General features: G+C 68.2%; 145 protein-coding genes. 87 read left to right on the top strand and 58 right to left on the bottom strand.

All coding sequences use genetic code 11. From position 1 onward, the window contains the following. Together HV701_RS09030 and HV701_RS09025 are read left to right on the top strand one after the other, a co-directional pair. The coding region (locus HV701_RS09030) for an ABC transporter permease (protein WP_175132727.1) at window positions 1-968 on the top strand (968 nt) is incomplete at its 5' end. 8 nt (window positions 969-976) lie between these two features. Beyond that, complete coding sequence (locus HV701_RS09025) at window positions 977-2662, top strand: ABC transporter ATP-binding protein (protein ID WP_175132738.1); 1686 nt, start codon at window positions 977-979, stop codon at window positions 2660-2662. A 116-nt stretch (window positions 2663-2778) separates the two neighbouring features. On the opposite strand, the gene HV701_RS09020 is transcribed toward HV701_RS09025, so the two are convergent. From HV701_RS09020 to HV701_RS09010, 3 genes are all read right to left on the bottom strand, one after another. After that, the gene (locus HV701_RS09020; protein ID WP_175132726.1) at window positions 2779-3318 is read right to left on the bottom strand and encodes a MarR family winged helix-turn-helix transcriptional regulator; all 540 of its coding nucleotides are present in this window, start codon (window positions 3316-3318) and stop codon (window positions 2779-2781) included. Window positions 3319-3345: 27 nt separating this feature from the next. Further along, window positions 3346-4932 carry a collagen-like triple helix repeat-containing protein gene (locus tag HV701_RS09015; protein ID WP_175132725.1) on the bottom strand — a complete coding sequence of 529 codons (1587 nt, stop codon included), beginning with the start codon at window positions 4930-4932 and terminating at the stop codon, window positions 3346-3348. Between the two features lie 336 nt (window positions 4933-5268). After that, the gene (locus HV701_RS09010) at window positions 5269-6930 is read right to left on the bottom strand and encodes a ShlB/FhaC/HecB family hemolysin secretion/activation protein (protein WP_419761605.1); all 1662 of its coding nucleotides are present in this window, start codon (window positions 6928-6930) and stop codon (window positions 5269-5271) included. Window positions 6931-7467: 537 nt separating this feature from the next. Here HV701_RS09010 and HV701_RS09005 point away from each other — a divergent pair. The 17 genes from HV701_RS09005 to HV701_RS08925 all read left to right on the top strand — a co-directional run bounded on the left by HV701_RS09005 (window position 7468) and on the right by HV701_RS08925 (window position 23832). After that, a complete protein-coding gene (locus HV701_RS09005) occupies window positions 7468-8298 on the top strand; it encodes an MHYT domain-containing protein (RefSeq protein ID WP_175132723.1) in 831 nt (276 codons plus the stop codon). Window positions 8299-8438: 140 nt separating this feature from the next. Further along, a complete protein-coding gene (locus tag HV701_RS09000; RefSeq protein ID WP_175132722.1) occupies window positions 8439-8615 on the top strand; it encodes a Flp family type IVb pilin in 177 nt (58 codons plus the stop codon). Between the two features lie 267 nt (window positions 8616-8882). Continuing rightward, complete coding sequence (locus tag HV701_RS08995) at window positions 8883-9404, top strand: A24 family peptidase (protein ID WP_254595146.1); 522 nt, start codon at window positions 8883-8885, stop codon at window positions 9402-9404. Beyond that, window positions 9371-9811 carry a TadE family protein gene (locus HV701_RS08990; protein ID WP_236756132.1) on the top strand — a complete coding sequence of 147 codons (441 nt, stop codon included), beginning with the start codon at window positions 9371-9373 and terminating at the stop codon, window positions 9809-9811. The genes HV701_RS08995 and HV701_RS08990 overlap by 34 nt, the downstream gene beginning before the upstream one ends. Next, window positions 9811-10302: a TadE/TadG family type IV pilus assembly protein gene (locus HV701_RS08985; protein WP_175132721.1), complete on the top strand. Its 492-nt coding sequence runs from the start codon at window positions 9811-9813 to the stop codon at window positions 10300-10302. Before HV701_RS08990 ends, HV701_RS08985 begins: the two co-directional genes overlap by 1 nt. Further along, window positions 10299-11267: a Flp pilus assembly protein CpaB gene (cpaB, locus tag HV701_RS08980; protein WP_175132720.1), complete on the top strand. Its 969-nt coding sequence runs from the start codon at window positions 10299-10301 to the stop codon at window positions 11265-11267. Before HV701_RS08985 ends, cpaB begins: the two co-directional genes overlap by 4 nt. A gap of 65 nt (window positions 11268-11332) precedes the next feature. Beyond that, window positions 11333-12715 carry a type II and III secretion system protein family protein gene (locus HV701_RS08975; RefSeq protein WP_175132719.1) on the top strand — a complete coding sequence of 461 codons (1383 nt, stop codon included), beginning with the start codon at window positions 11333-11335 and terminating at the stop codon, window positions 12713-12715. Beyond that, window positions 12712-14052: a pilus assembly protein CpaE gene (locus tag HV701_RS08970; protein ID WP_175132718.1), complete on the top strand. Its 1341-nt coding sequence runs from the start codon at window positions 12712-12714 to the stop codon at window positions 14050-14052. Before HV701_RS08975 ends, HV701_RS08970 begins: the two co-directional genes overlap by 4 nt. Before the next feature lie 20 nt (window positions 14053-14072). Beyond that, complete coding sequence (locus tag HV701_RS08965; protein WP_175132717.1) at window positions 14073-15428, top strand: TadA family conjugal transfer-associated ATPase; 1356 nt, start codon at window positions 14073-14075, stop codon at window positions 15426-15428. Continuing rightward, the gene (locus HV701_RS08960) at window positions 15428-16357 is read left to right on the top strand and encodes a type II secretion system F family protein (RefSeq protein ID WP_175132716.1); all 930 of its coding nucleotides are present in this window, start codon (window positions 15428-15430) and stop codon (window positions 16355-16357) included. The genes HV701_RS08965 and HV701_RS08960 overlap by 1 nt, the downstream gene beginning before the upstream one ends. 11 nt (window positions 16358-16368) lie before the next feature. Then, the gene (locus HV701_RS08955; RefSeq protein WP_175132715.1) at window positions 16369-17373 is read left to right on the top strand and encodes a type II secretion system F family protein; all 1005 of its coding nucleotides are present in this window, start codon (window positions 16369-16371) and stop codon (window positions 17371-17373) included. Window positions 17374-17384: 11 nt separating this feature from the next. Beyond that, window positions 17385-18296: a tetratricopeptide repeat protein gene (locus HV701_RS08950; RefSeq protein ID WP_236756135.1), complete on the top strand. Its 912-nt coding sequence runs from the start codon at window positions 17385-17387 to the stop codon at window positions 18294-18296. 15 nt (window positions 18297-18311) lie between these two features. After that, window positions 18312-18740 (top strand): DUF3613 domain-containing protein, encoded by a 429-nt coding sequence (locus HV701_RS08945; protein ID WP_175132713.1) that lies wholly within the window; start codon window positions 18312-18314, stop codon window positions 18738-18740. A 99-nt stretch (window positions 18741-18839) separates the two neighbouring features. Beyond that, window positions 18840-20888, top strand: a complete 2049-nt coding sequence (locus HV701_RS08940; RefSeq protein WP_175132712.1) for a pilus assembly protein TadG-related protein — start codon at window positions 18840-18842, stop codon at window positions 20886-20888. A 49-nt stretch (window positions 20889-20937) separates the two neighbouring features. Continuing rightward, window positions 20938-22344 carry a sigma 54-interacting transcriptional regulator gene (locus HV701_RS08935; protein ID WP_175132711.1) on the top strand — a complete coding sequence of 469 codons (1407 nt, stop codon included), beginning with the start codon at window positions 20938-20940 and terminating at the stop codon, window positions 22342-22344. A gap of 139 nt (window positions 22345-22483) precedes the next feature. After that, the gene (locus HV701_RS08930) at window positions 22484-23191 is read left to right on the top strand and encodes a DUF2968 domain-containing protein (protein ID WP_175132710.1); all 708 of its coding nucleotides are present in this window, start codon (window positions 22484-22486) and stop codon (window positions 23189-23191) included. A gap of 182 nt (window positions 23192-23373) precedes the next feature. Further along, window positions 23374-23832 (top strand): DUF1178 family protein, encoded by a 459-nt coding sequence (locus tag HV701_RS08925; RefSeq protein ID WP_175132709.1) that lies wholly within the window; start codon window positions 23374-23376, stop codon window positions 23830-23832. Between the two features lie 92 nt (window positions 23833-23924). Here HV701_RS08925 and efp read toward each other — a convergent pair whose 3' ends face one another. From efp to HV701_RS08910, 3 genes are all read right to left on the bottom strand, one after another. Further along, the gene (gene efp, locus HV701_RS08920) at window positions 23925-24485 is read right to left on the bottom strand and encodes an elongation factor P (RefSeq protein ID WP_175132708.1); all 561 of its coding nucleotides are present in this window, start codon (window positions 24483-24485) and stop codon (window positions 23925-23927) included. A 211-nt stretch (window positions 24486-24696) separates the two neighbouring features. Further along, on the bottom strand, window positions 24697-25812 hold the full coding sequence (gene earP, locus HV701_RS08915; protein ID WP_175132707.1) for an elongation factor P maturation arginine rhamnosyltransferase EarP: 1116 nt from the start codon (window positions 25810-25812) through the stop codon (window positions 24697-24699). A 9-nt stretch (window positions 25813-25821) separates the two neighbouring features. Continuing rightward, window positions 25822-27024, bottom strand: coding sequence for a DUF2863 family protein (locus HV701_RS08910; RefSeq protein WP_175132706.1), 1203 nt, complete (start codon window positions 27022-27024; stop codon window positions 25822-25824). Window positions 27025-27260: 236 nt separating this feature from the next. Here HV701_RS08910 and HV701_RS08905 point away from each other — a divergent pair, with 236 nt between their 5' ends. Next, the gene (locus tag HV701_RS08905) at window positions 27261-28034 is read left to right on the top strand and encodes a DODA-type extradiol aromatic ring-opening family dioxygenase (RefSeq protein WP_175132735.1); all 774 of its coding nucleotides are present in this window, start codon (window positions 27261-27263) and stop codon (window positions 28032-28034) included. A 170-nt stretch (window positions 28035-28204) separates the two neighbouring features. After that, the gene (locus HV701_RS08900) at window positions 28205-29170 is read left to right on the top strand and encodes an OmpA family protein (protein WP_254595145.1); all 966 of its coding nucleotides are present in this window, start codon (window positions 28205-28207) and stop codon (window positions 29168-29170) included. A gap of 92 nt (window positions 29171-29262) precedes the next feature. Here the strand turns inward: HV701_RS08900 and acnA are convergent, their stop codons facing one another. Beyond that, a complete protein-coding gene (gene acnA, locus HV701_RS08895) occupies window positions 29263-31968 on the bottom strand; it encodes an aconitate hydratase AcnA (protein ID WP_175132705.1) in 2706 nt (901 codons plus the stop codon). A 268-nt stretch (window positions 31969-32236) separates the two neighbouring features. Further along, window positions 32237-33145 (bottom strand): LysR substrate-binding domain-containing protein, encoded by a 909-nt coding sequence (locus HV701_RS08890; RefSeq protein ID WP_175132704.1) that lies wholly within the window; start codon window positions 33143-33145, stop codon window positions 32237-32239. 218 nt (window positions 33146-33363) lie between these two features. Between HV701_RS08890 and HV701_RS08885 the strand changes: the two genes are divergently transcribed. After that, the gene (locus HV701_RS08885) at window positions 33364-34230 is read left to right on the top strand and encodes a pirin family protein (protein ID WP_236756141.1); all 867 of its coding nucleotides are present in this window, start codon (window positions 33364-33366) and stop codon (window positions 34228-34230) included. 315 nt (window positions 34231-34545) lie between these two features. Then, window positions 34546-36741 (top strand): TonB-dependent receptor, encoded by a 2196-nt coding sequence (locus HV701_RS08880; RefSeq protein WP_175132703.1) that lies wholly within the window; start codon window positions 34546-34548, stop codon window positions 36739-36741. Between the two features lie 110 nt (window positions 36742-36851). On the opposite strand, the gene HV701_RS08875 is transcribed toward HV701_RS08880, so the two are convergent. The 6 genes from HV701_RS08875 to HV701_RS08850 form a co-directional block, all read right to left on the bottom strand. Continuing rightward, on the bottom strand, window positions 36852-37619 hold the full coding sequence (locus tag HV701_RS08875; RefSeq protein WP_175132702.1) for an SDR family oxidoreductase: 768 nt from the start codon (window positions 37617-37619) through the stop codon (window positions 36852-36854). Next, window positions 37616-38611 (bottom strand): NAD(P)H-quinone oxidoreductase, encoded by a 996-nt coding sequence (locus HV701_RS08870; protein ID WP_175132701.1) that lies wholly within the window; start codon window positions 38609-38611, stop codon window positions 37616-37618. Before HV701_RS08870 ends, HV701_RS08875 begins: the two co-directional genes overlap by 4 nt. Window positions 38612-38630: 19 nt before the next feature. After that, complete coding sequence (locus HV701_RS08865) at window positions 38631-39335, bottom strand: ABC transporter ATP-binding protein (RefSeq protein WP_175132700.1); 705 nt, start codon at window positions 39333-39335, stop codon at window positions 38631-38633. Beyond that, window positions 39328-41109, bottom strand: a complete 1782-nt coding sequence (locus tag HV701_RS08860) for a branched-chain amino acid ABC transporter ATP-binding protein/permease (protein ID WP_175132699.1) — start codon at window positions 41107-41109, stop codon at window positions 39328-39330. The genes HV701_RS08865 and HV701_RS08860 overlap by 8 nt, the downstream gene beginning before the upstream one ends. Window positions 41110-41131: 22 nt before the next feature. After that, complete coding sequence (locus HV701_RS08855; RefSeq protein ID WP_175132698.1) at window positions 41132-41998, bottom strand: branched-chain amino acid ABC transporter permease; 867 nt, start codon at window positions 41996-41998, stop codon at window positions 41132-41134. Window positions 41999-42156: 158 nt separating this feature from the next. Then, window positions 42157-43356 carry an ABC transporter substrate-binding protein gene (locus tag HV701_RS08850; protein ID WP_175132697.1) on the bottom strand — a complete coding sequence of 400 codons (1200 nt, stop codon included), beginning with the start codon at window positions 43354-43356 and terminating at the stop codon, window positions 42157-42159. A 332-nt stretch (window positions 43357-43688) separates the two neighbouring features. Here HV701_RS08850 and HV701_RS08845 point away from each other — a divergent pair, with 332 nt between their 5' ends. The 3 genes from HV701_RS08845 to kce are packed head-to-tail and all read left to right on the top strand — an operon-like array spanning window position 43689 to window position 46361. Continuing rightward, a complete protein-coding gene (locus HV701_RS08845) occupies window positions 43689-44471 on the top strand; it encodes an SDR family oxidoreductase (protein WP_175132696.1) in 783 nt (260 codons plus the stop codon). After that, complete coding sequence (locus HV701_RS08840) at window positions 44471-45433, top strand: 3-hydroxyacyl-CoA dehydrogenase (RefSeq protein WP_175132695.1); 963 nt, start codon at window positions 44471-44473, stop codon at window positions 45431-45433. Before HV701_RS08845 ends, HV701_RS08840 begins: the two co-directional genes overlap by 1 nt. After that, window positions 45426-46361 (top strand): 3,5-dioxohexanoate:acetyl-CoA acetone transferase, encoded by a 936-nt coding sequence (gene kce, locus HV701_RS08835; RefSeq protein WP_175132694.1) that lies wholly within the window; start codon window positions 45426-45428, stop codon window positions 46359-46361. The genes HV701_RS08840 and kce overlap by 8 nt, the downstream gene beginning before the upstream one ends. Window positions 46362-46457: 96 nt before the next feature. Here the strand turns inward: kce and HV701_RS08830 are convergent, their stop codons facing one another. Together HV701_RS08830 and HV701_RS08825 are read right to left on the bottom strand one after the other, a co-directional pair. Further along, the gene (locus HV701_RS08830; protein WP_175132693.1) at window positions 46458-47525 is read right to left on the bottom strand and encodes an iron-containing alcohol dehydrogenase; all 1068 of its coding nucleotides are present in this window, start codon (window positions 47523-47525) and stop codon (window positions 46458-46460) included. A gap of 9 nt (window positions 47526-47534) precedes the next feature. After that, the gene (locus tag HV701_RS08825) at window positions 47535-48239 is read right to left on the bottom strand and encodes a GntR family transcriptional regulator (protein WP_175132692.1); all 705 of its coding nucleotides are present in this window, start codon (window positions 48237-48239) and stop codon (window positions 47535-47537) included. A 138-nt stretch (window positions 48240-48377) separates the two neighbouring features. Between HV701_RS08825 and HV701_RS08820 the strand changes: the two genes are divergently transcribed. The 7 genes from HV701_RS08820 to HV701_RS08790 all read left to right on the top strand — a co-directional run bounded on the left by HV701_RS08820 (window position 48378) and on the right by HV701_RS08790 (window position 55482). Then, on the top strand, window positions 48378-49235 hold the full coding sequence (locus HV701_RS08820; protein WP_175132691.1) for a transketolase: 858 nt from the start codon (window positions 48378-48380) through the stop codon (window positions 49233-49235). Further along, complete coding sequence (locus HV701_RS08815; protein ID WP_175132690.1) at window positions 49236-50222, top strand: transketolase family protein; 987 nt, start codon at window positions 49236-49238, stop codon at window positions 50220-50222. A gap of 54 nt (window positions 50223-50276) precedes the next feature. After that, a complete protein-coding gene (locus HV701_RS08810; protein ID WP_175132689.1) occupies window positions 50277-51086 on the top strand; it encodes a shikimate dehydrogenase family protein in 810 nt (269 codons plus the stop codon). A gap of 19 nt (window positions 51087-51105) precedes the next feature. Further along, window positions 51106-52704, top strand: a complete 1599-nt coding sequence (locus HV701_RS08805; protein WP_175132688.1) for a GMC family oxidoreductase — start codon at window positions 51106-51108, stop codon at window positions 52702-52704. Between the two features lie 238 nt (window positions 52705-52942). Continuing rightward, window positions 52943-53713, top strand: a complete 771-nt coding sequence (locus HV701_RS08800; protein ID WP_175132687.1) for an SDR family oxidoreductase — start codon at window positions 52943-52945, stop codon at window positions 53711-53713. 37 nt (window positions 53714-53750) lie between these two features. Further along, window positions 53751-54605 (top strand): fumarylacetoacetate hydrolase family protein, encoded by an 855-nt coding sequence (locus HV701_RS08795; protein WP_175132686.1) that lies wholly within the window; start codon window positions 53751-53753, stop codon window positions 54603-54605. A gap of 28 nt (window positions 54606-54633) precedes the next feature. After that, window positions 54634-55482 (top strand): IclR family transcriptional regulator, encoded by an 849-nt coding sequence (locus HV701_RS08790; RefSeq protein ID WP_175132685.1) that lies wholly within the window; start codon window positions 54634-54636, stop codon window positions 55480-55482. 1 nt (window position 55483) lies between these two features. Here the strand turns inward: HV701_RS08790 and HV701_RS08785 are convergent, their stop codons facing one another. Then, complete coding sequence (locus HV701_RS08785) at window positions 55484-56206, bottom strand: Crp/Fnr family transcriptional regulator (protein ID WP_175132684.1); 723 nt, start codon at window positions 56204-56206, stop codon at window positions 55484-55486. Between the two features lie 122 nt (window positions 56207-56328). Between HV701_RS08785 and HV701_RS08780 the strand changes: the two genes are divergently transcribed. From HV701_RS08780 to HV701_RS08750, 7 genes are all read left to right on the top strand, one after another. Then, window positions 56329-57387, top strand: a complete 1059-nt coding sequence (locus HV701_RS08780; RefSeq protein WP_236756147.1) for an ABC transporter substrate-binding protein — start codon at window positions 56329-56331, stop codon at window positions 57385-57387. Continuing rightward, window positions 57371-58441, top strand: a complete 1071-nt coding sequence (locus HV701_RS08775; RefSeq protein WP_236756148.1) for a FecCD family ABC transporter permease — start codon at window positions 57371-57373, stop codon at window positions 58439-58441. Before HV701_RS08780 ends, HV701_RS08775 begins: the two co-directional genes overlap by 17 nt. Continuing rightward, window positions 58434-59168: an ABC transporter ATP-binding protein gene (locus HV701_RS08770; RefSeq protein ID WP_175132683.1), complete on the top strand. Its 735-nt coding sequence runs from the start codon at window positions 58434-58436 to the stop codon at window positions 59166-59168. The genes HV701_RS08775 and HV701_RS08770 overlap by 8 nt, the downstream gene beginning before the upstream one ends. Window positions 59169-59173: 5 nt before the next feature. Then, window positions 59174-59776 carry a hypothetical protein gene (locus HV701_RS08765; protein ID WP_175132682.1) on the top strand — a complete coding sequence of 201 codons (603 nt, stop codon included), beginning with the start codon at window positions 59174-59176 and terminating at the stop codon, window positions 59774-59776. Further along, entirely contained in the window at window positions 59773-60423 is a 651-nt protein-coding gene (locus tag HV701_RS08760; protein ID WP_175132681.1) for a hypothetical protein, read from the top strand. The genes HV701_RS08765 and HV701_RS08760 overlap by 4 nt, the downstream gene beginning before the upstream one ends. 44 nt (window positions 60424-60467) lie before the next feature. Next, entirely contained in the window at window positions 60468-62636 is a 2169-nt protein-coding gene (locus tag HV701_RS08755) for a TonB-dependent receptor (protein ID WP_175132680.1), read from the top strand. A 100-nt stretch (window positions 62637-62736) separates the two neighbouring features. Continuing rightward, complete coding sequence (locus tag HV701_RS08750) at window positions 62737-64905, top strand: TonB-dependent receptor (protein WP_175132679.1); 2169 nt, start codon at window positions 62737-62739, stop codon at window positions 64903-64905. A 61-nt stretch (window positions 64906-64966) separates the two neighbouring features. Here HV701_RS08750 and HV701_RS08745 read toward each other — a convergent pair whose 3' ends face one another. Next, complete coding sequence (locus HV701_RS08745) at window positions 64967-66298, bottom strand: MFS transporter (RefSeq protein WP_175132678.1); 1332 nt, start codon at window positions 66296-66298, stop codon at window positions 64967-64969. A gap of 123 nt (window positions 66299-66421) precedes the next feature. On the opposite strand from HV701_RS08745, the gene pdxR reads away from it, so the two are divergent. Then, complete coding sequence (pdxR, locus tag HV701_RS08740) at window positions 66422-67924, top strand: MocR-like pyridoxine biosynthesis transcription factor PdxR (protein WP_175132677.1); 1503 nt, start codon at window positions 66422-66424, stop codon at window positions 67922-67924. Window positions 67925-68031: 107 nt separating this feature from the next. Here the strand turns inward: pdxR and HV701_RS08735 are convergent, their stop codons facing one another. The 7 genes from HV701_RS08735 to HV701_RS08705 form a co-directional block, all read right to left on the bottom strand. Next, window positions 68032-69360, bottom strand: a complete 1329-nt coding sequence (locus tag HV701_RS08735) for an aspartate aminotransferase family protein (RefSeq protein WP_175132676.1) — start codon at window positions 69358-69360, stop codon at window positions 68032-68034. After that, on the bottom strand, window positions 69357-70436 hold the full coding sequence (locus HV701_RS08730) for a phosphotransferase (RefSeq protein ID WP_175132675.1): 1080 nt from the start codon (window positions 70434-70436) through the stop codon (window positions 69357-69359). The genes HV701_RS08735 and HV701_RS08730 overlap by 4 nt, the downstream gene beginning before the upstream one ends. Continuing rightward, window positions 70433-71731 (bottom strand): ArgE/DapE family deacylase, encoded by a 1299-nt coding sequence (locus HV701_RS08725; RefSeq protein WP_175132674.1) that lies wholly within the window; start codon window positions 71729-71731, stop codon window positions 70433-70435. Before HV701_RS08725 ends, HV701_RS08730 begins: the two co-directional genes overlap by 4 nt. A 177-nt stretch (window positions 71732-71908) precedes the next feature. Then, window positions 71909-73168 carry a putative Na+/H+ antiporter gene (locus tag HV701_RS08720; protein ID WP_175132673.1) on the bottom strand — a complete coding sequence of 420 codons (1260 nt, stop codon included), beginning with the start codon at window positions 73166-73168 and terminating at the stop codon, window positions 71909-71911. 24 nt (window positions 73169-73192) lie between these two features. Further along, a complete protein-coding gene (locus tag HV701_RS08715) occupies window positions 73193-73663 on the bottom strand; it encodes a hypothetical protein (RefSeq protein WP_175132672.1) in 471 nt (156 codons plus the stop codon). A gap of 68 nt (window positions 73664-73731) precedes the next feature. Next, a complete protein-coding gene (locus tag HV701_RS08710; protein ID WP_175132671.1) occupies window positions 73732-75246 on the bottom strand; it encodes a tripartite tricarboxylate transporter permease in 1515 nt (504 codons plus the stop codon). A gap of 3 nt (window positions 75247-75249) precedes the next feature. Continuing rightward, window positions 75250-75735 (bottom strand): tripartite tricarboxylate transporter TctB family protein, encoded by a 486-nt coding sequence (locus tag HV701_RS08705; protein ID WP_175132670.1) that lies wholly within the window; start codon window positions 75733-75735, stop codon window positions 75250-75252. A gap of 344 nt (window positions 75736-76079) precedes the next feature. Between HV701_RS08705 and HV701_RS08700 the strand changes: the two genes are divergently transcribed. The 4 genes from HV701_RS08700 (at window position 76080) to ligD (ending at window position 82446) form a co-directional block, all read left to right on the top strand. Further along, window positions 76080-77465 carry a sensor histidine kinase gene (locus HV701_RS08700; RefSeq protein ID WP_175132669.1) on the top strand — a complete coding sequence of 462 codons (1386 nt, stop codon included), beginning with the start codon at window positions 76080-76082 and terminating at the stop codon, window positions 77463-77465. Continuing rightward, window positions 77462-78778, top strand: a complete 1317-nt coding sequence (locus HV701_RS08695; protein ID WP_175132668.1) for a sigma-54-dependent transcriptional regulator — start codon at window positions 77462-77464, stop codon at window positions 78776-78778. The genes HV701_RS08700 and HV701_RS08695 overlap by 4 nt, the downstream gene beginning before the upstream one ends. A 168-nt stretch (window positions 78779-78946) precedes the next feature. Further along, complete coding sequence (gene ku, locus HV701_RS08690; protein ID WP_175132667.1) at window positions 78947-79873, top strand: non-homologous end joining protein Ku; 927 nt, start codon at window positions 78947-78949, stop codon at window positions 79871-79873. A gap of 2 nt (window positions 79874-79875) precedes the next feature. After that, window positions 79876-82446, top strand: a complete 2571-nt coding sequence (gene ligD, locus HV701_RS08685; RefSeq protein ID WP_175132666.1) for a DNA ligase D — start codon at window positions 79876-79878, stop codon at window positions 82444-82446. Here the strand turns inward: ligD and HV701_RS08680 are convergent. From HV701_RS08680 to HV701_RS08660, 5 genes are read right to left on the bottom strand one after another with little or no spacing between them, the layout of a single operon-like run. Continuing rightward, window positions 82443-83102 (bottom strand): tetratricopeptide repeat protein, encoded by a 660-nt coding sequence (locus HV701_RS08680; RefSeq protein ID WP_175132665.1) that lies wholly within the window; start codon window positions 83100-83102, stop codon window positions 82443-82445. The two genes, ligD and HV701_RS08680, sit on opposite strands and share 4 nt — an antisense overlap. Beyond that, window positions 83099-83914, bottom strand: coding sequence for an SDR family oxidoreductase (locus tag HV701_RS08675; RefSeq protein ID WP_175132664.1), 816 nt, complete (start codon window positions 83912-83914; stop codon window positions 83099-83101). Before HV701_RS08675 ends, HV701_RS08680 begins: the two co-directional genes overlap by 4 nt. Continuing rightward, a complete protein-coding gene (locus HV701_RS08670) occupies window positions 83911-84582 on the bottom strand; it encodes an iron-containing redox enzyme family protein (RefSeq protein WP_175132663.1) in 672 nt (223 codons plus the stop codon). The genes HV701_RS08675 and HV701_RS08670 overlap by 4 nt, the downstream gene beginning before the upstream one ends. 6 nt (window positions 84583-84588) lie before the next feature. Then, window positions 84589-86067, bottom strand: a complete 1479-nt coding sequence (locus HV701_RS08665) for an AMP-binding protein (protein WP_175132662.1) — start codon at window positions 86065-86067, stop codon at window positions 84589-84591. Beyond that, window positions 86064-86690, bottom strand: coding sequence for a thermostable hemolysin (locus HV701_RS08660; protein ID WP_175132661.1), 627 nt, complete (start codon window positions 86688-86690; stop codon window positions 86064-86066). The genes HV701_RS08665 and HV701_RS08660 overlap by 4 nt, the downstream gene beginning before the upstream one ends. A gap of 128 nt (window positions 86691-86818) precedes the next feature. Here HV701_RS08660 and HV701_RS08655 point away from each other — a divergent pair, with 128 nt between their 5' ends. Together HV701_RS08655 and HV701_RS08650 are read left to right on the top strand one after the other, a co-directional pair. Then, window positions 86819-87493 (top strand): response regulator, encoded by a 675-nt coding sequence (locus tag HV701_RS08655; RefSeq protein WP_175132660.1) that lies wholly within the window; start codon window positions 86819-86821, stop codon window positions 87491-87493. Further along, window positions 87490-88854 carry an ATP-binding protein gene (locus HV701_RS08650; protein WP_175132659.1) on the top strand — a complete coding sequence of 455 codons (1365 nt, stop codon included), beginning with the start codon at window positions 87490-87492 and terminating at the stop codon, window positions 88852-88854. Before HV701_RS08655 ends, HV701_RS08650 begins: the two co-directional genes overlap by 4 nt. A 21-nt stretch (window positions 88855-88875) precedes the next feature. Here HV701_RS08650 and HV701_RS08645 read toward each other — a convergent pair whose 3' ends face one another. The 3 genes from HV701_RS08645 to HV701_RS08635 all read right to left on the bottom strand — a co-directional run bounded on the left by HV701_RS08645 (window position 88876) and on the right by HV701_RS08635 (window position 92606). Next, entirely contained in the window at window positions 88876-90231 is a 1356-nt protein-coding gene (locus HV701_RS08645; RefSeq protein ID WP_338075799.1) for an amino acid permease, read from the bottom strand. A 431-nt stretch (window positions 90232-90662) separates the two neighbouring features. Continuing rightward, the gene (locus tag HV701_RS08640) at window positions 90663-92168 is read right to left on the bottom strand and encodes a tripartite tricarboxylate transporter permease (protein ID WP_175132657.1); all 1506 of its coding nucleotides are present in this window, start codon (window positions 92166-92168) and stop codon (window positions 90663-90665) included. Window positions 92169-92183: 15 nt separating this feature from the next. Beyond that, entirely contained in the window at window positions 92184-92606 is a 423-nt protein-coding gene (locus HV701_RS08635; RefSeq protein WP_175132656.1) for a tripartite tricarboxylate transporter TctB family protein, read from the bottom strand. 420 nt (window positions 92607-93026) lie between these two features. On the opposite strand from HV701_RS08635, the gene HV701_RS08630 reads away from it, so the two are divergent. After that, the gene (locus tag HV701_RS08630) at window positions 93027-94712 is read left to right on the top strand and encodes a GGDEF domain-containing protein (protein ID WP_175132655.1); all 1686 of its coding nucleotides are present in this window, start codon (window positions 93027-93029) and stop codon (window positions 94710-94712) included. Window positions 94713-94903: 191 nt separating this feature from the next. Continuing rightward, the gene (locus HV701_RS08625) at window positions 94904-95665 is read left to right on the top strand and encodes a class I SAM-dependent methyltransferase (protein WP_175132654.1); all 762 of its coding nucleotides are present in this window, start codon (window positions 94904-94906) and stop codon (window positions 95663-95665) included. A 203-nt stretch (window positions 95666-95868) separates the two neighbouring features. Here HV701_RS08625 and HV701_RS08620 read toward each other — a convergent pair whose 3' ends face one another. The 3 genes from HV701_RS08620 to HV701_RS08610 all read right to left on the bottom strand — a co-directional run bounded on the left by HV701_RS08620 (window position 95869) and on the right by HV701_RS08610 (window position 99025). Continuing rightward, complete coding sequence (locus HV701_RS08620; protein WP_175132653.1) at window positions 95869-96585, bottom strand: IclR family transcriptional regulator; 717 nt, start codon at window positions 96583-96585, stop codon at window positions 95869-95871. 17 nt (window positions 96586-96602) lie between these two features. After that, window positions 96603-97499: an NAD(P)-dependent oxidoreductase gene (locus tag HV701_RS08615; protein ID WP_175132652.1), complete on the bottom strand. Its 897-nt coding sequence runs from the start codon at window positions 97497-97499 to the stop codon at window positions 96603-96605. A gap of 71 nt (window positions 97500-97570) precedes the next feature. Then, window positions 97571-99025 (bottom strand): aldehyde dehydrogenase, encoded by a 1455-nt coding sequence (locus tag HV701_RS08610; RefSeq protein ID WP_175132651.1) that lies wholly within the window; start codon window positions 99023-99025, stop codon window positions 97571-97573. 170 nt (window positions 99026-99195) lie between these two features. Between HV701_RS08610 and HV701_RS08605 the strand changes: the two genes are divergently transcribed. The 9 genes from HV701_RS08605 to HV701_RS08565 all read left to right on the top strand — a co-directional run bounded on the left by HV701_RS08605 (window position 99196) and on the right by HV701_RS08565 (window position 107033). Next, window positions 99196-100164 (top strand): tripartite tricarboxylate transporter substrate binding protein, encoded by a 969-nt coding sequence (locus tag HV701_RS08605; RefSeq protein ID WP_175132650.1) that lies wholly within the window; start codon window positions 99196-99198, stop codon window positions 100162-100164. Window positions 100165-100417: 253 nt separating this feature from the next. Further along, window positions 100418-100813, top strand: coding sequence for a hypothetical protein (locus tag HV701_RS08600; RefSeq protein WP_175132649.1), 396 nt, complete (start codon window positions 100418-100420; stop codon window positions 100811-100813). Continuing rightward, window positions 100810-101658 (top strand): alpha/beta fold hydrolase, encoded by an 849-nt coding sequence (locus HV701_RS08595; RefSeq protein WP_175132648.1) that lies wholly within the window; start codon window positions 100810-100812, stop codon window positions 101656-101658. Before HV701_RS08600 ends, HV701_RS08595 begins: the two co-directional genes overlap by 4 nt. Before the next feature lie 49 nt (window positions 101659-101707). Then, on the top strand, window positions 101708-102871 hold the full coding sequence (locus HV701_RS08590; RefSeq protein WP_175132647.1) for an ABC transporter substrate-binding protein: 1164 nt from the start codon (window positions 101708-101710) through the stop codon (window positions 102869-102871). A gap of 18 nt (window positions 102872-102889) precedes the next feature. Further along, entirely contained in the window at window positions 102890-103759 is an 870-nt protein-coding gene (locus HV701_RS08585; RefSeq protein ID WP_175132646.1) for a branched-chain amino acid ABC transporter permease, read from the top strand. 3 nt (window positions 103760-103762) lie between these two features. Continuing rightward, a complete protein-coding gene (locus tag HV701_RS08580) occupies window positions 103763-104737 on the top strand; it encodes a branched-chain amino acid ABC transporter permease (RefSeq protein WP_175132645.1) in 975 nt (324 codons plus the stop codon). After that, window positions 104734-105516, top strand: a complete 783-nt coding sequence (locus HV701_RS08575; protein WP_175132644.1) for an ABC transporter ATP-binding protein — start codon at window positions 104734-104736, stop codon at window positions 105514-105516. The genes HV701_RS08580 and HV701_RS08575 overlap by 4 nt, the downstream gene beginning before the upstream one ends. Further along, window positions 105503-106216 carry an ABC transporter ATP-binding protein gene (locus HV701_RS08570; RefSeq protein WP_175132643.1) on the top strand — a complete coding sequence of 238 codons (714 nt, stop codon included), beginning with the start codon at window positions 105503-105505 and terminating at the stop codon, window positions 106214-106216. The genes HV701_RS08575 and HV701_RS08570 overlap by 14 nt, the downstream gene beginning before the upstream one ends. Before the next feature lie 13 nt (window positions 106217-106229). Beyond that, window positions 106230-107033, top strand: a complete 804-nt coding sequence (locus HV701_RS08565) for an N-acyl homoserine lactonase family protein (RefSeq protein WP_236756169.1) — start codon at window positions 106230-106232, stop codon at window positions 107031-107033. A gap of 82 nt (window positions 107034-107115) precedes the next feature. On the opposite strand, the gene HV701_RS08560 is transcribed toward HV701_RS08565, so the two are convergent. The 3 genes from HV701_RS08560 to gstA all read right to left on the bottom strand — a co-directional run bounded on the left by HV701_RS08560 (window position 107116) and on the right by gstA (window position 111092). Next, on the bottom strand, window positions 107116-109233 hold the full coding sequence (locus HV701_RS08560; RefSeq protein WP_175132641.1) for a TonB-dependent siderophore receptor: 2118 nt from the start codon (window positions 109231-109233) through the stop codon (window positions 107116-107118). Window positions 109234-109435: 202 nt separating this feature from the next. Then, window positions 109436-110404 (bottom strand): Bug family tripartite tricarboxylate transporter substrate binding protein, encoded by a 969-nt coding sequence (locus HV701_RS08555; RefSeq protein WP_236756171.1) that lies wholly within the window; start codon window positions 110402-110404, stop codon window positions 109436-109438. 52 nt (window positions 110405-110456) lie between these two features. Next, the gene (gene gstA / locus HV701_RS08550; RefSeq protein WP_175132640.1) at window positions 110457-111092 is read right to left on the bottom strand and encodes a glutathione transferase GstA; all 636 of its coding nucleotides are present in this window, start codon (window positions 111090-111092) and stop codon (window positions 110457-110459) included. 301 nt (window positions 111093-111393) lie between these two features. On the opposite strand from gstA, the gene HV701_RS08545 reads away from it, so the two are divergent. From HV701_RS08545 to HV701_RS08535, 3 genes are all read left to right on the top strand, one after another. Continuing rightward, the gene (locus HV701_RS08545; protein WP_175132639.1) at window positions 111394-112446 is read left to right on the top strand and encodes a WD40/YVTN/BNR-like repeat-containing protein; all 1053 of its coding nucleotides are present in this window, start codon (window positions 111394-111396) and stop codon (window positions 112444-112446) included. 87 nt (window positions 112447-112533) lie between these two features. Further along, entirely contained in the window at window positions 112534-113136 is a 603-nt protein-coding gene (locus tag HV701_RS08540; protein WP_175132638.1) for an amino acid synthesis family protein, read from the top strand. 25 nt (window positions 113137-113161) lie between these two features. Then, window positions 113162-114049 carry an alpha/beta fold hydrolase gene (locus HV701_RS08535; RefSeq protein ID WP_175132637.1) on the top strand — a complete coding sequence of 296 codons (888 nt, stop codon included), beginning with the start codon at window positions 113162-113164 and terminating at the stop codon, window positions 114047-114049. Here HV701_RS08535 and HV701_RS08530 read toward each other — a convergent pair. The 3 genes from HV701_RS08530 to HV701_RS08520 form a co-directional block, all read right to left on the bottom strand. Further along, entirely contained in the window at window positions 114007-114993 is a 987-nt protein-coding gene (locus tag HV701_RS08530) for a Bug family tripartite tricarboxylate transporter substrate binding protein (RefSeq protein ID WP_175132636.1), read from the bottom strand. The two genes, HV701_RS08535 and HV701_RS08530, sit on opposite strands and share 43 nt — an antisense overlap. 134 nt (window positions 114994-115127) lie before the next feature. Beyond that, entirely contained in the window at window positions 115128-115823 is a 696-nt protein-coding gene (locus tag HV701_RS08525) for a GntR family transcriptional regulator (RefSeq protein WP_175132635.1), read from the bottom strand. Window positions 115824-115963: 140 nt separating this feature from the next. Next, window positions 115964-116905 (bottom strand): LysR family transcriptional regulator, encoded by a 942-nt coding sequence (locus tag HV701_RS08520; protein WP_175132634.1) that lies wholly within the window; start codon window positions 116903-116905, stop codon window positions 115964-115966. Between the two features lie 139 nt (window positions 116906-117044). Here HV701_RS08520 and HV701_RS08515 point away from each other — a divergent pair, with 139 nt between their 5' ends. The 6 genes from HV701_RS08515 to HV701_RS08490 all read left to right on the top strand — a co-directional run bounded on the left by HV701_RS08515 (window position 117045) and on the right by HV701_RS08490 (window position 121936). After that, the gene (locus HV701_RS08515) at window positions 117045-118271 is read left to right on the top strand and encodes an FAD-dependent monooxygenase (RefSeq protein WP_175132633.1); all 1227 of its coding nucleotides are present in this window, start codon (window positions 117045-117047) and stop codon (window positions 118269-118271) included. Window positions 118272-118486: 215 nt separating this feature from the next. After that, window positions 118487-119443, top strand: a complete 957-nt coding sequence (locus HV701_RS08510; protein WP_175132632.1) for a Bug family tripartite tricarboxylate transporter substrate binding protein — start codon at window positions 118487-118489, stop codon at window positions 119441-119443. 2 nt (window positions 119444-119445) lie between these two features. Beyond that, a complete protein-coding gene (locus HV701_RS08505) occupies window positions 119446-120081 on the top strand; it encodes a glutathione S-transferase family protein (RefSeq protein WP_175132631.1) in 636 nt (211 codons plus the stop codon). A gap of 13 nt (window positions 120082-120094) precedes the next feature. Next, window positions 120095-120880: an aldolase gene (locus HV701_RS08500; RefSeq protein ID WP_175132630.1), complete on the top strand. Its 786-nt coding sequence runs from the start codon at window positions 120095-120097 to the stop codon at window positions 120878-120880. A gap of 119 nt (window positions 120881-120999) precedes the next feature. After that, window positions 121000-121554 (top strand): helix-turn-helix domain-containing protein, encoded by a 555-nt coding sequence (locus HV701_RS08495; RefSeq protein WP_175132629.1) that lies wholly within the window; start codon window positions 121000-121002, stop codon window positions 121552-121554. A gap of 16 nt (window positions 121555-121570) precedes the next feature. After that, entirely contained in the window at window positions 121571-121936 is a 366-nt protein-coding gene (locus HV701_RS08490; protein ID WP_175132628.1) for a cupin domain-containing protein, read from the top strand. 42 nt (window positions 121937-121978) lie between these two features. Here HV701_RS08490 and HV701_RS08485 read toward each other — a convergent pair whose 3' ends face one another. Then, window positions 121979-122350, bottom strand: a complete 372-nt coding sequence (locus HV701_RS08485) for a hypothetical protein (RefSeq protein WP_175132627.1) — start codon at window positions 122348-122350, stop codon at window positions 121979-121981. A 130-nt stretch (window positions 122351-122480) separates the two neighbouring features. Here HV701_RS08485 and HV701_RS08480 point away from each other — a divergent pair, with 130 nt between their 5' ends. The 16 genes from HV701_RS08480 to pdxK all read left to right on the top strand — a co-directional run bounded on the left by HV701_RS08480 (window position 122481) and on the right by pdxK (window position 148985). Beyond that, a complete protein-coding gene (locus HV701_RS08480) occupies window positions 122481-122699 on the top strand; it encodes a hypothetical protein (RefSeq protein WP_175132626.1) in 219 nt (72 codons plus the stop codon). Between the two features lie 152 nt (window positions 122700-122851). Further along, window positions 122852-123538 (top strand): STN domain-containing protein, encoded by a 687-nt coding sequence (locus HV701_RS08475; RefSeq protein WP_175132625.1) that lies wholly within the window; start codon window positions 122852-122854, stop codon window positions 123536-123538. Between the two features lie 11 nt (window positions 123539-123549). Further along, window positions 123550-124086 (top strand): RNA polymerase sigma factor, encoded by a 537-nt coding sequence (locus HV701_RS08470; RefSeq protein ID WP_236756221.1) that lies wholly within the window; start codon window positions 123550-123552, stop codon window positions 124084-124086. A 4-nt stretch (window positions 124087-124090) separates the two neighbouring features. Beyond that, window positions 124091-125056: a FecR family protein gene (locus tag HV701_RS08465; protein ID WP_175132623.1), complete on the top strand. Its 966-nt coding sequence runs from the start codon at window positions 124091-124093 to the stop codon at window positions 125054-125056. A gap of 199 nt (window positions 125057-125255) precedes the next feature. After that, complete coding sequence (locus HV701_RS08460) at window positions 125256-137939, top strand: filamentous haemagglutinin family protein (protein WP_175132622.1); 12684 nt, start codon at window positions 125256-125258, stop codon at window positions 137937-137939. A 322-nt stretch (window positions 137940-138261) separates the two neighbouring features. Further along, entirely contained in the window at window positions 138262-139878 is a 1617-nt protein-coding gene (locus tag HV701_RS08455; RefSeq protein WP_175132621.1) for a ShlB/FhaC/HecB family hemolysin secretion/activation protein, read from the top strand. A gap of 37 nt (window positions 139879-139915) precedes the next feature. Then, window positions 139916-141838, top strand: coding sequence for a DUF2341 domain-containing protein (locus HV701_RS08450; RefSeq protein WP_175132620.1), 1923 nt, complete (start codon window positions 139916-139918; stop codon window positions 141836-141838). A 12-nt stretch (window positions 141839-141850) separates the two neighbouring features. Beyond that, window positions 141851-142270 carry an ExbD/TolR family protein gene (locus tag HV701_RS08445; RefSeq protein ID WP_175132619.1) on the top strand — a complete coding sequence of 140 codons (420 nt, stop codon included), beginning with the start codon at window positions 141851-141853 and terminating at the stop codon, window positions 142268-142270. Window positions 142271-142287: 17 nt separating this feature from the next. Continuing rightward, window positions 142288-143001 (top strand): TonB C-terminal domain-containing protein, encoded by a 714-nt coding sequence (locus HV701_RS08440; protein WP_175132618.1) that lies wholly within the window; start codon window positions 142288-142290, stop codon window positions 142999-143001. A gap of 37 nt (window positions 143002-143038) precedes the next feature. Further along, window positions 143039-144739 (top strand): putative porin, encoded by a 1701-nt coding sequence (locus HV701_RS08435; protein ID WP_175132617.1) that lies wholly within the window; start codon window positions 143039-143041, stop codon window positions 144737-144739. Between the two features lie 10 nt (window positions 144740-144749). Continuing rightward, window positions 144750-145433 carry a DNA repair protein gene (locus HV701_RS08430; RefSeq protein WP_254595144.1) on the top strand — a complete coding sequence of 228 codons (684 nt, stop codon included), beginning with the start codon at window positions 144750-144752 and terminating at the stop codon, window positions 145431-145433. An 83-nt stretch (window positions 145434-145516) separates the two neighbouring features. Continuing rightward, window positions 145517-145987 (top strand): YbjN domain-containing protein, encoded by a 471-nt coding sequence (locus HV701_RS08425; protein WP_175132615.1) that lies wholly within the window; start codon window positions 145517-145519, stop codon window positions 145985-145987. 91 nt (window positions 145988-146078) lie between these two features. Beyond that, window positions 146079-147146, top strand: a complete 1068-nt coding sequence (locus tag HV701_RS08420) for a peptidylprolyl isomerase (RefSeq protein ID WP_175132614.1) — start codon at window positions 146079-146081, stop codon at window positions 147144-147146. Between the two features lie 94 nt (window positions 147147-147240). Then, window positions 147241-147561: an MbcA/ParS/Xre antitoxin family protein gene (locus HV701_RS08415; protein WP_254595143.1), complete on the top strand. Its 321-nt coding sequence runs from the start codon at window positions 147241-147243 to the stop codon at window positions 147559-147561. After that, window positions 147558-148040 carry an RES family NAD+ phosphorylase gene (locus HV701_RS08410; RefSeq protein WP_175132612.1) on the top strand — a complete coding sequence of 161 codons (483 nt, stop codon included), beginning with the start codon at window positions 147558-147560 and terminating at the stop codon, window positions 148038-148040. Before HV701_RS08415 ends, HV701_RS08410 begins: the two co-directional genes overlap by 4 nt. An 81-nt stretch (window positions 148041-148121) precedes the next feature. Then, window positions 148122-148985, top strand: a complete 864-nt coding sequence (pdxK, locus tag HV701_RS08405; RefSeq protein ID WP_175132611.1) for a pyridoxine/pyridoxal/pyridoxamine kinase — start codon at window positions 148122-148124, stop codon at window positions 148983-148985. Between the two features lie 33 nt (window positions 148986-149018). Here pdxK and cynS read toward each other — a convergent pair whose 3' ends face one another. From cynS to HV701_RS08375, 6 genes are all read right to left on the bottom strand, one after another. Further along, complete coding sequence (cynS, locus tag HV701_RS08400) at window positions 149019-149462, bottom strand: cyanase (protein ID WP_175132729.1); 444 nt, start codon at window positions 149460-149462, stop codon at window positions 149019-149021. A 9-nt stretch (window positions 149463-149471) separates the two neighbouring features. Next, entirely contained in the window at window positions 149472-150266 is a 795-nt protein-coding gene (locus tag HV701_RS08395) for an ABC transporter ATP-binding protein (protein ID WP_175132610.1), read from the bottom strand. 5 nt (window positions 150267-150271) lie between these two features. Continuing rightward, window positions 150272-151114, bottom strand: coding sequence for a nitrate ABC transporter permease (gene ntrB, locus HV701_RS08390; protein ID WP_175132609.1), 843 nt, complete (start codon window positions 151112-151114; stop codon window positions 150272-150274). Beyond that, window positions 151114-152487 (bottom strand): CmpA/NrtA family ABC transporter substrate-binding protein, encoded by a 1374-nt coding sequence (locus HV701_RS08385; protein WP_175132608.1) that lies wholly within the window; start codon window positions 152485-152487, stop codon window positions 151114-151116. The genes ntrB and HV701_RS08385 overlap by 1 nt, the downstream gene beginning before the upstream one ends. Window positions 152488-152618: 131 nt before the next feature. Continuing rightward, window positions 152619-153257: a response regulator gene (locus tag HV701_RS08380; RefSeq protein WP_175132607.1), complete on the bottom strand. Its 639-nt coding sequence runs from the start codon at window positions 153255-153257 to the stop codon at window positions 152619-152621. After that, the gene (locus HV701_RS08375; protein ID WP_175132606.1) at window positions 153248-154411 is read right to left on the bottom strand and encodes a PAS domain-containing sensor histidine kinase; all 1164 of its coding nucleotides are present in this window, start codon (window positions 154409-154411) and stop codon (window positions 153248-153250) included. The genes HV701_RS08380 and HV701_RS08375 overlap by 10 nt, the downstream gene beginning before the upstream one ends. Window positions 154412-154605: 194 nt before the next feature. On the opposite strand from HV701_RS08375, the gene HV701_RS08370 reads away from it, so the two are divergent. Together HV701_RS08370 and HV701_RS08365 are read left to right on the top strand one after the other, a co-directional pair. Further along, window positions 154606-155529, top strand: a complete 924-nt coding sequence (locus tag HV701_RS08370; RefSeq protein ID WP_175132605.1) for an ABC transporter ATP-binding protein — start codon at window positions 154606-154608, stop codon at window positions 155527-155529. Continuing rightward, entirely contained in the window at window positions 155526-156287 is a 762-nt protein-coding gene (locus HV701_RS08365; RefSeq protein WP_175132604.1) for an ABC transporter permease, read from the top strand. Before HV701_RS08370 ends, HV701_RS08365 begins: the two co-directional genes overlap by 4 nt. Window positions 156288-156362: 75 nt before the next feature. Here HV701_RS08365 and HV701_RS08360 read toward each other — a convergent pair whose 3' ends face one another. The 4 genes from HV701_RS08360 to HV701_RS08345 form a co-directional block, all read right to left on the bottom strand. After that, window positions 156363-157061 (bottom strand): glutathione S-transferase family protein, encoded by a 699-nt coding sequence (locus HV701_RS08360; protein ID WP_175132603.1) that lies wholly within the window; start codon window positions 157059-157061, stop codon window positions 156363-156365. A 122-nt stretch (window positions 157062-157183) separates the two neighbouring features. Then, the gene (locus HV701_RS08355; RefSeq protein ID WP_175132602.1) at window positions 157184-157591 is read right to left on the bottom strand and encodes a DUF4168 domain-containing protein; all 408 of its coding nucleotides are present in this window, start codon (window positions 157589-157591) and stop codon (window positions 157184-157186) included. Between the two features lie 224 nt (window positions 157592-157815). After that, window positions 157816-158997 carry an acetyl-CoA C-acyltransferase gene (locus tag HV701_RS08350; RefSeq protein ID WP_175132601.1) on the bottom strand — a complete coding sequence of 394 codons (1182 nt, stop codon included), beginning with the start codon at window positions 158995-158997 and terminating at the stop codon, window positions 157816-157818. A gap of 43 nt (window positions 158998-159040) precedes the next feature. Continuing rightward, window positions 159041-159700: a 4'-phosphopantetheinyl transferase family protein gene (locus tag HV701_RS08345; protein ID WP_175132600.1), complete on the bottom strand. Its 660-nt coding sequence runs from the start codon at window positions 159698-159700 to the stop codon at window positions 159041-159043. A 339-nt stretch (window positions 159701-160039) separates the two neighbouring features. Between HV701_RS08345 and HV701_RS08340 the strand changes: the two genes are divergently transcribed. Continuing rightward, window positions 160040-160600: a LuxR family transcriptional regulator gene (locus tag HV701_RS08340; protein ID WP_175132599.1), complete on the top strand. Its 561-nt coding sequence runs from the start codon at window positions 160040-160042 to the stop codon at window positions 160598-160600. Window positions 160601-160620: 20 nt separating this feature from the next. Here the strand turns inward: HV701_RS08340 and HV701_RS08335 are convergent, their stop codons facing one another. The 5 genes from HV701_RS08335 to HV701_RS08315 form a co-directional block, all read right to left on the bottom strand. Next, on the bottom strand, window positions 160621-161937 hold the full coding sequence (locus HV701_RS08335; RefSeq protein WP_175132598.1) for a TRAP transporter large permease: 1317 nt from the start codon (window positions 161935-161937) through the stop codon (window positions 160621-160623). A 21-nt stretch (window positions 161938-161958) separates the two neighbouring features. Continuing rightward, window positions 161959-162489, bottom strand: coding sequence for a TRAP transporter small permease subunit (locus tag HV701_RS08330; protein ID WP_175132597.1), 531 nt, complete (start codon window positions 162487-162489; stop codon window positions 161959-161961). A gap of 53 nt (window positions 162490-162542) precedes the next feature. Next, on the bottom strand, window positions 162543-163637 hold the full coding sequence (locus HV701_RS08325) for a TRAP transporter substrate-binding protein (protein WP_175132596.1): 1095 nt from the start codon (window positions 163635-163637) through the stop codon (window positions 162543-162545). A 64-nt stretch (window positions 163638-163701) separates the two neighbouring features. Continuing rightward, on the bottom strand, window positions 163702-165237 hold the full coding sequence (locus HV701_RS08320; RefSeq protein ID WP_175132595.1) for a class I adenylate-forming enzyme family protein: 1536 nt from the start codon (window positions 165235-165237) through the stop codon (window positions 163702-163704). 4 nt (window positions 165238-165241) lie between these two features. Next, on the bottom strand, window positions 165242-166423 hold the full coding sequence (locus tag HV701_RS08315; protein WP_175132594.1) for an acetyl-CoA acetyltransferase: 1182 nt from the start codon (window positions 166421-166423) through the stop codon (window positions 165242-165244). A gap of 478 nt (window positions 166424-166901) precedes the next feature. Here HV701_RS08315 and HV701_RS08310 point away from each other — a divergent pair. Then, window positions 166902-177485: polyketide synthase (locus HV701_RS08310; RefSeq protein WP_254595142.1), on the top strand; the 10584-nt coding region annotated here is incomplete at its 3' end.

Below are 177485 nucleotides of genomic sequence, written 5' to 3'. Positions count from 1 at the left end.
CGCGGCGCGGCGGCGCGGCGGCGGCGGCCGAGGCCCTGCTGGGCGGGCGCGCCGAGGTGCCGTGGCGCGCCATGGCCGTCACCTTCACTTTGCTATGCCTGGTGGCGGGGGCGCTGGCCGGCCTGTCCAGCGGCTATCACGCGCTGGGCACCGACCGCATCGGCAACGACGTGCTCTGGCAAGCGCTCAAGAGCGTGCGCACGGCGCTGGTCATCGGCAGCCTGACCACGCTGGCGATGCTGCCGCCGGCCATCGTGTTCGGCATCGCGGCCGGCTACTTCAAGGGCAAGGTCGACGACGCCATCCAATATCTCTACACCACCATCACCTCGATCCCGGGCGTGCTGCTGGTGGCCGCCTGCGCCTTGATGATGCAGGTCTACATCGACAACCACGCCGACCTGTTCGACACGTCGGCCGCGCGCGCAGACCTGCGCCTGTTCCTGCTGTGCATGATCCTCGGCTTCACCGGCTGGGCCGGCCTGTGCCGCCTGCTGCGCGCCGAGACCCTCAAGCTGCGCGAACTGGAGTACGTGCAGGCTGCGCGCGCGTTCGGCGTGTCGCACTGGCGCATCATGACGCGCCACCTGCTGCCCAACGTCGCGCATCTGGTGCTGATCACCGTGGTGCTGGAATTCTCTGGCCTGGTGCTGTACGAGGCGGTGCTGTCGTACCTGGGCATCGGCGTCGATCCCAGCATGAATTCCTTTGGCTCGATGATCGACGGCGCGCGGCTGGAAATGTCGCGCGACCCGATGATCTGGTGGAACCTGATGACCGCGTTTCTCTTCATGCTGGCGCTGGTGCTGGCCGCCAACCTGTTCGCCGACGCGGTGCGCGATGCCTTCGATCCGCGCACCCGCCGCTACAAGCCGGCCCGCCCGCCCAGCGTCGGCGGGTTCGGCCGCCGTCGGGGCGCGGTCCTCGCGGCCGATGCCCGCGCCGTCAAGCCGGGAGACACGCCATGAGCCAGGATATCCGCCAGGACGCGCCCTTGCTGGCGGTGCGCGGCCTGGACGTCGACATCGCCGGCGAGAGCGGCATGACGCACGCGGTCAAGCGGCTGGAGCTGGCGATTTCGCGGCGCGAGACGTTCGCGCTGGTGGGCGAGTCCGGTTGCGGCAAGAGCATGACCGCGCTGGCGCTGTTGCGCCTGCTGCCGGACGCCGGCCGCATCGTCGGCGGCCAGATCGACCTGGATGGCGAAGACCTCAACCGCCTGCCCGAAAGCGCGATGCGCGGCGTGCGCGGCGGTCGCATCGGCATCATCTTCCAGGAACCCGCCACCAGCCTCAACCCGGTCATGCGGGTCGGCGACCAGATCATCGAGACGCTGGTGGCGCACACGCCGCTGCGCGGCGCCGCGGCCCGCGCCCGCGCCATCGACTGGCTGCGGCGGGTCGGCATCGCGGAGCCGGAGCGGCGCATCGACGATTATCCGTTCCAGTTCTCCGGCGGCCAGAAGCAGCGCGTCATGATCGCCATCGCGTTGGCGGCCGAGCCGTTGCTGCTGATCGCCGATGAACCCACCACCGCGCTCGACGTTACCGTGCAGGCGCAGGTGCTGGCGCTGCTGGCCGACATCCAGCGCGAGATCGGTATGGCCGTGCTGCTCATCACCCATGACCTGGCGGTGGTGCGCAATGTCGCCCACCACGTGGCCCTGATGCGCGGCGGCGAGATCGTCGAGAGCGCCGACGCCGAGGAATTCTTTCGCGCGCCCAAGCACCCCTATGCGCGCCAGCTGTTCGACGCCATTCCCACCTTCGGCAAGCGTGGCCGGCCGCTCAGCGAGGCCGGCCGCGCGGCCGCGGCGGCAGAGACGGACACGCGCCGAGGCCGCGCGCGCGAACCGGGGGTGGTGCTGGACGTGCAGGACCTGAAAGTCCATTACCCGGTGCGCAAGGGGCCGCTGCGGCGCGTGGCGTCGTGGGTCAAGGCGGTCGATGGCGTGACCTTCACGCTGCGCGCCGGCGAAACCCTGGCGCTGCTGGGCGAATCGGGATGCGGCAAGACCACCACCGGCAAGGCGCTGCTGCGCCTGATCGATGGCGCCCATATCGCCGGCCGCGCCATGCTGCAGGGACAGGACCTGCTGACCGCCGACCGCGCCCGCTTGCAGCGCCTGCGTCAGGACATCCAGATCGTGTTCCAGGACCCCTATGCGTCGCTCGATCCGCGCATGCGGGTCGGCGACATCCTCGACGAAGGCCTGGCGTCCCTGCGCCGCGGCATGGCCGCGCGCGAACGCCGCGAGCGCGCCGCCCGGCTGATCGAGCGTGTCGGCCTGCCGGCCGACACGCTGGCCCGTTATCCGCACGAGTTCTCCGGGGGGCAGCGCCAGCGCATCGCTATCGCGCGCGCGCTGGCGGTGGAACCGAAGGTGCTGATCTGCGACGAGCCGACCTCGGCGCTGGACGTGTCGGTGCAGGCGCAGATCCTGGACCTGCTGCGCGAGCTGCAGGACGAGCTGGGCATCGCCTACCTGTTCATCACCCACAACTTCGGCGTGGTCGAATACCTGGCCGACCGCATCGCGGTGATGGACGGCGGCCGCATCGTCGAGCTGGGCGAGGCCGACGCGGTGCTGCACGCGCCGCGCCAGGACATGACGCGCCGATTGCTTCAGGCGGTGCCGCGCCTGCAATTCGGCTCGGCCTGAGGCGCGTCGGCGGGTTCCCGGCCCGATCCCTGGCCACGCCGCGCCCGCGGGGCCGGCCCCATGAAATACGCCCCGGTCCTTGCGAACCGGGGCGCGGCCTGCCTGCGCGGCGGCGTTCAGTCGTGGGCGTTGCGGGTTTCCAGCCAGACCAGCGTGTCGTGCCGCAGGGCGCGCACGCACTGCGCCAGGAAGGCATGCACCACCTCCAGCTCGCTGGCGTCGTAGCGCCGGGCCATCAACACCACTGCTTCGGCCACCCATTGGCGCTCCTGGGCCAATTGCTGACATTGCTCCTCGACCGGCCGGATCACGATCATGCGACGATCCAGCGGATGGCGGCCCCGCTGCACATAGCCGGCCGCTTCCAGACGGTTGATCAAGGCGGTGGCGCCGCCGGAGCTGATGCCCATCAACTGGGCCAGTTGCCCGGTGGGCAGGGCATCGAACTCCATGACCAATTCCAGCGCCTTCAGATCCGCCAGGGGGATACCCAGTTTCTCCGCCAGGGCCGACTGGCACGCCGCGTTGTACACGGCGAACTGCCGGCCCAGCATCAGGGCGATGTCGTCGAGCGTTCCCGGTCGCAGATCGTTATGGCGGGATTCAGGCATCACTGTGACATGCTCATGGTGGACGATGGTTTCTTGTTGCAGCATGGCGTCGCTCCCTCACGGACCGGTTGATCACTTGTTGGCCGTCAGGCCGCCCAGCAAGCCGCCCAGCAGGCCGCCGTTGGTCGAGCCGCTGCCGCTGCTGGTGCCGCCGTTGACGCCGGCCGTCACGCCGCCCAGCAGGCCGCCGAGCAGGCCGCCATTGCTGGCCGAACCCGCGGAGGAACCGCTGCCGCCGGCGCTGGCCGTGCCGCCGCCCGTCAGTCCGCCCAGCAGACCGCCCAGCAGGCCGCCGTTGGCGCCCGTGGTGCCGCCACCCGCGGTGCCGCCCGTGGCGCCCGTCACGCCACCCAGCAGGCCGCCGAGCAGGCCGCCGTTGGCCGCGCCGCCCGTGGCGCCGCCGAGGTTGCCAGTGACGCCGCCCAGCAGGCCGGTCACCGGGGCCAGCAGGCCGCCATTGGCGCCACCGGCGCCGCCGGTCACGCCGCCCAGGATGCCGGTGATGGGGCTGAGCAGGCCGCCATTGTTGCCGCCGACCGCGCCACCCAGGCCCAGGCCGCTGGTCAGGGACGCGACCGCGCCCGTGGCATTGGCCAGTGTGTTGCCGAGCGGGTTGGTGTTGCCCGGCGTGGCGTTCAGCAGGCCGCCGGCACTGCTGACCGCGCCGCCCAGGCCCTGCAGCACGCCGTTCAGGCCGGCGACATCACCGCCGGGCAACTGCGTGCCGAGATTGCTGACCGTGCCGCCCAGGGTGTTGAGCAGACCGGCCACCGGCGTGCCCAACTTGGTCGTGGCGCCGACTTGCTGCGTCAGGCCGACCACGGTCCCGGCCAGCGGGCTGGCGGTGGGGTCGAGGGCCGCGCCCAGGCCGCCCAGCGTCGGCTGCAGGCCCAGCGGCAGCACGTTGTCGACGGTCTTGCCGACATTGGCCAGGGCCGGTTCCAGCAAGGGCTTGGACGGGCCGTCGAGCACGCCGCCGGTGACGCCGCCGACCAACTGGTTGACCGGGTTCAGCAGGCCGCCCTGGCCCGACAGGCCGGCGGTCAGCGCGCCCACCGCGTTGGTGGCGTTGCCCAGGATAGTGGTCAGCGGTTGCGGATTCTGCGGGTCGGCATTGAGCAGGCCGCCGGTGCTGGCGACCGTCTTGCCCAGGCCTTCGACCAGGCCACCGACGCCGCTGCTCAGGCCGCCGGGCAGGCCGGTGCCCTTGACCGTGGTGCCCAGGTCCTGGACCAGGCCGCCCACTTGCTGGACGGTGCCGTCGACCGGCTGGCCCAGACCGGTGGTCGCGCCCACTTGCTGGGTCAGACCCACCACCGTGTCGACCACCGGCTTGACGGTCGGATCGAGCGCCTTGCCGACCCCACCCAGCGTGGTGTCCAGATTCAGGGGCAGGGCATTGTCGACAGCGCCGCCGGTATTACCCAGCGTGGTTTGCAGCAAACCCGTGGTGACGGGATCGGTCGGGTTATTCGGGTTGTTCGGATCGCTCGGGCCGCCCGGGTTGGTCGGCACATTCGTGCCGGGCAGGGAGGCCGAACTCTTGTCGCTACCACCACCACCACCGCCGCACGCGGCCAGGGCGCTCATCAGCGCGGCTGCCATAACGGTGGAAGTCAGAATACGTTGTACGCGTTGCGTTTCAATCTTGGCATTCATGGCGAGCTCCTGTGGGGGATGTGTCAGGCGGCGAAACTGCCCGATACATCCCTACACGCATAAACCATGCCAATATTTTCCGAATGCCGTTCGAGTCCTTTTTTGGGTTGATTTTTGTTTATAAAAAATCGTTTAAAATCAATTAGTTAAATATAAAACAGAGGGTTTGTACCAATATTGAGAATCCCCCATTTTTACGATCACGCGCAGCCTGCGAATGTTACGTTCGAGCCCGTATCAGCCGTTACGTTACGGGCGACGTTACGTAACGCGGTGTGTGCAACAGGCAAAAAAAAGCGCCTGTCGCAACAGGCGCGGGATCATCGGCGCGGCGCCTCAGAAGGCGTCGTAATACAGCGAGTAATTGGCGTTGAAACGCACGTCGCGATTGTTGTTGACGGTGGCCGAGCCAATCGGTTTGGCCACGTTGAAATCAAACAGATAGTACTTGTCGTCGGTAAAGCGCAGCCCCAGGGCCACCGAAGACAGATGGCGCTGATTCAATTGCTGCAGGCTCGAATTGTTGTACCAGGTGCGCGCATAGTCGATCAGCGCATACGGCTGCACATTGGTCAGATATTGCCAGCCGATACCGAAGCGGCGATTCACCTCGGCCGAAACCCCGACGCCCTTGTCGCCGCTCTGCTCGCCTTGCGGATAACCCATCGCGTAGCGCCAACTGCCGAAAGACACCTGTTCGGACGACGGCAGGATGTTGCTGGAGTACTGCGCGGCGCCGGACAGGGTCAGGCCGAACTGCGCCGGCAGCGCGAAAGTCTGCTTGGCATTCAGGTTGTAGCGGGTGAAATCCAGGTCGAGCACCGGCACCGCCGAATAGCCGTAGTTGGTGTTGATCTCCTTCTTGGCGCCGGCGGCGTCGAAGCCCTTGGCGACCGCCAGCGTCACGTCGGAAGTCATGGATTCCGACACCTGGATATAGCGCATTTCGAGGTTGGCCGCGCGCACTTGGGCATCCTGCTGCAACCAGCGGTCGGATGCCTTGGCCTCATAGCGGTCCTTCGAGTTGGCGGCGTACACCCCCAGCGTGCCGGTCAGCGAGCGGGTGTTGTTCAGCAGGAACGGGTAGCTGATGCCGATGCCGATGCGGTCGTTCTTGACCCGGCGATTGAAGCCCAGGTATTCGATCGCCTCGTCCTTGGGCCGCGCGTCATAGTGGTAGCCATCCACCTTGACCGCCAGGCCGTCGTTGCCCAGCGGCACGCGGATTTCGCCGGACACGTATTTGACGTCGTCGGTATTGAACGGCACCGACGCCGTCAGCTTGACCTGTTCGCCCAGCGGGGTGAGGCTGTTGGTGGCGACGTTGACCAGGGGCTGCATGCCGGTGCCCAGGTCCGCCACGCCGCCGGTCAGGCTGACCGGTTGGCGCGATGCCGCCAGCACCAGTTCGGTAGCGCCGTCGGCGCGGCGCGGCAGGTCCAGCGAGGGCGTGAATTTCACGCCGGGCACCGTGCGCATCAGATTCAGCACGCGCTCCAGCGTGGCCTGCTGCAGCGGCTTTTCCTGCTTGAGCGGCTCGGCCAGCGATTCCAGGCGGTCCTGCGCGTTGCCGATGTCGCCCTCGATGCGCACCGTGCCGATGTAGCCCTCGACCACGGTCACCACCACCAGGCCGTTGGCGAAGTTCTGGTTCTGTACCAGCGCGAACGACAGGGGATAGCCGCGCTCGCGGTACAGCTGCGTGATCTTGTCGACCTGCTGCACCAGCTCGCCCAGGCTGATCTCCTTGCCCGACAGCGGCGAAAGCAACGCGGCCACGTCCTCGAACGGTATCGCATGCACGCCGGTGACATCGAAATGCCGCGGCACGATGCGCTGCGCCAGGCGCGCCTGCAGCGCCCGTTGTTCCGGTGTCTGCGTCTGCACCACCGGCGGCGGCTGGGTGGCGCTGGGCGGGCGCTCGATCTGGGGCAGGGCATCCACCGGGTTGCCGCGCAATGGGCCGTCGGCGTGCGCCGCGCCCAGGGGGGCCAACATGCAGATCAAGGCGAGGGAAAGCGGACTTGCAGGAAGCGTGCGTCTCATGCCGTGGTGTCTCTTGTTTGCCGCAAGCGCCGTTTAAACAGGCTCCGGATAAATCGTCCGAATAAGACTTGGATATATGCGGCCGCCGTATAACTAAACCCGGTCGCGCGCCGCACAGGCGGTATGTTGCCAGCGCGGGGAGGCAATGACAAATTATTTCATTGTGACTGCCTGGGAACTGGATATAACAACAGAGCGCAATGAAATGCAATTGTGGCAACGCCGATCTCGCGTTTTCCTGCATACGGGAAAATGGTGTCGGTGAATTTCAGAATATTCGTTACAAGTAAGCCGTCGCAGTGTTGTGAATACTGGTACAAACCCTGATGTGTATTAATTGTTAATAGATAAGACTATATAAACGTTTCAAAACACATCAGGTTTACAGGCTCTCGGGAGTCCGCAGATGGACCAGGATGACCGCAACAGAATCGTCGAAAGCAGCGCGCCCGCAATGACTTGCCGGCGGCCTGTTCACGGGGGGCGCGCATGAATCCGGGCGACATCGTTCCGCTTTCGTTCAATGCCGGTCTGGTGGGGCTTTCGTTCCTGATCGCGGTGCTCGGCTCCTATGTGGCGCTGCTGGCCGCGGTCGGCATCCGTGCCGAAACGCAGGACGGCGAGATCCGCATCGGTTACATCATCATCGGCGCCCTGGCGATGGGCGGCGTCGGTATCTGGAGCATGCATTTCATCGGCATGCAGGCCCAGGAGCTGCCGTTCAGCGTGAGTTACCAGGTCGGTATGACGGTGCTCAGTTTCGTGGTGGCGGCAGGGTTTTCCGGCTGGGCCTTCTGGTATGTAGGCCGTGACCGCTTCACATTTATGCGTTGCCTGGTCGGTGGCGTGGCCGCCGGCCTTGGCGTGGCGGCGATGCATTATGTGGGCATCAGCGCCATGCGCATGCCGGCGATATTCATGTGGAACCTGCCGATGGTTGTTTTATCGGTATTGATAGCGGTAATTGCCGCGTCAGCCGCGCTGTGGCTGGCTTTCAATACGCAGAACGAGTTTCAGCGCGCCGCGGCGGCTGTTTTGATGGCGATCGCGGTGTGCGGCATGCATTACACCGGCGCCGCGGCCGGCACCGTGGTCTGTACCGCCCCGCGCGATTTTTCCAGCATGCAGATCGGCGGCGTGATGCTGCCGTACATCGCGTTCGGGTTGTCGGTGGTCATGTTGCTGGTGATGCGCTGGCATCTGCAGCGTGCCTCGCGCCGGTTCCGCGCGCGCCTGGCGCAACGCATCGATTCGATCATTGAATCGGTCCCCGCGGTGGAGCCGGGCAGGACGCCCGGCTCCACCCTGGGGCCGGGTTGAGGGCCTGTCCACAGGCTTTGCGGTACCCGGAAGGGGCGAGGGTGTGGAACACGCCAGCGCACCGGCAGTTCCGGGCTTAGGGGGCCAGTGCCGTCCCGGCGGCTTGGCTCGATCATCAAGCGAGACCTCAGGAGCTCGACATGAAAGCGAAACTTGCGCAGTTCTGGAACGACGAAGATGGCATTACCGCCCTGGAATACGGGCTGATCGCGGGCACCATCGCGGTGGCGCTGGTGGCGGCTTTGGCGACATTCACGGGCGCGCTCAGCGGCCTGTTCACGTCGCTGCAGGCCAAGCTCGCCGCTGCCTCCACGTGAGGCCGCGGGGCCCGGCCGGTTGCCGGCGGGCCTGGCCGTGGCCAGGCAACGCCGGGCGGCCGGGCCGGCCGCCGCGCCTGGCGCGGAATCGATGTTGACTGCGTTTGCCGCGCGGCGGATCGAGGCGGTTGCGGGTTGACGGCGTTGCGCCCGGCGGCGTGAGCGCCGGGCGCGGCCCGGCTTTGCCAGTCGGTCAGAGAAAGGAGACGGTGTTCGTCTGGACGGACACTCCCGTTGTTGAATCCGAAACCGTCGGAAGGTCCTGCCTTGTATCCAGGGGAAGTGCTGTGGTGGCTGTTGTTCGCATGCTGGAATCTGGTGTTGATATACACCGATCTGCGCTATCGCCGCGTACCCAACTCGCTCATCGTCGCGGGATTCGCGGGACAGGCGCTGTGGTTGCTGGCCGCATGGCTGGTGCCGGCCTGGAGCTACCCGCCGCGCTGGACCAGCTGGTCCATGGCGCTCGCCGGCTTTGCGCTGGCATTGCCCTTCTTTCCCCTTTGGACCCGGCGCCTGATGGGCGCGGGCGACGTCAAGGCGATCGCCATCCTCGGCCTCTTGATGGGCTTTGCTCCCTTGTCGATGACGCTAGTGGCCGCCAGCCTGCTGGCCGGCCTGCATGCCTTGCTCTACCGGTTCATCGCCCGCAGCCGGACGTTGCCGCTTCGGGCCCGTCAGATCCCCTACGGCGCCTACCTCGGCCTGGCCGCCCTCAGCGTGGCGTTTATTCCCTTGAATTCGGACTGGTATTCGTGGTGTTCTTCCTGGTGTTCTACGCCATCCTGACGTACGCACTGGTGTTCACCGCGCAGCACTCGGTCACCCTGGCCGCGCAGGACGGCGCGCGCAAAGTGCTGCAATGGCAGCCGGGCGCCACCTCGCTGGCCATGCGCGCCAACGCCGGCCGCGATATCGCGCTGGACCGCGCCGGCTGGATCACCACCATGTCCTCGGCCGCCGTCGCCGTGGCGGTGTGCGGGGCCGCGGGCACACTCAGCAGCGCCGCCGGCGGCGCCTGCAGCGGCCAGCCGCTCAGCGCCGACCAGATCGAAGTGACGGTCAGCTACCCCTACGGCGCCAATCCGCTGATTCCCAATTTCCCCTTTCTGGCCCAGGCCCTGATGCCGCCTTCCAGCGTGCTCAGCGCGCGCGCCACGGTCCATCTGGGCAATGCCCTGGACGGGAGCAACTGATGGCCGCGCGCGCCGCCGCTCCCGCCATGCGCGGCCACGGGCGCCGCCAGCGCGGCATCGCCACGCTCGAATTCTCGTTGATGGTGACCATGCTGCTGATGTTCGTCTGCGCCGTGGTCGGCTATGGCGTGCTGTTCTGGATGCAGCAGCAGCTGGCCGCGGCCGCCTCCGAGGGCGCGCGCGCCGCGGTCCACGCGCGCTTTGCCGGCGAGGCGGACGTGCCCGGCGCGGCCTGTTCGGCGGCGATGAGCGTGTTCGGCAGCGGCTCGGCGGTTGCCTGCCGCACCACCAGCGCGCCCTGCGCCTGGAGCGGGTCGGGCGGGCAGACGGCGCAATGCAGCACCGTTGCCATGACGTTCAACGTGCAGGCCTGGCCGGTGCTGTCGACCTTCCAGGCGTTCATCGCCATGTTGCCCGGCACCGACAAGAACTGGATTCCGACCCGGCTGTCGTCCAGGGCCATCGTGCAAATTTCCCAAGGGGCGCCATGAGCAGTCTGAGCAAAATCATCGCGGGTGTGCTGCTGGCCGCGGGGCTGGTGCTGGCGTTCGTGGCATGGCGGCTGGCCTCGGCGCCGCCGCCACCCGCGCCGGCGCCGGCCAGCCCGGTGGCGACCACGCCGCCGGCGCCGGCCGAGGCGCCGGTCAAGCGCTATCCCGTGGTGGTGGCGGCCGCGGCGATTCCCGCGGGCACGCGCCTCGAAGGCGACAAGCAGCTCAGGATCGATCAATGGCAGGTGGCGCTGTCGGGCAGCTACAGTTCGATCAAGCCGCTGCAGGGAGCCTATACGCGGGTCGACCTGGCCGCCGGCGATCCATTGCTGCCGAGCATGCTGGCGCAGGGGCTGGCGCGCCAGCTCAAGCCGGGCGAGCGCGCGCTGGCGATCGCCGTCGACGAGGTGGTGGGCGGCGCCAACCGCATTGCGCCGGGGGACCTGGTGGATGTGTTCTTCGTGGTGGAAAAGGGCCTGGAGATCCCTGGCGGCCAGGCGCGCTTGCTGCAATCGCAGGTGCGCGTGCTGGCATACGGCGCGGCCTCGGTGGACGGCCCCGAGGAAAAATCCCTGTTGCCCGGGCCGCCGGGGCAACCCGCCAGGACGGCGGTGCTGGCCGTGCCGGTCGAGCATGTCAACGAACTGATGCTGGCCAGCCGCGCCGGCCGCTTGCAATTGGCGCTGCGGCCGATCGGTGACGACGGCAAGCCCGACACCCGGCTGTTCGCGCAGCGCAGCGCCGTGCTGCCCGCGCGCGCCGACCTGACCGCCGAACAACTCGAACAATTGCAGAGCGGCCCGAACCGCGCCTACGCCGGCGACAGCCTGGCTCAACTGGACGCGCCTACGCCGGCCGCCAAGCCCGTGCCGGCCCCGGCTGCCAGGCCCGCGCCGGCCCGCGCCGGCAGCGGCCGGACCGTGGAAATACTGCGAGGAGAAAAATCCGAGCGCGTGCGCTATTGAAACGTGGCTGCGCGTGGCCTGGTGCCGCCCGCGGCTGGACCTTACCTGTTACTCAGATCCAGCAAATGAAGAGATTTCAGCGCACCACCCTGACTTGTGTCCTGTCGGCCGCGGCGGCGATGGCCGGCGGCAGCGCCGCGCTGGCGCAGACCGCGCTGCAAACCGCGCCGGGCGCCAGCGCGCCCGCGCGCGACATCGTGGTTGGCGTCAAAGGCCAGCAGACGCTCCTGCTGGACGGCGCGCCGGCGCGTATCGCCATCGGCGATCCCGATGTGGCCGACATCAAGGTGTTGCCGGCCTCCGGCAAGCGCCAGGCGGCGTTGCTGCTGTATGGCAGGAAGCCCGGAACCACGCAGTTACAGGTCTGGACCGGCGCCAACGCCGCGCCGCAGCGCTGGAACCTGCGGGTCGCCGGCGAGGTGCAGCAGGTCATGGCCGGGCGGGGCGTGTCCGGCGGCGCCAACGTCGACGTGGCGGGCGACCGGGCGGTGATCTCGGGCCAGGCCGACTCGCCACTGACGCACCAGGCCTCGGTGGCCGCCGCCAGCGCGACGGTGGGCGGCAAGAACGTGGTCGACGTGTCGACCGCCGGCACGGGCGGCGTGGTGCAGGTCGAGGTCAAGGTGGTCGAGGTCTCGCGCTCGGTCATGAAGCAGGCCGGCATCAGTTTCGCCGGCCGCAGCGGTCCGTGGGGCGGCACCAACTCGATCACCCCGGACGGCTTTTCCGCGCCGCTGGGCTTCAACAAGGGTGCGGCGCTGGCCTCGGGCTTCTCGCTGTTCTACGACTCCAATGATTTCAGCGCGCGCCTGCGGCTGCTGCAGAACAATGGCATGGCGCGCGTGCTGGCCGAGCCTACGCTGGTGGCGCTGACGGGCCAGAGCGCCAGCTTCCTGGCGGGCGGCGAACTGCCGATTCCCGAGGCTGGCGGCCTGGGCACCACCACGGTGACGTTCAAGCCGTTCGGCATCGGCCTGACCGTCACGCCCACGGTGCTGTCGCGCGAGCGCATTGCCCTGAAGGTGGCGCCGGAGGCCAGCGAACTGGACTACAGCAATGCCATCGCGGTTTCCAACGGCACCAATTCGACCACGCTGATCCCGGCGTTGCGCACGCGCCGCGCCGACACCACGGTGGAACTGGGCGATGGCGAGAGCTTCGTCATCAGCGGCCTGGTGTCGCGCCAGACCCGGGCGCTGGTCAATAAAGTGCCGATGCTGGGCGACCTGCCCATCATCGGTTCGTTTTTCCGCAGCGTCGATTACACCCAGGAGGACACCGAGCTGGTGATCGTGGTGACGCCGCGCCTGGTGCGGCCCATTGCGCGCGGTGTCACGCTGCCGCTGCCCGGGGCCAGGCAGGAGGCGGCCGATACCGCGTTCAACGCTTGGGGGTACTACCTCATGGGGCCTGCGGGCGGGCAGCAAATGCCGGGCTTTTCACGGTGAGCGATATGAAGACACATGCCAGGGAGTGGGTTGGCTTGCAGAACGGCAATCGGTTTCTGTTTTGTTCCAGGGGCGACAGCGTCGCCGCGCAGCTCGGCCAGGCGCTGGGCGACATGGGCATGTTGACCCAGGAAGTCCCGGGCGTCGAAGAATTCGGCAGGCGCCTGGCCGAGATCGAGCCGCAGGTGGTGTTCCTGGACTTCACCCTGAGCGAGGACGAACCCGGAAAGCTGTTCAAGTCGGCCGAGCTGGCGCGTCTGCTGGCGCGCATCGCGCCGGCGATCCCGCGTGTCGCGGTAGGCCTGCTGAGCCAGCCGGAAGGCGCCATCGCCGCGCTGCGCGCCGGGGTCAGCGACTTCGTCGATCCGACCGTGGCGCCGCAGGAAGTCAAGGACGTGGTGCAGCGCCTGCTGGACGGGCCGGCCGGCGATGGCCGCATGGATGGCTCGCGCCGCAGCGTGCTGCTGCTGGGCGCCCGCCCCGGCGTCGGCACCAGCACCCTGGCCGTGCACCTGGCGGGTATGGTGCAGGATCGTCTCAAGCAGCAATCCGCCGCGCGCGGCGCGGCTTCGGGCGTCAAGGGCGCCAAGCCGGCCAGCGACAACGGCAGCCACTTGCCCCTGGACAGCCGGGTGGCGCTGATGGACCTGGGCTGGCCGGTGGGCGATTGCCAGCTGTACCTGAACATCGGCGGCGATTTCGATTTCGCCGAGGCCGCGCGCAACCTGCGCCGCCTCGATTCGACCTTGCTCAGTTCGGCCATGTCGCATACCGCCAATGGCCTGAGCGTGCTGGCGCTGCCGCGCGACCTGAGCCAGATGCGCGAGGTGTCGCAATCCGATTCGCTGCTGGTGTTCGAACGCATGCGCCAGCATTTCGGCGTGGTGGTGGCCGATTCGGGCGGGTTCAGCAATCCCGAATTCGTCGCCGGCCTGGCGCGCGCCTCGCAGCATAACTGGATCGTCACCGACCAGAGCGTGGGCGCGCTGGTGTCGTTGGCCGGGCTGTTGCAGGAGCTGGAGCAGTTGCATGTGGACCGCCGCAGCCTGGGCCTGATCGTCAACCGCTACGACGAGCGCTATGGCATGACGGCGCAGCAGATCGCCGAGCGTTTCCAGCTCGATCTGATCGGCACGCTGCCGGACCGCACGCTGGCGCTGATGGTCTGTACCAACCAGGGCCACCTGTTGCACGAGGAGGCCGAGCGCGACATCTACGTGCGCGCGGTGCAGGCGCTGGCCGAGAAGCTGAGCGCGGAAGAAAACACGCCCGGCGGCCGGGCAAGCTGGCTGGCCACCTGGCTGCCCGGCGTGCACCGCCGCATGGTGGTCGAGTAACGCAGGCGGCGGGATCCCACATGATCATGACAGCGACCATAGAATTCGGCGGCGATGGCGACAAGGGCTTCGCGGCATCCAACCGCTTCCAGGAAGTCAAGACGGCGGCCTACGAACACCTGCTCTCGCGCATCGAGGAACTGGGCGCGGAGTTCGGCCGCTGGGCGCGTTCGGCGATCCAGGAGTTCGTCGACATCGAAGTGGCCAGCTTCGTGCGCCTGCGGCGGGTGCCGATCAACGAAGGCGAGATGCGTCAGATCGCCGAGGCCCTGACCAAGGAACTGGCCGGGCTGGGGCCGCTGGAGGACCTGCTGGCCGACCCGGCGGTCGAGGACATTCTCATCAACGGCTACGACAACGTATTCGTCTCGCGCCGCGGCGTGCTGGCGCGCGAGACGCTGCGTTTCACCGACAACCAGCATGTGCTGCGCATCGTGCGCCGCATCCTGGCGCCGATCGGACGCCGGCTGGACGAATCCAGCCCCATGGTGGACGCGCGCTTGCCCGATGGCGGACGCCTGAACGTGGTGATCGAACCGCTGGCCGTGGATGGCCCGATGGTCTCGATCCGGAAATTCCGCCAGGACCCGCTCAAGCCGGCCGACCTGCTGACGCTGGGCACCTTCGACGAGGACATTTACCGCCTTCTGAACGAGGCGGTAAAGAACCGCTGCAACATCCTGGTGTCCGGCGGCACCAGTTCGGGCAAGACCTCGCTGCTGAACGCGATGGCCTTTTTCATTCCCGAGACCGAACGCGTGGTGACGGTGGAGGACACGGCGGAACTGTCGCTCAACCACCCGCACGTGGTGCGGCTGGAATCGCGCCAGGGGGGCTTTGACGGCAGCGGCGCGGTCAGCATCCGCGAGCTGATCCGCAACAGCCTGCGGATGCGCCCTGATCGCGTGGTGGTGGGCGAAGTCCGCGGCGCCGAGGTCATGGACATGCTGCAGGCCATGAACACCGGCCACGAGGGCTCCATGGCCACCATCCACGCCAATTCGCCGCGCGAGTGCCTGTACCGGATCGAGATGCTGGCCGGCTTTGCTGGTTTCCAGGGCAGCGAAGACAGCCTGCGGCGCCAGATCGCCAGCGCGCTCGACTTCATTGTGCAGATCGGCCGCCTGTCCAACGGCAAGCGCCGGGTGCTGTCGGTCACGGAAGTCACCGGCATGGGCGATAGCGTGATCTCGACGCAGGAACTGTACCGCCACGAATCCTTCACCACGCCCGAGGGCGAGGAAAAGGACCGCTGGAACTGGCTCGGCATCCACCCGCATACCCCCAAGCTGGCCAAGCTGCGCAATGAACAGCGGCCGCCCGACAACGCGCCGCCCGAATCCGACGGCGGCGGCTTCTGGAGCAGGAGGCGCTGATGCTGCAAGCCGGCGTGATCGGTGGACTGGCGCTGGTGCTGGCCCTGGCGGCGGTGCTGCTGTGGCGGCACGCCAACAGCGGCCAGCGGCGCGCCGCCAGTTCGGCCTTTCTCGAAGATCAGTTGCGCCGCAGCCGCGGCGCGCCGGTCAGCGGCAAGATGCCGTTCGCGCAGGGCGCGCGCGCGCTGCGCAGCGGCTTTTCGCGCTGGGACATGCTGTTGCTGCAGGGCGGGGTGCGCCAGAGCCCGGGCTTCTACGCCAAGTTGATCCTGCCCATCGTGGTGGGGGCGCTGCTGGCCTGGGCTTTCCTGGGCTGGCTGTCGGCCCTGGTGGCGCTGGTGCTGCTGTCGGTGTTCGCCTATTTCCTGCTGTGGCTGCGCGCCGACCGGCGCCAGCGGCGGCGGGTGTCGCAGCTGCCGGCGTTCCTGGACAACATCGTGCGCCTGGTCACCATCGGCAACAGTATGGCGGCGGCCTTCCAGACAGCCGCGGCCGCCACCGACGAACCACTGCGCGAAGTGGTCGAGACCGCGGCCGCGCTGAGCCGCTCGGCCAAGGAACTGGATGCGGCGCTGGTGCAGGTCTCGCGCCAGTACGACATGAAGGAGCTCTACATGGTGGCGGCGGTGGTGTCGGTGGCGCTGCGCTTTGGCGGCCGCAGCGACCAGGTGCTGGAACGCATGGCGGCATTCATGCGCGACATCGGCCAGGCGCGCGCCGAGCTGTCGGCCAGTTCGGCCGAGATCCGGCTGTCGGCCTGGATCCTGGCGCTGCTGCCGCTGGGCATCGCCGGCTTCATCATGGTGGCCAACAACGACTTGTTCATGGGACTGTGGGTCGACCCGCTCGGCTTCAAGATGCTGATGACGGCGGTCTGTCTGCAACTGGGTGGCTCGTACATCCTGTACCGCATGGCCAAGGCCATTTGAGGACGCCGCGGATGCCAGCGATCGAATCCTGGAATGTCTCGACCGTGCTGGCGGTGGCGTTGATGCTGGTCGCCGCCGCGATGCTGATCGTGGGCCTGAGCATGACACGGCGCCTGCGCGGGCAGGACCGCAGCCGCCAGGTGGTGGACCAGGCCCTGGCCAAGCGGGAGGGCCGCGCCAGGGCGCCGGCCGAAGCGCCGGCGCCGGCCGAAGGCGGGCAGGGGCGGCTGGCGGCGGCCACGCGCGCGGCCGATTCGTTCGGCAAGCGCCTGAGCGAAGGCCGCTTCGCCGAGGCCCTGCTGGCCGGCGAGGACCGCAAGCTGGTCGACCTGGCGGGTTATGACAACCCGGTCACGGCGCGGCTGCGCTTCATCGTGGCGCGCTTCACCCTGGCGCTGCTGTTGCCGGCCGCAGCGGTGGCGTTCGACCTGGGGCGCACGGTCAGCGGTTCAGCGCTGGGCTTGTTCGTGGCCGCGTTCTTCGGCTTCGCCATCGGCTACATGCTGCCCAAATGGCTGGTGCGCCGCCGCGTGTCGCGCCGGCGCCGGCAGGCGGCCAACGAACTGCCGCTGCTGATCGACCTGCTGCGGCTGTTGCAGGGGGTGGGGCTGTCGATCGATCAGAGCCTGCAAGTGTTGACCAAGGAATTCAATCAGGTGCTGCCGGTGCTGACGCATGAACTGCGGCTGGCGTCCGAACTGTATGTGCGCGGCCGCACCCGCGAGCAGTCGCTGGCGCGGCTGGCGACGGGCTTCGACAACGACGATCTGTCGGCCATCTGCCGCCTGATCGCGCAGGTCGACCAGCACGGCGGCGCGGTGCAGGAGCCGCTCAACCGCTTCGGCGAGCGCTTGCGCGAGAAGCGCCGCCTGGAATTGAAGGAAAAAGTGGGCAAGACCACCGTCAAGATGACGGCGGTCATGATTGTGACCTTGCTGCCGGCGCTGTTGATCGTGACCGGCGGCGCGGGCTTCGTGGCGGTATTGCGCGGTTTGTCGCGCATGGGGGGCATGTGATGGCGGGCGCAATGGGAAGGGCGCGGTGTGCGTGGCGTTGGACCTTGCTGGCGGCGGTAGTCGCGGGCGCCGGGGCGTTGGCCGGCTGCCAGAGCAACAACGCCGAGACCGCCTGGCAATTGATCCAGCAACAACAGCAGGAACAGGCGCTGATGCGGCAGCGCGAGGACGAGGCCGAGAACCGGCGCAAGCCGGCCGAGCCGGACATGATGCTGTCGATGATCGCCGAGGCGCAGCGCCAGCAGCGGTATTTCGCCTCCCTGGCCTACATCGACGCGTTCCAGCAGAAGTTCGGCAATGATCCGCGCATCGCGGTGCTGCGCGCCGAGGCGCTGCGCCAGACCGGCCAGACCGCGTCCAGCGAGCAGGCCTACCGCGCCCTGATCGGCACCGCGCAGGCGGCCGAGGGCTGGCACGGACTGGGCCTGATCGCCGGCTCGCGCGGCCAGTTCGAGCAGGCCGCCGACGATTTCGCCCGCGCCGCCAAGCTTGCGCCGATGGACCCGGGCATCCTGGGCGACCTGGGGTTTGCGCGCTTGCGGGCTGGCGATCCGGCCGGCGCGCGCGTGCCGCTGGGCCAGGCCGCCGAGCTGGCGCCGGAGAACGCCAAGGTGCTGGCCAATCTGGCCCTGCTGCTGCTGGTCGAGGGCGAGCCGGTGCGGGCCCAGAACGTGATGGACCGTGCCAGGCTCAGCGAGGAAGCGCGCGGCCAGGTGTTGCGCCTGGCGACCGAAATCCGCAGCCAGGCCGCCGCGCCGCTGGCCGTGGCGCCGGGGACGCCGGCAGGCGCCACGGCCACGGTGACGCAGATCCCGTCGGCCACCGAAGCGGCCGCCACCCGGGTATCGCGCGGGGAGGGCATCGTGCTGCCGGTCATGAGCCCCTTGATGGACAGACTGGGCAATGGCCCGATCGTGCGCTAACCAGGAACCGCCACCATGTCTCGAACCGCTACCTTCTTTTCTCTCACCCTGGCGCTGGGCGGGGCCGTGCCCTGGGCCTGCCAGGCGCAATCGAACGCGCCTCTGACCGGCGCCATGAGCGGCGGCGCGGCCCAGGCCACGCCGGTGCCGGCAGCGCCTGCGGCCGCCGCGCCGATGCCGGCCCGGCCCGTGGTGCAACAGGTGCAGACGCCGCTGCCGCAGGCCGCGGCGCCGGCGGCCCAGCCGGCCGCGCCGGCCTCCGAGGCATTCGGCGACATCACCCGCGGCCTGCTGGCGGCGCAGGCCGACGGCCGCCGTGCCGGCGCCGCGCTGCCGGTGCTGGGGGCGACGTCCACGGCGGCCTGGAATCGCTACCTCGAAAGCTTCAGCCACCCGATCCCCGAATGGTTCACCAAGCGGGTCCAGACCAATAACACCAACTAGGCGCACCAAGGAGCCTCGCCCGCCTCATCGAGCCACGGAGCCACGATCATGCCAGCCATCCCGCTTCATTCTGCGATCTGCCCGCGGCAGCGTGGCAGCATGACCGTGGCCATCATTTTCGTGGTCATCGTCGGCGTGGTGCTATTGGGCGTGGCGCAACTGGGCTACGCCTACTACATGAAGCGGGAAATGCAGAAGGCGTCGGACCTGGCCGCCTTGTCGGCGGTACAGGTACTGGGCCTGGGCGCGCCCGCCGATTGCGCCCGGGCCCAGGCCGCGGGGCAGGCGGCGGTGCTGGCCAATGTGCCCAACATCCTCGAAACCTTCTCCGCCACCGACGTGACCGTCGAGTGCAAGGTGTGGGACACCAGCCGCGCCGATGCCAACGGCATGTACGTGTTCGACCCCGCCGGCGGCCAGGCGCCGAATGCGCTGCGCATCACGCTGAGCAAGTCCCTGCGGAGCCTGTTGCCGGGGATTGCCGACGGCGCGCCGGTCCGGGTAGTTTCCGTGGCCACCAACACCCAGCCGGTCGCGGTCTTCACGGTTGGCTCGCGCCTGTTGCGCCTGCAGCGGGGCGGCCTGCTGTCGCAGTTGCTGACCACGGTCGGCGCCACCCCGGCGCAGTTGGACGTGCTTGACGCCGCCGGCCTGGCGAGTGTCAACATCACGCCTTCCGGCCTGCTGGAGGCGCTCGGGCTGCCGGTGTCGGTGGCCACTGGCGTGGGCACCCCGGAGCAACTGGCCGCGCTCAGCAACCTGACGCTGGGGCAACTGCTGCAGGCCACGCTCACGGTGATGAACAAGGCCGGCGGCACCGCCGGGGCCAGCGTCGGGCTGCTGACCGATGCCATCAACGTGGTGCTCAACGTGATGCCGCTGAATCTGCCGGTGAAGCTGTTCGGCGACGGCGGCGTGCTCGACCTCAATGTCATCGGCGGCGACGTCAGTTCGGCGCTGCAGGCCAACGTCAATGCGCTCAATGTGCTGGAGACCGCGCTGGTCGTCGCCAACGGCCAGAACCTGGTGGACCTGGGGTTGAGCGTGCCGCTGCTGGGCTTGCAGTCGCAGGTGCGCATCGTCGAGCCGCCCACCATCGGCGTCGGCGGCGTCGGCGCCCAGGCCACCAGCGCCGGCATCCGCGTCTACCTGCGGGCCAACACCAGCAATATCCCGTTGGTCGGGCCGCTGCTGGCCAACACCCTGGGCTCGTACATCGACCTGCCGGTCATCATCGACGTGGCGCAGTCCACCGGCACCGTATCCAAGCTGTGCCAGGCGCCCTTGACCGAATCGCAGGCCACCATTGACGTGACCTCGTCGGTGGCCAATATCTGCCTGGGGCGCTTCCCGGGCATGGCGTCCGCCGTCGACCCCGTGCAGGCCAATTTCCTGTCCCTCACCAACAGCTGCCAGCCGGGCTCGTTCGCGGCGATCCAGCGCTACCAGGTGCTGAAGGTGCTCGGCATCCTGCCGCTCACCAGCAAGGTGACACTGCCGATCTTCAATTCGACCGCGCCGGTGTCGGTGACGCTGACCGAGCCGCCATCGCCCGATTCCACCGCCACCGTCAACGCCACCTCGGTCGATCTGGGCGCGTTGGCGGGCAATCTGGCCGACGCCGTGGTCGGCGGCATCCTGGGCGATCTGATCGGCACCGGCACGCCGTTGACCGCCGCGCAGCGCACCTCGCTCGCCACTACGCTGGTGGGCGGCGGCGGCAGCAATCCGGGAAAATCGATTTCGCAGGTGGTCAACGACATGCAGTGGTCCTCGACCGCGCTCAACCAATTGGGCCAGCGCATGGCCACGGGCGGCCTGACCGGGGTGCTGGGCGGCACGCTGCAACTGGTGGGCAATCTGCTCAATTCACTGTTGCTGGCGCCATTGAGCGACCTGACTTGCGCGCTGGCGATCACCCCCGATGCCATCCGCCAATGCCGTGTCAATGCGGTGTCCTCGCTGGCCCTGAGCGGCGGCAACCAGGTGGGCGGCGTGCTGTCCATCGTGGTCACGCTGTTGCAGCCGCTGCTGGGCATGCTGTCGAACCTGCTGCAGCAATTGCTGGACATGCTCGGCCTGAGCGTTGGCCAAACCGATGTATCGCTGCTGTCCGTGGACTGCGGCAAGCCCCGTCTGGTGTATTGATGATGAAGCCCGTGATTCCCCTTCCTTCCTGGCCGGCGCGGTGGTCGCCATGACCCAGAAATTCTCGCGCGAAGAGTTCGACGTCTACGTCTGGGAAGGCACATCCGACATCGCCAGCCGCGCCGAGCGCTGCCTGGCGGGCATGGACGTGTCGCTGGTTCGCGCCGACGCCGGCACCGCGTTCCCGCCGCCGCGCGACCCGTCGCGGCCGGCCGTGGCGCTGGTGTCGGTCTCGGTCATGGGCGACAACCGCTTCAGCGGCTACGACTGGTTGTCGGGGCAGGCCATGCCGGTGATCTGGGTGGCGTCCGAGGCGCGCGGCCGCGATCCGCGCTACTACCCGCCGGAGTACTCGTACACCTTGCCGCTGGCCTTCACCTCCTCGGATCTGCGCAAGTTTCTGTTCGAGCTGCTCGGCACGCTGGACCAGTTCAGCCGCAGCGCGCCGCGCCGCGAGCAGCCTTTGATCGCGGTGTCCGAGCCGATGCGGGCGTTGCTGGCCGAGGCCGACATGTTCGCCGACTGCCGCAGCAACGTGCTGATACACGGCGAGACCGGCGTGGGCAAGGAGCGTATCGCGCGCCTGCTGCACGACCGCGCGGCCTGGTCGGACGGACCCTTCGTCGCGGTCAATTGCGGCGCCATCCCGGAAGGCCTGTTCGAGGCGCATTTCTTCGGCCATGCCAAGGGCGCCTTCACCGGCGCCGTGGGCGCGCACAAAGGCTATTTCGAGCAGGCCAATGGCGGCACGCTGTTCCTGGACGAAATCGGCGACCTGCCGCTGTACCAGCAGGTCAAGCTGCTGCGGGTGCTGGAGCAGAGCGCGGTGACGCGGCTGGGCTCGACCGTGGAAGTGCCGGTGGATTTCCGCCTGGTGGCGGCCACCAACAAGGACTTGCGGGTGCTGGTGGGCCAGGACGAATTCCGCGCCGATCTCTATTACCGCCTGGCGGTGATCGAGCTGCGCATCCCCAATCTGGAGCAGCGCGGCGCCGAGGAAAAGGCGGCGATTTTCCGCGCCCTGCTGGAACGGCTCGGGGCCGAGGGCGAGCCGCCGGACTGGTTGCTTGAACGGGTGGCCCGCACGCGCTATGCCGGCAATGTGCGCGAGCTTTCCAACGTGGCCGAGCGCGTGGCCATCGTGCGGCGCCAGTTCCAGGCCTGGGACCAGCCGCGCATCGAACGCATCTTCGACCAGTTGGCCGAGCCGCTGCGGGTGCCTGGCGCGCTGGCCGCGGCGGCCGCCAGCACCCAGTGCGAGCCGCCGGTGTTCAGCGACGCCGAGCGCGCCGAGCGGGCCCGCATCCTGGCGGCGCTCGACGTCAATGGCTGGCGCCGCCAGGACACTGCCAACACCCTGGGGATCAGCCGCAAGGTGCTGTGGGAAAAAATGCGCAAGCTGCATCTGGGCGGCGGCCAGGGCGAGACCGCCGACGGCATCGTGGAGGCCTCGTGAGGGGCCACCGCGCGGGTCCGGCGTGGCGCAATAGGGAATGGCCCTTAGCGCGCGACACTATGGCCGTGTGCTATGTCAGCGTGTCAGCCGCGAGCGAAATAAATTGCTATAGTTCCGCAACGATTTTATTGGGGAAGGCATGAACGTCCACTTTATCCGTGCCACCGCGCGCATGGCGCTGCTGGGTGCGGCCCTGTCCGGCCTGGCTGCCTGCGCCAGCGCGCAATCCGAGCCCCCGCGTCCCACGGTGCAGCAGGTCGAGGACAAGCAGCCCGCGTCCACTCCGGTGACGCCGCCGGCGCCGGCGCCCGCGGCGCGCCCGGCCTCCACCGTGGCCGAACTGCAGGGGTTGATCCAGAACCGCCAGGTGTCCGAGCTGCGCACGAGCTACAACGGCACCTACGGCGCCAGCCTGCTGTTCAAGCCGGACGAGCTGACCTACTACGTGGCCCTGTTCCAGCAGAAGGATTTCTGGCGGGTGCTCAAGACCGAATCGGAAAAGCAGGCGGAAGCCACCTACCGCGCGTTCGCGGCCCAGTCGGCCGATCTGGCCGAAGTGGACATCAAGCGCATCAAGCTGCAGGCCGAATACACCCATGCCGAGAAACTGCTGGCCGCCCGCAATGCCGAGCTGAGCACGCTGCAGGCCGACCGCACCCTGCGCATGCAGCAGGAACAGCAGGTCGCCGCGCGCCAGGAGCAATCGCGCCAGGAAGCCACGGCGCTGGCTGATCAGCAGAAGGACGTGCGCCAGCAACTGCGCGACCTGCAACGCCAGATCGACGCGCTGCAGGCGCAGCAGGCGCAGATCGGCCGCATGCCGGCCGCGCCCAAGCGCGGCAAGTAAGCGCCGCGCACGCCAGCAAGCGGGCCCTCGGGCCCGCTTTTCATTGCCTGCCGGCCACCGCCACTGTGGCGAAAATGCCGCTGGAACCGCCTGGACCGGCCGAAATCCGCCCCGATGGCCGGCTGCCCGGGCCCATCCGGCCACTTTCTTGTATTCTGGCCGCCAGTCCCCATATTTCCACCATGGCTCTCAAAGTTTTCGACCTCCAGTGCGAACACGGCCACATCTTCGAAGGCTGGTTCGGTTCGCACGACGACTATGACGCGCAGCAGGCGCGTGGCCTGGTGTCGTGCCCGGTCTGTGGCTCGGCCAGCATCACCAAGCGGCTGTCCGCCCCGCGGCTGAACGTGGCGCATCTGCACGCGCCCGAGGCCCGGCCGGCGGCGCCGGCCGGCGCCACCGACGCCGAGAAGATGTCGGCGCTGCAGGCGGTGGTCATGCGTCAGGTGCGGGCGCTGTTGCGCAACACCGAAAACGTCGGCGCGCGCTTTGCCGAGGAAGCGCGCCGCATCCATGACGGCGACGCCGACGACCGTCCCATCCGCGGCACCGCCACGCGCGAAGAGCGCGAGGCCCTGGCCGATGACGGCATCGAAGTGATGGCGGTGCCCGACTTCCTGGACGACGAGCGCCTGCAATAAGCGCGCCGGAAGGCGCCGCCCGCCGGCCCCGCCAGGCGAAAAAAAAGCGCCAGACCCCGAAGGGCTGGCGCTTTTTGGTACCTGCGGCCGGATCAGTTGTTGACGCGGCTGCGGTATTCGTTGGTGCGCGTGTCGATTTCGATCTTGTCGCCGATGGCGCAGAACAGCGGCACGTTCAGTTCGTAGCCGGTGTTGATCTTGGCGGGCTTGGTCACCTTGCCCGACGTGTCGCCACGGACGGCCGGTTCGGTGTAGGTGATTTCGCGCACGATGGTCGTGGGCAGTTCCACCGAGATGGCGCGGCCGTCGTAGAAGACCACTTCCACGGGCATCGCTTCTTCCAGGTAGTTCAGCGCGTCGCCCATGCTTTCGGCTTCGATTTCGTACTGGTTGTAGTCTTCGTCCATGAAGACGTACATAGGGTCGCCGAAGTACGAGTAGGTGCATTCCTTGCGATCGAGCTGGACGACTTCGAACTTTTCGTCGGCCTTGTAGACCGATTCGCTGGCCGAGGCGGTCAAGAGGTTCTTGAACTTCAGCTTGACGACGGCGGCGTTACGGCCGGACTTGTTGTATTCGGCCTTCTGGACCACGAGGGGATCCTTGCCGACCATGACCACGTTGCCGACTCGCAATTCCTGAGCGGTTTTCATCGATAAAACTCCGGGGGGAAAGGGTGCACTCGCCGTGCTTGCAGAAAGCCGCCGCAGGCGCCTGGCAGCGGGCCGCAAGGCCCATCGCCATCAGCCTGGAGATTCTGCGGAACCCATGAAAACGAGCCCGCCTATCTGGCTTCATGCACACCCCGGGAGGCGTCATAGTTGAGGCGCCGACAATCCAGGGCGACTCAGAAAACTCTCTATTCTAGCGTTTCTTGGCCAACTCTGCGCAAAAAACAGCCAGACTCTCAGCCAGATCGGGCCGGGCCGCCTGCGCCGCGTCCCAGTCGCGGGCTGCCTGGTTCCAGGCTTGCCAGGGGCCGGGTTCCAGGGCCGCTGCCAGCGCGGCTTCGGCGGCGGTGGCCGCGTCCGCCTGGTTCCAGGCGCGGATGAGGTCGGCGGCGGGGGCCGGGGCCGGATAGCGCGCCAGCCAGGCGTCGAGCTTTTCCAGATGGATGTTCCCCGCCTGGGGGTAGATCTGCCAGACCAGCGGTCGCGCCGCCCATGCCGCGCGCACGAAAGAGTCCTCGCCGCGCACGAAATTCAGGTCGGCGCACCACAACACGCGGTCGAAGTCGGGCTGGGCCACGAACGGCAGGCGCGCCACGGCCGGGCCGCCGGGCAGGGCGCAAGCCGCCTCCAGGCCGGGGGCGACGCCGACGGGCGCCAGCAGCAGGGTCGGACGCGTGTCAGCCGCCAGCGCCCGCGCCAGGGCATCGACCGGGGCGCCCGGGTAGCAAAACAGGGACATCGTGCGTGCGCCGTTGCGGCGAAGCGACAGCAGGCCGTCGGCCACGCCCAGGCCGCGCAAGAACGCCTCCTGGGCGGCGGGATCGGCCTGGAACGCGTCGCGCTCGGCCGACAGCCCCGGCTCGCGCAGCAGGCCGCCGGTGGCCGGCGTGAAGCCGGGGAAGAAGAAATGCTTCACCAGACCGTCGGGCCGCTGCGACGGCAGGCCGTGGCAGCTTTCCACCCAGGCCTCGGCGCTCAGATATTCCAGATTGACCCAGGCCGGATGGCGCTGGCGCATGCTGTCCAGGAAAGTGTCGGGCGGATCGCAGGCGAAAGTCTCGATCACCACGTCGCGCGCGGCCAGTCCCGGGCCGGGCGTGGCCGACCAGCGCACCACATCCACGCCCTGGCAGGCCTGGCGCGCCGCGCCGGGGTCGATGCCGGGCTGGATGCGGACGAAGCTGGCCAGGTCGTCGACCCACAGGCGCACGTCCCAGCCATGGCCGTGCGCCAGCCGCCGCGCCAGGCGCCAGCAGACGCCGATGTCGCCGTAGTTGTCGACCACGCGGCAGAAGATGTCCGCTTGCATCGACGCGGCTCAGTGGAACTTGGCGGGCGCGGCCTCGGCGTCCTCGGGCAACTCGGCGTGCACCAGTTCGCCCAGCGGATTGGGGAAGTAGGGCGCGCCGCAATCCTCGCAGTATTCCGGCGGCAGCACGCCGGGAATGCGGCGCACGTCGGTCACGCCGTATTCCTTGAGCAGGGCCGCGATCTCGTCGACCACGTCGGGCAGGCCCTCGTCGGCCGGCACGTCATCCTCGCGGCCGTACAGCGGCCAGACGCAGCCGTAGTAGACGTCGTTGCTGTTGCGCGCGGTGAAACCGATGCGGTATTCGTCGATGCGGCTTTCTCCGCAGCCGGCCACCACGGCCCGCAGTTGCGAAGCCTCGAGGTTGACCGCGCCTTCGAGCCAGCTCACGGCGGCGCGCAGCGACAGCGGCCGCACGCGGCGGTCGGCCTCGCGGTTGCTGACGTAATAGGCGTCGGGCAGCAGCGCCTCGAAACCGCAGCCCGGCAGCAGGCCGGCCAGCGTCGGCTGGGCCTGGGCGGCCCATTGCGCCAGGCAGGCGTCGCGGCTGGCCTCGGCGTCGCCGATCTGCTCCTGCCAGCGGAATACCGGCGCGAACTCGGGCACCGCCACGGCCGCCACGATATAGCGCGTATCGGCCAGCATGTTGGCGGTTTCGGCCTCGGTGTTCAGCGCCGGCTTGGTGGTCTCGGCGCCCAGCGCCTGCGTGCCCAGCCGTTGCAGCCATTGCCAGGTTTCCGAGAACGTGCGCGGCATCTGGTCGACGCTGACCAGGTACGGCATCAGGGCGCTGCGCGCCTGGCTCGACAGCACGTGGCCATGCAGTTGCGCCAGCAGGGCCTGCTGGACGCTGGCCGAAACCGGCCCGGTGGGAATCGCGTAGCGGGTCCAGGCAACGATGGGCGCGACGATCAGCAGGACGTCATGGCGCACGCCATTCTTGTCGATCTTCATCGACTCGGACGGGGTTTCGGCTTGCTCGATCAGGACTTCATAGGCGCCCACATCGTTCTGGGCCAGATGGTCCAGTGCGGCTTCCAGCGGGGCATCCTGGCCTGCCTTGAGCAGCTTCGGAATCGCTTCGCCAAGCTGATTCTCCCAGTACACGTCTTCGACGCGGCTGCCCGAGCGGTTGAGCGACTGGGCGAGCGTGATCAGGCGAGTGGCATCGCGGGTCAAGCGGGGAGCGGATTGGCTGCGGGATCGGGCCATAACTTCGGAGGACGTCCAGTAAGTGTGCAACGGCGTAGTTTAACGCCCGCCACGATCGCGGGCGCCGGCGTGCCCTGGCGCCCGCGGTTCGCGCTGGTCGCAGGGGGGGCCGGCGGCGCCGCGTCGCTCCGCGATTGGTGCTGATCTGGCAACAGATCATCCCTTTGGGATGGGTTTATTGCCGATCAGAATCGGACGAAAATGATTCCATCGTCATGCTTTCCGGAGTCATCGCCATGCGCTGGCCTACGCTTTTCGTTTCCCACGGTTCTCCCATGCTGGCCGTCGAGCCCGGTTCGACCGGTCCCGCTCTGGCCGCCTGGAGCCGGTCGTTCGGCCGCAAGCCGCGCGCCATCCTGGTGGTGTCGCCGCACTGGATGGGCCACGGCCTGGCCCTGTCCACCCGCGAGCAGCAGGTGGCCTGGCACGACTTCGGCGGCTTTCCGCCCGAGCTCTACGCGTTGCAGTACGCCGCGCCCGGCTCACCCGAACTGGCCGAACGCACCCAGGCGCTGTTGGCCGGCGCCGGCATCGCCGCCGAGCGCGATCCGCGCCGGCCGCTGGACCATGGCGCCTGGGTGCCGTTGCGCTACCTGTATCCCGAGGTCGACGTGCCGGTGGTGCAGCTGTCGCTGGACATGGGCCGCGACGCCGCCGGGCAGCTCGAACTGGGCCGCGCCCTGGCGCCGCTGCGCGACGAGGACGTGCTGATCATTGGTTCGGGCTCGCTGACGCACAATCTGCGCGACGTGCGCATGCCGCAGGACGCGCCGCCGGCGCCCTACGTGCCGGCGTTCCAGGACTGGTATGCGCGGCATCTCGCGGCCAACGACGTGCCGGCCCTGCTCGACTGGCAAGCGCGGGCGCCGGGCGCGGCGCAGGCCCATCCGCACGACGACCACCTGATGCCGCTATACGTGGCGCTGGGCGCGGGCGGCGGCCAGGCCAGGCGCCTGAACGACGAAGTGTCGTACGGCGCGTTGGCGATGGATGCCTATGCGTTCGACTAGCGCCCGTTGACGCCGCCCGCCGCGCGCCGGGGTGGGCGGCAGTCTACGTTTGGTTACCCGGCGCGGTTTCAATCCGCGCACCGTCTATGCATAATGGCTGCCGCCCGCGCCGCGGGCGTTTCCTTGTTCTGGACGCATGCCGGCGCCCGCCGGCCGGGAGTGTAGAGATCGTGAAAGCGCACATCGTGAAATCCGCCTGTCTGGCTCTCGCCGCCGCCATGCTGGGGACGGCGGCGTCCGCCTGGGCCGAGGACGTCAAGGGTTCCCGCGACCATCCGGCCCTGACCCGTTTCGAGGGCGCCGAGATCCGCGCCTACGAGCACAAGGACTACGATGAGGCCGTCATGCCCGACCGGCCGGTCGCGCGGCAAGCCGAGCCCAAGGGCCTGGAACTGGAAGGCAAGCTGACGCGCATCGCCTATCGCATCGACGGCAGCAAATCGGCGCTGGAGGTCTATCGCAACTACCAGGCGGCGCTCCAGGCCGGCGGCTTCAAGACCCTGTTCGAATGCAAGGGCGACGGGCAATGCGGCGAGGATTTCCAGTCGTTCGTGATCAACAGCGGCAAGGTCAGTCAGCCCGGGCAGGGCGACGCGGCGTTCGGCGGCAAGTACTACGCCGTGCTGGCCAAGAAGGAGGCGCCCACGGGCGATCTCTACGTGTTCCTGGATGTGATGGAAGACAGCGCCAACCACATCACGCCGGTGTTCCAGCAAGTGGTCGAGACCAAGCCGATGCAGACCGGCCAGGTCAAGGTGCTGGACATGGCCGCCATGCAGAAGTCACTGGCCGAGTCGGGCCGTGTCGCCGTCTATGGCGTGTATTTCGACACCGACAAGGCCGACATCAAGCCAGAGTCCAAGGCCGCGCTGGACGAGATGGGCAAGCTGCTCGATGCCAATCCCGGCCTGAAAGTCTATGTGGTGGGCCACACCGACAACCAGGGCACGCTGGCCGGCAACCTGGAGTTGTCGCAAAAACGTGCCGACGCCGTGGTCAAGGCGCTGGAGACGGGCTACAAGATCCCCGCCGCGCGCCTGTCGCCGCGCGGCGTGGCATCGCTGGCGCCGGTGGCCGCCAACGACGCCGAGGCCGGCCGCGCCAGGAACCGCCGGGTCGAACTGGTCGCCCAATGACGCGGCGCGCCTGACGCGGCGCACGTGCGGCGCCATGAGAAAAGCCCCTGGAACCCGACGGTTCCAGGGGCTTTGTCTTGGCGGGCGGCGGGTTACGCGGCCAGCAGCTGGCGCAGCACGAAGGGCAGGATGCCGCCATGCTGGTAGTAGTCGACCTCGATCGGGGTGTCGATGCGCAGCAGCACCGTCACGTCCTGCTTCGAACCATCCTTGCGGGTGATCGTCAGCGTTACGTCCTGCATCGGCTTGATGCCGTTTTCCAGGCCCGAGATGTCGTAGGTCTCTTCGCCGGTGATGCCCAGCGACTGCACGCTGTCGGTGCCCTTGAACTGCAGCGGCAGCACGCCCATGCCCACCAGGTTGCTGCGGTGGATGCGCTCGAAGCTGCGCGCGATGACGGCCTTCACGCCCAGCAGCTGGGTGCCCTTGGCGGCCCAGTCGCGCGACGAGCCGGTGCCGTACTCTTCGCCGCCGAACACGATGGTGGGCGTGCCGGCCGCCACGTACTTCATGGCCGCGTCGTAGATCGACATCTGTTCGCCGGTCGGCTGGAACAGGGTTTCGCCGCCTTCGAAGCGGCTGCCGTCCGCAAGCGCCGGAATCATCAGGTTCTTGATGCGCACGTTGGCGAAGGTGCCGCGCATCATGATTTCATGGTTGCCGCGGCGCGACCCGTAGCTGTTGAAATCGGCCTTCATGACGCCGTGTTCCTTGAGCCACTTGCCCGCCGGCGAGGTTTCCTTGATGGAGCCGGCCGGGGAGATGTGGTCGGTGGTGACGGAGTCGCCGAACACGCCCAGCGCGCGCGCGTTCTTGACGGTCGGCATCGCGCCCGGCGTCATGCCGAAGCCCTCGAAGAACGGCGGCTCGGCGATGTAGGTGGAGTCGGGCCAGTTATAGGTATCGCCCTTGACGCCCTTGATGTTCTCCCACAGCTTGCCCGGGTTGCTCTTGACCTGGCCGTAGTTGGCCTCGAAGGCCTTGGGGTCCAGCGCGTACTTGAGCAGCGACTCGACTTCCTCGGTGGTCGGCCAGATGTCGCCGAGCCAGATGTCGCCGTTCTTGCCGCGGCCGACCGGTTCGGTCATCAGGTCGCGCGTCACGGTGCCGGCCAGGGCGTAGGCCACCACCAGCGGCGGCGAGGCCAGGAAGTTGGCCTTGATGTTCGGGTGGATGCGCGCCTCGAAGTTGCGGTTGCCGGACAACACCGCCGAGCACACCAGGTCGTTGCTGGTGATGACGTCGTTCAGGTCGGGCGTCAGGTCGCCGGCGTTGCCGATGCAGGTGGTGCAGCCGTAGGCGGCCACGTCGAAGCCCAGCTTTTCCAGGTAGGGCAGCAGGCCGGTCTTGGTCAGGTATTCGGTGACCACGCGCGAGCCGGGGGCCAGCGAGGTCTTGATGTGCTTGGGCACCTTCAGGCCGGCTTCCACCGCCTTCTTGGCCAGCAGGCCCGCGGCCAGCAGCACGCTGGGGTTGGAGGTGTTGGTGCACGAGGTGATGGCGGCGATCAGGATGTCGCCGTTCTTGACCTTGGTGCCGGTGCTGGTGGTGAAGGTCTGCTGCAGCTTCTCGGCCGGCTGGTTGAAGCCGTTTTCGGAGACCGGCTTGGAGAACAGGTCGATGAAGGTGCTCTTGACGTTGCCGATCTCGATGCGGTCCTGCGGACGCTTGGGGCCGGCCAGCGACGGCGCCACGGTGGACAGGTCCAGCGTCAGCAGCTTGGTGTAGTTGATGTCCTTGGCGGCGGGCACGCCGAACATGTCCTGGGCCTTGAAGTAGGCCTCGAACGCGGCGATTTCGGCTTCGGTGCGGCCGGTGCCGCGGAAGTAGTCGATGGTGCGATCATCGACCGGGAAGAAGCCCATGGTGGCGCCGTATTCGGGCGCCATGTTGCCGATGGTGGCGCGCTCGGCCACCGACAGGCTGGCCGTGCCCTCGCCACAGAACTCGACGAACTTGCCGACCACCTTCTCGCGGCGCAGCATTTCGGTGATGGTCAGCACCAGGTCGGTGGCGGTGACGCCGCCGCGCAGCTTGCCCTTGAGTTCCACGCCGACCACGTCGGGGGTCAGGAAGTACACCGGCTGGCCCAGCATGCCGGCCTCGGCCTCGATGCCGCCCACGCCCCAGCCAACCACGCCGATCCCGTTGATCATGGTGGTGTGGCTGTCGGTGCCCACCAGCGAGTCAGGGTAGTAGACGTTGTTCTTCTTGTCCTGGTGCACGCCGCGCGCCAGGTATTCCAGGTTCACCTGGTGGACGATGCCGAAGCCCGGGGGCACCACGCCGAAGGTGTCGAAGGCCTGCATGCCCCACTTCATGAACTGGTAGCGCTCCTGGTTGCGCTTGAATTCCAGCTTCATGTTCAGGTCGAGGGCGTTCTTGGTGCCGAAGTAGTCGATCATGACCGAGTGGTCCACCACCAGGTCCACCGGCACCAGCGGCTCGATGCTCTTGGGGCTCTTGCCCATCTTGTCGGCCACCGAGCGCATCGCGGCGATGTCGGCCAGCAGGGGCACGCCGGTGAAGTCCTGCAGCACCACGCGGGCCACGACGAACGGGATTTCATCCTCGCGCCTGGCGTTGGCCTGCCAGCTGGCGAGCTGGCGCACGTGTTCCTCGGTGACCTTCTTGCCGTCGCAGTTGCGCAGCACGGATTCCAGCACGATGCGGATGGAGACCGGCAGCCGCTGTACGTCCACGCCCAGCGCCTTGCCCAGCGCCGGCAGCGAGTAGTACTGACAGGACTTGTTGCCGATCTTGAAATTCTTCAGTGTGTCGAGGGTGTTGTGCGGCATGATGGACTCCGTGGTTTTGCCCGCGTAAAGCCGGCATTTTCAGGCGTTTCGGCGCGTTTGTCATTCCGGGGGACAGCGGCGCGGGCGCGATACATGTCTTATATCTTATATAAGACTCAAGGGGCGCGTCAAAGTTCCGCCCCGCGCCCGGTGGCGATTGCACGGCGAGCGCGCAACACCTTACTGTGGCGCACGCGCGGTCTCCCTGCAAGTCCCCCGGTTTTTACCAAAGAAGTCCTACCGCCGCATGGCGGGGCAGGGCGCCGGATCAGGCCAGCAACGCCGGCAGTTCCGCCGCGGCGAAATCCAGAAAACGCCGCAGCGCCAGCGGCGCGCCGCGGCGGGCGGGGATGACGGCATAGATGCGGGCCGGCGTGGCCTGCCAGGCGGGCAACAACTGGACCAGGTCGCCCTTGGCCAATGTGCCGGCGCATAGATAGTGCGGCAGCAACGCCACGCCTAGGCCGGCGCGCGCCATTTCGCGCAGCACCGCCAGGTTGCTGCTGAGGCAGCGCGGGCGGTATTCGACCGACTCGGCATTGCCCGCCGGGCCGGTGAAGTGCCAGCTTTGCGGGCTGTCATGAGTGGCATGGGCCAGTAGCGGCAGGGCGTTCAGGTCGCGTGGCCGGCGCGGGGCCGGTCGCGCCAGGGCGGGCGCCGCCACCAGGATCTGCGGTACCGGGGCGAGTTCGCGCGCCACCAGTCGCGAATCGGTCAGCGAGGCGCCCTGGGCGCGGAAGGCCAGGTCGTAGCCTTCGCCCACCAGGTCGATGATCTGGTCGCGGGTATCCAGCAGCACCCGCACGCCCGGATGCTGCAGGCAGAAGCGGGCCACCAGTTCGCCCAGTAGCGTCACCGCCAGTGCCGAGGGCGCCGTCATGCGCAGCAGGCCGCTGGGGGTGTCCCCCATCGTCGCCGCCAGGTCGAACGCGCTGCGGGCCTCGCGCGCCATCGCCAGCGCATGCACATAGATCTGCTCGCCCATCGGCGTCAGCGAGACCCGGCGGGTGTTGCGCTGGAGCAGCCGCAGGCCCAGGCGCGCCTCCAGTTCGGCCACCCGGCGGCTGAGCTTGGAGCGCTGCAGATTGAGGACTCGGGCGGCGGCGGAAAAGCCGCCTTTTTCGACCACCTCGGTGAAAAGCAACAGGTCGTCGAGGTGGTGGATATAGGAATGCATGGGTCCGCGGGTGGAATTGTCCTGTGAGGCAGGACAATTATTCCTGAAATTACCCTCTACTGTGTCGAACGCGGAACCCATAAGCTTTGCGCCTCCGCAACTTCCTGGCAGCACATCCTTGACGATCCGCCTCAGCCCCCCCCGTGGCCAAGCCCTTCGAGCCTGCGGGCAATGCCCGTTCCTTCCGGCAATTCCGCTCCCCGGATTTCCCGGGAGGCATGTCGCCCCTGGTGCTGGCGGAGCACTTTGTCTTGACGGGACCGAGTTTCGCGCCCCATCCCCACGCCGGCATGTCGTCGGTGACACTGTTGCTGGAAGACAGCCGCGGCGCGCTGCGCAGCCGCGACAGCCTGGACAATGACCACGAGGTACGGCCCGGCGACCTGTACTGGACCGTTGCCGGGCGCGGCATTGTCCACGACCAGCAACCGGTGGACGCATCGCGGTTGAACGGCCTGCGCCTGTACGTCAATCTGCCGTTGCGGCTCAAGGACGTGGCGCCGTCGGTCGCGCTGCTGCGGGCCTGGGAAATGCCGGTGATACAGAGCGATGCCGGCCGGGTGCGGCTGGTCTCGGGGCGCTACGAAGGATGGCAGTCGCCGCTGGCGACGCCCGCGCCCTTGTTGATCCTGGATGGGTGGCTGCGCCCCGGCGCATCGCGTCTGGTGCCGTTGCCGCAGGGCTGGAATGCCTGGCTGTACACGGCGCAGGGAGAACTGGGGGTGCGCGCCTGGCATACCGCCACGCCAACGGCGCCGCCGCCCGCGGCGGCCGCGCCGTTGGCGCCGTACCGTCCGGCCAGGCGGATGCCAGCGCCCGCCAGGCGAGCCGTCGATCCCGATTTCGCCGTCCTGCCGCCCGGCGCCGCGCTGACGGCCGCGGCGGATGCCGAGGGGCTGCTGCAGCTGCTGGCGGCCGGCGCGCCGGCCCATTTCATCCTGGTGGCGGGGCCGGCCATCGACGAGCCGGTGATTCAGCGCGGCCCCTTCGTGATGGCGGACGCGCGGGCCCTGGCCCAGGCCATGGCGGCCTATGAGGCCGGTGCGTTCGGCCAGGTGCGCGAGGAGGCCGGGCTGTCCGTCTGAATGGCCGCAGGCGGGCCGCCGGGGTCCGGGCCGGCGCGGCCGCCCGGCCCGGACAGGCTCCCGTCAGGAATGGGGACAGTGTCGTTGTGTGATGGCAACAAAGTGATTTTCTATATAAGGGACGCAATGAGAATGATTTCCTTTTATATAGAATCAAGCCCGCACGATCTCGATACCCCTTGGTGAACGGGCTCGACAAGGCCGGGCAGACCGGTTCCGCGGCAGTTCGAGTGGCAGGCCGTTACCGAGCGTGACCCATCGGGATTTTTGCGATTCCCTGCTTCTCGCGAAGCGCCTGCCTACAGACATCCCGACATGAACATTCGAATGCTCGCCTATGTGGTTGCGGCCCTGCCGTACGCCGTCCATGCCCAATCCGCCAAGCCCGCCTCCGACGCCGGGGTCGTGTCGCTGGACGCGATCAAGGTCGAGGCCAGCGCCGACGCCTCGGCGGGCGGCCTGGCCCAGCCCTACGCCGGTGGCCAGGTGGCCCGCGGCGGCCGGGTGGGGGTGCTGGGCACGCAGGACATCATGAGCACGCCGTTCAGCATCACCAGCTATACCAACGAACTGATCCAGGACAAACAGGCGCGCAGCGTCGGCGACGTGCTGCAGAACGATGCGGGCGTGCGCGTGGCGCGCGGCTTCGGCAACTTCCAGGAGTCGTACTTCATCCGCGGCTTCATCCTGAGTTCCGACGACGTGGCCTACAACGGGCTGTACAGCCTGCTGCCGCGCCAGTACATCGCCACCGAGCTGTTCGAGCGGGTCGAGGTGCTGCGCGGGGCCTCGGCTTTCCTGACGGGCGCCTCGCCAGGCGGCGACGGCATTGGCGGCGCCATCAACCTGGTACCCAAGCGCGCGCCCAACGAGCCGCTCACCCGCTTCACCACCGGCATTTCCAGCGGCGGCCAGTTCTCGGTCTCGACCGACATCGCGCGCCGCTTCGGCCCGGGCGACAGCACCGGCATCCGCCTGAACGTGGCCAATCGCAGTGGCGACACGGCCATCGACGATGAGCACTCGCGCACCAGCCTGGTGTCATTGGGGCTGGATTGGCGCTCGGCCGACACGCGCCTGTCGGCCGATATCGGCTGGCAGGAAAACAAGCTCAAGCGCGCCCGCCCCAACGTCACGCTGCGCGGCGTGACCAGCGTGCCGGACGCGCCGCACGCCAGTTCCAACTATGCGCAGCCCTGGTCATACTCGAACGAACGCGACGTGTTCGGCACCGTGCGCGCCGAGCACGACTTCAGCGACAAGCTGACCGGCTGGGCGGCATTCGGCATGCGCCGCAGCGACGAGGCCAACTCGCTGGCCAATGTCACTGTGACCAATGGCAGCACTGGCGACGGCAACTTCTATCGCTTCGACAATACGCGCAAGGACAGCGTCAACACTGGCGAAATGGGCCTGCGCGCCAAGGTGCGCACCGGCCCGGTCGGCCACGAGTTCGTCGCCTCCGCGTCCTTCTTCGACTTGAAAAAGAAGAACGCGTACGTGATGGACTATCTGAATACCTTCGCCACCAACATCTACGACCCGGTGCGCAATGACCGTCCGGCCTACAGTTCCAAGGCGCTGTTCGGCAACGACCTGGACGATCCGGCGCTGCAGGGCCGTACCCGCCTGAGCAGTTACGCGTTCGGCGACACCATGTCATTCCTGGACGACAAGGTGCTGCTGACGCTGGGCATCCGCCACCAGCGCCTGTCGCAGAGGGACTACTTCTATAACACCGGCAAGGAACAAGGCGCCTACGACGCCAGCCGCAACTCGCCCGCCGCTGGCATCGTCTTCAAGGTGACGCCGAGCGTGTCGCTGTACGCCAACTATATCGAGGCCCTGGTGGCCGGCGAGACCGCGCCGCAGACCGCCAACGGCAAGCCCGTGGCCAACGCCGGCCAGAGCCTGCAGCCGTACGTCTCCAAGCAGAAGGAAATCGGCGTCAAGTACGACGGCGGCGGCCTGGGCGCGGGCCTGGCGCTGTTCTCCACCGACAAGCCGCGCGCGGCCTACAACGCCAGCAACGCGTTCACCGCCTCCGGCAAGGACCGCCACCAGGGCGTCGAACTGACCGTGTTCGGCGAACCGGTCAGGAGCGTGCGCGTGCTGGGCGGCCTGACCTTCCTGGATGCCAAGCAGCGGTCCACCGGCAATGCCAGCATCGACGGCAACCGCGTCATCGGCGTGCCGCGCTTTCAGGCCAACCTGGGCGCGGAATGGGACATTCCCGGCGTGCGGGGCCTGGCGGTGGACGGCCGCGTGGTCTACACCGGCGCGTCCTACGCGGATGACGCCAACACCCTCAAAGTGCCGGGCTGGACCCGCTTCGATGCCGGCGTGCGCTACATGATGGACGTTGACGGCCACGTGGTGACGTTGCGCGCCCGCGTCGAGAACATCGCCAACCGCAACTACTGGTCGTCGGTGGGGGGCTACCCGGGCAACGGCTACCTGGTGCTGGGCGGCCCGCGCACCTTCCTGCTGAGCGCCAGCATGGACTTCTGAGCGCCCGAAGCGCCCGCCGCGAGGCGGGCGCCGCGCAGGCAAACGCACAACGCCCCGCCGGTTTCGCCGGCGGGGCGTTGTCTTGGCGCGGCGGGGTTGGCGGCGCGGCGCTAGGTCATCAGCCAGCCGCCCGCCACGTCCAGCACCTGCCCGGTCACGAAGCGCGCCTGGTCGGAGGCGAAGAACAGGCAGGCGTCGGCCACTTCCTCGGGCGTGCCGAGCCGGCGCAGCGCGGTGACGCCGGCCACGGCGTCGTTGATTTCCTTGGGCACGCTTTTCAGCAGCGGCGTGCTGATGCGGCCGGGCGCCAGGCCATTGACGGTGATGCCGTGCTCGCCCAGTTCTGCGGCCCAGTGGCGCGTCAGGCCCAGCAGCGCCGCCTTGGTGGCGGCGTAGTGCGCGGCGACGATATCGCAATAGGCCTTGCCGGCCACGGACGACATGTTGATCACGCGCCCCTGGCGCTGGCGCACCATGTGCGGCGTGGCCAGGCGGGTCATGTAGAACACGCTGTTCAGGTTGACCGCCACCACCTTGTCCCATTCGCCCGGCGTCATTTCCCACACTTTCAGCGCGCGGCCGTCGGTCTTGGGCGAGATGCCGACATTGTTGACCAGGATGGTGGCCGGGCCGAGGTCGCGGGTGATGCGGTCATACGCGGCCTGGCATTGGTCGAAGTGCGCCACGTCGGCCTGCGCGAAGCTCACCGCGTGGCCGCGCTGCTTCAGCGCCTTTTCATAGTCCTGGCCGCCCTGCGAATTGAAGTCGATCAGCCCCACCTTGCCGCCTTCGGCCAGGAAGCCCTCGACGATGGCCGAGCCGATGCCGCCGACCGCGCCGGTGACAACGATGACCTGATCCTGGAAGCGCGCGCTCATGGCTTGACCTGCAGCATGATCTTGCCGATGTGCCTGCTGCTTTCCATCAGCGCGTGGGCCTGGGCCGCCTGCGCCAGCGGGAACACCTGGTGGATCAGCGGCAGGCAGCGGCCCTGTTCCATCAGCGGCAGCACCTTGTCTGCCAGCGCCCGGGCGATGGCGCCCTTGTCCTCGTCCGAGCGCGGCCGCAGGGTGGAGCCGGTGAACGACAGCCGGCGGGTCATGATGGGCAGCGCGTCGATCTCGGCCTTGCTGCCCTCCAGGAAGGCGATCTGCACCAGCCGGCCGTTGACCGCCAGCAAGCGGATGTTCTTGTTGATATAGGCGCCCCCGACCATGTCGAGGATCACGTCCACACCCTGGCCGCCAGTGGCCTGGCGGATCTCGGCCTCGTAGTCGGTGTCGCGGTAGACCACGGCATGGTGGGCGCCGGCCTTCAGGCAGGCCTCGGCTTTTTCCGGGTTGCCCACGGTGGTCCAGACCTCGGCCCCAAAGGCGCGCGCCAGTTGGATGGCGGTCAGGCCGATGCCGCTGGAGCCGCCGTGCACCAGGAACTTCTCGCCGGCCGCGAGGCGGGCGCGCTCGAACACGTTGGTCCAGACGGTGAAGTAGTTCTCCGGTATGGCGGCGGCCGACAGCAGGTCCAGCCCGCGCGGCACCGGCAGGCAATGGTGTTCGTCGGCCAGGCAGTACTGCGCATAGCCGCCGCCGGGCGTCAGCGCGCAGACCGGGTCCCCCACGCGCCACTGCGTGACGTCGGGGCCGACGGCGGCGATGGTGCCCGCCACCTCCAGCCCCAGGTAGGGCGAGGCGCCGGGCGGCGGCGGATACGAGCCCGAGCGTTGCAGCACGTCGGGGCGGTTGACGCCGGCGTAGGCGACCTCGATCAGCACCTGGCGGCCGCTGGGCGCGGCCATCTCGCGTTCGGCCAGGCGCAGGCAATCGGGCGCGCCGCCGGCGCCGTGGTCGATGAATGTGCAGCGTAAAGACATGAATGCGGTCCTTCGGGTTTCAATGGCCCAGATAGGCCTTCTTGACATGGGGATCGGCCAGCAGCTCGGCGCCGGTGCCGGTGCGCACGATGGCGCCGTTCTCCAGCACGTAGCCGCGATCGGCCAGGCGCAGGGTGCGGAACACATTCTGCTCGACCAGCAGCACCGTGACGCCGTGGGACGTGACGTCGCGGATGATGTCGAACATCTGCTGCACCAGCAGCGGCGACAGGCCCAGCGAGGGTTCGTCGAACACCAGCAGCTTGGGGTCGGCCATCATGCCGCGCGCGATCGCCACCATCTGCTGTTCGCCGCCGGACAGCGAGCCGGCGTATTGCCCCAGGCGTTCGCGCACCCGCGGGAAGATCTGCAGCACTTCCTCCAGCTTGCGCTGCACGATGGGGCGGGCGGCGCGCTTGTACGAGCCCATCAGCAGGTTGTCGCGCACCGTGAAATGGGGGAACAGCTGGCGCCCTTCGGGAATCATGGTGATCCCGGCGTCGACGATGTCGTAGGGCGTGCGGTTGGTCAGGTCCTGGCCCTCGAACTCGACCCGGCCGGCGGTGGCGGCGACCACGCCGCACAGCGTTTTCAGGGTGGTGGTCTTGCCGGCGCCGTTGGCGCCGATCAGCGTCACGATTTCGCCGGCCCGCACTTCGAAGTTCAGGCCGTTGAGCACCTGGCTCTTGCCATAGCCCGACGAAAGATCCGAAACCTTAAGCATCCTGGTACTCCTTGCCCAAATAGGCTTCGATGACGGCGGGGTTCTCGACCACGTCGCGGGGCGCGCCGCTCACCAGCACCGCGCCTTCGTTCAGCACGATGATGCGGTCCGACAGCGCCATGGTGGCCTGCATCATGTGCTCGATCAGCAGCACTGACACGCCCGAATCGCGGATGCGGCGGATCATCTGGATCGACTTTTCGATGTCGGTCGGGTTCAGCCCCGCCATGACCTCGTCCAGCAGCAGGATGCGCGGCCGGATCGCCAGGGCGCGGGCGATCTCCAGCCGCTTCATGCCGCCCACCGTGAGACTGCGCGCCTCGGTGTTCAGGTACTTGAGCAGGTCGGTTTCCTCGGCCACCTTCAAGGCGATCTGCTCGGCCTCTTCGCGGTCGGCGGTATGGATGAACGCGCCCAGCATGATGTTCTCCAGAACCGTCAACCCGGTGAAGGGCTTGGCGATCTGGAACGTGCGGCCCAGCCCGTGGTGGGCGAATTCGTCGGGCGTGCTGCACGAGACCCAGTTGCCCTTGGCATCCACCATCGACACCGCGCCCTTGTCCGGCGACAGGAAGCCGGACAGCAGGTTGAACACGGTGGTCTTGCCGGCGCCATTGGGGCCGATCATGCCGAGGATTTCGTACTGGTTCAGCGTCAGCGACACGTCATTGGTGGCGCGCAGGCCGCCGAAGCTCTTGAACAGGTTTTCGGCCTTGAGCACCGGTTGTTCGCGCCGCGTGGCATCGGTCGGACGGGCCTGCTCGGTCCGCTGGCGCCGGGCGCGCGGCGTGCCCAGGTAGGGCAGGCGCGCCAGCGCGCGCTCGATCGCCGGACCGAAGGCGCCGGCCAGGCCGCGCGGAATGGTCAGCACCACCGCCACCAGGATCAGGCCGTAGATCAGCCCATGCATGCCGTTGCCCACGCTCGACAGCCAGCCGCGCGCCAGCTCGGCGATCGGCAGCACCAGGAAGGTGCCGGCGATGGGGCCGGCCACCGTGCCCAGGCCGCCGATCAGCGCGAACATCGCCACCTGGATCGACAGCTCCAGCGAAAAAGCCGAGCTGGGGTCGACGAAGGTCAGGTAGGTGATATGGAAGGTGCCGATCACGCTGGTCAGCATGGCCGACACCACCGCCGCGATGATTTTGACGCGCACCGTGTGGATGCCGACCGCCAGCGCCGCGTCCTCGCGCTCGCGGATGGCGATCAGGTAGTGGCCGATGCGCGACTTGCGGATGTACCAGGATACCCAGGTCACCAGCAGGAACAGGCCGAAGGCGATGATCACGTAGTTGATCTTTTCGCGGAACACGATCCAGGTCCAGCCGATGTTCAACGGCAGGCTGATGCCGCTGGAGCCGCCGGTCCAGCTTTCTTCGTGGATCACCAGCAGCCGCACCACCTCCAGGATGGCGATGGTGGCCAGCGCGAAGAACGGGCCGCGCAGGCGCAGCGTGGGATAGCTGATCAGGATCGCCACGGCGCCGGAAATGACCGCGCCCGCCAGCATGCCGAACCACGGCGAGATGCCGAAGTTCTGCGTCAGCAGGGTGGCGGTGTAGCCGCCGATGCCGTAGAACACCGCGTGGCCCAGCGACAGCTGGCCGGCGTAGCCGCCGACGATGTTCCAGGCCACCGACAGCGCGGAAAAGACGAACAGCAGGACGAACAGGTTGGTCCAGAATGGCGTGCCGGCGACCACCGGCACGATGAACATGGCGGTCAGCAGAATCAGGCTGACGTAGGCTTTGGGGCTTCGAAAGTCGGGAAACACGTCTCGCTCCTTGTGGCTCTGATCACTCTGTGCCGACGCCGAACAGGCCGGTCGGACGCAGGACAAGGATCAAGAGGAAGATCCCGAAATAGACGACCTCTTTCAGGTCGGGGGCGATGTAGTAGCCGGCCAGGGTGTCGACGATGCCGATGATCATCGACCCGGCCACCGCGCCATACAGGCTGCCCAGGCCGCCCAGCACCACGATCACGAAGGCGGTCAGCACGAAGTACGTGCCCACCGTCGGGAACACCGGATACTGCGGCGCCAGCAGGCCGGCGGCGATGCCGACGAAGGCGGTGCCCAGGCCGAAGGCGATGGCATAGACGTTGTTGACGTTCACGCCCATCAGCGTGGCGGCGTACCGGTGCTGCGCCACCGCCCGCAGCGCGCGGCCCAGATAGGTGCGGTGCATGAACAGGTGCAGCAGCACGGCCAGGCCCAGGCCGACCACGAAGGTCACCAGCTGGCCGGTGACCATGGTGTAGTTGCCAATGTCGAGCGTGCTGGTGCCCAGTTGCACCGGGGCGCGGTACACGTTGGCGCCGAATATCACCAGCGCCAGGTTCAGCAGAATGGTGGAGACGCCCACCGTGGCGAAGATCTGGATGTGCTGGTCGGCATTGAGCAGCGGCTGGATGATGCCCTTCTGCGTCAGCGCGCCCAGCGCGAACAGGATGACCGCCACCGGCACCAGGCCGATGTACGGATGCACGCCGAACTGCGCCGCGATCAGGTAGACCGCGTACATGCCGATCATCAGGAATTCGCCGTGCGCGAAGTTGACGACGCGGACCACGCCGAAGATCAGCGTCAGCCCCAGGCTGATGATGGTGTAGGCGCCGCCCAGCAACAGGCCATTGATGACCAGTTGAATGAAGATATCCATGGTGCAACCTCTTAGAGCGGGGCTGGCCCCGGCGCCGCGCCGTCTTCGGCGGGGCCGGGGCCGCGGGCCCCAGTGAAACGCCGGACGCCCCCGAGCGTCCGGTTGCCGGCAAGTCGTCGCGGCCGGCGCGATGGCGTCATCGCGCCGGCCCTGGCGTTTTATTTCTTGAAGACGGGCTTGCCGAGCGCGAGGTTGTCAGGGGCGATGGTGACCAGCTTGCCGTCCTGCCACTGCATCACGTAGAACGTGGAGGCCTTGTTCTGGCCATCTTCGCCGAAATCGAAGCCCCAGCCGTTGGCGGTCTGGCCCGCCGGCTTCTTATAGGCCAGCACGGCCGCGCGGATCTTGTCCTTGTCGGTCGATTTGGCATTGGCGATGGCTGCGAAGAAGGCCTTGGCGCCGACATAGTTGGTCAGGCTGTGGCCCGATTGCGGGTCGCTCTTGTAGGTGGCCTTGTAGGCTTGCAGGAACTTTTCCAGGCCAGGCGCGCCGGCCGGGTTGATGGACGCCTGCGGGAAGTCCAGGTCGAACACGCCGTTCATGTCGGCGCCCACGGCCTTGGCGGTGTCGGCCAGCGAGTAGCCGCCGCCAGCGCCGATCACCACCTCGGGCTTGAAGCCGGCGGCGCGCGCCTGGCTGAAGTACAGGATGGCGTCGTTCTGGTACGCGGTCTGCAGCACCACATTGACCTTGGCGCCCTTCAGGCGCAGGATCAGCGAGGACAGGTCGACCGTCTTGGCCGAGTAGGGCAGCACTTCGGCCACGGTGTAGCCCAATTCCTGGGCGCGCTTTTTCTCGGTGGCGGCCACGTCGGTGCCGTAGGGGCCGTCCTCGTGGATGATGCCGATGCGGATGTCCTTGGGGTTCAGGCCCATGCCGGGCGCGATGATGTCATGCAGCGCATTGACCACCGCCACGCCGTACAGACCGGTGTTGGGGTTGCTGCGGAACAGGTACTTGTAGCCGCGCGTGGTGATCTTGTGGGCGGTGGCGCCCAGTTCGAAGTAGGGCACGCCGGCCAGTTCGGTCACGGGCGAGGCCGCGTACGAGATGCCCGAGGCGTAGCTGCCGAACACGCCCACCACGTTGGACGAGATCAGGCGCTTGGTTTCGGACACGGCCTGCGTCGGGTCCACCGCGTCGGCCTTGATGATCTGGATCTTCTCGCCGTTGATGCCGCCCGCGGCGTTGATCTCGTTGACGGCCAGTTCGAGGCCGCGGTAGCTCTCTTGTCCCAGCAGCGCCAGGGCGCCGCTGAACGGGAAGAGGGCGCCCACTTTCATGTCGGCCGCCGCGGTGCCGCTGGCCAGGACGCCGCACAGTCCCAGCGCGATGGCGAATTTATTGATCTTGAACACTGTCTACGCTCCTTTGTGGGTATGGGGTGCGGACTTTCTACTGTCTCGTCCGTCTGTTTTTAAATATATGATATATGGGCCGGAGGGGGTCAAAGACCTCGTCCTGGATTCTAGTGCCGGACTCGTCCGGCTGAATCGGGGATTTCCCTCAAGCCGCATGGATAAAGCGTTTCCAGGCGATTTTGTGGTGCCTTCCAGGCTGAATTCCGCTGTGCGGATGTTTATTTTCGGATACTTTCCGGGTTCCGCCGAAAGCAAGAAAACTCCCCTTCAAATCATATATCCTATATGATCAAAAGGCGTTTCAGCAGAAAAATCCAGGAGACAGGAGCATGTTCGAGGAAGTGGATTTCGCCGGCAAAAAGGTACTCATCACCGCCGGCGCCGATGGGTTGGGCCTGGAAATGGCGCAGGTGTTTCACCGGGCCGGGGCCGCCGTGCTGGTGTGCGACGTCAATCGCGAGCGCCTGGCGGCCTTGCCGGCCGAGTTGCCCGGCGTGCGGGCGGTATACGCGGACGTGTCGGATGAAGACAGCGTGGCTGCGCTGTTCGACGCCGTGCGCCAGCAGTTGGGCGGGCTGGACATCCTGGTCAACAACGCTGGCGTGGCCGGCCCCACCGGTTTCGTCGAGACCCTCTCCAAGACCGATTGGGACCGCACCCTGGCGGTCAACATCACCGGCCAGTTCCTGTGCGCGCGCCAGGCCATCCCGCTGCTCAAGCAGTCGCGCGCCGGCGTCATGATCAACCTGTCGTCGGCCGCCGGCCATCTGGGTTTTGCCGGACGCTCGGTCTACTCGGCCTCCAAATGGGCGGTGATCGGCTTCACCAAGTCGCTGGCGATCGAGCTGGGCGGCCACGGCATCCGCGTCAACGCCATCCTGCCGGGCGCGGTCGAGGGGCCGCGCATCCGCGCCGTGATCGACGCCAAGGCGCAAACGCTGGGCAAGCCGGTCGAGGAAATCGCCGCGCTCTACGAGAACCAGGCGGCGCTGGGGCGCATGGTGACGGCGCGCGACATCGCCAACATGGTGCTGTTCAACGCCAGCGAGGCCGCCCGCAGCGTGACCGGGCAGGCCATCGTGGTGGACGGCTTCACGCAGAAGCTCTATTGATGGCGGCCGATCCGCAGCGGCGCCGCGCCGCCATCATCGGCACCGGCCTGATCGGCCAGGCCTGGGCCATCGTGTTCGCGCGCCAGGGCTGGCAGGTGCGCCTGCATGACGTCAACGGCGCCATGCTGGCCGAGGCTGGTACGCTGATCCGGCGCCAGCTCGACCAACTGCAGGCGCACGGCCTGCTGCGCGACGCGGCGGCCGCCGCCGCCCGCATCGAGGTGGCGGCCAGCCTGCCCGAGGCGCTGGCCGGCGCCCGCTACATCCAGGAGAACTCGCCCGAGCGGCGCGACCTCAAGCGCGAGCTGTTCGCGCAGTTGGACGCGGCGGCCGAACCGGACGCGATCATCGGCAGTTCCACGTCCAGCATCCCCGCCAGCGAATTCACCGAAGACCTGCCCGGCCGCCACCGCTGCCTGGTGGCGCATCCGGTCAATCCGCCCTACCTGATCCCGGTGGTGGAGCTGTGCCCGGCGCCCTGGACCAGCGCGGCCGTCATGCAGGCGGCGCGCGACATCATGCTGGACATTGGTCAGAAGCCGGTGACGATGCGGCGCGAGATCGAGGGCTTCATCCTCAACCGCCTGCAGGGCGCGCTGCTGCACGAGGCCTTCCGCCTGGCCGCGGCCGGCATCGCCAGCGCCGAGGATATCGACACCACCGTCAAGGACGGCCTGGGCCTGCGCTGGTCGTTCATGGGACCGTTCGAGACCATCGACCTGAACGCGCCCGGCGGCATCGCCGACTATTGCGCGCGCTACGGCGGGCTGTACCAATCCATCGGCGCCACCCAGCGCGAAGCCGTGCCCTGGGACGGCGCGCGGGTCGAGGCCCTGGCGGCCGAACGGCGCGGCCTGCTGCCGGCCGATGAGCTGACGGCGCGCCGCTACTGGCGCGACGAACAACTGATGCGCCTGATGCGCCACAAGCAACAGCAAGACAACGGAGACGAAAATGGCTAAAGCCAAGCAGAAAGTCGTGATCACCTGCGCCGTGACGGGCGCCATCCACACGCCCAGCATGTCGCCGCACCTGCCGGTGACGGCCGACGAGATCGCCGAGGCCGCCATCGGCGCGGCCCGCGCCGGCGCCGCCGTGCTGCACCTGCACGCGCGCGACCCCGAGACCGGCAAGCCGTCGCAGGACCCGGCGCTGTTCGAGCCGTTCCTCAAGCGCATCAAGGCCGAGACCGACGCCATCATCAACATCACCACCGGCGGCAGTCCGCACATGACGGTGCAGGAGCGCATGCGCCCGGCCACCACCTTCAAGCCGGAACTGGCGTCGCTGAACATGGGTTCGATGAACTTCGGCCTGTTTCCGATGCTGGGCCGCTTCCAGGACTTCAAGCACGAGTGGGAGCGCGAGCACCTGGAGAACAGCCGCTCGCTGATCTTCCGCAACACCTACCAGGACATCGAATCGATCCTGGAACTGGGCAACGCCAACGGCACCCGCTTCGAGTTCGAGTGCTACGACATCAGCCACCTGTACAACCTGGCGCACTTCGTCGATCGCGGCCTGGTGAAGTCGCCGCCGTTCATCCAGTCGGTGTTCGGCATCCTGGGCGGCATCGGCCCGCATCCGGAAGACCTGATGCACATGAAGCGCACCGCCGATCGCCTGTTCGGCAATGAATACGAATGGTCGATTCTGGGCGCCGGCCGCAACCAGATGCCGCTGGCCACCATCGGCGCGGCGATGGGCTCGAACGTGCGGGTGGGGCTGGAGGATTCGCTGTGGATCGGACCGGGCCAGTTGGCCGAGTCGAATCGCTCGCAGGTCGAGCGCATCCGCACCATACTGGAAGCGCTCAACCTGGAGGTGGCCACGCCGGCCGAGACCCGCGCCAAGCTGGGTTTGAAAGGCGGCGACAACGTGGCGTTCTAGCACGCGCCGGCCGCGCCGGCGCCGCGTGTCGGGGTGACGCCTCGGCGCGGCGCCGGGTTCGCGGGCCATGGCGCCGGGCGGATGGCCCGGCGCGGGTCAGGCGTGGCGGCGCAAAGCGTCGACGAGGGTCTTGATGTCCAGCGGACGATCGAAATTGGCGGCATGGCGCGCGGCTAGCGTCAGTTCGGCGGCCTGCGCCAGTTCGGCCGCGGACGGCGCGGGCGCGCCCAGTGCCGCCAGCGTGGTCGGCAGCCCGACCTGTTCGTACCATTGCGTCAGGGTAGCCAGCATGCCGTCCTGGCGCGCCTCCAGGTCGAGCTGCACCAGCAGGCCGACGGCCACCAGCAGCCCGTGCGGCGCGCTGGCCAGGCCGTTGATCTGCGGCAGGCCGCGTGTCAGGGCGTGGGCGATCGACAGGCCGCCGCTCTCGAAACCCAGGCCGCTCATCAGGATCATGGCTTCCACCGCGCGTTCAAAGGCGGGCGTGGGCTGGCCGCTGCCGGCGGCCGCCAGCGCGTCGGCGCCGTCGGCCAGCAGCGTGCGCAGGCAGCCGTCGGCGATCAGTTGGGCCGTCAGCGGCGGGGCGCCGTCGTACATGTTGCGCCCGCCGTTGCGGGCGCATTGTTCGGCCTCGAATTTCTTGGAGATGGCATCGCCCAGGCCGGCGCGAAAGAACGCGGCGGGCGCGGTGGCGATGACGGCGGTGTCGACCAGCACGATGGTCGGGTTGAACAGCATGTGCTCGACCGCCAGGAGGTTGTGATGGGCGTCGTACAGCACGTAGTTCTTGCTGGTGGGCGCGTCGTTCGAGGCGACCGTGGGCACGGTGACGAGGTGGCAGTGTCCGGCCTTGGCCACCGCCTTGCCGGCGTCCAGCGCCTTGCCGCCGCCCACCGCGATCACCATGTCGATGCCGGCGGCCGCGGCCTGCGCGCGCAGCGCCGCGATCGACGCGGGCGTGATGTCGCCTTCAACCGGCAGGGCCGTCAGCGCCACGCCGTGGGCGCCGCACAATGCTTCGATTCTCGGGCCCAGCACGCCCTGCACGTAACGGTCGATGACCAGGGCGGCGCGGCGGCCGAACAGGGCGGCGTAACCGCCCAGTGCGTCGAGGGCGCCGGCTCCCTGGATGTAGCGGCCGGGAGCACCGAAAATCTTCAGCATCGAATCTTCCTATTTGCGAGGCCCGGGCGGGCGGTAGTCGAGTTCTTTTTCGCGTTCGACCAACCAGTCGATCATGATCTTGCCGCCCCACACCAGGTCGGCCTGGATCGCCTTGGTGGCGGCTTCGGGGTCGCGCGCCTCCAGCGCGGCCAGCACCGCTTCGTGGCGGTGCTCGTCCTGGGAATAGTCGAGCCCGGCGGTCTTGACGTGGAACACCTTGAGGATCGGGCCGGTGATGACCCAGAACGATTCCACGGTGTTGCGCAGGATGGGCTTGTTGCTGGCTTCCAGAATGCCGAAGTGGAACTTGCGGTTCAGGTAGCTGGCGCGCTTGGGGTCGGTCGAGGTGCAGGAGATGAAGTCCTTCTGCAGCGCGATCAGGTTGTCCAGTTGCTTGCGCGTGATGTTCCTGGCGGCCTCGGCCGCGCCCATGCCTTCGAGATGGAAGCGGATCTGCTGGATCTCGCGCAGCTTTTCCGAATTGACGTAGGGCACGTAGACCGCGGTGGCGGCCTGCATTTCCAGGCCCTGTTCGCTGATGAGGCGGAAGATGGCCTCGCGCACGGGCGTGATCGAGACGCCCATTTCCTGGGCCAGCTCGCCAATGATGAGGCGCTCTCCGGGTTCGTACTGCCCGTTGATCAGGGCACTGCGGATCTCGTTGTAGACCTTGACGGAGAGGTTCTCTTTTTTTACCGGTTTCAGGCTGGGCATGACGGTCGAGGCTTGCGGGTTCGATGGAATGGGGGCAAGCCGTGAAACGGCGCCCGGCTGAATTCTATCCCGCCCTGGCCAATTCAAGCGCGATGGGTATATTATATATCATATATTCTAATGCGCGGAGGAGACGCCATGCGCCAGGACCGGGGTGACCCCACAGAAGACGAGTTGCGGAGGCTGCGGGAAAAGGCCCGTCATATCCGTTTGGAAACCATCCGGCTGATCGAGATCGCCAAGGTCGGGCACTACAGCTCGGTGTTTTCATGCGCCGAGATCTTTGCCGCGCTGTACTACGACGTGATGCGGCTGCGGCCGGGCGAGCCGGCCTGGCCGGACCGCGACCGCTTCCTGATGGGCAAGGGCCACGCGGCGGTAGGGCTGTTCCCGGTGCTGGCCGACCACGGCTTTATCCCGCATGCGCTGCTGGACGGCTACACCCGCCTGGGCAGTCCGCTGGGCGACCATCCCGACATGACCAAGGTGCCGGGGGTGGATTTCAGTTCCGGCTCCATTGGCCACGCGCTGTCCAACGGCGCCGGCATGGCGCTGGGCGGCCGCATGAGCCAGCGCGACTTCAACGTGTTCGTGATGCTGGGCGACGGCGAGATGCAGGAAGGGCAGGTGTGGGAAGCGGCGCTGTTCGCCGCGCATCACAAACTGTCGCGCCTGGTCGCCATCATCGACCGCAACGGCTACCAGCTCGACGGCAAGGTTGACGACGTGATCGGCGTGGAATCGCTGCGCGACAAGTGGCAGGCCTTCGGTTGGGAGGTGCACGAGGTCGACGGCCACGACCTGGTGGCGCTGACCGCGCTGCTGCGCCGCCTGCGCGCCGACCAGGCGCGCGCGCGGCCCGCCTGCGTCATCGCCAAAACCATCAAGGGCAAGGGCGTTTCCCATATGGAAACCGAACCTGGCTGGCATCTGGGCTACTTGGCGCCGCAGGACGCGCAGGCCGCCATCGACGAAATCATGACCCGCGAGATCTGAATGGCACAGGCACAGACGCTTTCCCCCGATTCCTGGCAGTACCGCGCCCTGAACGCGGTGAACCCCGGGCTGTCGTATCTTTCCGACGCGCTGATCGAGCTGGCGCGGGCCGGGCATCCGGTGGTGGCCGGCTCGGCCGACCTGCAATATTCCAATGGCCTGAACCGCTTCGCCTCGGCCTACCCCGACCGCTACGTACAGTTCGGCATTTCCGAGCAGAACATGGTGTCGGCCGCGGCCGGCCTGGCCACCACCGGCGCGATGCCGTTCGTGGCCACCTTTGCCTCGTTCCTGGGCTTGCTGTGCTGCGAACAGATCCGCATGGACGTGGCCTATACCAAGCTGCCGGTGCGGCTGATCGGCCATCACACCGGCATCAGCCTGGGCTTCTACGGCACGTCGCACCACGCCACCGAAGACATCTCCACCATGCGCGCCATCGCCGGGCTGACCGTGGTGTCGCCGGCCGACGGGCCGCAACTGGCGGCGGCCATCAAGGCCTCGGCGGACTGGCCCGAGCCGATCTACTTCCGCATCGGCCGCGGCCGCGATCCGCAGGTCTATGACGACGGCACGTCGTTCACCTTCGGCCGCGCCATCGTCCATTCTCGCGGCAGCGACCTGAACATCATCGCCTGCGGCATCACGCTGCACGCGGCGCTGGAGGCCGCCGCGCGGCTGCGCGAAGATGGCCTGTCGGTAGGCGTGATCGACATGCCGACCCTCAAGCCGCTGGACCGCGAAGCGGTGCTGGATGCGGCCGGGCAGGCGCGCGCGCTGCTGACGGTGGAGGAACACAATGTCATGGGCGGCCTGGGCTCGGCGGTGGCCGAGGTGCTGGCGGACGCCGGCAGCGGCACGCGCCTGCGGCGCCATGGCATCTACGACGAATACAGCCTGATCGCGCCGCCTACCACGCTGTACGCCCATTACCGGCTCGACGGCGCCGGCATCGAGGCGGTGGCGCGCGAACTGCTGCAGCGATAGGGCATGGCGGCATTGAAAGGCGCCCGGCGCGGCGCCACGACACGGAGACAAGCAATGAAGGAAATCAGCGGCAATACCCGCCTGTTCGGCATCCTGGCCGACCCGATCTATCACGTCAAAACCCCGCAGCGCCTGAACGAGCATTTCGCCCGCATCGGCTTCGATGGGGTTTGCGTGCCGTTCCATGCGCGGCCGGATAACCTGGCCGAGGTGGTGGCCGGGTTGCGCCGGCTGGAGAACCTGGGCGGCCTGATCATCACCATGCCGCACAAGGCGGCGATCCTGGCGCTGGCCGACGACGCCACGCCGGTGGCGCGCAAGATCGGCGCGGCCAATGTGGTGCGGCGCGAGGCCGACGGCCGCCTGGTGGCGCACATGCTGGACGGCGAGGGCTTCGTGCGCGGCCTGCGCACGCACGGCGTGGCGCCCGAGGACAAGAGCGCCTATCTGGCCGGGGCCGGCGGCGCGGCCAATGCCATCGGCTTCGCCCTGGTGCAGGCGGGCGTGTCGCGGCTGACCATCGCCAACCGCACGCCGGCCAAGGCCGAGGACCTGAAGGCGCGCATCCTGTCGCTGCATCCCGGGGCCGACATCACGGTCGGCACGGCCGATCCGGCGGGCCATGACCTGGTGGTCAACGGCACTTCGCTGGGCATGAAGCCGGACGACGCGCTGCCGCTGGACACGGCGCGCCTGACGCCCGACCAATTGGTGTGCGAGGTCATCATGCAGCCGGCCGATACGCCGTTGCTGGTGGCGGCGCGGGCGCGCGGCTGCAAGGTGCACTACGGCGCGCCGATGCTGGCCGGGCAGATCGAGCTGATGGCGGAAATGATGGGCGTGGCGCCGGCCGCGCGGGCATGAGGCGGCGACGGACCAGACGATGGGCGATTACGACTTCATTATCGCGGGCGGCGGCACGGCCGGCTGCATCCTGGCCAACCGCTTGACGGCCGACGGGCGCCACCGGGTGCTGATGCTGGAGGCCGGGCACGAGGCGCGCAGCATGTGGATCTCGATCCCGGCGGGCTTTTCCAAGCTGCTGGTGAACCCCGACTACAACTGGCGCTTTGCCACCGAGCCGGAGGACAACGTCTACGGCCGCGCCATTGCCGTGCCGCGCGGCAAGGGCCTGGGCGGCTCGACGCTTATAAACGGCATGATCTACGTGCGCGGCCGGCCGCAGGACTACGACGGTTGGGAGGCCGCTGGCGCCACCGGCTGGGGCGCGCGCACCGCCGAGCGCGTGTTCCGCAAGATCGAGTGCTATGAGCCGGGCGGCCCGACCCGCGGCAAGTCCGGCCCGATGCACGTGGAGGAAGTGGCCGAGCGCTTTCCGCTGTCCGACGCCTTCCTGCGCGCGGCGCAGGAAGACGGCCTGCCGCTCAATCCCGACTACAACGCCGGCTGCCAGGACGGGGTCGGCTATTACCAGGTGGTGCAGCGCCACGGGCGCCGCTGGAGCGTGGTGGACGGTTACCTGAAACCCGCCGCCGGCCGCAAGAACCTGACGGTGGAATGCGGCGCCCACGTGACGCGGCTGCTGTTCGAGGGCAAGCGTTGCGTCGGCGTGGCGTACCGCAAGAACGGCCAGGAATTTACCGTGCGGGCGCGGCGCGAGACGCTGCTGTGCCTGGGCGCGGTGCAGTCGCCGCAATTGCTGGAGCTGTCGGGCGTGGGCAACCCCGCGCTGCTGCGATCCTTCGGCATCGCGGTGGTGCACGCCCAACCGCAGGTGGGCGAGAACTACATCGACCATTTCGCCACGCGCATGAACTGGCGGGTCAGGAACACCGTGACGCTTAACGAGATGTCGCGCGGCTGGCGTCTGGCGCAGCAGGTGGCGCGCTACTACACCCGCCGCAAGGGCATCCTGACGCTGGGAACGGGGCTGGTGCACGGTTTCGTCAAGAGCGCGCCGGACCTGCCGGCGGCCGACGTGCAGTATTTCTTCGTGCACGCCAGCTACGCCAACGCGGCCGAGCGCATCCTCGATCGCGCGCCGGGTATGACCATCGGCGTGGCGCAACTGCGGCCGGAGTCAGTGGGCTCGATCCACCTGAAGTCGGCCGACCCGCTGGCGGCGCCGTCGATCCGGCCGAACTTCCTGTCGGCGCAGGTCGACCGCGACAGTCTGGTGGGTGGCATGCGGGTGGCGCGGCGCATCGTGCAGCGGCCGGCCCTGCGGCACTATGTGGAAAGCGAGTTGAGCCCGGGGGCGGCGGTGGACAGTGATGACGCGTGGCTGGATTTCCTGCGCCGCAACGGCCAGACCATCTATCACCCGATCGGTACCTGCCGCATGGGCGTGGACGCCGATGCCGTCACCGACCCGCGCCTGCGCGTCAACGGCATCGCCGGCCTGCGGGTGGTGGACGCGTCGGTGATGCCGAGGATGGTGTCCGGCAATACCCAGGCGGCGGTGATGATGGTGGCCGAGCGCGGCGCCGAGATGATCCTGGAGGATGCCGCTGTCGCGTGACCCGGGGACGGCTCGTGACCGCGAGTTCTAAGTTTTTATCAATAAAAACTGATTTTGGATTGAAGCCGGGCCAATCGAAGCAAGAATCAGGAGTGATTGCTATAAACATAAGGGTAAATACTTAAGTCCCGTGTCTTGTGGGAAGGCTGGAATTCTCTTAATTTGTTTTATCAATAAAAAAGAATTTCATGAGACGCGGCGTTCGCGCCGTCCGACCTTCCCACCGACGAGAAGAGACATGACCCTACGTTTGCAAGACAAGCGGGCGCTGGTCACGGCAGCCGGCAACGGCATCGGCCGCGCCAGCGCCCTGGCCATGGCGCGCGAGGGCGCCCAGGTCTGGGCCACCGACATCAACGAGGCCGCGCTCGCCGACTTGGCGAATGAGGCCCGCGAAGCGGGTCTGGACGGGCTTCGCACCCGGGTGCTGAACGTGCGCGACGGCGCGGCCGTGGCGGCCTGCGCCCGCGAGACCGGCGCGGTGGACGTGCTGTTCAATTGCGCCGGCTTCGTCCACGCCGGCACCGTGCTGGACTGCGAGGAAGCCGACTGGGACTTCAGCATGGACCTGAACGTCAAGACCATGTACCGCACCATCCGCGCCTACCTGCCGGCGATGCTGGCGCGCGGCGGCTCGATCATCAACATGGCCTCGGCCGCCTCCAGCGTGAAGGGCGTGCCCAACCGCTTCGTCTATGGCGCCTCCAAGGCCGCCGTGATCGGCCTGACCAAGGCGGTGGCGGCCGACTTCGTGACGCGCGGCATCCGCTGCAACGCCATCTGCCCCGGCACCGTCGAATCGCCTTCGCTGCGCGAGCGCATTGCCGCCCAGGCGCGCCAGCAGGGCAGCGACGAGGCGGCCGTACGCGCCGCCTTCGTGGCGCGCCAGCCGATCGGCCGGGTCGGCCGGGTCGAAGAAGTCGCGGCGCTGGTGGTCTATCTGGCCAGCGACGAATCCGCCTTCACCACCGGCACCACCCACGTCATCGACGGCGGCTGGTCCAACTGACCCGCTCGCGCGCGCTTTTTTCTTTCAAGGACTCTGCATGAAACTCGTACGCTACGGCCAACCCGGCCAGGAAAAACCCGGCCTCATCGACGCCCAGGGCGCGCTGCGCGACCTGTCGGGCGCGGTGGCCGACATCGATAGCGCCGCCATCGCCCCGGCCGCCTTGGCCAGGCTGGCGAAACTCGACCCGGCCAGCCTGCCGCGCGTGGATGGCGCGGTGCGCTACGGCTGCCCCGTCAGCGGGGTCGGCAAGATCGTCTGCGTCGGCCTGAACTACGCCGACCACGCCGCCGAATCGGGCCTGCCGGTGCCGGCCGAGCCGGTGCTGTTCCTCAAGCCCAGCTCGTCGCTCAGCGGCCCCAACGATCCGGTGATCATCCCGCGCGGCTCGGTCAAGACCGACTGGGAAGTGGAGCTGGGCGTGGTCATCGGCAAGCAGGCGTCGTACGTGGAGGAAAGCGAGGCCATGGACTACGTGGCCGGCTACACCGTGGTCAACGATGTGTCCGAGCGCGAATACCAGATCGAGCGCGGCGGCCAGTGGGACAAGGGCAAGGGCTGCGACACCTTCGCGCCGGTCGGCCCGTGGCTGGTGACGCGAGACGAGATCGCCGATCCCCAGGACCTGGACATGTGGCTGGAGGTAAACGGCCACCGGTTCCAGAACGGCAGCACGCGCACCATGGTGTTCGGGGTCAAGACGCTGGTCAGCTACATCAGCCGCTTCATGTCGCTGATGCCGGGCGACATCATCAGCACCGGCACGCCGCCGGGAGTGGGCCTGGGCCAGAAGCCGCCGGTGTACCTGAAGGCGGGCGACGAGATGCGCCTGGGTATCGCCGGGCTGGGCGAACAGCGCCAGGCCCTGCGGGCCTGGCGCCGGGCCGAATAGAATCGGGCTTCAACCCCACGCCGACGCCATGACCGCTTCCAAGATTTCCGCCGCCGATTCCATGCCGACCGAGGCCGACGTCCCGGACGCGCCGGGCGCGCAGCGCTATGCCGCGCCCGCCCTGGAAAAGGGGCTGGACATCCTGGAGGCGCTGGCCGCCAGCCCGGCCGGCTACACGCTGGCCGAGCTGGCGCAGCAGATCGGCCGCAGCGTCAGCGAGATCTTCCGCATGGCGGTGACGCTGCAGCGGCGCGGCTACGTGCAGGTCGACGACAACGACCGCTACACGCTGACGCTGAAGATGTTCGAGCTGGCGCACCGCCAGCAGCCGCTCAAATCGCTGGTGAGCGTGGCGCTGCCGCTGCTGCGCGAACTGGCCAACCGTTCGCGCCAGTCATGCCACCTGGCGGTCTACCAGGCGGGCCGGGTGGTGGTGATCGCGCAGGTCGACAGCCCCGAGCGCTGGTCGTTCGGCCTGAAGGTGGGCGTGATGATGGGCCTGACCGACACCTCCTCGGGCCACGTGCTGCTGGCCTTCCGCGACGAGGTCGAGCGCACCCGCATGCTGGCCGCCCATATCAAGGTGGAAGGCGAGCTGGAATCGGACCCGGGCGAGTTGTTTCCGCTCCTGGCCGACGTGCGCAGGAACGGCTGCGCCTGCATGCCAAGCCGCCAGATCCGCGGCATCACCAATGTCGCCTTCCCGGTGATGGGCGCGGGCGACCAGGCCATCGCCGCCATCAATGTGCCGCACATCGAGCGCATCGACCGCAAGGAATCACCCAGCATCGCGCAGGTGCAGGAGATCGTCGGCAATATCGCGCAGCGGCTGTCGACCCTGATGGGGTACAGCGGCTACCTGCCCGAGCAGGCGTAGTTCAGCGGCCGGCCGATGCCGGCGCCGCGCCGCCGGCCGCGAGCTGTTCGAGCGGAGCGAGGCACAGCACGTAGAGTTTGCCCTGGCGGTTGGCGACGATGCCTTCGCGCCGCCACCTGGCGAAGATGCGGCTCAGGGTCTCGGCGCGCATGCCGAGCTTGACCGCGATCTGCGAATGGCTCAAGGGCAGGACGAGCGGCTGCCCAGCCCGCGGCTTGCCGGCGCGCAGCACGTATTCGGCCAGCCGCTGCTGCGCCGAACTGGACGTCAGCCAGTCGATGCGGTCGGTGTGGTGCCGCACCAGCCAGGCGCCATGCGAGGCCACGCGGCAGGCCAGGCGGCCATCGTCGCGGCACAGTTGCAGGAAGGCGCCGTGCGGCACCAGGCAACCGCTGCCGTCGCGGTGCGCGCGGATGTGATGAAGATGGCGCGGGGCGGATTCGAACAGGGTCAGCACCGACAGCCAGCCGCCCGGGCCGACTTCGCCGAATACCTTTTCGCCGCCGTCGGCGGTATAGCGCAGGCCTTGCACCCACCCCTCGCACACCAGCAGGCATGAAGTCGCCGACTGGCCCTCGGAGAACAGGGTGTCGCCCGCCGCGAACCGCAGCCAGCGGCCGTGCGCGGCCAGCGCCCCAAGCGCCGCCTCGGGGATGCCTTCGAACCAGGGATGGCGCCGCAACGCGGCGAGCACAAGCGACCGGGACGAATTGACAATAGTCATTTGAATGGCAGGGGGGGATACCTAGAATTCGAATCGAAAATGATTCTTGTTCAGATGCTATCACCGTGAAAAAATGCGAGGCCAGGACGCCGCCGAAATCGCGCCGCCTTATAAATCTCCCTATGGTGCCGGCGGCCTTGCTGGCGCTGGCAGCCGCGTCCGGCGCGCTGGCGGCGCCGCTGTCCTTCAACGACATGCTCGGCAATCCGGTCACGCAGGCCGCGCCCTCGACGCGCGCGGTCTCGCTGCCGATGCCGGGCGGCACGCTGCTGATGTCGCTGGACGGCGGTTCGTCGCGGCACCTGGCCGGCATGCATCCCGATTCCTATGCACGCATGGCGGATCCGCTGCCCTCGCGCCTGTTTCCCCACATGGAAAGCGTGCGCTCGGACATCACCCGCTCGGGCTTCGTGCCGAACGTGGAAACCCTGCTGCAGATCCAGCCCGACATGGTGTGGCAGTGGGGCCACATGGGCGACGATCTGCTCGCGCCGTTGCGCAATGCCGGCCTGCCGGTGGCCGCGTTGCTGTACGGCACCGATGTGCGCACCCGCGAGTGGATCCGGTTGATGGGGCATTCGCTCGGGCAGGACGCGCACGCCGCCCGGCAACTGGCGTGGCGCGATGAGGTGCGCGCGCGGATTCTCGATGTCACTGCCGGCCTGCGCGCCGACGAACGCCCCGGCGTGCTGTATCTGTCGCGATACCGGCCGCAGTTGCGCACCTCGGGCGCGGGCAGCAGTTTCGATGACGACATCCAATTGACCGGCGGGCGCAACGTGGCGGCCGCGGTGGTCGGCACCGGCCAGTCGGTCGGCATCGAGCAGATCATGGCCTGGGCGCCGGACGTGATCCTGCTGAACAATTTCGAGTCGGGCCTGACGCCGGCCATGATCTACGCCGATCCGCTGTTCGCGGACATCCCGGCCGTGCGCAGCCACCGCGTCTACCTGATTCCGGCGGGAGGCTACATCTGGGATCCCCCCAGCCAGGAATCGCCGTTGTACTGGCAGTGGCTGAGCCAGTTGCTGCATCCGGAGCGGTTCGATTGGCCGCTGCGCGAGCACATCACGCAGGCCTACGCCTGGTTGTACGGCTATGACATCGGCGCCGCCGATATCGACAGGGTGCTGCGCATGCGATTGAACCAAGGGGCCGCCGGCTATGACCGCCTGCATTGAACGCGCCCCCGGGCGCGGCGAAGGCCGGCGGTCCGCGTGGCCCTGGTGGTTGATGATCGCCGCGGTGCCGCTGTCGGCATTGGCCGCGTTGTGCGTGGGACGCTATGCCTTGCCGGTGTCGCACGTGGCCGCCGTGCTGGGAAAGGCGCTGTTGCCCGATGGCCTGGCCGCGTGGCTGCCGTCCATTGCCGATGCCGAGCGCCGCGTGGTGCTGCTGGTGCGCCTGCCGCGGGTGCTGCTGGCGCTGCTGGCCGGCTCCAGCCTGGCGCTGTGCGGCGCGGCCTTGCAGGGCGCTTTCCGCAATCCCCTGGTCGGGCCGCAGATACTCGGCATCTCCTCCGGCGCGGCATTCGGCGGCTGCGCCGCGATCCTGCTGTTCTCGTCGTTGTGGGCCACCCTGGGGCTGGCTTTCGCCGGCGGGTTGCTGGCGGTGGCTATCGTCTACCTGCTGGGCCGTTCGCAGGGCCGCACCACCATCCTGATGCTGGTGCTGGCGGGCGTGGTCACCAGCGCCTTCTTTTCCGCGCTGATCTCGCTGGCCACCTACTTCGCCGATCCCTACGACAGCCTGCCGGCGATCGTGTTCTGGCTGATGGGCAGTTTCGCCACGGCGTCGTATGTCAAGCTGGCGGCGGCGCTGGCGCCGATCATGGCCGGCATGGGCCTGTTGTTCGCGCTGCGGTTCCGCATCAACGTGCTGTCGCTGGGTGACGAGCAGGCCAGCGCTATGGGGCTGGCGGTCGAACCGCTGCGCTGGATGCTGCTGGGTTGCGCCACGCTGGTGGTGTCCGCCAGCGTGGCGGTATCGGGCACGGTGGGGTGGGTCGGACTGGTAGTGCCGCACATCGCGCGCATGCTGGTCGGCCCCGACCACCGCGTGCTGCTGCCCGCCAGCGCCTTGCTTGGCGGCACCTACATGGTGTGGGTCGATACCGTCGCCCGCAGCGCCACCAGCGCCGAGATTCCGCTGGGGGTGATCACCGCGTTGATCGGCGCGCCCTTGTTCGCATGGCTGCTGCGCCGCACGCAAGGCCGGGAGGCGGGCCATGCTTGAACTGGATCGCCTTGCCGTGCAGGCCGGCGGCCGCCTGCTGCTGTCGGACCTGTCGCTGCGCGTGCCGGCGGGCGGCGTTCTGGCTGTGCTGGGGCCGAATGGCCGGGGCAAGACCACCTTGCTCAAGACGCTGCTGGGCTTGCAGCCGCCGGCCGCCGGCACGGTTTCCCTGAACGGCCATGCCGCCTACGTGCCGCAGCGCACCGATTCGCTGTTCGCCTATGACGTGCTGGCCATGGTGACCATGGGCCGCGTGCGCCACCTGCGCTGGTGGGCCTCGCCGGGCCCGCGCGACCGCGAAATCGCCCGCGAATGCCTGCGCGCCGTGCGGCTGGAGCATCTGGCGGGGCGGCCGTTCCATGCGCTCAGCGGTGGCGAACAGCAACTGGCCTGCATCGCGCGGGCCATGGCCAGCGCCAGCCCCATCATCGTGCTGGACGAGCCCAGCGCGGCGCTGGACCTGCGCAACCAGGACGTGATCCTGTCGTTGCTGCGGCGGCTGGCGGGCGAGGGCATGGCGGTGGTGTTCTCCACCCATCAGCCGCAGCATGCCCAGCACATCGCCGACCAGACCCTGCTGATGCATCCCGACGCCTGCGAGGCCGGCCCCACTGGCCAGATGTGCACCGACGAGCGCCTGACCCGCCTTTACGGCCTGCCGCTGCGGGTGACCGCCATCGCCGCCGACGGCCGCGAGGTGCCGGGCGTGATTCCGCTTTTCCATTGAACCCGATGAACACGATCGTCTATCTGAACCACTGGACCGGCAGCGGTCCCGCCGCGCTGACCGGCGGCGAGGCGCCGCCGGCCATTGCCGAACCGCTGTACGCCCTGCATCGCCTGGAACTGGCGACGGTGCGCGCCTTGCTGGTGCCGGCCAATACCGATCAGCGCTACCTGCTGTCTCAGCAGGCCCGGCTCGAGGCCTGGCTGCTGGCCGGCGGCACCATGGTGTTCAACGGCCATGTGGCTTACCCCTTCCTGCGCTGGCTGGCGCCGTTCGTGCCCGGTCCGGCGCGCGGCATCGACGGCCTGCGGCTGCACCGCGCCGATGCCCACCCGGTGTTCGAGGGCGTCGATCCGGAACACCTGACCTTCCGCCGCGGCGTGGCCGGCTTCTATGCGCGCGGAGGCAACCCGCCGCCGGCCGGCGCAAGGGTGCTGCACACGCTGGGGCCGGACGCGGTGCCGGTGGATTGGGTGCTGGCGCTGCCCGGGGGCGGCCGCCTGCTGACGCATTCCGGCAACGATATGTGGATGTATGCCGGCAGCGCCGACAGCACCTGCCGCATCGTGCCGCAGCTGTTCGATTGGCTGCACGGGGAGGCGGCATGACTGGCGCCCGTCACCCCGACCCGGCCCGGCGCGAGCCGGTGATTGCCGCGCTGGACGCCGGCACTTACTACCACCACCGCACCTTTCGCACGCCCGAACTGGCGCCGTACATCGACCGGGGGATCTACCTGCCGGAGCTGGATGACGCCGCCCTGGACGGCTGTGACGCCCTGATCGTGTCGTGCCGCATCAACCCGGAGCTGCTGGTGGCGCAGCGCGACCGCTTCGCCCGTTTCCTGGCCGCCGGCAAGACGCTGGTGGCGATGGGCGAAACCGGGTCGCACCGCTGGCTGGACGGGGTGCGCTGGACCGACTGCGAAGTGAACTTCTGGTGGTGGAAGACGCCCGGCGCCGATCCCGGCCTGCGGCTGGCGGCGCCCGGCCATTCGTTGTTCCGCTATCTGACGCTGGCCGATGTCACCTGGCATCAGCACGGCACCTACGCGCCGCCGCCGGGCGCGGTATCGCTGGTCGACAAGGTCGGCGCCGGTTCGGTGCTGTACGAGGACTGCCGCAGCACGGCGGGCCGGCTGATCGTGACCTCGCTGGATCCGATGTATCACCACGGCAGCTATTTCATGCCGGCCACCAGCCGTTTCCTGCGCGGCTTTCTGCCGTGGCTGAAAGATTCCACCCCCGCCGCCTGAGGCGGCGTCCCTTCGGCCTCCGGGCTTTGCCATTGCATTCTCGTATGACTCATTCCTTCCCGCTATCGCCTTTCGCCCACGCCATCCTGCTGGCCGCCGCCAGTCTCGGCGCGCCCGCCATGGCCGCCGACTCCGCCGCGCAACTGCCCGCCATCCGGGTCACGGCCGATGATGCCGCCGCCGACGACGGCCGCCTGCATGCCAGCGGCGCCGTGCCGCCGGCGGCGACGCTCGACCATACGGTCACGCAATCGGTGTCGGTGGTCGACCGCCAGGATCTCGACCGGCTCAGCGCCATCAGCACGCTGGAGCTGCTGGGCCGGATTCCCAACGCCACCATCAATCTGGGCGGCGGCATTGGCGGCACGTTGTTCCTGCGCGGCATGGACACGCTCGATATGCGGGTGCCCGTGTTCATCGACGGCAATCGCTTCCGTGGCCGCAACAAGCTGCAGTTCATGCTCATCAGTCCGACCGAACTGGAGGCCGTCGAAGTGGTGCGCGGGCCGGATTCGGCGCGCTTCGGCAGCGATGGGCTGGGCGGCCTGATCAACTTCGTCACCAGGCGCGCCCACGGCAACCTGGCGCATGGCTTCGCGCTCGATGGCGGTGAGCTGTCGGCCACCTGGAACAGCAATGGCAACGGGATGCAGGCCAGCGCGGCGCTGGAGGCGGCCGGCGACGGCCTGGACCTGCGTGTCTATGCCACCGGGCGGCGCGCCGGCAACTTCCGCAGCGCCAGCGATGAAGTGCCCAATAGTGATTTTCGCAGCGCGGGCGGCGGCATCGTGCTGGGCTACATGCCGGACGCGCGCCAGCGCGTCGAGATCAGCGGCCGCATGGCACACGTGAACGAAGGGTGGGCCGGCACCGTGCCGCCGTATCCGCTGGCCACCACCCGCAGCGATCCCTTGAACGTCAAGCAGGGAAAGTTGGCCTATCAGGGAGCGTTCGACGGCGTGCTCAGCGAGTTGCGCGCCAGCCTCTACGTCAACGAGTTCGACACCACGCTGGTGGTGCACAACCAGGCCAACCCAAACCGGGTGCTGGATGTGCAGCGCCACGTGCCGGGGCCGCTGGCTTATGGCGGCAATCTGGCGGCGACCATTCCGTGGGCCAGCGTCGCCACCACGGTCGGCATGGATTTCATGCACGAGAACTGGCCTGGCCAGGCGCGGCGCACGCAGGTGACGCTGCGCCAACCGGATGGCGGCACGACGGTCAATCGCGGCGATTGGGTTCCCAGCGGCCCGTCCCGCTACCAGACCAATATCGGGGTCTTCCTGAGCAACGAGTGGACGCCGTCCCCGAAATGGACCTTGACCGCCGGCGGCCGTGTGGATTGGTACCGGTCCGACGTCGACCTTTCGCCTTTGCCATCGCCCGATCTGCTGCCGGCCTTCCGCGCGGCGCAGAACAACCAGCAGACCGCCACCACCGGCAGCCTGGGGCTGTCGTACCGCGCCACCAAGGTGGTCGAACTGTTGGGCAGCGTCGGCAACTCGTTCCGCATGCCGTGGATCTTCGACATGTTCGACGCCGGCTTTACCGGCGCCAGCTATGCCTTCCCCAATCCCGAACTCAAGCCCGAGCGTGGTGTCAACGTCGATGTGGGCACCCGGCTGCATTTCGATGATGCCACCGTCGGCCTGACGGCGTTCCGCAGCGACTTCCGCGATTTCATCGAGAACGTCAACACCCTGTACAACGGCCTGCCCGCGACGCAGAAAAGCAATGTCGGCAAGGTGCGCGTACAGGGGGTCGAAAGTGACTGGCGCTGGCAGGTGACGCGCGCGTTCAACCTGTATGGCAGCGCCGGCTACCTGCATGCCACCAACCGGATCACGAACCGGCCGTTGCCGTCGATCGCCACGCTCAGCGGCCTGATGGGATTGCAGTACGTCGGCCCGAACGAGGCCTACGCCTTGAGCGGCGAGTTGCAGTGGGCCAAGGGGCAGGGCCGCTACGATGACCACAAGGAATATCCGGCGGCCGGCTTTGGCGTGGTCAACCTGTTCGCGCAACTGCAATTGGACAAGCTGGGCCTGCCGCGGGTGGGTAACACCCAGGCGGTGTTCAGCATCAACAACCTGTTCGATCGCGCCTATCGCACCGCCGCCACGGCGTCGAATGTGAACTACCCGATGACGAACCTGAATCCGTTGCTGCAGCCCGGACGCAGTTTCAGCGTGACGCTGCGCACGCGCTTCTGAGCCTGCCGCGCGGGGCGATGTCGTCCCGGCTGCAAGATCCCATCGCCGCCGCCCGAGGCGGCGCGCCTCCCGCCTTCGGGCTTTGCTTTTGCGCTCCTGTATGACTCAATCCTTTCTGCCTTCGCCTCTGGTTCGCGCCTTCCTGCTCGCGGCCATCACCCTTGGCGCGCCCGCCACGGCCGCCGACACCGCCGCGCAACTGCCCGCCATCCGGGTCACGGCCGATGACGATGCCGTCGACGATGGCCGCCTGCATGCCATCGGCGCGGTGCCGCCGGCGGCGACGCTCGATCATGCGGTGACGCAATCGGTGTCGGTGGTCGACCGCCAGGACATCGACCGGCTCAGTCCCATCAGCACGCTGGAGCTGATCGGCCGGATTCCCAACGCCACCATCAACCACACGGGCGGCATCGCCGGCACGGTGTTCCTGCGCGGCATGAACACCAACGACATGCGGGTGCCTGTCTTCATCGACGGCAATCGCTTCCGCGGCCGCAATACCCTGCAATTCATGCTGATCAGCCCGACCGAGCTGGAGCAGGTCGAGGTGGTGCGGGGACCGGATTCGGCGCGCTTCGGCAGTGACGGGCTGGGTGGCCTGATCAACTTCGTCACCCGGCGCGCCCACGGCAATCTGGAGCATGCGTTCCAGCTCAATGGGGGCGAGGTGTCGGCCGCATGGCGCAGCAATGCCAATGCGATGCAGGCCAGCGCCGCGCTGGAGGCCGCCGGCGACGGCTTCGACCTGCGCGTCTACGCCACCGGACGGCGCGCCAGCAACTTCAGCAGCGCCGCCGAGGAGGTGCCCAACAGCGGTTTTCGCGGCGCGGGCGGCGGCATCGTGCTGGGCTACATGCCGGACGCGCGCCAACGCATCGAGATCAGCGGCCGCATGGCGCACGTCAATGACGATGCGGCCGGCGCGGTGCCGCCGTATCCCCTGGCCAGCAGCCATCGCGATCCGCTGGCCGTCAAGCAGGGCAAGCTTGCCTACGCGGGCGAATTCGACGGCCTGATCAGCCAGTTGCGGGCCAGCCTTTACGTCAACGAATTCGATACCACCCTGGCCGCCCACAATGAGGTCAACGCGGCGCGCGTGGTCGACGTGCGGCGTCACGTCATCGGACCGCTCGTCTATGGCGGCAATGTCGCGGCGACCATCCCGTGGGCCAGTGTCGCCACCACGGTGGGCATGGACTTCATGCACGAAACCTGGCCGGGCATGAAGCTGCTTACCCAGACCACAGTGCGCCAGCCCGACGGCAGCCGCGCCGTCAATCGCGGCGATTGGGTCCGGACCGGTCCGACCCGCTACCAGACCAACATCGGCCTGTTCCTGAGCAACGAATGGAACCCCGCGCCGAAATGGACGGTGAGCGCCGGCGGCCGCTTCGATTGGTACCGCTCCGACGTGGGGCTGAGTCCGTTGCCGTCGCCCGATCTGCTGCCGGCATTCCGCGCGGCACAGAACAATCAGCAGACCGCTCTCACTGGCAGCCTGGGCCTGTCGTACCGCGCCACCGAGCGGGTTGAACTGCTGGGCAGCGTGGGCAATTCGTTCCGCATGCCCTGGATTTTCGACATGTTCGACGCCGGCTTCACGGGCACCAGCTACACCTTTCCCAATCCCCAGCTCAAGCCCGAGCGCGGCACCAACGTGGACGTTGGCGCCCGCCTGCATTTCGACAATGCCACGGTCGGCCTGACGGCGTTCCGCAGCAATTTCCGCGATTTCATCGAGAGCGTCGACACGATGTACCTGGGCTTGCCCGCCACGCAGCGCCGCAACGTCGGCAGGGCGCGCGTGCAGGGACTCGAAAGCGATTGGCGCTGGCAGGTGACCCATGCGCTCAACCTGTATGGCAGCGCCAGTTACCTGCACGCCACCAATCAGGTCACCCACCGGCCGTTGCCGTCGATCGCCACGCTCAGCGGCCTGATGGGATTGCAGTACGTCGGCCCGAACGAGGCCTATGCCCTGAGCGGTGAATTGCAGTGGGCCAAGGGGCAGAATCGCTACGACGATCGCCGGGAATATCCGGCCGGCGGCTTCGGCGTGGTCAACCTGTACGCGCAATTGCAGCTGGACAAGCTCGGAATGCCGCAGTTGGGCAATACCCAGGCGGTGCTGGGCATCAGCAACCTGTTCGACCGCGCTTATCGCACCGCCGCTACGGCGTCGAACGTGAACTACGCCATGACCGGCCAGAATCCGCTGCTGCAGCCGGGGCGCAGTTTCAATCTGACGCTGCGCACCCGGTTCTGACGCGGCGCGGCGGCGGGGACCGGACGCGGCCGCCGCGGGTTCCAGGCCGATGGCTCGGCCGTTACGACGCCCGGCTGGGCTGGGCCGCGCCCGGCGCGGCGCCACGCCGGCGCGCCGCCTCGCGCTCCGGCGTCGGCAGGTAGACCGCGCACAGCAGGTTGGCGCCGGCGATGATGGCGAACATCAGCGCCAACGGCTGCCAGGTCAGGCCGAAGGTGTGCGCCACCCACAGGCCCACCAGGGGGGTGGTGCCGCCGAAGATCGCGCCGCATAGCTGGAAGCTGAGCGAAATGCCGGTGTAGCGCATCTCCACCGGGAAGGCCAGCGGCAGATAGGGCGCCAGCACCGCATAGTAGGCGCCGATCAGGAAGATGGCCGTGAGGATGCCGATGGCGATGTTCTGGATGTCGCCGGTCAGGATCAGCATCATCATCGGCACGGCCCACAGCGTCGACAGCGCGGTGACCCAGATCAGGAAACGGCGCTCGCCGATGCGGGTGGCGATGTAGGAGGCGATCGGAAAGCTGATCAGCTCGACCACGCCGGCCCAGGTCACCACGTCCAGGATCTGGCTGCGGGTGATCTTCAGGTAGGTGGTGGTGTAGGTGATCATCAGCGTGGTCACGAAGTAGAACCCCGAGATGCCCAGCAGGCACAGGCCGATGCCCAGCAGCAGCGCGCGCTTGCGTTCGCGCAGCACCATGCCGATGGGGGCGGTGGCTTCCTTTTGCTTTTCCTTCAGGCGCGCCTGCAGCTCGGGGCTTTCGTTGACGCCGCGACGGATGACGAAGGCCACCAGCACCAGCACGCCGCTGATGATGAAGGGCAGGCGCCAGCCCCATGCCAGGAAGTCTTCCTTGGGCAGGTCCGACACCAGGCGGAACACGCCGGTCGCCAGGATCAGGCCGATGGGGCTGCCGTACTGCGGCGCCGAGGCCAGGAAGGTGCGCCACTTGGGCGGCGCGTGTTCGGCCGCGATCAGCACCGCGCCGCCCCATTCGCCGCCCACCGCGATGCCCTGCACCAGCCGCAGCGCCACCAGCAGCACCACGGCGGTCAGGCCGATCGAATGATACGAAGGCAGCAGGCCGATCAGCGTGGTGGCCACGCCCATCAGCAGCAGCGTGATGACCAGGCTCTGCTTGCGGCCGACGCGGTCGCCGAGGTGACCGAACAGCACCGCGCCCACCGGCCGCGCGAAAAAGCCGATGGCGAAAGTGCCGAGCGAAGCCAGCGTGCCCATGTAGGGATCGTTGGTGGCGAAGAACACATCACCGAACACCAGGGCGGCCGCCGTGGCGTAGCAATAGAAGTCGTACCACTCGATCATGGTGCCGAAAAATGCCGCGGCCGCGGCCCTGACCGGCTGTCTGCGGCCATTGCTGTCGTGCATGGAATTCCCCTTGTTTGATGCGGTCGCCCAGGTGGCGCCGCGATGTCGAATACCGGCGTTGACGATAGCAACTACTGGCTATATCTTGTATAGCCACAATTGACTCTCATATATGGCCACTTCATGAAGGAAGTCCTGCTTGCCGATCTGCTGTCGGGCGCGCTGTCGCGCGAATCGGCCGACCCCTTGCAGAAGCAGATCTACGACATCGTGCGGCGCGGCGTGCTGGACCACACCCTGGTGGCGGGGCAGCGCCTGCCGTCCTCGCGCGTGCTGGCGCAGGAGCTGGGCATTTCACGCATCACGGTGACGCTGGCCTATGAGCGCCTGATCGCCGAGAACTACCTGAGCGCGCGCGGCGGCAGCGGCACCTTCGTCGAGAAGACGGTGGACCGGCCCCTGTTGCCGCCGGCTTCTCCCGAGCACGTGCAGCGTCACGTGCCGGGCCTGTCGACGCGCGGCGAGGGCATCGCCGGCGGCGCGGCCGGGCTGGGCCAGCACACCGGCGCCTTCGTGCCGGGCGTGGCCGACGCCAGCCTGTTTCCGTTCCACTTGTGGCGCCGGCTGGTGTCGCGCCACCTGGGCAAGTCGAACCTGGCGCTGGCGGGCTATGCCAAGGATGGCGCCGGCTTTCTGCCGCTGCGCGAGGCCATCGCCAGCTACCTGCGCCTGGCACGCGCGGTGGTGTGCGAGCCCGAGCAGGTCATCGTCACGGCGGGCACGCACCAATCGGTCGACCTGTGCGCGCGCATGCTGGCGGGCGCGGGCGATGCCGCCCTGGTCGAGAGCCCGTGCCATTGGGCCTTTCCGCCGGTGCTGGGGGCGGCGGGCGTGCGCGCCCATGCGGCGGCGGTCGACGAGCAGGGCCTGGACCTGGCGGCCAGCAAGTTGCCGCGCCGGGCGCGGCTGCTGATCACCAGCCCGTCGCACCAGTACCCCACTGGCGTGGTGATGCCGCTGGCGCGGCGGTTGGAGCTGCTGCAGGCGGCGCGGGCGCGCGGGCTGTGGGTGCTGGAGGACGACTACGACAGCGAATTCCGCTACGACGGCGCGCCGATTCCGTCGTTGCAGGGGCTGGATGCCGACGGCCGCGTCGTCTACCTGGGCACCTTCAGCAAGACCATGTTCGCCGGTCTGCGCATGAGCTACATGGTGGTGCCGCCGCAGGTGGCCGAGTCATTTTCGCGGGCCTGCGCCAGCATCTACCGGCCAGGCCAGTTGCACCTGCAGGCGGCGCTGGCCGATTTCATGGCGGACGGCCATTTCTCGCACAACATCAAGCGCATGCGCACCGAGTATGCCGGCCGCCAGATCGTGCTGCGCGAGGCGCTGGCGGCGCGGGTCGGTGAACAGGTGCGGCTGTCGCAGGCACGGGCCGGGCTGCATGTATATGCGCGGCTCGACCGCAAGGTATCGGTGCCGCGCCTGGCCGAGGCCGCCCGCGAAGAGGGCATCGTGGTGGGATTGCCGCATTACCTGCCTGATGCGGCGCGGGCGGCGGCGCCAGCGGTGGTGCTGGGGTATGGCGGCGTGCCCTGCGAGCGCATCGGCGATGGCGTGGCGCGCTTTGCGCGGGCGCTGGCGCGGGCCGGCGAGAGCGGGCCCGCGCGCCGGGCGCAGCGCTGAGCTTTGTGGCGGTGAGCGTTGGTCGGTCAGGGTGGCCGGCCATGACGCCGTGGTTCCGCTACCGCGGCGCATGGCCGGCCAGGGCCCGGGCCGCGCCGCGTTGCCGCCTACAGCGCCGCCAGCGTCTCATCCGCCGCCGCCAGCAGCAGGTCGGCGTGTTCCCGCGCGAACGGCAGTTGCGGGCGCAGCTTGAGCACGTTGCCGTGCAGGCCGGTGGCGCTGAGCAGCACGCGGCGCCGGCGCATCAGGTTGACGAAGCGATGCGTTTCTTCCTTGGCCGGTGCCTGGGTGGCGCGGTCGCGCACCAGTTCGACGCCGATGAACAGGCCGTCGCCGCGCACGTCGCCGATCAGCGCATGGCGCTCGGCCAGGGCGCGCCAGCCGTCGCGCAGGTACTGGCCGATGCGCGCGGCGTTGGCCTGCAGCCCTTCGTCCTCGATCACCGACAGCGTGGCCTGGGCCGCGGCGCAGGCCACCGGATTGCCGCCGAAGGTGTTGAAGTAGCGCGCTTCGCGGCCGAAGCGTTCCAGGATGTCGGGGCGCGAGACCATGGCGGCGATGGGATGGCCGTTGCCCATCGGCTTGCCCATGGTGACGATGTCCGGCACGAGATCGTGGCGCTGGAAGCCCCACATGCGCGAGCCGGTGCGGGCGAAGCCGGCCTGCACCTCGTCAGCGATGAACAGGCCGCCGGCGTCGCGGATGGCCTGTGCCGCCGGCGCCAGGAAGCCGGCCGGGTCGCTGTAGACGCCATCGCTGGACAGAATCGTGTCGACCAGCAGCGCGGCCGGCTTGATGCCGTGGCGCCGCAGGTCGTCGATGGCGGCCTGCACCTGCTGGCCGAACCACGCGCCCAGCGTGGCCGGATCGTGGCGGTAGCTGTCGGGCGCGGCTACGGCGCGCGTGTCCACGCCCAGCGGCACCGCCTGGCCGAGCGACGGCGATACGGCCGCCACCGCGGCGGTGACGCCGTGGTAGGCCAGCTGCGTGACGATGACGCCGGTGCCGCCGGTATGGCTGCGCGCCACACGCAGCGCCAGGTCATTGGCCTCGCTGCCGGTGCAGGTGAAGATGACCTGCGACAGCGGCTGCGGGAAGGTCGCCAACAGGCGCTCGGCGTAGTCCAGCACGCCGTCGTGCAGGTAGCGGGTATGGGTGTTCAGCAGCGCGGCCTGTTCGGCGATGGCGCGCACCACGCGCGGATGACTGTGGCCCACCGAGGCCACGTTGTTGTAGGCATCCAGGTAGCGTTCGCCGTCGGCGCCATACAGCCACACGCCTTCGCCGCGCACGATGTGCAGCGGCTGGTCGTAGAACAGGCGGTAGGCCGGCCCCAGCACGCGCTGGCGGCGGGCGATCAGGTCGCGTTCGGCCCGCGGCAGCGCGTCGGCGGCGGCGGGGTCGAAGGCGTTGAGCATGGCTTGGTCTCGGCTCATACAAGGGTCTCCATCGGGGTCTGGCTGGCGGCCAGCAGGGTTTCGCTGGCCTGCTGGCGCGGCAGGGCGTCCAGGCGCGCCAGGCCGGCCCAGGCCAGGGCGTTGTTGCGCAGGATGTATTGGCGGTTCTCGGGATGCTGCTGCGCGCGCCAGCCGGTGATGGCCACGGTGATCAAGAGGCGCGTGGCGATCAGGTCGGGCAGCAGCGCGATTTCGGTTTCGGTCAGGGGCAGCGTCTGATGGTAGCTGGCCAGGCATAGGCGCAGGCCCGCCGACAGCGGGTCGGGGGCGTCGTCCAGCAGGTAGGCGGCGGCCACGGCCAGGTCCTGCGCCAGCGGCGCGCGCACCATGTCGCCGAAGTCGAGCAGCGCCGCGACCTGGGCATGATCGTCGCGCGCGACCATCACGTTGTACGGATTGAGGTCGTTGTGGATGACCTGGCGCCGCAGCCCGCCCAGGCGCGGCCGCAGCCCGTTGGCGAAGCGCTCCAGCTGGCGCTCGGCCAGTCCCCGCCGCGCCACTTCAGGGATCTTCGGCAGCAGGTCGGCCACGCGCTCGGCGTGTTGCAGGTCCCACAGCAGTTCGTGGTCGGCCATGGCGTGGTCGAAGCCGGCCAGCGCCAGGTCGAACTGCGCCAGCGCGCGGCCCAGGGCGCGGTATTGCGCCGGGCTGCGCGCCACCTGGTGCAGCGGCACGCCGTGCACGAAGGTCATCAGCCGCAGGGCGCGGCGCGCGCCGTCGCCCGCGTCGTGCCAGTGCACATAGTCGCCTTGCAGGTCGGGGATCAGGCGCGGCACCGGCGGTTGGCCGCCAGCCAGCATCAGCCGCAACTGCGCCTGGGTGTGGAAGTCGGTGACCGCCGGGTCCTCGGCGGGGTGGGTGGCCTTGAGCACGTAGGCGCTGCCATCGGCTGCGCGCAGCAGGAAGTTCTGGTCGCGTTCGCTCGACAGCAGGGTGGCCCGTGTCGCCAGACCGTAGTGGCGTTGCGCCAGGGCCTCGGCCTGGGGCAGGGACAACTTGGGCGGCTCGGCCGCGAACAGCGCCTGGCCGGCGCTGGGAAGATGGCTGCGGCTCATGCGTGGCGCTCTTCCAGTCCGCACCATTCGGCGATAAACAGGGCGATGGTCTGGGTGACCTTGCGCACCGATTCCAGGTTGACCGCCTCGTCATAGCCGTGCGGCATGCGGCATTCCGGGCCGTAGACAATGGCGGGAGTATCGGCGTACAGGCCGTAGAAGCGGGCGTCGGTGGCGGCCGAGGTGGCGTATTCGCGCAGCGGCTCGCCGAACACCTGTTCGTGCGCGGCGCGCAGCGCGGCCTCGGCCTGGTCGGCATTCTGCAATTCGTAGCCCTCGGCCATGAAGCCGTGGTAGACCACTTTGGGCGGATGCGTGGCCAGGAACGGATCGCGCGCCGCGGCCTGGGCCACGAACGCCTCGATCTCGGCGCGCGCGGCCTCCAGGCTCTGGCCGGGGTAGACCGCCACGCGCATGTCGAAGGTGCACCAGGCCGGCACGCTGGACGGCCAGTCGCCGCCGGCGATCTTGCCGAGGTTGAAGCGGATCGGGTGGGGGTGGTCGCAGAAGTGGCGGTGGTCGCACTTGTTGGCGTTCCAGCGCGTTTCCAGCTCGTCCAGCGCCTGGATCAGGAAGATCGCCTTCTGGATGGCGTTGGCGCCGGCGCCGGTGAAGGCGGCCGAGGCGTGCTGGGGGTCGCCTTCGACCTGCACCTGGAACCACATCGGGCCGACCTGGGCGCGCATCAGCATGGGCAGCAGCGGCTCCGGGATGAAGGCGGCGTCGGCGCGGTAGCCGCGCGCCAGGCAGGCCAGGGCGCCGTTGCCGGTGCATTCCTCTTCCACCACCGATTGCAGGAATACGTCGCCGGCCGGCGCCAGGCCGATGGCGGCCAGCGCGTCCATGGCCGACAGGCAGGCGACCAGGCCGGATTTCATGTCGCCCGCGCCGCGGCCGTGCATCCAGCCGTCGACGATGGCCGGGTCATAGGGATCGCGGCTCCATTGCGCCAGCGGGCCGACCGGCACCACGTCGATGTGGCCGTTCAGGATCAGCGAGCGGCCCGTCAGGCTGCGCGCGCGGTGCGCGCCGACCACGTTGTAGGCGTTGTCATAGGACACCGCCACCGGCGAGAAGCCCGGCAGGTGGCGGATGGCGTCGACGTCGATGCGCCAGCGGTCCACCGCATAGCCGCGTTCGGCGTAGCGCGCCGCCATGAAGTCCTGCGCGGTGGCTTCCTCGCCGCGCTGCGATGGCAGGCGCACCAGTTGCGCCGTCAATTCGGTCTGGGCCGCGAAGCCCGCGTCCACGGCTTGGAGGATGCGCTGGCGCAGCGCCGGAGTCAGTTCTGGCATGGATGTGCTCGGGGTTGACTGTCAATCCGGCCATCCTAGGCAAAATTGGCTTGGCAAAAAATAGCCAATCCAGGTTATTTCATATAGCCACTTTCGGGCCGCCGCGCCGAGGGGAAACGGGCCCGCGCCGATGCCGGCCTCGCCCCGGGGGGCGGGCTTGGCAGCAGGCGCGGCCGGTCACAGCAGGAACAGGAGCGCCGCCGCCACCGCGGTGGGCGCCAGCGCGCCGCCCAGCAATCCCGCCATGCTGACCGAGCCATCGCTGAACCCGCCGCGCAGCAGGGCCACCCCGGCGGGGTTGGGCGCGTTGGCGATCACGGTCAGGCCGCCGCCGGCGACCGCGCCGGCGACCAGCATGTATTGCGCCTGCGCGGAGATGCCGTCGATCAGCGACCCCAGATAGGTCAGGGCGGCATTGTCGGTGACCGCGGTCAGGGCCAGCGCGCCAAAGAACAGGACGCGCGGTTCGAGCGCGCTGACGATCGGCTGCAGCCACCATTGCTGCAGGCCGCCCAGCACCACCAGTCCGGCCAGGAAGAAGCCGACCAGCAGCGCTTCCTTGATGATGAGGCGGCTCTGGTGCGCCTTGTAGGCCTGGGTGTAGCCCAGGAAGAACAGGAACAGCCCGAGGAAAATCACGGGGTGGTGGGCGCTCAGCACCACGGCGGCGAGGAACAGCAGGTGCACCACGATGACCGTGGACGATATCGGCGCGGATTGGTCGCCGCGCGCCATGACGTCGCCCGATTGCAGGTGCGGCCGCAGCAGCCAGGTGATGGCGGTGGCGTTGATCAGCACCGCCAGCGCGGCCTTCCAGCCGAACGCCTTGAGCATGAAAGCGCTGTCCCAGCCCCAGGTGGCGGCCACCATCAGCACCGGCGGCGCGGCGTACGAGGTCAGGGTGCCGCCGATCGAGATGTTCACGAACAGCACACCCAGCGCCAGGTATTTGAGCCGTTCCGGCATGTCGCGGTGAAACACCTGCGGCGCCAGCATCATCGCGGCGATGGTCATGGCGGCCGGTTCGGTGATCAACGAGCCGGCCAGCGGCACCAGGGCCAGGCACAGCCAGGCCTTCGCGGTCCGGTCGGCGACCGGGATCAGGCGGGCCAGCCGATTGACCAGCCGCATGACCGCGGTGAGCACCGGCAGCGACGCCGCGATCACCATCACGACGAAGACGAATGCCGGCTCGGTGTAGTTGCGCGACTCCGCGTAGGCGAGCGCGCTGTCGCCGGATGCGGCCAGGGCCATGAGCAGCAGCAGGATGGCGGCCCAGAAGCCGAACACCACCTCGACTTCGCCGAGCAGGTGCAACAGCCCTTCATGGCGCTTGCTGCGGTGCGCCAGGCGCAGGAAAAGGGGCGTGGAAAAAGTGTGCAGCAGGGCGATCGCGAAGACGATCGCGGCAATGATCTCAATCGGCTTGTCTGTCACGCGCGGGGTTCCTCGGTAGCTATTTCATATGCGCGCGACTTCGATCCAGAGTCGCGCCATCACGACATGTCGCACCAGATCATACAGGTGCGGCGGGGCCTCGGCCGGCACCAGAACGCGGCGCACCAGGGCTTGCAGGTCGACGCGCAGGCACGGCTGGGGAAGCGGCGTGACCTGCCGGCGCATCGTGGCCATCAGCCGGACCCGGCCGAGCGACGGCATGTCGATGTCGAGGCGGGCGTCGGCGGGGGGCAGCACGGCATCGCGCAGGGCGTCCAGCGTCGAGCAGATGTAGATGGCGGATGGCGCCAGGGCATTGCCATCGACGCCGCGGCGCCACTCCTGCGTGCCGATGAGCGTGGCGCAGGCATCCGTGCCGGGCGCCTCGAAGCGCAGCCGGCTGAATTCCAGCAATTCCATCAGCTCCACGAACGACAGTCCGCGTGCGATCGGCATGGCCGTTGCGGCATGACCGTCACCATCGTGCGATCTCATGGCGTACTCCCGGTGTTGCGCCCGGGGCCACCTGGCGGCGGCCCCGGGGTCTTGCTTGGTGTTGACGATCAGGATTGCGCCTGCGCCATCGCGCGCACCTTGTAGCGGTTGCGAACGGTGGAGAAGGCCAGCCACAGGGCCAGCGCGAAAATCGCGTAGACGAAGCCGGCGCTGATCGGGCGGTCAATGAAAATGCTCAGTTGGCCACGCGACAGCAGCAGGGCGCGGCGGAAGTTCTCTTCGACCATCGGTCCCAGCACGAAGCCGAGCAGCAGCGGCGCGGGCGAGAAATGCAATTTCAGGAACAGGTAGCCGACCATGCCCAGCACCAGCACCATGCCAACGTCGAACAGGTTGTTGTTGGTGCTGTAGACCCCGACGCAGACGAAGAACAGCGCCGACGGGAACAGGTACTTGTAGGGCACCTTGAGCAGCTTGGCCCACACGCCGATCAGGGGCAGGTTCATGACCACCAGCATGACGTTGCCGATCCAGAAGCTGGCGATCAGCCCCCAGAACAGGTCGGCATGCTCGGTCACCATCTGCGGGCCGGGCTGGATGCCATGGATGATCAGCGCGCCCAGCATCAGCGCCATCACCGAATCCCCGGGGATGCCCAGGCTCATGGTGGGGATGAAGCTGGTCTGCGCCGCCGAGTTGTTGGCCGCCTCGGGGCCGGCGATGCCTTCGATGGCGCCATTGCCGAAGCGGTTCGGCGTCTTCGATACGCGCTTTTCCACGGCGTAGGACATGAACGACGCGATGGTCGCGCCGGTGCCCGGCAGGATGCCCAGGACCGCGCCGATGACGCTGCCGCGCGCGATCGGCATGACCGATTGCTTGACGTCGCCCGGCTCGGGGCGCACCGACATCTTGGTGGCGTTGCCGACGGTGGCGGCCCGGCCGATGCGGTTGACGTTGGCGAAGAAGTCCGCCAGGCCGAACAGGCCCATGGCCAGCGCCACCAGTTGCACGCCGTCGCTCAGTTCGATCACGCCGAAGGCGTAGCGGATGGTGCCGGTATTGACGTCGGTGCCGACCACGCCAAGCAGCAAGCCCAGGAACACCATAGCCACGCCCTTGATGGCCGACCCTTTGGCCAGGGTCGCGCCGGCGAACAGCCCCAGCATCATCATCGAGAAATACTCGGCCGGACCGAACTGGAAGGCGACTTCCACCAGCAGCGGCGAGAACAGGATCATGATGATGATGCCGACGCTGGCGCCGATGAACGAGGCCAGCACCAGCATGAACAGGGCCGAGCCGGATTTGCCGCGCCGTGCCAGGGGGTTGCCGTCCAGGCAGGTGACGGCGTGCGACGGCGTGCCGGGCAGGTTCAGCAGGATGCAGGTGATGCCGCCGCCGTATTGCGCGCCGTAATAGATGCCGGCCAGCATCATCAGGGCGGCCACCGGCGTCATGGCGTAGGTGAGCGGCAGCAGGATGGATATCGCGGCCAGCACGCCCATGCCGGGCAGCACGCCGATCATGTTGCCCATGAAGACGCCAAAGAGCGACCAGAGCAGGTTTTCCCACTGGAAGGCGACGGAGAAGCCGTGCAGAACGTTATCGAGCAATTCCATGGCTTAACCCCAGCGCAGCATCGGGAACTGCAATTGCAGCGCCCACGAGAAGACGATCGCGCCGAACAGCGTCATGGCAGCGGCCAGGATGGCGGCGGATTTGTATGTGTTGGACGTATCCCCCAACGCGGAAACGAACACCAGGGCGAAGGTGGCCGGCAGGAATCCGAGGGTCTGGCCGAGCACGATGAACAGCCCGATACCGGCGGCGATGCAGGCCATGCCACGCAGACGCTCGCGCCGCGTCGGCTGCGGCAGCTGTTCTTCGAGCTGCTCTTCCTGCACTTCATCGGGGTCGGGGCAGAGGGGGATCAGCACGCCCAGGGCGACCAAAAAGCACCCCACCAGCATCGGGAAATATCCCGGCCCCATGCGCGCCAGTTCGCCGATGTTGTATGAGGTGGCCTCGAAGAGGGTCAGCGCGCCGCAGAGGGCGATGAATGCGCCTCCCCACAGATCGCGCTTTCTAGAGAATATGGTGCTGCCCATGGCGTGCTCCCCGTTTTTTGTTGATGACAAGACCGCGGGCCGTGCGGCGCACGACCCAGGGAGCCGGGACTTTAAGGAGGGCGGCTTGCATTCTGCTTTCGTTCGTTTGCGCCCGGCTTGCGGGATAACCATGAGGCCGAGGGTAGGGGCGCGCGCGGGAGTAACGAAGGGTGAACAAGCTGTAATCGCCATGTTCACAAAAGTGAACATTTCAAGATGAAAAGCGCCCGAAACCGGGGTCGGCACGCTTCTTGCCCGCTGCGGGCGCGCTTGCGAAATCTTGCAAATTGGGGGGAGGCAGTGGCCACGGCATAATCACGTTTTTGCTGTCATGCGCGCCGATCATGTTTCGCTTGCCGCTTACCGCGCGGATTCCGCTCGCGGTTTCCCTGTTGTTCCTGGTGATTTCCGCCGCGCTGATATCGCTGGCGCTGCACGGGCTGTCGCGCCAGTTCGACAGCCAGGTCGCCAATCTGGGGCAGGTCTACCTGGACGGACTGTCGGCGGCGATCCTGCCGGCGGTGCGCGCCAACGATGGCGCCCAAATGACCGAAGTGCTCAATCGCGCGCTCGATACCCATCTGGGCGTGGTGGACCGTACCCTGGCGGTGGTCACGGCCGATCACCGTCTGCTGGCGCATGTGGCGCGCTATCCGGAAGTGGAGCCGGTGCCCCTGGCGGCCTTGCACGGCGGGTCCGGCAGCCTGATCAGCCTGCGTTCCGAAGGGGTCTGGACCTGGCGGCTGCTCGACAGCGCGCAGCCGCGGCTGGGGACCCTGATCGCCAACCTGGACGTCAGCGAATTCCTGCAGCAGCGGCGCGAACTGGCGCTCGAACTGGGACTGGTGGGGCTGGCCGTCAGCCTGCTGGGCGCGGGGCTGTGCTACGGCATGGCGCGGCGGCTGCAGCGCCCCATCATCTCGCTGACCCAGGCGTTGCGCGCCGGACGCGAGGATCAGCCGCGCGAGATGGCGGTGCGCACCGGCGATCCGGAATTGCAGGAACTGCTGGCCGCCTACAACTGGATGGTGGCCAGCGTGCGCGAGCGCGAGGCCTTCGCCCAGCGCCACGCGCACATCGAGCGCGAAGCGATGCTCGGCCGCATGTCGGCGGCGCTGGCGCATGAAGTGCGCAATCCGCTGGGCGGGCTGCGCACCGCCGTACAGACATTGCGGCAGTTCGGCGATCGCGCTGAAGTGCGGCAGGAGTCGCTCGGCTTCATCGACCGCGGGGTCGAGGCGCTGCAGGCCGTGGTCGACGCCAGCCTGCGTACGTTCCGGCCGGGCACGGCGTTGCTGCGGCGTGCGGACATCGAGGATATCCGCCTGATGGTCAGGTCGCAGGCGGCCAAGGACGCGGTGCGGGTGGCGCTGGCGTGCCGGGGGATGGGCGAGCAGGCCTTGCCTTTGCCCGCCGGGCCGGTGCGCCAGGTGCTGCTCAATCTGGTATTGAATGCGGTGCAGGCGTCGCCGCCGGGCGGCGCGGTCTGCGTCGCGGCGCGGGCCGGGCGGCATTGGCTCAGCCTGCACGTGACGGACAGCGGCGCCGGACTGCCGCCGGATGCGCGCTCGGCGCTGGCGGGCGGCTCGCCCGGCGGCGACGGCATGGGCCTGGGCATCGTCGCCGACCTGGTGCGCGCCATGCAGGGGCGCTTGCGTGTGCGCGCGGCGGGGCCGGGCACGCGGATTTCAGTGCGCATTCCATTGCCGCAAGGGGGGCAACCGCGATGAACGATACCCAGATCCTGCTGATCGAGGACGATCCGGTGCTGGGCGGGGCCTTGTTGCAGCGCCTGCGGCTGGAAGGCCTGTCGGCGCAGTGGGTGCAGAGCTGCGCGCAGGCGGTGGAGTGGTTCCGCCGCTCGCGCCAGCGTCCCGCCTTCGTGCTGGCCGATATCCGCCTGCCGGATGGTTCCGGCGAGGACCTGTACCGGCGCCTGATTCCCTATCTGGCGCAGGCCACCGTGGTGTTCGCCACCGCCTATGGCGAGATCGCGCAGGCGGTCAGGCTGGTGGCGGCCGGCGCCAGCGATTATCTGACCAAGCCTTATGACACCGACGCGCTGGTGGCGCGCATGCGCGCGGTGATCGCGGCCCAGCCCGCCGGCGTGGCTGGCGAGGTGCGCGACAACCCATTCCGTTTCGACGATCCCGCGAGCCCGCTGGCGCGCGAGCTCGAACGCCTGGCGGCCAGTTCCCTGCCGCTGCTGCTGGAAGGCGAAACCGGGACGGGCAAGGATCGGGCGGCCCGCTATGCGCATGCCCGCTCGCCGTTCGCGGCGGGGCCGTTCGTGGCTGTCAATTGCGCCTCGATCGCGCCCGAGCTGGCCGAGAGCCTGTTGTTCGGTCATGCCAAGGGGGCATTCAGCGGCGCCAACGCCGCGCGAGAGGGCTTTTTCTCCGAGGCCCAGGCCGGGACGCTCTATCTCGACGAGGTGGCAGAACTGGCCCCCAAGACCCAGTCCGCGCTGTTGCGGGTGCTGGAGAACGGCGAGTACCGGCCGTTGGGCGAAATCCAGAGCCGCCAGACCCGCTGCCGCATCATTGCCAGCACCTGCGGTCCGCTGGACGCGGCGGTGGCCGAGGGGCGCATGCGGGCCGACCTGTATTACCGGCTGGCAGTGGCGCGACTGGGGTTGCCGCCGCTGCGCGAGCGGCCGGCGGCGCTGGAGCCGTTGGCGTCAGCCCTGCTGGCGGAGTCGCCGCAGGCCATGGGCAAGCGATTTTCGGCCGCGGCGCTGCGGGCATTGGGCGACCATGACTGGCCGGGCAACATTCGCGAGATGCGAAACCGGATCGCGCGGGCGGTGGTATTGGCCGACAGCCCCGAGTTGGACGCCAGCGACGTCTTTCCCGAACTCAAGCTGGAAGGCGCGTCGGATCTGGCGACCCGCCGCACCCATGCTGAACAGCGCGCCATCCAGCAGGCCATCGCCGAATCCGGGGGGCACCTGGGCAGCGCCGCGAAGCGGCTGGGTATTTCCCGCACGACCCTGTGGAAGAAACTGCGCGCCACGCGCGAGGACGACGGCGGGACGCCATAGGGGCCTGGGCCGTGCCGGGGGGCTGGGGGCGCGGCGGGCACGCCGCTTGCTGGCGCGACACCCTCATGCCGGCGTTGGCGCGCGCGCCCGGCGCTGCGACAATGCAGGCAGGCGGTCAACCCAAACAGTGGACGGGGCGGCAACGGCGCCCCTGAGGAGAGCGGCATCATGGCGACGCGAACCATCTGGAAAGGCGCGATTTCGTTCGGGCTGGTGCACATCCCGGTGGGCCTGCATACGGCCACCAGCGAATCGGGCGTGGACTTCGACTGGCTCGACAAACGCTCGATGGACCCGGTCGGCTACAAGCGTATCAACAAGCGCACCGGCAAGGAGATCGACAAGGACAACATCGTCAAGGGGGTGGAATACGAGGACGGCCAGTACGTCATCATTTCCCCCGAAGAGATCGCCGACGCCTATCCGCGCACCACCCAGACCATCGAGATCCAGCAATTCGTCGAGGCCGGCGAGGTGCCGTTCGTGTACCTGGAGCGGCCCTACTACCTGGCGCCGATCGGCAAGGGCCAGAAGGTCTATGCCTTGCTGCGCGATACGCTGGCCAAAACCGGCAAGATCGGCATCGCGCGGGTGGTGATCCAGACCAGGCAGCACCTGGCGGCGCTGATCCCGGCGGGCGACGCGCTGGTGCTGAACCTGATGCGCTGGGGCGACGAGGTCAAGGGCACCGACGAGCTGGACCTGCCCAAGGCCGGCGCCAAGGATTCCGCGCCCAGCGCCAGCGAATTGAAGATGGCGCGGAAGCTGGTCGACGACATGTCCGGCCACTGGGACCCGGAACAATACAAGGACGAGTTCAAGGCCGCCGTCATGGATCTGGTGGCGCGCAAGGTCAAGGCGGGCAAGACCGAGACGGTGATCGAACCGCGGGAGGAATCGCCGGCCTACGCCGATAACGTCATCGACCTGACCGAACTGCTGCAACGCAGCCTGAAGGGCCGGGCCGCGGACGGGACCGGGCCGCGGACGGCGGCAAAAAAGACCGCGAAGAAGACCGCGAAGAAAGCCCCCAGGAAAGCGGTCGGCAAAGCGGCGAGCAAGACGGCGGCTCGGAAAGCCACGAAGGCGGCGTGACCATGGCCGATACCCTGGCGAAATACCGCGCCAAGCGCGACTTCACGCTGACTCCGGAGCCGGCCGGCGGCGGTCAGCCCAACCAGGCCGCGCGCGCTTTCGTGATCCAGAAGCACTGGGCCAGCCGGCTGCACTACGACTTTCGGCTGGAATTGGACGGCGCCATGAAGAGCTGGGCCGTGCCCAAGGGGCCCAGCTACGACCCATCGGTCAAGCGCATGGCGGTGCAGGTGGAGGACCATCCCATCGCCTACAACCGCTTCGAGGGCGAGATCCCGCAGGGCCAGTATGGCGCCGGCAAGGTCATCATCTGGGACCGCGGCACCTGGACGCCCGTGGGCGATGCGGCCGAGGGCTATCGGCGCGGGCACCTGAAGTTCGACCTGCATGGCGAGAAGATGCGCGGGCGCTGGGCGTTGATCCGCATGAAAGGCCGTGAGTCCGAAAAGCAGCCGCCCTGGCTGCTGGTCAAGGACCGCGACGACTTCGCCCGCGCCGAAAGCGAGTTCAGCGTGGTCGACGAACAGCCCGACAGCGTGGTCGCGCCGTCCGCCATGGCGGCGCCCGGCGACCCGCCCGACGATCCGCCCGTGGCGGGCCCGTTGCCGGGCAAGGCGGCCGACCTGCCTGGGCGACTCAAGCCGCAACTGGCCACGCTGGTGGCGGGCGTGCCGGCCCAGGCGGGCGACGACTGGCTCTACGAGATGAAATTCGACGGCTACCGGCTGCTGGCGCGGCTGGATCATGGCGAGGTGCGCCTGTACACGCGCAATGGCCACGACTGGGCTCCCAGGCTGCCGCACCTGGTGGCGGCGCTGCGGCGCATGCCGCTGGAGACGGCGTGGCTGGACGGCGAGATCGTGATGCTGGCCGATAACGGCGCGCCCAGCTTCCAGGCGCTGCAGAACGCCTTCGATGGCGAACGCACCGACGCCATCCTGTTCTATGTGTTCGACCTGCCTTACGTCACCGGCCGCGACCTGCGCGGCGAGCCGTTGCAGGTACGCCGCGCGGTGCTGGCGCGGGTGATGGCGGCCGCCGGCGGCGACCCGCTGCGCTTTAGCGATGCCTTCGACGCGGCGCCGGCCGACCTGCTGGCGTCGGCCTGCAAGATGGGGCTGGAGGGCATCATCGCCAAGCGCCTGTCCTCGCCCTACGTCGCGCGCCGCAGCGACAGCTGGCTCAAGCTCAAGTGCGCGCGGCGGCAGGAATTCGTCGTCGTCGGCTATACCGATCCCAAGGGCACGCGCGTAGGGCTGGGCGCCTTGCTGCTGGCGTATCACGACGCGGCCGGCCGGCTGGTGTACGCCGGCAAGGTCGGCTCCGGGTTCGACGACGCCGGGCTGGCCGCGCTGCGCCAGCGGCTGCAGGCATTGCGGACGCGCCAGGCCAGCGTCAAGGCGGGGGGCGCCGGCCGTGACACGCACTGGGTGCGGCCCGAACTGGTGGCCGAAGTGTCGTTTGGCGAATGGACGGAATCGGGGCATGTGCGCCATCCCGTGTTCCGTGGACTGCGCACCGATAAACCGGTGCGCGCGATCACGCGGGAGGTGGCGATGGGTGCGGATACGATACGGGACGCCAAGGCCGGAGGCACGGCGCGGCAAGGCCGCGAGGCGAGCGCCAGGACAAGCACGAGGACGACCACCATGGCGGCGGGCAAGCACACGGAGAAGGCCGCCACCACCGTCGGCAAGCTTACGCATCCGGACCGCATCATCGATCCGTCGACCGGCCTGACCAAACTGGACCTGGCCCGCTACTACGGCCTGGTGGCGCCGATGCTGCTGCGCCACCTGAAGGACCGCCCGGTATCGTTCCTGCGCGCCCCGGCCGGCATCAAGGGCGAGCTCTTCTTCCAGAAGCACCTGGAAGCGCCGATGCCGGGCGTGAGGTCATTGCCGCAGGCCCTGGACCCGGACCATCCGCCGCTGATGGAAGTGCCGACGCCGCAAGCGATCCTGTCGGCCGCGCAGATGAACGTGGTGGAGTTCCATACCTGGAATGCGGTCAAGCGCGCCATTGGCAAGCCCGACCGCATGGTGTTCGACCTGGACCCCGGCGAGGGCGTGACCTGGGACGCGGTGCGGCAGGGCGCACAGTTGCTGCGCACGTTGCTGAACGAGATCGGATTGCAGAGCTGGCTCAAGACCAGTGGTGGCAAGGGCCTGCACGTGGTGGTGCCGCTGCGCCGCCAGTATGGCTGGGACACGGTCAAGGCGTTTTCGCAGGCCATCGTGGCGCATCTGGCCCGCACCCTGCCGCAGCGGTTCGTGGCCAAGAGCGGCCCGAAGAACCGCGTCGGCAGGATCTTCGCCGACTACCTGCGCAACGGCTTCGGCGCCACCACGGTGGCGGCGTGGTCGGCGCGCGCGCGGCCGGGGATGGCGGTGTCGGTGCCGCTGGCGTGGGACGAACTGGACCAGGTCCGGTCCAGCGCCCAGTGGACCATCTCCAACATCCATGAACGCCTGGATGTTGGCGATGCGCCGTGGGACGGCTATGCGCCGCAGGCGCTGGCGGCGGCCATGAAGGCGCTGGATTTCAAGCCGGACGGCGGCGGCCGCGCCTAGTTTTCCTGACGCAGCAGCGCCTGGACTTCGGCCCGGCGACCCTGGTCAGCCACTTCCCGGCCAGGACGCGGCGGCGCCTTGAGGGCCTTTTGCAGGTAGGGCAGGGCTTCCACTTTCCGGTTGCGGTAGATCAGGTAGTCGGCATAGAAGTAGTTCGGATCGATGCCGTTGGGATTGAGCGCCAGCGCCTGCTGCAGTAGCGCCTCGGCCTTCTTGTTGTCGCCGAAACCCACCGGCCAGCCGGGCACCTTGTAGTACAGCACGCCCAGGCTGTTGAGCGCCGAGCCATCCAGGGCCTTGCGATCGATCTTGATGGCCGATTCGTATTCCGCCTTGGCCTGCTTGGCGAGACTGAGCGCGCCCAGCCCGCCTTTGGCGCCGGCCCAGGAACTGAGCACGATGCCTTCCCAGATATGCGGCTCGGCGCGGTCCGGGTAGCGCGCGGTAAGCGCATGCGCCTGGTGCGACAGGCTTTCGAAACGCGCTTCGCGCTCGCGTTCCGGCGTCTGGTATTGGATCACGGCCCATTCCGATTGCAGGGCATGTATGCCTTGATCGAGTTCGGCCGGTTCGGCCCTGGCCAGGCCCGGCCCGGCCAGGGACAGGCAGGTGATGGCCGCGACGGCGGCGGCGCGCAACAGATGACGTCGATTCATGAGGAGACTCCTGATTTGGGAAATACCGCGCCAAGCGCGCGCCGGTGCTTGGCAAAGACGCCGTCCAGCAGGCGCGGGCAAAGGGTGTTGAGACGCACGGCCAGGGCTTCGACCAGGCCGGCAAAGCGCTGCGGCGACTCGTTTTCGAGCATGCGCTGCACCGCCAGGGCCACTTTGTCGGGCGAGTCGCTGGGCGAGCCGGTGGCCTGGTTGAAGGCGATGACCTCGGGCGAATTGAATGGCGTGTCAATGGCGCGCGGCGCGTAGTACTGGAGCTTGACACCGCTGCCGGCCAGTTCCCGCCGCAGCGCCTCGGTGTAGACGCGCAGGGCCGCCTTGGAGGCGCCGTACGCCGCAAACCCCGGCACGCCCAGGCTGCCGAGCACCGAGCCGATGTTCAGCACCTGCGCGCGCGGCAGGGCGCGCAGGTGCGGCAGCATTTCGCCGGTCAGCAGCATCGGCGCCAGCACGTTGGTCGCGAACAGTTGCTGCGCCTGGTCGGCCCGCAGGTCCTGCGCCGGGGCGAAGGCCGCGAGCGCGGCATTGTTGATGAGGACGTTGGCGCCGCGCGCCGCGGCGGCATCGACAATGGCGGCGCGGCCGCCGCTGGTGGTGACGTCCACCACCAGCGCGTCGACCGCGTTGCGGTCGGTGCCGCCCGCGTTCAGTGATTGCGCCAGCGCCAGCAGGGGGTCGGCGCTGCGGCCGATCAGCAGCACGCGGGCGCCCTGGGCGCGCAGCCGGCGAGCGATGGCGCTGCCGAGACCGCCGGCCGCGCCGGTCAGGACGACGGAGGCTTCGCGGATATTCATCGGCTGACCTCATCTGCGGCGGCGCGCGGCAGGCCCTGGAAGATGCCGCCGTACAGGCCATAGAACATGCGCGCGGCATGCACTACCGCGGCCTGGTCGGCGGGGTCGTCCAGGTCGTTCACCAGTTCGGCGAAATGCGCCGTGTGTTCCTGGTCCAGCGTGCCGTGCGAGCGCAGGTAGCTGAAGGCCGCGGGCGGAAGCCCCAGGCCCTGCTGGATGCGGTCGGCGGCGTTGAGCGCGAGCGCGACGCTGGTGCCTTCGAGCACATGCACCATGCCGAAGAAGCCGACCGGATTGTTGCGGTTGATGGTGTCGTAGGCATAGGCCACCATGATCTCGGTGGCCGGACCGGGTCCGGCCCGCTTCACCGCGTCCGCGTCCTCGCCCAGCGCCCGCAGGTCATTCAGGATCCATTCGTCGTGGCCGGTCTCTTCCTCGATGTACTCGTCCAGCGCTTCGTCTAGCCAGTCCAGGCGCGCGGGAATGCGCGCGCGGCAGCTGTGCATCAGCGGCACGGTGTGGCGGACGTGGTGGTAGGCCTCGCGCAGGAAGGCGACATAGCCGGGCAGAGTGACCTCGCCGCGCAGGCATTCCTGGATGATAGGGGTCTGTATCAGGCGGTCGCGGTGTTGCCGCGTCTCGCTCAGCAGGGTGTCATAGAAGGGCATGGTGGGTCAGGGCTGTAAGGGTTGCTCGGAGGGGGGGAACAGGTCGGCGTGGCACTGGTGGATAGCATCGCGGCGGGGCCGGCCATTGGCCGTCGCCAGGCCGGCGGCGGCGGAAAAATCGGCGCGGCCGCGGGTCCATGGACCGATGCGCGCGTAGTCGGGCAGGTGCTGGTTGGCGCGGGCGATGGCGCGCGCCAAGGCGGCGTCATCCTGCGCGCCCTGCGGCCAGATCACGGCGCCCAGCGCCGATTGGCCCTCGCCCAGCACCACGGCGTGGCGGATCTCGGGCTGGCTGGTGAGCGCCACTTCCACCCATTCGGGCGAGACGTTGCGGCCGAAGCCGGTGATCAGCACATTCTTCGCGCGTCCCTGGATATGCAGGAAGCCGGCCGCGTCGATCCGGCCCAGGTCGCCGGTGGGCCACCATGCACGCCGCGCAGCCGGTTCGCCCAGATAGCCGAGCGCCAGGCTGCCGGCGACCTCGATCTCGCCCGCATCGTTGATGCGCACGCGCGCATGGGGCAGCGGCCGGCCCGCCGAGCCGGGGAGGTCGGCGCCGGGCAGGTTGAGCGTCTGCACCGACGCCGCTTCGGACAGGCCGTAGCCTTCATAGGCGGGCAGGCCGGCGGCGCGCGCCTGTCCCAGCAGTGTCGTGCCGACTGCGGCGCCGCCGACCGCCACCAGGCGCAATCCCGCGGGCGCGGGGTGACGGGTGGCGTGCAGCCAGCCGGCGTAGGCGCGCAACATCTGCGGCAGGACGATGACGCTGTCGGCGCGCGCCTCGGTGAGCGCGGCGTGCAGCTTTGCGGGCTCGAACTGCGAGGAGCCGGACAGCCCGACCTGCGCGAGCGGGCGTACGTCGACCATCGCGCCGTGCAGCAGCGGCGCATAGACGCCGGCGATGTTCTCCAGCAGCACTGGCAAGGGCAGGGCCACGAGGTGGCGGGCGATGCCAAGCGGCGCGGTGGCTTGCGCCAGGCCGGCGGCCACCGCCAGCATGGCGGCGCCGCCCAGGCAGACGCCCTTGGGCAGGCCGGTGGAGCCGGAGGTGAAGGTGATCTTGTCGGTGCCCGCCGGCAATTGCGCCGGCTGTGCCTGGCGCCGCAACAGGGCCAGTTCGCCCGCGACCGAGCTGGGGCTGAAGCCGAAGCCGGCCAGGCGGCCGGCATCGCTGGCCGCGCAGGCCAGGGCTTGCGCGCCGCTGGCCCGCAGGGTTGCGGCGATCTGCTCGGGCGTGAAGAACAAGGGCAGGGGCAGATGCACCGCGCCGCTCGCCAGGCACGCCAGATCGAGCACGATCCAATCGACGCCATTGTCCAGCAGCGAGGCCACGATGCTGGCGCCGCTGCGCGACAGCTGTTCGCTGCAATCACGCACGCGATCGACCAGGGCCGCATAGGTCAGCGTGTCCGCGGGCGAGCGCAGCGCCAGGTGCTGGGCGCGGGCGGGGTCGCGCAGCGCGGCGAAGAAGGCATTGACACTCATGCTTCGCGCTCCGGGATGTGGGCCAGGATGGCGTCCAGGCGGCCGGCGAACACTTTCGGTTCATGCTCGTAGTAGGTGCCCCAGTCCTTGCGGTCGGCGGCGTCCAGGCCGCGGGCGGTGGCGATGGCCAGCGGCTGGTGCGCCAGGCCCATGCGCGAGAACAGATGGTGCAGTTCCTTGGTCAGTGTGCCCACCGCCCATTCGAAGCCGCCGCGGTGCAGGTGATCCGCCAGCAATGGCACCAGCAGACGGCCGGCGCCCGGCCGCGCGGCGGCGAACTGGCCGGTTTCGACGATGTGCGCGCGCGCCACCGGCAACCCGCGCTCGCCCAGGTAACGCTCGATCGGCGCGGCCAGATAACGCTCCAGGAACAGCGGCTCGCGCGCATCGCGGTAGCCGGCCGCGGCCAGGATCTCCTCGCCGATGCGCAGGCTTACCAGGCTGGGCATCCAGTGCTTGAGCTGGGCGCCGAAGCGTTGCCGGTAGCGTTCGTGGATATAGGCTTCGACCCGGGCGCGGGCGGGATCTCCCTCGGGATGGACGTGCAGCACCGGCCGTTCGGGGCGGGCCGTGGTGTGCGGGGCCATGGCGGCAAGGAGCGAGGAGGATTTGAACTGCGGCATGAAAGATTCCGGTCGGCGCATCGTCGAGTTCCTTTAACGATGGCCCGCAGCGTAGAGGCCGGACCTTAATCGCAAATTAAGCGTGCGGCGGTGGTAATCTCGGAGTCATCGGACTGCTGGGGGATAAAATGCGTATCCTTATCGTCGAGGACGATCCGCTGATCGGCGATGGCATCAAGAAGGGCCTACGCCTTTTGGGCTACGCCGTCGATTGGTTCGGCAGCGCCGCCGAAGCCGATCAGGCGCTGCGGGTGGTGCAGTACGACGCGGTGGTGCTGGACCTTGGCTTGCCCGGCGAGGACGGCGCCGCCTTGTTGCTGCGCTGGCGCCGGGCCGGACACGACCTGCCGGTGCTCATCCTGACCGCCCGCGACGCCGTCGACAGCCGCATCGCGGGCCTGGATGCGGGCGCCGACGATTACCTGATCAAACCCATCACCCTGGACGAACTGGCCGCCCGCCTGCGCGCGGTCACCCGGCGGGTGGCCGGCAAGCCGGAACCGGTGTGGCGCCATGGCGACCTGGAATACCAGCCCTCGGCCCACGAGGCGCGTTGGAAGGGCCAGCCGGTCGACCTGACTTTTCGCGAGGCGCAATTGCTGGAGCTGTTCCTGTCGCACCCGAGCCGGGTGCTGACGCGTGATTTTCTGCGCGACAAGCTGTATGACTGGGACACCGACAACGAAGGCAGCAACACGCTGGAGGTGCATGTGCACCACCTGCGGCGCAAGATCCATCCCAAGATCGTGCGGACCCTGCGGGGCTCCGGCTATGCGCTGGGTCAGCCGGACGCCGAATCATGACCTTGCAGCGCCGGTTGATCATCGCGGTGCTGCTGGCCGTGCCGCTGGGCTGGCTGCTGACCATCGCCGCCACCTACTGGCGGGCGCAGCACGAGATCAACGAACTGTACGACACCGACATGCTGCGGCTGGCCGAACAGACGCTGGCCGTGGCGTCGCTGCTGCCGCCTGTGGGCTCGCTGAACGCGCCATTGCCGCTGCGGGCCCCCGATTCCGGCGATGCCAGCCACGGCGACCTGTCGGTGGCGATCTGGCGGGGCGCGGGCGAGCCGCTGGTGATGGACGCCGAGGCGGCGCAGTTTCCCCGAGGCGACGGCGTGCAGGGGTTTGCCGACAGCATGGTCAATGGCCGGCCCTGGCGGCTCTATTACCTGAGCGACGCCACGGGCCAGACACGCGTCGCGGTGGGGCAGCGCGTCGGCGAACGCGAGGATCTGGTGGTCGCCTACCTGATGAGCCAGCTTGCGCCCCTGCTGGTCGGCCTGCCGGCGCTGATCATCGCCTTGATGATCGCGGTGCGCCGCGCGATCCAACCCGTGCGGGCTTTGTCCGGCGCCCTGGAACACCGGCGCCCCGACGATGCCACGCCATTGTCCGAAGACGCGCCAGGCGAACTCAAGCCGCTGGTGACCGCGATGAACGGCCTGCTGGCGCGGGCCGGTCGTCTGATCGAACAGGAGCGGCGCCTGACCGCGGACGCGGCGCACGAGTTGCGCACGCCCTTGGCGGCGTTGCGGGTGCAATGGGAAGTGGTGCAGCGCGCCCAGGATCCGGCCCTGCGCGCCGAGGCGCAGGCGCGCGTGACGCGCGGGCTGGACCGCATGGACCGGCTGGTGACGCAGCTGTTGACCATGGCGCGCCTGGACAGTGTTGGCGAAATCGCCTTCGCTTCCGAAGTGGATTGGCGCGCCGTGGCGGAACAGGCGATCGGCGACTGCCTCTTCATCGCCAACCGGCGCGACATCGATATCGAGGTGGATTGGCCTGCCGCCGGCCAGGTGGCGCTGCCGGTGGCCGGCGATGCCGAGGCGCTGGCCATCCTGTTGAAGAACCTGCTCGACAACGCCATCCGCTACGGGCCCCGCCATGCCCGGGTCCGCATCCGTTTCGAGCCAACCCGCATCCTGGTCGATGACGAAGGCACGGGCCTGGCGCCCGAGGTCGCGGCGCGCCTGGGCGACCGCTTCCTGCGGGCGGCCGGCAACGAGGAATCGGGCAGCGGCCTGGGGGTGTCGATCGCGCAGCGGATCGCCCGCAATCATGGCCTTGCCCTGCGCTATGAAACGCGCGCGCCGGCGCCGGGACGGCCGGGGGGCTTGCGCGCCATCCTGTCCCGGGCCACGGGCCGCGCGGGCGAGTGACCGGCGTTGCCGTGGCGCGCTTCAGTCCGCGCCGGCGGCTGCCGGCCCGGCGCGGGTCCGGCCGCGCGTGCCGATGCCGAACACCTGCGCGCCGATGCCCATGGCGACGATGACCGCCGCGAGCACCGAGGTGTAGAGCACCTCGTTGCGATAGGTGCCTTCGACCACCATGGTGATCAGCGCGGCGATGATGCAGACGATCACCGCATACGTGAGCCAGGGAAACAACCACATCTTGAATTGCAGCGCAACGCCGCGCGCCTGCAGACGCTGGCGCATGCGCAGCTGCGAGCACGCGATCGCCAGATAGACGAACAGCGCGATGGTGCCGGTGGCCTGCATCAGCACGTCGTAGACATCCATTTTCGAGGTGGCCATCATCCAGACCGCGGCAAAGGCGAACAGGCTGGAAATAAGGACGCCGACGTAGGGCGTGCCGGTCTTGCGCCCGGTGATCTGCATGATACGGTGCGCATCGCCGCGCCTGGCAAGCGAGTAGAGCATGCGCGAGGCGGTATACAGCGCCGAGTTGAAGCAGCTGCACACCGAGGTCAGCACGATGAAATTGACGATGAACTGCGCATGCGGAATACCAAGGGCGTCGAGCGCGACGTTGTAGGTGCCCTGGGTCGGTTGCGTCAATCCAGGCGCGTTGTACGGCACCAGGCACACCACGATGAAGATCGAGCCCACATAGAACAGGCAGATGCGCCACACCACCGAGCGCGTGGTCTTGATGATTTCGCGGCCCGGATCGGCCGATTCGGCGGCGGCGACGGTGACGATCTCGGCGCCGATGAAGGCGAACATCACGCCCAGCAGCGCCACCACCACGGCCTTGGGGCCGTTGGGCATGAAGCCTTGGCTGGTCAGGTGGCTCCAGCCGTTGGCGCCGCCCCACGGCCACAGGTGCGCCAGCGCCAGGCTGCCCATCACCAGGAAGAGGACGATGGCCACGACCTTGATGAGGGCGAACCAGAATTCGAATTCGCCATAATTGCGCACGTTCAGGAAGTTGACGATCAGCAGGGAGACCGTTACCAGCAATGCGTAGCCCCAGGCCGGCAGCATCGGAAACCAGCCGTGCAGGATCTGCCCGGCGACGTAGGCTTCCCAACCCATCAGCAGGGCCCAGAAATACCAATAGAGCCAGCCGATGGTGAAGCCGGCCCAGCGCCCGATAGCGCGGTCCGCATAGGTCGAGAACGAGCCGGTGTCCGGCTGCGCCACCGCCATTTCGCCCAGCATGCGCATGGCCAGGATGACCAGGATGCCGCCGCCGATATACGCCAGGATCACGGCGGGCCCGGCCAGCGCAATCTGTTTGCCGGAACCCACGAAGAGCGCCGCGCCGATCACGCCGGCGATGGACATCATCGTGAGGTGGCGGGATTTGAGACCGCCCTTGAGTTCGGTATTCGGGGTGTTCGCCAACTGTCTGCTCCTCTTCAGATACGCGGGGGCATGGCATATCCGCCGTCGTAATGGAAAGGCGGCATGTCCCCTGCCGGTGATTGCGCCGGGGTCTGGGCGGAATGAGTGTTGGAGTGGGCCGGCCCCGGGCGTCTCGAGATACAGAGCATACGCGCGCCGCTGCCGGTATTGCCGGACCTGCCATTCCCTGTTGCAAGTGCCAGATTTTGTCGCGCTTCTCGGGCTTTGCGCGGGGACCGGCCCTGGGGGAGATCGCGGCAATCCGCTGATCCTGACGCGGCCGGCGGCAAGGTAGGGCAGGGGGCGCGGGCAAAAAAAGGCCTGGGCATCGGTTCCGATCCCAGGCCAAGAGCCAACTGTTGATACTGCTTCTTTCAGTCGGCCTCGACAAACGCTTCTTCACGTTTCTTGCGCAGGGCGGGCAGCGCCACCAGCACCAGCAGCACGCCGGCGGCCGCCAGCAACGAAGCCGACAATGGCCGCGTCACGAAGGTGCTGAAGTCGCCGCGCGACAGCAATAGCGCGCGCCGGAAGTTCTCTTCCATCATGGGGCCCAGCACCAGGCCGAGCAGCAGCGGCGCGCCTTCGCAGCCGAGCTTGCTCCAGATGTAGCCGATGATGCCGAAGATGGCGAACATGAAGATGTCGAAGGTGTTGTAGTTCAGTGAATACACCCCGATCGTGCAGAACACCAGGATCGCCGGGAACAGCATGCGATAGGGCACCCGCAGCAGCTTCACCCAGATGCCGATGAGCGGCAGGTTCAGGATGACCAGCATGAGGTTGCCGATCCACATCGAGGCGATCAAGCCCCAGAACAGCTCGGGATGGCTCGACATCACTTGCGGGCCGGGCTGGATGTTGTGGATGGTCATCGCACCGACCATCAGCGCCATCACCGCATTGCCGGGAATCCCCAGCGTCAGCAGCGGGATGAACGAGGTTTGGGCGCCTGCGTTGTTGGCGGACTCGGGGCCGGCCAGCCCGGCCGGATGGCCCGTGCCAAAGCGCTCGGGCTGTCGGGACAGTTTTTTCTCGAGCGCATAGGACGCGAACGCCGACAGTACCGATCCGCCGCCTGGCAGGATCCCCAGCGCCGAGCCCAGCGCCGTGCCGCGCACGATGGCGGGCGCGGCCTCGCGGAATTCCTCCCGGCTGGGATAGAGCGAGCCTACCTTGTCGGTGATCTCGACGCGTTGCTCCTTGAGTTCGAGATTCGCCATGATTTCCGACAGGCCGAACACGCCCATCGCCACCACCGCGAAATCAATGCCGTCCTGCAGCTCGGGCACGCCGAAGTCATAGCGGGCAACGCCTGAGTTCACGTCGGTGCCCACCATGCCCAGCAGCAGACCCAGCAGAATCATGCAGATGGCCTTGGACAACGATCCCGACGCCAGCACGACCGCGCCGATCAAGCCCAGCGCCATCAGCGAAAAGTACTCGGCCGGCCCGAACGCGAATGCCACTTCGGCCAGCGGCGGGGCGAACGCCGCGATCAGCACCGTGGCGACGCTGCCCGCGAAGAACGAGCCGATGGCCGCCAGCGCCAAGGCTGATCCGGCGCGTCCGTTGCGGGCCATCTGATGGCCATCGAGCACCGTCACCACCGCCGATGTCTCGCCTGGCAGGTTCACCAGAATGGCGGTGGTTGAGCCGCCGTACTGTGTGCCGTAGTAAATGCCCGCCAGCATGATGAGGCCGGCGGTCGGCGGCAGCACATAGGTAATGGGCAGCAGCATGGCGATGGTGGGCACCGGGCCCAGGCCCGGCAGCACGCCCACCAGGGTGCCCAGCAGGCAGCCCAGGAACGCGTAGAACAGGTTTTCGGGCGTGAACGCCACCGAGAAACCCAGCATCAGGTTGTGAAGCAATTCCATGATTTTTTTCCCCGCTCAGTTGCTCATGAAGCTCGGCCAGAGCGGAAAGATCAGGCCCAGTCCGCGAATGAAAGCGAGGTAGGAGAAGAGCACCAGGAACAATCCGTTGGCGACCGCCACTTTCCAGTTGAATTCATGGCTGGCGACGCTGCTGACCACCACCAGCAGAAAGACGGAGAGATATAGCCCCAGCCATTGCAGCGCGAAGCCGTACAGCACGACCGACCCCACCACCAGGGCGACGATGCGGAAATCAAAGCGGCTGACGGTGGTTTGCATGGCGCGCCGCGATAGCGAGCCCAGCAGCACGATCGCGCCTACGAGCGCGAGGACGACGCCTAGCCAAAAGGGGAAGTATCCGGGACCCATGCGTGCCGCGGTCCCCATGCTGTACTGCGTTGCGTGCAGCGCGAAACCCGTGCCCAGGGCGATGAACATCCCCCCAGACCAGAAATCCTGTTTGTTCCTTATCAAGTTGCTGTCTCCCTAGTGTGGCGTTCCCACTCGGGTGTAATGCGGATGAGAACGCGCTTGATATGCGCATCAGAAGCTGTCGTAGATGTTGGTTTTTCGACAGTGATCTGAAAGCGTGCGTGCATCCTACGCGACATGCTTTTTCATGAGAACCGGGTGAAACTACTGAATTTCTCCGGGATATCCCTCAATTTTTCCTGTGCGCAAGGGGGGGCGAAAAAAAATTCGAGTGAACGCTGTGTGAACACCACGCGCACTGACAGCGCGTGGCCCGGACCGCGACCGGGCTTCCAAAATGATGCCAAATCTGTGCGTAACGTGACAGAATGTCGGGCAAGCGCGAGCCCGCTGTATCGCTGAACCCCGTATTGAGCAGGTCCTGACATGCCCGTAATCGGCGACCCGTACCCAACCCGACCTTCCGGCGATGGCTTGGGTGGCGCGCATTCCGAATCCGACGGCCGCCTGGACCGGCTGGCGCGCCTGGCCCGGCGCCTGTTCCAGGTGGACATGGCGGTTCTTGACTGTGCCGTGGCCGCTGGCGCATTGCAGGGGGTGGACGGCACCCCGCCCGCGCATTCCCCGTCCTGGTCCATCGAGTGCCCCGTGCGCGCCGCCGACGGCCGTCTGCTCGGCGGCCTGCGCCTGCTGCACGGCCAGCCGCGCGAGTTCACCGACGGCGACCGCCAGGACCTGGCGGACCTGGCGGATCTCGCCGCCGCGGCCATCGCGCAACACCATGCGCAGTCAAGCCGGCGCGCCGACGAAGACTCCTGGCGCGAAGAGGCCAGGAAGCTGGCGCTGGCCATCGAAGGCAGCGGCACCGGGGTCTGGGACCGCAACGTGGTGACGGGCGAGATCATCTATTCGCCCGGCTGGAAAGCCTTGCTGGGCTATTCGGATTCGGAACTCACGACCCGCATCGAGGATGCCTACACCCGGCTGCATCCGGACGACCTGGACTTCGTGCAGGCCGCCATGCAGGATCATTTCGACGGCAAGACCGAGAGCTACGAGGTCGAGCACCGCGTCCGTTGCAAGGACGGCAGCTACAAGTGGATCTGCAGCCGCGGCAAGGTGATCAGCCGGGACGAATCGGGCAAGGCGTTGCGGATGATGGGCACCACCACCGACATCAGCACGGTGCGCGCCATGGCCGAGCGGCTCCGGCTCACGGCGGATCTGGTCGTCAACCTCACCGATGCGGTGCCCGGGCTGGTCTTCCAGTGCCAGTCCGCGGCAGAGGGGGGCTCCCGGTTCTCGTATGTCAGCGCCGGCATCTGGGACATGTTCGAGCTGACCGCCGACGACGTGCGCGCCAGCACCACCGCGATCGAACGGCGCATCCATCCCGAGGACCTGCCCGCCTATCGCGCCTCGCAGCAGCAGGCCGCCGCCGCCCTGACGCGCTGGCACCTGGAGTTCCGCGTGTGCCTGCCGTTGCAGGGGGTGCGATGGCGGCAGGGGGATGCCAGCCCGAGCCGCGACCCCGACAACGGCGTGGTCTGGCACGGGTTCGTCACGGATATCACCGACCGCAAGCGCGCTGAACTCGAATTGCGCGAACTCGCCGCCACCGACGCGCTGACGAGTCTGCCGAACCGCCGCCATTTCATGTCGCGCATCGCCGCCGAGCTCACGCGCCTGCAGCGCCACGGCGGCCAGGGTTCGGCGGTGCTGATGTGCGACCTGGATCACTTCAAGCGCATCAACGACACCTGGGGCCATGCCATCGGCGACGGGGTGCTGCAGCATTTCGCCAGTATGCTGCGCGCCCAACTGCGCGAGATCGACCTGGTCGGCCGTATCGGCGGCGAGGAGTTCGCCGTCGTGCTGCCCGATACCAGCATCGAAAGCGCGCATCTGTTCGCGCGCGACGTGCAGCATCGGATCGCCGATACGCCGTATCTGTCGGACGGGTTGCAGGTGCCTTTGACGGTCAGCATCGGCATTTCCGCGCTGCACGCCAAGGACGACCACGCGGAGCTGGCGCTCAGCCGCAGCGACCGGGCGCTTTATTACGCCAAGCAGCGCGGCCGCAATCGGATCGAATCGGTATTTTCCCGATAGGGCGGGACCCGGCCGCGATCGCCCGCCCGGCCGGCGTCCGGCATGAAAGATACGGGTACTGACGGACCTGCCGATCGAGCATTTCGGGCAGTCGCCGCATTTTGCGGGACGGGGGTGAGCGCCTTCGTCCGCGCCTTCGGCCGGGGGCCATGTGATGAGGTAGTCTACGCCCCTTGACATGGAGAACAACAGTGCCAAACAGGTACGGAAAGCTCGCTTCCTGGGTCTATCACCTGGATAAACCCATCGGCCATTCCTTCGGCGACCTGGAATACTATCTGGAGCGCCTGGCAGGGTGTGATGGCCCCATCCTGGAACCCGCGGTCGGCAATGGCCGCATCTTCATACCGCTGCTCGAGAAGGGCCTGGCCATCGAAGGGTTCGACGCATCGCAAGACATGCTCGAACTCTGCCGGCAGGAATGTCAGCGCCGGGGACTGCGGCCCGCGCTGACATGCCAGACATTCGAGCAATTTGGCTACGACCGGCGCTTTGCCTGCATTGTCATGCCGGCGGGATCGATCCAATTGATCACCGAGACTGCGTCGGCAATGGCGGTGCTCAGGCGGTTCTGGGATCATCTGCTGCCCGGTGGCAGGCTGATCGTGGACATTGATCCCATCGAGAGCCTCATCGGAGCGGCGAGCGCCGCGCGCAGTTGGGCGGCAGGCGGCGGCGATCTGCTCACGATGACCAGCCATCGCGCCGGGATTGACTACATCACGCAGACGACCCTGTCCCATCTGCACTACGAACACTGGAGAGAGGGCGCGCTGCTGTCGGCGGAACTCGATCTATTCCATTTGCGCTGGTGGGGTGTCGACGAGCTGGCCTTCGCATTGCTGCAAGCCGGTTTCGTGGATGTGGTGGTGTCAGGCGATTACCAGCATGGATGCCCACCCCGCAGCGGGGCCCGGATCATCAGCTTCGAGGCAAGCCGCCCGCGGGGGTGAGGGTTCGCGCGGCAAGGCAACGCCACGCGCGGTGGCCTCCCATCGGGTCGATGGGGGCCACACGTTGCGGTGTGCTGCGCGATCGGCCCGGCGCGAAGGAAGCCTGCTTCAGGATCGAAAGGCCCGGGCGACGCCAGTGGCAAGGAGGTCCCGCCACGTGGTTTTCATCTCCGGTGACCCGGTTGAGTCAGCACGCCATGGCTTCACTTCACGGAAGGCCAGCGTCCGCCCAGTGCGTGCGTGGCATCGGCCGCGGCTTCCTGCACCAGCTTGGCCATCTTTTTGACGGCGGCCGGCGAGTAGCGTTCCTTGGGGCCCGACAACGAGATGGCGCCGCAGATGTCGCCATCCGGGCCGAATACCGGGCTGGCCACGGCCGCGCAGTTGGGGTCGCGTTCGCCCATGGATGTCAGCATCAGGCCGACCTCGGCCGGCGACTTGCCATCGACCAGGTAGGCGGTCAGCAGCTTGCCGGCGGCGCCCTTGTCCAGCGGCAGCAGGTCGCCGACGCGGATACGGTCCAGCGTGGAATGGTGTGAGTCCACGCGCAGCACGCAGGCGCGCGAGCTCGCGTCATGGTAGACGTGGAACGAGGCGCTTTCCGTGCCCTTGTCGACCAGGGCCTGCAGCAGGGGCAGGATGGTCTCGGTCAGGCGGTAGGTGGCCTCGTACGCGCGTCCCAGTTGATGCGCGTAGGGCCCCAGGGAATAGCGGCCGTCGGCGCGCCGCACCACCAGCGCGGCCTTTTCAAGCGAAGCAATAAGCCGCAGGAGCGTGCTCTTGTAGAACCCGGTGGCCCGGGAAAGATCCGCGAGCGTGATGGGCTCGGTGCGCTGCGCAACGGCCCCGACGATGGTCAGGGCGCGTTCGACGGCGGCAACGCCGTCAGTGGAATTGTCCTGAGTAGTGGTGCGACTCATTGGAATGGTAGGGGTGATTAGGCGATGGTCCCCGAATCCGGATCGATCACCCGGCTGATGACCGGGAAATAGCGGTTGCCATGGCCCTGGGCCAACGCGGCGCTGAACCAGTGCTCAACGTTGCGGGCGCCCAGCGCTTGTACGCCGGTTTGCTCGGCCAGCGCCAGTGCGTAGCGCAGGTCTTTGCGGGCGTAGTCCACGGGGAAGGCTTTTTCGGGAAATTCACCGGGCAGAATAGCCTTTAAGCCGTGGTTGCGCAACGCGAAGCTATCGGCCGATCCGCGCGTGAACGTATCCAGCAAGACCTGGGGATCCACCCCCGAACGCCTTGCAATTGCGCGCGCTTCCGACAATGCCACCACGGTTTCGAACAGCACCATGTTGTTCAGGATTTTCACGACCTGGCCGCTGCCGACCGGCCCGCAGTACGTAATCTCGCTGGCGAAGGTGGACACCAGTGGCTTGACCCGCTCAAACGTCGATGCCTCGCCACCGATCATGACGGACAGCGTGCCGGCCTCGGCGGCGGCGCGGGTGCGGGCAACGGGCGCGTCGATGAAGAGGGCGCCCTTGGCGGCGAATTCGGCGGCCAGCTCGCGCGTCACATCGACCGGCGACGTGCTCAGGTCCACGATCAACTGGCCGCCGCGCGCATTGGCCAGCAGGCCGTCGGCGGCGCGCGCCAATTGCGCGACCACTTCGCCGGACGGCAGGGACAGGAACACCACGTCGCAGTCGCGCATGATCTGCTGCGCCGTCGCGGCCACCACGCCATGCGGAGCCAGCCGCTGCAAGGGGGCGGTGTCGGTGTCGCAGCCCAGCACGGGCAGACCGCCTTTGGTGGCCAGGTTGCGGCAGATGGGTTCGCCCATGACGCCCAGGCCGATGAAGCCGGCTCGTTGAAATTCAGACATGTGGAGAGTCTCCGAAGAAAAAGGGGGCCGTCGCTGCGGCCCTGAAAAGAATGCGAAAGGACGCCTGCGGCTTACATGCCGAAGTAGATGCCCTTGGATTGTTGGTACAGGCGCAGGCCGCTGACGCCTTTTTCGCGGCCGATGCCGCTTTGCTTGAAGCCGCCGAACGGGGTGGAGATCGACAGTTGCTTATAGGTGTTGATCCATACGCTGCCGGCTTCCAGGCGCTTGGCCACGCGCCAGGCCCGCCGGTAGTCCGCCGTCCAGATGCCCGACGCCAGGCCGTAGACGCTGTCGTTGGCCTGGTCGATCAAGTCGTCTTCGTCGTCGAAGGTCAGCGCGCACAGGACCGGGCCGAAGATCTCTTCGCGCACCACCTGCGCATCGCGCGCCAATCCGCCAAGGATGGTGGGCCGGTAGAACGCACCCGCTTGCAGCGCGTCGCCGTCGGGCCGCTGCGCGCCCAGGAGCACCTGCGCGCCGTCGCGCTTGGCGGACTCGACCATGCTTTCGATCTTGTCGCGATGGCCGAACGATGCGATGGGGCCCATCTGGGCGCCGGCGGCGTCGGGCAGGTTCACGTTGAGCCGCCCAGCGCGCGCCACCAGCTTTTCCATGAACGAGGCCGCGATACCGCGCTGCACGTAGAGCCGCGACCCGGCCACGCAGGACTGCCCGCTGCCTTCGAAAATGCCGCCGATCACGCCGTCGATCGCCGCGTCCTGGTCCGCGTCATCGAACACGATGTGCGGCGACTTGCCGCCGAGTTCCAGCGCGACGGGCATCAGCTTTTCGGCGGCGGCGTGGGCGATGGCGCGGCCGCTGGCGGTGCCGCCCGTGAACGAGACCATGCGCACACCGGAATGTTCGACCAGGCGGCGGCCCACGGTGGCGCCCAAGCCGGTGACCACGTTGAGTATGCCGGGGGGCAAGCCGGCCTCCAGCGCGATGCGGCCCAGCGCCAGGGCGGGTGACGAGGTCACCTCGGAAGGCTTGAGGATCACGGCGTTGCCGGCGGCCAGCGCAGGCGCGACCTTCTGGGCTTCCATCGTCAGCGGCGAGTTCCACGGCGTGATCGCCACCACCACGCCATACGGCTCGTAGTGCGTCATGGACAGGTAGTTGCCGCGAGCCGGCGTGACCTCCGCGCCCAGCGTTTCGCACACGCCCGCGTAGTAGCGGAAGGTTGCCGCCGCGCTGGCGACTTGCGTCTTGCATTCGGCCCAGACCTTGCCGTTTTCGATCATCTGCAGACGCGCCAACAGCTCCGCATGCTGCTCGATGCCGTCGGCGATGCGGCGCAGGATCGCGGCGCGCTGGTGCGGCAGCATGTCGCGCCAGGCGGGCTGGCGTTGCGCCTGCCAGGCGGCGTCGACGGCCTGGTCCACCTGCGCGTCGGAGGCCGCGCTTATCAGGTAATTCCGCGCGCCGGTGGCGGGATTGATGGACGCGAACGCGGCGTCTTGCTGGGCGATCCATTCGCCGCCGATCAGCATGGGTTTAAGGGTTTCCGATGATTCGGACATGACGTGATGTTCCTCTCTTGTTGGGATGTTCCAGCGCGGACGCTGGCAGCCGGCGTGCATTTATTCGTTGACAGTCTGCGGCTGAAAAAATATAAAATAGAATAATCGTTCTGTCTACAGGAACGAAAGAATAAACAGACCGTCATTCGAAGACAAGAGGAGACCACTCAATGCATCGGAATTTCTTGCGCGCGCTGGCATGTGCCACGGCGTTGTTGGCGGGAACGGCCCACGCCGATTCCTATCCATCCAAACCCGTGTCGATGATCGTGCCGTATCCGGCCGGCGGCGCCACCGATGTGGTGGCGCGCGCCGTCGCCGAAAAGCTGACGCAGTCGTGGGGCCAGTCGGTCATTGTTGAAAACCGCGCGGGGGCCGGCACCACGATCGGCGCCAGTTCGGTGGCGCGCGCGCCAGGCGATGGCTACACCCTGTTCATGACCACGTCGGCCCACACGATCAGCGGCCATCTGTACAAAAAGCTCAACTACGATCCCGTCAAGGACTTCGCGCCCATCACGCTGATCACCCGGGTGCCGCTGGTGCTGGTCGTCAACCCGGCGGTGCCGGCCAAGACGCTTCAGGAATTCCTGGCCTACCTGAAACAGAACGGCGGCTCGGTGAACTTCGCGTCGCCGGGCAACGGCACCGCGCAACACCTGAGCGGCGAGCTCTTCAAGATCGCCACGAAGTCGGGCATCACGCACGTGCCTTACCGCGGCGACGCGCCGGCCTTTACGGACCTGGCCGGCGGCCAGGTGCAGATGATGCTGGCCACGATCACGTCGGCGCTGCCGTTGATCGAGTCCGGCAAGCTGCGCGCGCTGGCGGTGGCCAACGGCAAGCGCGTGCAGGCGCTGCGCGACGTGCCGACCTTCGCGGAAGCAGGCATGCCCGGCTTCGAGGCGGCGACGTGGTTCGGCCTGCTCGCGCCGGCGTCGCTGCCGCCGGCGCAGGCGCAGCGCATCTATGAAGACGTGTCCAAGATCGTTGCCACGCCCGCGATGCAGGCCCGCCTCGAAAGCTTGGGCGGCGAAGTCGTCAACAGCACGCCGCAGGAATTCGCCGCCTTCATGTCGCGCGAGCAGGAGAAGTGGGGCCAGGCCGTCAAGGCGTCGGGCGCCGTCGCCGCGCAGTAATCCCAACGAGGCGCGTGATTGCCGGGCGCATGCCCGGTATCCGTGCCATGGTGGCGGGGCCGCGCGTTGACGCCGTGCGGGACGTGACGGATTGCCCGTTGATGCGGGCGGACGATGGGCGGGCGCTGCCACCGGGATAAGGTTCGGCTCGGATTTTCCCCGTGTTGACACGGGGAGTTTTCGATACTTAGAATGTTCTGGCAGAAAGAATATACGTTCTAAAAATAAGAGCGAACATAGGTGGGAAGAGACAATGAATAACCACGCCATGGCAGCGCGGCATGCGTCCGACGCGCAGCTTGCGCACCGCTTCCGAAGCCGCGCGCTGTCGTTCTCGCGGCCGCGTCAGGTCGATATGGACCTGCTGCTGGGCGTCGGCGCCGTACCGCTGCTGGTCCGCATCCGCGACGGCCGCGTCATCGCCGCCGACACGCCCGCCGCGCCGCTGCCTTCCTGCGATGTATCGCTGCGCGCCGGCGCAGACGCCTGGTCGCGCTTCTGGCAAGCCGTGCCGGAAGCGGGCTGGCATGACATCTTCGCGTTGAGCAAGCGCGGCGAACTGGCCATCGAAGGCAACCTGCAGCCGCTGATGGCGCACTTGCAGTTCGTCAAGGACCTGCTGGCCACCGGCCGCGAGGCGCAAGCATGAACGCCGCGCTGGAACCCATCGTCGGCCGCTATCTGTCCGTCGACATCGGCGGCAAGCCTTGCCGCGTCTACTTCGAGGAGGCCGGCGCGGGCATTCCGCTGGTCTGCCTGCATACCGCCGGCGCCGACAGCCGCCAGTATCGCCACATGATGTGCGATGCGGACATCACGTCGCGCTATCGCGTCATCGCTTTCGACATGCCCTGGCACGGCAAGTCCTATCCGCCGCCCGGCTGGCAGGATGAGGAATACCGCCTGTCCACTGAACGTTATGTGGAGACCGTGATGGCGTTCTGCCAGGCCCTGGCGCTGGATCGCCCGGCGCTGATCGGCTGCTCGATCGGCGGGCGCATCGTGTTGCAACTGGCGCATCAGCACGCGGATCGTTTTCGTGCGCTGATCGGGGTCGAGGCGGCCGATTTCCAGCAGCCTTGGTACGACACGTCGTGGCTGCATCGCGGCGACGTCCATGGCGGCGAGGTCTGCGCCGCCCTGGTGTCCGGGCTGGTCGCGCCGCAGTCCCCGGCGGTCTATCGCCACGAAACCTTGTGGCAGTACATGCAGAGCGGCCCCGGCGTGTTTCGCGGCGACCTTTATTTCTACCGCGTGGACGGCGATTTGCGGGGGCGGCTGGGCGGCATCCGCACCGATCGTTGTCCCCTGTTCCTGTTGACGGGCGAGTATGACTTTTCATGCACACCCGAAGACACCTTGCGCACTGCCGCCGGCATTCCCGGCGCGCAGGTCACTGTCATGCGCGAATTGGGGCATTTCCCCATGAGCGAAAGTCCACAGCAGTTTCGCGGCTACATCATGCCGGTGCTGGACGCCATCGCCGGCCTATAGAGCGGCATTACCGACGGGCAGGCACTGCCCGCGATCCACAGGAGGCATTATGCGTTATCCGATCATTCTGGCCGGCATCTTCGCCCTGGCCGCAGTTCCCGCCGCGCAGGCGCAAGAGACGCTGAAGCTTGGCGCGTTGGTCACGCTGTCCGGCGCGGGCGCCGCCTGGGGGCAGGGAATGAAGAACGCCGCCGAGATTGCGGCGGACCAGGTGAATGAAGCGGGCGGACTGGACGTCGGCGGCAAGAAGTACCGGGTGCAGGTGGTGGCCTATGACGACAAGTACCAGGCCAATGAAGCCGTCACCGTGGCCAACCGCCTGGTGTTCGAGGACAAGGTGCGCTACGTGATCGGCCCGGTCGGATCGGCGCCGGTGCTGGCGATCCAGCCCATGACGGAAAAGAACAAGGTGATCGTCATGACTTTGGGCTTTACCACCAAGGCGCTGGCCGCGGACAAGCCCTTTACCTTCCGCCCGAACGTGACGACCGCCGAGGTGTCGCAGCCGCAGATCGACTGGCTGGTCAAGTCGCTAGGCCTGCGCAAGGTGGGCGCGCTGTTCCCGAACGACGAAACCGGGCAGCAGATTGCGCTCGACCTGGAAGGGGCCTACAAGAAGGCGGGCGCGGCCTTGTCCGTCAAGGAGTTCTTCGAACGCGACCGGGTCGATTTCGTGCCGGTGTTGACGCGCATGATGGCGCGCGGCATTGACGCCATCGAACTGGACGGCAATTCACCCACCACCGCCGGCCTGATCGTCAAGCAGGCGCGGGAACTGGGGTTCGAAGGGCGCATCGTGCGCACTGGCGGCCCCGCCACGCAGGAAATCGTGAACGTGGCCGGCAAGGCGGCCACCGAGGGCATGCTGGTGCATACGCCGATTGATCCGGAACTGCCGGAAACCAAGGCTTATGCCGAGCGCTATGCCGCCAAGTACAAGCACGCGATGAACGGTTTCAGCCCGGCCTTCTATGACGGCACCAACATGCTGTTCGAAGCCATGCGCCGCGCCGGCACCGTCGAGGACACGGACCGCGTGCGCGTCGAGCTGGAGAAACTGGAAGGCTTTCAAGGTGCGCTGGGCAAGCTGAGCTGGACGGGCAAGGCCAGGTACGGCATCAACCACCAGTTGAACGCGCCGTTCTACGTGGCCGAAGTCAAGGATGGCCGCGAGGTGATCCGCGCGCGCTGCACCGTCGAGGGATGCCGCTAGCGCGGCGGGGGATGCCACGTGGATTGGAGCATTCTGCTGACGCAGGCCACGATAAACGGTCTTATCGTGGGACTGCTGTATCTGTTGATGGCCGTGGGCTTCACGCTGGTGTTCGGCGTGATGCGCATGGTGAACTTCGCGCATGGCGAGTTCTACATGCTGGGCGCCTTTGGCGCCTATTACCTGACGACCCAGGCGGGCTTTTCGTTCCTGCCCGCCATGGCGCTGACCTTCGTCTTGGCGGTGGCCGGCGGCGCGGTGCTGGAATGGGGTGTGCTCAAGCCGTTTCGCCGGGATGAGCTGAACGGCATGATCGCCACGATCGGCCTGGCGATGATCCTGCAAAACCTGGCCCTGATGTTCTTTGGCCCCGACCCCTTGTCCATGCCCGCGGTGGCGCAGGGCACCGCCCGCATGGGCAAGCTGGTCGTGCCGTTGTCGCGTGTGTATGTGGTGGTGTTCGCCTTGCTGGCGCTGGCTTTGCTGTACGGCTTCCTGCGCCATTCCAGGCCGGGCCGCGCGCTGCGGGCCGTGGTCGAGGACTTCGAAATCGCCGGCATCCAGGGCATCCGCTCGCGCATCTATTACCCGCTGGGCTTCGGCCTGGGGGTGGGGCTGGCGGCGGTGGCCGGCGCGCTGATGGCGCCGCTGTTTTCGGTGTCGCCGTTCGTGGGCGGCACGCCGCTGCTCAAGGCGTTCATCGTGGTGATCCTGGGCGGGCTGGGCAGCATTCCGGGCGCCGCCTTCGCGGGCCTGGCGCTGGGCCTGGCGGAAAGCTATGGCAGTCTGCTGTTCGACAGCAGCACGGCGGACATGCTGATCTTCGCTATCGTAATCGTGATGTTGGTCGTGCGGCCCAAGGGGCTGCTGGGCCGGGGGGAGGCATAAGTCATGACGGACATTTCGCTTGAAGCCGGTGTGGCGCGGCCCGCGCCATTACGCTGGCTGTTGTGGGCCGCGTTGGCTGTGGCGGCGTTCGCGCCCTGGTTCGCCGGGCCGTTCGTTCAGCATCTGGCGGTACTGACGTGCCTGAACGTGCTGATCGTCAACGGCTTGGCGCTGATCGCGCGCTGCGGGCAGTTGTCGCTCGGGCACGCGGCCTTCGTCGCGCTGGGCGCCTATGGCTCGGTGCTGGCCGCACGCTATCTGGGATGGAGCTTTCTGCCCGCCGCGTTGGCCGGCGTGGCGTTGACTGCGTTGGTGGCGCTGACGCTGGGCGCAATCATCCTGCGCTTGAAGGGCGTCTATTTCGTGCTGGTGACGTTCGCGTTCGGGGAACTGGTGCGGTTGATCCTGCTGGACGGCTCGTCGTGGTCGGGTGGCGCCAACGGCATCGCCAGCATCCCGCCGGCCGCGCTGGCGGGTATGGTGTTCGATACGCGCGCCAGCTTCTACGGCCTGGCGTTGTGCGTGGCCCTGGCGTCGGTGGCGCTCTTGCGCGTGATGGCGAGGCAGCCGTTCGGCCAAGCCATCGACGCCGTGGCGGAAAACCCCGCGCTGGCCGAATCCACTGGCCTTGGCGTGCATCGCATCCAGCTGTGCGCCTTCGTGGCCGGCTGCGCGTTGGCGGCGGTCGGCGGCGCCTTGCAGGCGCGCTATGTGGGATATGTCTCGCCGGAGTCGTTCAACGCCAGCATTTCCATCGGCTTCATCATCATGCTGGTCATCGGCGGCCGCCGATCGGTATGGGGCGGGCTGATCGGCGCGATGGTGCTGACGCCGCTGCCCGAACTGTTTCGCGGCGCGGTGCAGACGCAGCACATTTTCTATGGCGCGGCGCTGATCCTGATCCTGCGTTTTCTACCGGCGGGCCTGGCCGGCCTGCCGGGTCCGTGGCAGGCGCGCCGGCACAAGGAGTCCCAATGAACCAGCCTCTATTGAAGGTGCAGGGCATGTCGCGCAGCTTTGGCGGGTTGGCGGCCTTGCGCGATGTCAGCTTCGCCGTCGCCCCGGGCGAAATTGTCGGCCTGATCGGGCCCAACGGCGCGGGCAAGACGACGGCGTTCAACGTCATCAGCGGTACGATGCCGCCGTCGGCCGGGTCGGTGCATTTCGATGGCCGCGACATTTCCGGCGGCCCACCCAGCCGTGTGGTGGTGCAGGGGCTGGCGCGCACATTTCAATCCACTTCCACCTATCCCGAGGCCACGGTGGCCCAGAACATTCGGCGCGGCATGCTGTCGCGCATTCGAAATTCGTGGCTGCGCCATCTGGCCGGGCGTGACCAGGACTTGTTGTCGGCCTCGCAGGCCGAGCGCGAAGTGGACCGGCTGCTGCACCTGCTTGATCTGCAGGGCTGGCGCGACGCGGCGGCCGGGTCGCTGGCCTATGGCTTGCAGAAAAAACTGGGCATCGCCGTCGCGCTGGCCTGCCGTCCGCGCATGTTGCTGTTGGACGAGCCGGCGGCGGGGCTGAACCACGAAGAATGCAACGAGCTGGGGCGCCTACTGCGCCGCCTGCAATCCGAGGAAGGGTTGACGATGCTGTTGGTGGAGCATCACATGGCGCTGGTCATGGAACTCTGCCATCGCATCGTCGTGCTGGTGCAAGGCGAGAAAGTCGCCGAGGGCACGCCGCAAGCCATCCGCGACAACCCCGCCGTGATCGAAGCCTATCTGGGAGCGCCCGACTATGCCCATGCTTGAAGTCCAGGACCTGACGGTTCGATACGGGCCGCTGGAGGCCGTGCGCGGCATCAGCTTCACTGTTGAACAAGGCCAGATCGTCGCGCTGGTCGGCTCGAATGGCGCGGGGAAAAGCTCCACGCTGAAAGCGCTGATCGGCCTGGCGCCGGCCGCGGGCGGGCGCATTGCGTTTGAAGGGCGGGACATCGCGCGGCTGGGTTCGGCGGCGCGGGTGTCGGCCGGGCTGGCGTTGTCGCCCGAAGGGCGGCGCCTGTTCGGCCGCATGACGGTGCTGGATAACCTGATGGCAGGCGCGCATGGGGTCCGGCCGGGCAGTCGCGTGCGCGCGCGGCTGGACGAAATCTACACCTTGTTTCCCCGTGTGCAGGAGCGCCGCGCACAGTTGGCGGGCTCATTGTCCGGCGGCGAACAGCAGATGGTGGCGATCGGCCGCGCGTTGATGGCGCAACCCCGTCTGCTGATGCTGGACGAGCCCTCGTTGGGCATCGCGCCCAAGATCGTGGCCGAGATCGCGGGCGCCATCCAGCGCATCAACCGCGACAGCGGCATCGCCATTGTGCTGGTCGAGCAGAACGCGCGGCTGGCGCTGCGCCTGGCGCATCAGGCCCATGCGTTCGAGCATGGCGAGGTGGTGCGCAGCGGCACGGGCGCCGAGCTGCTGGCCGACCCCTTCGTGCAGAAAGCCTATCTGGGAATCTGAAATGAGCGTGGCAATGCAAACCGCGGTTCCGCAATACGAGGTGTATGCCATCCGCTACGCGCGGATGCCGCGCCAGCGCCGCGACAACTTCCTGGGCGGCGATCCGCACGACGGCGACATGCCCATGGACTTCTTCGTGTGGCTGATACGCGGCGCGGGCCATGTGGTCCTGGTGGACACGGGTTTCAATGCCGACATGGCGCGCTTGCGGCGGCGCGAACTGATCCAGTGCCCCATCGCGGCCCTGGCGCCGCTGGGCGTGCAGCCCGAAGCCGTGCAGCACGTGGTGCTGACCCACCTGCATTACGACCACGCGGGCAATCTGGACCTGCTACCCAACGCGCGTTTTCATGTGCAGGACGACGAACTCGACTACGCCACCGGCCGTTGCATGTGCTTCGAACCGCTGCGGCATGCCTACGCGGTGGAGGATGTGGTCACGCTGGTACGGCGCGTCTACGACGGCCGGGTGGACTTCCATGATGGCGACGGGACGTTGCTGCCGGGCATGGAACTGCTGCATATCGGCGGCCACACCAAAGGCCTGCAGGCGGTTCGGGTGCATACCGAACGCGGCTGGGTGGTGCTGGCCTCGGACGCCAGCCATTATTACGAAAACATGGGGCAGGGCAGGCCGTTTCCGATCGTCTATGAAACGGCCCGGATGCTGTCCGGCTACGCCAAGCTGTATGGCGCGGCGCAGTCCGAGCAGCACGTAGTGCCGGGGCATGACCCCGCGGTGCTGGACCGCTATCCCAAGTGGCAGGGTTCATCGCACGTGGCGATGCTGCATCGACCGCCGCGGCGGGAATCCTAGATCCGGCGCCATTTCGCCGGGGCGCGCCCGCCGGGGAGCTTCGCGCCAGAGTCTGGCGGCCGCGACCCGGCCGGCGCAGTCATCAATAGGTGTACCTGATGCCCAGTTGCGCGGTTCGTGGCGCCCCGGGGTAGACATAGCTGTTGAACGAGCCCTCGTCATACGTGCGATTGAAGAGGTTCGTCACGTCGAGGTTCACTCGCAGATTACGGTTTATCTGATAGAAGCTGAATACGTCGACCGCCACATAGGCTGGCATGCGGTAGGTGTTCGCCGCGGTTTGCCCCGCCCGTTTGCCGACGTAACGCACGCCGACGCCCAATCCGAGCCCGCGCGCGGGACCTTCATGGAATTCATACATATTCAATAGGCTGAGGGTGCTTCGCGGGATGTTGGCCAGGCGCGTGCCTTCGGGCAAGGTGTTGTCCTGGGTCACCGCCGCGTCGACGAAAGCATAGCCGCCTATCACCCGCCACTGGCGCGTGAGGTTGCCGGCCACATTCACGTCGAAACCGCGGCTGCGCACTTTCCCGGCTGCCACCCGGTAGGTGATGTCCGCGGGGTCGACCGTGAGAACGTTCTGTTTGTCGATCTGGTAGGCCGACACGTCGACGCTCAGTTTTTCATTGAGCAGTTCCCACTTGGCGCCGACTTCAATCGACTTGCCCTTTTCGGGATTGAAGCCGTTGCCCTGGCGGTCGGCTCCCGTGTTCGGCTTGTAGGCGCGCGCGGTGTTGGCATAGACGGAGAGCGTCTCCGTAAGGTCATAGACCACGCCCAGGCGCGGCGAGACCGCCGAGTCGCGGGTGCGCCAGCTCGACGCGCCGGGCAAGCGATCCCGGTAGCGGTGTTCGAAGTGTTCGAATCGCACTCCCGCCACCACTTTGAACCGGTCCGTGAGTGAAATCTGATCCTGTACGAAGGCCGCCCAGGTTTTCAGGTTTTCCTTATCGTGCGTCGTCGTGCGACTCAGCGGCGGGCGCGGTTGGCCAAGCACCGGGTCGTACAGGTCGACGGGGTAGGCGTTGGCGCCGGCCGCGGACCGGCGAATGATCGATTGGTAGTCGTAGTCTTCAACCTCCACGCCGGTCAAGAGCGTGTGGCGTACGCCGCCGGTGCTGAAGCTGCCTGTCAGGTTGAGTTGGAAATCCCGATCGGTCCAGTCCAGCCGGCGGTAGTTGAAGTTGCGGCCCAACGTCCGACCGTCGGACTGGAGCGCATTGGCTTCCACCGCGTTGCCCTTGAGCGTGCCGTCGAGCCATTGGAACCCGCCGGCGACTTTCCAGTCGTCGTTCAGCGCATGTTCGAAGCGCAACTGGACGACCGTGTTGTCGTTGTGCAGTTTGTTGGTGGTGCCGGCTTCCCAGGCATTGACGCTGGACGACGCGCGCTTGCTCTGGTTGGGATAGTTCGTCAGGCCCCGGTCCAGCGGATGGTTGTTACGCATCAGATCCGCTTCGAGCGTAATCCGCGTGGCGGCGCTGGGCTGCCAAGTGAGTACGGGAGCGACGGCGTAGCGCTCCGTGCTGACGTTGTCACGGAAGGTATTGCCCCCTTCGGCCAGCGCATTGATGCGATACGTGAATTGGCCTTGCTCGTCCACGGGGCCGGTGGTGTCGATGGTGACGCGGCGCATTCCGTGGCTGTCGAATTGCAGGCCGGTGCTCAGGCTTGCTTGCGCTTCGGGTTGCTTTGTCACCACGTTGAACGTGCCGCCGGGATCGCCGCGGCCATACAAGGTCGTGGCGGGGCCACGTATGACCTCGAGCCTTTCGAGGGTGTAGGCGTCGGGCGCGTTGGGATAACCGCGATTGATGGGGAATCCGTTGCGGTAGTACTCGCCGGTGGTAAAGCCCCGGACCGTCACCGTGGTCAGGCCTTGTCCGCCGAAATTGTTTGCGCTGCCAACGCCGCCGGCGTAATCGAGCACTTCGCGCAAGCGCGTGGCATTGGTGTCCTCCACGACGTCGCGGGGTACGACGGTGATGGATTGCGGCACCTCGCGCAGGGCGGCATCGGTGCGCGTGGCGCTCATGCTGCGGGTCGCCCGATATCCGATCACCGGACCGTCGGCCCGCTCGGCGACGCCGTAAACGCTCACGGCCTCCAGTTCGACGGCATCAGCGGGACTATTCGGCGCGGCGACCGCGGTGGGGACGATGGCATTCAGGAGACATACAGAGAGGACAGGGCGGCGCATGTTGCTGGGCAGGATAGGATGTGGCGCGATGGGCGCCAGATAATACTATTGATGATACGGATTCGCATTATTGATGGTGTTTTTGTTGTAATGCCGCACGTCCATATCCCTGCCATGGAAAGGCCCGCCCCTTCCTCCGTAAGGCACCGGGGCGGGGCCGCGTCGTGGTTCGACCAGTGGCTCGACGGCGAACCGCGGTTGCTCAGTCGAGCGAGATGCCCGACTCTTGGGCCACGCGCCGCCATTTTCCTTGTTCGGCCGCGAGCATGTCGCGGAACTGACTGGCGGATCCCGGCGACACCTCCACCCCCCTTGCGGTCAGTTTTTCGCGCACGTCGGGCATACGCAGCACGGTGTTCAAGGCGGCATTGAGCCGTTGCACGACGTCAGGGGCCACGTTGGCGGGGGCCAAGACGCCCATCCAGCCTTCCGCTGCCATGTCTTGAAAGCCCAACTCTCGCAGGGTCGGAGTGTCCGGCAGGTCACGCAGTCGTGCGGGGGAGGGCGTGGCCAGCGCGCGCAGCTTTCCCGATTTGATATGAGGCAAGGCCACCGCGGCGGTTTCGAACGTGAAGTCCACTTCGTTCGCCAACAACGCGCTCATTGCCGGCGCGCTGCCCTGGTAAGGAATATGCGTCGCGCTGATCCCGGTGCGAGACAGGAACAACGCGCCGATCATGTGATTGGTTGATCCGATGCCGAATGACGAGAAATTCAGGCGGTCGGGATGCGCCTTGGCCCGGGCGATCAATGACGGCACGCTGGTGATGGGCGAGGAGGCGGGCACGACCAGCACAAAGCTGACGCTACCCACTTCGCCAATCGGGGTGAATTGCTTGAGCACGTCGTACGGCGCCGTCTTGCGGGTCACCGGGTTGATGATCAGCTCGGCGCTGGTGCCAAAGAACAGCGTGTTGCCATCGGGCGCGGAGCGTGTCACGTTCAATGCGCCCAGGGTGCCTCCGGCGCCGCCACGGTTTTCGACGATCGTGGGCTGGTCCAGAAGCGCGGGCAGCTTTTCCGCAATGATGCGGGCGGCGCCGTCCGTGCCTCCGCCAGGAGGAAAGCCGACGACCAGGCGGATGGGGCCCGCTGGATTGCCGGCGGCGCCGGCTTGGATGGCGCACAGCGCGCCCGCGCACAAAAAGACCAAACGGAGCAGCATGTTCATGGGGATTCTCCAACCGGAACGGTATGTTCCAAAGGGGGGATGGGCAATGACGTTACGGCTGGCCCGCGCTTTGGCGCACGCCTTCTTCATGGGCCGCCTGTTCGGCGGCGCGTACGCTGGCACGGGCGCCGACCCGTTGCAGATAGGCTTCCAGATGGGGCCAGGCGGCGGTGTCGATGCGGTGCGCGCGGGTCCACATGGCGATCGTGTAGCAATGGGCGTCCGCAATCGTGAATTGATGGCCCATCAGGAAGTCGCGTCCCTCCAACTGATCGTTGAGCCATTGCAGCCGGCCGTGCAGATACTGGCGGGCGATCGATTTGTACTCGGGCGGCGTGATGGCCTTGAACAACGGCATGAAGCCGCCTTTGTGCAAATCCGCCGCGATGAAGCTCATCCACTCCATGATGCGGTAGCGAATCAGCGACCCGGGCGGCGCGAACAAGGCCGTGCCGGGCTGTTGGTCGGCCAGGTATTGCATGATGACGGCGCCTTCGCTGAGGTACTGCCCGTCGGGCAACTGCAAAGTGGGCACCGTGCCCTTCGAGTTGACGAGCAGGTAGTCCGTCCCGTCGGCCAACCGCTTGGTGCGCATGTCCACCCATTGCAGATCCAATGCAATGCCGAGTTCGCGCGCGACGATGTCGACCGCCAGCGAGCAACCCCGTACCTCGTGATAGAACTTCATGTCTGTCTTTCCCTGATGACGTTGCCAGCGCCGCGGCGCGCGGCTGCCTGGCATCGGATTGAAATGGCGATTTATCTCAAATCGGTAGTACACAAATAGAAAAATAATTAATTCAGTACTACAATTCTTGCGTGGCTAGCCTTTGTTTCCAACTAGGGGAAACGCTTGCTCGGCCGGCGGCCCGCCGTCGGCGGCTTCTTGTGAGCCATCGAAGGCCAGCCGGATTTCGGACAGAACCCGTGCCGGGGACGGCGGCGCCCTGTCCGAGCACTTATTTCCCAGAAGGGGGGAGGAGGACATCATGCAAGGCACGATCTTGGTGGGGACCGCGGGGCAGGGCATATTGCGAAGCGCCGACAACGGCGCGAGCTGGCATCGGCTGGGCTTGAAAGAGGCGATCGAATTTGATGGCGTCGTGCGCTGTCTGGCGGTCGACCCGTCCGATCCCGCCCGCGTGTTCGCTGGCGCGGATGCCGGGATCTGCCTGAGCACCGACGGCGGAGCGCATTTTCGGCGGCTGGATTCCCCGGCCAACGGGCAGACTGTCTGGGCCCTGGCACTGGACCCGAGCAACCCCGCGCGGGTCTACGCAGGTACAGGGGCCCCATCGCGTGCGCGCATGTTCCGCTCGGCCGACGGCGGGCAGACGTGGGAGGCGTTGCCGGTCGAATTGCCGGAGTTCTGCGCCGGCGTGAATCGGCCGCGTATCCTGGCTATTGCCGTGGATCCCGTCAATGGCGAAGTCTGGTTCGGGGTCGAGGAGGGCGGCGCCTGGCGCAGCCGTGACCGGGGCGATTCCTGGCAGCGGATTGACTCGGTCGCCAACGGCATCGTCAGCGGCGACATCCACGCCATCAGCGTTTTGCCGCCGCGCGGCCAGATTCCGCGCACGCACCTGATCTGCACCGTCAATTCGGTCTACACCAACGTCGACAACGCCCAAGGCGCCTGGCAAGGCGCCAGTTCGGCGGATCGCTTCGATGGCCTGTACTACACCCGCACGATCCAGCCACTGCCGGGCGGCGAGGACGTCCTGTTGCTGGCGGTCGGCGATGGCACGCCGGGCACGCGGACGCGGATATATCGCTCTGAAGACCGTGGCCGCACTTGGGTCCGCGCGATTCTGCACTCGCCGCCGAACGCTACCTTCTGGGCCTTCGGCGCGCATGCGGCCGATCCGTCGCTCGTGTTTGCCGGCACGAAGTATGGGCACCTGTTCCGGTCGATGGATGGCGGACGCAGCTGGTTCAAGGAATGGCGTGATTTCAGTGAGATCACCGCGGTGACCTGGACACCGTTCGTCGCGCCAGTCAAGGCCCACCCCCAATCCAGATTGCCGAGCCAGGCCACATGACCGCTTCAGCGCCGCCGCGCCGGCCGTGTCCGCGAGGCGGCCTTCTCATCCCATCCCATTCCATTTTCTGAACAAGAGACGTACCTTATGAAGACCCCGAATTTCAGCGCTTTCCACATCCGCAAGTGGTATCTCCAGATCGAGGATTCCCTGGCGGGAGAAACCGGCGCGCCCGCGGATGGCGAACCCTTGCGAAAGATCGTCATTGCCGCCTGCCTCCACAATCCCTATGCTGGCCGCTATGTCCAGGATCTGTCCGCGTGGATCGACGCGTCGCCCGAGTTGGGACGCGAGTTCGGCCGCCGCATCGGCGAGGCGGCCGCGGGAAGGGCGATCGAGAGTTATGGCAAAGCGTGCCTGGTGGGGATGGACGGAGAATACGAGCATGGCAATGCCCTGCTCACCAATCCCGCCGCGAACCCTGTGCGGGAAGGCCTGGGCGGCGCGAAATCCTGGGTGCCGTCCACCGGGAAGCGTGGTGCGCCCGGCACGGCCATCGATATTCCCCTGGCGCACAAGGACGCGCTCTATGTGCGGTCGCACTACGACACCGTGACCGCGCAATTCAACGACGGCCCGAACCGTGACGAAGTCGTGCTGGTCTGGGCGTTCGCAACGCGCGGGCGGCTGAACGCGCGCCTGGGGGGATTGCGCGCCAGCGAGGTGAAGGGGCTGGACGGCTTGTGCTGAGCCGGCCGGTTTCAGGGAGAGGTATATGAATCGCCGAGACTATTCGTTGACGGTATCCGGGTTGCGCCTTCATGTCGTGGAGTGGGGCGACGTCGACGGCTATCCCATCGTCATGCTTCATGGCATCCGGGGCTACGCCGAGACCTTTTCGCGTTTGGCGGCCGCATTGCAGCCCGGGGCGCGCGTCATCGCCTTTGACCAACGTGGCCGCGGCGAGTCCGATTGGGACCCCGACTGGAATTACTACGTGGACGCCTACGTGGCCGATCTGGAGGGCGTCACCGGGCAACTGGGGCTGGGGCAATTCGATTTGCTCGGGCATTCGCTGGGGGGCATCAACGCCATTGTGTTCGCGGCGAGACACCCGCAGCGGGTCCGTCGATTGGTCATCGAAGACGCGGGTCCGGGGGCCTTTGAAGTCAGCGCGGGGGCCTCGCGCATCTGCCAGGAGCTTCAGGCCACGCCCGAGCGGTTCGCTTCATGGGACGAGGCCGCGGCATTCATGCGCGCATTGCGACCTTCAGTCAGTGAAGCCGCGCGCCAGCAGCGTTTGACCAGCATGCTCAAGCCGGCCGCGGATGGCGGCTTTACCTGGCGCTACGATCACGCGGGCATCGCCGCAACCCGATTGAACCCGGACCCCGCGCGCGTCGTTGACTTGGAGCCATGCGTGCAGGCGATTGCGTGCGACACCTTGGTGGCGCGCGGCGGCCGGACGGACTACTTGCAGCCCGATATGGTGCGGCGTATGTGTGATCTCAATCCGCGTATTCGATCGGTCGAGATCGCGGACGCCGGCCATTATGTCCACGATGACCAGCCGGCGCTGTTTGCCGAGGCGGTGCGGGGATTCCTGGGCGGCCCGGCTCCTTATCCGCCCAGATCCGCCGGCTCCGTCGCCAGAACCTTTTGATAGATCGCGATGGTGTTTTCCACGGCGGCCTGCAGCGCCGCCGGCGAAGAGCCGACCCAATCGTAGCCCTGCCCAACCATGCGCTGGCGAGCGGCGTCGTCTTTGCCCAGTTTCCCAGCCAGCATCGCGACGCTATCGCAAATGGACGCCGGGGTGCCCGCGGGCCCGAACAGGCCGAACCATCCGCTGAAGTCCAATTGCCGCACCTGCTGTTCCTCGAAGGTCTTGCTGTCGGGAAAAACCGGCGTGCGGGCTTCGCCCGTCACGCCGAGGACGCGGACCTTGCCTTCGCGGGCCAGGCTTTCAAGCGCGCTGCTGGTCAGGAATACCGCATCGATGTGGTCGCCAAGCAGATCGGTGACCGCCTGTCCGGAACCCTTGTAGGGCACATGGGACAACTTGGCGCCCGTTGATTGGGCCAACAGCAGGCCGTAGAGGTGTGCCGACGAGCCGGTACCGAAGGTGCCGTACGTCAAGGCTTGCTGGCGGGCGTCGGCGAGGAATTCATCCAGCGTTTTCCAACGCGACTTGCTGGCGACCGCCAGCACATTGGCGGTGGTCGCCAGTAAGGTGACGGGGCTGAACTCCTTGGTGATGTCGGCGGCGGCCGTCTTGGCGATGAGCGGGCCCAGCACATGCGTGCTGGAGGTGCCCAGCAGCAACGTCGTCCCGTCAGGCTTCAGGCGCGCGACATGGCGCGCAGCGATGGCGCCGTTGGCGCCTGGCTTGTTTTCGACCACGAAGGTGGTGCCGGGCGCGTGTGTCTGGGCGAAGTGGGCGAATTCGCGCGCGAGCTGGTCGGCGCCTCCGCCGGGGGAAAACGGCACCACCAGGGTAATCAGTGCCGGTAGTGGTTGGCCCTGGGCCTTGGCCAGTGGGGTTCGCCCCAAGGCGCCCGCCGCCATGAGGCCCAACAACCCTGTGGTGAAAGATCTGCGTTTCATGACCGCCTGCTCCTAGGGGTAGGGATCGGCCACGGTAAAACCCGTCAGCCGTCCAAGAACGTGAATGACGGTTCAAATCGTACTACTAAAAAATGGAAAATTTTAATTTAGTACTACAATTTAGTGGATAACACCTAGTGTTGTCGGATTCGCAGCACCTGGAGTGCCGTGCGCGCGGCCTGACGGACGTGGTGCAGGGCGGCTTTGCCGGCGGCCGCTTCGTCACGGGCCTTGAGTGCTTCGAAGATCTGGGTCAATTCGTAGAGGGTCTCAGGCAACCGGCTGGGCGCGGACAAGGATGTCCTGCGCAACAGCACGATGCGGTTGTGCAGTTGGCGCAGCATGTTGCCCAGCAGGCGATTGCCGCACCCGGCGGCTATCGTGTCGTAGAACGTATCGCTGAGGGCAACCGTCTGCTCGACGTCGCCACGACGCGCGGCGGCGGCGAGGGCGTCGAAGGTGGTTGTCAAGGTCTGCATATGCTCGCTGCGCGCGCGCAGTGCGAAGCCGGTGCAGATCTGCGCTTCCAGGATGCCTCGTACTTCGTAGATTTCTTCCGCTTCTTCGTAGCTCAACACCGCGACCACCGGCCCGCGATTGGGGATGATCTCGATCAGGCCCTCGGCCTCGACCTGGCGTAGCGCTTCGCGCACCAGTGTGCGACTGACATCGAGCAATTCCATCAGCTCACGTTCCTTGAGACGTTCGCCTGGCTGAAATCGGCCCGAAAGAATGGTCTTGCGCAGCGCGTTTTCCGCTTGCCGCCGCAATGGCGTGGACGGCGTGTCCTGTTCAGCGGGCATGCGCGGGTCCTGGTTATCGTGATTCATGGGATGTCATACCGGAAGTTGCTGTTGTCTCGACTCGATCATACGAAAATTGTATGGCATCGCGCGGCTCGGCCGCGCGTGGCTTACCATCCGGGCGCTTGAACCGACATGCCCTGCGCCCGCGGCGCGCCGCTTCGATCCTAGACCGTCCCGCGCGGTGCGGCGGCCATGGAAGGGCACGCCGATCCTGCCAACCGTGCCTGTATCAGTTCCAGCAGCGCCCGAACCCGCGCAGTCACGGAATGGCGATGGCTGTATGCCCCCAGCAATTGCAGGGGGGCGGGACACAGGTCAAGGGGTACCTCTTGCAATCGGCCCGCAGCAAGGTCTTCCTGGCAGGGATAGGCCGCCACAATGGCGAAACCGATGCCTTGGCGTGCGCCCGCCACGGCCAGCTCTCCGCTGTTGACGCGATAGCTGCTGCGCACCGGCACCTTGACGATTTCGCCCGCGGCGTCCTGAAACTGCCAGGGCTGGCCTTTGAGCGCACTGAGGGTAGTGATACAGGGCAGGGACTTCAGCTCGCGAACGTGGCGCGGCATGCCGGTCCGGGCCAGCAAGGAGGGGGCTGCAACCACGATGCTGGGCAGTGTGGCGAGTTCGCGGGTGATGAAGGCACTGTCCTCCTGATGGCCCCGGTGGAAGACGATGGAAAGGTCAACGTCCTCTCGAAGCGCTTCCAGTCCGGTCATCCGGGTATCGCATTCCAGTTCGATGCCTGGATGGAGGCTACAGAATTCGGCGAGGATGGGAGCCAACAACCTTGGCGCTTCGCCGGGCATGCACATTTTCAGAGGACCACGCAGTTCGCGCTGTACCGCACCAAGCTCTTCCTGCGTGGAGAGCAGAGCGTCGAGCAAGGGCTTGGCGCGTTCGTAGAGCAGTCGACCGGCTTCCGTCACACGCAGGTGGCGGGTGCTGCGTTCCAGCAGGCGTGTGCCGAGTTTGCGTTCCAGTGCGGCCACGTAGCGGCTGACGTTGGATGAGGGGATCGCCAAAAGACGCGATGCGCCAGCAAAGCTCTGCTCATCCACAACAGCGGTATAGACGCGGACGGTATTCAGATCGAGCGCATCGCGCATTGATTGTCCCACCTGAGGTATGAAAACCTCCCATTTTTGCATGCTAGTTCTCAACGGTGGCGAAATCTAAGATGCCATTTTGTTCGATGCGAGGCGGCGAGCCCGACATCGAGCACCGTATGGACAGGAGAGACTCAGCGTGGAAATTGGAATACTTGGCGGCGGCATCGCGGGCCTGAGCGTGGCGTTGGCTTTGCGCAAACAGGGCTACCGGCCCAGGGTCTATGAGCGCCGGGCGGAGCCGGCAACCATGGGGGCCGGCGTGACGCTTTGGCCGAACGCCAGCTTTGTGCTGGAAGAACTGGGGCTGTTGCAGGACATCGACGCCATGGGCGGCCGACCGCTGACAATGCGCCGCCAGGATGCTGCGGGCAATGCACTGGGAGGCCTCGATATTGCCTTGCTGGACAAGACGATGGGATACCCGACCTACACGGTGCTACGCCGGCACTTGCAGGAGGTGTTACTGGATCATGTCGTCCGGGCCAGGATACCGGTGGCGTTCGGACACCGGGCGGTGGGTATTGAGCTGGCTGCCAATGGCAGGGCTGTGGCCCGTTTCGAGAACGGTGCGCGCATCTGCCCGGATCTGCTCATTGGCGCCGACGGCCGCATGGATTCCGTGGCTCGCAAGTTTGTCGCGGGTGACAACACACCTGCCTATCAGGGCTTCGTGAATTGGATTGGCGTAGCGCAGGGGCAGCATGCGCTGGTGGACGATATTTCGATTCAGGATTTCTGGGGGGCGGGCGAGCGCTTCGGTTGCGTCGCGATTCGACCCCAACTGGTGTATTGGGCTGCAGCCCAGGCTCGGCCGCTATCTGAAGCCAGACCGGCTGCAGAGATACGCAAGGAGGTCGAAGATCTGTTCGCGGGATGGCCCGAGCCCGTCGCGCGCATCATCCGTGCCACGCCCGCAAATGCCATCCGGCTGATTGCGGTGCATGACCTGGAGCCGCTGCATACGTGGAGTCGGGCGAATGTACTGCTGGTTGGGGATGCCGCACACGCGCCGTTGCCGACGTCGGGGCAAGGGGCCTGCCAGGCGTTGGAGGATGCGTGGCATTTGGCGCGGTGCCTGGAGGGCGCAGGCGGTAGCCTGGATGAGGCCTTTCAGACCTTCACGCAGATCCGCAGCCCCAAGACGGCAAAGCTGGCGGAGCAAGGTCGGGGCTTTGCTCGCGGGCTATTCGCCACCGATCCTGAAACCTGTCGCATGCGCAACGCGCGGGCCAAGGCCTCCGACCCGGTGCGTGACGTGCAGGTCTTGGCCGCCGGATGGGGACAGGGCCTGCCAATGCCAAGCTGCAGCGACAGCACGCCAACGCAAGGGGGAGGCGCCGGCAGCCTGTACCGTACTGAATGACGCGCGCCTGATGTGCTGCATCAGTTCGGGCCTTCCATAAAAAGCAAAGCACGCCGCCTCCGACGCTGACGATTTCCAACTTTCAGCGCGAAAGGCGAACGTTATTCCCGCTGCTCAGGGATTCCCCCAATCACATTTCCCTTGCGGAAAATCAATGCTCTATAGGACACTTTGTGTCATAACCGCGATTCAGCGGCGGACACAAGGGGAATCCTATGAAACGCATGATCATGGCCGCCGCCTTGGCGCTGGCCGCAAGCAGCGGCGCGCAGGCCGCTTTTCCGGATCATCCGATCCGGCTGGTGGTGCCGTTCGGCGCCGGCGGCATCACCGACATCGTGGCGCGCCAGGTCGGCAAAGGCATGGGCGATGCGCTCGGCCAGAGCGTGGTGGTGGAGAACCGGCCTGGCGCGGGCGGCGTGATCGCGGCGCAGGTGGCGGCGACGGCGCCGGCCGACGGGTATACGATCTTCATGGGCACGGTCGGCACCCAGGTGGTGAATCCGCTGATCTACGCCAAGCTCAGCTATGACCCCGACACGTTCGCGCCGGTCGGCCTGGTGTCCGGCTCGCCCTATCTGCTGGCGGTGCGCGGCGACCTGCCGGCGGCCAATTTCGCCGACTTCGTGGCGTACGCCAAGGCGCATCCGGCCAAGCTGAATTTCGGTTCGGCGGGCACGGCCAGTTCGCCGCATCTGGGGCTGGAGCTGCTTAAGATGACGGCGGGCGTGGACATCGTGCACGTGCCGTTCAAGAGCGGCAGCGAGGCGGTCAACGCGGCTATCGGCGGGCAGGTGGACGTGGTGATGGATGCCAGTCCGGTGATCATGCCGCACGTGGCCTCGGGCAAGCTGCGCGCGCTGGCGGTGGCGGCAGACCAGCGTTTGCCGTCGGCGCCGCAGGTGCCGACCGCGGCGGAGGCTGGCGACGCGGGGCTGCAGATCAGTTCCTGGAATGCTTTCTTCGCGCCGGCCGGCACACCGCCGGCGGTGCTGGAGAAGCTCAATGCGGCGCTGCGCCGGACCTTGGCCTCGCCCGATTTGAAGGCGCGCCTGGCGGCGCAGGGCACGCAGCTCTATAGCGGCGCGCCCGATGAATACCAGCGCTTCATCGCGGCCGAAAAGAAGAAGTGGGCCGGGATCGTCAAGCGCGCCGACATCAGGATGGATTGATCATGATGACTCATCCGCTGGCGGGGCAGCCGCTGGAACTGGCGGACACGTTGCGCTCAGGCAATGCCTGGAAGATCCGGCTGGCCTGCGGCTATATGGGGCTGGCGCTGACGCGCCGCACCTTCGACATCGTGCAGGGCGATCTGGAGACCGAGGAATTCGGCCGCATCAACCCGTGGCGCCAGGTGCCGGCGCTGCGCACGCCCGAAGGCGTGTGGCTGGCGGAGTCGCAGGCCATCCTGTGGTACCTGGGGCGCGGCACGCCGTGGCTGCCGGAGGGGCGCCTGGCGCAGGCGCAGGTGGCCAGTTGGCTGAGCTTCGAACAGACCCAGCACATGCATGCCTTCGCGCAGCCGCGGTTGCTGATCCACCTGCGCGGCACGGCGCAGGTGGATGAGCCGGCGATGGTCGAATGGCGCCGCGCCGGCATGCGCGCGGCGGCGTGGATGGATGCGCATCTGGCGGGCCGCGCCTTCCTGGTGGGCGAGTCCGCCACCATTGCCGACATCGCGCTGTATCCCTACACCAGCATGGCGGAGCAGGGCGGCTACGACCTGTCCGCCCTGCGCCACCTCAACGCCTGGCTGGCGCGCATGCGCGCCCTGCCGGGTTTCACGCCGTTGTTGGAAACGGCATAGCAAGGAGTCAAGCATGGCCGATACGATGCACCTGGGCAAGGATGAACTGATCGCGCGGGCGCAGGCCGAGATGCAGCGCCAGTTCGATACGCCCGACTGGACCCTGCGCGAGCGCCTGGCGCTGACCTGCCGCATTTTGTTCGACGGCGGACATGATTCGGGCCTGGCCGGCCAGATCACGGCGCGCGCGCCGGAGCCGGACCGCTACTACACCCAGAGGCTGGGCCTGGGTTTTGACGAGATCACGGCCGGCAACCTGCTGCTGGTGGACGAGGACCTGCGGGTGCAGGAGGGCGGCGGCATGCCCAATCCGGCCAACCGCTTCCATTCCTGGATCTACCGGGCGCGGCCGGACGTCAACTGCATCATCCACACGCACCCGCTGCACGCGGCCTCGCTGTCGATGCTGGAGGTGCCGCTGGAGGTCTCGCACATGGACAACTGTCCGCTCTACGGCGACGTGGCCTTCCTGAAGGATTGGCCCGGCGTGCCGGTGGGCAACGAGGAAGGCGAGATCATCTCGGCGGCGCTGGGCGACAAGCGCGCCATCCTGCTGTCGCATCACGGCATGCTGGTGGCCGCGGGCACGGTGGAAGAGGCCTGCGTGCTGGCGCTGCAGTTCGAGCGCGCCGCGCGCATGCAGTTGCTGGCGATGGCGGCCGGCGCCATCCAGCCGATTCCGCCGGCACTGGGGCGCGAGGCGCACGACTGGATCCTGACGCCCAAGCGTTCACAGGTGGGATTTTCGTACTACGCGCGGCGGGCGCTGCGCCAGCACCCCGACGTGCTGGGCGCGTAGCCGCCCCGGCGGCACGCTGGCGCCGGGGCGGCTACCCAGGTGGGGCGGGGCGCTGAGCGACTCGACGGTTGGACGGGTTTCGGGCATGCTTAGCGGTCGTTTTCGCCATTTGCCCGCCCATGATCGACCTGCCTCACCGCCTGCGCACGCTGCGCCGCCAGCAATCCCTGTCCCTGGAACAGCTGGGCGAGCGCACGGGCCTGACCAAGAGCTATCTGTCCAAGCTGGAGCGCGGCCTGAGCGAGCCGTCGATTTCCACCGTGCTGCGGTTGGCCGAAGCCTATGGCGTGGGCGTGTCGCAGCTGGTGGGCGGCGACGGCGCGGCGCAGGACGAGGTGGTGAGCCTGGTGCGGGTGGCCGACCGCGAGGTGCTGCAGCGCCGCGGCCTGGGCAGCGAATACCATTACGAATCGCTGGCCGGGCGCCGCAAGGTCAAGGCCATGGAACCCTTCGTCGTGCACCCGCCGCGCGAGTTTCCCGACGCGGCGGCGGTGTTCCCGCATCCCGGCGAGGAATTCCTGCTGGTGCTCAAAGGGGCCATCGAGGTCCAGGTCGGCGAACGCGCGTTCCGCCTGGAAACGGGCGATTCCCTCTATTTCGATTCCGAACTGCCGCATCGCATGCGCACGGTCAGCCGCGGCGCGGCCGAGGTGCTGGTGGTGGCGGCGCATTGATTCCAAGGAAAGCGCAGTGAAGCATGATCAATCGCGGCTGGTCCGCATCGACGCCGGCCCCATGAAGAACCCCGTGCCCGGCAAGCCCAGGCGTCCCCTGTCGGGCGACGCGGCGTTCCGCACCGTGACCGCGTTCGAAGGCAATGGCGGCCGCGCCGAGGCCGGCGTATGGGAAAGCACGGCCGGCAGTTTCCAGTCCAATACCACCGGCTACATCGAGTTCGGCTACATCGTCGAGGGCGCGGCGCGCCTGGTCGATCCGGACGGCACCGTGCACGAACTGACCGTGGGCGAGGCCTTCGTCATGCCCGAGGGCTATACCGGTCGCTGGGAAGTGGACCAGTTCGTCAAGAAGATCTACTTCATCAGCCGCACGGCCTGAGGCCTGCCGGTCGCCGCCGGCCGCGGAAAGGGTGGATGGCCGTCACGGCGTTGGCCGCTGCGGATAGGCCGAGGTGCCGAAGGTGTTGCCCATGCGGTTGCCGATGGTGGCGGGCGTGGGCAGGCCCATCTGGTTGGGCGGCCGCTGCGTGATGGCCTCGGAGCCCAGCGTGGGCGGCGGCTTGGGCGTGGTGTCGGGCGCCATTTTCTGATTGAGGCAGTCGTACGACAGGGCGCGGTAGCCGTTGACCTCGGTGTCGATGCAGGCACCGCCGGGCGCGGCCCTGGCCGCCGGCGAGGCGGCCTGGGGGACTGGCGTGGGCGTCGTCTGGGCGCCCGCCGTCAGGGGCGTTACCGCCGGCGCCACCAGTATCAGCAGGCAGGCGCGGCGCGCGGAGGGGCTGTGTGTGCGCATGCGGGTTCCTTTGAACGGGTCCGGTGGCCCGGGGCCGCCATGTCACCAGTATAGGGACGAATCGCGCCGCACAGGTGACGATTGCATGGCGGTCTGGCGTGGCGCGGATGTGGCGTGTCGCGATTGCGTCATGCACGCGCCCTGGCATGGTGCCTTTCCGTCCGAGCAGCGCAGCCTGTTCGCGCGCCAGGTTTATTTCCGCCGAACTGCGCGCCGGCGGCCGGGAATACAACGAAAAGTCCAGTCCGCGTCACGGCAGCTACCTGGCCGCCAGGCCATCGCCGCGCTGTTCCCCGGCACGACACCCGGGGCCTACGAGGGCGATGTCACGCTCTACGGCGGCCAGTGACGCGTTCGTGAGGTTTGCCGGCAAAGGGGCCGCTACCGTCACGAGCGCGTCACCCGACCGTCACATGCGGCCGCTACCATGCCGCTTCCGCCCTGCGTCCGGCCCCTCGCCGGCATGCTGTGGCCACGCCATTTTAGAGACATCGGGGTGTTATGACAGTCACGCAGGCGCCTGGGGCCGCTTGGGCGTTCGCCTGCTGGTTCGCGTTCGGCCTGTCGGTGCTGCCGCCAGCCGCGCTGGCTCAGCAGCGGGCGGCGGACACGGCGTTGATGCCGTTCGACATCGCCGCGCAGCCGCTGGATGCGGCCCTGGCCGCCTACACCCAGGCCACGGGCATGGCGGTGCTGGTAACCAGCCGCCTGACTGCCGGCCGCCAGGCCAGCGCGGTGCGTGGCCGGCTGGCGCCGCGCGAGGCGTTGCGCCAATTGCTGACGGGCACCGGCCTGCAGGCCCGCTACACCAGCACGTCAGCGTTCACCCTGGTGGAGGCGGCCGCGTCGCGCGCGGCCGCCGTGGCGCCGGCGCCTACGGCGGTGACGCGCTATGCCGGCGTATTGCAGAACACCCTGACGCGCGCGCTGTGTCAGTGGACCGGCGCGCAGTTCGGCCGCTACCGCGCCTCGCTGCACTTGTGGATCGGCCGCAACGGCGTGGTGCGCCAGGCGCGCGTGCTGTCGGGCACCGGCGATGTGCGCCGCGACGAGGCGTTGGCCGGCGTGTTGTCGGGATTGATCATGGACACGCCGCCGCCGGCCGACCTGCCGCAGCCCGTGACCATCGTGCTGGCGCCGCGCCCGAATCCGGGCGCCGATTGCCGTCTGGCCGGCGCGGCGGGTTGACGCGCATGTCCATGACCGGCGACGCCCTGCGCAACTTGTTCCTGGCCAAGTACCAGGAATTCCGCAAGCGTCTGCGCATCCGGCTGGGGTCGGAAGACCTGGCCAACGACGCCATGCAGGAAGCCTGGCTGCGGGTCGACAGCCTGGCCGAGACCGCGCCTGTGGAGTATCCGGCCGCCTATCTGTTCAAGATCGCCGCGAACATCGCCGAGGACCAACGCCGCGCCAATGCCCGCATCCTGTCGATGGCCGAGATCGATGAACTGTATGACATGGCCGACGAGGCCGCCGGCCCGGCTCAGGTGGCCGAAGGGCGCCAGCAGATCGAGGCACTGGAGGCGGCGCTGGCCGAACTGCCGCGGCGGCGCCAGGCGATCGTGATCGCGGCGCGGGTCGATGAGGTGCCGCACCGCGAAATCGCCGAGCGCTTCGGCATTTCGCTGCGGACCGTGGAAAAGGAATTGCGCGCGGGGCTGGAGCACTGCTGCGGGAAATTGGAAAAAAAATATGTCCAGCGCTACGGTCCCCGGGCCCGGGAAACGTCTTAGCTATATGACGACCCTGTTCAGACGCTTCCGCCCCGGTGGCGACCCCGCGGCCGCGCTCAAGCGCGAGGCCCAGGCGTGGGTCTTGCGCTTGGCCTCGGGCCAGGCCAGCGTGGCCGATGGCGAGGCCTTCCGCCGCTGGTGCGGGCAAAGCGTCGAGCATGCGCGCATCTTCAAGGAAACGCGCCATGCCTGGCAGCAATTGGCGCCGGCCGCGCGGCAGGCTCAGGCCGCGCAGGCGCGCCGCGCCCGGACCGCTCGGCCGGCGCGGCGAGCCTTCCTGGGCGGCGCGGTGGCGGCCTGCGGCGCGTGGCTGGCGTTCAAGCCGCCGCTGGGCCTGTGGCCGGCGGTCGATGAACTGACCGCCGATGTGCGCAGCGGCACCGGCGAGCAGCGCCGCGTGGCGCTGGCCGGCGATGCCAGTGTGCAACTGAATACTCAGACCCGCATCAACCTGTCGCGCAGCGGCCAGGCGCAGCAGATTGATCTGCTGGCCGGCGAGGTTGAACTGGTGACGGCCGGACAGCCCGTCAGCCTGACGGCGGGCGCCGGCCAGGTCAACACCGCGTCGGGGTGTGTCAACGTGCGCTACACCGACAGCCAGGTACGCGTAACCTGCCTGGAAGGCAGCGCCCGCGTCACCTTGCGGCAGGAATCGGTGGAATTGACAGCGGCGCAGCAGGTGGTGCTGGGCGCTGGCGGCGCCAGCGGGCCGCGGCGGGTGGACCCTGACCAGGTCACGGCCTGGCGCCGTGGCGTGCTGGAATTCAATAACGTGCCGCTGGCGCAGGTGGTCGACGAGATCAACCGCTATCGGCCTGGCCGCATCGTGCTGGTGGGCGACCGTCTGGCGGGCAGCCTGGTGCAGGCGCGTTTCTCGTTGGACCAGTTGGCCGACGCTGCGCTGCTGATCCGCGACGTGTACGGCGCCCAGGTCACGTCGCTGCCTGGCGGCATCGTGCTGCTGAGCTGAAGCGCCCGCCGTCCGGCCGGATAACGCCGCGTCCCAAAACCTGGAATATGAATTTTTTGTGAAAAGGCGCAGTCGATGACGCTTGAAGCGGTCTAGGCACCCATGCGCAGAACTGCCCGGTCCGCGTCGCCGCTTTTTCCCGGCGAACCGGCCCCGGCGCTGCAGATGCCAGATCCGATTCCACCAAGGAAAAGCCGTCATGCCCAGCCGTAATCACGCTCTTGTCTCCCGCAGTTCCCCGCGTCGCTCGCGCCGTCCCGCCTGGCGTCTGGCGCCGGTCGCCCAGGCGTTGGCGCTGCTGCTGATCTCGGGCGGCTGGAGCGGCGCAGCGCAGGCCCAGGCGCGCGCCTTCAGCCCGGGCTGGTTCGCCGACAAGAACGCGGTGCAGTCCACCGCGCAACGAACCGGCCGCATGCCCGACGGCAGCCTGGCGGGAATCGGCAATAGCGCCCGCCAGCAGGCGCAATCGCGCCAGCAACTGCAACGTTCGCTGGACAACCTGAACCGCACTGCGGCGGCGGTGGCCGCGCAGCAGGCGGCGCAGGCGGCGGCGCGAGCGGCCGCGGCGGCCAACGGCACCGCCCTGCCGGACGGATTGGCGCAGGGCGGGCTGTGGATCGCCGAGGGCGCGCAGGCCAAGTGGGAGGGCGCCAACAAGCCGCGCACCGGCACCGAGGGCGGGCGTCAGCTGGTGACGATCGAGCAGACGCAGTCGCGGGCGATTCTGAACTGGGACACGTTCAACGTGGGCCGCAACACCACGCTGCGGTTCCAGCAGAAGGCCGACGACGCGGTGCTGAACCGGGTGGTGGGCGCATCGGCCCGGCCCAGCCAGATCCAGGGCGCGATCCAGGCCGACGGCACGGTGCTGGTGGTGAACCAGAACGGGGTGATCTTCAGCGGCACCAGCCAGGTGAACGCGCGCAACCTGGTGGTCGCGGCCGCCACCATGAGCGATGCGCAGTTCCGCGAGCGCGGCATCTACGCCGACGCCGACGGGAAGATCGCCACTTTCCAGGACGCGCTCGGCAAGATCGAGGTGCAGCCCGGCGCGCGCCTGGCCACCGCCGCGCCCGGCAGCGCCACGCGCGGCGGTGGCTACGTGCTGCTGGCGGGCAAGGACGTGCTCAATGCCGGCGAGATCAGCACGCCGCAGGGCCAGGCGCTGCTGGCTGCCGGCGACAATTTCATCATCCGCCGCGGCCAGGGATCGGACAGCAACATCGCGTCTACCACCCGCGGCAACGAGGTGCAGGTGGCCGGCGCCGGGCTGGCGCGCAACACCGGCCTCATCCAGGCGCCGCAAGGCGACGTCACCCTTACCGCCCAGCGCGTGGAGCAGGCCGGCGTGGTGGTGTCGACCACTTCGGTCGACGCGCGCGGCACTATCCATCTGGACGCGCGCGGCAACGGGGCCGCCGTGACGCTGGCCGAGCGCGCCGTCAGCGCCATCCTGGTGGACGCCGGCCTGGCGACCGCGCTGGACGGCCAGCGCGGCAGCCTGCTGCAACCGGCCGTGAGCGGCAATACCGCGCTGGTCACCGGCGACGAATTCCGCCGCGACCTGTCGCTGCTGCGCATCAGCAGCCAGGGCACGGTGGATTTTCAGGGTGGCTCGCTGTCGCTGGCCACCGGCGGCCAGGTGGCGGTCAAGGCCGATGGGCGCGCGCTGGTGCGCGACGGCGCGCGCATCGACGTGGGCGGCGCGGTCGGCGTGATCGTGTCGATGGAGTCCAACAACCTCAAGATCAACCTGCAGGGCAACGAACAGCGCGACGCCCCCGTCAACCGCGACAGCAAGCTGCTGAACAACAGCGAGGTGTGGCTCGACCGCCGCGACCTGGTGCGCCTGGCCGCCGGCAGCGGCGGCAACGACACCGACCGCTGGTACACGGCCGGCGGGCTACTGGAAGTGGGCGGCTACCTGGGCACGCTGGGCGTGCCGGTGAGCCACTGGCTGGCGCAGGGCGGGGTGGTGCGCTTCGATGGCGCCGAGGTGGTCACGCAGGCCGGCTCGGCCATCAATCTGTCGGGCGGCACGCTCGACGTGCAGAGCGGCCAGATTCGCCAGAGCTGGTTGCGCGGCGAGGACGGCCGCCTGTACCTGGCCGACCGCGCTCCGGGCGACCTGCTCTACAGTGGCCTGTACCGGGGCTACGAGTCCGTGTCGCGACGCTGGGGCGAGAACGCCACGCGGCGCTTCTACAACCCGCTGCTCGCGCCGCCGACGCGTTACGAGTCGGGCTACACCGTGGGCCGCGACGCCGGCACGCTGGTGGTCTCGACCCGCAACGCGGTGCTGGATGGCGACCTGATCAGCGACACCTACCAGGGCGACCGCCAGACGCGCGCACCGGTGGCCGGCCAGGACGGCTACAACCAGTCGCACCGCAACGCGGCGCGCGCGGCGCAGTTCGTGGTGGGCAGCTACAAGCCGTACTACGACACCGCCGGCAATTTCCTGCGCTACCAACTGGGCGCCACCGGCACGGCCGCCGAGGTGGCGGTGGGCAAAGACCTGGCGGGGCGTTCCGCCGGCCTGGACCTGGCCGATGCGCTGCCCGCCGACCTGAAAGGCAAGCTGTTCCTGGATGCCGACCGGCTGAACGGCTTCGGTCTGGGCGCCATCCGCATCGCCGCCGGCCGTGGCATCAGCGTGGACGCCACCCTGCGCAGCGCCGAGGGCGGCGAGATCACCCTGTACGCGCCTACCGTCGACATCAACGCCGACCTGGTCAGCCGCGGCGGCCTGATCCAGGCCGGCAATGTGCTGCGCCAGCCTGGCGAGGCCGGCCGCGTCGAAGACGTCGCACTGGCGCCGGCGGCCGGCGCCAAGGCCGCGCTGCGCGTGGCGGGCGGGGTCGTGCTCGATACGCGCGGCGTGTGGAGCAACCTCAAACAGGATCCGGCCGCGCAACGCGGCTTGGCCGTCATCGATGGCGGCCGCGTGTCGCTGCGCGGCAGCGGCGATGTGGCGCTGGCGGCGGGCAGCCTCATCGATGTGTCGTCGGGGGCGGCGCTGCTGACCAGCGGCGCGGTGCAGGGCGGACGCGGCGGCAGTGTGACGCTGGAAGCCAACGCCGTCAGCACGCAGGCCGAGTCGGGCGGCGAGGTGTCGCTGGCCGGCGCGGTGCGCGGCTACGGCATGAGCGGCGGCGGGGCCTTCAGCCTCGCCAGCGGCGGCACTGTTGTGCTGGGCGGCCCGGCCGACGGCCTGGCGGCCGATGCCGTGCGGCTGGATCCGTCCTTGTTCCAGGCCGGCTTCGCCAGCTATGACATCAACGGCCATGGCGGCCTGCGGGTCGCCGAGGGCGCCGACATCTCCGTCGCCATGCCGGTATGGCGCATGCGGCGCGAAGCCGGCGCCCTGCCGGTATCGGGCGCCGACCCGGCCGAGGCCCTGGCGCTGTGGGCGCCGCCGCTCTACACGGAAGACCCCAAGCGCGCCAAGCTGAGCCAGCGCGGCGGCGCCAGCCTGACGCTGCGCTCGGACCGCGCCGCCCTGGGCGGCGTGCTCGAGATCGGCGAGGGCGCGCGGGTCGCGGTGGATCCGGGCCAGTCGATCCGCCTTGTCGGCGGCGACCAGATCACCGTGCTGGGGCGCCTGGTGGCGCCGGGCGGCCTGATCTCGATCCTGGATACGCGGGTGGATTCGCAGCAGAACTACACCCCCAAGGCCAACGGCCGTTCGGTGTGGATCGGCGAGCGCGCGGTGCTGGACGTGGCCGGCGACAGCCACGTCGCGCTGGCCACCGACGGCCGACGCTACGGCGTGGCGCGGGCCGGCGGCAATATCGAGATCGGCGGCGCGCTGGACTGGGAGGCCGACGCGCATGCGCTGCGCCGGCCGATGGACCGGCACCTGATCCTGCGTCCCGGCTCGCTGCTGGACGCATCCGGATCGCAGGCGCTGGTGGACCTGCCCGGGCGCGGCGCAACGCTGCTGGCCTACAACGGCGGCAGCATGGTGCTGGCGTCGGCCAACAGCCTGCACCTGGACGGCGACCTGCGCGCCGCGGCGGGCGGAGCGGGCGCGGTGGGAGGCACCCTGGGCGTGGCGCTGGCGCCCGCCTTCTATCTGCGAAGCCTGGCCGAGGCCGAGGTGCTGACGCCACGGGTGTTGACGCTGGCGCAGCGCCAGGGCGACTCGTTGCTGTCGGACGATCTGCGTCCAGGCGAACTCGGCGGGAACCTGCGCTATGGCGTCGGCCGCCTGGGCGTGGACCGCGTCGAGGCCGGCGGCTTCGGCAACCTGGCGCTGTTCGCCTCGATGCGGGCCGACAGCGGCCTGACGCTGGCCATGCCGCAGAGCCTGCGCCTGTCGGGCGCGCTGATGCTGAGCCCGGATGCGCCGGCCGGCAGCCTGGTGCGTCTGTCGGCGCCGCGCATTTTCCTGAACACCGCGACGTACGAACCGCCGTTGGGGGCCGACAGCGTGGCGCAGGTGCCGCTGGTTGAGCCGACCTGGCTCAAGCGCGGGCATCGCCTGGTGCTGGACGCCGACATGATGGACCTGCGCGGCCGGCGCGACCTGAGCAGTTTCGACGATGTCCAGGTGAACCTGCGCGGCGACCTGCGCCTGGCGAGGTTTTCCATGGGCCAGGACGCCAACAGCGCCACGCGGATGGCCGCGCCCAACCGCCTGACCATCACGGCCGCCCAGATCTATCCGATCCTCGGCGGCGGCGGCATCCTTGCCGCGGGCGAGTACTACCTCTCGACTGGCCTGGTGAGCAATCCGGACGCGGTGCTCACCATCCAGCGCGCCGCGGGCGATCTGCCCGCCATGCCGTATTCCGCCTTTGGCTCGATGACGCTGTCCGGACCCAACATCATCCAGGGCGGGGTGCTGCGGGCGCCGCTGGGCTCGATCATCTTCGACGGCCCCCAGGGCAAGCCGTCGAGCGTGCGCTTCCTGGCCGGCAGCGTCACCTCGATCAGCGGCCTGGGCTTGCTGATGCCCTATGGCGGCACCACCGACGGCATCAAGTACCTGTATGGCGGGCAGGAGATCCGGGCCGGCGGCGTGGGCGGCAATGACATCGCCGGCGGCCCCACCCGCATGATCCAGATCAACGCGAAAACCATCGTGGCCGAGGCCGGCTCGTTGCTGGACCTGTCCGGCGGCGGCGAGCTGACCGGCGCCGCGTTCGTGCGCGGGCGCGGCGGCTCGGTGGACGTGCTCAAGTACGCCATGGCCGATGCCAACCCCGGCTTCGGCTTCAGCAAGTCCGGCAATGCCGTCTACGCTATCGTGCCCGGGTTCAACGGCGACTATGCGCCGGCGACCAAGGATGCCGCCACGCCCGCCTACGGGCAGCGCGTCACCATCAGCGCGGGCGTGCCGGGGCTGCCGGCCGGCACCTACACGCTGCTGCCGGCCAATTTCGCCCTGTTGCCGGGCGCGTTCCGCGTCGAGGCTGGCGCGCCGGGCGTGTTCGATGCCGCGCAGGCCGCGCGCACCCGCGGCGGGTCGTGGGTGACGACGGGCCAGATGACGACGCCGGGCGCCAACGCCGGTTCGGTCCCGGCCAGCCAGTTGCTGCTGACCCCGGGCGACGTGGTGCGCCGCCATGCGCAATACAACGAGACCTCGTACAACGCCTTCCTGGTGGCGAACGCGGCGCGCACCGGCACGCCCTTGCCGATGCTGCTGGCCGATGCCGGCATGCTGCGTCTGAAGCTGACGCCGGGCGCGGGGCGCGAGGGCGCGCCGGCCCTGTCGTTCGACGGCGTGGCGCGTTTCGGCGCGGCGCCGGGCAGCGCCGGCGCGGGCGGCACCCTGGCCGTGGACGTGCGGGGAGGCGGCCTGGAAATCCTGGGGCCGGGCCAGACGCCCGCCCTGGCCGGCGCCGCCGCGGCCGTCTCCGCCGACGCGCTCAATGCGTTGCGCCCCGCCGCCATGGTGCTGGGCGGTGCCTTTGGCGCCTCGACCAGCGCCGATTCGCTCGGCCTGATCAGCCTGGGCGGCGAGAGCCAGCGGGTGCTGGTGCGCGGCGGCGCGCGTCTGCACGCCCCGGAGATCGTGCTGGTCGCGCCCGACAACGGCGGCATCACCGTGGAGCAGGGGGCCGTCCTGTCCACCATCGGCTTGGGCGCGGCGCCGCGCGATGCGCGTGGCGGCTATTACTACAGTGCCTCGACCGGCGGCGCGCTGATCCTGTCGAACGGCCTGGTCAACATGCGATCGTCGGAAGGCGGACGCGTGGCCATCGACGTGGGCGCCTGCGCGGGCGTTTGCGCAGGCGTCACGCGCCTGGTGTCCGAAGGCACCATCGGCGCCGCCACCAACGGCGCCTTCACGCTGCGCGACAACGTGGAATACGGCACGCGCAACCTGATGCTGAGCGTGTCCGGCCTGAACCTGGGCTCGCCGCAGGCGCTGGCCCAGGCCGCGGCGGCGGGACAATTGCCGCCGGGACTGGCGCTGGACCAGGATGCCTTGGCGCAATTGCTACGCGGCAATACGGCGCTGGGCGCGCCCGCGCTGGAGAGCCTGATCCTCAATGCCGCCGAGTCCATCAACGTCTATGGCGCGGTGACGCTGGACACCCGCGCCGCGGCCGGTCCCTCGGCCTTGCAGCGCCTGGTGCTGGGCGCGCCGGCCGTGTATGGCTACGGCGCGGCCGGCGACACGGCGCGCATCAGTGCGCCGGAAGTGATCTGGGCGGGCGCGGTCATGGCCAATCAGGGCGGCAATGTGCCGCTGGGCTACGATACCCCCGCCGCGCCGGGCGGCGCGGTGCTGGACCGCCTGGGTGACGGCAGCCTGACCATCGCGGCCGACGTCATCCGCTTCGAACACGCGCCCTACACGGTGCCGGCCACGCTGGTGCCGGCCAACCGGCTGGCGCTGGGCTTCGCGTCGGTCAACCTGGAAGCCGCCCGCATGATAACGGGCACGGCGAGCGGCAGCCTGCACGTCTATCACAAGCAGGACGGCTACGTGGCCGGCGAAGGCTGGCGCTACCAAGGCGGCGACCTGTCGCTGCGCACGCCGCTGCTGACCGCCGAGGCCGGCGCGACGCTGGCGTTGCGGGCGGGCGGCGCGCTGGCGTTGACGGGTACCGGCGCCGCGGCGCCGGCGCGCGACGTGCTGGGCGCCACGCTCGACCTGAAGGCGCGGCGCGTGACGCTGGACTCGACCGTGGCGCTGCCGTCGGGCAAGCTGAGCGTCAAGGCCGACGACGACATCACCCTGGGGGCCGGTGCGCGCATCGACCTGTCGGGCCGCGCCTTCACGGCCTACGACGCGGTGCGCTACAGCTGGGGCGGCGATCTCGAACTGAACAGTGTGGCCGGCAACATCGTCCAGGCTGCCGGGTCGGTCATCGACCTGTCGGCGCGCAACCAGCGTGGCGGCCGCATGCAGGCCGTGGCGCTGGGCGCGGCGGGCGGCCGCGTGGCGCTCGATGGCACGCTGCTGGGCGGGGCCAGCGGCGAGTATGACGCCGGCGGCACGCGAGTGCCCTATGACGGCGCCGAGATCACCCTGCGCGCGCAGACGCTGGCGGATTTCGCGGGCCTGAATCAACGGCTGAACCAGGGCGGCGTCACCGGCGCGCGTCGCTTCCAGCTCAAGCAAGGCGACCTGGTGGTGGGCGACGAGGTGCGCGCGCGCGTGGTCGAGATCAGCGTCGACGGCGGCAGCCTGACGGTCAATGGCCGCATCGACGCCAGCGGCCGCCAGGTTGGCAGCATCCGCCTGGCGGCGCGCGACGACCTGCGCATCAACGGCCTGCTGGACACGCATGGCGCGCGCCTGCGCCTGGATAGCTACGGCAAGGTCATCGACGCCGCCAACCGCGCCATCGTCGAACTGACCTCGCGCGACGGCACGCTGGCGCTGGACGCTGGCGCGCGCTTCGATCTGCGCGCCGGCACCGACGATGCCAGCCGCCTGGGCGGCCGCCAGCTCGGCACGCTCGACCTGAACGCCCGCCGCCAGGGCGGCGGCGCCGGGCGCGGCGCGCTTCCCGGTTCCGGCGACGGCGCTAACGACGTGGCCATCAGCATCACTGGCACGCCGCAGATCCTGGGCGCCAAGACCGTGGCCGTGAATGCCTTCCGCCGCTACGACGATGCGCCGCTGGCGCCCAAGCCGGACGTCAGCGGCAAGACGCCGCAGCTGATCACGCAGGCTTACCTGGACGGCATCGACGGCGAGAGCGTGGCCTACATGAACGCCGCGCTCGGCAATGGCGCGCTGACTGCCCGCCTGGCGGCCCTGGGCCCGTACCACCTGCGCCCCGGCGTCGAGATCGTCAGCGCCACGCCCGATGGCAACCTGACGGTGTCGGGCGATATCGACTTGTCGAATTATCGCTACGGCCCCAACGCCAACCGCGCGGTGGCCGCGCTGCGCGGCTACGGCGAGCCCGGCAAGCTGGTGTTGCGCGCCGGCGGCGACCTGGCCATCCACGGCAGCATCAACGACGGCTTCGCGCCGCCGCCCGAGACCCTCGACGACAGCGGCTGGAAGCTGGTCGAAGGGCGTTTCCTGGGCAATGGCCAGACGCCGTTTGGCGAAGACCTGGTGGTGCCCATCGATGGCGTTCAGCTGGAAACGGGCACGGTGTTCCCGGCCGGCCGCGCGCTCAATTACGACCTGCCGGCGCAGGCCGCCACGCTGCCGGCCGGCACCGTGCTGCCGATGGCGGCGACGCTGGACGGCCCGCTGGCGCTGCCCGCCGGCCTGGTGCTGACCGGCGACCTGACGCTGGCCGACGGCCGCGTGCTGCGCGCCGGCTCGGTGCTGCAAGAGGCGCTGGCGTTGGGCGCGGGCGCCCGCCTGGGCGTGGGCTTCACGCTGCGCAACGAGGCGGCGCTGCAGGCCTTCACCTGGCCCAAGGGCGTGCCGCTGCCGGCGGCGCTCAAGGCCAGCGCGCGCCTGGACCTGGCGCGCGGTTCTTTGATCCCGTCGCAGACTTTCATCGAACTGCCGGGCCATCAACCCATCAACCTGCGTCCCGTCGGCCCGGACGGCCGGCAGGGCCGCAACTGGGCCCTGGCGCCGATGCTGGGCGAGGGCGCCAGCGCCTGGAGCCTGATGGCGGTGGCGGGCGCCGACCTGACGGCGGCCGACATGGCCGCGCGCCGGGCCGACGGGCAGGGCGACATCATCCTGGCCGACACGCACTACGGCCGGCTGGGCTTCGGCACCAAGACCGTCACCAATGTCTTCATCGGCGACCGCGGGCTGACGCAGCTCGCCATCGACGAGTTGGGATTGGACCCGTCCCTGCTGGGAACCTCGCCCAAGGCCATTGCCGAAAGTTTCTTCATGACCGAAGACGACTTCTGCAACGGCACGGGCTACTGCGAAGCGGCCTCGCGCACGCTGACGCTCGAGGGGGCGATGTTGTACTTCGGCGATGCCGCCTACGTCGGCTACTCCGTCAGGAAACTGGCGCAAGAGTGGTTCATGGATGAGAACGAGGTGTGCTTTGACGCCAGCTACTGCGCAGGCGGCGGCCGCACCGAGACCACCGTTACGCGCGACTACCGCTACGCTGACCGCGCGCCGCTGTTCAGCGTGCTGCGCACCGGCACCGGCGACCTGTCGCTGCTGGCCGGGCGCGACGTCGGCATGGCGTCGGTCTACGGCGTGTACACGGCCGGCGCGCCATCGTCGCTGGGGGCGGCGCTGGACGCGCGCTTCAACCTGCCGCGCGGCACCACCGATGACGACGCCGTGCTGGGCTCCATCCAGCACGACGGCAAGTACGACGCGGCACTGGCCGCCTATCGCGCCTGGTACCCGGACCAGGGCGGCAACCTGACCGTGGCGGCGGGCCGCGACATCTACGGCGATGCATGGAGCGCGAATTCCATGAACGCCCAGCGCTATGGCACCCAGGATGTCGAATACACCAAATACCCCAGCGCCGCGCTCAGCAACTGGCTGTGGCGCCAGGGCAGCGTGGGCATGCCGGGCGTGACCGATATCGCGTCGAGCTGGTGGATCAACTTCGGCACGTACGCGGCCAATGCCACGACCAACAGCCAGCAGCCGCGGGTCGTGGGTTTCACCGGCTTCGGCACCCTGGGCGGCGGCAATCTGAGCATCAGCGCCGGACGCGATGCCGGCGTGCGCGATGCGCGCGGCGACGCGTTGCTCAACAACAATATGGCATCGGGCCGTTCCCAGGCCGTGGTGGCCGTGGTGGCCGGCACCGGCCGGGTGGTGGATGGCGACCTGGTGCTGACCGGCGGCGGCGACATGGACCTGCGGGTCGGCGGCGCATTCAACCCCAATCTGCGCGCGATGCAGCAATCCGATGGCCGCTCCGGCGTGGGCAACAACTATGCCGGCAACTTCGAAGACGTCGACCTCAATGGGCTGCTGGTCAACCTGCGCGGGCAACTGGCCTTGACGGCGGGCCGCGTCGGCGGCATCTCGCTGCTCCATGGCGATGGCGCGCAGTTGCGGGCCACCGACCTGTATGCGGTCGCCGGCGGCCGGCCCATGGGCGGGCCGCGCCTGCTGCTGGGCGATGCGGTGGCCTCGCTGGATACGCGCGGCGACCTGGTGCTGGCCGATGCGCCGGACCCGGGCCGCGTGCGCCAGATCAACACCAGCCCCTACACCCAGGGCAGCCTGTCCAAGGGCGGCGGCGCCGAAAGCTGGTTCACGCTGTGGACGCCGGCCACGGCCATCGATCTGTTCTCGGCCGGCGGCAACGTGACGCCGTTGACCACTAACAATACCTACAAGCCGGGCACGGACCTGCTGACCGAAGACTCGACCCGGACCGGCGCGCGGCGGCAGATCAGCTACGTCTACCCCGCCAGGCTGGGCGTGACGGCGGCCGGCGGGGACATCATCCTGGCCACCACTACGCGCGAGGCGGACGACGTCAACCACGTGCTGTTGCTGGCGCCGTCATCCAGCGGTGAATTGTCGATGCTGGCCAGCGGCTCGATCTTCGCCGCAGGCGCTCACGCGGTGTCGATCTCCGGTGCGGACGCGCCGCTGCCGACGCCGTGGCGCCCCGGCTTCATGGCCGTCAATGCGGGCGAGAACAACGACCAGACCATCTTCAATGCCACGGTCGAGGGCAACAAGGTCTGGCAGAACTCGCCCAAACCGCTGTTCACGTTCGGTCCCAATACGCCATTGGATGCCTCGCCGCGCCAAGGCGGAACGGGACTGGCGCGTTTCCATGCCGTGGATGGCGATATCGTCGGCCTGCGCGCCGGCGCCGAAACGCGGATCATGGAGGATGCCTTGCAGGGGCGGATGCGCACCGTGCTGACCTGGTACGAGGCCGCATTGCCGGTCTCGGTGCGGGCGGGACGCGACATCTTGGGGATGAGCGCGCTGGGGCTGCACAGCAATGCCAACGACCTGTCGCAGGTGAGTGCTGGCCGTGACATCGTGCGGGCCGACCTGAAGGTGGCGGGCCCCGGCACGCTGCTGGTGCAGGCGGGCCGCAACATTCGCCAGGACGACGTGGCCAGCATCGTCAGCATCGGCGCCATCGTGCGCGGCGACGCGCGCCCCGGCGCCGATATCGCGGTGCTGGCGGGCGTCAGCCCGCAGGGGCCGGACTACGCCGGCCTGCTGGCGCGCTACCTGGACCCGGCGCGGGCGCTGGCCGCCGGCCAGACGCTGGGCGCCAATCCGGACCGCGTGGTGCAGTCCTATGCCGGCGAACTGTCGCTGGCCGGCTGGCTGCGCCAGGTGTATGGCTACCAGGGCGACGAGGCCGGCGCGCCGGCCGAACTGGCGCAGCGCCAGGCGCAACTGGATGCCGAGGTGGCGGCCGATCCGTCGCGCAAGCGCCGCGACCTGATGCAGGACTATCGCCAGGAAAGCGAGTTGCACCTGGTCAACTGGCTGCGCGCGCATCAAGGCTACGACGGCGGCGAGGACGGCGCGCGCGCCGCCCTGGACGCCCTGGCGTCCGAACAGCAGGGCATCTACGCGCGCCAGTTGTACTTCGCCGAACTGCGCAAGGGCGGCCGCGAGTACACCGATCAGGACGGTCCGCGCAGCGGCAGCTATCTGCGCGGCCGCCGCGCCATCGCGGCGCTGTTCCCGCGGACCGATGCCGAAGGCGCGCAGCGCTTGTACCAGGGCGACTTCACCATGTATGGCGGCGCCGGCCTGCGCACGCAGTTCGGCGGCGACATCCAGGTGCTGACGCCGGGCGGGCAGCAGGTGCTGGGCATCGAAGGCGCGGCGCCGCCGGCGACGGCGGGCGTGGTGACGCAGGGGCAGGGCGACATCCAGCTGTACGCGCTGGGCAGCGTGCTGCTGGGGCAGAGCCGCATCATGACCACCTTTGGCGGCCACATTCAGGCGTGGTCGGCCGAGGGCGACATCAACGCCGGCCGCGGCGCCAAGACCACCGTGTTGTACACGCCGCCCAAGCGCGTCTACGACGCCCTGGGCAACGTCACCCTGGCGCCGACGGCGCCGTCCACCGGCGCCGGCATCGCCACGCTGGCGCCGATCGCCGAAGTGCCGGCGGGCGACGTCGACCTGGTCGCGCCGCTGGGCACTATCGACGCGGGCGAGGCCGGCATCCGCGTGTCGGGCAACGTCAACGTGGCGGCGCTGCACGTGGTCAATGCCGCCAACACCCAGGTGCAGGGCGACAGCAAGGGCATCCCGGTGACGGCGGTGGTCAACACCGGCGCGCTATCGTCGGCCAGCGCGGCTTCCTCGGCCGCGTCCGGCGCGGCGCAGGACTCGGCGCAGCGTGCCCGCCAGCAGGCGCGCCAGAACCAGCCGTCCGTCATCAGCGTGCAGATCCTGGGCTATGGCGCGGAACCGCTGGCCGGGGCCGGCGTGGCGCCGCAACCGCGCGAGGCCGTGCCGTCCTACCGTCCTGACGGTGTGGTGCAGGTGCAGGGTGCGGACAGTGGCGGTTGATGCGCGATGGGTTGCAACCGGCGCGGAAAAGACTGGCCGGCTGTCATGCCGCCGTCATGAAAACGGAGTGTGAAAAAGCCCGCGGGGCCCGGCATTTGCCGGGCCCTGATTCTTTGACGCGCACCTTCTCTCGGGGCCCGCGCTGTTTCATGAAATTTTTCTTACAACGCGCAGTCCGCGCCGTCCGGGAACGTCTAGTAACAAGCAGAAGCTGTAGACGCGGGTATGCGGGCAGAAAGCGGTAACCGGATTGTCGCAAGCGCGCTGCACGGTAGCGGCCGGTGCCAGACCGGCCATCACACAAGGAACTGAGTGCATCGCTATGCATGATTTCGAGAGCAGGGGCGGCGCGCTGCGCGCCATGATGCGCAGCGCGCCGGCAGCGGTGGTGCTGGCGTTGGCCGCGAACGTGGCCTGGGCGCAGCCGGCGGCGGCCGCGCAGGAGGCGCGCCGCGTCAACGTCAACGAATACATCGTGCGCGGCAACACCGTGCTGGACGCCCGCGACATTGAGAAGGCCGTCTATCCCTACCTGGGGCCGGACCGCACGCTGGCCGACATCGAGGCCGCGCGCGAAGCCTTGCAGACCATCTACCAGGAGCGTGGCTATCAGTCCGTGTACGTCGACCTGCCCGAGCAGCAGGTAGCCGACGGCATCGTGTTCCTGCAGGTCGCGGAAACCAAGGTGGGCCGCGTGCGGGTGGTGGGCGCCAAGCACTATTCGCCGCTGGCCATCCGCGATGAAGTGCCGGCGTTGCAGGAAGGCGAGGTGCCCAACTTCAACCAGGCGCAGGCCGAACTGACCAACCTGAACAAGGGCGCCAGCCGCCAGGTGGTTCCGCTGGTCAAGGAAGGCCGCATTCCCGGCACCATGGACGTCGACCTCAAGGTCGAGGACAAGAACCCGTGGCACGCCAGCCTGGGCCTGAACAACGACTACAGCGCCGACACCACGCGCCTGCGCGGCACGGCGTCGCTGGGCTATGACAACCTCTGGCAACTGGGCCATTCGGTCAGCCTGACCTTCTTCACCGCGCCGCAGGAAACCGACAACGCCAAGGTCTGGTCCGGCTCGTACTCGATGCCGCTTGACCACCAATGGAGCCTGCAGTTCACCGGCTACAAGAGCGACAGCAACGTCGCCACCATCGGCGGCACCAACGTGTTGGGCAAGGGTTATTCGTTCGGCATGAGCGCCATCTACACCCTGGCGCCGCAGGGCGATTGGTACAACTCGCTGTCGTTCGGCCTGGACTACAAGAAGTTCGACGAGACCACGCGCTTTGGCGGCAGCGAGGACCTTATCCCGCTCAAGTACGTGCCGTTCACGTTCTCGTACAACGGCTACCGCTATTCGGAGTCGTCGCAGAGCAGCATCGGCCTGTCGCTCGTCGGCGCCAGCCGTTCTTTTTTCGGCCTGGGCAGCGACTGGAAGGAGTTCGACGACAAGCGCTACCGCGCCAGCCCCAGCTTCGCGCTGCTGCGCGGCGACGGCACCCATACCCAGAACCTGTTCGGCGATTGGCAGCTAGGCCTGCGCGCCGGCTTCCAGTTGGCCTCGGGCGCGCTGGTCTCGAACGAGCAATTCTCCGCCGGCGGCAGCACCAGCGTGCGCGGCTATCTGGCCGCCGAGCGCACCGGCGACGATGGTTTGCTCGGCTCGGTCGAGTGGCGCACGCCGTCGCTGGCGCGCTGGCTCGGCAGCAACGTCAACGAATGGCGCTTCTACGCCTTTGCCGATGCCGCCACGCTGCGCCTGCGCGATCCGCTGCCCGAACAGGACGCAAGCTATTCGCTGGCCAGCGTCGGCCTGGGCACGCGCCTGCAGGTGCTGGACTGGTTGTCCGGCTCGCTGGACTGGGGCTATCCGCTCAAGGACGGCCCCAGCACCAAGAAACACGATCCCCGATTGAACTTCAGCGTCCGTGCCAATTTCTGAGCACGCGCGCAACCGTATTTATCCCGGAGTCCTGACCATGCAACGCTTATTGATGCTCCTACTGACCGTGCTGGCCGGCGTGCTGCCGTCCGCCGCCAACGCCTGGTGGCAGCCCGACTGGCAGTACCGCAAGCAGATCACCGTCGACAGTACGCCGCAGGGAGCGCCGTTGGGCGCCGCGGCCGGCCGCGCGCCGCTGCTGGTGCGTCTGCACACCGGCAATTTCACCTTCGACGGTATCAACGAGAAGGGCGCCGACATCCGCTTCGTGACGGGCGACGACCAGACCGTGTTGAACCACCAGTTGGAAGCTTTCGACCCGCTGCTGGGCATGGCGCTGGTCTGGGTCGATCTGCCGGCACTGGCCGATGGCCAGCGCCAGGACATCTGGATGTACTACGGCAACCAAAAGGCGCCGGCATCCGCCAATGGTCAACTGACATTCGATCCCAACTACACGCTGGTCTACCACTTCGACGGCGCCGCCGGCGTCCCGCCGCGCGATACCACCGGCAACAGCAACAACGCCCAGACGCCGATGGCTGGCGCTATCGATGGTGTCATTGGCCGCGCCGCGCAATTCGCCGGTGGCGCGCCGCTGATGCTGCCCGCCAGCCCTTCGCTGGCCGTGCCGGCCGCGGGCGCCTTCACCTTCAGCGCCTGGGTGCGCGCCGACCAGCCAGCCGGCGAGCAACTGGTGTATGCCCGCCGTGACGCCGGCAATGCGCTGCTGATCGGAATCAACCAGGGCGTGCCCTTCGTCGAAGTGAACGGCCAGCGCAGCCAGCCCGGCCAGTCGCTCACGCCGGCCGCCTGGCAGCACCTGGCCGTGACGGCCGATGGCAGCCTAGTCACGCTGTATGTGAATGGCCGCGCGACGTCTTCGTTGACCGCCAGCCTGCCGCCGCTGAATACCCCCGCCGCCCTGGGGGGGGACGTGCCGGCGCCGGCCGTGGCGGTTGCGCCCGCCGCATCCGCCGCCGTCGAAGCCGGTGCCGAGCCGCTGGAAGCGGCCGCCGCCGCCGCGCCGCGCGTCTATGCGCCGTTTGTCGGCGCCATCGACGAAGTGCGCCTGTCGCGCATCTCCCGTCCCGCCGCGCTGATCCTGGCCGACGCGATCTCGCAGGGCGCCGAATCGCGCCTGGTGGTCTATGGCAACGACGAGGAACAGTCGGGCTTCGGCTTCGGCGGCCTGGGCTTCCTGCTCAAGGCGGTGCCGGTCGACGCCTGGATCATCATCGCCATCCTGGTGCTGATGATGGTGCAGTCGTGGGTCATCATGATCAAGAAAAGCCGCAACGTGGCCCGTGTGGCGCGCGCCAACGAAGCCTTCCGCGAATCCTTCGCCACCGTCGGCCAGCGCCTGGAGCTGCTGGCCGACGATGCCGCCCTGGCGCGGCGCCTGGAGCACGCTTCGCTGTGGCGTCTGTACCGCGTGGCGGTTAATGAAATCCGCACCCGCCGCGCGCAGGGCGCCGACACGCGCTCGATCTCGGCCGCCACCATCGAAGCCATCCGCGCCTCCATGGACGCAGTGCGCACCAAGGAAAACCAGTTGCTGGGTGCCAGGCTCGGCTCGCTCTCGAACGCCATCGCCGGCGGCCCGTACATCGGCCTGCTGGGCACGGTGCTGGGGATCATGGTGGTGTTCCTGGGCACCGCCATGGCCGGCGACGTCAACATCAATGCCATCGCCCCGGGTATGGCCGCCGCGCTGCTGGCCACCGCCATGGGTCTGTTCGTTGCCATCCCGGCGCTGTTTGGCTACAACCGGCTGGTCTCGCGCAACAAGGAAGTCAGTGCCGACATGCGCGTGTTCGTCGACGAGTTCGTGACGCGGCTGGCTGAAGTGCATGGCGAAAGCCGGGACCAGGAAGCCGCCCATCACAGCGCCGTACTCGCGTCCGCCGCCACCCGCGCGGCCGTGCGCGACCCGCAGCCGGCCGCCGCCGAAGCATAAGGAGACGACCCCATGGCTTCCGTATCCGCCTCCCAGGACGATGACGACGACGCGCCCGTGGACGGCATCAACATCACCCCGCTGGTCGACGTGCTGATGGTCGTACTGGTCATGTTCATCCTGACCGCCACGGCGCAGATTGCCGGCATCAAGGTCAACCTGCCCAAGGCCAGCTCGTCCATCGCCCTGTCGCAGCCCAAGACCAAGGCCATTTCGGTCAACGACGCCGGCCAGGTGTTCCTGGACGCCTACCCGGTGACCCTACCCGAGCTGGAAGACCGGCTGCGCACGGAGAAGGCGCTGAATCCCGACTTTCCGGTGATCGTGCGCGGCGATTCCACCGTGCAGTACCAGAAAGTGGTGGACGTGCTGGACCTGCTGCGCCGGCTGGAGCTGGCTCAGGTCGGGCTGGTCACCGGCAAGCCGAAATAGGGGCCGAGGCGACCGTCATGCCGCACCACGACTCCGATTCCCCGCGTACCCCCCATCCCGCGCGCCGCTGGCTCAAGCTGGCGGCGGTGGCGGTGGCGTTGATCGCGGCCGCCTATGCGCTGTGGCGCTGGGCCAACGACATGGCTGGCGTGCGCCGCGACGCGCCCAAGGTCACCGCGATCATCCCGCTGCCGCCGCCGCCTCCGCCGCCGCCCGAGCCGGAAAAGCCGCCCGAGCCCGAGCCTCCCAAGGAAGAGCCGGTGGCGCCGCCCGAACCCGAGCCGCAGCCCACGCCCGAACCGCCCAAGCCGCAGGACGAGGCGCCGCCGCGTCCGGCCGACGATCTGGCCAACCCGATGCAGATCGACGGCGATGCCCAGGCGGGCACCGACGCCTTCAACATCGGCGCCGGCCAGGGCAAGGGCATGGCTGGCGGCGGCGGTGGCCGCGCCGGCAACGCCACCTATAGCCAGTACCTCGCCTACGCGCTGCAGAAGATCCTGCGCGAAGACGAGCGCACGCGCAACCTGACCTTCCGCCTGCAAGCCAACATCTGGCTTACGGCCAGCGGTCAGATCACGCGTGTCGAACTGACCCGTTCCAGCGGCGATGCCGATGTCGACGCCCGCGTGGTGGCGGCGCTGCGCGCGGTGCCGGGGCTGGATGAACGTCCGCCGGCCTCGGCCAGCATGCCGATCCGGGCATCGCTGACCGGCCGCCGTCCTTCTTGAAAGTACTGAATTGAACCGATCCTGGAGTGCCAAGAGAATGAAGTTCCAATTGAACCGGTTGGCGGCCTCGCTGGCCCTGGCCGCGGCTGGCGCGGCGGCGTTGCCGGCCACGGCCAGCGCCGCGCCCGCCCCATCCGAAAACGCCACCATCAACCTGATTCGTCTGCTGGTGCAGCAGGGCGTGCTCAAGGCGGAGCAGGCCGACGCGCTGGTGGCCCAGGCCGAAGCCGAAGCCAAGGCCGCCCGCGCCGCGCCGCAGGATCGCGGCGCCGCCGTGGCCCAGCCGGGCGACGTGCGCGTGCCGTACATTCCGCAGACCGTGCGCGACCAGATCCGCGACGAGGTCAAGGCGGAAGTGATGGTGCAGGCCAAGGAAGAGAACTGGGCCCAGCCGAATACCTTTCCCGACTGGGTCTCTCGTATCACCATCGACGGCGATGTGCGCGTGCGTGATGAGTCGCGGTTGTACTCGGGCAGCAACAGCAACGAGATCGTCGACTTCGCCAAGCTCAATGCCAAGGGCCCCTACGACCTGAACCGCAACACCAACGGCAATTACCCGCCGATGCTGAACACGCGGGAAGACCGTCGCAACCAACTGCGCATCCGCGCCCGCCTGGGGGTGCGCGCCGACATTTCGGAATCGTGGACCGCCGGCATCCGCCTGGCCACTGGCAGCGACGACAGTCCGGTCTCAACCACCCAGACGCTGGGGGGCGGCATGGCCAAGAAGGACATCTGGCTCGACCAGGCCTATCTGACTTACCGTCCCACCGCATGGGCCACGGTGACGGGCGGCCGCATCGCCAATCCGTTCGAGTCGACCGACATGCTGTTTTCGAACGACCTGAACTTCGACGGTGTCGCCGCGATCTTCAAGCACCCGCTGCAAGGCCGCGACGTAACCCTGTTCGGCACCTTGGGCGCGTTCTCGACCGAGTACGGCTCGAACGGCTGGAACTCGTCGTCGTTCTCTGAAGGCAAGAGCGAGGACAAATGGCTGTTGGCCGCGCAGGCCGGCGCCGACTGGAAGATCGACAACCGCAACAGCCTGCGTGGCGCGCTGGCCTACTACCACTTCGACAACATCGCCGGCAAGCGCTCCAGCCCGTGTTCGCCGTGGGCCGGCCAGGAGAACTGCGACACCGACTGGTCACGTCCGGCCTTCATGCAGAAGGGCAACACCCTGTTCCTGCTGCGCGACATCACTTCCAATCCGCTCGACCCCGCCAACACGCCGCAGCCGCAGTACGTCGGCCTGGCCTCCAAGTTCGACCTGCTCGACCTTAACCTGCGCTGGGATACGCGCGTATTCAATGGCTTGGGCCTGCGCGTGAACGCCAACTACATCCGCAACCTGGCCTACGGCAAGGGCAAGATGTGGAGCCGGTCGCAAGGCAATATCGTCAACAACTTCGGCGACAACGGCGAGGTCGAAAGCGGTCCCAATGCCTGGATGCTGCAGGCCACGCTGGGCCGATCGTACGACTTGAAGGAAAAGGGCGATTGGCTGGCTTTCGTCGGCTACAAGTACATCCAGCCCGATGCGCTGCCCGACGCTTTCAACGATTCGTCGTTCCACCAGGGTGGCACTAATGCGCGCGGCTACTACATCGGTGGTGGCTACGCCTTCGACAAGAACGTGTACGGCGTGTTGCGCTGGATGAGCACGCGCGAGATCTACGGCGCGCCGCTTTCCATCGACACCATGCAGTTCGAGATCAACGCCAGGTTCTGAGGCCATGGACATGCATACCTTACGGAACGACGTACGGCCATCCCGCGCGACCGGGCAATGCCGGCGGCTGGCCGCCGCCGTCGCCTTGTGCGCCGCGGGGCTGGGCATGGCGGTGCCGGCGCGAGCCGACACCATGGAAGAGCGGCTGCGTGCCCAGTTGCGCAGCACCACCCAGCAATTGCAGCAGTTACAAAGCGAGCAGGCACAGGTCAACGCCGCCAAGGTGGCGGCCGAGGCTCAGCGCGATGCCGCCCAGAAAGAGCTGGAAGCCGTGCGAGGCCAGTTGGCGCGTGCCACGGGGCAGATCGAGAAGCTGGCCGGGCAGCAGGACGCGGTCATGGCCAGCGCGCAGGCGCAGGTGGCCGCCAGCCAGACGCAATTGGGCAAGTTCCAGGGCGCCTACGACGAACTGCTGGCCTTGTCGCGCAGCAAGGAAGCGGAACGCCAGGTTTTGGCCCGCACTCTGGCGCAGCGCGACACCGAGGCCAAGGCCTGCGTCGCCAAGAACCGCGAGATGTATGAGGCCGGCAAGCAGATCCTGAACGCATACGAGCGCATTGGCGCGGGCGGTATTTTCGCCATGAAGCAGCCATTCGCCGGCAGCGCGCGCGTCAAGTTCGAGGAACAGGCGCAGGCCTATGGCGACCAACTGTACGACGCGCAGGTCGGCGCCGCGGCGCCGGCCCGCCCCTGAGCGGGGCCGGGCGCTGTCTTATCCCTTTCATGCGGGACGATTGTAATGAACAACTTTGCTTCTTTTACCTGGGAATGACTGTAATGACCGACTCCAGCCTGATTCTGGAAATCAACGTGGAACGCCTGCAGGAGTTGCTGCAGGCGGCCGGCTACCGCGTCACCGTGTCCGAGCAGAACGGCATGGTGCAGCTGCTGAGCGCCAGCCAGGGCGTGGGCTTCGCCGCGCGCATGGGCAACCCGGCCATCGAGCCGGGCAGCTACCTGGACTACACGCTGAGCTGCGCGTTGCGCGTGCAGGGTGACCTGCCTCCTGGGTTGGCCGAACGCTGGAACGTGGAAAAGCGCTTTGCCCGCTTGACGCTGCAGGGCGTGTTCCTGGTGCTGGAACTGGACGTGATCCTGGCCGGCGGCGTGTCCGGGAACTATCTGCGCGCCACGGTGGAACTATGGGATCGCCTGCTACAGGAATTCCTGCTGTTCCTGCGTGCCAACGCCAGCATCGAAGCCGGCGCCGAAACCGGCGCCGCAGCCGCCGCCGAGGTGGCCAACTGAGCCATGCGTCTGGCGCGATGCCGCTCGGGCGTTGCCAGCCCCAGTCTGCCGCGGCGGCGCATGGCGCTTTCAAGCAAGCGAGGTTCCGATCATGAACATGCTTTCCAATCAACCGGCGCGGCTGCGCGTGACGATGGCGGTGCTGCTGGTCGCGGTACTGGCCGGCGCCGTGGCGCTGATGCGCGACAGCCCCGCTCAGAGCGGCGAACCGCCTCCCACGGCCGCCAAGGCGGCGCCGGCCAAGGAGGCCGCACCGGCTCCGCTCCAGGCCGACACCCTGCCTGCCGCGGCCAAGGGGCCCGCCGTGGCCACGCTGGGCGCGGTGCAGGTGGACCGCGACGAACTGGTGCGCCAACTCGAATCGTTGCCGCCCGAGGCCCGCGCCCAGCTCAAGGGCAACCGGGGCGCGCTGGACCAGTGGCTGCGCGCCCGCCTGGCGGAAAAAGCGCTGGTCGAACAAGCCCGCGCCCAGGGCTGGCAGGAACGTCCCGAACTCAAGCGCGCCTTCCAGGCGGCGCAGGAGCGTATCGTGCTGCAGACCTACCTGGATTCGGTCACCCGCGCGCCCGACGACTATCCGGCCGAAGCCGACCTGCGGTCCGCCTACGAGCGCGCCAAGCCGCAACTGGCGCAGCCCGCGCTGTACCGCGTCAGTCAGATTTTCCTGCCGGCAGCGTTGGATGACAGCGACGCCGTGGCCGCCGCGCGCAAGCAGGCCCAGGATCTGGTCAAGCGCGCCCAGGCGCCCAAGGCGGATTTCGCCGCGTTGGCCCAGCGCTATTCGCAGGACGGCTCCAGCCGTGCCCAGGGTGGCGACATTGGTTATTTGCCGCTGGCGCAGTTGATGCCGGAAATGCGGCCAGCGGTCGAGCAACTGAAGGCGGGCGAGGTGTCGGCGCCGCTACAGTCGGCCGCCGGCTTCCACATTCTCAAGCTGGTGGACCTGCGCGCCGCCAGCGTGACGCCGTACGAGCGGGTCAAGGACGAGTTGCGAGCCGCGTTGCGGACCCAGCGCCAGGAACTGGCGGCGCGGGCTTACCTGGAGGGGTTGTTGAATGCGGGAACCGTCAGCATTGATGGCGCGGCCCTCAATGCCGCCTTTGACCAGACCGCGGCGGCCACGGTGGCCCAGCCCGCCGTCGCCGCCCGGGCTCCGTGAACCCGGCGGTATCGCGGCGGCGCTGGAGGCGCGGCTCAGCCAGGCTCTGGGCCAGCCCGGGCCGCCCGCCAGCCTGCAGTGCGCGGCCGCGCTGTTGCAATCGCTGCGCGTCGCGTTTGCCGGCGAGTTGCTGCACTGGCTGGCGCTGGTGCCGCAGGTCGAACCCGGCCGGCCGCGCGACCCGTTGCGCGACCGCAGTCTCGATCTTGCCGACCTGCGCGTGCTGTACCGGGCGTTGCGGGTGGCGTGGCTGGCCGAGCTGGTGTTCGGCGGCGTGGAAGGCGCGCGGCGCTGGCTGTGCAGCCCCACGCGCCGGCTGCATGGCCGGGTGCCGCTGCTGCTGTGCCAGTATGGCCGCTACGCCGTGCTGATCGAACAGTGGTTGATCGATATCGACGAAGGAAACGGCCCATGATCGCGCTCTGGCGCTTGAGCAACAGTCAGGACCTGATGCCGCGCGCCCGTCCCGCGGGCCGCTGGCATGGCGCCGGCGCAGCGGTGGTAATGCTGGACGCCACGCCCGCCGCGGCGGTGTTCGCACGCCTGGCGCAGGCCGAGGTGGCGCATCCGCGCGCCTTGCCGCGCCACTACTTTCTGCTGGAGGTGACGGCGCCGGCCGCGGCCGTGGCCGCGCCCCGGCCTCCGGCGGGCTGGCAGAGCGATCCGCAGGCGGCGCGCGCTTTTGGCAATGCCTGGCTGGCGCGTGGCGAGACGCTGCTGCTGCGGGTGCCATCATTGGCCGGGGGCTTCCAGTACCTGCTGAATGCCGACCATCCGCAGCGCGCGCAGTGCCAGATCGTGTCATCGCTGGCCTATCCGTTCGCGCCGCATCTGGCGGGTATCGATGGCGCCGTACTGGAAGGCGCCGGCTGGCTGGCGTCGACGCGCGATTGAGGCGGCGCCCGGAGCGGGCAGCGGCGGAAGAGTGGGCATAGAATAAGGCCGAATCCGTCTTTGTCCGCAGGAGCCTGCCGCATGACCGCCCATCCCGCTGCCCCGACCCCCGGCGCAGCGTTGCCCGCCGTGACCGCGCGGGTCGACGTCGTCTCCATCCAATCCCAGGTTGTCTACGGCTGCGTTGGCAACAACGCCGCGATGCCGGTGTTCCGCCAGGCCGGGCTGCGCGCCATCGCGCTGCCCACGGTGATTCTGAGCAATACCCCGCACTATCCGACGCTGCATGGCGGCGCGATGCCGCCGGACTGGTTCCAGGGGCTGCTGCGCGGCCTGGACGAGCGCGGCGTGACCGCGGTGGCGCGCGCCGTGGTCTGCGGCTACCTGGGTCAGCCCGCCCAGGCCGACCTGCTGGCGGACTGGCTGAGCGGGCTGCGCGCCACGCGGCCCGAGGTGCGCGTGCATATCGATCCGGTCATGGGCGACCGCAACGACGGTCTGTACGTGGACGCCGGGCTGGTGGCGCAGTACCGCCGCAGGCTGGTGCCACAGGCCCACGGTATGACGCCCAACCATTTCGAGCTGGAGCAGATGGTGGGCCGGCCGCTGGCCTCGATCGACGAGGTGGCGGCGGCCGCGCGCGAGCTGATGGCCGAAGGGCCGGAATGGATCGTGGTCACCAGCGCCGCGCCGCAAGCGGCGGCGCCTGGCACCCTGCAGTTGGCGGTGGTGACGGCCGCCGACTGCAGGGTGCTGCGCCACCCCGAGGTCGCCATCCCGGCGTCGGTGCATGGCACGGGCGACGTGTTCATGGCGGCGATCACGGCGCGGCTGCTGGCCGGCGACCCCCTGGAGGACGCGGCGCGCGATGCCGCTGCCGCGGTGACCGGCGCCTTGGCGCGCACCCGCGACCTGGGCTGGGAAGAACTGGCGGTGGAAGGCTGACGCCGGCGGGCCGGTGCGCCAATCCGGGCCGCGTCAGTACATCTTGTACGGCAGGAATTTGCCGCTCATCACGATCTGCACCCGGTCGCCCTTGGGGTCGGACTCGCGCGCCAGATCCATCTTGAAGTCGATGGCGCTCATGATGCCATCGCCGAATTCCTCGTGGATCAGCGCCTTGAAGGTGCTGCCGTAGACATTGACCAGTTCATAGAAGCGGTAGATCAGCGGATCGGTCGGCACCGTGGTGGGCAGCGAGCCCTTGTACGGCACCATCTGCAACTGGGTCACGGCGTCGGCGGGCAGGTCCAGCAGGCGGGCGGCAGCCTGGGCCTGGGTTTCGGTCATGGTCATCTGGCCCAACAGCGCGGCCGTGGTCCACTCCTTGCTCTGGCCCACGGCCTCGGCGATGGCGGCCCAGGAGAGTTTCTTTTCGAGGCGGCGGGTGACAATCAGTTCGGTGACTTCGGCGCGGGACATCATGGGGATTCACTCCTTGTGGGAAGCCTTGTCGACCAGGAAGTCGACGAGATGGTTGCGGATTTCGTAGTAGCGCGGCTCGTGGTGCAGGCTGGCGCGGGTCCGGCCGCGCGGCAGGTCCACGTCGACGGACTCGGCGATGCGGGCGTGGGGGGCCGCGCTCATCAGCAGGATGCGGTCGGACAGCAGGATGGCTTCGTCCACGTCGTGCGTGATCATGAATACCGTCTGGCGCGTTTCCTGCACAATGGCGCGCAGTTCGTCCTGGATGGTGCCGCGGGTCAGCGCGTCGAGCGCGCCGAAGGGCTCATCCAGCAATAGCATGCGCGGCTGAATGGCGAAGGCCCGGGCGATACCCACGCGCTGTTTCATGCCGCCCGACAGTTCGCAGGGCTTCTTGTCGGCGGCATGGGCCAGGCCGACCATGTCCAGGTAGCGCAGGCTGTGTTCGCGCGCCTGGGTCCGGGAGTATTGCGGCCAGCGCGAACGCACGCCGAATTCGACGTTCTGCAATGCGCTCAACCAGGGCAGCAGGGCGTGCGCCTGGAACACCACGCCGCGCGACAGGGACGGCCCGGCGATTTCGCGGCCGTCCATGATGACCACGCCCTCGCTGGCCTCGTCGATGCCCGCCAGGATATTGAGGATGGTGGTTTTGCCGCAGCCCGAGTGGCCGATGACGCAGACGAATTGCCCTTGCGCGATATCGAAGCCGATGTGCTCGAACACCGGCGCGCTTGCCTGGCCGTTGCGTCCGGGATAGCGCTTGGCCAGCGCCTGCACTTGCAGAAAGGGGGGGCTCATGGTGTTCACTCCCGATAGCTGACGAGCCGCGTGGCGCGCGCCAGCAGGGTGTCCAGCAGCATGCCGATCAGGCCGATGAACAGGATGGCGCAGATGATGTTGGCGATGGAAAGGTTGTTCCACTCGTTCCAGACGAAATAGCCGATGCCGGTGCCGCCAATCAGCATTTCCGCGGCCACGATCACCAGCCAGGCGATACCGACCGAGATGCGCATGCCGGTCATGATGGTGGGCGCGGCCGCCGGCAGGATGACCCGCAGCGCGGTTCGCAGGCGCGAGACCTCCAGCGTGCGCGCCACATTCAGCCAATCCTGCCGTACGCTGGCCACGCCGAAGGCCGTGTTCGCCAGCATCGGCCAGAGCGAGCAGATGAAAATCACGAAGATGGCCGAGGTATTGGCATCCTTGATGGTATAGAGCGCCAGCGGCATCCAGGCCAGCGGCGAGATCGGCTTGAGCACCTGGATGAACGGATCGACGGCGCGGTGGACCATGCGGGACATGCCGACCAGGAAGCCCAGCGGAATCGCCACCAGCGCCGCCAGCAGGAAGCCGGTCAGCACCCGCGCCACCGAATACGCCAATTGCACGCCGATGCCCTTGTCGTTCGGGCCGCGATCGTAGAACGGATCGCGCAGGTGCTGCCACAGCTTGGCGCCGACCTCGGCGGGACCGGGGAAAGGCGTCGCCGAACCGCTGGCGGCGGCGCTGCCGACCAGCGCCGCGTAGGCCGGATCGACCGTCACGGTGCCTTCGGCGGGGCGGGTGGCGACGTGCCAGATCAGCAGGAACGTCAGGAACAGCGCGACGGAAAGGCCGGTGGCGCGCCAGGGTTGCTGCGCCTGCATCAAGTCCTCCGGATCTTGAAGCTGGCCAGGTAGGCCTCGGGCTGGCTGGCGTCGAACGGCTTGCCCATCACGCTGAAGGTCTTGGCGCTTTCGGCGGGCGGCGTCAAGCCGGCCTCGCGCATCAGGCGCAGCGCGTCGGTTGCCAGGAAAACTTCGTTGGCGACCTTCTGGTAGTCCACCTCGCCTTTTATCTGGCCCCAGCGCTTCATCTGCGTCAGGATCCACACCGCGAACGAGCCCCAGGGCATCGGATCGAAGTCGATGCGCTCGGGGTCCGACAGCACGTTGCCCAGGCCGTCGGCATAGGTGCCGGTGAGCACCTGTTCGACCACTGTGACCGGCTGGTTCAGGTAGTTGGGCGTGGCGATGGCGCTGGCGATTTCCTTGCGATGGGCCGGGGCGCGGGCGTAGGCGGTGGCTTCGATAATGGCCTTGAGCAGCGCCTGGTAGGTATTGGGCTGGGTGGTGACGAACTCACGGCTGGCGGAAAAGGCGCAACACGGATGGCCATCCCAGATCGCCTTGGACAGCGTGTGGATGAAGCCCACGCCGTCATATACCGCGCGCTGGTTGACCGGGTCGGGCGCGAGAAATCCGTCGATATTGTCCGCGCGCAGGTTGGCCACCATCTCCGGCGGGGGCACCGACCGGATCTGCACATCGGTGTCGGGATCGATGCCGTGCTCGGCCAGGTAATAGCGCAGCAGGTAGTTGTGCATGGAATAGTCGAACGGCACGGCGAACTTGAAGCCTTTCCAGTCCTTCGGGTCGCGCCGGTTCTTGTGCTTCATGGCCAGCGTGATGGCCTGGCCGTTGATGTTCTCGACGGCCGGCATGGTCCAGGGCTGCGGGCGGCTGGCGCCTGCCCCCAGCGAGATGGCCAGCGGCATCGGCGACAGCATGTGGGCGGCGTCGTATTCGCCGGACATGGCTTTGTCGCGGATCAGCGCCCAGCCTGCCGTCTTCACCACCTCCACATCCAGGCCCTGCTTGCCGTAGAAGCCCATGGGATGCGCCATGATGATGGGCGTGGCGCAGGTGATGGGAATGAAACCCACCTTCAGCTTGCGTTTTTCGAGCGGGCCGGTGGACTGCGCGAAGGCCTCCTTGGCGGCAGCCAGCGGGAACAGCGCGGCGACCGCCGCCATGGCGGTGCCGCTGCCCACCGCGCGCAGAAAGCGGCGCCGCAGCGCATCCTGGGGGAACAGGGCGCGCATGACGGCGTTTTCCACTGCGTTGTCGGCCGCGTGCGCCAGGGTGGCGTCAGGGGCCGCCGTCCGCGCGGCGCGCTCGTGCTCGGCGCGGGACGCGTGGCGACCGCAGCCGCAGGCCAGGCGGCTGCCGGGGTCGAACGGATTGCTGAACAGGGACATGGGAGCCTCCGGTTTGGGAATGCCCCCATCTTGGCGCCGGCCGTGCCTGCGCGCTATCGCCGGTTCGACGATATGCGTGTAGTGCGCCAACTACACAGTGCGTGGCCTGCGCCAGGGTGGTGCGTGATGGCTCAGCGGGCACCCAGCTGGTGCGTGTTGGCGTAGGCCACCAGTTCGACCAGCGTGCGCACGCCGAGTTTCTCGAAGACCCGTGCGCGGTAGGTGGAAATGGTGTTCACCGACAGCGCCAGTTGCTCGCCGATGGCCGATACCGATTTGCCGGCCACCAGCAGTTGCAGCACCTGGAATTCGCGGTTGGACAGCAGTTCATGCGGCGGGCGGGTGCTGTCCTGGCGCACGGTGTGCGCCAGCAGCTCGGCGACCGGGCCGGTGACATACATCCTGCCGGCGGCGGCGTTGACCAGCGCGGCGAGCAGTTCGTCCGGGTCGCAGCCCTTGTTCAGGTAGGCATGGGCGCCCGCGCGCAGGGCCCGCACCGCGAATTGCGATTCGGGATAGACCGACAGCATGACCACGCCCAGCGCCGGATGGTCGGCGCGCACTGTCTTGAGCATGTCCAGACCGTCGCGCTCGCCCAGCGCCACGTCCAGCACCATCGCGTTATAACGGTCCTGGCGCAGCGCGCGCAGGGCGGCCGGGGCGTCAGCGGCTTCGGTCACCGCGCCGATCCGCGGGTCTTCCTGCAGGATGCGGGCCAGGCCACGGCGGATGATCAGGTGGTCGTCGACGATTAGCAGGTTCAAGGGCATGACGAGGACGCTCCGGTCAAGGGCGGGTTCAGCCGCAGGCGGGCGCGCATGCCGGCGCCGGGCGCGCTGTCCAGTTCCAGCTCGCCGCCGATGGCGCGGGCCCGCTCGCGCATGCCCAGGATGCCGAAGGTCTGCCGCGTCTGCGGCAGCGCCATGCCGACGCCGTCGTCCTCCACCGCCAGCAGCAGTCCATCGTCGCCCCAGACCGCGCTGACGCTGACGCTGCGGGCCCGTGCGTGGCGCTGCACATTGGTCAGCAGTTCCTGCACGATGCGGTAGACGGCGATTTCGGCTGCCGGCGCCAGCCGTCGGCATTCGGTATCGGGGGGGCACAGGTAGCGGCACTGCAGGCCGCTGCGGGCCTGCAGGTCCTGCAGCAGGGTTTCCAGCGCCGCCCACAGGCCCAGGTGGTCCAGCACTACCGGCCGCAGGTCGTTCAGGATGCGGCGGGTGGCGTCCATCGCCACCTGCGTGACTTCCAGCATCCGGTCCAGGTGCGCCTGCAGCGGGGGTTGCGCCGCAAGTTGCCGGCGCAGCCAGTTCAGGTCCAGTTGCAGCGCGGTGAACGAGGCGCCCAGGTCGTCGTGGATGTTGCGGGCGATATGGGCCCGCTCCTGTTCGCGCAGCGTGCTCAGGTGCGAGGACAGGCGCCGCAGCGATTCATGGGCGGCGCTCAGTTCGGCCGTGCGCGCGTCCACCCGCGCTTCCAGCAGCGCCCGGGTGGCATGCAGTTCGCGCTCGATGCGTTTGCGCGCGGTGATGTCGGAGAAAGTCACTACGGCCCCCACCACTTCCTGCTCGTTGCGGATGGGGTACGACGCGTACTGGGCGTCGAAGCACGAGCCGTCGCGCCGCCACAGCACCTCGTCGTCCACCCGTTCGCCGCGGCCGTCGCGGAAAGCGTTGAAAATGCGGCAGTCGTGTACCGGCATCAAGGTGCGGTCGGCGTGCGAATGGTGGATCAGGTAGTGCATATTGCGGCCCACCACCTCGTCCGGGGTGTAGCCCAGCATGGCGGCCCCGGCGCCATTGATGAAAATGCAGCGGCCGCGCAGGTCGATGCCATAGATGCCTTCGCCGGCTGATTCCAGCAGCATTTCCAGCTGGCGGCGCCAGGCGGCGTGGTGTGACAGGTGTTTCAGATCCGCGAACATGCCTTATGGCGGGCCTGGAGGGCCCGGCTCCCCGGTATGTGGGCGTATTCCGCCCTGTTATTGTCCTGCCAGCGAAGTGTAAGGCAGGCGGTCCCATTTATTGCATTTTCCAAACACACCGTTCCGCCAGCCCGAACAAGCCGCCCGCGCCCGAGGGGTAAAATCAGCGGCTGACCACCACGCCGGGAGCAAGAGTGCAGCCTGTCATTTCAGTTCAAGGCCTATCCAAGCGATATGCCTCCGGATTCCAGGCGCTCAAGCGCGTCGACCTGGAAATCCAACGCGGTGAGATCTTCGCCTTGCTCGGCCCCAACGGCGCCGGCAAGACCACGCTCATCAGCATCATCTGCGGCATCGTCAACCCGACCGAGGGCCGCGTGCTGGCCGACGGCCATGACATTCTCACCGACTTCCGGGCCGCGCGCAGCGCGATCGGCCTGGTGCCGCAGGAAATCTCCACCGACGCTTTCGAAAGCGTGTGGAACACGGTGACGTTCAGCCGCGGCCTGTTCGGTAAGCCCGCGAACCCCGCATACATCGAGAAGGTGCTGCGCGACCTGTCGCTGTGGGACAAGAAGGACAGCCGCATCATGGCCCTGTCCGGCGGCATGAAGCGGCGCGTGATGATCGCCAAGGCGCTGTCGCACGAACCCAAGATCCTGTTCCTGGACGAACCCACCGCCGGCGTCGACGTCGAATTGCGGCGCGGCATGTGGGACATGGTGCGGCAGCTGCGCGAGAACGGCGTCACCATCATCCTGACCACCCATTACATCGAGGAAGCCCAGGAGATGGCCGACCGCGTCGGCGTGATCCGCAAGGGCGAGATCATTCTGGTCGAGGAAAAAGACGCGCTCATGACCAAGCTGGGCAAGCGCCGCCTGACGCTGACGCTGAAAGCGCCGCTGCCGGGCATCCCGACGGCGCTGGAGCCGTTCCACCTGGAAATGTCGGCCGATGGCCGCCAGCTGGTCTACACCTACGACAACCAGGGCGGCGGAGAGATCTCCGGCCTGCTGCGGCGCCTGACCGAACTGGACATCGAATTCACCGACCTCAATTCCTCGGAAAGCTCGCTCGAGGAGATCTTCGTCAGCCTGGTGCACGGACAATCATGAATTTCTACGCAATCCGCGCCATCTATCGCTTCGAAATGGCCCGCGCCTGGCGCACCCTGATGCAGAGCGTGCTGTCGCCGGTCATTTCCACTTCCCTGTACTTCGTGGTGTTCGGCTCGGCCATCGGTTCGCACATGGTGCAGATCGACGGCGTCAGCTACGGCGCCTTCATCGTGCCCGGCCTGATCATGCTGTCGCTGCTGACCCAGAGCGTGGCCAACGCCTCGTTCGGCATTTACATGCCGCGCTTTTCGGGCACCATCTATGAGATCCACTCGGCGCCCATTTCGTACCTGGAGATCGTGGCCGGCTATGTCGGGGCGGCGGCCAGCAAGTCCATCATCCTGGGGCTGATCATGCTGGCCACGGCGCGTCTGTTCGTGCCGTTCGAGATCGCGCATCCGTTCTGGATGCTGGGCTTCCTGCTGCTTACGGCCGTCACCTTCAGCCTGTTCGGCTTCATCATCGGCGTCTGGGCCGACGGCTTCGAGAAGCTGCAGATCATTCCGCTGATGATCATCACGCCGCTGACCTTCCTGGGCGGCACGTTCTATTCCATCAAGATGCTGCCGCCGTTCTGGCAGGCGGTGACGCTGTTCAATCCGGTGGTTTACCTGGTCAGCGGTTTTCGCTGGGCGTTCTATGGCGTGGCCGACGTGAACGTCACCGTCAGCGTCGCCATGACGCTGGTGTTTCTGGCCATCTGCCTGGTGGTGGTGCGCTGGATCTTCAAGACCGGCTATCGCCTGAAGACCTGAGCCGCGCCCTGGCGTGGCTGCCCGCCGGGGCGGCCAGCGCCTGGCGCCGGCGGGTGCCCGCCTGCGGGTATCCGGTTACGCCGCCGCCACCGGCGCCTGACGCGCCAGCCCGCCATGGGCGTCGAGCAGCCGCTCGCGCCACGCGGCCACCGGATCGTCGTCCGCCAGCAGTTCCAGCGCGCTGGTGCAGCGCGCCCACATGAAGAAACCGAATACCGCATAGTCCGCGTAGGCCGGCTGCGTGCCGGCCAGGTATGGCTGCCGCGCCAGCATCTGGCGCAGCGGCAGCAGCGATGCGCGCAAGGCCGCGAGCTGTTCGTCGCGCGAGGCGGGCAGGTCTTCGAGCGGGCCGAAGCGCTTTTCGCGCGTGTGGCGGAAGTAGTCCTTGTCCTTGGCGTCGATCAGCGCGTGGATTTCCGGCAGCAGCAGCCGCGCCAGCGTCGGCACCAGGGTGGTGTCGGCCCAGCTGTTGGCGAACAGGCTCAGGGCGCGGCCGGTGTCGCCGCCGAACAGCGACGGACGGTCGGGGAAGGTGTCTTCCAGGTAACAGGCGATCTGCCAGGAATCGCTGACCACGTGCTCGCCGTGCACCAGCACCGGCACCAGTTTCTGGCCCGAGAATTCGATCGCTTCCTTGTCGGTGAAGCGCCAGGGCACTGTCTTGGCGTCCAGGCCCTTGTGGGCCAGCGCCATGTGCGTTTTCCAGCAATGCGGACTGAAGCGCAGCGTCGGGTCGGCGCCGGCCAGGTCGTAGAGGATGAGATCGGATGTCAAGATGCCGCGCTCCTTGGAGGAAGAGGCCCCGGGCCTGGGGACAGCGCTCTAGGATACCTCCGATGGCGGCGCGGCCGCGAGCGCCGGCCGGCCGGGCGCGGCCATGCCGGCGCGCGCGGCGCTTACTGCGTGGCGGCGCCGGCCTGGCCCATGTTCATCAGGCGCTGCTTGACCTGCGGGTTCTGCTGCACGGCGCGGCCGATGCCGTTGAACTCCTCGACCGACAGGCCATCGGCCCGCACCAGCTTGACCATCTTGGCGTCGGCCTCCTGGATCACCTTTTGTTTGTCGGCATCGGTCTTGGCGGCGTCGACCTTGGGACGGTACTCGTTCACCACGCCCGAGACCTTCTGCGATGCCGAGGCGAAGCGCTGCAACTGCTGGTCGGTGGGCTGCGCGGCGGCCGGCGCCATCGGCGCCTGTGATTGTGCCTGGCCGGCGGGGGCGTTCTGCGCCGCCAGGACGGGCGCGGCGGACAGCGCGGCCGTCACCATGAGGGCCGATAGGATTGCGGTTTTGGAACGCTGCATGAAACCTCCTTGTTCCGGATGTGTGTCCGGCCATGATCGCAACGCTGGCGGGGAGGCTTCAAGTTTCGCAATGTGTTTTCCTGTGTCGGCGGGCCACTGTGGGGTGGCCCGGCGCGGCAGGGCGGCGCCGGGGGCGCCGCGGATACGTTTGCGCGCAATTCAGTGACGTCTGCAAACGGGGGCGTGACCATTTTTCAGGCCCGCCCCGCCCGGGGCGCGCCGCTTCAGGCCATTTCCAGCGCGATCGCGGTGGCCTCGCCGCCGCCAATGCACAGCGTCGCCACGCCGCGCTTGCCTTGCGTCGCCTTGAGCGCGCCCAGCAGCGACACCATGATGCGCGCGCCCGAAGCGCCGATCGGGTGGCCGACCGCGCAGGCGCCGCCGTGGATGTTGACCTTGTCGCGCGGGATGCCGTGTTCCTTCATGGCGGCCATGGTGACCGCGGCAAAGGCTTCGTTGATCTCGAACAGATCGACGTCGGCGGTCTTCCAGCCGGTCTTGTCGTAGAGCTTCTTGATCGCGCCGACCGGGGCGGTGGTGAACCACTCGGGTTCCTGCGCGAAGCTGGCATGGCCGACGATGCGGGCGATGGGCTTGCAGCCGAGCTTCTTGGCGGTGGACTCGCGCATCAGCACCAGCGCGGCGGCGCCGTCGGCGTTGCCCGACGAGGACGCGGCGGTGATGGTGCCGTTGGCGGCGAAGGCCGGCTTGAGCGTCGGAATCTTCTCGACGTTGAGCTTTTGCGGACGCTCGTCCTGCTCGACCACCGTGTCGCCCTTCTTGGACTTGATGGTGACGGGCACGGTTTCCCATTTCAGCACGCCGTCGCGGGCGGCCTTCTGCGCGCGCGAGACCGATTCCATGGCGAAGGTGTCCTGTTCCTCGCGGGTGAAGCCGTACTTGGCGGCGCAGTCCTCGCCGAACGTGCCCATGGCGCGGCCCACCTGGTAGGCGTCTTCCAGGCCGTCGAGCATCATGTGGTCGTACATGGTGGCGTGGCCGGCGCGATAGCCGCCGCGCGCCTTGGTCAGCAGGTAAGGCGCGTTGGTCATGGATTCCATGCCGCCGGCCACCACCACGCCGTAGGTGTCGGCGATGATGCCGTCATGGGCCAGCATGGCAGCCTGCATGCCCGAGCCGCATACCTTGGACACGGTGATGGCGCCCACCGACGACGGGATGCCCGCCTTGATGGACGCCTGGCGCGCCGGGGCCTGGCCCTGGCCGGCCTGCAGCACGTTGCCCATCAGCACCGCGTCGACCTGATCGGGCTTGAGGCCTGCGCGCTCGAGCGCGGCGCCGATGGCGACGGCGCCCAGCTCATTGGCGGACAGCGTGGAAAATTCGCCCTGGAAGGCGGCCAGCGGGGTGCGCACGGCACTCACGATAACGATGGGATCAGACATGTGAACGCTCCTTGTCGATGGGGGACAACGTAAAGGGGAGGCTTCAAGGATCAATCTCCAAGGCAGTATAGACGTGGCCTTGTGCGCTGCGATAGCCGCATTGGAACAGGTGACCCGGCCCGAATTCCGGCGTGGCCGCGCGCAGCAGGCGCAGTTCCAGGCGCTGCGCGGCCGGATCGATGCGGGTAATGGTGACGTCGGGAAAGTCGAATTCGACGCGCGTGAGCGGCTGCATGCATTTGTAGAACGCTTCCTTGGCCGAGAACAGCAGCGTGGCGAACTCGGCGCGTGTCAGCGCGCCGGCATCGAAGCCGCGTTCCTCGGGCCGCATGCAGACCGATTCAATGGCTTCCACCGCGCGCGCATCGGCAATCGCCTCGATGTCGATGCCGAGCGCGCGCACCTCGCGCCGCCGCGCCACCGCCACGGCCACCAGCCGGCGGCTGTGGCTGATGGAGCCGACGTAACCTTTGGGCCAGATGGGCGACCTGTCGCCGGCCACGCCGACCTGCGTGCCGGGGGCGTCCAGCGCCTGCAGCAGCGCCGCCGCCAGGCGCCGGCCGGCCTCGAACTCCGCCTGCCGGCGCTGCCCCGGCGGCAAGCCGCCTGGCGCCGTGGCGCCGGGCGTGATCCAGGCCAGCCGCTGCGCCACGCGCGACCCCAGCGGCAAGTCGGGCAGGTGGCCGGCCTGCGTGTCAATCATGGCCGGCCGCCCTGGCGGGCGGGTATGGAAGGGGAAGTCGGGGGCAGTGGCATGCAAGGAATGAAACAGTGTTGGAATGCGCCGGGCCATCCTGGCCGGCACCGCGCGGCGGATCGCCCGGCAGGGGCCTGGAAATCGTCCGCGCGATGGCGCGCCAGACGGCGCCGCGGGCAGCGCGAAAACCCGTCTGAAACCGCAGGAAAAAGCCCATTCCAGGTGCCGATAGCTTCTTATACACTGGCGCCTCGAAGCCCGCACGGACAAGATGCGGGCCGCCACAAAAGCGCAACGGATTCCGCTGCGCAACGGCAAAACCGGCACGCTATCCGGGGAGACAATATGAGTGACTTTCACCTGACATTGCTCGCCTTCAAGGAATCTCCCGCGCCGCAAGTCATCTGCAGCGCGCGCAAGATCTCGGAATGCAATCACTCCTTCGCAAATCTGTTCGGCTACACGCGCAGGGAACTGGTGGGCAAATCCATTCTGCAGCTTTATCCCTCGCTGTCCGATTTTCACCAGATCGGTCAACGTTGCCTCAAGCACCTGGAAAGCAATTGCTACTACGAAGACGAGCGCTTCATGCAGCATCGCAGCCGCGAGGTGTTCTGGGCGCGGGCGCGCGGCATCACCCTGACCCCGGAGGACCCCTTCGACCTGATGATCTGGAGCTTCGAGCGCATCGCCGAGAGCTGCCTGCGCACGGCCAACCTGACGCGGCGCGAGCGGGAAATATCCGCTTACGTCGCCAACGGGCTGAGCTGTAAGGAGATCGCCATGCGGCTGGATATCTCCTACCGCACGGTGGAGGTGCACCGCGCCCGCATCATGCGCAAGCTGGACGCGAAAAACACCGCCGAACTGGTCTCGAAGATCATCCTGGTCGACAACATGGCCTGACCGGCGCCGCGCATCCTGTTTCATTTTCCCAGCATCATCTCGGGCAGGATCGTGACGATCACCGGGAAAAAGAACAGGATCAGCGTGGTGACCACCTCCATGATGACGAACCACCAGGCGCCCTGGAAGATGTGCGTCAGCGGCGTCTGGCGGTCGATGCCCGCGATGACGAACACATTCAGCCCGACCGGTGGCGTGATCAGGCCGATCTCGCACATCTTCACGGCCAGGATGCCGAACCAGATCGGGTCAAAGCCCAGCGACACCACGGTGGGAAACATGATCGGCAGCGTGATCACCAGCATCGAGAACGCGTCCAGGAACATGCCCAGCGGGAAGTAGGCCAGCAGCATCAGGCCGACCACCAGCAGCGGCGGAATGTCCGAGGACACGATTCCCTGGGCGATCTGCTGCGGGATCTGCACCAGGCTGAGGAACAGGCTGAAGAGGCCCGCGCCCAGCATGGTGAACAGGATCATCACGGTGGTGGTGACGGCGCTGCGCAGGCTTTCGACCAGCTTGCCGCGCAGTTGGCCGCGCGCCTGGCGGGCGCATAGCAGCATGACGAACGCGGCGAAGGCGCCGACCGCGGCGGCTTCGGTCGCCGTGACGAAACCCAGGTAGATGCCGCCCAGCACGATCGCGAACAACACCAGCACCTGCCAGCCGTTGCGGATCGAGCCGATGCGCTCGCGCCACGGGCTCTTGGGCAGCACCGAGGCGGCCATCCGCGGCGAGGCGCTGATGACGCGGATGCCGAGGATGAACACCAGGGTCGACAGCAGGCCGGGCAGCACGCCGGCCACCAGCATCTTGCCGGCCGAGACTTCGGTCAGCGCGGCGTAGAAGATCAGCAGCACGCTGGGCGGGATCAGCACGCCCAGCACGCCGCCGGCCGCCACCGCGCCGGCCGACAGGCGCGGATCGTAGCCGGTGCGCTTCATCTCGGGGATGGCCACCGCGCCCACGGTGGCGGCGGTGGCGACGCTGGAGCCCGAGGTCGCGGCAAAGCCGGCGCAGGTCAGCACGCTGGCGATGGCCAGCCCTCCGGGCATGTGCCCGACCCATTTGCGCGCCATGTCGAACAGCCTGCGCCCCACGCCGGCATGATGGGCGAAGGCGCCCATCAGGATGAACAGCGGGATGACGGTGAGGAGGTACGAGGCCGACTGGGCGTAGGAATACGACTTGAGGCGGTTCAACACGAAGGCGGTATCCTCGACCAGGATCAGGCCGGTGATGCCCGCCAGCGCCAGCGCGGCGAATACCGGCGCGCCCAGCAGCAGCAATACAAAGATCAGGCCGGTGGCGACCAGGGTTACGGTGATGTCATCCATGGGGCAAAGGTCCGGTAGCGTTCAATGCGGGGCCAGCGCGGGCGCGGCGGCAGCCACCGGCGCGGCGCGGCACAGGGCGCAGCCGGCCTGGGCCAGCATCTGCAGGGCGCCGAACCACAGGCCGGCGGCGACGATGGCCTTGGTCCACCAGATCGGCACTTCGACATAGCCCCAGCGAAACTCGCGGATCTGGATCGATTCGAGCGCCTCGCCGGTGGCGGGGTAGGCCAGCAGGGCCAGCACCACGGCCGCCGCCAGCCAGGCCAGCGCGTCCATCCACTGCGCCACGCGCGGCGGCACCTTGCGATGCAGCAGCGTGACACGGATGTGGGCGTCTTCCATCTGGGTCCAGCCCAGGCCGAGGAACACGATCACCACCAGGCTCAGTTCCGACATCTCGAACAGGCCGGGAATGGAATGGCCGTAGAGGGCCCGCACGATGGCGTCGAGCGTAATGCCGAACATCAGGAACAGCAGGAACAGGGTGGCGATGGCGCCGAACAGGTTGGAGAAGGCGCGCAACACCGCGCCCAGGCGGGTGGAATAGTCCATGGATGCTCTGCCAGTGGGCGGCCCGGCGCGCAGGCCGGGCCGTTGGAGGGGCGTCAGGCCTCGGCGGCCAGTTCGTCGAAGCGCTTCAGGCTGCCCTGCGTGTCGTACTTGGCGATGGCCTTGTCGACCAGGGCCTGCATCGCGGGGCCGTCCAGCCCGGCCGGCTTGGCCACCCGGTCGACCCAGCCGTCGGTCTGCGCCGGCTGCACCAGGGCCCGCGCGCGATCCTTCTCGGCCTGCGGCAGCGACGAGAACTTGGTGCCCTCGGCCTTGGCGGTCTTGACGTACTGGCGCGCGGCCGCCTCGTAGATGCGCGCGTATTCGCCGCCGTAGATCTCGCTGACGATCTGGTCGCTGGCCTGCTTGACCGGATCGGGGAAGGCGTTCCAGACCCGCGCGTTGATGATGGTGGCGGCCGGACCATGGGGGCCGTCGCCGATGTCGGTGAAGTAGGGCGCGATCTCGTGCAGCTTGTAGGCCACGGCGGTGATGAAGTCGAAACCATAGACGCCGTCCAGCACGCCGCGCTCCAGCGCGGTGTAGACCTCGGGCGCGGCCATCGGCACGGCGGTGCCGCCCAGGCGCTCGATGACTTCGTTGGCGGCGCCATAACCCCGGATGCGCTTGCCGCGCAGGTCATCGATCGAGCGGATCGGCTGGCGCGTCACCAGGGGCGCGTAGTACCAGTTGGTCCAATACAGCACCTTGCTGTTGTAGCGCCGCTCCCACTCATCGCGCAGCGGCTGGTATTCGGCGTACACATCGCGGCACAGCCATTGCAGCGCGTCTGACCGGTGCATGCGGTAGTACCATTCCAGCCCGCGCGTCACGGGCAGCTGGGCCTGGTAGTAGCCCGGCGAGATCAATGACATTTCCGAGGTGCCGTCGCGCACTGCGGACAGGTGCTCGCCGACCTTGTTGAGCGACTGGGCCCAGTAGCGCCGCACCTTGACCGCGCCGTTGGTGCGGGTTTCGAGCTGCTTGAGATACCACTCGTCCAGCCGCGAGGGGCCGGCGCTCTCGCTGATGTACGTATCGAACTTGATGCTGACCGGCTTGGCCGCCGCGGCGGCGCGGCCGGTCCAGACGGCCGGGGCCGAGGCGCCCGCCAACAGGCTGGCCGCCTTGATGAAATCGCGTCTTCTCATGCTCTCCTCCTTGGGGGATTCCGGCTTCTGATGCGCCGGTTGATGGGCCGGGCCTGGTGCCAGCCTAGCCGGTGGATTCGGCACTGCGCAGCGTGGCGCGCAATGCGGTTTTGAGAATCTTGCCGTAGCTGTTCTTGGGCAGCTCTTCATGGAATACGTAGCGCTTGGGCTTCTTGAACGAGGCGATTTCGCCGCGGCACCAGGCGTCCAGTTCTTCGGGCGCCAGCGTGGCGCCTGGGCGCGACACCACGAAGGCCACCACTTCCTCGCCCCATTGCGCGCTGGGCGCGCCCACCACCGCCACCTCGCGTACGCCCGGATGGCGCGCCAACGTTTCCTCGACTTCGCGCGGGTAGATGTTGGAGCCGCCGGAGATGATCACGTCCTTGCTGCGGTCGGTCAGCGTCAGGAAGCCGGAGGGGTCGAGCCGGCCGATGTCGCCGGTGCGCAGCCAGCCGTCCACCAGGGTTTCGGCGGTCGCCGGATCGTTGCGCCAGTAGCCCTGCATGACGGCGTTGCCGCGCACCAGCACCTCGCCCTCGGTGCAAAGGGGCACGGTGCGCAGCGCGGCGTCGACCACGCGCAGTTCCATGCAGCTCTGGGCGGTGCCGACCGAGGCCAGCCGCGCCGCGCGCTCGGGATGGGCGGCGTCGGCGATCACCTCGCGCGACAGGGCGGTGATGGTCATGGGGCTTTCGCCCTGGCCATAGATCTGCACGAAGCGCTGGCCCAGCACTGCCAGCGCGTCTTCCAGGTCGGCCAGGTACATCGGCGCGCCGCCGTAGATGATGGTCTTGATGCCGCGGCCATCGCGTCCGCCGGCGCGGGCCTGCTCGACCAGGCGCTTGATCATGGTGGGCGCGGCGAAGAACGACAGCGGGCCGCTCCGTTCGGCCAGCGTCAGGATCTCGGCCGGTTCGAAGCCGCGCGAGTCGGGCACGATATGGCGGGCCGCCTTGCGCACGTACAACACGTGGTATAAGCCGGCGCCATGCGACATGGGGGCGGCGTACAGCATGCCGTCGCCGGGCTCCACGGTTTCCACGTCGACGGCATAGCACAGGCCCATGGCCACCAGGTTGCGATGGCTCAGCATCACGCCCTTGGGCCGGCCGGTGGTGCCGGACGTATAGAACAGCCAGGCCAGCGCATCCGCATCCAGTGCCGCGGGCGGCGCCCACGGACCCGCCGTGGCGCAGGCCGCGGCGTAGCCGGCGCCATCGATTTCCAGCTGGCGGCAGCCGGCTGGCAGGCAGTCCGCCGGCAGGTCGTCGAGCCGGTCGGTGAATAGGACGCTGGCATCGGCGTTGGCGGCGATCCAGCCGACTTCCTTCGGGTGCAGCTTGGGATTGATGGGCACCGCCACCGCGCCCAGCCACCAGGCCGCGTACAGCAACTCCAGGTATTCGACCCGGTTGCGCGCGAACAGGGCGATACGGTCGCCCGCGGCCACGCCGTAGTCACGTTGCAGCCAGTTGGCCAGGGCCGCCGCGCGGCGGGCGAAATCACGGTAGCTGGCGTGCAGCTGCGCGCCGCGATACAGGGCCGGGCGCGCGCCGTGTTCCAGCGCCGCCGCCTGCAACCAGTTGGCGATGTTCATGCCGTCACGCCCGCACCGCTTCGAGCACCGAGGCGTAGTTCGCCACGGCCATGCCACCCATGTTGAAGACCAGCCCGAGTTCGGCGCCCGGGCGTTGCATGTCACCGGCGCGGCCGGTCAGTTGGCGGTAGGCCAGCGCGTGCATCGAGACCCCGGTGGCGCCCACCGGGTGGCCCTTGGCCTTGAGCCCGCCCGACAGATTGATGGGCAGGTCGCCGTCGCGCCGCACCGTGCCTTCGGCCAGCACGCGGTGGCCTTCGCCCGGCGCGGCCAGGCCCATGGCTTCGTAGATCAGCAGCTCGGCGATGGTGAAGCAATCGTGCACCTCGGCGAAATCCAGGTCCTGCAGCTGGATGCCGGCATCCGCGTAGGCGCGCTGCATGGCGCGGTGCGGGCCCTCGAAGGCCAGCAGGTCGCGTCCCTCCAGCGGCAGCATGTCGTTGACCTGGGTGGCGGCGCGAAAGCGCACCTGGCGCGCATAGCGCGGCGCGCGCCGCTCGCAGGTCAGGATCACGGCAGCGGCGCCGTCGCTGATCGGCGAGCAGTCGGTCATGCGCAGCGGCGCCGCGATCATGGGATTGCGTTCCGAGATCGTGTTGCAGAAATCGGCGTCCAGTTCGCGGCGCAGCTGCGCCAGCGGGTTGCGCAGGGCGTTGGCGTGGTTCTTGGCGGCGATGGCGGCCATGACCGGCAGCGGATCGTCGTAGCGTTCGGCGTATTTCTCGGCCAGGCGCGCGAACTGCTGCGGAAAGCTCATGCCGCTTTCGCGCGGGTCGTTCTTGTAGCCGGCGCAGGCCAGGGCTTCGGCCACTTCGGGGGTGCTGCGCGAAGTCATCTTTTCGACGCCGATCACCAGCACGGTGCCGGCCGCGCCCGATTGGATCGCGCGCAGGCCCGAATGGATGGCGGCCGAGCCCGAGGCACAGGCGTTCTCGCAGCGGGTCGCGGGCTTGAAGCGCAGCGCGGGATGCGCCTGGTGCACCAGCGAGGCGGGAAAGGCATCGGGCACCAGGCCCGCGTTGAAATGCCCCAGGTAGATCGCATCGATCTCGGCGGGGTCGACACCGGCGTCCTCGATCGCCTCGTTGGCCGCCATCACGATGAGTTGCTCAAGATTCAACGCGTCCAGTTTGCCGAACGGCGTATGGCCGCTGCCCACGATCGAAACGCCCGAGTGGTCGAACATGTCCCTCTCCCCATGCACATTGATGTGCGGCGGTGGTGTGCTTATGCGAATCAAGTGTAGGGCTGCACCAATACGTATCTCTATACGTGCATCCACGTATTCGAATACGTAGCGTCGGAGGGCGGGCGTGGACTCGTACGTACCGCGTTGCTCGCGCTTGGTGGCGCGATATCGGGCCGCGTGGCGGCCGCGATATGACGCGAGAAATACAACGCAGAGGTCCGGATTCAGGCGCTTTCGAGCACGTTGGCGTGTATTCGCGGCACGCTCTTGCGGCGCGGCGGGCGAGATACGGCAATGCGTGTTTTTGCTCGAATAAATGGGGGTGTACGTACGTGTGAAGCGGCAGTGACGCGTCTGGAATTTTCAAATCATCTGTATAAGAATTCGTCGACGCGAGCATGCGGGCGACAAGCAACGCACGAGAAAAAAATGCTGTCGCCATGGTCGGAATTGTCTTTCAAAGGAAGAGCAGATCATGACGAGTTTCGTATCGCTTTTGGTTGGAGACGGCAGTGTTCTGGTTCGTTGCGGCGAACTGCTGATGGCGAAGGGGCACCGCATCAATGCAGTGATTTCCACCGATTTGACCGTGCGCGCGTGGGCCGCCAAGGCTGGCATTCCGCAATATGCGCTGGACGACGCGGTCAAGCCGGAATCGCGGCTGTCGGCCGACATTCTCTTTAGTATCGGCAACTACTCGGTGATCCCGGACGCGCTGCTGCAGCGCGTCGGGCGCATGAGCATCAACTACCACTATGGCCCGTTGCCGGAATACTCGGGCCTGCACGTGCCGGCCTGGGCGGTGTATGACCGCGCCACCGACTACGCCATTACCTGGCACCGCATCGGCGAGATCATCGACGGCGGCGGCATCCTCAAGCGCGTCGCGGTGCCGATCGAATCGACCGACACGGCGCTGTCGCTGGGCCTGAAGTGCGACGAGACCGCGATCCAGAGCTTTGGCGCGCTGGTCGACGAACTGGCCGCCGGCCGCGAGCAGGAGACGCCACAGGACCTGTCGCGGCGCCGCTATTTCTCGCGCCATTCGCAATTCTCGGCCGAAGGCCTGATCGACTGGCACCAGGACGCCGAGCAGATCGCCGCCATGGTGCGCGCCACCGACCATGGTCCCTTCAGCAGTCCGCTGGTGTGGCCCAAGGCCTTGATCGACGGCCGCGTGCTGGCCGTGCGCAAGGTCAGCATCGAGGCGCGCGCCGACGGCGCGACGCCGGGCGACGTGGTGGCGGCCGATGCGTTCGGCGCCGGCATCGCCACCGGCAACCGCGTGCTGCGGCTGGAGTCGCTGTGCACGCTGGAAGGCGAGGAGGTCGCCATCGCCGATCTGGTCAGCGCTGGCAGCCTGCGGGCGGGCGCGCGGCTGGTTTCGGTGGGCGAGCAGGCCCGGGCCCAGGTGACGGCGGCCGGGACCGCCGCATCGGGCGCGACGGCGTACTGGCGCGGCCAATGGAACGCATGGCAGCCGTACCGGCTGCCGTACGCACGGCCGGCCGTGGCCGAGACCAATACCGCGCCAATTGTCGGCAAGCTGCCCGCTGCGGGCGGCGCGGACCGTGAACAGGCTTTCCTGGCGCAGGCCGTGGGTGGCCTGTGCACATTTCTGGCGCGCGCCTCGGGCGCGGCCGATCTGCACGTGGCGGTAGCGGTGCCGCGCGGCGAAGTCGCAGCGGACTGCCGCGATGTGTTCTGCGCCTGGGCGCCGGTCCTGGCGCGGCTGGATGCGGCGGCGCCGCTGGCGGATAACCTGGCGGCGGTGGCCGCCGCCCTGGACGCGGCCCGCGGGCATGGCCTGATTCGCCGCGATCAGATCGGCCGCGATGCCACGCTCGCCGCGCGCCATGCGCGCGGCGAACTGACTCCGGATGTGCTGGTGTCGAGCCAGGTCCCGGCCGCGTTGGCCGCCGACGAGGACCGCCCGGCGCTGGAGTTCGTGCTGCTGGCCGGCGGTGAGGCGTTCGAACTGCATTTCAACCCGCGCAAGATCGCGCGCCGCACCGCCGCCCAACTGGCGGCGCAAGTGGCCGACTGGTGTCGCCGCCTGCCCACCTGCGCCGACCGCGCGCTGGGCACGGTCGAGGGGCTGTCGGCCAGTGAGCGGCAGGTGCTGGTGGAACAGTTCAACGCCACCGACGACGACGCCACGCTGGGCGCGGTGGTGCACGAACTGTTCGAGCAAGCCGCCGCCAGCAACGAGGGCAGGGTGGCGCTGCGCTGCGCCGATCAGGCCATGTCATATGGCGAACTGAACGCCAGCGCCAACCGGTTGGCCGGCGTGCTGCGTCGCAAAGGCATCGGGCGCGGGCAGTTGGTGGGCGTGTGCCTGGACCGATCCATCGATATGGTGGTGGCGCTGCTGGCGGTGCTGAAGTCGGGCGCGGCCTATGTGCCGATCGACATGGCATTTCCGGCGGACCGTATCCGCCAGATGCTGGAGGCGGCCCAGCCGGCGCTGCTGATCGCGCCGCCGGCGGCGCGCGATGGCAGCCTGAGCCCCTGGGCCGAGCGTTGCCTGGACCTGGGCGCGGCCCTGGCCCAGGCCGACGACGACAGCGCCAATCCGCCGCGCGCGGCGCGGGCCGATGACCTGGCCTATGTGATTTTCACGTCCGGTTCCACCGGCAAGCCCAAGGGGGTGGAGGTCACGCACGGCGCGCTCGGCAACTTCCTGCTGTCGATGCGGACCCAGCCGGGCTGCGAGGCCGGCGACAGCCTGCTCGCGGTCACCACCATCTCCTTCGATATCGCGGCGCTGGAACTGTTCCTGCCGCTGATCAGCGGCGCCAGCGTGGTGATTGCGCGGCAGCAGGAAAGCCTGGACGGCCAGACGCTGCTGGACCTGATGCGCCGCCATGCCGTGACCATGATGCAGGCCACGCCCACCACCTGGCAGTTGCTGCTGCAATCGGGCTGGCCGCGCGCCGTCGCGCTCAAGCGCCTGCTGTGCGGCGGCGAGTCCTTGCCGCGTGCCCTGGCCGACGAGCTGCTGGCGCGCGCCGAGTCGGTGTGGAACATGTACGGCCCGACCGAGACCACGGTCTGGTCGAGCGTCTGGCAAGTGCAGCCGGGCGAGGACATCGTCATCGGCCGGCCCATCGCCAATACGCAGCTGTACGTGCTGGATGCCAACCTGGCGCCGGTGCCGGCCGGCTTCGCTGGCGAGCTGTGCATCGGTGGCGCCGGCGTGGCGCGCGGCTACCACAAGGACGCGGCGCAGACCGCGGCGCAGTTCGGTCCCAACCCGTTCGGGCCGGGCGCGCTGTACCGCACCGGCGACCTGGCGTGCTTCAAGGAGCCGGGCAAGCTGGTGGTGCTGGGCCGCAATGACGGCCAGATCAAGCTGCGCGGCTTCCGCATCGAATTGGGCGAGGTCGAGGCCGCCGTGGCCAGCCACGAGGATATCGGCCGCGCCGTGGTGGTGGGCCGCAACGATCAACTGGTGGCCTATTGCCTGCGCAATACCGCGCCTGCCGGCGCAACCCAGGACCGGCGCGCCGAAGCCACCGCCGTGACCGAGTGGCGTGACGTCTGGGACCGCGCCTACGAGCCGGGCGGGGCCGATCCCACCTTCAACACCGCCGGCTGGCACAACAGCTACGATGGCCTGCCGTTCGCGGCGGACGAGATGCGCGACTGGCAGCAACGCACGGTCGAGCGCATCCTGGCCACCGGCCCGGAGCGTGTCTTCGAGATCGGCTCGGGCACCGGCCTGGTGCTGTTCGGCGTGGCGCCCAAGGTCAGTCAGTACCGGGCCATCGACGCCTCCAGCCAGGCGGTCGACCAGATCAACCGCCACCTTGGCGGCCTGCCGCAGGCCGCGTGCGAACACCGCCTGGCCCATGACCTGCCGGAAGTGGCGCCGGGCAGCTACGATACGGTGGTCATCAACTCGGTGGCGCAGTATTTCCCCAGCGCGGACTATCTGCTGTCCGTGCTGGACTGGGCCACCCAGGCCGTGACCGACGGCCGCATTTTCATTGGCGACGTGCGCGACTTGGCGCTGCTGGAGGCGTTCCACGCCGACGTCGCCAATTTCCAAGGCCTGTGCAGCCTGTCGGCGGACGAACTGCGCCGGCGCGCGCAGCGCGGCCTGCGCTCGGAGCGCGAACTGGTGCTGGCGCCGGAGTTCTTCGCCAGCCTGCCGTCGGTATATCCGCGGATTTCGCGCGTCGAGATCCTGCTGCGCGATGGCGCCTACGTCAACGAGATGTCGCGTTTCCGCTTCGACGTCATCCTGCATCTTGGCGCGCCCGCCGCCGGCCGCGCCGAGGCGCAGGCCGCGAGTGCGCTCGACTGGCACCGCGACGGGCTCGACCTGGCGGCGCTGGCGCAGCGCCTGGCCAAGGGCGGCAAGCCGCTGGCCATCGCCAACATTCCCAACGGCCGGCTGGCCGACGTGCAGCAGCGGGTCGGCCACGTACTCGACGCCAAGGCCACGGCCGGGCCGGGCCAGTGGATCGATCCACGCGACCTGGCGCAGGCCGCCGAGGCGGCCGGCTATCGCATGGCCATGCTGCCCAGCAGGGCGCGCGATATCTGGGCCTTCGACGCGGTGTTCTGGCCGGCCGGCGAACAGCCCGACCTGGCCTGGCAGGCGCCGCAGGCCGCCACGCGCGAGACCCTGGCGCAGTGGGCCAACCAGCCGGCAGCCGGGGCGCCGCCGCGGCCGGCGCTGCAACGCGTGCTGCGGCCCTGGCTGGAGGCGCGCCTGCCGGGCTACATGATCCCGGACTTCTTCGTCGAGCTGGACGAGTTCCCGCTGACGCCGAACGGCAAGATCGACCGCAAGGCGCTGCCCGAGCCCACCGAGGTGATGCTGGAGCCGGCGGTGCAGCCCACCAACGAACTGGAACAGCAGTTGCAGGCGGTCTGGGCCGAGGTGCTGGGACACGACCGCATCGGCATCCACGACAGCTTTTTCAAGATCGGCGGCAATTCGCTGCGGGTGGTGCGGGTGCAGGCCGAATTGCAGAAGCTGCTGGGCCGCAATGTATCGACCTCGACCCTGTACGAGCACTTCACCATCAAGGATCTGGCCGCGCACCTGGCGGGCAACAAGAAGGCGGCGCTCAATACGCCCAAGCGCCGCAATGCGCTGGCCGATGAGCCCATCGCCATTGTGTCGATGGCCTGCCGCCTGCCGGGCAATGTCAACACGCCCGAAGACCTGTGGAGCCTGCTCGAACGCGGCGGCGACGGTATCGTCGAAGTGCCCAAGGAACGCTGGGACGCGGCCGCCATCTATGACGCCGACCCGGACGCGCGCGGCAAGTCGTACTGCATGCGCGGCGGCTTCGTCACGCCCATCGACCTGTTCGACGCGCCGTTCTTCGGCATTTCGCCGCGCGAGGCGCGGGCGCTCGATCCGGCCCAGCGCATGATGCTGGAAGTCACGTCGGAGGCGATCGAGCACGCCGGCTATTCGATGGACCAGCTGCGCGGCAGCCAGACCGGCGTCTTCATCGGCATCGGCAAGGGCTACCACGAGTATGGCCTGGCGCTGGCTGGCGGCCTGGCCGACCTGGACGGCTACGTCGGCACCGGCTCGGCCGGCAGCACCATGTCGGGCCGGGTTTCGTATGTGCTGGGCCTGGAAGGGCCGAGCATGACGGTCGACACCGCCTGCTCGTCGTCGCTGGTGACCACGCACCTGGCCTGCAATGCGCTGCGCCAGGGCGAGTGCGACCTGGCGGTGGCCGCGGGCGTGACGCTGATGCTGTCGCCCGACCTGCACGTGGAATTCAGCCGCCTGCGCGGCATGTCGCCGGACGGGCGCTGCAAGTCGTTCTCGTCCAGCACCGACGGCACCGGCTGGAGCGAGGGCGCGGCGGTGGTGGTGCTCAAGCGCCTGTCGGACGCGCAACGCGACGGCGATCCGATTCTGGCGATCCTGCGCGGCACCGCCGTCAACCACGCCGGCCACAGCGCCAGCCTGACCACGCCCAGCGGCCCGGCGCAGCAGCGCGTGATCCGCCAGGCGCTGGCCATGTCGGGCCTGCAGCCGTCGGACATCGACTACCTGGAGGCGCACGGCACCGGCACCAAGCTGGGCGATCCGATCGAGGGCAATGGCCTGGCGGCGGTGTTCGGCGGCAGCCACACGGCCGAGCGGCCGCTGTGGGTCGGCTCGGTCAAGTCCAACCTGGGCCACACCCAGGCGGCGGCCGGCCTGGCCGGCGTGATGAAAGCGGTGCTGGCGATGCACCACGAGAAATTGCCCATCACCCTGCACGTGGTCGAGCCGACCCCGGCGGTGGACTGGGATGCCGCGCAGATGGCGCTGGTGCAGCAGGAGCAGCCATGGCCGGCGGGCGAGCGGCCGCGCCGCGCCGGCGTCAGCTCCTTCGGGATTGGCGGCACCAATGCCCACGTTGTTGTCGAAGAACCGCCCAAGCCGGTCGCGCCGGCCCGCGCCGCCAAGCCGGTGGCGCCGCCGGAATCGCTGCCCTTCGTGCTGTCGGCCTTCACCCTGCCGGCGCTGCGCGCGCAGGCCGACAAGCTGCACCTGCACATGGGCATGAACATCCAGGACCGCTTCCTGGATGTGGCCTATTCGCTGGCCACCACCCGCACGCATTTCCGCAAGCGCCTGGTGGTGTTCGCCAAGGGCAAGTCGGACCTGCTGGATGCGCTGGCCTCGTATGCCCGCACCGGCGAAGTGCCGGCGGGCGCGGTCAGCATGGTCGATGAGCGCGAGCGCGAGTGCCGCCTGGCGCTGCTGTTTACCGGCCAGGGCAGCCAGTTGCCCGGCATGGGCAAGGGGCTGTACCAGTCCAACCCGGTGTTCCGCCAGGCGCTGGACGACATTGCGCAGCGCTTTACCGAGTTGGAAAAGCCGCTGCTGGATGTGATGTTCGCCGAGGCCGGCACGGCCGAGGCGGCCTTGCTCAACCGCACCGACTTCACCCAGCCGGCGTTGTTCGCGCTGGAGGTGGCATTGTGGCGCGTGTGGGAGAACTGGGGCGTGCAGCCGGAACTGCTGCTGGGCCACAGCATCGGCGAAATCGCCGCTGCCCACGCGGCGGGCGTGTTCGACCTGGACGACGCCTGCCGCCTGGTGGCCGCGCGCGGCCGCCTGATGCAGGCGCTGCCGGCCGGCGGTGGCATGGCATCGCTGGAGGCCAGCGCCGCCGAGGTCGAGGCTGCCCTGGCCACGCTCGGCCTGGCCGCGCAGGTCTCGCTGGCCGGCCTGAATGCGCCGCAACAGACGGTGGTGTCGGGCGACCTCGACAGCATCGACAAGGTGGTGGCGCACTTCAAGCAGCAACAGCGCAAGGCCAAGCGGCTGGAGGTGTCGCACGCCTTCCACTCGCATCTGCTGGAACCGATGTTGGGCGCCTTCCGCCAGGTGGCGCAATCGCTCAATTACGCCACGCCCAGGCTGGCGCTGGTCAGCAGCCTGACCGGCGAGCTGGCCAGGCGCGGCGAAATGGCCCAGCCCGAGTACTGGGTGCAGCAGGCGCGCCAGGCGGTGCGTTTCAACGCCGGCATGCGCACTCTGTACCAGCAGGGCATCAACGCCTTCCTGGAACTGGGGCCGCAGCCGGTGCTGTCGGGCATGGGCGCGGCCTGCCTGGCCGATGACGGTCCGGTCACCTGGGTGGCGTCGCTCAACCCGGCCAAGGACGAGACCCAGACCCTGCAGAAGGGCCTGGCCGAGCTGCACGTGCTGGGCGCGGCGGTGGACTGGCGCGGCTTCTTCGCGCCGTATGGCGGCGAGCTGGTCAAGCTGCCCACCTATGCCTTCCAGCGCGAGCGCTACTGGCTCGAACCGATGCCCACGCGCACCGTCGGCGCCGGCCTGAACGACGCCAACCACCAGTTGCTGGGCGGCGGCGTGCAGATCGCCGGCACCGACATGACGATGTTCACCACGGTGGTGGCGGCCGACGAGCCGGCCTGGGTGCAGGAGCACCAGGTGATGGACGCGGTGCTGATGCCGGGCACCGCCTTTTTCGAAGCCATGCGCGCCGCAGGCCGCCAGGTCAAGGGCCCGTGGGACCTGGCCGACGTGATCATCCTGGCGCCGATGGTGCTGACACCGGGGGCGCCGGTGCGCATGCAGATCACCGTGGGCGCGGAATCGGGCGGGGCCCGCACCGTGCACGTCTACAGTTCGCCGGAAGCGGACGAGGAAGGCGAATGGCAACTGCATGCCGAAGGCAAGCTGGTGGCGGCGCAAGTCGCGCGCCAGGAGGCCGTCGAGCTGCCGCCGCCGGACGGCGATCCGATCGACGTGGCCGCGCTCTACCAGGACCTGCATGAACTCGGCTACGGCTATGGGCCGACGTTCCAGGGCATCAACGCCGCCTGGCACGTGGACGGCGATGTCTGGGCGCGGGTGGCGCTGCCGGAGGCGGCCGCCTCCTCGGCGATCCGCTACGGCCTGCATCCGGCGCTGCTGGATTCGTCGATGCATTCGTTGCTGCTGACGCAACGCCTGAAGGCGCAGGTGGGCGACGACGTGTTCGTGCCGTTCGAGGCCGAACGCCTGTCGGTCTGGAAGGACGGCCTGGCCGAAGTCTGGGTCAAGGTGGCGCAGTTCGAGATGGGCGAGGGCGAGTTCTGGGCTTCGCTCGACCTGTATGACGCCGACGGCGAGCATGTGGGCCGATTGCAGCGCCTGCACGCGCGCCGCATCGACCGCGCCGCGCTGCGGCGCCTGGCGCAGGCCGGCATCGACCGCTTCCTGTTCCGCACGCAATGGCAGCCGGTCGAAGCGCCCGAAGCCGTGTTCGGCGGCACCTGGGGCCTGCTGGGCGGCAGCGGCACGCCGTGGGCCGACGAGGTGCGCTCGCGTCTGATGCAGGCTGGCGCGCAGGTGGTCGACATCGCCCAGTTGAACGAGGCCGAGGCCTGCGATGGCGTGATCCAGCTGTGGGCCGGCGACGCCCAGGTGATCGAGCCGTCGCACCGCCAGGCCGCCAGCGCGTTGTTGCAGGTGCAGGAACTGGCGCTGGCCGGCTTCGCCAAGCCGGTCATCTGGGTGACGCGCGGCGCCGTCGGCACCAGCAGCGACGATCCGGTGTCCGACCTGGGCGCCAGTCCGTTGTGGGGCCTGCTGCGCACCGCGCGCAACGAGCATCCGGAACTGGCCCTGCGCATCGTCGATCTGGGCGAGACCGCGGCCGACCTGGACACGCTGGCATCGGCGCTGGCGCTGGCTGACGAGCCCGAATGCGCGCTGCGCGGCGGCAAGGTCCTGGCGCCACGCCTGAAGAAGGCGCCGGCGAACGCCGGACTGGCGCTGCCGGCCGAAGGCAACTGGCGCCTGGAAATCGCCACCAAGGGCCGCCTGGACCAGCCGCTGTCGGTCAAGACGCTGGTGGATGAGCCTTTGGCGGCGGGCGAGATCCGCGCCGCGGTCAAGGCCACCGGCGTGAACTTCCTGGACGTGCTGAACGCCCTGGGCATGGTGGAAATTCCCGCGCTGGGCCTGGAGTTCGCCGGCGTGGTCACCGAAGTCGGCAGCGCCGTCAAGCACCTCAAGCCGGGCGATCCGGTGCTGGGGCTGGCGCGCGGCGCCTTCGGCTCGTCCATCGTGGTGGATGCGCGGCAGGTGGTGGCCAAGCCGGACAACCTCAGCTTCGAGGAGGCCGCCACCATTCCCATGACCTTCCTGACGGCGTGGTACGGCCTGCACGTGCTGGGCAACATGCAGCCCGGCGAGCGCGTGCTGGTGCATGCGGCGGCCGGCGGCGTCGGCATGGCGGCGGTGCAACTGGCGCGGCTGCACGGCGCCGAGGTCTACGGCACCGCCAGCGAACCGAAGTGGCCGGCGCTGCGCAAGCTGGGGCTGGCCGATGACCACATCGGCACCTCGCGCAGCCTGGACTTCGTCCAGACCTTCGCCGAGACGGCGCCGGGCCGCAGCTTCGACATTGTGCTCAACTCCCTGGCGCGCGAGTTCATCGACGCCAGCTTCGCCATGCTCAAGCCGGGCGGACGCTTTCTGGAGATGGGCAAGATCGACCTGCGCGACCCGGCCTGGGTCGAGGCCAACCATCCGGGGGTGACCTACCGCGTCTACAACCTGCCCGAGGCCGGCGTCGAGCGCATCCAGGAGATGCTGACCGCGATCGCCGCGCTGTTCGCCGAGGGCAAGCTCAAGCCGCTGCCGCTGCGCACCTTCCCGCTCGACAATGCTTCGGACGCGCTGCGCTTCATCGCGCAGGCGCGCCACGTCGGCAAGGTGGTGCTGGTGCCGACGCAGCGCCGCGGCATGGTCGATCCGGACGGCGCGGTGCTGGTCACCGGCGGCCTGGGCGGCCTGGGCCGCTACGTATCGAAGTGGCTGGTGCAGAACCATCAGGTGCGCGACCTGGTGCTGACCTCGCGCAGCGGCATGCGCTCGCCGGATGCCGAGGCCTTTGTGGCCGAGCTGGCCGAACTGGGCGCCCGCGCCACGGTGATGGCGTGCGATGCGGCCGACGCCGATGGCCTGCAACGGGTCATGGCCGAGTTCGGCGAGGACCGGCCGCTGCGCGGCGTGGTGCACGCCGCCGGGGTGCTGGACGACGGCATGCTGGCCGGCCTGACGCCGGAGCGCTTGGACACCGTGTTCGCGCCCAAGGTGGACGGCGCCTGGCACTTGCACCGCCTGACGCAGGACCTGCCGCTGGACTTCTTCGTGCTGTTCTCGTCGATCTCCGGCGTGACCGGCGCGCCGGGCCAGGGTAACTACGCCGCCGCCAACACCTTCCTGGACGCGCTGGCGCACCACCGCCGCGCCAAGGGCCTGGCGGCGACCTCGGTGGCCTGGGGCGCGTGGGACGGGCAGGGCATGGCCGCGCGCCTGAGCGATGCCGACAAGACGCGCTTCAGCCGCCAGGGCATGGAGGCGCTGGGTCCGACCGAGGCGCTCGACCTGTTCGAGGCCGCCGTCATGGGCGATGCGCCCATGGCCGTGGCCGCCGCGCTCGACCTGGGCCGCCTGCAGCGCACGCTGGAGGACAACAACGGCGGCAGCGCGCCGGCGCTGTACCGCGAGCTGTTCAGCCGCGCGGCGGGGGCGCGTGGCGCGGGCGGCGGCGGGGGCGGCGGC

This window comes from Achromobacter pulmonis (assembly GCF_902859765.1).
GTDB lineage: Bacteria > Pseudomonadota > Gammaproteobacteria > Burkholderiales > Burkholderiaceae_B > Achromobacter > Achromobacter pulmonis.
The sequence above is the reverse complement of the archived record's forward strand: the minus strand, read 5'-3'. Positions and strand labels throughout refer to the sequence as shown.

Bases quoted from the DNA above. Each gene is read 5' to 3' on its own strand.
- HV701_RS09020 (WP_175132726.1), bottom strand. From the start codon at position 3,318: ATGCTGCAACAAGAAACCATCGTCCACCATGAGCATGTCACAGTGATG.
- HV701_RS09015 (WP_175132725.1), bottom strand. From the start codon at position 4,932: ATGAATGCCAAGATTGAAACGCAACGCGTACAACGTATTCTGACTTCC.
- HV701_RS09010 (WP_419761605.1), bottom strand. From the start codon at position 6,930: ATGTTGGCCCCCCTGGGCGCGGCGCACGCCGACGGCCCATTGCGCGGC.
- HV701_RS09005 (WP_175132723.1), top strand. From the start codon at position 7,468: ATGAATCCGGGCGACATCGTTCCGCTTTCGTTCAATGCCGGTCTGGTG.
- HV701_RS09000 (WP_175132722.1), top strand. From the start codon at position 8,439: ATGAAAGCGAAACTTGCGCAGTTCTGGAACGACGAAGATGGCATTACC.
- HV701_RS08985 (WP_175132721.1), top strand. From the start codon at position 9,811: ATGGCCGCGCGCGCCGCCGCTCCCGCCATGCGCGGCCACGGGCGCCGC.
- cpaB (WP_175132720.1), top strand. From the start codon at position 10,299: ATGAGCAGTCTGAGCAAAATCATCGCGGGTGTGCTGCTGGCCGCGGGG.
- HV701_RS08975 (WP_175132719.1), top strand. From the start codon at position 11,333: ATGAAGAGATTTCAGCGCACCACCCTGACTTGTGTCCTGTCGGCCGCG.
- HV701_RS08965 (WP_175132717.1), top strand. From the start codon at position 14,073: ATGATCATGACAGCGACCATAGAATTCGGCGGCGATGGCGACAAGGGC.
- HV701_RS08960 (WP_175132716.1), top strand. From the start codon at position 15,428: ATGCTGCAAGCCGGCGTGATCGGTGGACTGGCGCTGGTGCTGGCCCTG.
- HV701_RS08955 (WP_175132715.1), top strand. From the start codon at position 16,369: ATGCCAGCGATCGAATCCTGGAATGTCTCGACCGTGCTGGCGGTGGCG.
- HV701_RS08950 (WP_236756135.1), top strand. From the start codon at position 17,385: ATGGGAAGGGCGCGGTGTGCGTGGCGTTGGACCTTGCTGGCGGCGGTA.
- HV701_RS08945 (WP_175132713.1), top strand. From the start codon at position 18,312: ATGTCTCGAACCGCTACCTTCTTTTCTCTCACCCTGGCGCTGGGCGGG.
- HV701_RS08940 (WP_175132712.1), top strand. From the start codon at position 18,840: ATGACCGTGGCCATCATTTTCGTGGTCATCGTCGGCGTGGTGCTATTG.
- HV701_RS08935 (WP_175132711.1), top strand. From the start codon at position 20,938: ATGACCCAGAAATTCTCGCGCGAAGAGTTCGACGTCTACGTCTGGGAA.
- HV701_RS08930 (WP_175132710.1), top strand. From the start codon at position 22,484: ATGAACGTCCACTTTATCCGTGCCACCGCGCGCATGGCGCTGCTGGGT.
- HV701_RS08925 (WP_175132709.1), top strand. From the start codon at position 23,374: ATGGCTCTCAAAGTTTTCGACCTCCAGTGCGAACACGGCCACATCTTC.
- efp (WP_175132708.1), bottom strand. From the start codon at position 24,485: ATGAAAACCGCTCAGGAATTGCGAGTCGGCAACGTGGTCATGGTCGGC.
- earP (WP_175132707.1), bottom strand. From the start codon at position 25,812: ATGCAAGCGGACATCTTCTGCCGCGTGGTCGACAACTACGGCGACATC.
- HV701_RS08910 (WP_175132706.1), bottom strand. From the start codon at position 27,024: ATGGCCCGATCCCGCAGCCAATCCGCTCCCCGCTTGACCCGCGATGCC.
- HV701_RS08905 (WP_175132735.1), top strand. From the start codon at position 27,261: ATGCGCTGGCCTACGCTTTTCGTTTCCCACGGTTCTCCCATGCTGGCC.
- acnA (WP_175132705.1), bottom strand. From the start codon at position 31,968: ATGCCGCACAACACCCTCGACACACTGAAGAATTTCAAGATCGGCAAC.
- HV701_RS08890 (WP_175132704.1), bottom strand. From the start codon at position 33,145: ATGCATTCCTATATCCACCACCTCGACGACCTGTTGCTTTTCACCGAG.
- HV701_RS08885 (WP_236756141.1), top strand. From the start codon at position 33,364: ATGTCGCCCCTGGTGCTGGCGGAGCACTTTGTCTTGACGGGACCGAGT.
- HV701_RS08880 (WP_175132703.1), top strand. From the start codon at position 34,546: ATGAACATTCGAATGCTCGCCTATGTGGTTGCGGCCCTGCCGTACGCC.
- HV701_RS08875 (WP_175132702.1), bottom strand. From the start codon at position 37,619: ATGAGCGCGCGCTTCCAGGATCAGGTCATCGTTGTCACCGGCGCGGTC.
- HV701_RS08870 (WP_175132701.1), bottom strand. From the start codon at position 38,611: ATGTCTTTACGCTGCACATTCATCGACCACGGCGCCGGCGGCGCGCCC.
- HV701_RS08865 (WP_175132700.1), bottom strand. From the start codon at position 39,335: ATGCTTAAGGTTTCGGATCTTTCGTCGGGCTATGGCAAGAGCCAGGTG.
- HV701_RS08855 (WP_175132698.1), bottom strand. From the start codon at position 41,998: ATGGATATCTTCATTCAACTGGTCATCAATGGCCTGTTGCTGGGCGGC.
- HV701_RS08845 (WP_175132696.1), top strand. From the start codon at position 43,689: ATGTTCGAGGAAGTGGATTTCGCCGGCAAAAAGGTACTCATCACCGCC.
- HV701_RS08840 (WP_175132695.1), top strand. From the start codon at position 44,471: ATGGCGGCCGATCCGCAGCGGCGCCGCGCCGCCATCATCGGCACCGGC.
- kce (WP_175132694.1), top strand. From the start codon at position 45,426: ATGGCTAAAGCCAAGCAGAAAGTCGTGATCACCTGCGCCGTGACGGGC.
- HV701_RS08830 (WP_175132693.1), bottom strand. From the start codon at position 47,525: ATGCTGAAGATTTTCGGTGCTCCCGGCCGCTACATCCAGGGAGCCGGC.
- HV701_RS08825 (WP_175132692.1), bottom strand. From the start codon at position 48,239: ATGCCCAGCCTGAAACCGGTAAAAAAAGAGAACCTCTCCGTCAAGGTC.
- HV701_RS08820 (WP_175132691.1), top strand. From the start codon at position 48,378: ATGCGCCAGGACCGGGGTGACCCCACAGAAGACGAGTTGCGGAGGCTG.
- HV701_RS08815 (WP_175132690.1), top strand. From the start codon at position 49,236: ATGGCACAGGCACAGACGCTTTCCCCCGATTCCTGGCAGTACCGCGCC.
- HV701_RS08810 (WP_175132689.1), top strand. From the start codon at position 50,277: ATGAAGGAAATCAGCGGCAATACCCGCCTGTTCGGCATCCTGGCCGAC.
- HV701_RS08805 (WP_175132688.1), top strand. From the start codon at position 51,106: ATGGGCGATTACGACTTCATTATCGCGGGCGGCGGCACGGCCGGCTGC.
- HV701_RS08800 (WP_175132687.1), top strand. From the start codon at position 52,943: ATGACCCTACGTTTGCAAGACAAGCGGGCGCTGGTCACGGCAGCCGGC.
- HV701_RS08795 (WP_175132686.1), top strand. From the start codon at position 53,751: ATGAAACTCGTACGCTACGGCCAACCCGGCCAGGAAAAACCCGGCCTC.
- HV701_RS08790 (WP_175132685.1), top strand. From the start codon at position 54,634: ATGACCGCTTCCAAGATTTCCGCCGCCGATTCCATGCCGACCGAGGCC.
- HV701_RS08785 (WP_175132684.1), bottom strand. From the start codon at position 56,206: ATGACTATTGTCAATTCGTCCCGGTCGCTTGTGCTCGCCGCGTTGCGG.
- HV701_RS08780 (WP_236756147.1), top strand. From the start codon at position 56,329: ATGGTGCCGGCGGCCTTGCTGGCGCTGGCAGCCGCGTCCGGCGCGCTG.
- HV701_RS08775 (WP_236756148.1), top strand. From the start codon at position 57,371: ATGACCGCCTGCATTGAACGCGCCCCCGGGCGCGGCGAAGGCCGGCGG.
- HV701_RS08770 (WP_175132683.1), top strand. From the start codon at position 58,434: ATGCTTGAACTGGATCGCCTTGCCGTGCAGGCCGGCGGCCGCCTGCTG.
- HV701_RS08765 (WP_175132682.1), top strand. From the start codon at position 59,174: ATGAACACGATCGTCTATCTGAACCACTGGACCGGCAGCGGTCCCGCC.
- HV701_RS08760 (WP_175132681.1), top strand. From the start codon at position 59,773: ATGACTGGCGCCCGTCACCCCGACCCGGCCCGGCGCGAGCCGGTGATT.
- HV701_RS08755 (WP_175132680.1), top strand. From the start codon at position 60,468: ATGACTCATTCCTTCCCGCTATCGCCTTTCGCCCACGCCATCCTGCTG.
- HV701_RS08750 (WP_175132679.1), top strand. From the start codon at position 62,737: ATGACTCAATCCTTTCTGCCTTCGCCTCTGGTTCGCGCCTTCCTGCTC.
- HV701_RS08745 (WP_175132678.1), bottom strand. From the start codon at position 66,298: ATGCACGACAGCAATGGCCGCAGACAGCCGGTCAGGGCCGCGGCCGCG.
- pdxR (WP_175132677.1), top strand. From the start codon at position 66,422: ATGAAGGAAGTCCTGCTTGCCGATCTGCTGTCGGGCGCGCTGTCGCGC.
- HV701_RS08735 (WP_175132676.1), bottom strand. From the start codon at position 69,360: ATGAGCCGAGACCAAGCCATGCTCAACGCCTTCGACCCCGCCGCCGCC.
- HV701_RS08730 (WP_175132675.1), bottom strand. From the start codon at position 70,436: ATGAGCCGCAGCCATCTTCCCAGCGCCGGCCAGGCGCTGTTCGCGGCC.
- HV701_RS08725 (WP_175132674.1), bottom strand. From the start codon at position 71,731: ATGCCAGAACTGACTCCGGCGCTGCGCCAGCGCATCCTCCAAGCCGTG.
- HV701_RS08715 (WP_175132672.1), bottom strand. From the start codon at position 73,663: ATGAGATCGCACGATGGTGACGGTCATGCCGCAACGGCCATGCCGATC.
- HV701_RS08710 (WP_175132671.1), bottom strand. From the start codon at position 75,246: ATGGAATTGCTCGATAACGTTCTGCACGGCTTCTCCGTCGCCTTCCAG.
- HV701_RS08705 (WP_175132670.1), bottom strand. From the start codon at position 75,735: ATGGGCAGCACCATATTCTCTAGAAAGCGCGATCTGTGGGGAGGCGCA.
- HV701_RS08700 (WP_175132669.1), top strand. From the start codon at position 76,080: ATGTTTCGCTTGCCGCTTACCGCGCGGATTCCGCTCGCGGTTTCCCTG.
- HV701_RS08695 (WP_175132668.1), top strand. From the start codon at position 77,462: ATGAACGATACCCAGATCCTGCTGATCGAGGACGATCCGGTGCTGGGC.
- ku (WP_175132667.1), top strand. From the start codon at position 78,947: ATGGCGACGCGAACCATCTGGAAAGGCGCGATTTCGTTCGGGCTGGTG.
- ligD (WP_175132666.1), top strand. From the start codon at position 79,876: ATGGCCGATACCCTGGCGAAATACCGCGCCAAGCGCGACTTCACGCTG.
- HV701_RS08680 (WP_175132665.1), bottom strand. From the start codon at position 83,102: ATGAATCGACGTCATCTGTTGCGCGCCGCCGCCGTCGCGGCCATCACC.
- HV701_RS08675 (WP_175132664.1), bottom strand. From the start codon at position 83,914: ATGAATATCCGCGAAGCCTCCGTCGTCCTGACCGGCGCGGCCGGCGGT.
- HV701_RS08670 (WP_175132663.1), bottom strand. From the start codon at position 84,582: ATGCCCTTCTATGACACCCTGCTGAGCGAGACGCGGCAACACCGCGAC.
- HV701_RS08665 (WP_175132662.1), bottom strand. From the start codon at position 86,067: ATGAGTGTCAATGCCTTCTTCGCCGCGCTGCGCGACCCCGCCCGCGCC.
- HV701_RS08660 (WP_175132661.1), bottom strand. From the start codon at position 86,690: ATGCCGCAGTTCAAATCCTCCTCGCTCCTTGCCGCCATGGCCCCGCAC.
- HV701_RS08655 (WP_175132660.1), top strand. From the start codon at position 86,819: ATGCGTATCCTTATCGTCGAGGACGATCCGCTGATCGGCGATGGCATC.
- HV701_RS08650 (WP_175132659.1), top strand. From the start codon at position 87,490: ATGACCTTGCAGCGCCGGTTGATCATCGCGGTGCTGCTGGCCGTGCCG.
- HV701_RS08645 (WP_338075799.1), bottom strand. From the start codon at position 90,231: ATGATGTCCATCGCCGGCGTGATCGGCGCGGCGCTCTTCGTGGGTTCC.
- HV701_RS08640 (WP_175132657.1), bottom strand. From the start codon at position 92,168: ATGGAATTGCTTCACAACCTGATGCTGGGTTTCTCGGTGGCGTTCACG.
- HV701_RS08635 (WP_175132656.1), bottom strand. From the start codon at position 92,606: ATGTTCATCGCCCTGGGCACGGGTTTCGCGCTGCACGCAACGCAGTAC.
- HV701_RS08630 (WP_175132655.1), top strand. From the start codon at position 93,027: ATGCCCGTAATCGGCGACCCGTACCCAACCCGACCTTCCGGCGATGGC.
- HV701_RS08620 (WP_175132653.1), bottom strand. From the start codon at position 96,585: ATGAGTCGCACCACTACTCAGGACAATTCCACTGACGGCGTTGCCGCC.
- HV701_RS08615 (WP_175132652.1), bottom strand. From the start codon at position 97,499: ATGTCTGAATTTCAACGAGCCGGCTTCATCGGCCTGGGCGTCATGGGC.
- HV701_RS08610 (WP_175132651.1), bottom strand. From the start codon at position 99,025: ATGTCCGAATCATCGGAAACCCTTAAACCCATGCTGATCGGCGGCGAA.
- HV701_RS08605 (WP_175132650.1), top strand. From the start codon at position 99,196: ATGCATCGGAATTTCTTGCGCGCGCTGGCATGTGCCACGGCGTTGTTG.
- HV701_RS08600 (WP_175132649.1), top strand. From the start codon at position 100,418: ATGAATAACCACGCCATGGCAGCGCGGCATGCGTCCGACGCGCAGCTT.
- HV701_RS08595 (WP_175132648.1), top strand. From the start codon at position 100,810: ATGAACGCCGCGCTGGAACCCATCGTCGGCCGCTATCTGTCCGTCGAC.
- HV701_RS08590 (WP_175132647.1), top strand. From the start codon at position 101,708: ATGCGTTATCCGATCATTCTGGCCGGCATCTTCGCCCTGGCCGCAGTT.
- HV701_RS08580 (WP_175132645.1), top strand. From the start codon at position 103,763: ATGACGGACATTTCGCTTGAAGCCGGTGTGGCGCGGCCCGCGCCATTA.
- HV701_RS08575 (WP_175132644.1), top strand. From the start codon at position 104,734: ATGAACCAGCCTCTATTGAAGGTGCAGGGCATGTCGCGCAGCTTTGGC.
- HV701_RS08570 (WP_175132643.1), top strand. From the start codon at position 105,503: ATGCCCATGCTTGAAGTCCAGGACCTGACGGTTCGATACGGGCCGCTG.
- HV701_RS08565 (WP_236756169.1), top strand. From the start codon at position 106,230: ATGCAAACCGCGGTTCCGCAATACGAGGTGTATGCCATCCGCTACGCG.
- HV701_RS08560 (WP_175132641.1), bottom strand. From the start codon at position 109,233: ATGCGCCGCCCTGTCCTCTCTGTATGTCTCCTGAATGCCATCGTCCCC.
- HV701_RS08555 (WP_236756171.1), bottom strand. From the start codon at position 110,404: ATGAACATGCTGCTCCGTTTGGTCTTTTTGTGCGCGGGCGCGCTGTGC.
- gstA (WP_175132640.1), bottom strand. From the start codon at position 111,092: ATGAAGTTCTATCACGAGGTACGGGGTTGCTCGCTGGCGGTCGACATC.
- HV701_RS08545 (WP_175132639.1), top strand. From the start codon at position 111,394: ATGCAAGGCACGATCTTGGTGGGGACCGCGGGGCAGGGCATATTGCGA.
- HV701_RS08540 (WP_175132638.1), top strand. From the start codon at position 112,534: ATGAAGACCCCGAATTTCAGCGCTTTCCACATCCGCAAGTGGTATCTC.
- HV701_RS08535 (WP_175132637.1), top strand. From the start codon at position 113,162: ATGAATCGCCGAGACTATTCGTTGACGGTATCCGGGTTGCGCCTTCAT.
- HV701_RS08530 (WP_175132636.1), bottom strand. From the start codon at position 114,993: ATGAAACGCAGATCTTTCACCACAGGGTTGTTGGGCCTCATGGCGGCG.
- HV701_RS08525 (WP_175132635.1), bottom strand. From the start codon at position 115,823: ATGAATCACGATAACCAGGACCCGCGCATGCCCGCTGAACAGGACACG.
- HV701_RS08520 (WP_175132634.1), bottom strand. From the start codon at position 116,905: ATGCGCGATGCGCTCGATCTGAATACCGTCCGCGTCTATACCGCTGTT.
- HV701_RS08510 (WP_175132632.1), top strand. From the start codon at position 118,487: ATGAAACGCATGATCATGGCCGCCGCCTTGGCGCTGGCCGCAAGCAGC.
- HV701_RS08505 (WP_175132631.1), top strand. From the start codon at position 119,446: ATGATGACTCATCCGCTGGCGGGGCAGCCGCTGGAACTGGCGGACACG.
- HV701_RS08500 (WP_175132630.1), top strand. From the start codon at position 120,095: ATGGCCGATACGATGCACCTGGGCAAGGATGAACTGATCGCGCGGGCG.
- HV701_RS08495 (WP_175132629.1), top strand. From the start codon at position 121,000: ATGATCGACCTGCCTCACCGCCTGCGCACGCTGCGCCGCCAGCAATCC.
- HV701_RS08485 (WP_175132627.1), bottom strand. From the start codon at position 122,350: ATGCGCACACACAGCCCCTCCGCGCGCCGCGCCTGCCTGCTGATACTG.
- HV701_RS08480 (WP_175132626.1), top strand. From the start codon at position 122,481: ATGCACGCGCCCTGGCATGGTGCCTTTCCGTCCGAGCAGCGCAGCCTG.
- HV701_RS08475 (WP_175132625.1), top strand. From the start codon at position 122,852: ATGACAGTCACGCAGGCGCCTGGGGCCGCTTGGGCGTTCGCCTGCTGG.
- HV701_RS08470 (WP_236756221.1), top strand. From the start codon at position 123,550: ATGACCGGCGACGCCCTGCGCAACTTGTTCCTGGCCAAGTACCAGGAA.
- HV701_RS08465 (WP_175132623.1), top strand. From the start codon at position 124,091: ATGACGACCCTGTTCAGACGCTTCCGCCCCGGTGGCGACCCCGCGGCC.
- HV701_RS08460 (WP_175132622.1), top strand. From the start codon at position 125,256: ATGCCCAGCCGTAATCACGCTCTTGTCTCCCGCAGTTCCCCGCGTCGC.
- HV701_RS08455 (WP_175132621.1), top strand. From the start codon at position 138,262: ATGCATGATTTCGAGAGCAGGGGCGGCGCGCTGCGCGCCATGATGCGC.
- HV701_RS08450 (WP_175132620.1), top strand. From the start codon at position 139,916: ATGCAACGCTTATTGATGCTCCTACTGACCGTGCTGGCCGGCGTGCTG.
- HV701_RS08445 (WP_175132619.1), top strand. From the start codon at position 141,851: ATGGCTTCCGTATCCGCCTCCCAGGACGATGACGACGACGCGCCCGTG.
- HV701_RS08440 (WP_175132618.1), top strand. From the start codon at position 142,288: ATGCCGCACCACGACTCCGATTCCCCGCGTACCCCCCATCCCGCGCGC.
- HV701_RS08435 (WP_175132617.1), top strand. From the start codon at position 143,039: ATGAAGTTCCAATTGAACCGGTTGGCGGCCTCGCTGGCCCTGGCCGCG.
- HV701_RS08430 (WP_254595144.1), top strand. From the start codon at position 144,750: ATGCATACCTTACGGAACGACGTACGGCCATCCCGCGCGACCGGGCAA.
- HV701_RS08425 (WP_175132615.1), top strand. From the start codon at position 145,517: ATGACCGACTCCAGCCTGATTCTGGAAATCAACGTGGAACGCCTGCAG.
- HV701_RS08420 (WP_175132614.1), top strand. From the start codon at position 146,079: ATGAACATGCTTTCCAATCAACCGGCGCGGCTGCGCGTGACGATGGCG.
- HV701_RS08410 (WP_175132612.1), top strand. From the start codon at position 147,558: ATGATCGCGCTCTGGCGCTTGAGCAACAGTCAGGACCTGATGCCGCGC.
- pdxK (WP_175132611.1), top strand. From the start codon at position 148,122: ATGACCGCCCATCCCGCTGCCCCGACCCCCGGCGCAGCGTTGCCCGCC.
- cynS (WP_175132729.1), bottom strand. From the start codon at position 149,462: ATGTCCCGCGCCGAAGTCACCGAACTGATTGTCACCCGCCGCCTCGAA.
- HV701_RS08395 (WP_175132610.1), bottom strand. From the start codon at position 150,266: ATGAGCCCCCCCTTTCTGCAAGTGCAGGCGCTGGCCAAGCGCTATCCC.
- ntrB (WP_175132609.1), bottom strand. From the start codon at position 151,114: ATGCAGGCGCAGCAACCCTGGCGCGCCACCGGCCTTTCCGTCGCGCTG.
- HV701_RS08385 (WP_175132608.1), bottom strand. From the start codon at position 152,487: ATGTCCCTGTTCAGCAATCCGTTCGACCCCGGCAGCCGCCTGGCCTGC.
- HV701_RS08380 (WP_175132607.1), bottom strand. From the start codon at position 153,257: ATGCCCTTGAACCTGCTAATCGTCGACGACCACCTGATCATCCGCCGT.
- HV701_RS08375 (WP_175132606.1), bottom strand. From the start codon at position 154,411: ATGTTCGCGGATCTGAAACACCTGTCACACCACGCCGCCTGGCGCCGC.
- HV701_RS08365 (WP_175132604.1), top strand. From the start codon at position 155,526: ATGAATTTCTACGCAATCCGCGCCATCTATCGCTTCGAAATGGCCCGC.
- HV701_RS08355 (WP_175132602.1), bottom strand. From the start codon at position 157,591: ATGCAGCGTTCCAAAACCGCAATCCTATCGGCCCTCATGGTGACGGCC.
- HV701_RS08350 (WP_175132601.1), bottom strand. From the start codon at position 158,997: ATGTCTGATCCCATCGTTATCGTGAGTGCCGTGCGCACCCCGCTGGCC.
- HV701_RS08345 (WP_175132600.1), bottom strand. From the start codon at position 159,700: ATGATTGACACGCAGGCCGGCCACCTGCCCGACTTGCCGCTGGGGTCG.
- HV701_RS08340 (WP_175132599.1), top strand. From the start codon at position 160,040: ATGAGTGACTTTCACCTGACATTGCTCGCCTTCAAGGAATCTCCCGCG.
- HV701_RS08335 (WP_175132598.1), bottom strand. From the start codon at position 161,937: ATGGATGACATCACCGTAACCCTGGTCGCCACCGGCCTGATCTTTGTA.
- HV701_RS08330 (WP_175132597.1), bottom strand. From the start codon at position 162,489: ATGGACTATTCCACCCGCCTGGGCGCGGTGTTGCGCGCCTTCTCCAAC.
- HV701_RS08325 (WP_175132596.1), bottom strand. From the start codon at position 163,637: ATGAGAAGACGCGATTTCATCAAGGCGGCCAGCCTGTTGGCGGGCGCC.
- HV701_RS08320 (WP_175132595.1), bottom strand. From the start codon at position 165,237: ATGAACATCGCCAACTGGTTGCAGGCGGCGGCGCTGGAACACGGCGCG.
- HV701_RS08315 (WP_175132594.1), bottom strand. From the start codon at position 166,423: ATGTTCGACCACTCGGGCGTTTCGATCGTGGGCAGCGGCCATACGCCG.